This window comes from Acidovorax sp. Root275 (assembly GCF_001428965.1).
In the GTDB taxonomy this organism is placed as follows: Bacteria; Pseudomonadota; Gammaproteobacteria; order Burkholderiales; family Burkholderiaceae_C; genus Acidovorax; species Acidovorax radicis.
On record NZ_LMJH01000010.1, the window covers coordinates 572414 to 799081 of the forward strand.

Consider the following 226668-nt stretch of genomic DNA (forward strand, 5'->3'; position numbering starts at 1 on the left):
CCTGCACGGCCCGGCCCATGGAGCCAGGGGTCTGCAGGAACCGCGCTTCGTAGTGCAGCGCAAGGATGAGGCCGTGGATCTCGAAGAGCATCTGCTCGGCATTTGTGTCCGCGCGCAGCTCGCCCAGGCCCTTGCACTGCTCGATGGCGCGGCGCATGGCGGCATGCCAGGTCAGCACCGAGCTGGCCAGCGCGTCGCGCACGGGGCCGGTGCGGTCGTCAAATTCGACCGCGCCACTGATGTAGATGCAGCCCGAATCGATTTCGATGGAGGTGCGCTTCATCCAGTTGTCGAACATGGCGCTGAGCCGGGCCAGGCCACGCGGCGCGGACATGGCGGGGTAGAACACTTCCTGCTCGAAACGCGTGTGGTATTCGCGGACCACGGAGATCTGCAGCTCTTCGCGCGAGCCAAAATGGGCGAACACGCCCGACTTGCTCATGCCCGTGACATCGGCCAGCGCCCCGATGGACAGGCCCTCCAGCCCGATGTGCGTGGCCAGGCCCAGCGCCGCTTCGACGATGGCCGCCTTGGTTTGCTGGCCTTTTTGCAGGGCACGGCCGGTTCCGCTGCGAGCGCGCGGGATGCGAGTGACCTGGCTGGATGAAGAGGTGGCGGACATGCGGGCAAATAAAAACGAACGTTCGTTCTATTTTGCAGCAAATTACCCCTCTGACCAAAACCCCCGAAAAAAATAGGGAGGCCCACCCAAATCGCCCGTTGCAGGAACGCAACCGCGTCTCTGCGTTCCCGGACCTGCACGTTGCAGCCAATGAGTGAAGGCCGCAAAGCAACCTCAGCGCACGGAGCGCTTTCGGGCTCGGTGCAGGGCGCAGCAACAACGCCAGAAGCGTTTTGGAGCGCCCTTAAAGCATCAGCGCCAGGCTGGCATCCAGGTGCTCGGTCGGCAGCCGCTTGAAGCCCGAGCGGGCGTAGCGCTGCAGACGGCCCTGGGCAAACGCCGTGAGCACGCTGGCCGCCACCTGGGCATCGACCGTGGGCGTTGCAGAGCCCGCTGCAGCCTGGCGCAGGCACTGGCGCAAGGTGGACTCGATGCGTTCAAAGAACTGGTTCATGCGCTGCTGAAGGCGCTCGTGCTCGAACACCAGCGCATCGCCCACCATCACGCGCACCATGCCCGGGTTGCGCTCGCCAAACTGCAACAGCAAGGCCACGATGCGCGCGGCCTGGCGTGCGCCCACCTCGGCAGGCTGATCCGGATCGGGCACATCGCGGCCGGTGATTTGCTGGACCAGGGTGAACACGGTCTGCTCGATGAATTCGATCAGCCCCTCGAACATCTGCGCCTTGCTGGCGAAGTGGCGGTACAGGGCTGCCTCGCTGACCGACAGGCGCGCGGCCAAGGCGGCGGTGGTAATGCGCTCCGCCCCGGGCTGCTCCAGCATGGCGGCCAGTGCCTGCAGGATCTGCACCCGCCGCTCGCCCGGCTTGGGCCGCTTGCGCGCAGCGGGCGTTTCGCCGGCATCGTCGGTACTGGCTGGCTCGGGAAGGGGCGAAAGTTCGGACATGCAGGAACAGGGGCTCGGGTAGGGCCAGACGGCCAATGGCGCCCTGCACCTGGTTCACATGCCGGATGGGCATGCACAGGCCTGCGGCAGGGCGTAAATCATGTGTGGAAATGATTCTCGCACAGGCCCCGCACCCGGCCGTGCAGGCACAGGCCGGGATGGCGCCGCAGCCCCGCTTTACAGCGGAAACACCACAGTCACCAGCAGGCCGTGCCCCTGCGGACCGGCGCCCAGCGTGAGGGAGGCGCGGTGCACGCGCGCGATTTCGTCGGCAATGGCCAGCCCCAGCCCGGTACCCTCACCCACCGTGCCTGGCACCCGGTAAAACCGTTGCATGACACGGCCCCGTTCGGCATCGGGCACACCCGGTCCGTCGTCTTCCACCTCGATGAACACGCGTGGAGGCCCCGCGCGCCACTGGCGCATGCCGCAGCGTATGGTGACAATGCCACCCGCCGGGGTATACTTGATGGCGTTGTCCACCAGGTTGGACAGCAATTCGCGCAGCAGCCAGCCATGTCCGGTGACATGCACAGGCTGGACTTCCAGGCCCAGGTCCAGTCCTTTGCCGGTGGCCGGGTCAAGAAAGGTCTCCAGCAAGGTTTCGCACAGGTCCTTGAGGTCTACGCGCTGGGGCGGCTGCGCGTCCAGGCTGCGCGCATCGGCGCGCGACAGTGCCAGCAGCTGGTGGGCGAGCTGTGAGGTGCGCCGCGTGGCATTGCGCAGCTTCTCAATCTGGTCAACTCCTAAAACAATAGCACCTTTCGCATGTCCATCATGCGCTAGCGGCACTTTTCCATCAAAACTTGGCAACGACACCCGGGGTGGCGCCGCCGCCTTGGCCATCATGGCCCAGGCTTCGACCTGCGCCTGCAGGCCTGCCAGCGGGGTGCGCAGCTGGTGCGCCGCGTCGGCCACAAAGCGGCGCTGCCCTTCCGCCTGCGCGTTGACCAGCGCAAACAGGCGGTTGAGGGAATGCACGAGCGGGCGCACCTCGGCGGGCGAAGAGGCTTCGTCGATGGGGCTCAGGTCACGCGGCGAGCGGTGCTCCACCGCTTCGGCCAAATCCACCAGCGGTTTGAACGCCCGGCCCACCGCCCAGTGGATGGCCAGCGCGGCAGCGGCCACCAGCACCAGGTTGGGCAGCAGCACCCGCAGCAGGAGCTGCTGCGCCCACTGCTGGCGCGGGTCCGACCCGTCGGCCAGCGCCACCACCATTTCGCCGGCCCCGGTGCGGCCGCGCTGCACGGCCACCCGGTAGGTCACGCCGCCAAACTCGACGCTGTGGAACTCCGGCGCTTGCGTGGTGGGCACGGCCCCGTGCACCCAGTCATCGCCCAGCAGCAGACGGCCAGAGATATCGCGCACGCTGTATCCGGCAAAGCCAGTGTTCTGCCGCAGAAACTCTTCCACCGGTGGTGCCAGCAACAACAGGGGCGGCTCGTTGTCACGGATCGACGGGGCCAGCACCGAATCGGCCAGCGCGGGCAATAGCCGCAGCAGGCGCTGGTCATGCCGCCCGGCGGCCTCGTCGGCGGAGCGGTAGTCCAGCCACACACCCACAAGGGCCAGCGCGCACAAGGGCAGCACCAGCAAAAGCAGCAGCCGGTTGCGCAGATCGGAGGTCATGGCGCGCAGGCGAGGCCGTTGCGAGGGGGTGGTCCGATCCAGCGCCGTCATCATCTTCACCGAAGGGTTTCAGCCTGACCGATTCCACTCAGGCAGTCTGGAGCTCAAGCCGATAGCCGAACCCGCGAATCGACCGGAGCGCCACGCCGTGGGGCTCCAGCTTGCCGCGCAGGCGGGACACATACACCTCCACCGCGTTGGGCGTGATCTCCTTGTCCCAGCCCGTCAGGGCCTGCAGGAGCTTGTCCTTGCTGGCTGGCTTGGGGGCATTGATGAGCAGGTACTCCAGCACGGTCCATTCACGGGGGCCGAGTTCGATGACCTGTTCCCCGTCCCCGGTGCGGATGCTTGCACGGCGGCCGGCCGTGTCCAGCTCCAGTGGGCCAAAGCTCAGGACCGCCGTGGTGGCGGCCTGCGAGCGGCGCAGCAGGGCGCGCAGCCTTGCCAGCAGTTCAGGCAACTCAAAGGGTTTGACCATGTAGTCATCGGCCCCCAGGTCCAGTCCCTGCACGCGGTCGTGCAACGCGTCGCGCGCAGTGAGGATCAGCACCGGCAGGGCCGGGGTTGCCATGTCGGTGCGGCGCAGGCGCCGGGTGAGCTCCAGCCCATCCATGGCCGGCAAGCCGATGTCGATGATGGCAGCGTCGAACGACTCGGTACGCAGCACCTCTTCGGCACGCTCACCGCTTCCAACCCAATCCACGGCATACCCCGCATCGGTCAGCCCCAGCTTGATGCCACTGGCCACCATGACGTCGTCTTCGACCAGCAACAGCCGCATGTCAGTGGCCCCCTGGGTTGCGTGAGGCCCGCAGCCAACGACACTGGCGCGGCAAAGACCAGTGCCACCGTGGAACTGGCTCTGCCAGGCCACTGGTGGCGTCCCGCTCCCGAGAAACGAGAGAGGGGGAAGACGCGACGCGGCTCAGGGAGTGCATTTCAATGGCTGCGGATCATGGTGCCGTAGGCCTGGTCCGTCAGGATTTCGAGCAGCATGGCGTGCGGCACGCGGCCATCGATGATGTGCACCGCCTGCACACCCGCCCGGGCGGCATCCAGCGCACCGGCAATCTTGGGCAACATGCCGCCGGAGATGGTGCCATCGGCAAACAGCGCGTCGATCTCGCGGGCGGTCAGGTCGGTAAGCAGATTACCCGCCTTGTCCAGTACGCCGGGCGTGTTGGTCAACAGCATCAGTTTTTCAGCCTGCAGCACCGTGGCCAGCTTGCTGGCCACTACGTCGGCGTTGATGTTGTAGCTCTCGTTGTTCTCGCCAAAACCGATGGGGCTGATGACGGGAATGAAGGCGTCGTCCTGCAGCGCCTTGACCACGCTGGGGTCGATGGACACGATATCCCCCACCTGCCCCACATCGTGCTCAATGGATGGGTTCTTGTTGTCCACCATCTTGAGCTTTTGCGCGCGGATCATCCCGCCGTCGCGCCCCGTCAGGCCCACGGCCTTGCCCCCGGCCTGGTTGATCAGGCCCACGATGTCCTGCTGCACCTCGCCGGCCAGCACCCACTCAACCACTTCCATGGTCTCGGCATCTGTGACGCGCATGCCCTGGATGAACTCGCCCTTCTTGCCCAGGCGGTTCAGGGCCGTCTCGATCTGCGGGCCGCCGCCATGCACCACCACGGGGTTCATGCCCACGAGCTTGAGCAGCACCACGTCTTCGGCAAAGTCGGCCTGCAGCGCAGGGTCAGTCATGGCGTTGCCGCCATACTTGATGACCATGGTCTTGCCATGGAATTTGCGGATATAGGGCAGCGCCTGGGCCAGGATTTCAGCCTTGTCGCGTGGGGCAATCGAAAGAAGGTCGGTCATGGAGGCGGGCCATCCAGAGAAAACGGTAAGGCGCAAATTGTGCCGCATTCGCGCGGCGTGCTGGGTTTGCCAGCGTACCCGCCGTCAGTGACGCAACCAGTTGGGCACCTTGAAACGCACAATGGCCAGATAAGCCATCACATAGCTGATGACGAACAGGCCGCAAAATGCCATCAGCAGCGGGGTATTGCTCCAGAACAGCACCGCAGGGACCACAGTCAGCAGGGTAAAGCCCCAGAGGTAGGGGGAGGTGCGGTTGTTGCGCATCAGTACCCTGCGCGATTCGTCGTCATGGAAGACGCCTCGCACGATACGGCGGTAGATCAACTGATGAAAGTGCAACGCATCGGCCACGCCAGGAGACACCCCCCGCACGGTCTTGCGGTAGATCGAGAAGATCGTTTCCCACACGGGGTAGATCAGCAAAAGCATCGGGAACCACGGCGACACATCCGCGTTGCGCTGCACCAGGGAAATGCTGGCCAGGGCAATCACGCCACCCCACACGTAGGCACCGCCATCCCCCGCGAACAACATGCCGCGCGGGTAGTTCCAGACCAGAAAACCGCCCGTCGCCGCTGCTGTGGACACCAACAGGGCAGCCAGTGCACGGTCTCCCACTTGCAGGGCCACGTGGGCCAGAGCCAGGCAGACGATGAGGGCCACCATGCCAGCCAGGCCGTTGTAGCCATCGATGATGTTGAACGCATGGGGAAGCCCCGCAACGGCCAGGACAACAACCGCAACGCCGAGCCACGGTGCAGCGGCCAGCAGGGCGTCCAGCCAAGGCCACCCCATGCGCGGCAAGGTCAGATCCAGCAGGATCACCGCCAGAGCACCCGATGCGCCGGTCAGACTTAACCGGTATCGCACAGACAGGCGCTGGGTCATGTCCTCCGCGATACCCCCCAGCGCGGCCGGCAGCAAGGCCACCAGCCAGCCCCCCACCCAAGCCCCGAGCTTGAGCGAGCCGGGGTCCCCCCAATGGGTGGATTGCAGGACACCGAGACCCCAGCTGCACCCGATGCCCAGCAGCAACGCGGCACCGCCCAGACGGGGAACGTCCCCCAGATGAAAGCGCTGGGGCATGCCATTGCCATAGACGGAAGCATGGCTGTGCATCCACCGCACGATGAACCCTGCCGCCAACGCTGCCACGATGAATGCCACCACAGATAACCAGATCATGAGCGGCCGATGGTACCCGCACTCGGACAAGGCGCCTGTAAGAAAGCGCTAGCCGGCCGCCCCTCTGCTGGATGCTTGGGCACGTTGGTGTGGAATATTGCCATTTGGTGCGGAGAACCCTGCGGAAAGAAGCCACAAAGATCTGCGACCGAGATCAGCCTAACCCTCGGCAGCTCCCAGCAGGCCATGGCAAGGTTCACGTGGTCAAAAACCTGGCGCGCTACCGAAGCATGCCACGGTAAAAACGCATCACCTTTTCCACATACTGCTGTGTTTCGGGATACGGTGGGATTCGCCGACCATGCTTGATCACAGCACCTTCACCAGCGTTGTAAGCAGCCAGCGCCAGCTCCTTGTCGCCATCAAACATGCGCAGCAGATCGGCGAGGTAGCGGGTGCCAATCTGCGCATTCACCTTGGGCTCCATCGCAGCATGCTCTCCTTCCGAGGATGGGCGCGCAGCAACCCCATAGCGTTCGGCCGTTGCGGGCATGACCTGCATCAGCCCCAGTGCACCTTTGCGCGAAACGGCCTTTACATTGAAAGCCGACTCTGCAGCGGCAACGGCAATCACAAAGGCTGGGTCTAGCGACTGCGCCACTGCCGCTGCTTCCAGGTGCTGCTTGACGTCGTCGTAGCCCGAAAACTGCAGTGCAGAAGGACCACGATCCTTGCCCTTCATCACCGAAACAGGTGGCACACGGTTGAGCCAGATCACGCCCCGCGATGCGGCGGAAGGGGGCACATTGCCGATGTGGGTCACGCCGTCCCCATCCACAAACTCCCACACTTGGTCGGCCCAAGAGGACGGCAGCAGTCCCAACAGCAAGAAAACCGAAAGCACGGCGCCGCGTAGGCTTGGCGCTTCACGAAACAGGCGCTCAGCGCCTTCAACCCCCTGGCAAAACACACTTTTTGTTGTCATTTGATCTCGCGTTCTTGGCGAAAGAAACGTTTCAGTTCAGCACCGGCCCGTTGAAACCAGGGGGTGGGAGTCTCCGCTACGGGCCATGCATCCCCCTTCCTTGAACGGATCAGCCGAGCGGGCATGCCTGCTGCCACCATCCCCGCAGGCACGTCCTGCCGCACCAGCGCCCCCGCTGCCACCACGGCACCCCGGCCAATGGTGACACCCTCCAGGACAATGGCACCCGCACCTATCCAGGCGCCATCTTCTACAACGATTTTTGCCCGGGTGATACGGTTGCGCGCAATGACAGAATCACCTTCATCGATGGCGTGGCCTGCAGACAGCAGCTTGGCATGGGGACCAATCAGGACATCGTCGCCAATCTCCAGACCACCCTCACCAGACAGGTACCCACCCACGTTAACGATGGTGCGGGCGCCGATGTGGATACCCACGCAGGGGTCTGCCACCACATCCCCCAGCACCAGCCGTGTCTGGGCGTAGATGCTGACGCCATCGGCCAAGCACAACACATCGGCGCGTTGCCCAAACCGCATGACGGAAACGGACGGGTCGATCCGGCAATCGACGCCCATTCGGTCCACACCTGCGTGTGACGTAGCGAAATCTGGAATTCCCAGCAGCATGTCCGTCGCGCTCAATGGCTGTGATGCGAACCCATGAGCCTGCGCCAACGGCTGCGCCAAGCACGGTCAGTCAGCTCCGCCGTCCTGGCCTGCAACTCTATTCGCGTCTTTGCTAGCTCCGACTCCACCGCGGCCTTTTCGGAACGCAGCGAATCCCCACCTGTGCGCAACGCGTTGATCTCTTGCTGCAGTTTCGCAATGACTTCCTTGGCTTCCGCAAAGGCCTTCTGATGCTCAAGCAGCGAGGCTCTTTCGCGCTGGTGCAGCACCGTGAGGGCCTGCAACTCATCACGCATGCTGTCCACCATGCCCCGGGCCTCTTTCAGCTCCCATGTCGGGGCATCCACAGAAGGAGTGACCATCACCATCCACTGGTAGACATCGAAGTCCTGCCACCCTGCCATCAACGCCTGCCGCTGGTCGCCAGACAGCGCACTCCAGTGCCCCGCAAATTCACTGCATTCGACAGGCACCCTGTTGGCTTCCCAGACTCTTGGAGCCCACCCACAGTCCAGCAGCACCTTTTCGATGCTGCGTTTGGTAAAGAAGTGAACATGGGTTCTGTCTAACTGCCCTTTGTCGGAATAGTCGAAGATCCCGCTGCGCATTGCAGCCAGCACCCCGGCATAGGCAATATTCGGGACGGAAATCAGCAGACAACCCATGGGAGCGACAAATTCGCTCAACCGTTGCAATACGTCTTCCGGTTTTCTGAGGTGCTCCAGCACATCACAGGCCATCACCGTATCAAACTGCCGACCCTTGACCGCATCCAGCCAGTCAGCCCCATCCAGGTTTCCGGAGATGATCTCCACATCCAATGTCTTGAGCACGTCCAGTGCCTCGGGGTCGTTTTCCACCACCGTGACCCGATGGCCTCGCGCCAGCAAAACCCGGGTCATGGCGCCAGGCCCCGGCCCAAGCTCCAGCACCGAGCCTCCGCCAGACGGTACGCGGCGCAGCAAGCGGGCAGCCCATTCCTCGCCGTCCGGGTCGAATGCGTAGTCGTATCGCTCAATATTGGTCATGGATTTCCCTCCGCCTTTGGCCCCGGTTCCGGTTGCCACATCTGATCCCACAGCCCCCACTGCCACCAAGCCCAGGGTCGGGCCTGCACATCCTGTTCAAGCCGCTGAATGACTTTATCCATCGCCTCCCTGGGATCTTCCGACAATGGTTCCACGACAACCTCCAGGCGGTCAGGGCGCCGCGAATAAGTCACAGCATGCAGCAGCGGCACGCCCGTGGATTGCGCCAAGCGCTCAATACCAGTGGGCAGGTTCAGTCGCCCGCCCAGAAAAGGACTACCGCGCAGACGGCCAAACTCGGGCCGCCATGCATCCGCCAGAATGACCCACCCTTGCCCCGCCCGCAGGCTTTCATGCACCGAGCGTAGCCCTTCACTGGTGGTATGCCATTTTCCACCGGTCACCTCGGTATAGCCCTGAATTTTCCGCAGCAAAAACCGGCGCTGCGCCACCGCAAGCTCCGGGTTGTCCAAGACCGGCATGGTCAGGACATTGGTGGCAATCCCCTCTCTTGCCAAGGCAACCGGAGCAGTCAAAAGCCGGTCATAGTGATTCAGAACCAGGATAAAGCCCTTGCCTTGGCGGACCAACTCCTTGGCGAATTCCGCACCCTGCAGGTCAATGGCCGGTCCCCCGGGACGGCCCAGGCGGCTGAACGCCATGGCATCCACCATCTCCTGCGCCAACATCGCCAGATGGGCACGCGCCCATTGCACATGCTGCTCTGCCGTCGCTTGGGGGAACACCCGCGCGAACAGATTTTCAAGCCAGAGCAGCAGGTGCTCGCGCTCGGTCGCCGACTCGCCACGCCCCACCCGCCCGGCCAGCCTCCAGGGCAAGGTTGTAGGCAGTCGGGCAATGCAGGGGAAAAGCAGGTCCAGGGACCAGGCACGGGTCATTCCGCCAGCACCCACTCGTGCTCCAACCAAGCGACACCAAACTCGCGGTGCTTCTGATTCAGGACGGTAAAGGGCTGGATCAGCTCGGCCATGTCCAGCACCTGGATGCCCGAATCATCCAGGACATACACACTCCACAGGTATTCACCCGACAGCAGTGGCAATCGTGGAAATCTGGCACGAATACGGTGGCTGCCGATGCCCTGCAGCGGCGTGCCATCAGCACGGAACTGCGTGCTGGTACCAAACACGTTGTCCTTGTCGGGGCGAACGATCGCAAACAGTACATGAAACGGCGCATCCCCATAGGACTCGATTTCAATCTCCACCGACAGATCCTGGAACGAATCCACCTGTGCCGGATTGATGCCGTCCCCGGTCTCGATCGTCAGTCCCGCGATTTTTACCAGAGGGGCGCCCGATGATGCGACGGCTGTGGGCTGTGCAGCGGCGTCCTTCTTTTCAGCCTCATGGGCCTCAACCCGCAGATGGGCATACCTGCGCCGCTCATGGGATTCGTAGGCAGTCACCACATCCTCGGTGGCACCAATCGCCTGCACGTGGCCGCCATGAATCCAGGCGGCCCGCTGGCATAGGCTTCTCACTTGGTACAGGTTGTGGGAGCAGAAAAGCACCGTCGCGCCCCGCTCGCGCAGCTCCAGAATGCGGTTTAGGCTTTTCTTCTGAAAGTGCAGGTCGCCCACTGACAGGGCCTCGTCCACGATCAATACATCCGGGTCAATGGCGGTTGCGGCGGCAAAAGCCAAGCGCATGAACATGCCCGAGGAGTAGGTCTTCACCGGCCGTTCAAGCGTTTCTCTGGTCAGCTCCGAGAATGCCGTAGCTCGGACAATGAAGTCCTCCATGGTCAAACCCTCCAGGCCATGCAGCGCGGCCATGAAGCGGATGTTGTCGTAGCCCGACTCCTCGGGATGAAAGCCCGCGCCCAGCTCCAGCAACGCGGCAACGCGACCTTCTTGTGACACCTGCCCACGGGTGGGGCGGATAGTGCCTGCGGCAATCTTCAACAAGGTGCTTTTGCCAGCACCGTTCTCGCCGATGAGGCCAAACGTTTCACCCGCCTGTACTTCAAAATCCACACCCGTCAAAGCTACGTGAACGCGGTGGCGCTGCTTGCGTGTCACCCACTCCCACAGCCGGTCCTGCGGACGGCTGTAAACCATGTAGGTCTTTTCAATGCCCTCAAAGCGTATCGTCATGGCTTTACAAGGCCTCGCCCAATGCAGACTTCATCGAGCGAAAGAACCACCATCCGCCGCCACCGAGCAAGACCACCCACACAACCAGAGCGAGGGGTGTTCCCGATGGCACCGGCATGTGCAATACAGTGCTCTGCACCATAAGCACCAAGCACGCCACCGGATTGAAGAGAAACCAATTGTGGAACTTCTCTGGCACCTGGGACAACGGGTAGACAACAGGCGTCAGGTAGAACCAAAGCTGCAGCGCAAAGGCCACCATGGAACCCACATCCCGCCACAGGAAATGGGCCATGCTCAGCAACAGCGTGAGGCCAAAGGTCAGGGCAATCTGGGCCAGCACCAGCACCGGCAACCAAGCCAGCGACGCATACGGCCCCACGCCCTGCGCAACGGACAGAATGAGCAACAACCCATACCCAATGCCCAGGACCAATAGACTGCCCCCCACCGACACGGCGGGCAGAATCTCCGCAGGCATGGGCTGTTTGCGCAAAAAGTCCTCATATGCGGCCAAAGACCCCACGCCTCGCCCGATTGCATCTGTAAAGGGCAACCACACGGCCAGCCCTGCCAAAAGGTGCAGCAGATAGCCGTTGCTGACATCCAGCCCAGGCACACGCACCGCCAAGACCAGACCGAAAAGAACGTAAAAAATTGCCAACGTGGCGAGAGGCTGGACAAAAGCCCAAGCAAAACCCAACACCGAACCGGCGTAGCGGGTCTTGAACTCGCGCACCATCCAATATCGCCAAAGCACCCACAACTGGCGCGGGTTGCGTGGCGCTGCCGATGACACCGCTGTGGAGTGGGAAGCTGGGCGCGTCATGCTACCGTCCGTAGCCATTCGACCGACTTGGCCACCCCATCCTCGAAAGCCATCGTTGGTTTCCAGAGCAGTTCTTTCTGGGCACGCTGAATATCCAGCACGTTGACCGGTGGATCAAAGGGACGCGCCGAAAACACGCGCCGCTCTACGGTACGCCCCAGTAATTGTTCCAGGGTACGGACAATGTCATTCACACTGTGCCCGGCTCCGCCCCCAATGTTGAAAATACGGGTCTCGCCCTCATGGCGCGCCGCAGCTGCAAATGCATGCCCCACATCAGCGGCATAGACGAAATCTCGTACCACGGACCCGTCCCCCCATACATCCAGCGGCTGTGAACGGAGCGCACGGTGTGCAAAAACAGCAATCACACCCTGGACACCATGGGGCTGTTGCCACTCGCCGTAAGGATTGCTCAAACGCAGAATCCTGCATGGCAGACCATGCTGAGCCTCCTCTATGCGCAAGTGGTGCTCAATCGCCAATTTGGTTGCCCCGTAGGCGCCCATCGGCATCGTAGGGTGAGACTCGCACAAAGGCACAGATTGCGGCCGTCCGTACACAGCCCCGCCGGATGACGCGAACAGCAGCTTGGGCCGCGCAGCCTTTTTGCGCAGTGCTTGAAGTAGGCGCAACGTACCTACCAAATTGGTCTGCACGTCCTGGATGGGATCCTCACTGGCCGTGGCCGGCACGGTGGAGGATGCCAGATGAACAATCACATCCGCACCACCCACCACATCCCACCAAGACGAGAGGTCAAAGCAGTCGGCCTGTACTTCACCGGCTAGCCAAGGCGCACTACCCGCGGCCGGCAATGAACGGTCTACCGACCACACCTCAGCGCCTTCCGACGCCATGGCACGTCCAATATGGCGGCCTAGAAACCCAGCACCTCCCAGAATCGCGCAACGCATCAAAAAATCTCCCGCTGATCCTGGGCGCGCGCGTGCAGCAGGGCCGCTTCAAAGTCCTTTGCAACCATTTCCCACGTCTGCGCCCGCGCGAACCTCTCGGCACGTTCGCTCAGTGCGTGGCGCCGTTCGTCATCCCGCAGCAGCTCACAAACAGCATCCGCGAGCCCCTCAGGGGAAGACTCTGCCAAAACGGCCACCTCCTCATTGAGCAGCCACTCCACATTGGGGCCTCGGTTGGAAACCACGGCGCAACCGGAGGCCATCAGTTCCAGGGGCAACAGGGATGCGTTCGTGAGCGATAGAACCAGCGCCACGTCACACTGGCTGTAAAGATCCGGCAGGTCATCCAGCGCCACCGTGCCACAGCCCAGGTGCGGAAACGGAATGTGATAGCCGGCAGTGTCCCAGCCTGCCAGCACAAACTGCACCTCAGGCATGCGCTCCCACACCGCGTTCAGCACCAGGAGGCCTATTTCAAACGCCCTGCGGGGCGTGGGGGGGCGCGCGTAGAAAAATACCCGACGAATCTCCGGTTCCCTGCGCGGCAGGCGTCGATAGCGCTCGAGCTCCACGCCAAAACCTACAGAGTGAGTGGCCATGCCATAGTCGTTCGCCAGCTTGCTGGCCAGCCAGCCACCCGCCGTGATACCGAAAAATCCGAAGTGGTAAGTGTTCTGTGCCAGCACCGACTCGGACCCCACGGGATAGAAATGTGGCTCGTAATCCTGCACAAAATACAGCTTGTGCATGGCGCCCGTGAAGGCACGTACTGCATATGCCGTGTCCCAGCCAGTGGCAAGAGCAAACTCGCACGGCGGCAGATCGTCCAGACCCAACAGAATCTGCGCCTGCAGCGGGAAAAAATTTTTTCGGATGGACTCTCGAGCCTCCTGCGCATCGTGGTGCATGACGGGCTTGCCAATCACGATGCTTGAGGCGTAGCCCATCTGCTCCAGATGCCAGATGGTGCGAAAGATGTTCAGATGTCCACCGGACCCGACGTTGAAATCAGGAATGAACCACAGCAGAGTTCCCCGCTTGGCCTCACCGGGCTGGGCAGGCAGAACATAGGGGAGGGCAAAGTCGTAGTGTCGAAAGACATCCACATACCGTCCTGGCCCTTGGCGGAGGCGACGTACCACCGCGCGAAGAGCGGCAAAGACGCCTTCTTTGCGCGCCATTTCTTTCACACGCCATATCTTTTTTGACAGATTCAGCGCCATGGTCACACGGCTCCTGCGCGCTGCAATTGCTCATCGCGCGACACAGAGCGCAATAGCCATGTGGGCAGACGGTCGTGCCGCGTACCCAGATATTGGCCTGCAACCCGGGCCATTTCAATAAAACCCATGTAGACGGCATTCTTGAAGAGGCGCCAGCCGCGCAAACCACCGTTGCGCAACCAGCCGAGGTCTCGCTTCGCCAAGTACACACCAGACCTCAAGGCCTGCAAGAGACTGCCCTGGATGCGGTAGCCAAAATAGAGATTAAACGAACGCGCTTCGTCGAAATTGCGCTGCAGCGTTTCCCAGACACCAAAATCATGTGAGTGATAGACCACCGCGTCTGGCACAAAGGCCTTCGCGTGCCCAGCCTCAATGGCGCGCAGCGCCCATGTCTGGTCCTCAGCAAACGCGACCTCGGGCAACGGCAGTTGCTCCCACACGGAGCGGCGGATACAGGAGTTGTTGCTGGAAAAAAAATGCAGCCACTGGCGATAGCCAGGGTCGTTGGCAAATCGGGCACGGTCTTCGAGACGGACCACTGAAAGCTTATCCCCGAAACCTGCAAAATGTTGGTTCAGTTCGCAATGGGTGACGTGCCGAGCCTGGGGATGCGCCCGATGAGGGCCAAAAGCCCCCGCCACACTCGGATCAATATCGCAGCCTTGCACCATGTTGGCAAGCCATTGCGGGCTGGCCGGCCGCGCGTCTTGTGTGATGAACACAAGAAACTGTCCCTTTGCCATGGAAGCCATCAAATTGCGGGTACGCCCATGGCCAAACTCCGAAGCTGGAATGCTCTCTACATGGATACCACGCTGACGAGCACATTCCACAGAATCATCGGATGACCCGGAATCGACCACGATGACCTCGAACGGCCAAGGGGCCTGCTGGGAGAGAACAGCATCCAGCACTTCACCCAGCAAGGGCCCTCCGTTCTTGACGGGGATCAACACGGAGGCGCGTATTTCAGTCATTGGCAGAGTTGCAGGGATCTCACTAGGAAGGTGGCGCCACGCGCCTGATCGTCAAATTGCACATTTTCGGCAACAAGGCCCCAGCAATTCGCAAAACCGATCATTGTACTGTGCCCCTCCAAACCAAGCTCGACCACCACACCCCGGCTGCTGACATTGACAGCGACTATTTGGCTGCAGGCTGCTTAAAGAACAGCGCTCTGATCGCAACGTTATCCAGTTCAACACCGTATTTCGCAAACAAGTCGCTTCGAACTTTCTTAACCCCCTCCTGGCGACAGAAGGACATGGCACGGGCGGGCACAGACACCGCAACCTCCGCCCAAGCCAACTGACGTCCCTCACGTTTTTCATTCACCTTGAAAAGATAGGCAAAATCCCCTTCACGCAATGGCCCCACCATCTCCCCTTGTTTTGTCGTAGCCAAAACACGCAACACGCTGGCATCTTCGTCAAAGAGGGTAATCCACCCCAAATCGCCTTGAGTATCCAGCTTGTACACAGCCTCTGCTTGCTTGACCAGATCATCAAACGACTTCTTCCCAGAGGCAACAGCTTCCGCCTCTTTCATAAGCCAAGCTGCAGCAGGCTCACCCTCCAGGGTCTCGGATGCAGGAAGAATCACACGACTCAGCCGAGCCATCGGCGGCACCCGGAATGCCTGAGGATGGTCATTGAAAAACTGACGCGATGCCTTCTCGTCGGCAGGAGGTGCACATGCAGGAACCAATTTGGAATAGACAGCTTGTGCATAGACATCATCAAAACGCTGCCCCTCCTTTCCCTCTGGGCGCGGCTCCCCCATCCGCGCGCCCTCCAGGGATAGCACTCGTACCGCGGCCATTTCCCGCAATACGGTTTGTACACCCCAAACATTGCGACTGGACGCACGCAGATCTACCCGCTTCTCCACATAGGCCGAAAAGTCATCTTGACTAATCGTTTCACCATTGGATAAACGAACCAACGTCTCCGACGCATTTGCCAGCGAGGCAGTAGCGACCGCAACACACATTACAAAGACTCGAGTCCAGCCCAGATTGCACAAAGAAGGGGTCATAGAAATATCCAAAAAATAACTCACAGGCGTTCGGCAGCACGATCCCAAATGGGGCCGTAGATCACATCCACGACGGCATCGACGGAATTCAGCACTACCAGATCTCGCTCGCCATCTCCGTCTAAATCGATGAGCTGCAAACCCGTAGAGAACCCACTGGTCTTTATCCAGCGCGTTTCCAGCACTTTGGCATCAGCATCAAGGCGCTGAAGGTACATCTTTCCATCTTCAGCCCACACCACCAAATCGTCAGACAGTGGAGCAACAGCAACACTGCCCGTCAGAGGTGACTGTATGTATTGGAGTTCCCCGCTTTGCATGTTGATACGGGCATTGCGCGCCCCCGTTTCCAAAGCTACATACAACCATTGACCGGAAGGCGAAGGGCGGGCATGGCGAGCGATGGCACCAAAAGTAGCAAGCACCCTGGGGGTAGCCAAGAGGTCTGAATCCGAAACCGCAACCACCTTGCGGTCGTCAAGGCACGCTACGGCAAACCCACCACTTTGAGTGCCGGGTATTTTATTTACGCGCGTAGGATGCCACGGAGCCTCACACCATCGTACCTTTTTTGATACAGCCGCCTGACGGTTGTCTTCGTGCCAATCGATCCAGGCCACCTCCTTTCCGCTGTAAGGTGTGGCCAACATCTTGTATTGGCCTTGCGACGCACTGACCAAGATGACATCACGTGGGGCAAAACCTACAGGCGCTTGATGGACCCGCACCAGGCGCCCCCCTTCCACCCGGAAGATATCGAGACTGCCCGTAGCCTCAACAGCGGCAGCCACCAGAGTGTCCGACAACCACACCGCAGAATCCGGATGATAAGCCACTGGTTGGCGGTCCAGCTGTCGAGAAGCTCTTCCATTGAGTTGGTGCAGCACCACCCTTCCCTCTTCATGTTCGACCAACACGAAGCGGCACTCGCCCTTGGCGAAACAACGTACCTCCCCCCCCCAGACCATGGGAGCTTCAATGACAATTCGATCAGAAGCCCCTTGAGTTACCGGCGCCTTGGCAGGAGGAGGAACCCCCACCCCTTCAACAGATACAGGCTGCATCTGGCAACCCACTAGACCCCAAACACCCAGCACCGCGAGAAGTCGAAAAGGAACAGAGCAAGACAATTTCATAAAGACCCCAGACATGCAAAAAAAATGGCGCCGAAAGGCGCCATTTTTTAGAGCAGCCCCAATGGGGCCGCATATTTTTCTTTTTACACACCGTGCAAGCACCGTGTGTTTCAAGAAAAATTAGTTGTGCGTGCCAAGGATGGACTGCACAGCGCCGAAGGCAGGAATGCTGATCACGCTGTACGTGAACACAGAACCACCCAAGGAGAACAGCGACTGACCAGAAGTACCTGGGTAATCCGAAGGCTCAGCAGCCATAGGCGACCACTCGATGAAGCCATCGGTGAAGTTTGCAGGACGGCCAGGAATGGTTTCTGGGTTGAAGAACGACAGCTCAGCTTCGGCCAGAGCGAAGTTCACCGACTTACGGTTTTGAGCCGCATCGTACATGTTGACCGTGTGGGTACCACGATGGTCACCAGTCGACCAGACCACAATGCGGGTTTCCAGGCCAGCGTTCAGGGCGCTGTCCACGGCGTAGCGCATGCTGAAAGCAGGCACAACCGAAGGAGCACCAGCCGTCACAGCACGAGCACCGGCAACGGCCAACAGGCTCAGGGGGCCCATGGTCGTCAGATCGGTACCAGTAGCCAGGGTCAGAGGACCATCGATCACTGGAACATAAGCCACGTCTTGCGTAGCGGTGCTCACATGGAAAGCGCTAGCGCCGATTTGGCCAACGCCCATGCCACCAGCTGCGTTTGCAACATTGCAAGCGCCAGCAACAGTGGTGGAGGCAGTGTTAGCACCCACGGCGAACACCAAGTAACCACGCGTGCCAGCCAGACCGGTACCGGACTGTTGCGACCAGATGAAGGGCTCGAAGTCCTTGTTGGTCATGGGGAAGCAACCGTCGGTGACGTGGTTGGAGTTCGCATCGAAGAACGTCCAGAACACAGGCACAACGTTGCCGGTTTGGTTGACGATACCCACTGCGGTGGTATCGGCGTCGCCGTTGTGGATCACGTTAGGAACCACGAAACCATTGCTGTACGTACCCACGGTGTACGCCTGCGCCACACCTGCACTCAGCGCAGCGGCTGCAACGGCTGCCATTGCAAATTTTTTCATCTTCTCAGTCCTTAGATAATTGAAGGAAGCTTTCCCACCCTGTGCGGGATCTGCAACCCATCCGTACTCCGTTTGGGTTGATGCAATCTTATACTGATACCTTCGATTTTTTCAACCTATTTCAGCCAGAAAACCACTGCACAGCAGTTTGTTGCACCCAAACAACGAACCATCACGACGGTGTTGGGAACATGACACTACGGCGCTGCACATGGTGCCACACACCATCAATCCGGCGCCATTCATCTTCCAGAACAGATTCCTGTTTTTTTACACGCAACAACGGTAGGGAGTAGCGCATCCACACGTTGACGATAGCGCGATCTCCGTCAATGCTGCGCACGCCACGGACCTCCACCGCATCGTACGTGACCCCTCCCCGCTTTAAATAGGCTTCCAGCGTAGCGCTTGAATCTTTGGAGAGTTCTTCGTAAGCCCATGCCCCCACACGGTCATTGCTGCGAATGAGAGCCCAGTAAGCCTGCGCACGCTTTAGCAGTGCCGCTTGGTCATCTTCGGTAGACACCAATACACCACTAGCGGCAGTACACCCCCCCAGAACAGTCAGAACCGCAGGCGCGGCCAGAGTCACGATCAGATGACGACGGGAAACGGGTTTTGTCATGTAACGAATCTCCTGATTGACTATCTATATACGTACCCACGCTCACTGGGCACTTTTTTCAAAGCGCCATTCAGCGCCAAGGCTGTAGTGGCGTATCCGCTGGTCGAAAACTCATGGGCTGCGCCTGCAAAGACATGGAACGCATACGTTCACGCATCTCAGCACTGGCAGAACGCAATTGGTCATCGTTTTCCAAGGCACGGGGCGTCATTAGCACCAGCAGTTCTGTGCGATTGCGGGTGTTGGCAGTGGTCGAGAACAACGCACCAAGCACCGGAATATCAGCAAGACCGGGCACACCGCTGCGAGAGCCACTGTCATTTTCGCGGATCAACCCGCCCAGCACGATGGACTCACCAGAACGTACTGCGACCCGCGTTTGAAGTTGCCGGGTCTGAAAAACGCGTTGCGTAGTCGCTACATCCTGTTCACCCACGTCTGTCACTTGCTGAGAAATGTCCATTGAAATCAATCCACCCGCATTCACGGATGGCGTTACAGACAGCATCACACCAGTGTCTTTGTAGGTGATGGATTGGGTAACAAGATTGTTGCCAGTAGAGACGGCCGTGGAGGTAGTAATAGGCTGCTGCTGCCCAACCTGAATGGTGGCATTGTGATTGTTCAACACAAGCACCGACGGATTTGACAGTAGTCGCACCTGGGATTTGGAGGCGAGGGCATTGAGCGTCGCTCGGACTAGGTTCGCCTTGTCTAGATTGACAATGGTGTACGAAAAACCAGGCCGTTTGGCGCCTATGCCGGTGTCCTTGTTCGCGTCCAGTAAAGCCTGGCCTTCACGACCGCTACCAAGACCGTTCTGCAGATACCACTCAACACCGTATTCCAGGTTACCCGTGAGGCTCACCTCCACGATGCTGGCCTCAATCAACACCTGCATTGGAGCCTTGTCGAGTTCGCGCAGGGCTTGCTCGATCCGGCGGTATTCGGTACGCGGAGCGCGGATCAGCAGAGCGTTGCGCTTCTCATCCGCAACCACACGAACATTGCCGTCCAATTGGCTCGTCGACGTGAGGGACGTGTTGTTGGATGATGTCCTGTTTCCACCGGCTCCGAGTGCAGCGCCCATGGGACTGCTGCCCGTCCCAGCACTGCCGGTATTGCCATAGAGACTGTTGGAACTACCCGTATTGCCTGTACCCAAGCCGGAGCCCCCCATCCCCGCCCCCTGGGAGAACTGCGTGGGCGCCGAGCCTGCCGCCACGCCTCCCGACTTGGCCTGCCCGGACTGGCCACCGAACAAACCATTGAGCATCTCCGCCAACTGCAAAGCTGAACCGTTTTGCACCGGATACACAAACAGGCTGGCTTCCAGAGTGTCGGTAGGGCGGTCCAGGCGGCGAATCCAGGTTTCCACCTGTGCCAACAGGTGGCTGCGCGGCGTGACCACGACCAGAGCATTCAGACGTTCAACTGGAAAGACGCGAATCAAGCCACCCAGTGGGGTCGCCATCTGGGCGCCGGCACCGCTGGCGCTGCCACCTGCGGCCGCGGTGCCACCTGCGGTGTTGGGCGCACCCCCTGCAGGAGCGGCACTACCACCACCGTAGGGATCGGAGGATTTGTCGGAGCCTAGCATCGCCTGCAGGGCATCACGCACCACATTGACGTTGGCGTTTTCCAGTACGAACACCCCGAGCGACATGCCTGAGAGAAAGTCCACGTCGAACGCTTCTACCATTTCCAGCCAGCCACCCAACTGGGCCTTGCTGCCCTGCAGCACCAGCAAGTTGCGCATGGAGTCCACGTAGACGATGGCCTCACGCGGTGCGATGGGCGCCAGAATCTTGGCCATTTCGGCCGCTGCAATGTGGTTCAAGGGAACGATGACCGTCCCGGCACCCGAGAGGTCCTTGAATTTAGATGCCCCCACCACCGGACGCGCGCCCAGGGTGACAGTGCGTTTGGTCACGTGGTAGACCCCCGCGTTGTCGCGAACGATAGCAAGGTCGTGAGGCAACAGCACCGCATCCAACACATCCAGCACCTGATTGCGCGCCAGTGGTTGGCGCGTATGCAGACTCACCACCGTGTCTCCGCCTGCATCAATGGTGTAGTTGAGTTTGAGCAGATCGCCCAGCAGCGCCACCGCCAGGTTGCTGACAGTCACATTCTCAAAATTGAGCGCTACCTTGTCGCCCTTGGCAAGGACTGGATCAACCACAGGCGCCTTATCGCGCTTGAAGAACTGGTCGTTGCCGGGATAAAGCTTCGTACTGGAAGGTGCACTCTTTTGCGCCTGCTCCCCGGCCGATGATGCTGCCTGTACGGCGTTTGGCGCCACCAGCGTAGGCGCAGGTGCCACAGTAGCGGCAGCTTGCGATGGGCCCGAGGCCCCTGCAACCGCGACCTTGGACTCTGCCGCGCTGGACGCCGCAGGACCACCCTGCGTACTGGCACAGCCTGCCGCCAGCAACGCGAGCAAGAGGATGGAAGGCCGAATGTTCATAGAGATAGCTCCAATATTGGGGTATGCCACAGGGGCTTACTGATTTGTTGCAGGCCTGCGCAGGCGATCACCGATCGGCCCGGCCTTCACGGTCGCAGCACTTCCGGCTTCCAGTGGGCGTTCCACGCGTTGGTCATCTGCAGACACAAAGAATGCCTTGCGGCCATCAAAGGATTCAACTCGCCAGGGTTTGGTTTCCCCGGTGATCTTGAGGGTGCTGCCATCTGGGCGCTGCAAGATGGCGACCCTGTCGCTGCCAGACTCCAGCACGGCGGTGAGGCGTGACTGCATCAACTCTGTGACCAGACTGCTCTTTTTCACATCCACCGCCACCGGACGCCGAGACATCCACAGCAAAGGCTGCTCGACAGCCTGCTTCGCACGGACCTTTATCGCTTGCGGCATAGGCTCGACCTTCGGCAGATCAGGCCTACGTGCCGGCGGGGGGACCCAGCGTTCTTTTTCGGCATGCCACCAGTAGACGCTCGCAGCCAAAGCTACGGCACCCAAAACGGGGCCAAGGTACCAAGGTTTGATCATGGCTTGGCCTTCTCTGGCGCCAAGGGGGCTTCCAGTTGCAAAGACAGGCGTGCATTTTGCGGACCAGCGCCAGAACTGGCTCCCTCACGCGTGATGTTGGCAGTGCGCACCCAGAAAGGAGGGCGGTGCGTCTGGAGACTTTCCATGAAACTCACCAGCTTGACCCATTCGCCGCTAACAGTCGCAGTAAGTCGTATGCGCGCCAGCTTGCCATCCACTCCAGGCTCCAGCGCAACCTGGGATGAAACCAGCGTGCTGCCAGAAGCCATGATCATTTGACGAAGCTTTTGCTGGATATCGTTTTGCGAAGTTTCACCAGCAGGGTGCAACAAGGGCGCCACAGTGCTGCTCGCAGAACCAAGCAGCGTTTCGATTTCGGAACCGGCATTCACAACCCCTTCGAGACGTTCGCTGCGAGGCTCCAACTGCTGCAGAGCGTTGTCGTAGCGAACCCAGAGGGTTCTATAGATCAATGCGGCGCAAGCCAGCACACCAACAAACAGCAGCAGCAGAAAAACCACCGAACGGCGACGCCACACATTCATTTTCATGGCTTTGCTCCCTCACCTCGCCAGCGCATCTCAAAGGTAAAGCGCTCCTTGTTCAGGGTGCCATCGCGCACGTTGGCCCCCGTAGCACGCACATCGACCAAACCAGGCTGGCGCCCCAGGTGTCCAATGAGTTCCGTGGCGTTCGCCGTCAAACCCGTAATCTTGATCTCGCTGCCATTGACCTCAATGCGGTCCAGCCACGTGTCGGCAGGAATGGCTGCCGACAGCGCGTCAATGACACTGGCGAGAGGTAGATCCGTACTAATGTTCTTGCGAAGTTCGTCCGCCAGTTCGGCCTGGCGACGCAACTCATCCATCTTCTGGCGCAAAGGCGCCGCCTTGGGCTCCAGCATGCTGACATGCTCAACGGCACGCACCACCGCCTGGCGCTTCAAGACCAGTGGCATGAGCGCGGGCAACGACAGCACTGCGAGCAATACCAGCAGCAATATGCCCCCCCCCCAATCCATCCAACGCTGATGGCGGTCCTGCTTGCGCCATGCAGCGCTGCGGACCGGGAGGGCTCGACCCTGGCGCATCAGATAGACAGGCGCATTCTCTGCAAAACCGTGGTTCGCCATTTGTTGGGTCAAGGTGGTGCGCCGGCACATACCCCACTCCACCACCCATCCACCTTGGGCTTGGGGCTCTGCCCGCCAGGCAGCCACAATCTGCTCCGGAGGCATCGGAGAAACCCGCCAAAGAGCTTCTTCAACCCCCCCCGCCAAAGAGCTCCTCGGCATGTTCGGCAACTGCACTGTGCCCCACAGGCAATCCGACTCCGGCACCAGCAAGCTGGAAGCCTTTCGGTTGTTGGATCGCTTGCGCACGTGGGTTGCTGTGACAGTCCACCTCCCACCATCGGACGCCATCGCCGCACTCGCAACCGCGGGCCAGGCGCGATGCTCCATGAGAACGCGTTTGAGATCGCCGAAACCCCAGGCCATTCGGTCCAGCGCTGTTTGCGCACGAAGAGATAGCTGCCCCCAACCTGTCATGGCTTGAATTCCTGTTCCGGCTTGTTTAAGCGGCGTGTTGGCTCCAACGAGAGCGTTGTCCAGGGGGTCAATCCGCCCGGGCGCTCGCTGAGATCGACCCATGCTTCACGCTGCCACCAGCGATCGCCTTCGGCTCGCACCAACGCCTTGAGGCGCACCGTTAGTCCCCCTCCCGCCCTGGCAGGCGCGAAGAAATCTGCGGCGGCTCCGGTCAAGAGCACGCCAGCCCGCGTTTCCGGTGGGGAGTTGTGAATGCGCACCCCTAAACCTGGCTGTCCCGTCAGGACATCGATCAGGGCAGGGGGGGCTGAATCGATTTCGATGCGTTGCTGCCCGTTGATACCCAAGTGGGGCGCGATTATCTCATAGAGCTCAGACGTCATTCCCAGAACCGACCTCAGCTCGGAAAGATCGTCCAGGGCTCCGTTTCGGGGCATGGAGGGCCAGCCAGCCGCGCGGTACTGAGCAGACTCAGCCCCACCCACGCCGCCTGGCGTATCGTCAGGGTCGAGAAAGTCCCGCACACGTGACGTCAGAATGGCTGCCTCCCCCGACGAAAGACGCCCGGCTCTCTGAAACAACGCCTGCATCAAGGCTTCGCTGGCGACATTGACATCCACCAGCCCTCCAGATGGCGTGATCTCCACCCAGATGTCATTCGACCCCATGGGTAAGCGCTGAATACGGTACCAGCTGTCTGCTGCCTTCTCGGCCATCATTCGCTGCGCTGTTAGCTGGATGGCCGCATCCAGCACGGACTCTACGCGCAAACGCTCCAGATCCAGGGCCGCGCGCTGCGTCTGCTGGCGAACCCCACGCGCGCTCGCCATCACCACCAATGACAGGGATGCCACCAACCACAGCACCAGAATCAGCGCAGCGCCCCGGCTGCCCCGTGCCCACCTGACCATCATCTTGCCCTCACCAGAGGGAACACCAGTGAAGGCCAATCGCCCCGCGCATCGGCAACTTCAACCCGAATCCGGGCTGGGTAATAAGCTTTGGCGGAGTCCCATTGCTGAGTCCACTGGCCCGTTTGACCGTCTTGGTAATGCCATTGAAGGGTCCGCACGTCTGTCAAAAGCGTCTCGCGCAAGGCCCGACTCCAATCTAGCGCCATCAGCGCGCCGTCATAAGGAACGGCCTCTACCGACAGATCGACTCGCCCATCCCCATGGCGCAGGGGGGTCGTACGGAATACATAGAGCCCCCCCGCATCCCCACGCTCCGGCAAAGGCGCCACCCAGATCGCACCTGCCGCATTGCCGCTGAAAAAATTCACAAAGATGTTTTCGTCGCGCCGGCTCAACAAGCGGAGGGTATCGAACTTGCGACCGAGCCACTGACTGACCACCAGCATGCGTTCAGAGCGCTCAATGACACGTTGGTTGCGCTCTTGAGAACGCCCGATCACCCCCACGCCCGCGAACATCAATGCAACCACGGCAGACGTGACGGCCAATGCAATCAGCAACTCCAGCAAGGTAAAACCCCGGGAGGATTTTCGAGAGCCGCGGATCATGGTGCAGACCTGTAGGGCTTCCACGTCGTCCACGTGACCGCTGTCACTCCGTCTTTGCTGACCTCCACGGTGACCCTTGCGGCACGCAAAGGCGCCCCCTGCGCCGGACGGCCACTCTCTTCCATCAGCGGAACCTGTTCAGGTGTCACCTGAATGCGCCAATGCCAAACGCCCGACTGACCGGAGTCCTGCCGCATCAAATCTTCGGCAAAGGTTCCAGCGGCCAACGCCGACCGGGCCACCAGGGATGCCTCCACGCGAGCCTCTACGTCCACCACATTCTTGGAGCCTTGCCCCACGCTTCGATAAAGGCTTGCCAGCGCGATGGAAGCGATTGCCATGGCCACCAGGGCCTCCAGCAAACTAAAACCCCACTGCTTCCGAGGCACTCGCCTAAATGATGGGAGAGGCAGATCAAACAAAGGCGTCAAACGGCACGTCACGGTCATGACTGGGGCACGGCCATGCCTTGCTCCACGGTTCCAAGCAGCCAGTTCACACGAAAGGTGACACCCTGCCCACCTCGCAGCACTGCAAGCCGCCCACCGCGAGCTCCACCGTCAGAATTGAACACAAAAATTGGCTCTCCGGCTGCCACCGCGCCCTTGCCAGACCGAGGGTTGCGCTCGATGGCCTCCCACTGGACCACCAGTGATTCCGGCACCCCCAGAGACTCCCGACCATCCACCACCAACTTGCGAATTTCTGGCTGGTAGGTCACGGTCACCGACCGCCCCTCCTGGACGCTGAGTGCGCGCGCCTTGTTGAGTTGGCTGGACACATCCCGTACCGTCTGGTTGTAGCGCGACCGCTCCATGAATGCCTGTCCTCCAGCCCCCACCACCGAAACGGTAATAGCAGCCAGCACCAGTACAACCAGCAGCTCCAGCAGGGTGAAACCACGGGAGCGGAAGGCTGGCGCCGACAAACAGCGTCTCATGCGAGGCAAGTTACTGGACAGCACTGCAAGGTGAAAAACGCGAGAGGACGGTCAGTTGAAAACGTCCGCGCTCTCACCGTCACCACCCGGCTTGGCATCTGCCCCCAAAGAGAACACGTCCGGCCCACCATTGCGCCCCGGGTTCTTGTACAGGTAGGCAGCGCCCCAAGGATCGGAAGGCAGGCCCTTCTTCAGATATGGGCCATTCCATCCCTGGGCCGTTGCGGGCCGGTCCGCCAGAGCGCGCAACCCTTCGGCGTCATTGGGATAACGGCCCACATCCAATTTAAAAAGGTCCAGGCTCTGCTCAATTTCCGAGATTTGAATACGGGCTGTCTTGGACTTGGCGCCGCCGAGCTGATCGAGCACTTTGGGCCCCACCAGCCCTGCAAGCAGCGTCAAGATCACCAGAACCACCAGCAGTTCAATCAGCGTGAAGCCCGAAGAGCGTTGCGCTCGTGCCATTACTTTGCGGCCAGAATTCTCTACATTCATATCAAAATCTCTCAAACAATTCACAATCAAATCGTGTCGTTAATCGACAAGACACCGCCCAAAATTGCAATAATGATGAATGCAACCAAGGCCCCCAAAACAATAATGATCAAGGGTTCCATGGCCGCCAAAACACGCCCCATGGTGCGCCGACCTTCATCCTCGTAACGATCAGCCAGCCCCAGCAGGGTGATATCGAGTTGACCGGTTTCCTCCGCAACACGAATAAGCTGCGGAGTGCTGGATTTAGCGAAATATGGAGACACAAACCCCGTGGAAAGCCGCTTGCCGGTTTTCACAATACCGACCAGGGGTTCAATATCCTTGCGCAATGCGGTATTGGTCAACGTGTCCACCGCAATTCGCAAGGCATCCACCATCGGTACACCCCGCTGCAGCAGGATACCGAACGTCCGGAAATAGATAGCGAACTGCAGATTTCGCAACACCTTTCCGAACAGCGGAAGGTCCAACAGCACGCTATCCACACGCAAACGCCCTGCGGGCGTGGCACTCCAACGCGAGCCCAGGAACAGGACAACCGTTAAGCCTAACAGGATTGCCATCCAATGCGAGCGGATCAGATCACTGAGATCGACCACCAACCGGGTGGAGTAAGGCAGCTTGTCACCCATGGAGTCAAAAATCTCTCGAAACTGGGGAACCACAAACGCCAGCAGAAGCACGACAGACATCACAGCAACCACCAACAGGATCACTGGGTACGTCATGGAAGAAATGACGTAGTTGCGCAACTTGTCTTCCGCCTCCAGCTGCACCGTGAGTTCTTTGAGGACCACCGCCAACGAACCTGAGGTTTCCCCCGCCCGGATCAAGACGAGGTATTGGCGCCCTAGATCCCGCTCAAACGGTAGCAGCGACTGGTACAAGGACTTGCCGCCCCGTACCCCTTCCTCCACCTTGGCAATGAAGGCTTTGAGCCGCTCCGTGTTTGCGGTCTCTTTAAGCATGACCAGCGCCTTGTCGAGCGGCATGTTGGCCTGCTTGAGGTGCGCCATCTCGCGGCTGAACAAAAGTATCTCGCCGCGCTTGAGCTTGCCGCCCCGGCTTTGCTGTTCATCTTGGGCGACGGCAGCTGACTCGTCCGCAATACGAACCGGCGTTACGCCCTGCCCGATGAGCCGCAGCCGCGCTGTCTCCACGTTCAGCGCGCGAATCGTCCCTTGGCAAGCCTTGCCATCGGACGTGATTCCATCGTATTGAAATTCAATCATTTTGACGCGCGACGCGCAGGACTTCTTCTGCGGTTGTCAGACCCTTGAAGACCTTGGTGGCGCCATCCTGCAACAAGTTCCCCCCAGCATAGGCGCCGTCTCCGCCCCCAAGGGAAGAACCTCTTTCGAGAACCACCTTCTTCACGTCTTCCGTCATGACCAGCAACTCATGAACCGCCAAACGCCCCCGGTAGCCGGTGCCCCGACAGGCAGGACAACCGACGGACCGATAAATGGCCTGCCCCTCTTCCATGGCCACACCCAGGGACGCTGCGGCGGCTTGTGCCTGGTCTGGCAACAGAGGCGCCTTGCATTCCTCGCACAGCTTGCGCACCAGGCGCTGGGCCAACACACCGATCACAGACGCCGTGATCAGATAGGGCTCCACGCCCATGTTGATGAGCCGCACAATGGCCCCGAGCGCGCTATTGGTATGCAGCGTGGACATGACCAAATGACCCGTCAACGCCGCCTGGACCGCAATCTCAGCGGTTTCCCCATCGCGCATTTCGCCGATCATGATGACATCAGGATCCTGGCGGAGAAAGGAGCGAAGTACCTTGGCAAAGGTGAGTCCGATTTGAGGCTGAACCTGCACCTGATTGAGCCACTGCAGCCGGTATTCGACCGGATCTTCCACCGTCAGGATCTTGAGGTTCTCACCCTCCAGCTCCTGCATCGAGGCATACAGCGTGGTGGATTTCCCGGAACCCGTGGGGCCTGTCACCAGAAAGATGCCGTGGGGCACACTGAGCAACTGGCGCATGGTTTTGAGCGTGGGCGGCGTGAAGTGCAGGCTTTCCAGCGAGAGCAGGTCAAAGTTCTTTTCCAGCAAGCGCATGACGACCGATTCGCCAAACATGGTGGGAATGGTGGACACGCGAGAGTCCATTTCCTTGCCATGCACACGCAGCTTGGTGCGCCCGTCCTGAGGCATGCGGCGCTCCGCGATATCGAGCTGCGAAAGTATCTTGATACGGGACACGACGGCTGGCGCATCCTTGTTGTCAATCTCGTCTATGGGATACAACTCCCCATCCACCCGTATGCGCACTACCGATTTTTCTTCGTAGGTTTCGATGTGAATGTCAGAGGCCTGCGCCGCCACGGCCTGGGACAGAATATGGCTCACGCGCTGGATAATGGGCGCCTCCGAGGCCATATCCCTCAGGTGCTCAATGAACTCCGAAGCCTCGAACTGGTCCGCAACGACCTCTCCGTCGGGCTCCGACTCCTGGACGTACCAGGCATTGAGCTGATTGGATATTTCGGACTCAAGACCAAAAAAGACCCTGGGAGCATCCCCAAAGACCAGGCGCAATGCATCGCGCAATGCGGCGCTTTTCGGATCTACCGACGCGAAATCAGGCGTGGATTCGGCATCCTCCGCGTTTCCCAAGGGAAGCAGATTGTTGGCCAGCAAAAAACTGGTGTTCAACCGCGATGTATCCGGTTTTTCCTTCGGGAAGGCGTCCTGGCGCACCAAGGGCAACCCTGCCTGCCGGGACAATGCAGAGTACACGTCAATCTCAGACACCAGCCCCAAGCTGATAAGCAGACGCCCCAGACGCCCGCCCATGGAACGCTGAACCTCCAGCGCCCTCTCCAGGTCATTGCGTGACAATTTCTGGTCCGCAAGGAGCATCTCCCCGAGCCTGGGCGCAGCGAGGTCAACGCTTTCCACTTCACCAACTTCAGCCGAGAGCTTCATTACTAACGCCTTTGAACATTCTTCCAACCACCAAATAGCCGGGGACGATGCATATCACCCAAAGAATCGAATCACTTGAACCACAACAAACAGCGGCTTATTCGATCCAGTTCGGGGCCCACATAATATTGTCGATATCCCACCATCCTCACCCAGAAGGGCCGGCCTCTCCACGCAAGGTATTCTGACACGTAGCCCCCATCCAACCCCACGGCTCGCAAGCGCAGTTGCAGCGCCTGCGCCTGCAAGTAGGTGGCGCCTCCGAGCACCCTGACGCGCCCAACGATCCCTGCGCCATTCGTCAATAGACGCAGCAAGCGTGTCTTCAGGCTGCGGTCTTTGGCGCCCACCTGGTTGGCACCATGCTGACGGTACAGGATCAGTGGCGCTGGCACGAAACGGCGACGGCCACTCCCGCTCACCAAGCCGCACCACCAGTCATGCATGATGGTCTCGCGCGGCAAGGGCAAGGCGATTTGCAACAGGGTGCGATTCACCATCATCGTGCATCCCGTCACCTGATTCACACTGAGAAGTGAAAGCGGCGAACACTGCCGTGGATCCATGCGCTGGTATCTGGCGAAGGAGTCCGAGATGACATTCAGACTCTCATCGACGACCGTCAGGTCGGAATGCACCAGGCAGGGCAACCCTTCACCCCCCTCTTCCTCCATCCGCACCATTTCGTTCAAGCATCGCTCAATTTTTTGAGGAAGCCAGACATCGTCCTGGTCCGAGAAAGCAACCCATCCCGCCTGCCCGTCTTGCAGGCTGGCCACCATGAGGTTCTCAAAGTTCCGGACCACTCCTTGCCCGCAATGGGGATTGGGCACCACCACCAAACGCCCCTCGAAGCGCGCCCGATAGTTCTCCAAAATCTCAAGCGTCGCATCCGAAGATCCATCATCACTGACCAAGACGCGAAAATTCTGGTGCGTCTGGACCAGTAGGGAATCGAGCTGGGCATGGAGATATTTCGACCCGTTGTATGTCGCCAGCAGCACATCCACCAGGGGCTGTGCGGACGGGACAGCCCCGGCCAACCCGCTGTGCAAGGCTGATCCATCCCTCGGGGCAATCACACTACGCCTGTACCTGTTGTCGCCGTGCGATGAGGCTGGCATTCAGAATGCATCAGTGCTTCATACGCATCTGTGATTCCATCCCATGTGTAGTGCTCTGCCACGATGTCGCGGGCACGCTGGCTTCGCTGCGGCCGCATGGCTTCCGACCGATCCACCACAAGGTCCAAGCAGCGAGCGAGTTGCTCGGGGGTCTCGAAGTAGTCGGCCGCATCGCGTGCCACTTCGCGATTGAACGGGTTGTCATGCGCAATGACCCAGTTTCCACAGGCCAGCGCCTCCAGAAGCGAAGGGTTCGTCCCGCCCACCGAGTGGCCGTGCAGGTAGCAGGCCGCATGCACACGCAGGCTCGCGAGTTGCCCTGCATCGTAGATGCCGCCAACAAAACGCACACGCTCACTGGCCTGCTGCCGCAATTGTTGCTGATAGGCCGTGGCACCAGACACGTCTCCCACGATGACCAGCGGCCAATCACCGCCATGCATCCCATAACCCTGGATGATTTCAAGGATATGGTTTTCTGGCTCTGGCCGCGCCACGACCAGCATGTACCGATGGGCCTGAAGCCCCCACACAGACAGCAAGGAAGGGTCTGCATCCTGGTCTTGCACCAATTCAGCACCGTAGGCAATGAAACTCGACGGCGCCCCCTTGGGATAGGTCTGGCGGAACCTCTGTGCAATGGCCTCGGCATCTGCGATGAGGCGTGTGGCAACCCGGCTGGCCACCCACTCCATGCAACGCAGGTAAATGCGCGCGCCCCGCCCCCATTTGCTGCGGGCCCATTCCAGTCCGTCTACGTTGATCCAGACCGGAACCCCAAAAACCCGGGGCCACCAGCAGGCCCACGCAGCGCCATAACCCAGCATGTAAACCAGATCGTATCCCCGGCGGGCGTCCCACAGGCAGGCACAATCGTAGGCCAGGACCGAGGCAGCCCCCCACTGGGGTCGGCGCTTGTGGCACACGCGAACACCTTGGTAGAAGGTGTCTGCGACGGACGACTCGCTGGATTCTGCATACACAGTGACCTCGTGGCCACGCGCCGCCAGGCGTGTCGAAAGCTGTTCGGCGAATGTCTCGAAACCCCCATAACTTGCAGGAATGCCCCTGGCTCCCAACAGGGCGATCCGCAGCTTGGCAGGACCGCCCGAAGGACCGGTCACAGGCCCCAACGCCGTCGTCAAAGGTCAGCCTCAGCGAACCAGCGCCCCGCCTGATCTTTTGCCGAAAGCTGAATGGCGGCCTCCACCGCAGGCCAGGCGATGGCAAGCTGTGGATCGTCCCAGCGAATGCAGCGCTCGTGCTCCGGGCTGTAGTAGTCGGTGGTCTTGTAGAGGAAGTCTGCCGATTCGGACAACACCAAAAAACCGTGGGCAAGCCCCGGCGGCACCCAAAGCTGCCGGTGGTTGTCTTCGGTCAGTAGCGCCCCTACCCACTGGCCAAAGGTAGGCGAACCCTTGCGGATATCGACCGCCACGTCAAACGCAGCGCCGCGCACCACCCGCACGAGCTTGCCCTGCGCCCTGGGGGGCAACTGGTAGTGCAGGCCGCGCAGCACGCCCTGGCTGCTGCGGCTGTGGTTGTCCTGCACAAATTCGCACTCGACACCCGTGGCCTCACGAAAGGCCTGCTGGTTGAAGCTTTCGTAGAAAAAGCCACGGCTGTCGCCGAACACCTTGGGTTCGATGAGGACAACGTCTGGAATGGATTGCCGGATGGAGTGCATGGGGTGATCAATAGACTTTGTCGTTCAGCAGGCGCTGGAGGTACTGGCCGTAACCGTTCCTGGCAAGAGGCTGTGCTAGGCGCTCCAGCTGGGCGCTGTCAATCCAGCCGGAACGCCACGCAATTTCCTCGGGGCAGGCGATCTTGAGGCCCTGGCGATGCTCCAGCGTCGCAATGAACTGGCTGGCCTCCAGCAGGCTTTCGTGGGTACCGGTATCCAGCCAGGCATAGCCACGGCCCATGATCTCGACGTTCAGTTGCCCCTGCTCCAGGTACAGCCGGTTCAGGTCGGTGATTTCGAGCTCGCCGCGTGGCGATGGCTTAAGGCTCCTGGCCATCTTTGCGACCTGGTTGTCGTAGAAGTACAGCCCGGTAACGGCATAGCTGCTCTTGGGTTGTGCAGGTTTTTCCTCTAGCGACAACACTTTGCCCTGGGCATCGAATTCGGCGACACCGTAGCGCTCCGGATCGTGCACATGGTAGGCAAACACGCTGGCACCCGCCGTGCGCTGCTGGGCGCTGCCCAGCAATTCATGGAAATCGTGCCCATAGAAAATGTTGTCTCCAAGCACCAAGGCACTGGGTGCTCCATCCAGAAAAGACTCTCCGATCACAAACGCCTGCGCCAACCCGTCCGGGCTGGGCTGCACGGCATATTGCAGGTTCAAGCCCCATTGGCTGCCGTCACCCAGCAGCTGTGCAAAACGCGGCGTATCCTGCGGAGTGCTGATGACGAGGATGTCCCGGATGCCCGCGAGCATCAGCGTGCTCAGTGGGTAATAGATCATGGGCTTGTCGTAGACCGGCAGCAGCTGCTTGCTGATGGCCAACGTAGCCGGGTGCAGTCGAGTGCCGGAGCCTCCTGCGAGGATGATGCCTTTGCGTTGCGTCATGGTCTGGGGTCCGTTCAGAGAATTTCCGTGAGCATGCGCGCCACCCCGGTCTGCCAGTGGGGCATCTGCAAGCCAAAAGTGGACTGCAGCTTGTGGGTGTTCAAGCGCGAATTTTGGGGGCGCACGGCAGGTGTCGGGAACGCGCTCGTAGGAACAGGCGCCACCTCTTTTGCTTTTATTTCGATAGCATGCTGCGCTTTCTGCGCCTGCGCCAGCGCCAGCACGTATTTTGCGTACTCATTCCAGTTGGTCTCACCACCGGCCACGCAGTGGTACAGCCCGGCATCCTGCGGGCGCTGCTGCAGGTGGCGCAGCGCGTGGGCCGTCACATCGGCCAGCAGGTCGGCGCCGGTGGGTGCACCCCATTGGTCATCAATCACCGTCAGGCGTTCACGCTCTTGCGCCAACCGCAGCATGGTCTTGGCGAAATTACCGCCGCGCGCGGCATAGACCCAACTGGTGCGCAGGATGAGGTGCTTGACGCCCGACTGGACAATGAGCTGCTCGCCTTCGAGCTTGGTGCGGCCATACACACTCAGGGGCGCGGGCGCATCGGTTTCCACCCAGGGGCGGTTGCCGCTGCCGTCGAACACATAGTCGGTGCTGTAGTGCACCAGCCAGGCACCCAGCTTCGCAGCCTCCTGCGCAATCGCGCCGGGGGTGGTGGCGTTCAACGTACGGGCGAAGTCACTCTCGCTCTCGGCCTTGTCCACGGCAGTATGGGCTGAGGCATTGACGATGACGTCGGGACGGAGCGCACGCACCGTCTCGGCCACGCCGGCCGGATTGGAAAAGTCACCGCAGTGTTCCGTAGTGTCGAAGTCCAGTGCCGTGACTGTGCCCAGCACCGACAGGCTGCGTTGCAGCTCCCATCCCACCTGACCACCCTTGCCAAAGAGCAGGATGTTCATGCGCTGGCGCCCACCACGGCTGCGGGCTCCTGCGCATACTGGGCTTGCACCCAGTCGCGGTAGGCGCCGGTCTGCACGCTGGCCACCCAGTCGGCATGCTCCAGGTACCACTGCACGGTCTTGCGGATTCCCGTATCGAAGGTCTCGGCGGGCTTCCAACCCAGCTCGCGCTCAATCTTGCGCGCGTCGATCGCATAGCGGCGGTCGTGGCCCGGGCGGTCTTTCACGTAGGTGATCTGGGTGCGGTAACTCTGGCCGTCGGCGCGGGGACGCAGCTCGTCGAGCAGGCTGCAGACCATGTTCACGATCTCGATGTTGGGCTTCTCGTTCCAGCCGCCCACGTTGTAGGTCTCACCCGGAGCCCCGGCTTCCAGCACTCGGCGGATGGCGCTGCAGTGGTCCTTCACGTACAGCCAGTCGCGCACCTGCATGCCGTCGCCATACACCGGCAGCGGCTTGCCGGCCAGTGCGTTGACGATCATCAGCGGGATCAACTTCTCAGGGAAGTGGTACGGCCCGTAGTTGTTGCTGCAGTTGGTGGTCAGCACCGGCAGGCCGTAGGTGTGGTGCCAGGCGCGCACCAGGTGGTCGCTGGCGGCCTTGCTGGCGCTGTAGGGGCTGTTGGGCTCGAAACCGCGCGTTTCGGCGAAGGCCGGGTCCGTGGGTGCGAGCGACCCGTACACCTCATCGGTAGAGACGTGCAGGAACCGGAATGCCTCGCGCTCACCCCCGGGCAGTGCGCCCCAGTAGGCGCGCACGGCTTCCAGCAGTCGGAAGGACCCGACGATGTTGGTCTGGATGAAATCCTCAGGGCCATGGATGGAACGGTCCACATGCGATTCGGCCGCAAAGTTGACCACCGCGCGGGGCTTGTGCTCGGCGAGCAGGCGTGCGATCAAGGCGGTATCGCCGATATCGCCCTGCACGAAGAGGTGCCGCGCATCCCCCTGGATGCTGTCCAGGTTGTGCAGGTTGCCCGCGTAGGTGAGCTTGTCGAGGTTGACCACAGGCTCGCTGGAGGCAGCAAGCCAGTCAAGAACGAAGTTGGCGCCAATGAAACCCGCGCCGCCAGTAACCAGAATCATAGGGAGGGCTGTGTGAAATGCCAGCTCGGCAGAACCCACGATTATCCCACCCCGCCCGGCCCCCGGGTAACAGAGTTCAACGCGGGGGTTTCTGCGCGGGCCGGACAGTCATTAGAAGTGGATGCCCCGCATCATCTGCTGCAGCGCCACAGCCTCGGCCGACAGCTGCGGCTTGGCGTCCTTGCTGCCCTTGGCGGCGGTGGAATCCGGGAACATGCGAAAGCTGGTGTTCATGGTGATCTGCGCCACACGTGGCACCAGCGCATGCAGCAACTGCCCGGTGATGCCCAGGCGCGTGGCGATGCGCACCGGCTTGAAGATGCAGGCCTGGGCGATCATGTCGGCAGCCTCCTCGGGGCTCAGCGTCGGCACGTTGTTGTAGATCTTGGTGGGCGCGATCATGGGCGTGCGCACCAGCGGCATGTTGATGGTGGTGAAAGTGATGCCCTGGTCGGCGAACTCGCTCGATGCGCAACGAGTCCAGGCGTCCAGGGCCGCCTTGCTGGCCACATAGGCCGAAAAGCGCGGTGCATTCGTCAGCACCCCGATGGAGCTGATGTTGACCACATGGCCCTTGCGCTTTTCCACCATGCCGGGCAAAAAGCCCATGGTCACGCGCAGGCAACCGAAGTAGTTGAGCTGCATGGTGCGCTCATAGTCGTGGAAGCGGTCGTAGCTCGACTCAATGGCGCGGCGGATGGAGCGGCCTGCGTTGTTGATCAGAAAGTCCACGCCGCCGTGGTTGTCGATGAGCAGCTGCACAAAGCGGTCGCAGTCGGCCATGTCGGCAATGTCGGCCGAATACGCGATGAACGCATAACCCTTGGCCTTGGCTTCGGCACAGGCCTCGTCGAGCTTGTCCTGGTCGCGCCCGCAGATGACCGTGGTGGCGCCCGCCTCGGCAAACTTGTGCGCCGCCGCCAGGCCGATGCCCGACGACCCGCCCGTGATCAGCACCACCTTGCCGGCCACCGTACCCTTGAGCGTGCGGTCGATGAACAGCTCGGGGTCGAGATTGCGCTCCCAGTAATCCCACAGGCGCCAGGCGTAGTCCTTGAGGTTGGGGCAAGTCACGCCCGAGCCCTTGAGCGCCGCCAAGGTCTCGCGGCAATCGAAGCGCGTGGGGTAGTTCACGAAGGTCAGCATGTCCTCGGGCAGGCCCAGGTCCTTCAGCACGGCGTTGCGCACGCGGCGCACGGGCGCCATGGCCATCAGGCTCTTCTTGATGCCCTTGGGGATGAAGCCCAGCAAGGCTGCGTTGATGAACAGGTTCATGCGCGGCGCATGGGCGGCGCGGCTGAAGATGTCCAGGACGTCGCCCACGCGGTAGCCCACCGGGTCCACCAAGTGGTAACACTTCTTGACGATGTCCTTCTGGTGGCTGATCACATTGAGCGCGTTGACCACGAAGTCCACCGGCACAATGTTCACGCGCCCGCCTTCCAGGCCCACCGTGGGCATCCAGGGCGGCAGCAGCTGGCGCAGGCGCTGGATCAGCTTGAAGAAGTAATAGGGCCCGTCGATCTTGTCCATCTCGCCGGTCGTGCTGTCGCCCACCACCATGGCCGGGCGGTACACCGTCCAGGGCACCTTGCAGTCCTGGCGCACGATCTTTTCGCTCTCATGCTTGGTCTGGAAGTACGGGTGGTCCAGGCCCTCGGCCTCCTCGAACATGTCCTCACGAAACACACCTTCATACAGGCCGGCGGCCGCGATGGACGAAACATGGTGGAAATGCCCGGCATCGATGGCCTTGGCCAGGTCCACGGTGTTGCGCGTGCCCTCGATGTTCACGGCCGCCTGGGTTTCCTCGTCCGCACCGAGGTCGTAAACCGCGGCCAGGTGGTAGAAGTGGTCGATCTGGCCTTTGAGTTTTTTGACGTCTTCCGCAGCCACTCCCAGCTTCTTCGCGGTGAGGTCGCCAAACACGGGAATGGCACGCGTGGCACCCACGCCCCAGAAGCTGCGCAGATCGGCCACCTTGTCCGCACTTTCCTTGCGGATCAGGAAATGCACCACTGCCCCCTTGCGCTCCAGCAGCTTCTTGACCAGCCGCTTGCCAATGAACCCCGTTGCCCCCGTCACGAAATACTGCATGGAAAACTCCTGTGAGATATCTTCATTCTTGCCCAAGGCCTGGGCGCCCCAATTCAGCAGAAACCCGCGCCGATGCTAGGCCCCCAGGCCACGTGCGGGCTAGATGGCACGCTCTATATTTTTAGGAGCGCACGCCTACACCTTGTGCGCCGTGCGGCGTACAGTGCGGCCATGCGTCAGAGGCAACCCGCCCTGGCAAACCCAACCAACCGCACAACGGAGGCCCCATGGTCAAGAAACTGCAGAAACTCAGCGCCGACAAAAAGAAGAGCAACGCCCAACTGTCCAGCACCGTCAAGGACTCCGCCCAGCAGATCTGGCTTGCCGGCCTGGGCGCCTTCTCCAAGGCGCAGGAAGAAGGCGGCAAGGTGTTTGAAGCCCTGGTCAAAGAAGGCTTGACCATCCAGCGCAAGACCCAGGCCGTGGCCGAAGAAAAAATCACCGAAGCCACCAGCCGCGTGACCACCATGGCCAGCGACATCGGCTCCAAGGCCCAAGGCCAGTGGGACAAGCTCGAAAACATCTTCGAAGACCGCGTGGCCAAGGCCTTGTCCAAGCTGGGCGTGCCATCGGCCCGCGACCTCGAAGCCCTGAGCGCCCGTGTGGACGCACTGGCCAAGGGCAGCAAGGCCGCACCCGCCAAGGCTGCAGCCAAGCCCGCCGCCAAGGCGCCTGCCAAGAGGACCCCCGCAGTCAAGAAGGCAGCCCCTGCCAAGGCTGCAGCCAAGCCAGCCGCCAAGGCCCCTGCCAAGAAGGCTGCGGCCAAGAAGCCCGCAGCCCGTGCCGCAGCCGACACTGGCGCCAGCACCCCATCGGCCAGCTGATCGCTCACCACTGACTAGCGCAGGCGGGCAACAGCCCGCCCGCTGAAAGCGGCCCACGTGCAACAGCGCGCTGGCCGCTTTTCTTTTTTTGCTGAAACCCATGAAGTGCGTTAAAAGCAATTGCAGCATGGGTTTGCCGCAAGACGGCATGCCGCACTGCAGCATGACTGCGTGGGTTAGAGTAGGCATCAGAGACACCGAAACAACAACGTCCAACGACGCGAAGGGGCCCGCACACATGGTGAAGAAAGCGCCACGCCGCACCGCAGAACGCATTCTGGAAGTGACGCTGGACCTGTTCAATCGGTTCGGCGAACCCAACGTCTCCACCACCCTGATCTCGGCCGAGCTGCGCATCAGCCCCGGCAACCTGTACTACCACTACCCGGCCAAGGATGAGCTGATCAACGCGCTGTTTGATCGCTACGAAAGCTCGCTCACCGAACTGCTGGCCGCCGCCGATGGCGTGCGCAATGTGGAGGATGCCTGGTTCTTCATGCACTCGCTGTTCGAGTTGATCTGGCAGTACCGTTTTCTGTACCGCGATCTCAACGACCTGCTGTCCAAGAACCGGCGCCTGGAAACCCACTTTCAGGCCATCCTCAAGAACAAGACCCGCGCCGTGCGTGCCATGCTCGATGGCATGGGCCGCGCGGATACCCTGCACATCGACTCGCGCGAGCTGGAAGCCACCGCCACCAGCATGGTCGTGGTGCTCACCTACTGGCTCAGCTTCGAGTACGTGCGCGACCCGCGCCGCGCGCTGGAGCCCGAAAGCGCACAGGCGGCGCTGCTGCGTGGCGCCCACCACGTGCTCAACCTGCTCATGCCCTACCTCGAAAGCGGCCAGCGGGCCCACCTGCTGGAGCTGGTGGGCGCCTACGCCACCACGCCAAGCTGACGGCGTGCGCAGCCGCGCCCCCAAGCCACTCGCCAACAAAAACTTCCGGAGACATACACCATGGCCAAATGGACCCCCTTCCCCCACGCAGGTGATTACACCTTCGACGCTGCGAGCGTCAAGAAGCACTGGGCACGGCTGCATGGCGGTGATGCCGAACCCTGCCCCAAGGACGCTGCCGTGCTGGAAGCCTGGGCGCTGTTCCACAACGGTGATTTTGAAAAAGCCGCCGCAGCGGGCCTGGCGGCCGGAGGCGCAGGCATCACCGCGGCCAACAAGGCCACCTCCATCTACGCCAACTACCTGGAGCCCAAGGAAAAAACCCGTCTCGATTTCTTCACCCAGGTGGCCGAGCGTGCCGAGGCCCAGGCGTCCAAAGAGCCCGACAACGCCAACGCCTGGTACTGGCACGCCTATGCACTGGGCCGCTATAGCCAGGGCATCAGCGTCGCCAAGGCCCTGGCCCAGGGCCTGGGCGGCAAAGTGAAGGAATCCCTGGAAAAGGCCATTGCCCTGTCACCCAAACATGCCGATGCGCGCATTGCGCTGGGCGCCTTCCATGCCGAAGTGATCGACAAGGTGGGCTCGCTGATTGGCGGCATGACCTATGGCGCCAAGAAGGACACCGGCCTCAAGCTGTTCCAGGAGGCGCTCAAGCTCAACCCGGGTTCGGCCATTGCGATGATCGAGTACGCCAATGCCCTCGTCATGCTGGAAGGCGACAAGAAAATGAAGGAAGCCACCGCGCTGTATGAAAAGGCCGCCGCCGCCGAACCCATGGACGCCATGGAACGGCTGGATGTGGAGATGGCACGGGCTGAGCTGGAAGAAGAGTAAATTCGGTACATCCCCCTGAGGCGCTTCGCGCCTTCCCCCTTCTCTCGCCTCGCTGGCGCGATGCGGGAAGGGGGACACCGCCAGCGCGGCGGTGCGGCCCTTGCGCGGCAGTCGCTGGTGTGGGGCCAGCGATCGTTTCGGCAGCTTGCGACCCCAGAAGCGCTATTTCGGGCACTGCGCCGTCGAAGGATAGGTGTGGACCGCTCAGAACCCGTGGATACCTACTGGAGTGGATGCCTACTGCAAGATCTCACGCACCTCTCACACGCTGCCGTCTGCAGCGGCAGCCCTCAGCCCCCGAACCGCCGCGCGGCGATCTCCAGCAGCCCGTCAAAGATCAGGTTGTCCACCAGCTCGAACGGGCGCGTCATGCTGGGCGCCATCTTCCAGCCCGCGCCGCCGGTCATCAGGCAAGCAGGCTCCTCGCCGCAGTGCTGGATCACGTGCTGCACCATGCGCTCCACGGCCCCCGCGATGGCGTAAGTGCCACCGCTGGTCAACGCATCGCTGGTGTTGGTGGGGAACATGCGCACCTCGCCCGTGGGTACATGCAGGCCAGCAGTGCCGGATTCGAGCGCACGCAGCATGATGCCGTGGCCCGGCAGGATGAGCCCGCCCATGAAGCGTCCCTCGGCGTCGATGCACTCCACCGTGACCGCTGTGCCCACCATCACCACCACCAGAGGCCGCGCAGGCCCCTGGGCCAGCACACGGTGGCGTGCGCCGATCATGGCCACCCAGCGGTCCGAGCCCAGGCGCGAGGGGTGGTCGTAGCCATTGGTCAGTCCCGCCTCCTGCGCCGACGACACCACCCACGAAGGTGCGACGTCCCAGAGCTCCATCTGCTCTTGCACACGGCGCTTGACGGCATCCCCCGCCACCACACAGCCCAGCATGCGTTCGGGGTGGGACAGCGCCGCCCAGCTGCCTTCGGCCAGGCGGTCGATGTGGTCCAAGAACTCGGCGCCATGCGCAATGAGCGCAGCCCCGGGGCGGGGAGCGTCGTACAACGCCCATTTGAGACGGGTGTTACCGACGTCGATGGCCAGAAAAGTCATGCGGCGGATTATCCCGAGTTTTGCGATGCGCCCCTGCCCGAGGGCGACAGCCCACCGCCGCATTACTCCTCGCCGTCCACAAATTGTGAAAAATCGTGTCGCGCCCCCGTCCGACATGTTGCAGCCGCCCATTGCCGCTACAGTGGTCCTTCCTGTTTCTGCAACATTAGGAGGTACGACATGGGTCTTTTCAGTTTCATCAAGGAAGCCGGCGAAAAGCTGTTCGGCGGCAAAGAAGCACAGGCCGCCACGGCAGCCGCCCCCACGCAGGATGAACTCAACGCCAAGGCGTCCAAGGCCATCGAGACCTACATCGCTTCCCAGAACCTGGGCGCCAGCAATGTGCAGGTGGCCTTTGAAGGCCCCGAAGGCAAAGTCACCGTGAAGGGCACGGCCCCCACGCAGGCCGCCAAGGAAAAAGTCACCCTGTGCTGCGGCAACGTGGCCAGCGTGACCAGCGTCGAGAACCTGATGGAGGTGACCAATCCTGAGCCCGAAGCCCAGTACCACGACGTGGTGCGCGGCGACACGCTCAGCGCCATTGCCAAGAAGTTCTACGGCGACGCCAACAAATACCCTGCGATCTTCGAGGCCAACAAGCCCATGCTGAGCCACCCCGACAAGATCTATCCCGGCCAGAAGCTGCGCATCCCCGCACTTAAGTGATCCCCCTGAGTCGCCTTCGGCGCCTTCCCCCGAGGGGGACGCACCCGGTGGCCCGGCGTAGCCGGTTCCACGGGTGCACTGGCGGGGACGGGGGTGACGTGGAAGCCTGTGGGAAAGGGACTGCAACGAATGCGGTTCCCATGCCGTCGCAAGGCAAAATTCGAATAAAAATAGCTGCTACCGCTTGATAGACAAGCGCTAGCAGCTATTTTTTTAGGAGCATTAGCCCTGCTTCCACGGCAGGCCGTGGAAGCGCCAGCCGCCGCGTTGGCCGCGGTGGCCCTGGGCATCCGCATCGCCTTCGAAGCCTTCGAGGATGTTGTAGGCGGTCAGGCCCAGTTCCGTGGCGCGGCGGGCGGCGGCGATGGAGCGCACGCCGCTGCGGCACAGCAGCACGGCGGGGGTGCCGGCAGGGACGGCGGCGCGCATCTGCGCATCAAAGTCGGCGTTCATCGCCATGCCCGGCCATTGTTTCCAGGCCACGGCGGCGGCGCCTGGCACCTGGCCCACCCATTCGCGCTCTGCGTCGCTGCGCACATCGACCAGCACGGCTTGGCCGTTTTGCACCCATTGCCAGGCCTGCTGGGGCGTGATGTCGCCTGCATAGCCATCAGCCGGGGAAATCGTTGGTTCGGTCATCGTCATGGTCCTTTCAATCCCACAAAGGGGCCGGTTCGTCACGCAAGCGGCTGCGCAGCTGCGCATAGTCGGGCACGACGGTGGCCACGGTGTCCCAAAAGCGCGGGCTGTGGTCCATCACGCGCAGGTGGGCCAGTTCGTGCGCCACCACGTAGTCGATGACAGCCGGGCGGTAGTGCAGCAGGCGCCAGTTCAGGCGGATGGAGCCATCGGCCTTGGCGCTGCCCCAGCGGGTCTGCGCGCTCGACAGCCGCAGGCTGGCCCAGCGCACGCCCAGCAGCGGCGCAAAGTGGTCCAGCCGGGCCGTGAAGTGGCGCCGTGCATCGCGCATCAGCCAAGCCTGCACGGCGTCGCGGATCTGCACCGGATTGGCACTGTGGGGCAGGCCGATCTGCAGGGTGGGCATGGCGGCACCACCCGGCTCGGCAGCCACTACCAGCGCCCCGCCCTTGCCCGCAAAGCCGTGGCTGGGGTCTAGCACCACCGTCAGCGGTTCACCCAAATAAGGCAGCACGGCTCCGTTGGCCCAGACGATGCGCCCGCCCTCCAGGCGCTGCTGGCGCTCGCGCGCATCCGACAGCTTGCGCAAGATCCAGTCGGACTTCTCGCGCAGCGCAGCATCCACCGCACCCAGCGTGACCCAGCTGGGCGCACGCACCGCCAAGCCATCGGCCCCCACGGTGAAGCCGATGGTGCGGCGGCGTGCCCGCGTCAGTGCATAGGCCACCACGGCGTCACCCAGCAGCACTTCGCGGCTGGCCTGCGGGTGGCGAAATTCGGCGGGGGACAGCAGCGAGGGCAGAGGCACTGCGGGCGCCGCCGGCCGATTCACTATCGTTTTAGGAGCTACCAGCGCTTTCCCATCCAGCGCTGGTGGCATTTTTTGCTTGAAATCTGCAGCATTCACGACCGGTGCCGCGGCCGGAGCCACAACCGGTGAGAGGGGCGGGTCGAAAAGGTCGAGCGCCAACTGCACAAGCCGCTGCATCACGGAGGGCTTACTTTCCGTTGGCCGCGTCGGTGGCCCGGGCGGGCGGGATGACCACGGCGGGGTATGCATCAGGGTCCAGGCGGCGCATCTCGGCCTCGATCCAGGCCTCCACCTCGCGCATCAGCTCGTCGGGCTTGCGGCCTGCACTGGGAATGGGCTTGCCGATGGACACATCCACCACGCCCGGGCGCTTGATGAAGGCCTTGCGCGGCCAGACCTTGGCCGAAGTAACGGCAATCGGCACCACGGGTGCGCCGGTGTCGATAGCCAGGCGGGTGCCGCCGGTCTTGTAGTTGCCCTTTTGGCCGCGCTCGATGCGCGTTCCTTCAGGGAACATGATGATCCAGATGCCCTGGGCCAGCAGGTCCTTGCCCTGCTGCACCACCTTGTGGAAAGCCTGCGTGCGCTGGTCGCGGTCGATGTGGATCATGTCCAGCCGGCCGATGGCCCAGCCGAAGAACGGTACACGCAGCAGCTCCTTCTTGAACACGTAGGCCAGGGGGTGGGGCATGATCGCGGGCATCAGAAAGGTCTCGTACGTGGACTGGTGCTTGACCAGCAGCACCGCCCCCGCGTTCTCGCCCTGCGGCAGGTTCTCCATGCCCATCACGTTGGTGCGGATGCCGAGGATCACTCGGGCACCACTGATGCACAGCGAAAGCCACGCGCGCGCGATGCGGTACAGCGGCTTGCCGCGCACCCCCAGCAGCGTGCCCAGCATGATGGTCAGCGCATAGGGCACCACGGTGATGCCCATCCAGAGAAGGTGAATGACAGAACGGATAAAGGCCATTTTTATGGTTATTTTGGCCGCCAGCGCTTTTCTACCAAGCGCCAACAGCTATTAAATGAATAGCATCAAGAAGTGGCGCCGCCCGGCGTGGGCAGGGGCGTCGCAGCCAGCGGTGGCGCGGCGAACTGCACGGCGGGCAAAAGCTGGTCCACAAAATCCCCCAGGCTGGCATACACCCGCGTGCCCGGCGGGACCCCCGCAGGCAGGGGGCCGCCCGGGTGCACCTGCGCCGACTGCCCCGTGCACACCAGGTGCAGTTGTGCGCCCAGTGCGGCGCCCGCCTGCAGGTGCGCGACGCAGCTACCCACCACCTGCACATCGTCACGTTCGACCCCATAGCGATCACTGATCTGCTCAAGCAGGCCGGGGGCGGGCTTGCGGCACGCACATTCTTCATCGGCCGCGTGGGGGCAATAGAAAACGGCGTCGATGCGCCCGCCCACCGCCGCCACCTGCCGGTGCATCTTGGCGTGGATGGCATTGAGCGCCACCACATCAAACAAGCCCCGGCCCAGGCCCGGCTGGTTGGTGGCCACCACCACATGCCAGCCCGCATGGTTGAGCCGCGCAATGGCTTCGAGCGCACCCGGCACGGCGGTCCACTCGTCGGCAGCGGTGACATAGTCGTCCGCCAGCGGGTTGAGGGTGCCGTCGCGGTCGAGAATGGCGAGTTTCATAGGAGGGGTTTGCCTTGTGAGAACCGCCAGCCTAGCAGCTTGTGCAAACCGGTCAAACCGCCAGGCGGGAAAGGTCGGCCACGCGGTTCATGGCCTCGTGCAGGCTCTTGAGCAGGCCCTGGCGGTTCAGGCGCAGGTCCATCTGCTCGGCGTTGACCATCACGTCGTCGAAGAACGCGTCCACCGGCGCGCGCAGCACGGCCAGGGTCTGCAGGCTGGCGGTGTAGTCGCCCGCGTCGAACTGGGCATTGGCCTCGGGCACGAAGCGCTGCAGCGCGGCGTAGAGGTCCTGCTCGGCTTTTTCCTGCAGCAGGTCGGGGTTGACGTGGGCATCCACCGGGCCTTCGACCTCGGCCTTCTTCAGGATGTTGCCCACGCGCTTGTTGGCCGCGGCCAGGGCCGGGCTTTCGGGCAGTGCGGCAAAGGCGCGCACGGCCGCCAGCTGCTTTTCGACCAGGGCCAGGCGCTGCGGGCGCAGGGCCATGACAGCATCGACTTCCTGCGCGCGGTAGCCCTGTTCGCGCAGGCTGCCGGCAAGGCGGTCGTAGATGAAGTCGGCCAGGGGCGCCGATGCGTCGGTGATCTTGTCGCCAAAGGCGGGCACGGCACCGGCCAGCAGGTCGTTGAGCTGGAGCGGCAGGTCTTTTTCGACCAGCATCCGGATCACGCCCAGCGCATGGCGGCGCAGCGCGAACGGGTCGCGGTCGCCGGTGGGCAGGTTGCCGATGCCGAACATGCCCACCAGGGTTTCCAGCTTGTCGGCCAGCGCCACCACCACGCCGGCGGTGTTGCGCGGCAGCGTGTCGCCCGCGAAGCGAGGCTTGTAATGGTCTTCGATGGCGTGCGCCACGGTCTCGCCCAGGCCGTCGTTCAGGGCGTAGTAGCCGCCCATGATGCCCTGCAGCTCGGGGAACTCGCCCACCATGTCGGTCACGAGGTCGGTCTTGGCCAGTTGTGCGGCTTTGTCGGCATCAGCGACCAGAGCAGCGTCGCCCAATTGCGTGGCGATGGCTTTGGCTATTGACCTCACGCGCTCCACGCGCTCGCCCTGTGTGCCCAGCTTGTTGTGGTAGACCACTTTGCCCAGGCCCTCGACGCGCGAGGCCAGGGTCTTCTTGCGGTCCTGGTCGAAAAAGAACTTCGCATCGGCCAGGCGCGGGCGCACCACGCGCTCGTTGCCGCCGGTGACAAAGCTGGTGTCCTCGGGGCTGATATTGCTGACCACCAGGAACTTGTTGGTCAACTTGCCCGCGGCGTCCAGCAATGGGAAGTACTTCTGGTTGGCCTTCATCGTGAGGATGAGGCACTCTTGTGGCACACCCAGGAACTGCTCTTCAAACTGGCAGATGACCACGTTGGGGCGCTCCACCAGCGCGGTCACTTCGTCCAGCAGGGCTTCGTCTTCGATGGGGCGGGCGCCGTTGCCCACCTGGGCGGCGGCGGCGGCCAACTGGCGGGCGATCTCGGCCTTGCGCTCGGCAAAAGAGGCGATCACGGCGCCGTCCTTCTTGAGCGTGGCGGCGTAGCTGTCGGCGTCTGCCAGCACCACGGGCGACACGGCGGCTTCAAACCGGTGACCCTGCGTGCTGTTGCCCGCCGACAGGCCCAGCGCCTTCACCGGCACCACGGTGCTGCCGTGCAGCGCGACCAGGCCGTGCGCGGGGCGCACGAAGTTCACGCTGCTCCAGCCGGGCAGCTCGCAGTCAGTCTCAAGCTGGTAGCTCATGACCTTGGGGATGGGCAGCTTGGCAAGCGCTTCGAGCAAGGCTTTTTGCAGGCCTTCCTGCAGCGTGGCGCCGGGCACCACGCTGTCGTAGAACAGGGCTTCGGCCTTGCCATCCTGCGCGCGCTTCAGTGCAGCGACGGCGGCTGCCGGATCGGACACATCGGCGCCCAGGGCCTGCAGCTTTTTCAACAGCGCGGGGCTGGCATTGCCGCTGGCGTCGAGCCCCACGGTCACGGGCATGAGCTTTTGCTGCACGGCCTTGTCGGTGGCCTTGTCGGCTACGGCGGTCACATGCGCGGCCAGGCGGCGTGGCGAGGCGAAGGGCGTGACCACGGACGCTGCGGTGGCCAGGCCCTGCGCCTTGAGCTGGTCGCCCAGCACGGTGGCAAAGGCATCGCCCAGCTTTTGCAGCGCCTTGGGCGGCAGCTCTTCGACAAACAGTTCTACGAGAAGGTTTTGGGTTGTCATCGTCATTTCTCTCACGCAGCCTTCTTCGTCATCTGTTCCACCCACTCGCGCGGCGCCATGGGGAAGCCCAGGCGCTCGCGGCTTTCGTAGTAGCTTTGCGCCACGGCACGGGCCAGGTTGCGGATGCGGCCGATGTACGCGGCACGCTCGGTCACGCTGATGGCACCGCGGGCGTCCAGCAGGTTGAAGCTGTGCGCGGCCTTGAGCACCTGCTCGTAGGCGGGCAGCGCCAGCTGCTGCTCCATCAGGTACTTGGCCTGCTTTTCGTGCGCATTGAAGGCGGTGAACAAAAAGTCGGCGTCGCTGTGCTCGAAGTTGTAGGTGGACTGCTCCACCTCGTTTTGCTTGTAGACATCGCCATAGCTCAGGGTATCGGTCCACTTCAGGTTGTAGACGTTGTCCACGCCCTGCAGGTACATCGCCAGGCGCTCCAGGCCGTAGGTGATCTCGCCCGTGGCAGGCTTGCAGTCGATGCCGCCCACTTGCTGGAAGTAGGTGAACTGTGTCACTTCCATGCCGTTGAGCCACACCTCCCAGCCCAGGCCCCAGGCGCCGAGCGTGGGGTTCTCCCAGTCGTCTTCCACAAAGCGAATGTCGTTCTTTTTCAGGTCGAAGCCCAGGGCTTCGAGCGAGCCCAGGTACAGCTCCAGGATATTGGCCGGCGCGGGCTTCAAAACCACCTGGTACTGGTAGTAGTGCTGCAGCCGGTTGGGGTTCTCGCCATAGCGGCCGTCCTTGGGGCGGCGGCTGGGCTGCACGTAGGCGGCCTTCCAGGGCTCGGGGCCGATGGCGCGCAGGAAGGTGGCGGTGTGCGAGGTGCCAGCGCCCACTTCCATGTCATAGGGTTGCAAGAGGGCGCAACCCTGCGCGTCCCAGTAGGACTGCAGCTTCAGAATGATTTGCTGGAATGTCAACATGGCGTCTGTGGCGCTGGCAAGCCAGGGCCGGGCAAGTAAGGGAGAAAAGAAAAGGCGGTGCGTGTGCCAGGCCCACTGCCTGCAGCCAACAACGGTTGCAAGCGCGGGCGTCGCGCGCGCAACCGGTCATTTTACGGCGCTGCGGCTGGGGCTCGACAAACAAGCAGCATCCGCCCTCCCATGAAAAAAGGCCGGAGCCCTTTTGGAGCCCCAGCCTTCCCAACCAGTCACGCGGGCTATAAGCCGGTGCGTACCAGTGACCACCTTTGCGGGCAGCCCGTCGGCGCACGTGTTGTGCGCCAAGTCTCGTTTCAAATATTCGCTGCGCGGTTCATCACCTATGGCGCTTCCAGAGGGCATGCCTTCAAGCCGGTGCACCCGTGGAACTGGCTCTGCCAGGCCACCGGGTGCGTCCCCCCTCGGGGGGAAGGCGCCGAAGGCGACTCAGGGGGGCTCAATACTCCCAGAAGATCCGTTGCAGTTCTTTGCTGTCATTGGTCTTGGTAAGGGCCACCATGGCCAGGATGCGCGCCTTTTGGGGGCGCAGGTCGTGGGCAACCACCCAGTCGTACTTGTCGTCAGGCTGCTCGGCATTGCGCAGCACAAAACCGTCGGGCACGCGGGCCGAGCGCACGATCTGCACACCAGCCGCACGCAGCGCCTTGAGCGAATCCACCGCCTGCGCAGCCACCGAGCCGTTGCCCGTGCCGGCGTGGATCAGCGCCTTCACGCCCGCCTTGCCATAGGCTTCGATGCCCGTGGTGTTCATGTTGCCGTAGCCATAGACAATGTCCACCGCAGGCAGGGCCTTGATGTCGTCGATGTTGAACTCGGACTGGGCGGTGTGGCGCTTGACGGGCGCGCGGAACCAGTAGTTCTTGCCTTCCACCACCATGCCCAGCGGGCCCCATTGGCTCTTGAAGGCCTCGGTCTTGATGTTGATGGTCTTGCTCACGTCGCGGCCGCTCTGGATCTCGTCGTTCATCGTGACGAGCACACCCTTGCCGACAGCGTCCTTGCTGGCGGCCACGCTCACGGCGTCGTACAGGTTCAGCGCGCCGTCGGCCGACAAGGCCGTGCCAGGGCGCATGGAGCCAACAACCACGATGGGCTTGGTCGTGCGCACAACGAGGTTCAGGAAGTAGGCGGTTTCTTCGAGCGTGTCGGTGCCGTGGGTGATCACGATGCCGTCCACATCGGCCTGCTTGGCCAGGGCCGAGACACGCTGGCCAAGGCGCAGCAGGTGCTCGTTGGTGAAGCTCTCGGAGGCGATCTGGAACACTTGCTCGCCGGACACCTTGGCCACACTGGCCAGCTCCGGCAGGCCTGCCAGCAGCTTGTCGACCGGCACCTTGGCGGCGGCATAGGTGGCGCTGTTGGCGGCCGAGGCGCCCGCACCGGCAATGGTGCCGCCAGTGGCCAGCACGACCACATTGGGCTTGGCAGCCTGGGCCATGGCCACGGCCGACGCAGCCGACAGCAGCAGGCCCGCGAGCCAGCGGCTGGCGGTGGGGGAAGAGGAAATGCGCATGAAGATGTCTCCTGATTTTTGGGTTGGCAGCGCGCGTTGCGCCGCTCTGTGCAAACCCCGCCGTCGAAGCGGTGCCGCATCCTATGAGAAAGCAGAACACAGTCATGCGGAATAATTGACCCACCCTTATGAATTTCACTCACACCCCAGACGCCTCCGCCCGGCCCCCGTTTTTAGGCCACACAGGCAAGCACCCCGGAGCAGCGCCGAAATGAACCTGCGGCAACTGGAAGTTTTTCAGGCCGTGCTGCAGACCGGCAACATGAGTGCAGCGGCGCGCCTGCTGTGCATCACGCCTTCGGCGGTCAGCAAGGCGATTGCGCACACCGAGCTGCAGCTGGGCTACCGGCTGTTCAACCGCACGCCTTCGGGCCTGACACCCACACCCGAGGCCCAGGTGCTGGCGGCCGAATCCACCGGCATCTACCGGCAGCTGGACGCGCTCAAACGCACTGCCCGCAACCTGGCCACCAGCGATTCGGGCGATGTGCGCCTGGGCGCCATCCCATCGATCACCCACGAATTTCTGCCGCGCCTGCTGCAGCACCACGCCGAGCAGCACCCGCAGGTGGGCGTGGAAGTGCGCACCATCCACCAGGACCAGATGACACAGGCACTGCTCACGCGCAGCGTGGACTTCTGCCTGGGCTTCTACAAACACCCCCACCCCCAGATTGCCAGCGACCTGCTGGTCAGCGGCAGGCTGTATCTGGCGGTGGCGACCAGCGTGTGGGCCCGCGCGCCCCGCGCCGCCACCCCGGGGGCGCGGCTGGCGCAAGTGCCCGTGATCCGCCTGGTGGGCGACGACCCCATGCGCCAGGCCATTGATGAGATTGCGCAACGGCTGGGATCGCCCGCCGGACCAGGGATTCAGGTGCAGACCTCGCGCTTGGCGCTGGAGCTGGTACGCCGGGGCATGGGCTGGACGGTCGTGGACTTCCTCACTGCCAAGGGACTCGACCCCGCGCAAATGGTGGCGCAGGAGCTGCACGAGCTGGCGCCCATGTCGCTGTACAGCTACCACGCACGGGCCTTGCCGCCGGGCCTGCAGGCCACGCGCATGCTGGCCATGCTGCCCACCCTGCTGCACGAAGCCCTGCAACCCAACCCCAAGCCCGCACGGCGCTGACGGCCCGGTAGCCCATGACATGACTGGTGCAAAACAGGGCTCAGGCCAGCGGTTCGCCCCAGGGCGAGGCTGGTGCCACATCCCAATTTGCGCAAGTCCCACGTGAAAACGGCCTGCCTGTCCGGAGACAGGCAGGCCGTTTGGTGTGGGAAGGCTGCGGTCAGTCGTTCCAGCGGCGCAGCACCAGGCTGGCGTTGGTGCCACCAAAACCGAAGCTGTTGGACAGCACGGTGGTCAGCTGCGCGTCGCGCGTCTGGGTGACCAGGGGCATATCGCCCAGTGCCGGGTCGGGCGTCTCCACATTGGCAGAACCGGCGATGAAGCCCTTGTTGAGCATGATCACGCAGTAGATCGCCTCTTGCACACCCGTCGCACCCAGCGAGTGGCCAGTGAGCGACTTGGTGGACGAGAAAGGAGGCACCTTGTCGCCAAACAGGGCACGCATGGCGCGCACTTCCTGCATGTCGCCCACCGGCGTGGAGGTGCCGTGGGTGTTGATGTAGTCGATGGGGGCGTCGAGCCCTTCCATGGCCTGCTGCATGCACGCAATGGCACCGTCGCCCGAAGGGGCCACCATGTCCTCGCCATCGCTGGTGGCGCCAAAGCCCACCACTTCGGCCAGGATGGTGGCGCCGCGCGCCTGGGCGTGTTCGAGGCTTTCCAGCACCACGGCGCCGCCGCCACCCGCGATCACAAAACCGTCGCGGTTCGCGTCGTAGGCGCGCGAGGCCTTCTCGGGCGTGGCGTTGTATTTGCTGGACATGGCGCCCATGCCGTCAAACAGCAGCGACATACCCCAGCTCAATTCTTCGCCACCACCCGCAAACATCACATCCTGCATGCCCCAGGCAATCTGCTGTGCGGCCACACCGATGCAGTGGGCCGAGGTGGAGCAGGCCGAGGTGATGGAGTAATTGATCCCCTTGACCTTGAAGTTGGTGGCCAGGCACGCGGACACGGTGGAGCTCATGCAGCGCGTGACCTGGTAGGGGCCGACGCGGCGAATGCCCTTTTCGCGCAGGGTGTCGGCTGCTTCGATCTGGTTGGCGGGAGAGCCCCCACCCGAACCCATGATGAGGCCGGTGCGCGGATGGCTCACCTGTTCGGGCGCAAGGCCTGCCTGGGCAATGGCGTCTTCGAGCGCGATCTGCGCATACGCGGCCGCATCGCCCATGAAGCGCAGTTGCTTGCGGTCGATGCGCGTCTCGATGTCGATCTCGGGCGCGCCACCCACCTGGCTGCGCAGGCCCAGCTCGGTGAATTTTTCGACGGCCTTGATGCCGCTTTTGCCTTCACGCAGTGAGGCTTCCACGGTGGCCAGGTCGTTGCCAATGCACGAGACGATGCCCGCGCCGGTGATGACTACGCGCTTCTTGGTGCTCATGCTGCGTCCTTGCCGTCTTCCTCGCGCTTGAACAAGCCCACGCGCAAGTCATTGGCTACATAGATTTCCTTGCCATCGGCCAGCAGGCGGGCATCGCCAATGGCCATGACCAGCTTGCGCTTGATGACACGCTTGATGTCGATTTCGTAGGTGACCAGTTTCACATCGGGGCCCACTTCGCCCGTGAACTTGACCTCGCCCGCACCCAGCGCCCGGCCACGCCCTGGCAGCTGCAGCCAGGTCAGGTAAAAGCCGATCAGCTGCCACATGGCGTCCAGCCCCAGGCAACCGGGCATGACCGGGTCGCCCTGGAAGTGGCAGGCAAAGAACCAGAGATCGGGCTTGACGTCCAGCTCGGCGCGGATCTTTCCCAGCCCGTGCGCGCCACCATCGCTGTCGATGTGCGTGATGCGGTCAAACATCAGCATGGGCGGCAGCGGCAGGCGCCCGCTGTCAGCGCCGAACAGCCGGCCCTCGCCCGAGGCGATCAGTTGTTCGTAGGAAAAGGAATCAGCCATCTTCAGTCGTGCTCCAGAACAGCGGTGGGCCCGCTTCAAATCATCGTTGTATGTCAACACAAGCCCCCGCTTGTGGGGCTCCATTATCAAGGCAGAGAAAGACACATCCCGGTTTTGGCCCGGCAAGGCGCCGGGACACCCCGGCGGCGCATGACCTGGATCAATTTCCGCGCAGTGTCTGCAGCCTCCTTGCCACCAGGGCAAAAAACAGGGCCACCCCCCCGAAAATCCACAGGGGCACCAGCCCCCAGCGCGACACCCACCACGCATACGGCGTGATGTGCCAGCCACTTTGCGCATCCAGCCCCCGGCCCTGCACCTCGCCCTTGAGCACGCCCCGCGTGTAGCGGGCCAGTTGCTGCGTCACCACACCCCGGTGGTCGATGATGGCCGTGGCGCCGGTATTGGTCGCGCGCACCATGGGGCGCTCGAACTCCAGGGTACGCATGCGGCTGATGTGCAGGTGCTGGTCAATGGCCACGGTGTCGCCAAACCAGCCGATGTTGCTGAAGTTGACAAACACCGTGGGCGCCTGCGCCGGGTCGATGAAACGCGCCCCCAGCTCTTCCCCAAAAAGGTCTTCGTAACAAATATTGGGCGCAATGCGCTGGCCCGCCCAGGCAAAGGAGGGTTGCCCCACCAGGCCCCGGTTGAAGTCCCCCAGCGGGATATTCATCATGGCCGTGAACCACTTGAAGAACGGCGGAATGAACTCGCCAAACGGCACCAGGTGGTGCTTGTCGTAGCGGTAGGGGGTGGCCTGGGTGGCGGGGCTCAGGCCTAGCACCGAGTTGGTGTAGCCCAGCGCTTCGTTGCCCAGCGGAATGCCCAGCAGCGCGGCCTGCGGGCCCTGTGCATAACGCTGCTGGATGCCCTCCAGGTAGCCCGGAATGAGCTGCTGGGGCAGCAGCGGGATGGCGGTTTCGGGCGCCACCACCAGGTCGGCCTTGGCGTCGCGCAGCGCTTCGGCATACCACTTCAGTGCCAGTGGCACGCCGCTGCCCGACTGGAATTTCTCGTCCTGCGGGATATTGCCTTGCAGCAGTTCCAGGCTCAGGGGAGGCGCCGGGCGCTGCATGGGGGTGTGGCAAAGATGGATGGCGCAAAGGCGGTCTACCGTAGCCAGAGACAGCACCGCCCCCAGTGCCAGCAGCAGCACCCACAGGCGCCAGCCAAGGAAGTCGGCCCGCCGGATCTGCACCGCGCCCATCGCCAGCACCGCAGCCACGGCCCCGATGCCGTAAACGCCGACGTAGCGCGCCAGCGCCGCCAGCGGCCCGTCAACATGGGCATAACCACCAGCTCCCCAGGGGAACCCCGTCCACCAGATGCCGCGCGCCAGCTCGGCCAGGAGCCAGAACGCTCCAAAAATGATAGCTGTTAGCACCCTATTGGTGAGCGTCAGGCGGCAAAAAAGCCCCACCATCGCCGCGTAGTAGCTGGCGAGGAACGCGGCCAGCCCCAGCACCGCGGCCACGGCCAAGGGAGCGGCCAGCCCGCCGTAGGAGTGCATGGAGATGAACAGCCACCAGAAGGTCCCGGCGAGCCAGGCCGTGGCAAACAAGCCCCCGATGACTAGGCCGCGCTGCCAAGGGACCGACACCGTGGCACGTGGGCGCACCAGCCAGGCCAGCACCGCCATGGATGCGATCTGCAGCCACCACAGGGGTTCGCCGCCCCAGGGCCAGGCCAGCGAGGCTGCCTGCGCAACGCCGGCAGCCACGGCCAGCAGCGCCTGCAGGGCCAGTGGCAGCCCCGGCGTCGAGGAAGCGCGGGCCATCAGTCGCTGGCGCTGGCTTCTTCGATCCGCGACACCTTGAACCAGCGCACGGCGCCGCCCTTGGTGTGCAGCACGACGAAGTGCAGGCCGCCCAACTGCAGGTGCTCGCCGCGCTTGGGCACATGGCCCATTTCGTGGGCAATCAGGCCGCCGATGGTTTCGAAGGTTTCGTCGGGGTCGCTGCCCTGAACCAGCACATCAAATGCCTCGCAAACCCGCTCCACCGAGGTGTCGCCGCTCACGCGGTAGGTGCGGTCGGCCAGGCCAAAGATGTCGCCATCGTCCTCGGGGATGTCGAACTCGTCCTCGATCTCGCCCACGATCTGTTCGAGCACATCTTCAATGGTGATGAGCCCGGCCACGCGGCCAAACTCGTCGATCACGATGGCCAGGTGGTTGCGGTTGCCGCGGAATTCGCGCAACAGGTCATTCAGGCCCTTGCTTTCGGGCACGAAGACGGCGGGGCGCAGCAGGGCGCGGATGTTCAGCTCGGGCGCCCGCTGCAGCTTGAGCAGGTCCTTGGCCATGAGGATGCCGATGATGTTCTCGCGCTCGCCCTGGTACACCGGAAACCGCGAGTGCGCGGTGTTGATGACAAGGTGCAGCATCTCGTCAAACGGTGCATCGATGTTGACGAGGTCCATGCGGGGTGCAGCCACCATCACGTCGCCCGCTGTCATGTCGGCCATGCGGATGACGCGCTCGAGCATCACGCGCGACTCGGCCCCAATGACCTGGTTGTCTTCGGCTTCGGCCAGGGTTTCGATGAGTTCTTCCGTGGAGTCCGGCCCCGGATGGATGAACTCGGCCACTTTCTGCAGGAAGGTGCGCTTGTCTTCCCTCTCGGGCAAGCGCCCGGGGTGCGCAGGGTGCGGGTCAGACACTGTTTGAGAGCGTGTTATGCACTTTTTCGTGCCCACGAAAGCCGGGGAAAGGCCCGGCAACTAGGCGCAGTACGTGCAGCGGTATGGATACCGCAAGCGTGCTGCAACAACGTGGCCGGGCCTTTCCCCGGCTTTCCCAAAGGGTTGGGCCCTGAGGCCAGCGCTCGCATCGTTGCTGACCTTGCCAAGGCGCCCGGCCTTGGCAGCGGCCCGCGCCTCGCGATCACTGGCCTCAGGGCCCAACGTGGGTACGAAAAAGTGCGTAACACGCTCTTTGGTGCAGGACGTGCGGTAGTGAATCAAGCCCCTAGGATAGCGGATAGTTGTGACGGCCCGCTACGCAATCCCCGCAGCCCGCACACCGCGAGCGTGGGGATGGATGGATTATTCGGCCGACTGGTGGCGCGCGTGCTGCACGCCACTGCGCACTTCCTGCACACCGGCCAGGAAGTCCCAGAACTGCTTGGCCTGCTTCTTGAGCTGGTAGTCCACCTCGGCAAACTGCTGTTCCACGATCTCGGCCATGCGTGTGTCCAGGCTGGCTGGCTCGATCTGGAGGTAGGCCTCGGACTCCGAGCCATCACGGCGCACGGTGGCTCCGGCCTTGCGGGCAATTTTGAGCATCGCGGTGTTTTCGGAGAGCGCATGGATAAAGACCATGTTCACGCCTTCATTGCGCGCATGCATCACGGCCCGCTCGAAAAGGCGTGCCCCGAAGCCTCGCCCGCGCGCCTGCTTGAGCACGGACACACCGAATTCGGCGCAATGTTTGTACTCAGGGTGCTCCGAGAAAGCCAGGTGCGCCATCGCGATGAGTTCGAGGCGGCGGTTGTAGATGCCAAAGATCTCGTCACGATTGAAGTCGAGCTGCTCGGCATAGCGGCGGATCTGCTCATCGTTGGCGGCATAGCCAAAACGCAGGTAACGGTCTGCGGGCTCCAGTTGGAGCAAATGCTGGGTGATCCGCTCCCGGTAGGAAGGGCCCAAAGCGCGAATGGGGACCATCACGGGCACCTCCTTCTTGACGCGAATTTCATGGCCAGACGGGCCACCTGTGACGGGGCGCAGCAGATCCCTGCCTGCATACCAGGAAGCCTTGAGCCAGTCTTTCGTTGCGATCATGGCTACAAATATAAGGGTTTTCCCTCATTATTTCCAGTCCAATTTGCTGCGTTGCAGCAAAATAAGAGGGTGGCATCCAATATGAAAGAAAACAGCTTCCAGCGCTTATCTGAAAACGATTTTTAGCTACCATTTTGATAACAAAGCCCGCCACTCCACGGGGAACGTGGTCGCTTCCGCGACTTTTTTGCGGGGCACCCGGGGCATGGCCCAGACCTATCCGGGAAGAGGCGCCCCCATCCCCACCCTCTGTGCCCAGGGTATAGCGATGGCGCCTTGGCAACAAGCTGAAAAACGAGGCAACCGGGCGGCGTTAGGGGGCGGCAACCAGCTCCAGGGGGCGGGACGCGCCCGGTGGGCTGGCCATGGCTGCCGTGTCTGCACAAGCCTTTGCGTCCATGGCACCCACCAAGGCCGCACGCCCGGGAGGCAGATCGAGCGCTGCCACGCGGTCCAGCGACAGTGCCACGGTGTCGCCCAGCCGCAGTTCCAGGCGCTGCAACCCTTCGGACCGTTGCAGGCGCACCCGGCCGGTGTGCGCCTGCACGCGCACGGCCCGCATGTTCTCGGCTTGAACCTCCAGGCCCTCCTCGCGCGGCCCGTTCCGGTGCTCGCTGGGGCCGCACAGGGACGAGCGCAGATCCAGTTCCCTCACAAAGCCTGCCACCGTAATCTGTTCGCCCAGAATTGCCAGGCTCTCCACAGGCTCCCGGACCTCGATGGAGGCCCGCTCGATCTGCAGGTGTCGGAAATGCGCGGGCAATTCGATTTTTTGAATCCATGCCAGGGCCCGATGGCCCTGCCTGGCCTCTGCGCGCGGCGCACGGGCCCGCAGCACCAGCGTCTCTCCTTCGCGAAAGGCGGTGATCCATCGGGCGGGCTCGGGGGCGTCAGGCGCTGTATCCCGATCGGATACGCGGGGGTGGATGCTGACATCCGAGGCGAACCCCACCCGCACCGAAACGTCAGGCCGGTAGCCCCCGGCCTCTCCGTCTTCCTCCAGGCGCAGGCGCGTCACCCCCACCAGGTCTGCCGCACGAATCAACTGCACCCGCTCGGCGGTCGAGGAGGGCTTGAGCCGGCTCCAGCCGCTCAAGGCCACCAGCGCCCAGAATCCCACAAGCACCAGCGCGAAAAGCCACACACCTTTTTGGCGCTGCACATGGATTTGCAACCAATAGCCCATCAGTGCAGCTCCTTGTCACGGAGGTGGAGATAGGCTTGCAGCCACAGCAGCGTGGGCAAACCCAGCCACAGCACGCCGTTGAGGATCTGCACGCTCGCGGGCGAGGTCACCGGCCTGCGAAGCCACCACGCAAAAAGCACCGCATCGCTGGCTCCTGCCAGGGCGGCGATCAGGAGCGTTGCCAGGAAAAGCACAAAGCCCAGGGCCAATGTCTTGAGCATGGCCGCACGCTGAAAGTACAACGAGCCCGCGACTGCCAGGGCCTGCAAGGCCCACAGACCAATGAACCAGCCCATCTGCTGGCGCGCCAGCAGCGCAGCCGAAGCCCCGTCGGAGGGCCACAGCGGCAGAAACAGCGCGTGGTCCGCGGCGCTAAAGCCCCCTGTCGGCGGGTACAGCGCGCCAATGGCCAGCACGATGTGCTGGACGGGCCACGAGATCGCCAGATACAGCACGCTGTAGCCCAGCGGGTACAGCACGCCCACCACCAGCACGCACAGCAGCCATTTCTCGAACACGGATGCGGGGCGCATGAGCATCAGCAGTGCGGACTCACGCCGCGTCATCGCGTCGAAATAGCGGGCAGCAAACACAAAACCCGTGAGAAGCAGGCCCCAAAAATAGAACAGCTGCTGTGTCCAGGTCTGAAACTCGCGCCCCGACGAGAGCGCGAGCATGAACAACAAGACCACCACATAAAGAATGCCCACGACCAGCAGATGGCCCAGATACTGCCTGCGCTGCTCGGCCCAATGTGCCCGCGCCAGCCGCAAGAAACGCGGTGCGCTGAAGAAGGCGGAGGTGCCCTGGTCCGGGGCTTTTCCGACCGCCGATTTTGCGGACGCTGTCATGCAGCCTCCTTCACATCCGCAGGAAGCACTGCGAGCAAAGCGTCGCGGCCCAGGCTGAGCGCCTTGTACAAAAGCTCCAGCTGCATGGCGCCTTGAGGGCCCGGGCTTTCTGCCCCGCGTGCCGCCACGTAGGCCGTGTGGGCCCCAATGGACTCCTGGAAAACGATGCCACGAATGGAATCCAGCTCCTGGGCACTGCGGGCAACCCCCATGTGCAACCACTGCGCCAGATCCTCCATGCGAGCCGACAAGGCCAGCCTGCCCTGGTCGATGAACCAGATGTGGCTCAGGATGCTCTCCAGGTCGTGCGCTTGGTGGGTGCTGATGAGCACCACCCGATCGGCATGCTCGGGCCGCTGCATCAGCTGCCGAAACTGGCCCCGCCCCACGATGTCCAGCCCGTTGGTGGGCTCGTCCATCAGCAGCAGCGGCGTGCCGGTGGCCAGCGCGAAGGCAATGGCGGCCTTCTTTTTCTGGCCCAGGCTCATGGCCTCGAAGCGGCTCGCGCTAGGGACCTCCAGCTCTGCCAGGTATTCGCCAAACCGCTGTGCAGAAAACCGAGGGTAAAACACCCCTTGTGTGGCGGCCAGTTGACCGGGGGTCAGATTGGGCAGGTGGAACTCTTCCGGCACGATGCAGATGGACGCCAGCAGCTGCGGCGCACGTTGGCGCGGAACCTGCCCCAACACCTGCACCTGCCCGGCCCAGGGAGTGAGCAGGCCACAGATCAGCTTGAGCAAGGTGGACTTGCCACTGCCATTGCGCCCGAAAAGACCGTAGATGCCGGGCTGATCGATCCGCGCACCAAAGCCTTGGTAAAGCGCATGGCGGCCGTAGCCGAATTGCAGGTTATCGATGGCGATCATGAACAATCCGTAAGAACCTGTTCAAGATATTTTCGGGGTTGCACAAGTACCTTGCCCGAAGGGTTGGCGTGAAATCGGGCGATTGGACGCCCCGCTGCTTGCATGGGCATGAGCCCATGCGGCGCATCCGAAGCATCCACTCATTCCGATTGCACTCCAATGCGATCCCCGAAAAGACCTTGAACAGGTTCTCCCCCACCATCGAGGGCGCGCGGATTGTCACACAGGCACCGCCGTGGTCGCCTTCACACGATCCAGCACAAAACTGGTCTTGCAGTCCTGCACGCTGGGGTGCTTGAGCAGCGTGTCCATGATGAACCGGCTGTAGTGCGCCATGTCGGCCACCACCACACGCAGGAGGTAGTCCATTTCGCCCGTGAGCGATGCGCACTCCACCACTTCGGGCCAGGTTTGCACGCTGGCACGGAACAGGTCCATGGGGTTGCGCTTGTGGCTTTCGGTGTGTTTTTCGAGGCGGACATTGAGGTAGGCGGTCAGCCCCAGGCCCACGGCCTCGGGGGGCACCAATGCAACGTACCGGTCGATCACGCCGCTCTCTTCCAGGCGCTTGACGCGGCGCAACACCGCACTGGGCGACAGGCCCACCTGCTCTCCGATGACGTCGTACGTCTCACGGCCATTTTCTTGCAGGCGGCGCAGGATGGCCCTGTCCAGCTTGTCGAGTGCGTTTAAAGCTTGCATGGCGCAAGATTTTATGAAGTTTTTATTTTTTGCGCTTTTTGAATTGCAGGCTGGGGTATGTCCCGATAGTGACTCCGCACGAAGAAAAGAAGAATAAACCCTGCAAAAACGAACGGTCGTTCTTTTTTGTGGGCACAAAAAAACATATTTATGGAGACAACTGCATGACCGGATTTCTCAGCCGCTTGTCGAGGCGATTTTTTCTGGCCGCGACCGCCGCATTGCTGCTCGTCGGCGCCAGCGCGCAGGCCCAGACGGGCACCACCCAGACCCGCTACCCCATCGTGCTCGTACATGGACTCTTCGGGTTTGATTCGGCCCTGGGCGTCGACTACTTCTACGGCATCCCCGACGCCCTGCGCCAGGGCGGCGCGAAGGTCTACGTGGCCCAGGTGTCGGCCGCCAACAGCACCGAGGTCCGGGGCGAACAACTGCTCGCGCAGGTGAACACCATCCTGGCCATCACGGGCGCGGCCAAGGTGAATCTGGTGGGCCACTCGCACGGTGGGCCCACGGCGCGCTATGTCGCCGGGGTGGCACCGGGCAAGATCGCCTCGGTGACCTCGGTCGGCGGGGTCAACCGTGGATCGCGGGTGGCCGACATCATGCGCGGCGTGGCGCCCGCAGGTTCGGTCTCCGAAACCATCGCCAGCGGGGCCGCATCGGCGCTGGTCGCGCTGATCAACCTGACCTCGGGCGGCTCGGGCCTGCCACAGATGCCCACCGCAGCGCTGGACTCGCTCACCACGGCCGGCTCCGCCGCTTTCAACCGCCGCTTTCCACAAGGCGTGCCCACCTCGGGCTGCGGCAGTGGCGCAGAACTCGTCAACGGCGTGCGCTACTACTCCTGGACGGGCACCAAGACCCTGACCAACGTGCTGGATGCAAGCGACGCGCTGCTGGGCGTGCTGGGCCTGGTGTTCGGCGAAGCCAACGATGGCCTGGTGTCGGCCTGCTCCTCCCGCCTGGGAAAACACCTGGGCGACTACCGCCAGAACCACCTCGATGAAGTGAACCAGTTGCTGGGCCTGCGCGACTGGTTCTCGACAGACCCGGTGACGCTGTACCGCCAGCACGCCAACCGCCTCAAGGCACAGGGCCTGTAAGCCGTGAACCGCGCCCGCGCCTTCGCCGCAGGAGTGGCTCTGGTCGCCGCCACGGCCGCCGTGGTGTGGTGGCCGGGTTCACAGCAAGGCCTGCCGGGCGCGGTGGACCCGCGTTCGGTGCCCGGCGCGGCGGTAGCGCCAACCGGCGGTGCAGGCCAGACCCTGTCGGCGCGGCCCATGGAGAGCAGCTTCTTTGCCACCCGCCGCGCCACCGCCCCCGACCGCAGTGAAGACCCCCTGCTGGTGCACGGCCTGCGCGACACGCTGGAGGCGCTTCTCACAGAAGCCCTGGAGGACGGCGCGACAGACCCCGCCGCACTCAAACAACGCCTGGCGGCGCTGGTGGGCAAACACTTCCCGGCAGCCCTGGCCACGCGGGCGTTGGCGCTGGCCGAGCGCTATGTGGACTACCGAGTGGTCCTGGGCCAGCTGCGCCCTCCCCAGGACCCGAACGACCCCGGTGCCCTGCGCGAGGCGCTGGAAGCCCGCAACAAGGTACGCCAGCAGTTTTTTGACGGCCCCGAGCACGACGCCCTGTTCGCCCGCGAGGCGGAGCTCGACCGCTACACCCTGGCGCGCCTGGAAATCGAACGCAACCCCCAGCTTACCGCCGAGCAGCGCGCCCAGGCCTTCCGCGATGCAGAGAATGAATTGCCAGCAGCGCGCCGCGCCGAGCGCGCCGCCACCACCGAACACCTGAACGCCGCCGCCCAAACCGCCGCGTTCAACGCGCAAAACACCGACGAGCGCACCCGCCACGCGGCCCGCAGTGCGCAATACGGCGAGGCCGCCGCCCACGCCATGGCCCAGCTCGACCGGGAAGAACAACACTGGCAGCAGCGGCTTGACCAGTACAACCAGGCGCGCGGCCAACAAGGCGAAGGCCCCGCATTGCAGCAACTGCGCCAGCAGCTTTTCTCCGCCGAGGAGCAGCAACGCATCGACGCCGCCCTGGCGCTGCGGCGCCTGCCACCTGCTGCGTCAGGCTCCTGAGCTCCCCTGGCCCCACGCAAGAGACAGCCGCCACATACCGGGGCAGCGCCCTGGTCTTGCGCTGAAATTTGATCATTCACAACATTCCTGCAAATCGGAGGCCAAAGCCTCTTGATTTCGCCAGAAACATGAGGCAGGGCGCGCCTACAGTCCATGACATTCCTCAACGAATGCCGGAGACACCCCATGAACGCCGCCTTGCCGCAACAAACCGCCGCCCAGCTCGAAGCCTGGGACAACCCCATGGGCCTGATGGGGTTCGAATTCGTCGAATTCACCTCGCCCACCCCTGGCGTGCTGGAAGGTGTGTTCGAGAAGCTGGGCTTTACGCTCGTGGCCAAGCACCGCTCCAAGGATGTGGTGCTGTACCGCCAGAACGGCATCAACTTCATCCTTAACCGCGAGCCCCACAGCCAGGCCGCCTACTTTGGCGCCGAGCACGGCCCTTCGGCCTGTGGCCTGGCCTTCCGCGTGAAGGACGCCCACAAGGCCTACAACCGCGCGCTGGAGTTGGGTGCCCAGCCCATCGAGATCCCCACCGGCCCCATGGAGCTGCGCCTTCCCGCCATCAAGGGCATTGGCGGCGCACCGCTGTATTTGATTGACCGCTTTGAAGACGGCAAGTCCATCTACGACATCGACTTCGAATTCATCGAAGGCGTGGACCGCCGCCCTGTGGGCCACGGCCTGAACCTCATCGACCACCTCACGCACAACGTGTACCGCGGCCGCATGGGTTTCTGGGCCAACTTCTACGAGAAGCTGTTCAACTTCCGCGAGATCCGCTACTTCGACATCCAGGGCGAATACACGGGCCTGACCAGCAAGGCCATGACGGCGCCTGACGGCAAGATCCGCATCCCGCTGAATGAAGAATCCAAGCAGGGCGGCGGCCAGATCGAAGAATTCTTGATGCAGTTCAACGGTGAAGGCATCCAGCACATCGCGCTGATCTGCGACAACCTGCAGGACGTGGTGGACAAGCTGGGCATGGCCGGCGTCTCGCTGGCCACCGCGCCCAACGACGTCTACTACGAAATGCTGGACACCCGCCTGCCCGGCCACGGCCAGCCCGTGCCCGAACTGCAGGCGCGCGGCATTCTGCTCGACGGCACCACCGCCGATGGCACGCCGCGCCTGCTGCTGCAGATTTTCTCCACCCCCATGCTGGGGCCGGTGTTCTTTGAATTCATCCAGCGCGAAGGCGACTACCGCGACGGTTTTGGCGAAGGCAACTTCAAGGCGCTGTTCGAATCGCTGGAGCGCGACCAGATCCGCCGCGGCGTACTGAACACGTAAGACATCAGACATCCAGGGTTAACCCTGAACAGATGCCTATACTGCGCGCTCCCCGGAACTCAAAAGGATCCCGATGTCGCTCCGTAGCACCCTGTTCAGTGTTGGCCTGACCTGTGTGGCCACCATTGCCATGGCCCAAAGCCCCTCTGCCCCGCTCACCATCGTGGTGCCCTACCCCGCTGGTGGTCCGCTGGACATCTCGGCCCGCATCGTGGCCGAAGGTGCTGCAGCCCAGCTTGGCTCCATTACCGTGGAGAACAAACCGGGGGCGGGTGGTAGTACCGGCGCCGACCAGGTCGCCAAAGCCGGGAAGACCAGCAACCAGGTGCTGATGGGCGCCGTGGCCACCCACGCCGTCAACCCCTGGCTGTACAAGAACTTCCCCTACAACGCGCTCAAGGACTTCAAACCCATCGCCCTTGTGGCACGCACGCCCAACGTGCTGGTGGTGAATGCCGAGCAGGCCGCCAAGCTGGGCATCAAGACGACGCCGGAGTTGGTGCAGTACCTCAAGAAGAACCCGGACCAGGCCAAGTACGGCTCGGGCGGCAACGGCAGCATCGGCCACATCTCGGCCGAGATGTTCAAGTCGCTCACCAACACCAGGATGGGCCACACGCCGTTCCAGGGCTCCAAGCCCGCACTGGCTGCGCTGGAGTCCGGCCAGGTGCTGATGGTGTTTGACAACCTGGCCTCGGCGCTGCCACAGATCCAGTCGGGCAAGCTGCTGGCGCTGGGCGTGACCACCTTGAGCCGCAACGAGGCGCTGCCCAACGTGCCGAGCATCAACGACAGCGTGCAGGGCTTCAACGTGTCGACCTGGTTCGGCCTGTTTGCCCCCGCCTCGCTGCCCGATGCCGATGCGCGCCGCTACGCCAACGCGTTCACCGCTGCCATGCACTCGCCAGCCGGCAAAGAGAAGTTCAAGAAGATGGGTATCACGCCCGAAGAGCTCACGCTCGACGGGTTTGCGCAGTTTGTGCGCTCGGAAAACAGCAAGTACGAGTTCCTGATCCGGGCCGCAAAAATCAAGATCGATTAGCAGCCGCGTGGGCTGGTGCGCACCCCCGTCGCGGTGCGCCGACCATGGCGGCAAAGGAGAAAAAAATGGGACAAGCCCCCGTCGTCTATGGCCAATCCACCCGCCCCCCGCGTGGCGACTACTCGCGTGCCAGCGAGGACTACACCTGCCCGCAGGACTACGCGAGCTACACCGCCGCCGATCACGACACGTACCGCCGCCTGTACGAGCGCCAGCGCGCCCTGCTGCCCGGCCTGGCGAGCCAGGCGTTCATCGACGCCCTGCCCTCACTGGGCGCCAGCGACCGCATTCCGCGCTTCGAAGAGGTCAACGAGCGCCTCTACAAGGCCACAGGCTGGGAGCTGGTGGGCGTGCCCGGGCTGATCCCCGAGGTGCCGTTTTTCACCTTGCTGGCCAACCGCAAGTTCCCGGTGACGGACTGGATCCGCAAGCCCGAGGAGTTCGAGTACATCGTCGAGCCCGACATTTTTCATGACCTGTTCGGGCATGTGCCGCTGCTGTTCAACCCCGTGTTTGCGGACTACGTGCAGCGGTATGGGCAGGGCGGGCTGAAGGCGCAGGGGTTGGGGTCGTGCGAGATGCTGAGCCGCTTGTACTGGTACACCATCGAGTTCGGGCTGATCCGCGAAGCGGGGCAGTTGCGGGCGTACGGCGCTGGCATCCTGAGTTCGTCGGGCGAACTGGCGTATTCGGTGCAGAGCCCGGAGCCGCAGCGGATTCCGCTGGCGCTGGAGAGGACGATGCGCACGAAGTACAAGATTGATACGTACCAGCAGACGTATTTTGTGATCGACAGTTTTGAGCAGCTGTTCGAGATGACGGCGGCGGACTTTGCGCCGATCTATGAGCGGCTCAGGGGGTTGCCGGAGTTTGCTGCGGATGAGCGGGAAGCTGTGGTGGCTTGAGTTTTTTGATGAAATTGGCTGCTTGCGCCTGTCCATCAAGCGCTGGAAGCTATTACTTCTAGAGCAAACCTTCAACCGTTCGGGCTGAGCTTGTCGAAGCTGGGGCGTGCTGGTTTGAAAGGCGTGCCTGGGTTGAGAGCGGGGGCCGGGGTGTGCGCCCGGCGGCGCAGCAACTTTCTTTCGTCTCGCCGAAAGAAAGTCACCAAAGAAAGGGCGACCCTACACGCTGCGTCCCTTCGCTTCGCTGCGGGCAACCTGCGGTGCTCGGACGTGGGGCACGCCGCAGGTTTGCCCCATAGCGAAGCGAAGGGGTCGCAGACTGGCGGCCGCCTTTCTTTTGGGTACTTTTCTTTGGCGAAGCAAAGAACAAGTACCTCGCCTGCCGGGGCGACTCCCGGCCTCCGCACTCACCACAAGCATGCGCTTCAAACCAGCGCGCCCAGGGTTCGACAGGCTCAGCCCGAACGGTAGGCGAAAACTCGACAACTACAAAAACAATAGCTGCTAGCGCTTTATACATAAGCGCTAGAGGCCAAAACAATCAAAAAATCACCCCCGCCCCATCTCCTCAAGACAAGCCTTCATCACCCCCGGATCAAACGCCATCTGCACATGCGCCACCCCCTCCACCAACCGGTTGTCCGCCCCCGGCAAACTGGCGGTACTCGCGGGAAACACAATGTTGTCGCAGTTCGAATACCAGCACGTAAACAGCGCCGCCCGCCCCGCCGGTTCGGCCCGCTGCAGTGCCACCACCCAATCCCCCGCCAGGCTCATCTGCCGCCCATTCACCGCCCGGCTGAAACGCCCCAGCCACGTGCCTCCGTGGGGTGTGCCCAGCGTCAACACCCGATGCACCCGCCCATCGGCCTGGTGCGCCCGCAGCCACGCCCGCACCGCCAGCCCGCCCATGCTGTGGCACAACAGCACCGGCGCCTGGCCCGTAGCGGCCGTCACCCGCGACACAGCGTCTTCAATGATGTCGGCGTATTCGTCAATCGAGCCCATCACCGGCTCCAGGTTCACCGCCACATGGGCATGGCCCCCAGCGCGCAGGCCCGCGAACCAGGGCAGCCACAGCCCCCGGTTGCACATGAAACCATGCACCAGCACCACACCACGCTTGCCCGTTGGCGTGGCGGGCAGCCAGTCGGGCAGTGACTGGTGGCGAAACGGCTGGCGCCAGCAGAACACCAGCAACGCCACCCACACCTCGGCCCACCAGGCGGCCAGCACCTGCGAGGGGCGCGCACGCGGCGCGGCATCGGCACGGTTGGTGTGGTGCATCAGCACAAACTCCACCGCCATCACCAAGAGGTAAATGCCCAGCGGCAACAGCGCTCCCAGCACGGCGCGCAACGGCGAATGCGGCCATTGCCACACCAGCCAGGCCGCCATGGCCAGCAGGATGAACAGGAGAAGGACTCTTTGCCAGCGCGCGATCATGGTGGTGATGGGCAGATGTTGTAATTCACCAGCCGCATTGTGCTGCCTGGGCTCCGCCCTGGCGCCTCCCGCAAGTAGAAAGGACCCAGCCCCATGGATGCCGCCCAGACCATCCGCGACTGCATTGCCGACGTGACCGCCCTGCGCCTGCACCGCACGGGCGACCCGGCGCTGGGCGCGGCGGTGGGCAGCGTGAAGACCCTGCAAGCACGGCGCTTTCGGGGCGCCTATGCGGACCTGATGGGCTCGCCCGCGTTTGGCCCGGCGGCCCGGTTCTTTCTGGAAGAGCTGTACAGCGACACCGACTACACCGACCGCGATCTGCAGTTTGGCCGCATCGCAGGCACGCTGCAGACCATGTTCCCCCAGCCCGTGGTGGCCACGGCCATGGCCCTGGCCGTGCTGCATGCACAGACCGAGGGGCTGGACCAAGACATGGGCCGCGCGTGGCTGCTCCACGCCGACGCAGCCAGCGATGCCGCCCGCTACACCGCTGCCTGGCGCACCGTAGGCCAGCGCCATGCGCGCCATGAGCAGCTGCAGCGCGTGCTGGCCATGGGCACCGACCTGGCACGCCTGACCCGCACGCCGGGCCTGCGGATGATGCTGCGCATGATGCGCGGCCCCGCGAACGCTGCCGGCATGGGCGCGCTGCAGCGGTTTCTGGAGGCGGGGTTTGACACCTTCGGCCAGCTCGCGCGCCAGCGCGGCGGGGTGGAGCAGTTCCTGGCCACCATCGAAGCGCGTGAACGCAGCCTGATGGAGCAACTGTTCGACGCGGATGCTGTCACCTGCGGGACCCAACTCGCAAACACACTAGGACAAGCCCGGTAACCGATCATCCCCACCTGCTTCCACAATCTGTGCCCACCTATCAATGGCATTTGGCGAGCACAAGCGAAGGAAACAAGCGCATGGAAAAGATCTGGCTCAAGAGCTACCCCCCGGGCGTACCGCACGACGTGCAGCCCGAGCAATACCGCTCTGTGGCCCACCTGCTGGAAGAGTCCTTCCGCAAACACGCATCGAGCCCGTTTTCGGTCTGCATGGACCGGTGGATGAGCTATGGCGAACTGGAACGCCACTCGGCGGCCCTGGGTGCCTACCTGCAAAGCCTGGGCCTCGCACCCGGTGCGCGCGTGGCCATCATGCTGCCCAACATTCCGCAATTCGGCGTGACCATGGCCGCCGTGCTGCGCGCAGGCTACACCTGCGTCAACGTGAACCCGCTGTACACCGCCCGCGAGCTGGAGCACCAGCTCAAGGATTCGGGCGCCACGGCCATCGTGATCCTGGAGAACTTTGCGCACACACTGGCCGAGGTCATTGACCACACGGCCGTCAAGCATGTGGTGATGGCGTCCATGGGCGACCTGCTGGGCTTCTGGTTCGGCAAATGGATCACCTTTGCCGTGCGCCATTTGGCCAAGATGGTGCCCGCCTACGAACTGCCACTGACGGGTGGCCGCAAGGTCGTCACCTTCAAGAAGGCGTTGTCGTTGGGCGAGCACAAGTCGCTCACCCCGAGCCAGGCCACGCTCGATTCGATTGCCTTCCTGCAGTACACCGGCGGCACCACGGGCTTGTCGAAAGGTGCGGTGCTGACCCACCGCAACATCGTGGCCGCCACGCTGCAGGCCGAAGCCTGGTTCACCCCGGCGCTGTCCAAGGTGGGTGACCTCAGTAAAGCCAACTCCATCGCCGCGCTGCCGCTGTACCACATCTTCGCGCTCACGCTGTGCCTCTTGGCCATCCGCCAGGGCTCCAGCCTCACGCTGATCCCCAACCCACGTGACATTCCCAAGTTCATTGCCGAGCTGAAGAAGCGCCCCTTCCACATGCTGCCCGCCGTGAACACGCTGTTCAATGCGCTGCTGCAGAACCCGCAGTTCAAGGCGCTGGACTTCTCGCACCTGTGCGTGTCGCAGGCCGGGGGCATGGCGGCCAGCGAGGGCACGGCCAAGCAGTGGCAGAAGGTCACCGGCAGCACCATGATCGAAGGCTGGGGCATGAGCGAGACCTGCGCCATCGGCACCAACAACCCCGTGACCAACACCGAGTTCAGCGGCACCATCGGCCTGCCGCTGCCGGGCATCGACATCGCCATCAAGGACGACGCAGGCAACAGCCTGGCCCAGGGCGAGTCGGGCGAGATCTGCATCCGCGGCCCCAACGTGATGACGGGCTACTACAACCAGCCCGAAGAAAATGCCAAGGCTTTCACGCCCGACGGCTTCATGCGCACGGGCGACATCGGCATCATGGACGCCCAGGGCTACACCCGCATCATCGACCGCAAGAAGGACATGATCCTGGTGAGCGGCTTCAACGTATTCCCCAACGAGCTGGAGCAGGTCATCAGCCTGTGCCCTGGCGTGGTGGAATGCGCGGCCATCGGCATCCCCGACGAGAAACAGGGCGAGGCCATCAAGGTGTTCATCATCAAGAACGACCCCACCCTCAGCGAGGAAGACGTGGCCCGTTACTGCCAGGAAAACCTCACCGGCTACAAGCGCCCCAAGTACATCGAGTTCCGCGACGAGCTGCCCAAGAGCAATGTGGGCAAGATCTTGCGCAGGGAGTTGCGCAAGGCCTAGAGCGTTTCACCCGGTGGCTGCGCGAATCAGCGTGGCAGCCCATCCATTGCAACCAAGGGCGCTCCGGCGCCCTTTTTTTTCGCCCGTTTCCTGTGAAAACGGGGAGACACAGCACGGGTGAAGGACCACGGAGAACCCATCCAGCAACCCCTCTCAGCTCCCGTTTGTTCGGGTTTTTACTGATTAGCAAACGTTTGCGCAAACGTTTGCTTTGGATATGATCCACTGGCGACAAGGCACCGGGTCGCGCGCATTCGTGGTTTTTCCCCGGGTTTTGCGCACCGCTGTCCGGTCGCCTTTCTCGCCCACCATTCCAACAGGAGACAACCCATGCAGTTCACCCGCCGTTCCGTTCAGACCGCCGCCGCCCTCGCCGTTGTGGGCAGCCTGCTGGCCAGCCCTGCGTTTGCCCAGGACAAGCCCAAGATCGCGCTTGTCATGAAGTCGCTGGCCAACGAGTTCTTCCGCACCATGGAAGACGGCGCCAAGGCGCACCAGAAGGCGCACGCCAGCGAATACACGCTGGTGGCCAACGGCATCAAGAACGAGACCGACACCGCCGCGCAGATCAAGATGATCGAACAGGCCATGGCGCAAAAGGTCAGTGCCATCGTGCTGGCCCCGGCCGACTCCAAGGCCCTGGTGCCCGTGGTCAAGGCCGCCATCGACAAGGGCATCATCGTGGTCAACATCGACAACCAGCTCGATACCGATGCGCTGAAGGAAAAGAACATCACCGTGCCCTTCGTGGGCCCCGACAACCGCGCGGGCGCCAAGCTGGTGGGTGACCACCTGGCCAAGACTCTGAAAGCCGGCGACAAGGTCGGCATCATCGAAGGCGTGTCGACCACCTTCAATGCACAGCAGCGCACCCTGGGCTACCAGGACGCGATGAAGGCCGCCAACATCACCGTGGTGGGCGTGCAGTCCGGCAACTGGGAGATCGAAAAAGGCAACACCGTGGCCGCCGGCATGATGCGCGAGCACCCTGACCTGGTCGCCTTGCTGGCCGGCAACGACAGCATGGCCCTGGGTGCCGTGGCCGCCGTGAAGGCCGCTGGCAAGGCCGGCAAGGTGCAGGTGGTGGGCTACGACAACATCGGCGCCATCAAGCCCATGCTGGCCGATGGCCGCGTGCTGGCCACTGCCGACCAGTACGCCGCCAAGCAGGCCGTGTTCGGCATCGAGCTGGCCCAGAAGGCGCTGGCCGCCAAGACGCCCCAGGCGCAGTTGCCTGCAGCCGTCAAGACGGATGTGGTGCTGGTGACCAAGGGCAGCAAGTAAGTAAGTAGCAACCAGCAGAGAAGCCTGAGAGCGGCGAACAAAACGCTTCTGGCGTTGTTGCCGTGTCTTGTCGTACTACCCGTACTAACTGCGACACGGTGCCTCGCCAGAACCGTTTCGCGGAGCTTTGTTCACCGCCCAAAGAATGAACGCCACTCCGCGGCCCGCCTCAGCGAACCCCACCATGCCAATCCCCTCCCCCACTTCCCAGTCCACGCCCTTGCTCGCCATCCAGGCCGTGGGCAAGGACTACACCGCCACGGTGCTCGATGGCGTGAATGTGGAGCTGTTTGCGGGCGAGGTGCTGGCGCTGACCGGCGAGAACGGCGCGGGCAAGAGCACGCTGTCCAAGATCCTGTGCGGGCTGGAGCTGCCCACGCGCGGCGGCATGTTGCTCGGCGGCCAAACCTACACGCCCACCTCGCGCCGCGATGCCGAGCGCCAAGGCGTGCGCATGGTGATGCAGGAGCTGGGCCTGGTGCCCACGCTCACCGTGGCCGAGAATTTGTTGATGGGCCGCCTGCCCAACCGCCTGGGCTGGCTGCAGCGCGATGCGCTGCACACGGCTGCACGCGCGCAGCTGGCCAAGATCGGGCTTGACAGCATCGACCCCGCCACGCCCGTTTCGCAGCTGGGCATTGGCCAGCAGCAGATGGTGGAGATTGCGCGCAACCTGCAGGACGACACACGCATCCTGGTGCTCGACGAGCCCACGGCCATGCTCACGCCGCGCGAGACCAATTACCTGTTCGAGCAGATCGCGCACCTCACCGCACGCGGCGTGGCCATCGTCTATGTGTCGCACCGGCTCGAAGAGCTGCGCCGCATTGCCGACCGCGTGGCCGTGCTGCGCGACGGCCGCCTGGTGGACGTGCGCCCCATGGCCGGCATGAGCGAGGACGACCTCGTGCAGCGCATGGTGGGCCGCGTGGTGAGCGACCTGGACCACCGCCCACGCCGCCCCGTCGGCCCGGTGGTGATGAGCGCCCAGGGCCTGGGCCGAGGCAGCGCCGTGCAGGACGTGAGCCTGGAGCTGCGCGCGGGCGAGATCTTTGGCATAGCCGGGCTGGTCGGATCGGGCCGCACCGAACTGATCCGGCTGCTGTTTGGCGCGGACCGGGCAGACCGGGGCAGCGTCACACTGCACCCCGAATTTGAACAAAAACAGGCCCTGGCGCTTGATGAACAAGCGCCATCAGCCACAAAAAACATAGCAAACAAAAACCCGAAGGCTTCCCAAGCCGCACCGCGCACGATCCCGCGTGGTTTCGCCTCCCCCCTGCAGGCCATCGCCGCAGGCGTGGGTCTGGTCACCGAAGACCGCAAATCCCAGGGCTTGCTGCTGGCGCAGCCTATTCGCATCAACGCCACGCTGTCCGACCTGTCGGCCGTCTCGCGCGGCGGCTGGCTGCAGCGTGGGCTGGAAAACCGCCTGGTGCAAGGTTTTGTGCGCACGCTGGGCATCCGCTGCCGCAGCGCCGAGCAGCCTGTGGGCCAGCTCTCGGGCGGCAACCAGCAAAAGGTGGTGTTTGCCCGCTGGCTGCACCGCGAAGGCCGCGTGCTGCTGCTGGATGAACCCACGCGTGGCGTGGACGTGGGCGCACGCGCCGAGCTGTATGGCGAGTTGGACCGCATGGCCTCCGAAGGCCGCGCGCTGCTCATGGTGTCGTCCGACCTGCGCGAGCTGATGGCCATGGCCGATCGCATCGGCGTGATGAGCGCTGGCCGCCTGGTGGCGGTGTTCGAGCGCGGTGAGTGGTCTGAACAATCCCTGCTGGCGGCGGCGTTTTCCGAGCCCGGCGGGCGCACCAACACAACCTCTTTAACCCCTTCTCCTGTCACCGCATGAACGCCCCCATCACGTCGGCTGCCGCATCCGCGCCAGCACCTTCCTCCGCCTCGGTCTGGCGCAGCCAACTGGGCACCTACCTGGGCCTGCTGGCCGTGCTGGCAGGCATGGTGGCGCTGTTCTCGTCGCTGTCCGAGTACTTTTGGAGCACCGAAACCTTCATCACCATCGCCAACGAGATCCCGGCCCTGGCCGTGATGGCCGTGGGCATGACCTTTGTGCTCATCATCGCGGGCATCGACCTGTCGGTGGGCTCGGTGATGGCGCTGGCCGCAGCCACCTCGGCCGCCGCCATCCTGCAGTGGGGCTGGACAGTGCCCGCCGCCGCCGCCCTGGCGCTGGCCACGGGCCTGGTGTGCGGCACCATCACGGGGGCCATCTCGGTGGCCTGGCGGCTGCCTTCGTTCATCGTCTCGCTGGGCATGCTCGAAGCCGTGCGCGGCAGCGCGTATGTGGTCACTGACTCGCGCACGCAGTACGTGGGCGATGCGATCTCGTGGCTGTCGGCCCCCTTCTTTGGCGGCATCTCGTTCGCGTTTTTGCTGGCGGTGGTGCTGGTGGTGGTGGCGCAGCTGGTGCTGTCGCGCACGGTGTTCGGCCGCTGTGTGGTGGGCATCGGCACCAACGAGGAAGCCATGCGCCTGGCGGGTGTGGACCCGCGCCCCATCCGCATCATCGTGTTTGCCATGACTGGCCTGCTCGCGGGGCTGGCAGGGCTGATGCAGTCGGCCCGGCTCGAAGCCGCAGACCCCAACGCAGGCACCGGCATGGAGCTGCAGGTGATCGCCGCCGTGGTGATTGGCGGCACCAGCCTCATGGGCGGGCGCGGCTCGGTGATCAACACGGCCTTTGGCGTGCTCATCATCGCGGTGCTGGAGGCCGGCCTGGCCCAGGTGGGCGCCAGCGAGCCCAGCAAGCGCATCATCACGGGTTTTGTGATCGTGGCGGCCGTCATCGTGGACACGCTGCGCCAGCGCCGCGCTGCGCATTGAATCACGGTCTGACACCACTCCAACCCAACGACTTCTCACTTTTCGCATGGCTACTATCAAGGACGTTGCGCGCCACGCCGATGTATCGGTCACCACGGTGTCGCACGTGGTCAACGGCACACGCCACGTGAGTCCCGAGGGACGCGAGCGGGTCGAGAAAGCCATCCGCGCGCTGGGCTATGTGCCCAGCGCCATTGCGCGCAGCCTCAAGAGCAACAACACGCGCACGCTGGGCATGCTGATCCCCAACAGCTCCAATCCCTACTTTGCCGAGATCGTGCACAGCGTGGAAGACCGCTGCTTTGGCGCGGGCTACAACCTCATTCTGTGCAACACCAACGACGAGGCGCACCGCCAGGGCACGTATCTGCAGGTGCTGGCCGAGCGGCGCATCGACGGGCTCATCGTGGTCTCCACCGGGCACGACGCCACGCTGCCCACGCAGCTGGCGGGCCTGTCCATCCCCACCGTGCTGGTGGACCGCGAGATCGAGCTGGCCGAGCAGCAGCCCTGCGACCTGGTGGAAACCGCCCACATGCAAGGCGGCCTGCTGGCCACGCGGCACCTGCTGTCGCTGGGCCACCAGCGCATTGCCTGCATTGGCGGCCCGGCCGGTATTGCTCCCAGCGAGCAGCGCATCGCCGGCTGGCGCACTGCGCTGGCCGACGCAGGCTGCGGCACAGGCGACGGCCTGCTATGGCATGGCAACTTCACCAGCCAGGGCGGGTATGAAGCCATGCACGCCGTGCTGCGCGCCCCCGAGCCGCCCACCGCCGTCTTCGTGTGCAACGACCTCATGGCCATGGGCGCACTGTGCGCGGCGCACGAACGCGAGCTGCGCGTGCCCGAGGCGTTGTCCATCGTGGGCTTTGACGACATTGAACTGACCGCCTTCACCAGCCCGCCGCTGACCACCGTGGCCCAGCCCAAGCAGCGCATCGGCGCGCTGGCGGTGGACATGCTGCTGGAGCGCATCGACGGGAAGCGCCAGGACGCGCGCAAGGTGATGCTGCAGCCCGAGCTGCGCGTGCGCTCTTCCACGGCCCCCGCCACCACGGTCGCCCCCGATGCCCGCCGTGGAGGGAGGCCTGCATGACCGCCGTGACTGCTGTGACCGCCAACCTCCAGACCCCCCGCATCGCCGTGGTCGGCAGCCTGAACATGGACCTGGTGCTGCAGGTGCAACATGCCCCCGGCCCCGGCGAGACCGTGCTGGCCGATGCCCTGCTCCTGGTGCCTGGCGGCAAGGGCGGCAACCAGGCCGTGGCCTGCGCCCGCCAGGGCGCCCAGGTGTTTCTGTTCGGCCGCGTGGGCGACGATGGCTACGGCCACACGCTGCGCGCCGGGCTTGACGCCGATGGCATTGACCACCGTGGCGTGCAGACCGATACCGAAGTCACCACCGGTGTGGCCGCCATCACCGTGGAAACCACGGGGCAGAACCGCATCGTGGTGGTGCCCGGCGCCAATGGCAGGTTTGTGCTGAATGCAGAGGTCTTGCGCGGCAGTGTGCAAGGCGCGGGCGGCCTGGTGTTGCAGTTGGAAATCCCCATGCCGCAGGTGCTGGCCGCCGCCGACGTGGCCCATGCCGCAGGCTGCCCGGTGCTGCTCAACCCCTCTCCCATCCAGCCGCTGCCCGATGCGCTGTGGCCGCTGGTCAATATCTTGGTCGTGAACGAAGTGGAGGCCGCAGCATTGGCAGGCCAGAGCGTCGCCACCCCCGCAGACGCAGCGCAGGTCGCACAAGCCCTGCGCTCCAAGGGCCCCGCCCAGGTGGTGGTGACCCTGGGCGCCGCCGGCGCCGTGGCTGCGGATGCCACTGGCTGCCGCTACCACCCGGGCCTCGTCGTGCAGGCCGTGGACACCACTGCCGCAGGCGACACCTTCCTGGGCGCACTGGCTGTGGCGCTGGCACGCGGCGAGCCGCTTGATGCCGCCGTGCGCGATGGCATCCGCGCGTCCGCGCTGTGCGTCACGCAGCCCGGCGCCCAGCCCTCCATTCCCACCCGCGCCACCGTAGCGCAGAGCCCACAACCTCCTGACTGGACACCGCTGTGAAACGCACCGCCCTGCTGCACGCCGAACTCTCCCACGCCATCGCCAGCCTGGGCCATGGCGACATGCTGGTGATCGGCGACGTGGGCCTGCCCATTCCGCCCGGCCCATGCCGCATCGACCTGGCGCTCACGCCCGGCATCCCGGCCGTGGCCGATGTGCTGCGGGTGGTGCTGGACGAAATGCAGGTCGAAAAAGCGCTGATCGCCACCGAAGCCGTGGAGCGCAACGGGGGGCAGCTGCCCGCCTGGTGCCACTTGCCGGTGGAGCCCCAGGCCGTATCGCACGAGGAGTTCAAGCGCCTCACCCAGCAGGCCCGCGCAATGGTGCGTACCGGCGAGTGCACTCCGTATGCCAACGTCATCCTGGTGGCGGGTGTGACGTTCTGATACAGCTTGGGGCTTGCGAAGCCATGGCTGCACCTTCGTTTGCGGGTTTTGGAGGACTTCGGGCAGGCACTACCTGCGGTACGCTGGACCGCAGCCCACGGCGCGGCACGGATGATGCCCGCCACCGACGCCCCGAATTCCTGCACCCATGCCCACCATCGCGCCCCACGATCTCCTGCCTCCTGAAATCACCGTCCTCGAACGCGGCTGGCTGTCGGCCAATAACATCCTTTTCATCGGCCAGCACGACACGGCCATCGTGGACACCGGCTACTGCAGCCATGCCGAGCAGACCGTGGAGCTGGTGCGCGGCACGCTGCAAGGCCGCCCGCTGGACCGCGTGCTCAACACCCACCTGCACAGCGACCACTGCGGCGGCAATGCGGCGCTGCAAAAGGCCTGGCCCGGCGTGCTCACGGCCATTCCGCCCGGCCAGGCCGACCATGTGCGCCAGTGGGATGCCTACGCACTGAGCTACACCCCCACAGGACAGGAATGCCCGCCCTTTCGGGCCGACACCTTGCTCATGCCCGACTCCTGCGTGCTGCTGGGCGACAAGCCCTGGCAGGTGCATGCCGCGCCGGGGCACGATCCGCATTCGGTGGTGTTGTTCGAGCCCCAGGGCCGTGTGCTGATCTCGGCCGACGCGCTGTGGGAAAACGGCTTTGGTGTGGTGTTTCCCGAGCTGGAAGGCGACGACGCATTCGCACACGTTGCCGCCACGCTGGATGTGATCGAAAAGCTGGCGCCGCAAGTCGTCATACCGGGCCACGGGCCGGTGTTTGCCGATGCCCCGCGCGCCATCGACGGCGCCCGCCGCCGCCTGGACGGCTTTGTGCGCAATCCCTCCAAACATGCGCTCTATGCAGCCAAGGTGCTGCTCAAGTACAAACTGCTGGAGTGGCAGCAGATCCCTATGGCCGAGCTGGCGGGCTGGGCGCAGGCCACGCCGTACTTCGGCATGCTGCGCGAGCGCCACTTCGCCGATCAGGCCGAGGCCGAATGGCTCGGCAGCCTGGCCGACGAACTGGTGCGGTCCGGTGCGGCCACCCGCCAGGGCGACATGCTGCACAACACCTAGACATGGCTTCCCCCGGAATCCTGGTGTTGCGCATTGCCCGCTGCAGCTGGCCAGCCCCCAGGATCAGTGCCACCGTGGACCCGGCTTAGCGGGGCCGCTGCGTCCCTATCATCGGGGGACGCTGCGCAGCGCCTCAGCAGGCCTTCAATGCTTGTGCTGCTTGTCGCAGCCCATCACATGGTTGTTGCTGCTGGACATGCACTGGTAAAACGCCTTCTTGTTGCCCGACGCACCCTGGCAGTCCGACATGCTGTACTTGCCCTTGGCTTCGCGGATCTTGGGTGCGGTCTTGTCGAAGTCGGCCTGGGCCATGTAGCCGTCACGCACGTTTTTCTGGCCCACTTCCAGCATCTGGTCGGCCTGGTAGTGGATGTTGTCCACGGCGGCGGAGCAGTTCAGCGTCACCGATTTGCTGTCCACCGTCTCCAGGGCCTTTTTCATGCCCTGGCCAAACTCTTCCACGTCCTTCGAGATCTTCTTGGTGCCGTCGGCGTTGTACTGCTGGCCCGGCTTGCCGGACGAGGATGACGAGCTCTTGGTCGTGCCGTTGCTGCCCTGGAGCTTCAGCGGCTCGGCGTCTGCCTTGGACGGCGGGGGCTGCGAACCGTAGTGGGTCTTGCCCTCGGCATCCACCCATTTGTAGACGGGCTGCGCCTGCACGCCCACCCCCAGCCCCGACACCAGGGCGGCTATCGCCAGCCACGACAGCTTCTTCATCATCTCCATCCCTCCATGCATGGTCAAAAAGGCATCCACCGCTTACTAAACAAGCGGAAATAGCTATTATTTTTATAGCAATTTGTTTACAAACGTGGCACCAAGACTCAAGGCAGATCCTTGTTCACTTCGGGCGCCGCCGCGTCGCGCGGGCCGATGGTGCCCAGGCGGCTCTTGAGCGACTGGGGCTGGCCGGTGAGCATGGCGGCGTAGTTGGTGGTGTTGGCCAGCACTTTCTTCACGTAGTCGCGCGTTTCGGCAAAGGGCACGTTTTCGGCCCAGATGGCGGCGTCGAGCACTGGGCCGTTGCGCCAGCTGCGCGGGCGGCCGGGGCCGGCGTTGTAGGCGGCAGCGGCCATGGGCATGGAGCCCGCAAAGTCGTCCAACGCGAGCTTGAGGTAGGCCGTGCCGATGGTGATGTTGGTGTCGCGGTCGTTGATCTGGTCGGCGGTGAAGTTGTTCAAACCGATCTTCTTGGCCGTCCAGCGCGCGGTGGCGGGCATGACCTGCATCAGGCCCGAGGCGCCCACGTGGGAGCGTGCGTCCATGATGAAGCGGCTTTCCTGGCGGATGAGGCCGTAGACATACGCCGGGTCGAGGCCAATGCCGTTGGCGCGCTCCACCACCGCGCTGCGAAACGGGGTGGGGAAACGCTGGGTGGTGTCCACCACGCTCTTGGTGCGTTCGCTGGTGTTGATGCAGCGGTCCCACACCTCGCGCTGGCAGGCGAAGTCGGCGGCGGCCAGCAGTTCGCGGTCGGGCATGCCGCCGCTTTGGTGCAGGTTGGTGGTGTAGTTCCACTCGCGCACGCCTTCGCTGCGCAGGCCCAGCAGGATGGCATACAGCGCGCGGTTCAGGCCCGGGTTGGCGCGGGCGGCGGCCTTTTCTTCGGCAGTGAGGGGGGCGGGCGCGGGTGGCGTGGTGATGCGCTGGCCGAGCTCTTCGAGCGCCAGTTGCTCGTAGAAGCCGCGCGTGCTGGCAATGCCTTCGAGCAGTTGGCGCGCTTCGGCGCGTTCGGCGTCGGTCACGCGGCCTGCGAGCAGCGAGCGTGCCTTCCAGTACACCCAGGTGCTGTCTTGGCGACCTTCGGGGCCCATGGCGTCCACAGCCTTTCCGACGGCCTTCCACTGGCCGGCGCGCAGGGCGGCGCGCACCTTCCAGCCCAGCAGGTCGTCGTTGAGGTCGCTGTCCTTGGTCACATTGGCAAAGTAGCTGTGGGCGTTGCTGGCCAGCTTTTGCGCAGCGGTCTTGCCGATCACGGCCCAGGCCCAGTTGCGCTCCTCGGCCGAGAGGTGCACGCTCCACTTGCTGTCGAGCTGGTAGGCCGCGCCGTCCGGGTCGCCGGTGGCCAGTTTCAACAGGGCCAGCAGCACCAGTTCCTGCTTGGCCTTGCCGGCGGCCGTGGCGCGCGACAGCAGGTATTTGCTCGGCGCATCCAGCACGTCCTTGACCTGCGGCAACGATTCGGGCGAGACGATCTCGACCGCCGCGCGCACCACGCGGGGGCGATTGGCCTCGACCCCCAGGCGAGCCTTGCGCCACACGTCCAGGGCTGAGAGTTTCTTGTAGCCATGCAGCTCGCGTGCGGCGTGGGTGCAGCCGTCGTCGCCGTCGCGCTGGGCGTACCAGTTGCTGCGCACATCCTCGGCCACGGTGGGGCTGGCTGTGCCCTTGATCTGGTCGATCAGCAGCGCGTAGCAGCGCACCTCGCGGTCGTCCGACATGCGGTAGCTGGGGTGCTGCTCGGCGAACTGGCTCCAGTCGCGGCGCTGGCCCAGTAACAAGAGCCAGTCATTGCGCAGGCGGTCTTCCTGGTAGCTACCGGCGTAGCGCTGCAGGAAAGACTGGATCTCCTGTGGTGACGCCTCGCCCAGGCGCACCCGCAGCTCCCAGTAGGCGGCCCAGGGCTCCAGTGCATGACCACGCGCAGTGGGCAGCAGCTGCGCGAGCTTGTTACGGTCGCCTTTGCGGAAGGCCTGCTGCATCTCCAGCAGGGTATCGTCCCCACGGTTTTGCGCCATGACAAGGGGCGCGGTGGCTGCCAGCACGGTGGCGGCGACAAGGGGTGTCAGAATCGCTCTGAGAAATTGCATGGGGGAATTATCTGATGGACAAAGCAGCCCTTCGGCGCGCGTTGATAGAAGAACGCCTCAATCTGCCCGACCGCCTACAGCGGGCCGACCTGTTACAACAGGTGATGCGCATCTGGCTGGTGAACCGGCCGGATACGGTCATTGGAGCCTATTGGCCCATCAAGGGCGAATTTGACCCCCTGCCCGCGCTGCACCGCTGGAAGGAAGATGGCGAGTTGCTGGACGAACCCCAACTGCGCCGCATCGGGCTGCCGGTGGTGAACAAGCTGCACAAAACCCTCACCTTCCACGCCTGGTACCCCGGCTGCCCCATGGAGGAAGACGCCTACGGCATCCCCAAGCCCAAGGACACCGAGGTCATCGTGCCCACCCTGCTGTTCGTGCCCTGCGTGGGCTACGCCCCCGGGGGCTATCGGCTGGGCTATGGCGGCGGCTTCTACGACCGCACGCTGGCCACCCTGCAGCCCAAGCCGTTCACGGTGGGTCTGGGCTTCACCAATGGCTACCTGGACGACTTCGAGCCCGAAGAGTTCGACCTGCCGCTCGATGCCATCCTGAACGACAACGGGGTGGTCTGGCCGGTCTGAACCGCTGCGCCATTGCCCGTGATGCGTGCCACGCATCATTCAGGCCGTGTTTTCGCATCGCTGGCGCGCGCCACTGCCGCTAGCATGGCGGGCTGACTTTCTTTTCTCTGTTTTCCATCGGCAGGTGCCCCATGCTCAAGCTCTATATCGGCAACAAGAACTACTCCTCCTGGTCCATGCGCCCCTGGGTGCTGCTCAAACAGGCGGGCATCGTGTTTGAAGAAGTGCGCGTGCGCTTTGACAGCTTTGACGCCGATTCAGAGTTCAAGCGCGCGATTGGCGCCGTGAACCCCACGGGCAAGGTGCCCGTGCTGGCAGATGGTGACCTGGTGGTGTGGGACACGCTGGCGATTGCCGAATACGTGGCTGAAACCCACCCTGACAAAAAGCTCTGGCCCACGGACGCCAAGGCCCGTGCGCGCGCCCGCAGCATTTGCGCCGAAATGCACAGCGGCTTCACCGCCCTGCGCAGCAACTGCCCCATGAACATCGAGGCCAACCTGGCCGACACCGGCGCCCTGATCTGGCGCGACCAGGCCGGCGTGCGCGCCGACGTGCAACGCCTGGTGGACATGTGGAGCGCGCTGCTGCAGGAACATGGCGGTCCCATGCTGTTTGGCGAGTTCACAGTGGCCGACGCCTACTTTGCCCCCGTGTGCATGCGCCTGCACACCTACGCCCTGCCCGTGCCACCCCACATCGCCGCCTATGTGCAGCGCGTGCGCGCCCTGCCCGGCGTGAAGGCCTGGATCGACGACGCCCTGGCCGAGAAGGACTTTCTGGACTTCGAAGAACCCTATCGCCTGTGCCATAAAGAAGGCTGAGCACCACCATGGCCGTCACCATCTACCTGCGCTACGTGCTCAACACCAGCAAGCTCAAGGAGTTTGAGCACTACGGAAAACTGTGGATACCGCTGGTCGAGAAGTTCGGCGGTAAACACCACGGCTATTTCATGCCCAGCGAGGGCGCGAACAACATCGCACTGGCATTGTTCACCTTTGACAGCCTTGCGGCGTACGAGGTGTACCGCCAGCAGTCGATGCAGGATGCAGAATGTCAGGCGGCGTTTCGCTATGCCGAGGAGACGGGGTGCATCGTGAGCTACGAGCGGAGTTTTTTCAGGCCGGTGTTTGGCTGAAGGGGCACGGGCAGCCCGGCCACGCTACCTAAACTGCTTGCGCAAAAACGGCTTGTGCCGCGCGATGTGCGCCAACTGGGCGGGGGCCACGGTGCCGCCCAGGTCTTCCTCTTCCGCGTTGAGCACCTGGTTGGCATAGGCCAGCGCACGCGCCACCACCTCTTCCTCGCTCACCCCCTGCTGCGCGGCCAGGTCCAGCGCCACGCGCTTCATGGCGCGCTGCGACAGCATCCACATGGCGCCAAAGGCATCCCACGCGGCCATCGCTTCCTTGAACTTGTCGCGATCGGCCAGGATTTCGTTCAGCGGCTTGGCCAGGATCTCCTGCAGGTCGTCCACCTTGGCTTTCAAAGCTTCGAACTGCGCCTCGCGCTGCAGGGCTTCCGCTGCAGCGTTGGCGGCTGCGTCGGGCGCCGTGGGCACGGGCACGCTGCCGTCGGGGTTGAGCTGGGCGATGGTGAGGTCGGACGAGAGGGACATGGTGGGCTGGAATATACGGCCGGGGGCCCGGCCTAAACTACACCGATGCAAATCTACATGGTGGGCGGCGCCGTCCGCGACAAGCTGCTGGGCCGGCCCGTGAACGACCACGACTGGGTGGTCGTGGGCGCGACGCCCGAGCAGATGCTGGAACTGGGCTATCTGCCCGTGGGGCGCGACTTCCCCGTCTTTTTGCACCCCGACACGCGCGAGGAGTACGCACTGGCCCGCACCGAGCGCAAGAGCGGGCGCGGCTACCGGGGCTTTGTGGTGGAAAGCTCGCCCGATGTGACGCTGGAAGAAGACCTTTCGCGCCGCGACCTTACTATCAATGCAATAGCTACTAGCGCTTATGGGATAAGCGCTGGAGGCATTTTTGACCCCTATTTTGGTGCCCAAGACATCGAGGCGCGGGTGCTGCGGCATGTGACCGACGCCTTCCGCGAAGACCCGGTGCGCATCCTGCGTGTGGCGCGGTTTGCGGCGCGATTCACCGACTTCACGGTGGCGCCCGAGACGATGCAGCTGATGCGCGAGATGGTGCAGCACGGCGAGGCGGACCACCTGGTGGCCGAGCGCGTGTGGCAGGAGCTGGCGCGCGGGCTGATGGAAGAAAAGCCCTCGCGCATGTTCGAGGTGCTGCGCGAGTGCGGCGCGCTGCAGGTGCTGCTGCCCGAAGTGGCGCGCCTGTGGGGCGTGCCCCAGCGGGCGGAGTACCACCCCGAGGTGGACACGGGCGTGCACCTGATGATGGTGCTGGACATGGCCGCGCGGCTGCAGGCGCCACTCACTGTGCGGTTTGCCTGCCTGGCGCACGACCTGGGCAAGGGCACCACGGCCGCCGACGTGCTGCCACGCCACATCGGACACGAGGAGCGCAGTGCCGAGCTGCTGAAGGTCGTGGCCGAGCGCCTGCGCGTGCCGGTGGACTGCCGCGAGACAGCCGATGTGGTGGCCCGCGAGCACGGCCACATCCACCGCAGCCACGAACTGTCGGCCGCCGCCCTGGTGCGGCTGCTGGAGCGCTGCGATGCCATTCGCAAGCCCGAGCGTTTTGCCGACATCCTGCTGGCATGCGAATGCGATGCGCGCGGGCGGCTGGGATTTGAAGAGTCGGCCTACCCCCAGCGCCAGCGGCTCGCCGCCGTGCTGGCGGTGGTGCAGTCCGTGGTCACGCGCGACATTGCAGCGCGGGCAGCGGCCAAGGGCATGAGCGGGCCGCAGGTGGGCACGCTGATCCACCAGGCCCGGGTGGAAGCGGTGGCGCAGTGGACAGGCAACAACAACGCCACCTGACCCAGGGCCGCGGAAAACAAGGCACACCCCTCAAAAACGAGGGCAAAACTTCCTACAATCCGCGTCCGCTTGCGCCCCGCCCCGGGGTGCACCTTTGCAAGTTCCTGGCGCATGCTCGCGCCCTACAGCCATTCCAACGCCTTCATGACCGCAGTGCACATCCGCCCCGCCGCCCCGGCCGACGCCGACACCATCGCGCCGCTGTTTGATGCCTACCGGCAGTTCTACGAGCAGGCGCCAGACCTCGCTGGAGCCCGGACATTCATCGCACAGCGGCTGGAGCGCGGGGAGTCCGTGGTGCTGCTGGCACTGGATGCATCGGGAGCAGCGATAGGTTTTTGCCAGCTTTACCCAACCTTCTGCTCGGTGGAGGCAGCGCCCATCTACACGCTGTACGACCTGTTCGTGGCCCCCGCAGCACGCAAGACAGGCGCCGGGCGCGGCTTGCTGATGGCCGCCGAAGCCATGGCCCGCGCGCACGGCAAGGTGCGCATGGATCTGACCACGGCACACGCCAACACCACGGCGCAGTCGCTCTACGAATCGCTGGGCTGGACGCTGGACACCGTCTTTCGCGCCTACAACAGGCGGGTAGCGGCCTGACCTGACCGCCACCTCGCCGCTGCCCAGATAGCCATTACCAGCGCAGCAGGCGCGGCCCCAGTACGGCCCCCAGCGCCGTCGGGATGGCCATGCCCGCCAGGTACCAGACCGCCAGGAACGGCGTGGCCATCTCGGGGCAATGCAGGGCATACACCAAAGCACCCAACGCGCCCGCCAGCAACCCGGCGCCCGCGCCCGCCCAGGCCAGGCGGGTGGGCGCGGCCCCCTTCAGGGCCCAGAAGCCCGCAGCCAACGCAGGCACAGACAGCGCCGCGATATTGAACGGACAGGTGCGCCAGGTGCTGCCCAGGATGAGCGGCACACGCTCTGCCGCAGTCACCTGCGACAACGCCCACAATGCCATGGCCCACAACACCAGCGGCGGCACTGCCAGCAGCAGCGCCGCAGGCCCCACCGCCATGCCGGGTCGGGCCATGCGGCGCAGCAGCGCCAACCCGGCGGCGGCCAGTGCAGCGGCAAACACCAGCTTGCCCCAGAACATGGGCAGCGCCATGGTCGCCAGCAGGTCGGGGCGCAGGCCGAACAGGGCCAGCATCAGCACCCCGGCACCGGCAATGCCCACTGCGGCGGCCACGGCAAACCGTTGCTCTATCGCGTTGTTCTGCACCGGCCGGTCATCGGCGGCGAGCAGGTGGATCAATTCATCGGTTTTCATGCTATTTCCCCTGGGACTTACGTACATCAGAATGCAACAACGACCGGCCTTCTGTACCCGGCGGTTTGCCTGACCCCTGTTGCACGTAAGTCATGTCCCTGATCTTGGCGGCCAGGGCCTTGAGCCCCCGGTGCACGCCGACTTTGACGGCCGACTCCGACAGCCCCGTGAGGCGCGCCGTCTCGACGACCGACAAACCTTCCAGCTTCACGCACTCGATCGGCAGACGCTGCTTGTCGGGCAAGGTGCGCAACAACTGCCCCAGGTCGCGCCGGGCTTCGGCGGCCTCGCTGTCGCTGCTGGCAAACAACTCATCGGCATCGTCCAGCGGGTCGTTGCGCCCTTCCTTCACGGCGTGCGAGCGCAGCCAATCGATGAGCTTGTAGCGCGCAATCGCATGCGCCCAGGCCGTCACCGGCATCTCGGGCCGATAAGTGTGGCGCTGGTTGTGCACCGCCAGCAGCGTCTCCTGCACCAGGTCCTCCACCTCGTCGGGCCGCTGCATCAGGCGGCGGCGCAAAAACGCACGCAGGTGTGCGCTCAGCTCTTTCAGAAAGCGCTGGTAGGCGGCTGCGTCGGCGTCCAGCCCTTGCAGCAGCAAACCGCGCAGGCGCTCTTCCACTATCTCCATGGTGTCTCCCTGCAAGGAATTCGTACTCCGAGGCCAATGGGTTACAGGCAACAGAAAAAATATTTACGCCATGCCGCCACGATTTTTTTGCGCAGCGCTGTAACCCGCCTGCTGCACAGCGCGAATTACAACGCAGATCGGGCCATTCAACGCGACCTCTGTGTCGCAACCCGGTCGGATTCAACCACTACCCAACCCTTGGAGAACCGTACCATGACCACTCGCACCCTCAGCCTCGGCGCACTCGCCCTCATTGCCCTGACTTCTGGCGCCGCCATGGCCCAGACCGCCCCCATGGAAGGAGCCAAGCCCGCCATGGAGAAGTGCTACGGCGTCTCGATGGCTGGCAAGAACGACTGCGCAGCAGGCCCCGGCACCACCTGCGCCGGCACCTCCAAGATGGACTACCAGGGCAACGCCTGGAAGTTCGTGCCCGCAGGCACCTGCGCGTCGATCAAGACGCCCAAGGGCATGGGTTCGCTGGCACCCGCCAAGGCCTAAGAGGCTGATGCCATGACTCCGCGCCCCCTCACCGCTGGTCTGGGCCTCAAGCCCCAGCACTACGGCGAGGCGCTGCAGTGCACCGCCCCCGGCCTGTGGTGGGAGGTGCACCCCGAGAACTACCTGGCCGATGGCGGCCCGCGCCTGGCGTATCTGGATGCGATCCGCGCACGCCACCCCATGGCGCTGCACGGCGTGTCCCTGTCCCTTGCGGCCGATGCACCGCCCGATGCGGCGCACCTGGGCCGCCTGGCGGCACTGGCGCGGCGCGTGGAGCCTGTGATCATCTCGGAGCACCTGGCGTGGTCCACCTGGCGCGGTCAGTATCTGCCCGACCTGCTGCCGTTTCCCCGCACGCACGCGGCGCTGCACCGCATTGCAAGCAACATCGCCCGCACACAGGATGTGCTGCAACGGCCCATCGCCATCGAGAACCCCACGCACTATCTGCACATCGATGGCCACGCATGGGCCGAGACCGACTTTCTGGCCGAATTGGTGCGGCGCACCGGTTGTGCGCTGCTGCTGGACGTGAACAACGTCCATATCAGCGCGAACAACCTGGGCTTTTGCGCGCAGGCGTACCTGGATGCGTTTCCCCTGCACGCCGTGGCCGAGATCCACCTGGCGGGCCACCATGCCGACCCGGTGCATGGCAACACCTTGCTCATCGACAGCCACGACGCCCCGGTGGCGCCCGCCGTGTGGGCGCTGTACCAACGCGTGATCGAGCGCGCAGGTCCCATCCCCACCCTCATCGAGCGTGATGACAACCTGCCCGACTTCTGTGAACTGCTGGGCGAGCGTGGCCAGGCCCACCATGTACTCATGGCTGCGCACACCGAGGAGGCCGCATGCAGCTGACCGACTTTCAGGATGGTTTCTCGGCCGCCCTGCTCGGCGCGGGCCATCCCCCAACCACCGCGTGGCTAGTGGCCCTGGAGGCCCAGCCCGGCTTTGCCGTGTACCGCAACACCGTGCTCAAGGGCTGTGTCGATGCCCTGCAGGCCAGCTACCCCACGGTGTGCCAGCTGGTGGGCGAAGGCTGGTTCCGCGCCGCCGCAGCGGTCTATGCGCGCCAGCAACCGCCTTGTGATGGACTGCTGGTGGACTACGGCGCTGGGTTTGGCGACTTCCTGGCCGGGTTTGAACCTGCGGCCGGGTTGCCCTACCTGCCCGCCATAGCGCGCCTGGACCGCGGCTGGACCGAGTGCCATCTGGCAGCCGACGCTACCGCCGTGGACCGAGCCTGGTGGGGCCGGCAAGCGCCAGAAACGCTGCCCGCCTTGCAACTGCATCCCCACCCCGCTGCGCACTGGACCTGGTGCAATGGGCATCCGGCCTATCGCCTGTGGCAGAGCCACCGTGAAGGCTTGGCCCTGCCCGAATCGCTGGCCTGGGCGGGTGATGGCGGCCTGCTCACCCGGCCACACGCGGAAGTGACCTGGCGCCCGCTTTCGCGTGCAGGGGTTGCTTTTTTGGACGCCTGCGCAGAGGGCCAGACTCTGGAAGCCGCCGCCACCCGCGCCTTAGATACCGATCCCGCCACTGACTTTGCCGCGCTCCTGGGCACCTTGCTGGACGCGGGGGCCCTGGTCCCACCCCATTCACATCCACATTCACACCCACAGGCCGAGGAGGCCCCATGACCACCCACACCCAATCCCCCCACTTCCCCACAGCACCCACCAAAGGCCCCCGCGTTCTGCTGGCCCGCCTGGCCGATGCCGCTGCCTGGCTCACCCCCCACAGTCTGCTGGCCCTGGTCAACCGCGTGGCCATCGCGGGCATCTTCTGGCTGTCTGCCCGCACCAAGGTCGATGGCTGGTTCACGATCTCCGACAGCGCCTACGCGCTGTTCCGCGAAGAATACAAACTGCCCTTGTTGCCGCCTGAACTGGCGGCGCAGATGGCCACCGTGGCCGAACATGTGTTTCCCATCCTGCTCGTGCTGGGCCTGTTCACGCGCCTGTCGGCTGTGGCCTTGTTGGGCATGACACTGGTCATTCAGGTTTTTGTGTATCCGGATGCCTGGCCCACGCACCTGTCGTGGGCGGGGCTGATGCTGTACCTGGCAGGGCGCGGTGCGGGCAATGTGTCGCTGGACCGCGTGCTGGGAATTCGCTGAAACCCTTGCATCAGCCCGCGGCCGTCTGCACCCAGCGCACGATGTCCGCAGCACCCAGCGCGCCTGAGATACGCGCCACCTCACGCCCCTGCTGAAAAAGGACCATGGTCGGAATGCTGCGGATGGCATAACGTGCCGCGATGGCCTGGTGTTCTTCGGTATTGAGCTTGGCCAGGCGCACACGCGGCTCCAGCTCACGGGCCGCCTGGGCAAAGGCGGGCGCCATCTGGCGGCACGGCCCACACCAGGGCGCCCAGAAATCCACCAGCACCGGAATGTGGCTGCGCCCCACATGTTTGTCAAAACTCGCCCCATCCAGTTCCAGAGGGGCGCCCACAAAAAGCCCCTGGTGGCACTTTCCGCAATCGGGTGCATGGGCCAGATCTGCGCTTTGCACGCGATTGGTGGTGTGGCAGTGCGGGCAGACGATGTGCAGGGCTTCGGTCATGGGGTGAGATCAGGTTCAAGCAAGAGCAAGAGCGGGTTTTTTACACATTGCGGCAGAAGCTTTGCGTTTCAAGGGTGGTCCTGCCAGACCAATGGCAATGGCAATGGCAATGGCAATGGCAATGGCAATGGCGGCCCGATGTTGCAATGGGTCGCACACCTTGCGCGCGTTTACCAACGCTGAATCACCCTTTCCCCCCGGTCAGCTTCACGGCGTCTGCTAAGGTTTGACCCATGCAGCTGCTCCCCCTACTGACAACTGCCCATGCGCTTTTTCTGGACTTCGATGGCACGCTCACCGAGCTGGCACCACGCCCCGAGGCGGTGCGCGTCGCCTCCGGGCTGGTCCCAACGCTGCTATCGCTGTACACCCACCTGGGGGGTGCGCTGGCCATCGTGACCGGGCGGCCTGAGGCCGACATCGACGGATTCCTGGCCCCGCTGCGCCTGCCGCTGGCGAGTGAGCATGGTGCCCAATACCGCCTGGCCGACACTTCGCTTCCGGCCGTTCTACCGCCGGATCTGGAGCCCGTTCTTCGGGCTGCGTACGACCTTGCAGCGCGCAACCCCGGGCTGCTGGTGGAGCGCAAACGCGTCAGCGTGGCCCTGCACTACCGCCAGGCCCCCCAACTGGCCGCGTTGTGCCACGACACCCTGGTACGCGCCATGCGCCATGTGGAGGGCGTGGAACTGTTGCATGGCAAATGCGTCTTTGAAGTGAAGCCCCGTGGCGTCGACAAGGGCCAGGCCATTGCCGATTTCATGACCCAGGCACCCTTTGCAGGACGTTTGCCAGTCTTCGTGGGCGATGACGTCACCGACGAAGCTGGCTTTGCCGCCGTGCAGGCGCTGGGCGGCTGGGGCATCAAGGTGGGCGAAGGGCCGACCATGGCACAACACCGCTGCATGACACCCGCCGCATTGCGTGGCTGGCTGTCGGCCACGCGAACCCATTGGAACCACCTGAACCCGGAGCGCGAACCATGAACACAGCCGCCAACGCCCCCCAAGCGGGATCGCTCAACCTGGGGATGATCGGCAATTGCGCCATCAGCGCACTGATCGACAACCACGCCCGCATGGTGTGGTGCTGCCTGCCGCGTTTTGATGGAGACCCGGTGTTCAACGCCCTGCTGCAGCCCGGCGACGAAGGCAGCCACTTCGCGATCGAACTCGAAGACCTCGCCTCGGCCCACCAGTGGTATGAGCCCAATACCGCCATCCTGCGCACGCAGCTGTTTGACAAGGCAGGCCATGGGGTGGAGATCACCGACTTTGCGCCGCGCTTTTACAGCCGCTCGCGCTACTTCCGGCCCATGACGCTGGTACGCCGGGTGCGCCCCATCCAGGGCGCGCCTCGCATCCGCGTGGCGCTCAAGGTGCGCTACGACTGGGGCCAGACCACACCCGAAATCACGCGCGGCAGCAATCACATCCGCTATGTGGGCGAGGGCATGACGCTGCGCCTGTCCACCGATGCACCGGTCTCGCACGTGTTGTCAGGCCAGGCGTTTGTACTCACGCGCGAACACAACTTTCTGCTGGGGGCCGACGAAACGCTGGTGGAGGGCATTGCCGACACCGCGCGCCTGTTCGAGCAGGAGACCACGGCCTACTGGCGCAGCTGGACCCGCGCCCTGGCCGTGCCGCTGGAGTGGCAAGAAGCCGTCATCCGTGCGGCCATCACGCTCAAGCTCTCACTGTACGAGGACACCGGTGCCATCGTGGCCGCCATGACCACCAGCATCCCCGAGTCCGCCCACAGCGGCCGCAACTGGGACTACCGCTACTGCTGGCTGCGCGACGCGTTCTTCGTGGTGCGCGCGCTCAACAGCATCTCCGAAGTGGGCACCATGGAGGACTATCTGCGCTGGCTCAGCAACGTGGTGGTGGAAGGCGGCGATGGCCACATCCAGCCGCTGTACGGTATTGGCCTGGAGCAAGAACTGCCCGAGAGCCTTGTGCCCCAGCTGGCGGGCTACCGGGGCATGGGCCCTGTGCGCGTGGGCAACCAGGCGGCAGAGCATTTCCAGCATGACGTGTACGGCAACATCGTGCTGGGCGCGGCCCAGGCCTTTCACGACCACCGCCTGCTGCACCGCGCGGGCCTGGCCGAATTCACGCGGCTGGAACAGGTGGGCGAGAACGCAGTGCGTGTCTACGGCCAGCCCGATGCAGGCATGTGGGAGCTGCGCACACGTGCCCGGGTGCACACGTCGTCCGCCCTGATGAGCTGGGCCGCCTGCGACCGGCTGGCCAAGATCGCCGCCACCCTGCAGCTGGCCGACCGCGCCAGCCACTGGCAGCAGCATGCGGACCGCATGCGCGCCGAAATCCTGGACAAATCGTGGTGCGAAGCGCGCCAGGCGTTTGCCGAAAGTTTTGGCGGCCATGAACTCGATGCCAGCGTATTGCTGATGGCCGAGGTCGGCCTCATCGACCCGAAAGACCCGCGCTTCGTGAGCACCGTGGAGGCCATGGAAAAGAGCCTGTGCGACGGCCCCTACATGCGCCGCTACGAGGCGGCCGACGACTTCGGCAAGCCCGAGACAGCCTTCAACATCTGCACCTTCTGGCGCATCGATGCCCTGGCGCGCATTGGCCGCAAGGCCGAGGCGCGCGCCATCTTCGAGACCATGCTGGCCGCCCGCAACCCGCTGGGCCTGCTGTCCGAAGACACGCACCCCGAAACGCGCGAGATGTGGGGCAACTTCCCGCAGACCTATTCGATGGTGGGCGTGATCAACGCTGCCGTGCGCCTGTCAGCCCCCTGGGACAGCGTGATTTGAGGTCCTGTCCGACAACGGCCTGGGGCGATCCACAACGATGATCGACCCATGAGCCGCCTTGTCGTCATCTCCAACCGCCTCGCCGATCCCCGCAAACCCGCTGCTGGCGGCCTCGCCGTCGCCCTCGGAGAGGCCCTGAACCAGACAGGCGGGCTGTGGTTTGGCTGGAGCGGCAACGTGGTCGAAGGCGGGACACCCGGCGAGGGTGAACTGCACACGCGGCAGGCTGGTGCCGTCACCCTGGCCACCGTGGACCTGTGCCGCGAAGACCATGACAGCTACTACCATGGCTACAGCAACAGCGTGCTGTGGCCGGTGTTTCACTACCGCCTGGACCTGGCCGACTTCAATGCCAGCTACATCGCGGGCTACCGGCGCGTGAACCAGATGTTTGCGCGCAAGCTGCTGCCGCTCTTGCGCGACGATGACATCCTCTGGGTGCACGACTACCACCTTATTCCGCTGGCCGCCGAGCTGCGTGCCATGGGCTGCAAGCAGCGCATCGGTTTTTTTCTGCACATTCCGATGCCCCCGCCGCTCATCATGGCGGCCATTCCGCAGCACGAGTGGTTGATGCGTTCGCTGTTCGCCTACGACCTGGTGGGCCTGCAGAGCGAGGCCGACGTGTCGCATTTCACACGCTACGTGCGCAACGAAGGCAGCGCCGAGGAGGTGGACGCCCAGCGGCTTCGCGCGTTCGGCGGCACGGTGCAGGTGCAGGCCTTTCCCATCGGCATCGACGTGGACGAATTCACGCGCCTTACGCACGCCCCCGATGCGGTCGAAACGTACGAGAACATGCGCGACGAGTATTCACGCAGGCGCCTGCTGCTGGGCATTGATCGGCTCGACTATTCCAAGGGCATCCCGCACCGCGTGCGCGCGTTCCGCGAGCTGCTGGACCGTTACCCGGAAAACCGCGACAGCGCCACACTCATCATGATCGCCTCGCCCACGCGCGACGACGTCAACGCCTATGCCGACCTGCGCCAGGAGCTGGAGGGCCTGTGCGGCGCGGTGAACGGCGACTATGGCGAACTCGACTGGATGCCGGTGCGCTACATCCACCGGATGGTGGCGCGCAAGCGGGTGCCGGGTCTGTGCCGCGCCGCCGCCGTGGGCTTGGTCACGCCACTGCGCGATGGCATGAACCTGGTGGCCAAAGAGTATGTGGTGGCGCAAGACCCAGACGACCCGGGCGTGCTCGTGTTGTCCCGCTTCGCGGGTGCGGCCGAGCAACTGAAAGAAGCGCTGCTGGTGAACCCCTACGACACCCAAGGCATGGCCGACAGCATCCAGCAGGCGCTGCAAATGCCACTGGCCGAGCGGCAGGCGCGCCACCAGAAACTCATGGCTCGCCTGCGCGAGCACGACGTGCACTGGTGGCGAAAGTCGTTCCTGAAGGCTCTCCAGGCGGCGGGCGACTGACGACCTCCACGCGCCGCCTGGCTAGCCCCGTCGCGCGCAGCGAAGGCTCAGAGCAACTTCGTCAGCAGGCTCAACACAAAGCTCAGAAGCAGCGTCGAAGCCAAAGGCACGTCCCAGTCCCGGCCGAGCCAGCGAAAGCGCAGGTCGCCAGGCAAGCGGCCAAACCCCATGCGCCGAAGCAGGGGCGAGAGCCAGCTCAGCAACATCAGAGCCAGAAAGACGACAAGAAGCCAGCGGATCATGCCCACAGTGTAGGGCGGCAGGTCCTTTCAGCGCCTCTCGACGCACATGCAGGCGCAGCGCTGCCGCACTGGGGTCTTCCCCCTTGAGGAAGGAAGCCTCACAAACGAATCAGGGGCCTTCGTTCTTTCAGCGCTGGACGCCCCAGCGGCGCACGGTGAGCCGCTCCAGCGTGTGAAAGCCCAGGCTCTCCACCGCCAGGCCGATCAGGATCACCAGCACCAGGCCCGCGAACACCTTGTCGGTGTAGAGCTCGTTGCGGTTCTGGAAGATGTACCAGCCCAGGCCCCCCTTGCCCGACGACGCGCCGAACACCAGCTCGGCCGCGATCAGCGTGCGCCAGGCAAAGGCCCAGCCGATCTTCAGGCCCGACAGGATGGACGGCAGCGCGGCCGGCACCAGGATCTGCAGCACGTAGCGGATGCCGGTGAGGCCGTAGTTGCGGCCAGCCATGCGCAGCGTCTCGGGCACGGACTGAAAACCCGCATAGGTGTTGAGCGCCAGCGGCCACAGCACCGAATGGATGAGCACGAACACCAGGCTGCCCTGCCCCAGGCCGAACCACAGCAGCGCCAGCGGCAACAGCGCGATGGCGGGCAGGGGGTTGAACATGGAGGTCAGCGTGGACAGCAGGTCGCGCCCGAACTGGGTGGACACGGCCAGCGTGGTGAGCACGAAGGCCCCGAAGATGCCAGCAAGATAGCCCTTGAGCAGCACCGACAGCGAGATCGCCGTCTTGGCGATCAGCTCGCCCGAGGCCAGGCCCTCCACCAATGCCTTGGCGGTCTGCAGGAAGGTGGGCAGCAGCAGGTCGTTGTCCTGCCAGCGCGCCACCACCTCCCACAGCACGGCCAGCACCGCCAGGATCACGAGCTTGCGCACCCAGGCCTGCTGCCAGATGCGCGCGGCCAGCGGCAAGGGTTGCACGGGAGCGATACCGCCCAGCGGCTCCAGGCTGCGCTCGAACTCGGGACGCACGGGAGGGGTCAGCAGGGAGGCGCTCATACGGAAATCTGGAAAGGCAGCGCGCCCGCGGGCCGCTGGGGGAGGATGAGCGGCACGCCACCTTGGCGGCTGGGCGCCAGGGCCTCGGCATCGGCCTGCACCGATCCTGGCACCGCGCCGGCGGCGGGCTCGTCGAACAGCAGCCGGTGGATGCGCTGGGCCGTGGCCTGGAATTCGGTACCGCCCAGGCTGTGCAGCCCGAATTGGTGGCTGTTGACCTCGGCGCGCAGCCGCCCCGGATGCGGCGAGAGGATTGCGATGCGGTTGCCCACCACCAGCGCCTCCTCGATGGAGTGCGTGACGAAGATCAGCGTGAAGCGGAACTCGTCCCACAGCGAGAGCAGTTCTTCCTGCATGCGCCGGCGCGTGAGGGCGTCGAGCGCGGCGAAGGGTTCGTCCATCAGCAGCACCTGGGGCTGCATGGCCAGCGCGCGCGCAATGGCCACGCGCTGCTTCATGCCGCCCGACAGCTGGTGCGGGTGCACGTCGGCGAACTTCGTGAGACCCACCTTGTCGATGTAGAGCGCCGCACGTTCGGCGGCCTCCTTGCGGCCCACGCTGCGCGAGGCCAGCAGCGGAAACATCACGTTGTCGCGCACGGTCTTCCACGGCGGTAGCTGGTCGAACTCCTGGAACACCACCACCCGGTCGGGCCCGGGCCGCGTGACGGCACGGCCGTTGAGCAGGATCTGGCCCTCGCTCGGAGCAATGAATCCAGCAATGGATTTGAGCAGCGTGGATTTGCCGCAGCCCGAGGCCCCGAGCAGCACGAAGCGGTCGCCTTTATGCACGTCGAAGCCCACGCGGTGCGTGGCGCGTACCACGCGCTCGCGCGTGCGGTAGTCAATGCTCACGCCCTGCACCTGTAGCAACGCGGTATCGGCAGGGACTGGCACGGCAGCGGCACGGCTCTCGCCCACGGTCAGGCCCAGTGCCTCGTCCTCCAGCGCCGTGCGTTCGCTCTGCAGCGGGGGTGAAAAGGGCCCCAGGCGGATGGTGTGCTCGCTCATGCCAGGAGGCTCACTCAGTTGCCAGACGCCGTGAGCGCGTCTTCAAAGAAGTAGTCCTTGAGCGCGGTCGGCTGGTTCTTGATGGCGCCCACGCGGTGCAGGAACTGGCCCATGCCCAGCGTGTTCTCGGGGCGCACCTTGAACTGCACCTCGGGGTTCTGGATGATCTTGAGCAGCAGGCCCCGGTCGGTGTTGCCGCCCGATACCTTGAGGTAGATGTCGGCCGCCTTCTCGGGGTTGGCGGCGACGAATTTCGCGGCTTCATCGAGCGCATCGACGAAGGCCTTGTAGGTCTTGGGGCTCTCGGCGCGGAATTTCTCGGTGGCGTAGAGCACGGTGGCCGATGCCGGGCCGCCCAGAACGTCGTACGAGTTGAGGACGATCTTTGCCTTGGGGTTGCCGGCCAGTTCCTGCTCCTGGAAAGGCGGGTTGCCGAAGTGGCCGGTGATCTCGGTGCCGCCCTTGATGATGGCGGCCGCCGCGTCGGGGTGCGGCAAGGCCACCTGGTTCTTGTCCAGGCGGTTGAACTCCTTGTCGCCCCAGAGCTTGGCCGAGGCCATCTGCAGCACGCGCGACTGCACCGACACACCGACGGCCGGCAGCGCGATGCGGTCCTTGTCGGTGAAGTCGGCAATGGTCTTCACGGCCGGGTTGTTGCTCACCAGGTAGTAGGGAAAGTTGCCCAGCGAGGCCACGCCCTTGACGTTCTGGCGGCCCTTGGTGCGGTCCCACAGCGTGAACAGCGGGCCCACGCCGGCACCGGCGATGTCGATGTTGCCCGACAGCAGTGCATCGTTGACGGCCGAGCCGCCCGACAGTTGCAGGAACTCGACCTTGATGTCCACACCCGCGGCCTTGCCGTGCTTCTCGATCAGCTTGTTCTCCTGCGCCACGTTGAGCAGCAGGTAGACGATGCCGAACTGCTGCGCGATGCGCAGCTGCCCTTCGGCCGCGTAGGCCGGGGCAGAAAGACCGAGGCTTGTCAGCACAAGGCCCGTGGCCGTGAGCCATCCGGCGGTCTTGCGGCCCAAGGTCCTGCGGTCAAAAAAGTGGCGGGTTGGAGAGGTCATGACTATCTTTCAGATCAAAAAAACAAGCAAAAAATCGCCCCAGCGCTTATTTGATAAGCGCTTCAAGCTATCAAAAACAGAGCGAACTCAGAAAGGCAGGTTGCCTTCGATGGTGGTGCGGTAGAGCTTGCGGCGTTCGGTGTCTGGCGTGCCCGCAGCGAGGTGCATGACAGACCGGTTGTCCCAGAACACCAGGTCGTGCGGCTGCCACTGGTGGCGGTAGGTGAACTCGGGGCGCACGCTGGCAGCGAACAGCTCGGCCAGCAAGGCTTGGCTTTCGTCCTCGGGCAGGCCCACGATGCGGGTGGTGAAGTGCTCGCTCACGAACAGCGCCTTGCGCCCCGTCTCAGGATGGATGCGCACCACGGGGTGGATGGAAGGCGCCACCTCATCGATCTGCGCCTGGGTCAGCTTGGGACGCCAGGGGCTGCGAGCGCGCAGTTCCTCGTACTTGGCCAGGTAGCTGTGCTCGGCCTTGAGCGGCGCGATGCGGGTCTTCAGATCTTCGGGCAGCGCATCGTAGGCAGCATGCTGGTCGGCGAACAGGGTGTCGCCGCCTTCGCCCGGCAGCTCCTGTGCGTGCAGCAGCGAACCCAGGCTGGGCTTGTCCTTGTACGACAGGTCCGAATGCCAGTAGTGGCCCGCGTCGCCCAGGCCGATGGGCTGGCCAGCTGCGTCCTTGATGTTGGAGACGATCAGGATTTCAGGATGGTCCGCGAGCTGGAAGTTCTTGAGCACGTGGATCTGCAGCGGCCCGAACAGGCGGCTGAAATCGATGTGCTGGCGCGGCGTGATGCGCTGGTCGCGGAACACCAGCACATGGTGGTCCAGGTGCGCGCGGTGGATGCGCGCGAAGTCCTCCCGGCCCAGCGGGCGCGCCAAGTCCAGGCCCAGCACCTCGGCGCCCAGCGGGCCGGCAGCACCTGCCACGGTGCGGATCACCAGACCTTGCGGCGGCGCGTCGCCGGCAACGGCGGACAGGGGATGGGAAGCGGGTGAAAGGACGGCCGACATGGGAACCTCGTGGGGAATCTGGGCATATGTGCCCCTGAGACCTTCACTCTAGGTCGCGCCGCTTATTCTGGGAACGAATGTTTTCTCAGTTATTAACAACCAAAACAGCTAAGCATCGGCCGCCTTGCGCCCCCTTCAAGCACCCTGCAGGCGCTGGAGCGCCAGCGCGTGCAGCGCCGGGGTGGCAGCCGCCACCACCCTGCCGTCCGAGTCGACCGAGAGCGCACGGCCCTGCCAATCGGTGATGCAGCCGCCGGCCCCTTCAACCAGGCACACCAGCGAGAGGTAGTCGTAAGGCTGCAGGCCCGCCTCGACCACCAGGTCCACATGCCCGGCCGCAAGCTGGGCGTACGAATAGCAGTCGCCCCCGAACCGCCGCAGCGCACATTCGCGGCTCAGCGCATCGAAGCGGCGCCATTCGTCGGCCGCGAAGGCATCGGGCGAGGTGGTGTAGATGCGCGCCTGCGCCAGTGCCTGGCAGGTGCTTGCGCGCACCGTGTGGCCGTTGCATTGCGTGCCCTCGCCGGCCACGCCCACCCAGCGCTCGCCCAGCGCCGGCATGTCCATCAGGCCCAGCAACGGCCGGCCCTCGTGCAGCAAGGCCACCAGCGTGCCCCACAGCGGGGAGCCGGTGATGAAACTCTTGGTGCCGTCGATAGGGTCGATCACCCACAGATGGGGCGCCTCCAGCCGCTCGCGGCCATGCTCCTCGCCCAGGATGCCGTGGTCCGGGCACTGTGCGTGCAGCACGGCACGCATGGCGGCCTCGGTTTCGCGGTCTGCCACGGTCACGGGGCTTTCGTCCGATTTGGTGAGCACGTCCAGGGGCGTGCGGAAGTAGCGCATCGACGGAGCGCGCGCCGCATCCGCCATCGCCAGCGCGATGGGCACGAACGAGGCTCCGCCGAGGACGGCAGGGGAAGGGGTGGTGCTGTTCATGGGAATAGGCCGGTCAGGGCAATGGAGGTTGGACGGAGCCCATCGGCGGACCTCGGCACGCAGCGCGAAGGACCCAGCGGTTGGCATATTTAGTGCTTGTGTATTTTCGTGCAAAAACAATAATTAGCACAAGTGCAATAAAACGCACAAACATGGTGAGAGTCCTGCGGCCCGCCGCCCCAACTTCTTGCAACGCACCGTTCTGGAGAAATTCATGCTGACCCACTCCCCCGCTCTTTCGGCCTTGCGGTTTCTTGCGCTGTGCGGCGTGCTCGCCAGCGGCCTGCCGGCAGTACATGCAGGCACCGTCACCGCCTACACCGCCCTCGAAGAAGACGAAATCAAGGAATACGTCGCCGCCGCCAAGAAGGACATGCCCGACGTGGACGTGAAGGTGCTGCGCCTGTCCACCGGCGACCTGGGAGCGCGCATCCTGGCCGAGGCCAGCAACCCGCAGCACGACGTGATCTGGGGCTGGGCGCTCACCAACACCCTTGATCCGCGCATCACGGCACTGCTGGAGCCCTACGCGGCCAAAGGCAGCGACAAGCTGGCCGCCAAGGACAAGGCGGCCGACGGCAAGTGGTTCACCACCACCGGCTACATGGCCGCCTTCTGCGTGAACACCGAAGTGCTCAAGGCCAAGAACCTGCCCATGCCCCAGTCGTGGAAGGACCTGACCAACCCCGTCTACAAGGGCGAGGTGGTCATGCCCAACCCGGTGTCGTCGGGCACGGGCTACCTGCAGATCGCGGCGCTGCTGCAGTCCAAGGGCACGGACGAAGGCTGGAAGTTCCTCAAGGCGCTGGACGGCAACGTGGCCCAGTACATCAAGTCGGGCTCGCGCCCCTGCAAGGCCGCGCGGGCGGGCGAGTTCGCCATCGGCACCTCGCTGGCGTTCGCGGCCATGCAGTCGGTGGAAGAAGGCTTCCCGCTGAAGATGGTCATCCCGACCGACGGAGCGGGCTATGAGCTCGAAGCCTCGGGCCTCATGGCAGCCTCGAAGAACAAGGCCGATGCCAAGCGCTTTCTCGACTGGACGCTGTCGCCCGGCGCCGCAGCGCTGTACACCAAGTACAAGGAAATCGTGACCATCCCCGGCGCGCCCCAGTCCAAGGCGGCCAAGGCAGCCGGCCTGCCGGCGGACCTGTCCAAGACCCTGTACCCGATGGATTTCGCCAAGTCGGCCAAGGACCGCGACACCATCCTCTCGACCTGGCAAAAGACCATCGGCCGCTGAGCCACGAGCACCGTTTCGACGACCACCCCCGAACCAGAAGGCGCGCGCACCACCATGTCCCTGCAGATCATCGACCTGCACAAGAGTTTCGAGGGCCAGGTGGCGCTCGAACGCATCACGCTTACCGTGGGCAGCGCCGAGTTCGTGTGCCTGCTGGGCCCCAGCGGCTGCGGCAAGACCACGCTGCTGCGCATCGTGGCCGGGCTGCTGCCGGCGGACGGTGGCGCCATCACGCTGGGCGAGCGCAACCTGGCCACATTGCCGGCGCGCGAGCGCGGCTTTGGCATCGTGTTCCAGTCGTACTCTTTGTTCCCGCACATGACAGTGGCACAGAACGTGGGCTACGGCCTGGCCATCCGCCACACGCCTGCCGCGCAAGTGAAGGCCAGGGTAGCGGAGCTGCTGGATACCGTGAAGCTGGCCGATTTCGGCCAGCGCTACCCGGCACAGCTCTCGGGCGGCCAGCAGCAGCGCGTGGCCATCGCACGCGCGCTGGCGGTCAACCCCTCGCTGCTCCTGCTCGACGAGCCCCTGTCGGCGCTGGACGCGCGCGTGCGTGCCGACCTGCGTCATGAGTTGCGCGAAGTGCAGCGGCGCCTGGGTATCCCGACCATCATGGTCACCCACGACCAGGAGGAGGCCATGGCCATGGCCGACCGTGTGGTCTGCATGCACCAGGGCCGCATCGAGCAGGCCGGTACGCCGCAGGAGCTGTACCTGCGCCCGCGCACCCGCTTCGTCGCCAACTTCATGGGGCACAGCAACCTGCTCACCCCGGCGCAGGCGCAGACGCTGCAGCCCGCACTACCCGGCTCGGCACCCGATGGCGTGGCCCTGCTGTGCGTGCGGCCCGAGCGCTTGCGCATCGAGGCGCGCGCCGACGCGCCCGGGCGCGTGCTCGGCACCACCTTCCTGGGCAGCATCCAGCGCGTACAAGTGCGCTGGCAAGAACTCGATCTGCTGGTGGAAACCAGCAGCGCCCAGCCGCTTCAGCCCGGCGATGCCGTGGCCCTGGGCCTGAACGCCGACGACTGCGCCTGGGTGCAGGCATGAGCAGCGCTGCCCTGCCCCCCATGAGTGCAGGCGAACGCTGGCTGCTGCGCGCCTGCCTGTGGCTGCCGCTGGCGGCGCTGGTGCTGTTCTTCGGCATTCCCATGCTGTCCATCGCCTGGCGCAGCGTCGTGCAGGACAGCGGCGGCATCGGCTGGGGCAACTACGCTGCGTTGCTGGACACGCCGGGCGTGTGGCGCGCCCTCTCCAACAGCCTGCTGCTGGGTGCGGTGACCACGGCCGTCACGCTGCTGCTGGCCTTCGTGGTGGCGTACGGGATGGAGCGCACCTGCATGCCGGGGCGCAACTTCGTGGGCATGGCGCTGGCGCTGCCCATGCTGGCCCCTTCGCTGGTGCTGGGCCTGGGGCTGATCTTCCTGCTGGGGCGCAACGGCATCGTCGGCAAGATGCTCGGAGTGCGGCCTGAGATTTACGGCTTCTGGGGCCTGCTGATTGCCGATGTGCTGTACGCCCTGCCCCAGGCGGTGCTGATCGTGCGCACGGCACTTCGCCAGGGCGACGCGCGCCAGCACGACGCCGCCGAGGTGCTGGGGGCCACGCCGTGGCGCCAGTTCCGCGACATCACGCTGCCGCAGGCGCGCTACGGCCTGCTGAGCGCTGCCTTCGTGGTATTCACCATCACCATCACCGATTTCGGCAACGCCGTGGTGATCGGCGGCAACTTCCCCGTGCTGGCCACCGAGATCTACAACCAGGTCAGCGGACAGATGAAGTTCGGCATGGGGGCGGTGGTCGGCCTGCTGCTGCTGGCGCCTGCGGCGCTGTCGATCTTCATCGAGCGCTTTGCGGCACGGCGCGCGGGCGCCGGGGCAGAATCGGCCCTGCCGCCCACACCCACACGCCGGCCCGGCCGCGACACCGCGTTCTTCTTCGCCAACCTGGTCATTGCCGGTTCCATCGTGGCCGTGGTGGCCACCGTCGTGCTGGCCAGCTTCATCCGCCTGTGGCCCTACCGGCTGGACCTGTCGCTCAAGCACTACGACATCACCATTGCGGGCGGCTATGCGCCGCTGTGGACCTCGCTCTGGGTATCGGCCCTGGCCGCCAGCATCGGCACCGCCCTGCTGTTCCTGCTGTGCTTTGGCATACGCCGCCTGCCCGGGCCGGCGGCACGCACGGCCACTTTGCTCTCGGCCTTGCCGGTGGGCGTGCCAGGGCTGGTGCTGGGGCTGGCCTACGTGTTCACCTTCAACGCGGGCGGCATGCCCTGGGGCCTCTTGTACGGCACGGCCATTCTGCTCGCGCTGTGCAACTACTATCACTATCACACGCAAGGCTTCGTGACCATGATGACCGGCATGCGCAACGTGCCCGCCACGCTGGAGGACGCCACCACCGTGCTGGGCGGCGGCACCTGGCGCGTGCTGCGCGATGTGGTGCTGCCCGCCCTCATGCCCACGCTGCTGGCGGTGCTGGTGTTCCTGTTCATGCGCTCCATGGTGACCCTGTCGGCCGTGATCTTCCTGATCACCCCGTCGCTGCCCATGGGTGCGGTCACGGTGATGCGGCTGGACGAGGCCGGCTTCACCTCGCAGGCCGCGGCCTTCTCGACCTGCATCATGGCGGTGGTGGGATCGCTGGCACTGGCACTGCACCTGCTGGCGCGCAAGCGTCGGCCCACCCCATGAAGAACGTACACGACAGGACCTGAAGGACATGCTGCAGGAAGAACGATTCATACGCATTCGCACACTGCTGTCGACGCTGTCGCGCGTGGGCTCCGAGCGCATCGCGCAAGAGCTCGGCGTATCGCGCGAGACCGTGCGGCGCGACATCCTCGAACTGGAGGCCCAGGGCGTGCTGCGCCGCGTGCACGGCGGTGTGGTGGCTCCGGGCCCCGAGCCCGAGCCGCCGCTTTCCGTGCGCCAGGCCGTGCGCGAGCGCGAAAAGCGCGCCATCGCCCGCGCCGCGCTGCAGCAGTTGCAACCTGGCCAGACGCTGTTTCTGGATGCCGGCAGCACCACCACCATCCTGGCCGAGGAGCTGTCGGCCTTGTCCGGAATGACGGTGGTGACCAACGGGCTCAACGTGGCCCTCAAGCTGGCCGGGGCCGATGCCGGACGGGCGGCGCGCAACGAGGTGATCCTGCTGGGCGGACGCACCGATCCCGAGGTGCAGGCCACCCATGGCGACACCACGGTGGCAGAAATCCACCGCTACCGGGCCGACGTGGCGCTGCTCTCGCCCGTGGGCGTCCACGGCCAGCACGGTGCCACCAGCTTCGAGCACCGCGAAGCTGCGGTGGCCCGCGCCATGGCAGGCCAGGCTCAGCGCCTGATCGTGCTGGCAGACCACAGCAAGATCGGCCAGGCCAGCCGCGTGGTGTACGCCGGCCTGCCCGACATCGACACCATCATCACCGACACCGGAGCGCGCGCGCTGCCGGGCCTGTCGGCATTGCAAGCGGCGGGCGGCCGCGTCATCATTGCCTGATCTCCCCGGGCCCTTGCGCATGCCAGCCACCTACCACCACACCGTCAGCGGCCAGCGCTGGTCGTTTGGCGACCTGCGCGAGGTGATGGCCAAGGCCACGCCTGCGCGCTCGGGCGACGTGCTGGCCGGCATTGCGGCCGGCTCGGCGGTGGAGCGCATGGCCGCGCGCATGTGTCTGGCCGATGTGCCGCTGGCGCGCTTCCTGAACGAGGCGCTGGTGCCCTACGAGGTCGATGAGGTCACGCGCCTCATCATCGACACACACGACGCGATGGCGTTTGCGCCCATCGCCCACCTCACCGTGGGCGGGCTGCGTGACTGGCTATTGGCCGCAGACACGGCCGCCCTGACCGCCGTGGCACCGGGCCTGACGCCCGAGATGGCGGCCGCCGTGAGCAAGCTCATGCGCAACCAGGACCTGATTGCCGTGGCGCGCAACTGCCGGGTGGTCACGCGCTTTCGCAACACCCTCGGTCTGCCCGGCCACCTGGCCGTGCGCCTGCAGCCCAACCACCCCACGGACGACCTGCGCGGCATCGCGGCGTCGATGGTCGATGGCCTGCTGTACGGCGCGGGCGACGCGGTGATCGGCATCAACCCGGCCACGGACAGCATTGCTGCCCTCACGGGGCTGGTGCACATGCTGGACGAAGTCATCACCAAGCTGCAGATCCCCACGCAGTCGTGTGTGCTCACGCACGTGACGAACACGGTGCAGATGATCGAGCAGGGCGCGCCGGTGGACCTGGTGTTCCAGTCCATCGCCGGCACCGAAAAAGCCAACGCCGGCTTCGGCGTGAACCTGGCCTTGTTGCACGAGGCGCGCCAGGCCGCCCTGTCCCTGAAGCGGGGCACGCTGGGCGACAACGTGATGTATTTCGAGACCGGCCAGGGCAGCGCGCTGTCGGCCAACGCCCACCATGGCGTGGACCAGCAGACCTGCGAGGCCCGGGCCTACGGCGTAGCGCGTGCGTTCTCGCCGCTGCTCACCAACACGGTGGTCGGCTTCATCGGGCCCGAGTATTTGTACGACGGCAAGCAGATCATCCGCGCCGGCCTGGAAGACCATTTCTGCGGCAAGCTGCTGGGCGTGCCGCTGGGCTGCGACGTCTGCTACACCAACCATGCCGAGGCCGATTCGGACGACATGGACACACTGATGACGCTGCTGGGCGTGGCGGGACTGACCTTCATCATGGGCGTGCCGGGCGCCGACGACATCATGCTCAACTACCAGAGCACCTCGTTCCACGACGCGCTGTACCTGCGCGAGGTGCTGGGCCTCCAGCGCGCGCCCGAATTCGAGGCCTGGCTGCAGCGCATGCACCTGGCCGATGGCACGGGCCGGCTGCTGCCCGCCGCGCAGCAGCAGGCCGCCATTGCGCAGCTGCGGCAGATCGGGATGCAGAGATGAGCGAGTCAACCCCTATCACCGGCCCTTTACCCGACCCCTGGGATGACCTGCGCGCCCACACCGCCGCGCGGCTGGCGCTGGGCCGCGCGGGCACGGCCGTCCCCACGCGCGAGCTGCTCAGCTTTGGCCTGGCCCACGCCCAGGCGCGCGATGCCGTGCACCTGCAGCTCGACGCGGACGCGCTGGCGGCGCAACTCAGGGAGTTGGGCTGCAGCACGCTGCAGGTCGCCAGCGCCGCGCCCGACCGCGCCACCTACCTGCTGCGGCCCGACCTCGGCCGACGGCTTGGCGATGCGGATGTGGAGCGGCTGCGCGGCCTGGGGCATGGCCACACACACTGCGACCTGCTTGTGGTCGTGGCCGACGGGCTCTCGTCCCTGGCCGTCGAACGCAACACCGTGCCCCTCGTGGAAACCATCGTGCGCACCGCGCCGCAGGGCTGGCAGATCGGCCCGGTGGTCGTCGCCACCCAGGCCCGCGTGGCACTGGGCGACGAGGTGGGCGCGCTGCTGGGCGCACGCATGGTCGCGGTGCTGATCGGCGAACGCCCGGGCCTGAGCTCGCCCGACAGCCTGGGCATCTACCTCACCTGGCACCCGCAGGTGGGCCGCAGCGACGCCGAGCGCAACTGCATCTCCAACGTGCGGGCCGAGGGGCTGGCGCCGTCGGCTGCCGCAGCACGCCTATGGTGGCTGTGCCGGGAGGCCCGGCGCCTTGCCCTGACGGGCGTGGGCCTGAAGGACCGCAGTGATGCGGTGACGATCCCGACAGCGGACGTTCCTGGCACGCTGGGCGCACCGGGCAGCTATCCGGTTACGTGAAGTGGATGAAATGCGCCGATGACCACGCCTTGCTGTCGTCGCGCTGGCGCCCGTGGAAGTACACCGGCCGAAAGCCAAAGGCGGCGTTTTCGGGCGACACCGGCACCACACCCTCCACCGACTGCGGCAGGGGCACGTCGGTCAGGCGCTCCAGCGCCACAAAGAGTTCCGTGCCGCCCAGATCGAGCTGCAGGCGCCCCGCTTGCACCAGCTCGGCCCCGGAGACCTCCCAGTGGAAGTCTGGGCGGTGCACGAACGGGTTGCGCTGCAGCGGATCACCCACCTTGATGAAGCTGTCGATGGTGCCGCTCACCACGATGCGCAGATCCGCCAGCTGGCTGACCTCGATCTCGATGCTGTCGGCGTCGCCATAGGTGTCGCTGCGAAAACCCAGTTCCGTGGGCCCTGCGCGCCAGGCCGATTCTTCGGCATGCTCGAAGCCATGGCTGCGAAAGCCCAGCACCGTGCCGCCCAGCACCTGAATGCGCCCCTGCCATGCGGCCCAGCGGTAGCGGTCGGGGATGCGTGCACCGCCCCAGCGCAGGCGGATGCGCCGCTCCGAGTAGCCCAGCTCGCGGTGCAGGTCGCGCTCCCAGATGCGGCCCGTGTGGTCGTAGGCGGCCAGGTATTCCCAGCCGCTCTGGCCCAGGAACTGGTATTCCACCGGGGCCTCGCCCTGCCAGTCGAACGCATCGCCCTGGCGGTGCGGCCCTACACGGGTGATGACCGCAGCGTGCTCCCCCGTGGTGGCCCAGGTATGGCGCGCGCGCAGGGCACGGCCTACGCTGGCGCGGTCCAGCTGGTCGGCCAATACGCCGGTGAGCCCACCGTGCACGCCAAACACCTGCACCCCCGGCGCCCCCCCGCCGGGGCGCCCCCGGTGCTCATCGCTGCTGGCGGCCACGCCCAGCTGGTAGCCGCGCCGGATCACGTCCTGGTAAAGCCAGCCGAAATGCCCCCAGGTGGAGGCGATTTCCACCAGGCGTTCGAGGCCCGGGTGGTGCCAGTCGGGGATGTAGCGGCGCCCGCCCACATGGGGCATGACGAGGTGGTTTTCCGCATCGTCCGCGTACGCGGCCCACAGCTCCTGCACCGGCCAGCGGCCCAGGCTCACGCCCGTGCCTTTCATGTCCTCGTTCCACACAAAGGTGCGGTTGTGTTCGCCGCGTTCGTTGTGCGGAAAGCCTGGCGTGGCATCGCCCAGGAACACCACGTTGTGGTCGCCACCGGCCGTGGAGCTGCCGCACCATTCCTGCACCGCATAGGCCACGAACTCGCCCGGCACGTTGGCCGCCTGCACGGCCTCCAGACCCACGCGCCAGTTGTGGTCGGTGATCTGGAAGTCGTTGGCCGTGTAGCCAAAGATGTCCACGCCGCCGATCTCGCGGGCGTAGGCCGCGTTGTAGCCCGGGCTGTTGGTGCCCACGGTGTCGTGGGCATGCACGTGCAGGTCGGCGTAGAAGGGCCGTGCGGTGGGGAAGGCGGCAGACACATCCACCGCAAACCGCGCGGCCGGCACCTGGGGTGCGCCGGGCAGGTGGGCCTCGATCTCGTAGTGCCCCTCGGGCAGGCGCAGCGCCTGCTCGCCCGCCAAGCCGGTGCTGGCCCAGCCGTCGGCGGCAAAGGCGAGCGGCGCCTCCTGCACCATGGCGCCGGCCTGCAGCACCCGCACCTGCAGGGGCTGCGGCCAGTCGCGCACGATGTTGCCCCAGCGGTCCAGCGCCGACACGCGCAGCGGCAGCGGCTGGCCCGGCTGCGCATAACGCGGCGCGTTCAAAAAGAGCTGCGACGCGGGGCCGTGCGCGACACGCAGCACCACGTCGTCGGGCACCGCCACGAACCGCGAGGTGCCCAGCGGGTCCACGTAGAAGCGCACATGGAAGGCGTCTTCCACAAAGGTCTGCACGCGCGTGCCCGGGCCGCCCCGGCGCCGGTCGCCCAGGCGAATGATGATGTGGTCCCCAGCGTTGAGGTAGCCGTCCACCACGTCCACGATCACGGCCTTCTGGTAGGGCCGCTCATGGCCTTTCTGGTCAAACCGCACGGCCAGGGACTGCACCGACGCGGGGCTCTGGCCCGGCAGCAGAGGGCCGGCCTGGTATTCGGCGCTGATGAAGTTGGCGCCGCTGGGGTCGCTGGTCTGGAACAAGGCCCAGTCCGAATAGAACTTGAACGTGGCCTTGATACATGCGCCGTCGGCCACGCCGGAAGCGCCGACCTCGAAGTCCAGGATGATTTCCTGCCAGCTGCCCGCCTCGACGGCGGTGGTGTGGCAGGCGACGCGGCCAATGAACGGCTGCGCCTTGCTGTGGGCGTACAGGCCAGCGGGCGCGTGGTGCAGCCCGGCGGCGGGGATCGCGGGGTCGTGCTGCAGGGCAGGAAAGGGGTGGACTGGAAGCAATGCACTCATGCCAGTTACTCCACCCGGATGCCGGCGGACTTGACCAGCGCGGCGTACTTGCGCGTCTCCTGGCCCACAAACGCCGTGAAGCGGCCCTGCGCGTAGCCGGTGGCCCGGATGCCCTGTGCGGCCAGATCGCTGCGCACCTTGGGCTCGGCCAGCACACGGGCCACCTCGGCGCCCATGGCTTCCAGCACGGCGGGCGGTGTGGCTGCGGGGGCAAACAGCCCGAACCAGGTTCCAGCGCGCAGGCCGGGGTAGGTTTCCTCCAGGGTCGGCACGGCCGGCAGCAGCGGGTGGCGGGCCTCCCCGCCGCTGGCCAGGGCCACCAGGCGCCCCGCCTGCACGTGGGCCAGCGCGGGGCCCACGGCGATGAACATCACATCCACCTGCCCCGCCACCACGTCGGCCAGGCCCACCGGGCCACCCCGGTAGGGAATGTGTGTGACGTAGATGCCGGCCTGCTGCTTGAGCAGCTCGGCCGCAAAGTGCTGGGGGCTGCCGTTGCCCGCAGAGGCGTAGTTGTACTGGCCCGGGCGGGCCTTGGCGGCGCGCACCAGGTCGGCCACGGTCTTGAAGCCTGTTTTGGGGTGGGCCACCAGCAAAAAGTCCGTCTCGCCCAGGGACACCACGGGCACGAGATCACGTCGGGGGTCGTAGGGCAGGCTGGCCGAGAGCGTGGGCAGGATGGTGATGGGGCCATCGGCCCCTGCGAGCAGGGTGTAGCCGTCGGGTGCCGCCTTGGCCACGGCATCCACGGCAATCACGCCGCCCGCACCAGCGCGGTTGTCCACCACCACCGGCTGGCCCAGGTTTTCTGCCAGGCGGGCGCCCACACGCCGCGTCACCACATCGAGGGCACTGCCCGGCGTGTTGTGCACCAGCACGCGGATGGGTTTGTTGGGGTAGCCATCGGCGTAGGCCGGTGTGAAAACCACGGCGCTGGCCAGCAGGCACAGCGGCAGGAGGGGGCGGAACAAAGCGCGCATGGCGGACGCCGGTGGAGCACCGGCCGTGGAAGCAAGAAGCCACCGAGCGTAGGCAGCACCCCGCTGTCCACCAACGAAGTTTCTCGCAGACCCTTATGCGCCGAACAGATATGGCAGGACAACGCGGCGTGGCGCACGCCTGGCGGCTACAGCCGGTGCGACCGGTCGCCGCGCACAAACCCCACGGGCTCCCACGCCTCGCCCGCGCCCAGGGCCAGCACCTTGAACAGCTCGCCCATCTCATGTTCCATGATCAATTTGGCCGCTGTCGCCCGCTGTGCTTGCGGCAGCAGCTCCATTTTTGATAGCAAACCGCAGTTGATGAGAAAGTGCGCCTGCGTGGTATAGCCCAGCACCTGCAGCCCCGCATCCTGCGCGGCCAGCGCCATGGCGGTGAAGTTGACGTGGGCCGTGATGTCCTTCAAGCCCACCGCCACCAGCGGGTCGCCGTCGGCCAGATGGCCCTGGTGGCACATCACGGTGCCCATGTGGCGCTGGGGGTGGTAGTACTCGCTTTCGCCAAAACCATAGTCCAGCAAAAAGGCCGCGCCACGCGTGAGCCGGTCGGCCAGCGTGCGGACGAAGCCCTCGCCCTGGGCGTGGATCTCGGTCAGGTAGTCCTGCGGGCCTTCGATGTCCACGGGCGGGCGCAGGCCGGTGGGGCGGTCGGCCCAGGCAAAGCTGCCATCGCCTTGCACCACCACGCCGCGCTCGTGCCACACCCCACCCTGCTGGCCGCCGTGGCGGGCGAGCAGCTGCACGGGCATCGCATCGAGCACCTCGTTGCCCACCACCACACCGCTGAACGTTTCGGGCAGTGCATCCACCCAGCGCAGCTTGTGGGCATGCGCCACCAGCTTGGCCTGCTGGCGCGCCCGCAGGCTGCCCGACAGATCGACGATGGTGTAGCGCTGCACCTGGTCGCCCAGGGCGTCCAGCAGTTGCAGCGCCAGCGCGCCCGAGCCCGCACCAAACTCCCACACCTCATTGGTACCGGTGTGCGCCAGGGCCTCGCCCACCTGCACGGCCAGCGTCTGGCCGAACAACGGTGTCATCTCGGGCGCGGTCACAAAGTCGCTGCCCGACTCGGGCATGGCGCCGAATTTGGTGGAATCGTTGGCGTAGTAGCCCAGGCCGGGCGTGTACAGGGCCAAGGCCATGAAGCGGTCAAAACCCAGCCATCCGCCCTCGGCGGCAATGGCCCGGGCAATGTGCTGGTGCAGGGCGGTCGTTAAACTGTCGGGTCTTTGGGTCACGGCCCGCATTGTCTCCCACCCCACATGTCTACCCCCTCCCATCCACGCACCGTTCTGGTCACAGGCGCCGCCAAGCGCCTGGGCCGCAGCATTGCGCTGGCCCTGGCAGCGGGCGGCTGGCAGGTGGCGGTGCACTATCGCTCATCGCAGCAGGATGCTATCGATACCGTAGCTGCTTGCGCACGACTGAAAAGCGCCAGCGCCCATTTTGATGCTGATTTTGACGACGAAGCTGCCGTGCGTGGCCTGTTGCCCCGCGTGGTGGCGCACTTTGGCCGTGTGGATGCGGTGGTCAACAGCGCTTCGCTGTTTGAGCACGACAACGCCGCCACCTTTGGTTTTGCCGCTCTCGAAAAGCACCTGCGCAGCAACACCGCCGCCCCCGTGCTGCTGGCCCAGGCCCTGCACCAGCATGTGGCCGACCGCGTGGCCCAGGGCGATGCCGATGCGCAGGGCGCCGTGGTCAACCTGCTGGACCAGAAGCTCTGGAACCAGAACCCCGATTTTGTGAGCTACACGCTCTCCAAGGCCGCGCTCGAAGCCGCTGGCACCATGCTGGCCCTGGCCCTGGCGCCGCGGGTGCGCGTGGTGGGCGTGGCGCCGGGCCTCACGCTGACCAGCCACATGCTCAGCGACGACAAGTTTGCCCAGCTGCACGCCCTCTCCCCGCTGGGCCGCTCGTCCACCGCCGAGGATGTGGCCGCCACCGTGAAGTTTGCGCTGGAAAATCGGTCCATCACCGGCACCACCCTGCTGGTGGATGGCGGCCAGCACCTGATGAAGTTTGACCGCGATTTCTCGTTGATGTGAGCGCACGCACACACGTTCACTCAATCCAGGACCTATTCATGACCACCGCTGCAGGCACCCAGATCCTCACGCTCACCGGTTTGCGCTTTGACGCCAACCTGGGCATCCTCGACCACGAAAAAACCGCGCCGCAGCCCATTCAGGTCGATGCCGAACTGAGCCTGGGCGTGCAGCCGCTGGCCCCGCGCGACGACGACATCGGCCATGTGCTGGACTACCGGCGTGTGCGCCAGATCATCATTGACGAATGCACCGCCGAGCATGTGAACCTCCTGGAGAGCCTGATCGGCAAGCTGGCCAACCGCCTGATGCAGCTGCCCGGCGTGCTGGGCGTGCGGGTGAAGATTGCCAAACTCGAAATTTTTGACGACTGCGAAGTGGCCATTCGCATCGAGACAGGACAGTGGTGACCCTATGAGCGCAGTATTGAACGAAGCCCCCACCTCGGCACAGTCTGTCGGATGGACTGAAGAGCCCCTTGATGCGACGAGCGGCGCCGCCCGCATGAAGATCGAGCGCGAAACCCACAAGCTCGAAAAACGCCTGTGCCGCGAGGTCGGCAAGGCCATCGTCGACTTCAACATGATTGAAGAAGGCGACAAGGTCATGGTGTGCATGTCGGGCGGCAAGGACAGCTATGCGTTGCTCGACATCCTGCTCAAGCTCAAGGCCCGCGCGCCCATCCACTTCGATCTGGTGGCGGTGAACCTGGACCAGAAGCAACCCGGTTTCCCCGAGCATGTGCTGCCCGAATACCTGGCCAGCACCGGTGTGCCCTTCCACATCGAGAACGAGGACACCTACAGCATCGTCAAGAAGCTGATCCCTGAAGGCAAGACCACCTGCAGCCTGTGCAGCCGCCTGCGCCGGGGCATTCTGTACCGCGTGGCCGACGAGCTGGGCTGCACCAAGATCGCGCTGGGCCACCACCGCGACGACATCCTGCAGACCTTGCTGCTCAACATGTTCTTTGGCGGCAAGATGAAGAGCATGCCACCCAAACTGGTGAGCGACGACGGCAAGCATGTGGTGATCCGCCCGCTGGCCTACGTGGCCGAGAAGGACACCACCCGCTGGGCTGCACACCGCAACTTCCCCATCATTCCCTGCAACCTGTGTGGCAGCCAGGAGAACCTGCAGCGCAAGCAGGTGGGCGAGATGCTGCGCGAGTGGGAAAAGCGCTTCCCGGGCCGCGTGGAGAACATGTTCAACGCGCTGCAGAACGTGGTGCCCTCACACCTGCTGGACGGCAGCCTGTACGACTTCAAGAACGCCAAGGCCACGGGCATCGCCAGCGAAGACGGCGACAAGGCGTTTGACAAGGAAGAGTTCGTGGCGCCTTCGCCATCGCTGCCGGGCGTACAGGTGGTGCAGCTGTCGTGAACCCTGACGGGCTTCGGCACTCTCACAGAGATCTCTTTTTCTGGAGCCTCTGACCATGACGCAACGCCGATGGATTCCCGTCCTTTTGTTGGGCCTTGCCGCAGCCCTGCTCGCGGGCTGCAGCACCACGCGCCTGGTGGACGGCCAGGTGCAAAGCTTCTCGACACTGACTGCCGTCCCCGCGCCAGCCACCTACCGCATAGAACGCCTGCCATCGCAGCAGACCCCCTCGTTTGACGCCATCGCCACGCTGGCAGAACAGTCGCTGGCGCGCGCCAGCCTGCAGCGCGACGATGCCGCGCCCCGCCTGCTGGTGCAACTGGGCGTCCAGGCCGATGCCGTGCCACGCTATGACCCCTTCCGGCCATACGGCGCATACGGCCCGGGCCCCTGGGGCTTTGGCGGCTGGGCGGGCCGGGGCTGGGGCGTGCATGGAATGTGGCGTTTTGGCGAGCCCACGCCCCTGCACCGCCGCGCTGTCAGCATCGTGATGCGCGACGCCAGCACCCAGGCCGTGGTCTACGAAACCTCTGCCGTACACGAGGATGTGTGGGTGAGCGACCCGGCCGTCTACGGCGTGCTGTTCGACGCCGCGCTCAATGGCTTCCCGAAGCCGCCCCAGGGGCCCCGGCAAGTGCGCCTGCCGCTGGTGCATGCCGCTCCCTGACATCGCCCCACTCCCCTTTTCATCACCTGCATGCACGCCACCCGCATCGTTGCCATCCGCCACGGCGAAACCGCCTGGAACGTGGACACCCGCATCCAGGGCCACCTGGACATCCCGCTCAACAACACCGGCCTGTGGCAGGCCAATCAGGTAGCACAGGCCCTGGCGGGTGAGCCGATTGCCGCCATCTACACCAGCGACCTGCAGCGCGCGCACGCCACAGCCCAGGCCGTGGCCCGCACCACGGGCGCGCCTTTGGTGACCGATCCCGGCCTTCGCGAACGTAGTTTTGGCCACTTTCAGGGCCGCACGTTTGCCGAGATCGAGGCCGAGCTGCCCGAAGACGCGCTGCGCTGGCGCAAGCGCGATCCGCACTACACACCCGAAGGTGGCGAGTCGCTCGTCGCGCTGCGCGAGCGCATCGAACGCACCGTGACCGTCCTGGCGCAGCTGCATGTGGGCGAGCAGGTGGTGATGGTGGCGCACGGCGGCGTGCTCGATGTGTTGTACCGCCTGGCCACGCGCCAGGACATCCAGGCGCCGCGCACCTGGCAACTGTCCAACGCCGCCATCAACCGTCTGCTGTGGACACCCGACGGCCTGACCCTGGTCGGCTGGGCTGACACCCAGCACCTTGACAACAACGCCCTCCGCGATGAAACCCATTCCTGAAGCACTCCAGGCCTGCATCGGCCAACGTGTGGACCTGATCGACACCCCGGCCCTCGTGGTGGACCTGGACGCCATGGACCGCAACATCCAGCGCATGGCCGAATTTGCGCGCAAACACCAGGTACGCTGGCGCCCCCACGCCAAACTGCACAAGAGCGCCGAACTCGCGCTGCTGCAGCAGCGCTCTGGCGCCCAGGGCGTGTGTGTGCAGAAGGTCTCCGAGGCAGAGGCACTGGCGGCCGGCGGGGTGGATGACATCACCATCACCAACCAGGTCATCGCCATGCCCAAGCTGCACCGCGTGGCCCGGCTGGCTGCCCAGCTCGCGGCGCGGGGCGGGCGCCTGGGCGTGGCCGTGGACCACGCGGAGGGCATCGAGCGTCTGGCCGAGGCGATGGCGCAAACCGGCAGCGATGCCGGCATCGATGTGCTGGTGGAGATCGACGTGGGCCAGGGCCGCTGCGGCGTGCCTCCCGGCGAGGCCGCAGTGCCACTGGCGCAGGCCGTGGCGCGCAGCCCCCGCCTGCGGTTTGCGGGGATCCAGGCCTACCATGGCCGCGCGCAGCACATGGCCAGCACCGTGGGCCGCAAGGAAGCCATCGCGCAGGTCGTGCGTGCGGCCAGCCACACGCGGCAGCTGATCGAGGCGGCGGGGGTGCCCGTGCCGCTGATCACAGGCTCGGGCACCGGCACGCTGGTGCACGAGGCCGCCAGCGGCATCTTTGGCGAGTTGCAGGCAGGCTCGTTTTTGTTCATGGACGCGGATTACGCACGCAACGAACGCGAACCGGCGCAACCTGCCTTTGAACACGCGCTGTTCGTCAAGACCCAAGTGGTGTCGGTGCGCGAGAGCCATGCCGTGTGCGACGCGGGCCACAAAAGCCACGCCATCGACTCCGGCCTGCCCACCGTGGCCCTGCTGCCGGCTGACCGCGCCCTGCGCTTTGCCAACGGCGGCGACGAACACGGCCTGATCTACGCCGACGGCCCCAAGGCCCGCCTGCCCACCCTGGGCCGCATGCTTTGGCTCATTCCCGGCCACTGCGACCCCACGGTGAACCTGCACGACTTCCTCATCGGAGTGCGCGGGGGGCTGGCCCTGGGCACGGTGGAGCGCATCATCAGGGTTGATGCCAGAGGCGCGCTGACCTGATCGGGGCAAGAATCGGCGAACTCTTTGTCTCGCCGCCATGAGCCCCAGCCAGATCATCGTCCTTGCCACGCCCGTCTTCTTCGTCCTGATCGCCATCGAGCTGGCGGTCGGCTACCGGCGTCGGCGCAACACCTACCGCCTGGCCGACGCGGTCAGCAGCATCAGCCTGGGGATGCTGAGCCAGACGAGCGCGGTGTTCACGCGGCTGTTGCGCATCGGTATCTACACCGCGTTGTTCGAACACGTGGCACTGTGGCGCAGCGATGCGTTCTGGACCAGCCTGCCGGGTTGGCTGCTGGCGCTGGTGTTCTACGACTTTTGCTACTACTGGCTGCACCGCATGGGGCACGAGTCGGCGGTGCTGTGGGCGGCGCATGCGGTGCACCACCAGAGCCAGGACTACAACCTGTCCACCGCGCTGCGCCAGACCAGCTCGGGCGCGCTGCTGGGCTGGGTGTTCTACGTGCCCATGGCGCTGGCGGGCGTGCCGCCGCTGGTGTTTGCGGTGGTCGCCCTGGTCGACCTGCTCTACCAGTTCTGGGTGCACACCGAGCAGGTGGGCAAGCTCGGCTGGTTCGACCGCTGGTTCTGCAGCCCCAGCAACCACCGCGCGCACCATGCCGTGAACGACGCGTATCTGGACAAGAACTACGGCGGCATCCTCATCGTGTGGGACCGGATGTTCGGCACCTTCAAGGAAGAAGACGACCAGGACCGCTGCGTGTACGGCACGCGCGGCCTGCTCAACAGCTGGGACCCGCTGTGGGCCAACGCCCAGGTGTACGCGGGCCTGGCGCACGACAGCTGGCATGCGCGCAGCTGGGCCGACAAGCTCCGGGTGTGGATCAAGCCCCCGGGCTGGCGGCCGGCCGATGTGGCAGAGCGCTTTCCGAAACCCGCATTCAGCATGGCGCAGATGGTGCCCTACCACCCTCCGATGTCGCGCGCGGTGCAGTGGTTTGCGGTGGTGCAGTTCGCGCTGATGCTCGCGGGCGTGGCGGCCTTCTTGTGGCGGGCTGACAGCGCGCCGCTGGCCGAGAACGCCATCTGGTTTGCCACGCTGCTGGTCGCGCAGTGGGCGCTGGGCGCGGTGATGCAGGGGCGCATCGGCATGCTGATGGCGCTGGTGCTGCAAAGCGGCGCGCTGGCCACGGCCACCAGTGCGCTGGGATTCGTGCAGTGGCACTGGGTATTCAAGCCGCTCACCATGGTGATTGCTATTGTTTTGGTAGCTTCTACCGCTTACCAGTTGCGCGGCAGAGTCCGATTTGATTCAAAAACCTGGGGGCTGCTGGGCGCCGCACTGGCGGGGTCGCTGGCGGGCGATGTGTTCTTGATGGTCGAGGGCTTTTTCATCCCGGGGCTCGTGAGTTTCTTGATCGCCCACTTGTTCTACGTGGCGCTGTTCAAGACCGGGCAGCGGTGGTTTCCACACCGCTGGGCGCTCGCGGCCACGCTGGGCGTGGGCGTGGCGATGTATGCCTTCTTGTGGACGGGCGGGCTACCGGCCGCGCTGCGGGCGCCGGTGGCAGCCTATGTGCTGGTGATCGCGCTGATGGCCGCGCAGGCCATCGGGCGGGCCAGCGTGCTGTGCGATGGGGGTGCGGTGCTGGTGGCGGTGGGGGCGGCGTTCTTCATGCTCAGCGATTCGCTGCTGGCCACCCACCGCTTCGTGTCGCCGCTGCCGTGGTCGCAGGTGTGGGTGCTGGGCACTTACTACGCGGCGCAGGCCTGCATCGTGGCGGGGGTGTTGAAGGCGGCAACGGCGCCTGACGGCCTGCCAGTCGTTGCGCCTGTTCCTGCCGTGGCTAATGCGACCACGTGCGGGCCAGCGCTGCAGACGGGACATACGCCGCACCCGCAATGAACAGAACGCCCGCCAGGGTGAACGAGCCGGCGCTCAGCAGCCACAGTAGCGTGTCGGCGTTGTACCAGCCGGGCCGCGCCTGCAGCAGGGCGACCAGGGCTGGTTCCTGCACCGCGATCAAGCCCCGCCCTGCGGTGTAGTGGTACACGGCGCCGCCCAGGGCCCAGAACCCGGTCAGCACGCACGCCAGGCCATAGAACGCATACCCGGTGCGCCAGCGCTTGGTGCTGCCCGCCGTACACCACACGCCCAGACAGCCCGCCAGCACCGCAGCGGCCACCGACAAACCCTGAATCCGGTCGCTGGCCACCGGCAGCAGCCAGTGCCAGGCCCAGGGCAAGGGCGTCAGCAGCCATTCCGATGGGGCCGCCAGCCCCGGCCAGCGCTGTGGGGGCAGGTCCATGGAGAAGCGCGGTCGGTCCACCATGGCCAGCACGAATGTCACGGGTATCAGCACGGCGAACAGGATGTAAGCGCTGCCTCGCCACGTCAGCAGGCGGCTCGACCACTCCCCAGCCGCACCGCTCGGCCTGCGGCTGTCGACGACATGCGATGCCAGGCCGACCGCCAGCGCAGCCTCGGCGATCGCGCCGCACACGGCCACGCGGCCGCGCAGGTCGGCAAATCCTTCCAGCACGAAGACCGAGAGTTGGCCGTATACGAACGCGCCCAGCGCGTGCAGCGCCACCGTGCCGGCCAGCAAGGCCCACATGCAGGACCTCAAAAAGCTTTGCTCGGGAGCGATATCCGACCCGCTGGCACTGACCCAGCCCCGCGCGGCGCGCGCCCGGGCTTCGGCCCGAAGCTGGCGGCGGCGGTCATTCTTTTTGTCTGGCTTGCGCGGTGGTGCCATGGCTCTAGTGTGCGGCCTAGACGGCTGCGGCAAGGATTGGCTAAAGCGAGAGGGTGAGCGAGGGAGACGGGGGCAACAACCGGCGCCGCTCAGGCTCCGAACAGCCCGGGCGCACCCGCGCTGGGCGGCGCCACCCCCAGGTGCCGGAACGCCGCCAGCGTGGCGATGCGCCCGCGCGGCGTGCGCTGCAAAAATCCCTGCTGGATGAGGTAGGGCTCAATCACGTCCTCGATGGTGCCGGCCTCTTCGCCAATGCTGGCGGCGATGTTGTCCAGCCCCACGGGGCCGCCGTCAAAGCGGTGGATCACGGCTTCGAGCAGCTTGCGGTCCATCACGTCAAAGCCCTGCGGGTCCACGTCCAGCATGGCGAGCGCCTTGTCGGCGATGGTTTTGGTGATGCGGCCGTCTCCCTTGACCTCGGCATAGTCGCGCACGCGGCGCAGCAGCCGGTTGGCAATGCGCGGCGTGCCGCGCGAACGGCGGGCGATCTCGAAGCCACCTTCATCGTCCATGGGTGCGTTGAGCAAACCGGCGCTTCGCTTGACGATGCGCGCCAGCTCTTCGGAAGTGTAGAACTCCAGCCGCGCCACGATGCCGAAGCGGTCGCGCAGCGGGTTGGTGAGCATGCCCGCGCGCGTGGTGGCACCCACCAGAGTAAAGGGCTGCAGGTCGAGCTTGATGCTGCGCGCAGCCGGCCCTTCGCCAATCATGATGTCGATCTGGTAGTCCTCCAGCGCGGGGTAGAGGATTTCCTCGACCACGGGCGAGAGGCGGTGGATTTCGTCGATGAAAAGAACGTCGTTCTTCTCCAGGTTGGTGAGCAGCGCCGCCAGGTCCTTGGGCTTTTCGAGCACAGGGCCGCTGGTCTGGCGCAGGTTCACACCCAGCTCAGCCGCAATGATGTGGCTGAGCGTCGTCTTGCCCAGGCCTGGCGGACCGAACAGCAGCACATGGTCCAACGCTTCGCCCCGTTTGCGCGCCGCGCCGATAAATATCTCCAGCTGCTCGCGCGCCTTCACCTGGCCCACGTACTCCTGCAGCAGTTTGGGGCGCAGGGCACGCTCGATCGCCTCCTCTTGGGGCGACGCGGGCACGGCGGAGATGACGCGTTTGGCGGGGGCGGGGGCGAAGTCGTCGGTCTGGATGGTCATGCAGCCCCGTTATTTGTCCGCCCAGACATAAAAGCCAATGCCTTGCTCAAGATACTGCTGGCCCAGGTTGGCATTGATGTAGCTGCGCTCTGCCGCACTGGTTGTATAGAAGTAGGTTCCCGTATTGCGATTGAGGTAGCGGTAGACGGGCATGGCTCCATTGCCCGGCACCGCCTGCCCCCACCATGCCGTACCTTCCAGGGCCACGGATGGGAACGTCTGGCGCATCGCATCGCGCTCCACTGGGTTGGCCGTATAGAGATGCATCTTGCGTGCCAAATCCACCAGTCGGTACACCGGGAACAGGTTAGAGCCCTCAATGGGGTACGCGTAGAAGATCGCGCCTTCATAGACGAAGTTCGATGCAAACTGATTGATCAGGAGGTCCCGCTCACCCACGTTGCTGGTGTAGAAGTGCTCCAGCCCTGCCATGTTGTAAAAGCGATAGACAGGCACCCGGCCCGTGGGGCCGGAGGGCGGCGTGGCGGACGACAACCAGTTCTTGAGTGCTGCGTTGAAAGCCACATCAAAGCGGCCATAGAAATCGGGGGATGCAATCGCCGAGCAGCTGGAGCTGCCGCCGTAGAGCGTACCGATCACGTATGCACCGTCCTTGAACAGCGCGGAGCCACTGCTGCCGCCTTCGGTGGTGCCCTCGCTCCAGCTCACGCGGTAAAAATTGCCCGACGAACCGCTGCACTGAAACTCGGTGCCACTGGTGGCCGTGCAGGAAGTCAGACTCGTCAACGAGCCCAGGCTCACCTTGAGCAAATCGCCCCGGGGATGGTGCAGGCCCACCACCGACGAGCTCAGTGCCTGGGTGCCGGCATCCCACCCGGCAAAGACAGCGCCCGTTGGAGGCGTGTCGTTGAGCCGCAGGAAGGATGTGTCCGTACCCGCCGAAGCGTAGAGCAGCGCAGCGCCATTGACGCGTTTGGTGGTCGTGCTCGACAGGGTGCGGCTGTTGCACACAGGGGCGCGGTAGAACCAGTCGGTCTGCAGCGAGGAGGCTTCGGCCTGCTTGGAAATGCAATGGTTGGCCGTCAGAAAATACGGTGTGCCCGACGACTGGCTGTCATTGAGCAGTGTGCCGGTGCAAAGAAAGGAGTTGGCTCCGGACGTGAAGATCATGCGGGCCACGGCATTGCGCTGGTTCGCGTAGGCTTCGTAGCAGCTGGCGTCCAAGTGGCAGGATGCCGATTCGTTGATCTTGGTGGAAAGCTCTTCCTCGGTGGGAATAGACAGGTTCTCGAAGATGTGCGAGACGCGCGGCACCGAAAGGTCTACCGTCCCGGGGTTAGCACCCGCAGGCAGCTCCAGCTCCAGCGTGGCCTCGTTCGACCCCACGTCTGGCGTCCACCAGGTCTGACCGTCCAGGGTGGTGTCGCCAGCCTGTGCATTGCGCTGAATGCGCTGCAGCACTTCCTGGCCGGAAATCTGGAACACCGTGGTCGTATCCGCCTGGCTGTAGACACGCAGCACGGCCCCCGGGGGCAGCGCGCGGGCCACCACGCCCAGGCGCAACCCATGCGCCCCTTCGGCAGAAAAACTGATGGCAGCCACCTGGCCGCCGCTGAGGGTCGGCTTCCACTGCAACTGTTGCAGTGTCTGCTCCACAGTACGTGTGGCCGCCACATCGCGCGCCATCCCCACCTGGCGTGGCCCAATGCCACCGCCAAGCGATGCGGTCTTGGACTCTTCCAAGGCACCCAGACTCACCTTCGAAGGCGTGGGCGCCGCGACGAGCGCGCTGCGGGACTTGACGTTCGACACGCCCTGGTCCACGCTGGCGGGCTGCACCCAGCCATCCACCATCAGCACAGAGGCGGCTTTCTGCGCGCTTCCTTCTGTCCCGCCTCCGCCGCACCCCGCCAGCAAAGCAATCGCCGCACTCCAGGCGACACCCATGCGCAACATCACTCTAAATTTCATTTCTTTCCCCCACTCCGGTCAAAACCGCCATTGAACACGAAAACAACTGCCGCAACAAACCCGCGTACGCCTTACTTGGCCAACGCCTTCAGTGCCAATTTGATGCCATCGCTCACGCCCACCTCTGGGGGCAAGGCCTTGAGGGCCGCAGCGGCCTCCTTGTCGTTGTAGCCCAAAGCCAACAGTGCCTGCAGAATGTCGGCCTGCGCATCGCTGGCGGCGGGGCCGTGGGCAGCGCCCATGTCTGCGCCCAGCTTGCCCTTGAGTTCCAGCAACAGCCGCTCAGCCGTTTTCTTGCCGATGCCCGGCACCTTGACCAGGCGGCCCGCCTCCTGCAGCGTGATGGCCTGTGCCAGATCGGCCACCCCCATGCCCGACAGGATGGACAGCGCCGTGCGCGGGCCCACACCCGATATCTTGATCAGCTCGCGGAATGCCTGGCGCTCGGGCGCCGTGGCAAAGCCATACAGCAGCTGCGCGTCCTCCCGCACAATGAACTGGGTGAGCAGGCTCACCCGCTCGCCCACGGCGGGCAGGTTGTAGAACGTGCTCATGGGCACATTCACCTCATAGCCCACGCCATGGCAGTCCAGCAGCACCTCGGGGGGATTCTTCTCCAGCAGGGTGCCGGTCAATTTGCCTATCATTGATGTCCTTTGCCGCGCACTGCGGCGATCCAACGGGAATTATCCGCGTGATCCTGCGCCACACCTTCACCCCCCACAACAACACCCGGCTCACCCACCTGTGCGGCCCGGCCGACGCACACCTGCGCACCATCGAAGTGGCCCTGCAGGTGAGCATTGCGCACCGGCATGAGCAGTTCAAAGTGGACGGCCCCAAAGCCAAGGCGACCCAGGCCATGGAGTTGCTACAAGCGTTGTACGAGATGGCCGAGCGCCCCGTCACGGAAGACTACCTGCAGCTCATGCTGGCGGGCGACACCGCGCTGGTGGAGGCGCCCGAGGGCACCATCGTGCTCAACACCCGCCGGGCCGACCTGCGGGGCCGCACACCCACGCAGAACCTGTACCTGGAAAACATCGCCAGCCACGACATCACCTTCGGCATCGGCCCTGCCGGCACCGGCAAGACCTATCTCGCCGTGGCCTGTGCCGTGGATGCCCTGGAGCGCAGCGCCGTGCAGCGCATCGTGCTGACCCGCCCGGCAGTCGAGGCGGGCGAACGCCTGGGTTTCCTGCCCGGCGACCTGGCGCAGAAGGTGGACCCGTATTTGCGCCCGCTGTACGACGCGTTGTACGAGCTGATGGGCTACGACAAGGTGCAGAAGGCCTTCGAGCGCAATGCCCTGGAAATCGCACCGCTGGCGTTCATGCGCGGGCGCACGCTGAACAATGCCTTCGTGATCCTGGACGAGGCGCAAAACACCACGCCCGAGCAGATGAAGATGTTCCTCACCCGCATCGGCTTTGGCGCCAAGGCGGTCGTCACAGGGGATGTGAGCCAGATCGACCTGCCCAAGGGGTCGATGAGCGGCCTGATCGATGCCGAGCGGGTGCTCAAGCGGGTCAAAGGCATCTCCGTGACCCGCTTCACCACGGCTGACGTAGTGCGCCACCCGCTGGTCGCGCGCATTGTGGATGCCTACGACGCGCCGCGCCGCGCCCCGGCTTCTCGCAGTCGGGACTAAAACTATCATTTTTATAGCTATCAGCACTTATCCATCAAGCGCCGGCGGCAAAAAAAGCCAAAATGTCTTTGAACCAACTCTCCCTGTCGCTGCAGTTCGGCACGTTTGACGGTGCGGCCGCGCACCGCGCCGTGCTGCCGCGCCACAAGGTCACCCGCTGGATTCGCCACGCGCTGGCCACCGATGCCGAGATCACCGTACGCATCGTGGGCACCGAAGAAGGCCAGCAGCTCAACCGCGAGTACCGCAAGAAGGACTACGCCACCAACGTGCTCACCTTCGACTACACGCAGGAACCCGTGGTGACCGCCGACCTGGTGCTGTGCGCCCCCGTGATTGAGCGCGAGGCGAAGGAGCAGAACAAAAGCCTGGAAGAGCACTACGCCCACATGCTGGTCCATGGCACGCTGCATGCGCAGGGCTGGGACCACGAGACCAGTGAAGAAGATGCGCAGGCAATGGAGTCGTACGAAACCGACATCCTGCAGGAGTTGGGCTTTGCCGACCCTTACGCGACCTCCTGAACGCCATCCCGACTGCCGAGGGCAGTGGCGCAGTTTTTACTATTTGGTACAAAGTGCTCGCATCTGCCGGGGCTCGGCGTTGTCTTGATAAGCGACGATTGACTCCTCCAGTGCGCGTCTCGCAGACCTGTTGGCACTCCCGCCGCGCGCCCTGCCTGTCTTACCCCTTGCCTTCAGGAGTCTTCTCTGTGACCAATTTCCAGCGACACCCTGCGCCCGTGGCAAATTCGGGCCTGCCATGCTTGTATCGCGCATTGCTGCTGGCGGCGCCACTAGTTGTGGCGGCCTGCGGGGGCGGCAGTGGCGAATCGGAGCCCGCCGGACGCCCGGCCCCTTCCGGCTTCAGCGTGGCGAGCTACGGCCCCAAGACCTACAACTTGGGCTGGACCGTCACCCCCGGTGCGATGCGCTACGAACTGTTCGAGGACCCTGATGGCGCGGGAGGCCCCCAACCCGAATCGCTATTCGGCGTCGGCGCCGCCAACAACGTTACCAGCTTCCCTGTACAGATTCAGGTGCCGCTGCACGAGCGGGTGAATGCCAGCTACCGGCTGCGCGCCTGCGACGCAAGTGGCTGCGGCCCGTTCACTGCTGCGGTAACACCCGACCTCACCCAGGCCATAGGGCGCTTCGAGCTTGCTGGCGGCGATCCGACCAAGCGATTTGGAGCCTACGAAAACGCAATGGCCCTGTCGGCCGACGGTTTAACGCTGGCCGTAGGTTCCCCCCGCGAGGGCAGTTCGGGTGACCTGGCAGGGGCGGGCGCGGTGTACATCTTCAGCCGCAGCATGCCAGGGGTTGGCATGCCAACCCCTGCCTGGGGTCTGCGGGCGCGACTGGAAGGCAGCAGTCCGGCCGCAAAGATGGCCTTTGGCGCCAGCCTCGCACTGTCGGCCAACGGTCGCACGCTGGCAGTGGGTGCACCAGAGGAAAGAAGCAATGCACGCGGCATCAACGGCGATGCGGCCAACCGCGACGCGTATGGCGCGGGGGCTGCGTATATCTTCATGGACAACGGCAGCACCTGGAGCCAGCAGGCCTACATCAAAGCCCGGAACACGCCTGCGAAAGTCGAGACCTGCAGCCGCCTGGACATCACGGGCACGGCTGTATTTCCATGCACCCCCCAGCACTTCGGCTTCAGCGTAGCGCTGTCGGCCGACGGGAACCTGCTGGCGGTGGGAGCGCCTGAAGAAGGCGCTAACTTCACCCCGGGGTCTGCCGCCGTGTTGGGTGGGCTCTCCTTCACCGGCGAAACCATTTTTGGGGGCGGCGTGGGAGCCGTTCACACCTTTGCCCGCAACAGCGGCGGCTGGGCCGAGCAGGCGCACCTGCCAGGCAGCAGCGCCGACCCGACCATGGCCCGCTTCGGGGCGGTTGTAGCCCTGTCCAGCGACGGAACCGTGCTTGCGGCGAACACCGACAAGGACGTCTCCGTCCTGACACATCTCAGCGGTGCCTGGAGTGCACCAACACAGGTGTGGCGCGTTCCCGCCGCCGGTGCGCTGACGGGTTCGCACAATCCCTTTGCAATGTCCAGAGACGGAGGCACACTGGCTGTCTTGGACCGATCTGCAGGTACTGACGTTCAGCTGCGAACGTTCACACGCACGGGGGACGCCTGGACGCAGCAGCCCGCACTGCCGGTCAAGGCTGCCGACGGGTTCTTTACAAACAGTGTCATGTTGTCGCTTTCTGCGGACGGCCGCATGCTCGCCGTGGGCAACCTCGACGATGCTAGCAACGCCTCTGGCATCAATGGCAACCCCAACAACCAGGCCTTATATTCAGCCGGAGCCGTCAATGTCTACCGCCGCGACGGCACCACCTGGGCGCACAGGGCCTACCTCAAGGCCCCCCAGCCGCGCGCACTCGCGCGCTTCGGCGCTGGCGTAGCGCTTTCCGGTGATGCCAGCACCTTGGCCGTAGGCACCAGCAGCGCTACGGATGGCGTAACACCCGCTGCGCCCAATGCAGCCTATCTGTACTGATTGCGCTGGCGGTAGCCCTCTCACATTGACCAGCCCCGGTACCTGACAGAAGCCAGGGAAGGCAAAAGTGTTGCACCCGCGCCGTCGCCAATGGCGGCGGCGCCACCACCTACTATCGGTGGATGTTCGACACCCCTTTGCTGCTCACCGCTGCCTTCGTCGCCGGCGCCCTCAATGCCGTCGCCGGAGGCGGCAGCTTTCTGACTTTGCCCGCATTGGTATTCACCGGCGTGCCCCCCGTGGTGGCCAATGCCACAGGCACAGTGGCACTGCTTCCTGGCTACATGGCAGGTGCATGGGGCTTCCGCGAGGACACCGCCCCACCACCAGGCCTGTCAATGCGGCTGCTGGTGGTGTTGTCGCTCATCGGCGGCGCGGCGGGTGCGGCGCTGTTGCTGGTCACGCCCGACGCCACCTTCCGCCGCGTGGTGCCCTGGCTGCTGCTGGCGGCCACGGCGCTGTTTGCCTTCGGGCCACAGTTGCGCAAGGCCATGGCGGGTGGCCATCCGTCAACCACCAAAGCGACCGTAGGCGTGCTGGCCGTGGCGGCCTATGGCGGCTACTTCAACGGCGGGCTGGGCATCCTGCTGCTGGCGCTGTTCGGCCTGCTGGGGCAGACCAACCTCCACGCCATGAATGGCCTGAAGAACTGGGTGTCGGCCCTGCTCACCGCCATTGCCGTGGCGATCTACGCTGCTGGCGGCGTGGTGCTGTGGCAGCAGGCGCTGATGATGATGGTGGCAGCAACCGCTGGCGGCTACGGCGGCGCGCGGGTGGCGCGGCGCATTCCGGCGCAGTGGCTGCGCTGGGGGATTGTGGCCACGGGGCTGGTAATGGCGGGGCTGTTTTTCCTGCGCGGCTGAGGAACTACACGGCGGCACGCTGCAACAACGGCGAGCGTGGCAAGAAGCGAAAAGCGGTGGAAGCGGCGGCCAGCATGCAGGCGATGCCGATCATGACAGCTTGATAAGGCTCATGTCCATGGCGCTGCGCCCACGCGGCCAGCAGGCCGGTGAGCCACTGCATCAGCGCCACGCCCAGGAACATCGACATGGTGTACAGCGACAGCGCACGCCCCGTCATTTCAGCGGGATACGAGGAGCGCACGTCCGCATACTGCAACACGCCATATCCAGACAGCAGCCCCATGAGGAAGATGAGCGCCACATTGGCGGTGGCATGGTGCAGAAAGGCCATCAGCAAGAACAGACTACCCATGAGCAGCGAGAAGTTGGTGATCCAACGCCGCCGCCGGGCAGGCCCCGGATCAATGCGACCGAACGCTGCAGGCACGAACAGCGCGATCAACGACAGCACCAGGGCAACGTTGCCGCTTTCGATGAGCGAAAACCCGTAGCGCCCCATCAGCAAAGGTCCCAGCCACAAACCCCGCAAAGTCAGGAAGGCCGCGTAGCAGGACATGCCCAGGACCAGGATGCCCCAGGTGTGCGGCACCTTGAACAAGCTGCCGAATCGGCCCGCCGCCTGCGCCCATGACTCGCGGGGGCGCTCCGATGCAAGCGTCAATGTGGGCTCATGCACACGCAGAAAAATCAGCAGCCACGACAGCAGCGAAAGCACCGCCAGCACCGCAAAGCCCGTGCGCCAGCCCCAATGCTGAACCATCCAGGCCAGCGGGGTGCCGGTAAAGAGAAGCCCCAACCCGCCCACGCCCATGCCCACACCCGAGAAAAACGCAAAGCGCTGCGCGGGAAAGTGGCGCGAGATGAAAACGGTGCAGGCCAGGAACGCGGGAGAACAGCCCACACCGATCAGCAGTTGCCCCAACATCAGCCAGCCGTAGCTGGGCGCCATGGCCGACATTGCTGCCCCCAGCACCGCCAGAGGGAAAGCCACCAGCACAGTACGGCGCAGGCCATACAGGTCCATACCGATACCCATGAGGAGTTGGGCCACGCCGAAGGAGAGGCCAAACAAAGCTGCGAACGCGCCCAAAGAGTCCGGTGAAATGCCAAAGCTTGCCTGCAGGCCCGTGGCGATGATGCTGGTCACAGTGCGGTAAGCCTGGCTCAGCGCAAAGGCCGACAGCAGACACAGGTACATGGCCCACAAGGTGCGCGGAGGCGGCAGAGGCCCGACAGACGGGTGAGTGGTGGATTCAGTCACGGCTGGGCAGGCAGATGGCTCAGAAGATAGGAAAAGCGGTTGCCCGAGCCTACAGACATTGCGCAGGACGCACCGGCTGCGCCCCGAACACGCACCCTTTCACGAGGGGTATGTGCGCTGCAGGAATGCAGCAGGTGGCCAGTCTCATGCCACAGCGGCGGGTGCCATGCGCAACGGAATGGTGATCGGCCCGTCGTTGATCAGGTGCACCTGCATCTCGGCGGCGAACCGGCCCGTCTGCACGATGGGATGCGCGGCGCGGGCACGCTCCACCAAGTAGTCAAACAACCGCCGCCCCTCTTCAGGCGCAGCGGCCTGTGTGAAGCTCGGGCGGTTACCGCCCGTGGTATCTGCCGCCAGAGTGAACTGGCTGACCAGCAGCAGGCCGCCCGCCACGTCCTGCACGCTTTTGTTCATCTTGCCCGCCTCGTCCGAAAAGATGCGCAGCTTAAGAAGCTTGGCCAGCAGCTTGTCGGCCTCGACCTCGGTATCGCCGCGCTCGGCACACACCAGCACCAGCAGGCCCATGCCAATGGCGCCCACGGTCTGCCCTTCCACGTCGACTCGCGCTTCGCGCACACGTTGCAAGACACTGATCACTTCATTTCATCCTTCGGGTCGTCAAAATGCGCTTCCACATCGATGGGCAGCAGCTCGATGGTGGCACGCAAGCCGGGCACGGCCGTCATCAGCGCGCGCTCGACCTGGCCGCGCAGTTCGGCGGCGTGGCCCAGGGTCCAGTGGGCGGGCATGTGCAGGTGCATGTCTACAAACTGGCGCTGGCCAGCACGGCGGGTGGAGACATGGTCAAACCGCACGGCGCCGGGCGGTTGCGCCAATACGAACTGCTGCAGCGTGGCGTCGATGGTGGCTTGCACCTCGGGTTCCACCGCCGAGTCCATGAGGCCCTGGGACGAGCGCCAGACCAGCTCCAGGCCCTCTTTCAGGATATTGAGCGCCACAGCGATCGCCGCCAGGGCATCGAGCCACAGCCATCCCGTGACGGCTGCACCGGCAATGCCTACCAGCACGCCTGCCGAGGTCCACACGTCGGTCACGAGATGGCGGGCATCGGCCTCCAGCGCGATGGAGCGGTGCTCGCGCGCCGAGCGGAACATGAGCCATGCAAAAAAACCATTGAGCGCCGAGCTGAGCACCGACAGGGCCAGACCCCAACCCACCTGCTCGATGGGCTGCGGGTCCATCAGCCGATGGCCCGCCGCCCACAAGATGCCCGCCGACACCCCCACGATGAGGATGCCCTCGAACCCCGAAGAAAAATATTCGGCCTTGTGGTGGCCGTAGGGGTGGTCGTCATCCGCAGGCCTTGCGGCCACCGTCACCATCGCCAACGCAAACATGGCACTGGCAAGATTCACAAACGACTCCATGGCGTCGGACAACAACCCCACCGAGCCGGTAACCACCCAGGCCAGCGTCTTGAGCGCGATGGTGACCACCGCCACCGCAATCGACGCCCACAGCAAGTTGCGAGGTGTGAGCCAGTGGTGTGACTTGGTGGGGGAAGGAGCCATTGGAAGTATTTGAAGAGCGCAAGGAACCGGATTGAGAATTACACCAGAGCCGTCTTAAGAACTGCTTTAACCGTTGGCACCACAAGCTCTCCAAAACATCCCCATGCCAGAATCCGCGCATGACCCCGGCATGGCGCCGCAGCCTTCTTTCGCACCGCACCCTGCACCTCCCTAGCCTGTTGCTGTGGGTCGTGGTCGCCTGTGCGGGGGCCAGTTGGCTGACGGTGGCCCGATTGCAGCAATTGCAGGCAGCGTTCGAGACTGACGCCCGCATCGTGCACCGGCTTCTGAGCCAGCGGGTGGTGCAGCACGACGCCATCATGGCCACGCTGGCGCTGCTGCAGCCTGCCGCAGCAGCAGGTGACAACAGCACATCACCCTTGCCTCGCCTGACCTCGGTGTACCCCCAGATCCTGGCGGTGCTGCAGCGCACGGCGCAACGCGACTGGCCCGACGCGCTGCAGGCGGAGCTGGCTACGGCAGAAGCAACCTCGCGCCGCACCGGCCATGCCGCCATGGCGGGGCTGAACCTGGCTGCGGGCCGCTACTACCTGGTGCTGGCAGGCGTGCCCGCCAGCTATGCGCTGTACATCGACCTGCGCACCACCACTCCGGCCGACGAGTGGCCCATGGACATCACCACCAGCCCCGTGCGCGTGACACTGGAGCGTGGTGGCGATGCCTTTGTTGTGCAGCCGGGCCGGGGAGACCTGGGCAGCGGCATCCGCACCTACGACTTCCACAAACTGCTGGCCGCGCCCAGCCAGCCGCTGGACGTGGTGGCCCGCCGCAGCGTGGGCCCGCCTGAGCTGCCCTGGTGGGGCATGCTCGGCTGGTGCCTGCTGACGGCAGCCCTGTGGGCGGCAGGCCGCGCCCTGTGGCGCCAGCGCGTGGCCCGCCAGCGCGCAGAAGAACTGCTGCGCCTGGGCCAGGTGGCGCGGCTGAACACGCTGGGCGAACTGGCAGCGGGCATGGCGCACGAGCTGAACCAGCCCCTGACCGCCCTGCTGTCCAGCACCCAGGCCGCCCAGCGCCTGCTGGCCGATGACCCGCCCGATCTCGACACCGCCCAGACCGCCATGGCCCGTGCCGTGGAGCAAGCGCGCCGCGCCTCCACCGTGGTGGGCCGCCTGCGCCGCCTGGTGGAACGCCCTGATCTGGCGGGCCAGGCCCAGCCACTGGCCCTGCCTGCGGCAGTGCACGACGCGCTGCACCTGCTGGAGCCCGAGCTGACCCAACGCGGTGTGGTGCCCAACATAGCCATTGCCACCGACCTGCCCACCGCGCTGGCCGAGCCCGTGGCCCTGCAGCAGATCGTCCACAACCTGCTGATGAATGCACTGCAGGCGCTGGAGCAGGTGCCGCCCGCCGAACGCCAGCTGCACATCACCATGGTGCGCGCGGATGCCGGGCACGTGACCCTGTCGGTGCGCGACCACGGCCCTGGGATACCGCCCGAGGCACGCCAGCACCTGTTCGAACCTTTCTACACCACGCGCACCGGTGGACTGGGGCTGGGCCTGACACTGTGCGAAAGCCTGGCGCAGGCCATGGGTGCGCAGTTGACCTTGGCACCTGAAGCACCTGTGCCCACCCAAGCCCAACGGGGCGCCGAGTTTGTGCTGACCTTGCCCACAGCGCCGCCCACCAATGACCGATAGCGCCCCCTCCCTCTCGCCCCTGATCCACCTGGTGGACGACGACGCCGCCGTGCGCGACGGCCTGGGCCTGCTCATCAGCACCGTGGGCCTGCGCGTGCAGACCTGGGCCGACCCGCAATCGTTCATGGCGGGGTTTGACCGCGCGAGCATTGGAGCCATCGTGCTCGACGTGCGCATGCCCGGTATCAGCGGCCTCACGGTGCTGGAGCAGTTGCTGGCGCAGGGCGTGGACCAGCCGATGATTTTGCTGACCGGCCACGGCACGGTGGAGATGTGCCGCCGCGCGTTCAAAGCCGGGGCGGCGGAGTTTCTGGAAAAACCTGTGGACGACGAAGTGCTCATCGAAGCCCTGCAGAACGCGGTGCGCCAGCATGTGCGATCCCGCGAGCGCCACCAGGCCGACCAGCAGGCGCGCGAGCGCTTTGCGCAACTGTCGGCCCGCGAACGCGAAGTGCTGGGCCTGATCGTCGAGGGCCTGACCAACAAGGAAATCGGCCGGGCGCTGGAGCTTTCGCCCCGCACGGTAGAAACCCACCGCGCCAACCTGTTTGGCAAGCTGGGGGCGGAGTCGCTGGCACAGCTCATCCGGCGCTATGCGGCGCTGGTGGATGCGTCCTGACCCCACCAGCACTGCGTAGTTCTACGGAGGGGTGAACGTAGCGGCACGAATAGCCGGAAACGGCGGCAATTTCTACAGTTCTCCCACGGCGCCACAACGGGTGGCGCCGACACACAAACACCGGAGAACACCATGCAAAACCGCCTCACCACCGTAGCCGCCCTCACCCTGTCCCTGATCGCCACCGCCGCAGCCCATGCCGAAGGCGTGCGCACCGAAAAGAACATGTCGCTGGACCTGGCCACACAGATCGCCGCCCAGACCGTCGCCACCTGCAGCGCCAACGGCTACAACGTGACCGCTACCGTGGTGGACCGTGCAGGCACCGTGCGCGCCGTGCAGCGCGCCGACAACGCAGGCCCCCACACGCTGGAAGCCAGCCGTTTGAAGGCCTACACCTCGGCATCTGCCAAGAACACCACGCTGGCCATCATGGAAGGTTCGCAGAAGAACCCCGCAGCCGCCAACCTGGGCCAGATCCCCGGCTACCTGCTGCTGGGTGGCGGCGTGCCGGTGAAGGCGGGCAACGAAGTGATTGGCGCCGTGGGCGTGGGCGGCGCACCCGGTGGACACCTGGACGAGCAATGTGCCGTGGCGGGTATCGCCAAGGTGCAGGATCTGCTGAAGTAATTTCCTACCTGCATCTACAACGCACGCCATCGGAAGCACCCATGAAGCACTGGAACCTTGCATACGCGCTGGCCATTACGCTGGCCTGCGCCGGACCCACCATCGCCCAGGTGCCTCCCACGGCTGCCGAAACAGCGGCCTACCAGGGCCTGCATGCAGCCGCAGCGCGGGGCGATTTGCCCGCGCTGAACAAGCTGATTACGGCAAAGGGTGATCTGAACGCCCGTGACGCGCAGGGCCGCACGCCGCTGCAAGTGGCTACCTACGCACGGCAGGCCGAGGCGGTCCGCGCCCTCGCCAAGGCCGGTGCCCAGCTGGACCTGCTGGAAAACGACCGCTACGACGCCGTGACCATTGCGGCCGTGGCCGACGACGAGGCCACGTTGCGGCTGCTGCTGCAACTGGGCGCCAGCGCGAAGCAGGTGACCAGCCGCTACGACGGCACCGCCCTCATCGCGGCGGCGCACCTGGGGCACGACGGCGTGGTGCGGCAGCTGGTTGCCGCCGGCGCCCCGCTGGACCATGTGAACAACCTGCACTGGACGGCACTGATCGAATCCATCGTGCTGGGCAACGGCGGCCCGCGCCACCAGGCCACCCTGCAGGCCCTGCTGCAAGCGGGTGCCAGCCATACGCTGACCGATCGGCAGGGCAACACGCCACTGCAACTGGCGCGCCAGCGGGGTTTCAGCGCCATGGTACGAATGCTGGAAGCAGCAGGCGCCAGGTAGGTTTGCGGGACGCGTCCGCGCCGATGCATTCCCCCACTTCAGCGGTACAACTCTGCGCCCGCAATGCGCACCCTGCTGGCGCGCGCCGCGCCCAGGGCATTCACCACCGGCTCCCACACACTCGTGTAGGCGGGCATCGCGTCCGGTGCAAACGCAGTATGTGGCCAGTCCGAACCCCACACCAGCCGCTCGCCCATTAACCCGGCCACGCGGCGGATCGCACCGTGCAATTCAGCATAGGGTGCCGCGGCCTGCAAGCGGTACCAGCCCGACAGCTTGACCCACGCGCCCAGGTCGGCCAGCCTTGCCAGCGCCCGCCAGGCCGTATCGTCCTGCGCCAGGGCCGCATGCATTCCCGCCAGATGGTCCAGCACGCAGGGCAGTCCCGTTTGCGCATGCAGCTGGGCAATCTGCGCCAATTGGGCCGGTGCCGCATACCACTGCACATGCCAGCCCAGTACCTTCAGGCGGGGCGCCAGTGCCTGCATGGCCTGCGCCCCGTTGCCCACGGGGGACACCAGATTGAAACGCACGCCGCGCACGCCCAGTGCATGCATGGTCTGCAGCGCGTCGTCGGCAATGTCTGTCTCCACCACCACCACTGCGCGGTGCCGCCCCGGTTCGCGCACCAGGGCGTCGAGCACCAGCCGGTTGTCGGTGCCATACACACTGGGCTGCACCAGCACCAGACGCCCTACACCCAGTCGCGCGGCTTCGGCCTCTATGCGTTCGAGGGGCTGGTGAATAGGCTGGTAGTGCCCGGCCTGGACCGGGGCGGTTGCGTCAAAGACATGCACGTGCGTGTCCCATCCCTCCTGGGCGTCCCGCAACGGCGCGGATGTGGCCAGCGCACCCATGGGTCAGCCCACCACGATCTTGCGCTCGCGGATGACCTTGCCCCACTGCGCTTGCTGGGCCTGGATGAACTTGCCTGCACTGGCCTGGGTCGCATCGGGAAAGGCATCGCCGCCCAGCGCGCGGATGCGGCCCAGCACCTCGGGGTCAGCCAGCGCCTTGCGGATGGCATGGACCAGCTGCGTGCGCACCTCAGGCGCAATGCCCGCCGGGGCCAGCACAGGATTCCACTCCAGCACTTCGTAGTCGGCCACGCCGGCCTGAGCCATGGTGGGGACATCGGGCAGCGAACGGGCGCGCAACGCACTGGTTACCGCCAGCGGGCGCAGCTTGCCTGCCTGGATGTGACCCAGGGACGAGGCCAAATTGGCAAAAAACAGCGGCACCTGCCCGCCCATCACGTCGTTCATGGCAGGGCCGCCTCCACGGTATGGAATGTGGGACAGGCGCACGCCCGTGCGCTCTTCAAACAGCGCCCCGGCCAGATGCTGGGCCGAGCCATTGCCGGACGACGCATAGGCCACGTCCTCGGGCTTGGCTTTGGCGCGTGCGATGACCTCCTTGACGGAGTTGACGCCGAAGCCTGGATGGCACACCAGCACGTTCGGAAAGGTCGCCAACACGGCCAGCGGCACAAAGGCGGTGTTGCTGTCGTAGGGCAGCTTGGGATACAGCGATGGATTGACGGCGAACGACGACGCATCGAGCAGCAGTGTGGTGCCATCGGGCGTGGCACGGGCCACGGCCGATGCAGCCAGCTGGCCGCTGGCGCCGGGCCTGTTGTCCACCACCACGCCCTGCCCCAGCGCTTCGGCCATGCGGGGCGCGATGATGCGGGCCATCAGGTCGGCACCGCCGCCTGCCGGGTAGGAGACAACCAGGGTCACGGTGCGTCCGCCGCCTACGCCCGCTGCGCGGGTGTGCGCCCAGGGGGCGGCCAGGGTGGCGCCCACGGCAGCCAGCGCCGCGCGGCGCGACAGGCCAGGGGGGTTCATAGGATCGGACAGATGGTGCATACAGGTCTCCTTGGTTGAGTCTTCAGTCGTTCAGGGGGCCGCACCTGAAGCTGGGGAACCCCAAGCCAGTAGGCGCTATGGAACTGGCTTGCCAGGCCCGGGCAGTGCTCAGGGGTTGCCGCTCACGTAATGGTCACGGTGTAGTGAAAGGCATGTGCATCGCCGCGCGTGGTGCGCCATTCGACACAGCGCCCTCCCAGGTCGTAGGCGGCCCGTTGCACCACCACGCCCGGATGGCCTGCGGCCAGCCCCAGGTGGCTGGCCTGCGGGGATGTCAGCACAGCAAAACCAATGTCGTCCACGGCGCGGTGCACATGCACGCCGCAGCGGCGCGCGAACATGGGGTACAGCAGGTCGTCCCAGTCGGCGGTGCTGCCTTCGGCCAGGGGCGCGAACACATCCAGCGGCAGCCACAGGTCCTCCAGCAGACAAGGCAGGTCGGCCAGCAGGCGCAAACGCTGCAACCGCAGCACCATCTCGCCCGTGGCCAGGCCCAGCCTGCGGGCCACGGCGGCCGGTGCCGCCACGCGCTGGCGCGACAGGATGCGCGAGCGCGGCATTTCGCCACTGCCGCTGTCAAACCGGAAAAACCGCAGCATCGACGCACCGGCAATGCCCTGGCGCACAAAGGTGCCCCGGCCGTGCACGCGCTCGACCAGGCCTTCCGCCACCAGAAGTTCCAGTGCACGGCGCATGGTGCCCAGCGCCACCTGGTGCTCCGTGGCCAGCAGGCTTTCTGCCGGCAGGGCCGAGCCGGGCGGCCATTCCCCGGCCACCACGCGGGCACGCAGTGCAGCAGCCAGGGCGGCGTAGCGGCTCAGGCCCGGGGCACTGTCAAAGGCAACAACTTTGTGGGATGTGGTCATACCAAGAACTATAGTCCTCTATAGGTCTGGATGCAACGCGCAAATACCGCAGACGGTGTAAAAAAACAGCTGCGGGAATGATCCGTCGCCGGGCAGGACTTATTAACTATCGAATAGATAGCAACAAATGACGCCCATCAAGCGCTGAAGGCCGTTTTCACACAAATATTCACCTACTACCAGCGCAGCCAGCCTCCGCGCAGCGGCGCTGGCCCCACGTTGGCGACTCAGTCCGTGACGAGCCGCGCCTTCACGGTCTTGCCCTTCACGCGGCCCTGGTTCAGGCGCTGCGCCGCCTGCGCGCCGATGGCGCGGTCCACCGCCACGTAGGTGGAGAAGTCGTTCACGTTGATCTTGCCGATCTGTTCGCGGGTGTAGCCCATCTCTCCGGTCAGCGCGCCCAGCACGTCACCCGCACGGATCTTCTCCTTGCGGCCACCGATGATCTGGATGGTGACCATCGGCGGCACCAGCGGGCCGCTGCCGGTGGGTGTCAGTTCCGCCACCGGGAACCAGCGCGACTCGCGGCCCTGCAGCACTTCGATCTTGCCCACAAAACCCATCTCGTCCAGGCTGGCCAGGTTCAGCGCCAGGCCCTCGGCATCGCCCCGGCCAGTGCGGCCGATGCGGTGGATGTGCACCTCCGCGTCGGGCGTCACGTCCACGTTGATCACGGCGGCCAGGTTGGCAATGTCGAGGCCGCGCGCGGCCACGTCGGTGGCCACCAGCACCGAACAGCTGCGGTTGGCAAATTGCACCAGCACCTGGTCGCGCTCCCGCTGTTCCAGCTCGCCAAAAAGCGCCAGCGCGCTGAAGCCCTGGGCCTGCAGCACGCCCACGAGGTCGCGGCACTGCTGCTTGGTGTTGCAAAAGGCAATGGACGATTCAGGCCGGAAGTGGTTGAGCAGCTGCGACACCGCGTGCAGGCGTTCGCTGTTCTTCACCTCGTACCAGCGTTGCTCGATCTTGCCCTCGGCATGCTGGGCCTGCACGGTGATCTGCACGGGCGACTTCATGAACTGGGCGCTGAGCTTGGCGATGCCCTCGGGGTACGTGGCCGAAAACAGCAGCGTCTGGCGCTCCTTGGGACACTGCTTGGCTACCACGACGATGTCGTCGAAGAAGCCCATGTCGAGCATGCGGTCGGCCTCGTCGAGCACCAGGGTGTTCAGCGCTTCCAGGCTGAGGTGCTGGCGCTCCAGGTGGTCCATCACGCGGCCGGGGGTGCCCACCACGATGTGCGCGCCATGCTCCAGGCTCAGCGTCTGCGCACGCAGCGGCACGCCGCCACACAGGGTCACGACCTTGATGTTTTCTTCGGCCCGCGCCAGGCGGCGGATTTCGCTGGTGACCTGGTCGGCCAGTTCGCGTGTGGGGCACAGCACCAGGGCCTGCACCGCAAAACGACGGGGATTGAGGTTGGCCAGCAGCGCCAGGGCAAAGGCCGCGGTCTTGCCGCTGCCGGTGCTGGCCTGGGCGATCAAATCCTTGCCCAGCAAGGCAGGGGGCAGGCTGGCCGCCTGGATGGACGTCATCGTGGTGTAGCCCAGCTGCTGCAGGTTGGCCAGCGTGGCAGGGCTCAGGGCCAGCGCGCTGAAATCAGTGCTGGCTTGGTTTTCTTTGGAGGTCATCGGCCGATTATCCGGCCCCAGCGATGGAGCCCCTGGTATCCGGGCAACTACCTTACGCACGCGTAAGGCGTATCGGCTATAACCGAAAGAACATATTTGCGGCCTGCACGGGGCCGCTTTGCCGTGCAATCGGGATGGGGACACGCTCTCAGCATCGGGTGGGATATGCCAGATTCAACCAACGCAGCCAATCCCCCCGGGCAAGGGGGCTCTAGCGACTCGCTGCTGCGTCTGATCGCCGACTCCATACCCGCGCTGATGGCCTACTACGATGTGCCCGCACTGCGCTGCCAGTTCGCCAACCAGGGCTACGCGGCCTACAACGGCCACACGACCGAATCCATCCTGGGCCTCACGGTGCAGCAGGCCATTGGCGACAAAGCCTGGCAGGCGATCCAGCCGCATGTGGAGCGGTCCACCCGCCGCGAACACGTGAAGTACACGCGCGAGCAGACGCTTCCCAACGGCGAGGTCCGCATGATCGAGGTCAACTTGATCCCGCACTTCGACGCCACCTCGGCACAGTTGGGTTCGTTTGTGCTGATCACCGATATCACCGAACGCTGGCGCGCGGAACGCCAGGTGCGCCAGAGCGAAGAGCGCATGCGCAAGTTCACCGAGGCTACGGACGAGGCCATCGTGTTCCACCGCGACGGCATCATCACCGACGGCAACGAGGCACTCACCCGCCTGACAGGCTATGCGCTGCAGGAGGTGGTGGGCGTCTCGATCTTCCACTTCATCAGCCCCGAATGGCGGGCCGTGGCACTCGACTACACGCGCACCGGGCGCGAAGACCCCTACGAGGTCACCATCCGCCACAAGGATGGCCACGCCATTCCCGTGGAAGTGGTGGGCAAGACCATGCCGATGCACCATGCGGACTACCGCATCGTGGTGGTGCGGGACATCACCGCGCGCAAGCAGGCGCAGGAGCGCGAGGCCTTCATTGCGCTGCACGACACCCTCACGCAATTGCCCAACCGGCACTTCCTGATGGAGCAGCTGTCGCAGGTGCTTTCGCTGGCCCGCAGGCGCCATGGCCGTGCAGCCGTACTTTTTGTGAACCTGGACCATTTCAAGACGGTGAACGATTCTCTGGGCCACCATGCGGGCGATCAGTTGCTGTGCAATGTGGCCGAACGCCTGCGCCAGGGCGTGCGCGACGCCGACGTGGTGGCGCGGCTGGGCGGCGACGAGTTTGTGGTGGTGCTGACCGATGTGCAGGGCCCCGACGATGCCGCCCGGGTGGCCGACAAGCTGCTGGAGTCCATGCACGGCGTGTTCACCCTGGGCCAGGTGCCGCTGACGGTATCCCCCTCGATCGGCATCAGCCTTTTCCCGGAACATGCCGCCACCGGTGATGCGCTGCTGCGCTGCGCTGATGCGGCCATGCACCACGCCAAGGACAGCGGGCGCGGCAACCGCCAGTTCTACACCCCCAGCATGGAGGCCAGCGCCATCGACGTGCTGCAGCACGAGCGCCTGCTGCGCGAGGCCATTGTGGACAACGCCTTTGTGCTGCACTACCAGCCGCAGATCTGCCTGGAAGACGGCTCCCTGCAGGGCCTGGAGGCGCTGGTGCGCTGGCGCCACCCGCAGCGCGGCCTGGTGGGGCCAGACGAGTTCATCACGTTTTCGGAATCGCGCGGCCTCATCACCCCCATTGGCCGCTGGGTGATGCGCGAAGCCTGCCGCCAGCTCAAGGCCTGGCAGGACAAGGGCCTGGCCCTGGTGCCGGTGGCGATCAACCTGTCGGCGCTCGAATTTCGCCAGCGCGATGTGGCGGGCGAGATCGCGACCGTGCTGCGCGATACCGGCCTGGCGCCGCAGTACCTGGGCATCGAGCTGACCGAATCCGTGCTGATGCACCAGACCGGCCAGGTGCTGGACACCCTCAACGCTCTCAAGGCGCTGGGCGTGGGCATCTCCATCGACGACTTTGGCACGGGGTATTCGTCGCTGGCCTACCTCAAGCGCTACCCCATCGACAGCCTCAAGATCGACCGGTCTTTTGTGGTGGACACGCCCGGCAACCCCGACGACGTGGCCATTGTCACGGCCATCATCCAGATGGCCCGCAGCCTGCAGCTCAAGACCGTGGCCGAGGGGGTTGAAACCCCGGCACAGGTGCAATTGCTCAAGGACCTGGGGTGCGACCTGATCCAGGGGCATGTGGTGTCCGTGCCACTGGACGCCGAGGCGCTCCAGCGCTGGATGCGCGATTTTTCGGCGTGAGGACCTGTTCAGTTCCCTTTCCCGAGGCCCGTCACACAAACACGTTCCCGGCTTGTGGACAATAGGGGCATGCCCCTCATCCCCGACTTCATCGCCCCTACCCGCCACACCGACCCGGCCGACGCACTGTCCCAGGTGCAGCGCATCTACCAGCAACAGATTGGCCACCTGCGCGACGCCATGCAGCGTTTTGTGGCGGGTGAAACGCCCGAAGGCGCCGTGCGCGCGTTCTACCCCTTTGTACGGGTGCACACCACCACCGTGGCGCGGGCCGACACCAAGCTGGCCTATGGTTTTGTGGAAGGCCCTGGGCGCTACGAAACCACCCTCACCCGGCCCGATCTGTTTGCCCACTACTACGCCGAGCAGTTCCGTCTGCTGCGTGCCAGCCACAACGTGGAGCTGGAAGTGGGCACCAGTGCCCACCCGATTCCGATCCACTTCTCATTTGCCGAGCACGACCACATCGAGGGCACGCTGACACCCGAGCGCCGCATGCTGATGCGCGACGTGTTCGACCTGCCCGACCTGGCAGCCATGGACGACGGCATTGCCAACGGCACCTGGCAAGCCCGCCCGGGCGAGGCACAACCCCTGTCGCTGTTCACCGCACCACGCGTGGACTACTCGCTGCACCGCCTGCGCCACTACACCGGCACGGCACCCGAGTGGTTCCAGAACTTCGTGCTGTTCACCAACTACCAGTTCTACATCGACGAATTCGTGCGCCTGGGCCATGCCGAGATGGCCAAACCCGACAGCGAGTACATCGCCTTCATCGAGCCGGGCAATGTTGTGACCCGCCGCGTGGGATTGAGTGCCCAGCCCGGCGACGAACTGGGCGTGGCCCCGCCGCGCTTGCCGCAAATGCCCGGCTACCACCTCGTGCGCGCGGACAGCAGCGGCATCACCATGGTCAACATCGGCGTAGGCCCCGCCAACGCCAAGACCATCACCGACCACATCGCCGTGTTGCGCCCCCACGCCTGGATGATGCTGGGCCACTGCGCGGGCCTGCGCAACAGCCAGCGGCTAGGCGACTACGTGCTGGCCCACGCCTATGTGCGTGAGGACCATGTGCTGGACGAAGACCTGCCGCTGTGGGTGCCCATCCCGGCGCTGGCCGAGATCCAGCTCGCATTGCAGCAGGCCGTGGCCGATGTCACACAGATCAGCGGCGCCGACCTGAAGCGCGTGATGCGCACCGGCACCGTGGCCAGCACCGACAACCGCAACTGGGAGCTGCTGCCCGACAACACGCCCCAGCGCCGTTTCAGCCAGAGCCGCGCCGTGGCGCTGGACATGGAAAGCGCCACCATCGCCGCCAACGGCTTCCGCTTCCGCGTGCCCTACGGCACCCTGCTGTGCGTGAGCGACAAGCCCCTGCACGGCGAAATCAAGCTGCCCGGCATGGCCAACCACTTCTACCGCGAGCGGGTGGACCAGCACCTGCGCATCGGCATGCGCGCCATCGAGATCCTGCGCAACGGTGGCGTGGACCGGCTGCACAGCCGCAAGCTGCGCAGTTTTGCCGAAGTCGCGTTCCAGTAAACACCCCGAATCACGGGGCCGATTCGACCCATGCCACTGGATTTTTTGACGCTGATGGCCGTCATGGCGGCCAACCTGTTCATGATCTCGGCCGCGCTGCCCATGATCATGGGCCGGGACGTTGGCCGCGCAGCCCGCCATGTGCAAGCCAGCATGCTGCTGCAGGCCGTAGCCTGGGCCGCCATCATTGCCTCGTCCACCCTGTGGGACCAGGCGCTGTCCACCGTGTCGATTGCCTGCAATGCAGCAGCGCAGTGGATGCTATACCGGGCCCTGGAAGAGTGGCTGGGCCCGCGCCCCCTGCGGCGCGTGCTGCTGGCATTGGTGGTCCTGGCACCACTGGGCTACACGCTGGGGTTTGGCCACTACGCATGGCGCGTGGGTTGGGCCAACGGGCTGATGGCGGTCATTCTGTGCATCGTGGCGCGCGCCACGCTGTACCCGCGCGTGCTGGCAGATGGGCGCTGGCGCGCGCTGCTGCTGGGCTGCCTGCTCACGTCGGCCGCTTTCACGCTGGCGCGCGGGCTGCTGGGAGCCTTTACCGACCAATACCCGAGTTTCCGCACCCCCCACCCAATCAACCTGGCCGCAGCCCTGGCCACCAATGTGAGCCTGGTGCTTGGCACCGTCGCCGTGCTGGTGGCCTGGCGCTACGAGGCCGAGCAGAAGCTGCGCACGCTGGCCATGACCGACGGCCTGACGGGCCTGCTCAACCGGCGTGGCTTCACCACGCAGGGGGGCAGCCTTCTGGCCCACGCCATCCGCCACCAGTTGCCCATGACTGCATTGATGCTGGACCTGGACCACTTCAAACGCGTCAACGACACCCAAGGACATGAGGCAGGGGACCGAGCCCTGCAGCTATTTGCGCGGCTGCTGGGCGACACGAGCCGCAGCGGCGACCTGGTAGGACGACTGGGCGGCGAGGAGTTTGGCGTGCTGCTGTTGCACAACAGCGCCCCGGCAGGCCTGTCGTTCGACCGGCGCCTTCGTCGGCGTCTGCATGCGGCCAGCGTGGTAGAACTGGGCTTTGCGCTGGACTACAGCGCCGGAATGGCCGTGATGGAGCCTGGCGAATCGGGCCTGGCCGAACTCATGGCCCGTGCCGACGGCGCGTTGTACGAGGCAAAAACCGCAGGCCGCGGCCGGTTGATGGCGGCATCCTGAGCCTTGCACCAGGAGGTGAATGCTATTTTTTGAATAGCAAAGAGCGTTTGACAAATAAGCGCTAGCAGCCTTTTTTCATGCCCCCTCACGGAACCACCAGCCGGGCCACATCGTGCGCGGCGCCCGAGCCCTCCTTGGACAGGTGTTCGATCAGGCTACGCCGATCCGCCTCGGTGCGTTGCTGCGACAGGAACCGTTTTCCCGTCAGATGATCGATATCGATTTCAAAACCCCGCAAACGCCGGGCGGCCTCTTCCACAAACCCGGAGTCGGCATGCTCCAGCAGCCACGGCGCGTCGCGCCGGGCCTCCTGCGAGAGCGTGAGCGCCTGCAGGTGGGCCTGCAGCCAGTCACGGCAATCGACGCAGCGCAGGCGCCCCCGCGCCTCGACGGCCGCATAGTTCCAGCTGGGTGCCAGGCGGCCGCTGCGCTGGCCATTCACATACCAGCGCGGTGAAATGTAGGCGTTGGGACTCTGAAAAACAGCCAGCACCTCAGCGCCGTCCATGCCCGGCTGCAGCAGCGGGTGCCCCCGCGCCGCATGTCCCCGCAGCCGTGTGGGTCCCCCCTCTTCGGTGCAAAGTTCCAGGGGCAGCAGATTCGCCTCCAGCCCCTGGCGCGTCACGGCCACCACCGTGGCCAATGGATAGGCGCGCATGAGGTGGTGAATGGCATGGGGGTCTTCCAGCTGGAAAAGAGGTTGGCTGTGCATGGCATTGGGGCAATCAGAAACCCGCAGTCTGGCCCTGGGCAAGGTTTGCGTCTTGAACGTTTCGGCCACGCTCCAATCGCAGCCCGAGGAAGGCCCTACCGATTCGGAGCCGTTTTTATCCGAACAAGCGGACCAGCGGAGCCGGTGGCGGCACTGTGGGCGTAAAGCCGCCAAACCGGCGGAACTCCCGGGTCATGTGCGCCTGATCGGTGTAACCAGCCGCCACGGCCACCCCGCTGAGCGGGCCACCTCCGGCGTCCAGCAGCTCCAGGGCGCGCTGGAAACGCAAAACACCCGATAGGGTCCGAAGGGGGAAGCCGGCCACCGCCACAATGTCCCGGCGCAGGGTGCGCGACGAACTTTCTGCGCCCGCCGCCTCGCCAAAGGCCCCGGCCTGGACGCGTTGTTTCATTCGAGCGATGGCCTGGAGTGCCCGGCCATGCGCGGCAGTGACCACCGCCCGCGCAGCCAACGTACTGACCGCAGCACACAAGGCGGCCTGGGCACGCGGCACGGTGTCTGCGCGCACCACCGCATCGGCCAGCGGACCCAGCAGCGCCAAGGCACATGGCCCCGTGAGGGCCTGGTTGCGCAGCGTGTGGGGCACAACCCCCAGGCACACACCGCCCCAGCCCATGTGAAAGCGCACGCCCACCAGCACGGTGTCGGCGCGCAACACCACCTGCGTGGCCGTGTCGGCGGGGCCCGCCACGACCAGCCGGACCGACGCCACAGAACTGTCCGGATGCAGCACACAATGCGCGACCAGGTCCATGCGGCCGTCTGGCAGCACCCGCTGCGGCTGCCCCGCAGCCAGGCCATAGCGCCACACCGCTTCGATCCGGGTGGCATCCAGTGTGCCCAACGGCAGCTCTACATAACCGCGGTCCAGCACAGCAATTCCCATATCCCCTTTCGTTCCGTCATGCGCCTTGCGCGACAAATCCTTGCCCCACACCATGGCGCGGCAACCGGCCAATGGGCTCTTGGCACCCCGCCGCCCTGGGAGCGCCGGCATCGCACACAATCAACCCATGACCGTACTCTTTGAAGCCCTGAACCTGCGCAAACGCTATGGCGAAACCACCGTGGTCGACGACGTGTCGTTTGCCATTGCCCCCGGCGAATGCCTGGGCGTCATCGGCCCCAACGGCGCAGGCAAGACCACCACCATCCGCATGTGCCTGGGCCTGGCGGCGCCCGATGGAGGTGCGGTGCACTTCCATCCGAAAGCGGGTGGCACCCCGCTGCACATGCCGCGCGATGCGCTGGCCATCAAGGCGCAGCTGGGCGTGGTCACGCAGTTCGACACACTGGACCCAGACTTCACCTGCGCCGAAAACCTGCGCGTCTTCGGCCGCTACTTTGGCATCAAGGGTACGGTGATGGACGAAAGAGTGCCTCAGTTGCTGGAGTTCGCCGCCCTCACCCACAAGGCAGATGCCAAGCCGGGCGAGCTGTCGGGCGGCATGAAACGGCGCCTGTCGCTGGCTCGCTCGCTGGTCAACAACCCGCGCCTGCTGTTGCTGGACGAGCCCACCACCGGCTTGGACCCGCAGGCCCGCCATCTGATGTGGGAGCGGCTGCAACTCCTGCTGCAGCAAGGCAAGTCGATTCTGCTGACCACACACTTCATGGACGAAGCCGAGCGCCTGTGCTCGCGCCTTCTGGTACTGGACCATGGCAAGAAGATCGCCGAAGGCCGCCCGCGCGAACTGATCGCCCAGCACTTGGAGCCCGATGTGGTGGAGGTGTTTGGGGTGGGCGCCGTCCAGATGGCCGAGGATGCCGCGCTGCGCGCCTTGGCCGCCCGAGTGGAAATCAGCGGCGAGACCGTATTTTTCTACACCCAGAACGCCCAGCCGCTGCTGCAGGCGCTGGCCACCCACGGCCACCTGCGCACGCTGCACCGGCCTGCCAATCTGGAAGATCTGTTCCTCAAACTCACGGGGCGGCAGATCCGGGAGTGAGTCCGCCTGCCGGTGGCAGGTTGCGCTCACGCAGCACTTGTTCCAGTGCCTCGGGCGTGCACGGCTGGGAGAACAGATAGCCCTGGAATTCGTCACACCCCTGCCGCGCCAGCCAAGCCGCCTGGTACTCGGTCTCCACCCCTTCGGCCACAGTGCGCAGGCCCAGCTTCTGGGCCAACGCCACGATGGCATCGACCAGCACCTCGCCACTACCATCGTGCCCCAGGTCCCGCACGAAAGACCTGTCGATCTTGAGCTTGCGCACCGGAAACCGTTTGAGCTGACTGAGCGACGAATAGCCGGTGCCAAAGTCATCAATCGCGAGTTGCACCCCCAGTGCGGTGAGCCGGTCCATGGTTTGCAGGGCCTGCTCCACGGGGTCCATGATCGAGCTTTCGGTGATTTCGATCTGCAGCAACCCAGGCGGGCACCCCGTGGACTGCAGGGCGTGCGCCACGGTCTGGTCCAGTGAAGGCTCCTGGAACTGGCGGGCCGACAGATTGACTGCCACGGGAATTGCACCCCAACCCGCCTCCATCCAGCCGCGGGCCTGCGCACAGGCCTCGCGCAGCACCCAGTCTCCCAGGGGGACGATCAGGCCCGTTTCTTCGGCGATACCAATGAACTGCAGCGGTGACACAAGGCCCCGCTCGGGGTCCTGCCAGCGCACCAGCGCCTCGACGGAAGAAACGCGACCCGTGCGCGCATCTATGATGGGCTGGTAATGCAAACGCAGGCCTCCGTGCTCGATGGCATGGCGCAGGCCCGCTTCGATGTGCAAACGTTCGGTCAGCGCTTCGGTCATGTGCTGGCTGAAAAACGCCAGCCGATTGCCTCCCTGGTTCTTGGCACCGTACATGGCCACATCGGCGTTGCGCAGCAGCACATCGCCCGACTCGCCGTCGCGCGGGAACATCGCAATGCCCAGACTGGTGCTCAGCAGCCAACTGGTGGAGCCCGTCTCCACAGGCAGGGTCAACGCCTGCAGCATCTGCTGGGCCATGGGCTCCACGGCAGAGACCCCGGGCAGGTCGGGCAGCACCACCACAAACTCGTCCCCGCCCAGCCGCGCCACGATGCCGCCATCGCCCACACAGGCCTGCAGCCGCGTCGCCACCTCCTGCAGCAGCAGATCGCCCCGGCTGTGGCCCAGGCTGTCGTTCACACCCTTGAAGCGGTCCAGATCCATCACCAGCACACCCACCATGCGGCCGGTGTCGCGTGCCCTGACCAGGGCGGCGTCCAGGCGCTCGGACAGGCAATAACGGTTGGCCAGCTGTGTCAGCGGGTCCACGCGGGCCTGGCGCTCCAGGGTCTCGGTGTGCTGGGCAATGGTCTGCTGCTGGCGCAACAGCGAGGCGGCCATGCGGTCCAGGGCCCGCGCCACCTCGCCCAGTTCGCCGGGGGGATAGGGCGCACCGATGGGTTCGGCATAGTTGCCCACATCCATCCTCCCGATCGCCCGGATCGCACGAGTGGCATAGCGGCGCACCGCAAACTCCACCAGCAGCAGCGCCGCCGCGAACACCACGGCAGCCAGTGCGAGCAAGCCCCCCAGCGCCCAGCGGAACTGGCTCTCCACCGGACCTTGGAGGTCGTCCTCGGGAACGGCCAGAGCCAGGCGCAGCTCGGCATCGTGCGAGCGGGGAAGCTGTGCGCGCACCCAGACGCGGCGCACTCCGTCAGCGCCTTCGATCAGATCGTGCCCGCCCTCGGGGCGACCCATGAAGTCGCGCTCAACAGCCTGCAGAGACAGCGGGCTGCCGCCGGCGCGCTGGAAGTCCATGACCACCGAACCATCTCCATTCCACACCTGAAGGTGCATGCGCTCGTAGCGCTGGGCCTGCACCATCGCGCTGCCATAGGCCTGCATATCGAGCGATGCGAGAAGGATGTAGCGCAGCGCACCATCGGCCTCGCGGACCGGGTAGGCCACCTGCAGCACGCCCTTGCCCGTCAGGCGCCCGATGACGGCTTCCATGACGGGCTTGGTGGCCGTCAGGGCACGCTGGAAGTAGTGTCGGTCCCGCAGATCGAGCTGGCGGCCGCTGCGCAGCGAATCGCAAAAAAGGGATCCGTCCGGCCGGATGGTGAGTAGGCCCGTGTACTGCGGGTGCTCCTTGAGCACGTCGGCCAGAAAGTCGGAACAGGCCGCCTTGTCATTCCCGCTGAGCAGGGGCACCCGGCCCAGGCCAAACAACAATTGCCCGGTGCCCGCGATCTTGTCATCGAGGTCGCTGGCGATGATGCCGGCGCGCGCAACCAGCCGCTCACGCGCCTGTGCAGTTGTGACCGAACGGATCTCCAGCAACAGCCACAAAATGGCAGGCACCGGCAGCAGCGACGCCGCCAACACCAGCCACAAGATACGCGCACGCAAGCTCAAAAGAGACCTCTTGAAAGATCTGGCGGCACCGCAACCCCGGTGCCACGTATTTCCAACAGTATGCAGCGCCGTCGGAACGGCGGCCCGCCTTCACACCTTGCGCGGTTTGACCTTGCGGGCCGCGAGCTTGGCATTGCCGCGCGCCGTCTCCACATCGGCCGCACGCGCCAGCGCCACGCCCATGCGGCGCTTGGTGAAACTTTCGGGCTTGCCGAACAGGCGCAGGTCAGTGTCGGGCACACGCAGGGCTTCTTCCACGCCGTCGAAAACGATGCCCACGGCGTCCACTCCGCCGTAGATCACCGCGCTCGCGCCGGGGTTGCGCAGGCGGGTGTCCACCGGCAGGCCCAGGATGGCGCGGGCGTGCAGCTCGAATTCGCTCTGGTGCTGGGTGCACAAAGTGACCAGGCCCGTGTCGTGGGGGCGGGGGCTCACTTCGCTGAACCACACGTCCTGGCCCTTGACGAACAGCTCCACGCCGAAAAGGCCAAGCCCGGAGGGTTTCCCGTCAAAGCCCTGGCCCAGGTTGTCGGTCACGGCCTTGGCGATCTGGCGCGACTTCTCGAGCGCCGCCGGGTGCATGGGGTGGGGCTGCCAGCTTTCCACATAATCGCCGCTGATTTGCACGTGGCCGATAGGGTCGCAGAAGCTGGTGGCGATCTGGCCATCCGCCCCCACCGAGCGCACGGTGAGCTGGGTGATTTCGTAGTCGAAGTCGATGAAGCCCTCGACGATCACGCGGCCGTGGCTCACGCGGCCGCCGGCCATGGCGTAGTCCCAGGCCTTCTTGACGTCAGCCGGGCCGTCGATCTTGCTCTGGCCCTTGCCGGAGCTGCTCATCACGGGCTTGACGATGCAGGGGTAGCCGATGCCTGCATCGATGGCGGCCTGCAGCTCTTCGAGCGAGTTGCAGAACTTGTACGGGCTGGTGGGCAGGCCCAGCGTCTCGGCGGCCAGCACGCGGATGCCTTCGCGGTCCATCGTCAGGCGGGCGGCGCGGGCCGTGGGAATGACGCGCACGGTGCCGGCAGCCTCCAGCTCTTCGAGCATGGGGGTGGCGATGGCCTCGATCTCGGGCACCACCAGGTGGGGGCGCTCGGCCTCGATCAGGGCCTTGAGCTGCGCCGGGTCGCTCATGGTGATGGTGCGCGCGTGGTGAGCCACCTGCTGGCCGGGGGCGTTGTCGTAGCGGTCCACCGCGATGGTCTCCACGCCCAGGCGCTGCAGGGCGATCAGCACCTCCTTGCCCAGCTCGCCCGAGCCCAGCAGCATGACTTTGGTGGCATGGGGGGACAGGGGGGTTCCGAGGGTGGTCATGGGAGGTTTTCCAGAAAAAGTGAGGGCAAGGGCAGCGGAAGGCGGTGAACCGGCCACCGCCATCTGGCGACTTTAATGCATGGGTTCCGGGTGAAACCACAGGGAGCGCCAGCGCGGAACAAGTCCGCCCGAATTGACCAGGAATTACGCAAATCGGGATGCAACAACCGCCTCGCCTTGGGGTGAACCGCTTGTCTACACCCTGTTTTGCGTAAGTCATGTTTATTTTGCACGGGGCACATCCAGGCCGCGCTTGCGCACGTACTCCCTGTTGCAGCCGGTCTTTCCGTGGCCGCTGTGCCCTCAACCCCATTGAAGAAAAGGGAACCACCATGCACACCCAGCCCATGCACTCTCGCCTCGCTCCCCTGACCTGCGCACTTGCCGCCGCGACCTTGCTGGCGGCCTGCGGCGCCATGAAGCCCTCCGCCAGCCCCATGTACTCACAAGACAGCCTGCCCGACACCATCAAGGTGCCGGCAGGCAACAAGGTCGCCATGGAAACCGTGGGCGTGGGCGAAATCACCTACGAATGCCGCGACAAGGCCAACGCGCCCGGCCAGACCGAATGGGTGTTCGTGGGCCCCAAGGCGGTACTGAACGACCGCAGCGGCAAACAAGTGGGCACCTACTACGGCCCACCTGCCACCTGGGAGTCGGGCGATGGCTCCAAGCTGACCGCCACCCAGCTGGCCGTGGCGCCATCGGGTGCAGGCAACCTGCCGTATCAGCTGGTCAAGGCCAACCCCGCCATGGGCACCGGCGCCATGTCAGGTGTGACCTTCATCCAGCGCGTGGCCCTGAAGGGCGGCGTGGCGCCCGCCTCGACCTGTGCGCCCGCCAACAAGGGCGAGCGCCAGATCGTCAAGTACCAGGCCGACTACATCTTCTGGAAGGCCGCGTAGGCAGCGCCCCCGACGCCGGCACAGCGCCCCGCCAGCGCACCCGTGGAACTGGCTCCGCCAGGCCACCGGGTGCGTCCCCCTTGGGGGAAAGCGCGCAGCGCCTCAGGGGTCAATACTGTTTATACGGCAGGAACTTGCCCGACAAAACGACGTTCACGCGGTCACCTTTCGGGTCGGCCTCGCGCGTGATGTCCATGCTGAAGTCGATGGCGCTCATGATGCCGTCGCCAAACTCCTCGTGGATCAGCTCCTTGATGGTGGTGCCGTACACGCTCACGACCTCGTACCAGCGGTAGATGAGCGGGTCGGTAGGCACGGGCGTGGGCAGCGAGCCCTTGTAGGGCACCACCTGCAGCCACTTCTGCTCCTCGGCCGTGAGGCCGAAGATCTTGCCCAGCACCTTGGCCTGCTCGGGGGTGGCGGTCATCTGGCCCAGGCACAGGGCGGTCGTCCACTCCTTGGACTGGCCGACCTTCTTGGCGATGGCGCTCCACTGCAGGCCTTTGGCGACCTTGGTGCTGATGATTTTCTCGGTGACGTTGGTGCGGTTCATGCAGTCTCCTGGGGGTGTTGTAAGGACAAAGATCGGTACCTCCGTGGCACAAGCAATGCCCATGCCTGCCCTGGCGCACGACAAGTGCTGGCTGTCGCGAACCCGACGCCGCACAATAAGCGCATGCAGACCGCCCCCCCCTCCCCGCCAGTCTCCTCCGTCTCCCCACCTCCTCCATCCGTGTGGCGCGCACCCAGCCTGTCAGCGCGCTGTTGGCCAGTGTTCATGCGCAACCTGCTGGTGTGGCGCAAGTTGGCCATCCCCAGCCTGGTGGGCAACATTGCCGAGCCACTGATGTGGCTGGTGGCCTTTGGCTACGGCATGGGGGCACTGGTGGGGCAGGTGAACGTCGCGGGGGCGGGTGGCGACACCAAAGTGCCCTACATCCTGTTCCTGGCCAGTGGCTCAATCTGCATGAGCGCGATGAACGCAGCGAGCTTCGAGGCGCTGTATTCAGCCTTTTCACGCATGCATGTGCAAAAGACCTGGGACGGCATCATGAATGCGCCCATCAGCCTGGACGACGTGGTGCTGGCCGAAATGCTGTGGGCCGCCTTCAAGGCCCTGTTCACTGTCACCGCCATCCTGGGCGTGATGCTGGCGCTGGGCATCAGCCACAGCCCCAAGCTGCTGGTGGCCTGGCCGGTGCTGCTGTTCGTGGGAGTGATGTTCTCCAGCATCGCGCTCATCTTCAATGCGCTGGCCAAAGGGTATGACTTCTTCACCTACTACTTCACGCTGGTGCTCACGCCGATGATGTTCCTCTCGGGCGTGTTCTTCCCGCGCGAGCAGCTGCCACCCATCGTGCGCGCGATTTCCGACTGGCTGCCGCTGACCAACGCGGTCGAGCTGGTGCGCCCGCTGTTCATGGACCAGTGGCCCGCCCACCCGTGGCGCCACGGGCTGGTGCTGGTGGTGACCACCGTGGCTGCGTTCTGGGTGGCGCTGGCGCTGACCCGCAAGCGCTTCAGGGCATGACCGCGCATTTACCGGCCCGCCCATGACCTTGCTGCTCGACCCAGGCCGCATCGCGATGGTGTCCAAGGGTGTCTCCGCCATCGTGGCGTCGTGCAGCGCGGCGCTGCAGCCCAGCATCATGCGGGCGGTGGGCAGCCACCTCAGCGCCGATGGGCATTGCGTCACGGTGTACCTGCGGCGCAGCCAGTCGCGCCAGTTGCTGCAGGACATTGCGGATACCGGGCGGATCGCAGTGGTGTTCAGCGAACCCGCCACCCACCGCACGCTCCAGCTCAAGGCCCTCCAGGCGCATCAACGCGCGGCCACGGAGGAAGACCTGCCCGTGCTGCAGGCCTACCTGCGCTCCATGGAGCACGAGGTGGGCCTGGTCGGCTATGGCCCGCGCTACGTGGGTGCCATGCTGGCCGCGCCGCTGGCCGATGTGGTGGCGGTCAGCTTCACACCCACCGCGGCTTTCGACCAAACGCCAGGCCCCCGCGCCGGCGCCGCCCTGACAGGACCGCAGGCCGCATGAGCACCGTGGGCCTGTCGCTGCACGCCATCCGCCCCTGCCTGGAAGGTGCCATCCCGGCCATCATGGCCACCTGCGACGCGGACGGTACGCCCAACGTGGCCTACATCTCGCAGGCCGTTTATGTGGACGAGGGGCATGTCGCGCTCTCGTTCCAGTTCTTCAACAAGACCCGCCAGAACATCCTGCGCAATCCGCGCGCCGCCGTGCTGGTGCTGGACCCGCGCACGGCCAGCTTCTACCGGCTGCACCTGTACTACGAGCGCACCGAAGACCATGGCCCGGTGTTCGAGAGCATGCGCGCGCAACTGGCGGGCATCGCCTCGCATGCCGGCATGGCGGGCGTCTTTGATCTCAAGGGCGCAGACATCTACCTGGTAGAGCGGATCGAGGCCGTCTCGGGCGACAGCCTGCCACCCCCGCCGCAGCGCCCCGGGCTGCTGCATGCCCTGCGCACGGGCAGTGAACGCATGGCCCGCTGCGTGGGGCTGGACGAATTGCTGGCCTGCACGCTCAGCACCTTGCAAGAGCATCTCGATATCGGCCACGCGATGGTGCTCATGCTGGATGCCACGGCCGAGCAGCTTTACACGGTGGCAAGCCATGGCTACGCCACCTCCGGCGTGGGGTCTGAGATCCGCCTCGGGCAGGGCGTGATCGGTGTGGCCGCGCAAGAGCGCACACCGGTACGCATCAGCCACGTGACCAACGCCGCGCGCTACAGCCATGCCATCCGCGACAGCCTGGACGCCCATGCCGATGCCGGCGCGCCGCTGCAGCGCGGCATGGACATTCCCTACCCGGGCCTCGCGGAGCCGCACAGCCAGGTCGCCGTGCCGCTGGTGTCGGCCGGGCGCCTGCTGGGCGTGTTGTTTGCCGAAAGCCCCGAGGACATGCGCTTTGGCTTCGAGGACGAAGACCTGCTCGTGGCCATCGCCGGGCAGCTGGCCGCCGCCATCGACCTGCTGCAGGCGGCGCCCGAAGTCACGGCAGAGCCACAACCAGCGACAGCCCGCCCACCCGCCCTCAGCGGCGCAGCCCTGCGCGTGCGACATTTCGCGGCCAACGACAGCGTTTTCATCAATGACGACTACCTGATCAAAGGCGTGGCGGGCGCCATCTTCTGCAAGTTGCTGCGCGACCACCTGGCGAGTGGCCGCGTGGACTTCACCAACCGCGAACTGCGCCTGGACCCCGCGCTGCGCCTGCCCGACGTGGCCGACAACCTTGAAGCCCGGCTGCTGCTGTTGCAGCGCCGCCTGCAGGAAAACAGCCCGCACATCCACATCGAAAAGACCGGGCGTGGGCGCTTTCGGCTGTGTGTGCTGCGCCCCCTGGTGCTGGAAGACGCTTGAGCTTCAGTGCACCAGCCCGGGCACCGGAGGCAGCCCCAGGCTGCGAACCAGCTTCGTCCATTCCTGCTGCGTGAGGTGGGGCTGCACGTGGGCCAGCACCGCCGCCAGCACCGGCTTGGGGGCATGTTGCTGCATGTCCGACAGCATGGCCGTGCGTTCGGCAGGTGACATGAAAGGCACGAGCCAGCGGGCCGTCGTCAGCATTTCCTGGGGCGGAATGGACGCAACCAGTTCGTCGTGGATGCGCACCAGCTCTTCGTCGCTGTAGCGGTCCCACAGCACCTGGTTATGCGCTGTCTCCTCTTCGTGCATGTGCTCAAAGTTGTGGGCGATGAACAGCGCGAGCTGGCGGTACAAGGCCTGTGTGGCAGCGGGACGCGACGGCCGCGCGCAAGACAGCAAATGCGACACACCGGCCGCCAGCGCAGCAATGGCCTGCTCATGCTCGACATGTTCGCTGTCCACCCGCTGGCTGGAGCCAGGCTGCCGCGCCTCCATGGCCGCGTGCACGAACTGGTTCTCGTGGCGCAAGTGCGATCGGCAGAAGTCGAGCATCTGCATCACCCGGTCGCAGGTCTGCGCAAACTCCAGGTCGTCGTCCACATCCATGCGACCCAGGCCCAGCAGCGTGTCGGCCATGAAGGCGCGCAGGGCCTTGTGAATGCCTGCGTACATGTCCATGCGGGGGGCGGAGGGCTGGGCTTGGGCCAGTGCGGCGATTTCGCGGGAATCAATTTTCATCACGTTCTTTCATGGCCCCGGTGGGCTCTTTCAGCGCCATGTTTCTGGCGCCGGGCCGGGTGCACCATGCGCCCGTTTCCATGAAAAGAAGTCTAGGAACGCGCCGCGTTCTTGCCTGTTAAAAACTCCTTAAACAGACCTTCCACAAACCTTAAAGCCGGTGTTCCGCGCAGTAAACGTGAATTCCTTCACGCGGCAGCGCGCAGCAGGTCCACCGCCTTTTCCGCAATCATCACGGTGGGCGCATTGGTGTTGCCGCTCACGATGCGCGGCATGATCGACGCATCCACCACACGCAGGCCCGACAGGCCGTGCACACGCAGTTCGGCGTCCACCACGTCCATAGGCCCCGGCCCCATGCGGCAGGTACCCACGGGGTGGTAGATGGTGTCTGCGTATTGGCGGATGAACTGCTCGATCTGCGCATCGGTGCGTGCATTGGCCGAGGCCGCCAGCTCCTTGGCGCCGAACTTCGCCAGCGCTGGCTGCGCCAGGATCTCGCGTGTGCGCTGGAAGCCCCGCACCATGCGCAGCATGTCGTCCGGGTCCGCGAGGAAGTTCGGGTCTACCAATGGCAACGCCATGGGGTCGCGGCTTGCCAGCGTGACCGAGCCCCGGCTCTTGGGCTGCAGCAGGCACACGTGGGCCGAGTAGCCATGGCCGAACACGGTCTTTCGCCCGTGGTCCACGAGCTTGCCGATCACGAAGTGCAGTTGCAGATCCGGCACGGCCTCCGACGGATCGCTCTTGATGAAGCCTCCCGCCTCGGCGAAATTGGTGGTCAACATGCCGGTGCGGTGCTTGCGCCATTCGGCAATGCCGCGCAGCGTCTGCGCCATGCCCGAGAGCGAGAGGCCGAACAGGTCCTTGAGTTCGGGGGCATCCAGCACCTGCACCACGTCGGGGTGGTCATGCAGATGCGCGCCCACGCCCGGCAGGGCGTGCAGCACCGGGATGCCGTGCTGCCGCAGCTGCGCGCCCGGCCCCACGCCCGACAGCATCAGCAGCTGCGGCGAGAGCAACGCGCCCGCGCTCAGCAGCACCTCGCGGCTCGCCTTCACCTGGTGCAGCGCGCCGCCCTGGCGGTATTCCACACCCACGGCGCGCGTGCCCTCGAACAGGATGCGGGTGGCATGCGCCCCGGTGATGACCTGCAGGTTGGGGCGCGCAAGATGCGGCGTGAGGTAGCCCTTGGCGGCGCTGTGCCGCTCGCCATTCTTGTGCGTGACCTGGTAAGGGCCCACACCCTCTTGCGAGGCGCCGTTGAAGTCGGCGTTGTACGGATGCCCGGCCTGCACGCCCGCTTCGGCAAAGTGGCGGCTGAAGCGATTGGGCGTGCGCAGGTCCGCCACGTTGAAAGGCCCGCCCTGGCCGTGCCAGGCATCGGCGCCGCGCTCGTTGTGCTCGGCGCGCAGGAAGTAGGGCTTCACATCCTCCCAGCCCCAGCCAGGATTGCCCTGGGCGGCCCAGTTGTCGTAGTCGGCATGCTGGCCACGGATGTACACCATGGCGTTGATGGAGCTGGACCCCCCCAGCACCTTGCCGCGTGGCTGGTAGCCCTGGCGGTTGTTGAGCGCGGACTGCGGCGTGGTGTTGAAGCCCCAGCCGTTGAGCTCGAACTTGGCCATCACGGCCAGCCCGGCGGGGCAGTGGATCAGCACGCTCTTGTCGGCGGGCCCCGCCTCCAGAAGGCAGACCCGCACGGCAGGGTCTTCGGTGAGCCGCCCCGCCAGTACCGAGCCTGCAGAGCCGCCGCCAATGACGATGTAGTCGAACATGTTGTGTTGTCTCCTCCGCCATGCTGTGCAGCGGGTTGGTTGTCCAGGGTGAAGGCACGATAACCGAACGGTCGTGCGATTCGCTTTACCATTCCATCCATCCGTTTCACTTTGAAGAGAGCTCTCTATATGACGATTCAAACCGTTGGCATCATCGGCGCCGGCACCATGGGCAACGGCATTGCGCAGGCCTGTGCGGTGTCGGGCATCAACGTGGTGATGGTCGACATCTCCGATGCGGCAGTGCAAAAGGGCCTGGCCACCGTGGCCGGCAGCCTGGACCGCCTGATCAAGAAAGAAAAGATCAGCGCGGCCGACAAGGATGCGGCGCTGGCACGCATCAAGACCTCCACCAGCTACGACGACCTCAAGGCCGCGCAGCTCGTGATCGAGGCCGCCACCGAAAACTACGAGCTCAAGCTCAAGATCCTGAAGCAGGTGGACGCCATCGTGGCGCCCGAGGTGCTGATCGCATCGAACACCTCGTCCATCTCCATCACCAAGCTGGCCGCTGCCACCAGCCGCGCCGACAAGTTCATCGGCATGCACTTCTTCAACCCCGTGCCCATGATGGCGCTGGTGGAGATCATCCGTGGCCTGCAGACCAGCGATGCCACGCACGACGCCGTGAAGGCCCTGGCCGAGGCCCTGGGAAAAAGCCCCATCACCGTGAAGAACGCGCCCGGCTTTGTGGTCAACCGCATCCTGGTGCCCATGATCAACGAGGCCTTCTTCGTGCTGGCGGAAGGCCTGGCCACGCCCGAGGACATCGACGCGGGCATGAAGCTGGGCTGCAACCAGCCCATCGGCCCGCTGGCGCTGGCGGACATGATCGGCCTGGATGTGTGCCTGGCCGTGATGGACGTGTACCTGACCGAGTTCGGTGACAGCAAGTACCGCCCCTGCCCGCTGCTCAAGGAGATGGTAGCGGCCGGCCGCCTGGGCCGCAAAACGGGCCAAGGCGTCTATACGTACTGACCGTTCCGGGCGCGCTGTCCCCACGGGGACGGCGCGCCCATCGCGGTGGGTTTTCAATCATGGGCCAGGAGACCCGCGCCCATGACAAACATCACCCCCACCACGCCCCCGCCCGAGGGCTGCATCGACACCCTGGTGCTTGGCCACGTGCTGCTGATCGGCATCAACCGCCCTGCCAAGCGCAACGGCTGGACGCCCCCCATGTTCCGCCAGCTGGCGGAGGCCTACACCCGACTGGATGATGACCCCGACCTGCGCGTCGGTGTGCTGCATGCCATGGGCGACCACTTCACCGCAGGCCTGGACCTGCCCGCCGTCAGCGCCTACATGCAGCGCGGCGAGAAGGCCATTCCTGAAGGCCTGGTGGAGCCCCACGACTACGGCCTGCCCGGCTACCGGCGCCGCACCAAGCCCATGGTGGCGGCCGCCAAGGGCATCTGCTTCACCGTGGGCATCGAGCTGATGCTGGGCGCCGACATCGTGGTCGCGGCCGACAACTGCCGCTTCTCGCAGATGGAGGTGCAGCGCGGCATCATGGCCACAGGTGGCGCCACGCTGCGCATGGCCGAGCGTGCGGGCACGGGCAATGCCCTGCTGCATTTGCTCACGGCCGACGAGTTTGGCAGCGCCGAGGCGTACCGCCTGAACTTTGTGCAGAAAGTGGTGCCGGCTGGCCAGGAGCTGGACGAGGCATTGGCGATTGCCCAGCGCATTGCCGCACAGGCGCCGCGTGCAGTGGTCGCCACTCGCCTGAATGTGCTCAAGGCCATCGAGCAAGGCCAGGCGGCTGCGGTGGCGGACTTCATCCCGGTGCAAAAGCAACTGGCCAACAGCGAGGACGCCGCCGAAGGCGTACGCGCGTTTGTCGAGCGCCGGCCCGCGCAGTTCAGCGGGCGATGAGGTCCTGGTAGTTCGTCGCCGCCTGAAACACCACGCGCCAAATTCAAAGCCAAATCGACCGCTAGCGCAGATAAATCATGCGCTGGATGCTCCGCTATTGATAGCAATTTCCTGAGAGCGACGTGGACACTGCGCCCCCGCATGCGCCAGCGGAGCGCGCGAATAGCACCGATGGCGCGGCGCCGCTCCCCCACCGGCACAATCCCATCCATTAACAAAGTTTTTCACAATTCAATTGCGCACAATTTAATTTACGCTCACAATTCACCCCATGCCCAGCCACAGCACGCCCCACACTCCCAGCCCCGCCATCCTGCGGCTGGACAACCAGGTCTGCTTTGCGCTGTATTCCGCCTCGCTGGCGATGACAAAGCTCTACAAGCCCCTGCTCGACCAGATCGGCTTGACCTACCCGCAGTACCTCGTGATGCTGGTGCTGTGGGAGCAGGATGGCGTGACGGTGTCCGAGCTGGGCGAGCGCCTGTTTCTGGACTCCGGCACGCTCACGCCGCTGCTCAAGCGCCTGGAGGCGCAGGGCCACATTGCCCGCCTGCGCGATGTGCAGGACGAGCGCCGCGTGCGCATCACCCTCACGTCGCAAGGCCGCGCACAGCGCGACCAGGCCGAGACCATCCCACCCTGTGTGCTGCAAAGCAGCCAGTGCTCGATTGCCGAGCTGACGGCCCTGACCACCGAACTCAAGCAACTGCGGGACCGGCTCAGCGAGCAACGCTGACGGCCTGCAGACAACACAAACACCGATTCCCTCCACCGCCCGCCAGTGGGCAACAACCGCAAGGAAGACACCATGACCAAGCTCGAAAAAGTCCTGTACACCGCCAAGTCCCACGTGACCGGTGGCCGCGATGGCGCCGCCAAGACCGATGACGGCCGCCTGGAAGTCAAGCTGTCCTCGCCCGGCACGGCCGGCACCGGCACCAACCCCGAGCAGCTGTTTGCCTCCGGCTACGCAGCCTGCTTCATCGGCGCGATGAAGGCTGTGGGCGGCAAGATCGGCATTCCTGTGCCCCAGGACGTGTCCATCGACGCTGAAGTCGACCTGGGCCCTATCCCGAACGCCTACGGCATCGCCGCCCGCCTGGCCATCAGCCTGCCCGGCCTGGACAAGGAAACCGCCCAGAAGCTGGTGGACGCAGCCCACCAGGTCTGCCCCTACTCCAATGCCACGCGCGGCAACATCGACGTGACCATCACGATCGTCTAAGACCATGGGCCGCCTGCTGATTCCCCGCATCGCGGTGGCCCTGGTGGCCATCGAGCATGTGTACATCCTCGTGCTGGAGATGTTCTTCTGGAACAAGCCGCTGGGGATGAAGACGTTCAACCTGACGCAAGAGCTGGCCGACGCCACCACCACGCTGGCGGCCAACCAGGGTCTGTACAACGGATTCCTGGCGGCCGGCCTGTTCTGGGGCCTGTTCACCAGCAACCGGCTGTTCAAGATCTTCTTCCTGGGTTGCGTGATCGTGGCCGGGGTGTTTGGCGCCGCCACGGCAGCGCCCAAGATCTTCTTCAGCCAGGCATTGCCCGCGATCATTGCACTGGGCCTGGTGCTGGCCTTTGACAAGCCCGCCACACAGCGCAACCACTAAGCGTCAAAAATCATAGCTGCCAGCGCTTACTGAGTAAGCGCTGGCAGCTATTTTTTATTGAAATCCGCACAGGCCCATCGGCCTTTGCAAGCTGGCATTCAGCGACACGCGCGATGATGGGGCTGGAGACAACCCCATGAAGATCGCCCTGCTGTCCGACATCCACGCCAACCGCGAGGCCCTGGACGCCTGCCTGCAGCACGCCCGCGCCCAGGGTGCAGAGCAGTTCGCGCTGCTGGGCGACCTGGTCGGCTATGGTGGCGAACCCGTGGCGGTGGTCGAACAGGCGCGAGCGCTCGCGCAGCAAGGCGCGCTCTGCGTGCTGGGCAACCACGACGCCATGGCGCTGGCACCACCCGCCGCACCACGCAATCGCAGCGAAATGGGCGCGCAGTGGACCCACGACCAGCTCGGCAACAGCCACATCGCCTTCCTGCAATCGCTGCCCCTCACCGCGCGCCTGGGGACCAGTGCGCTGCTGGTGCACGCCAGCGTGGATGCGCCCGAGCAATGGCGCTATGTGGAGGACTCCAACGCCGCCGAGCGCAGCATGACGGCCGCCCAGGCCATCGACCCGGCCATCCGCTACGTGTTCTGCGGCCATGTGCACGCACAGGCGCTGTACTTCCTCACGCCCACCGCCAAGCTCATGCGTTTTGCGCCCGAGCCCGGCGTGCCCGTGCCCGTGCCACCGCACCGCCAGTGGCTGGGCATCGTGGGTTCGGTGGGCCAGCCGCGCGACGGTGACGCGCGCGCCATGTACGCGCTGTTTGACGACACGGCACGGCAGATCACCTTCTACCGCGTGCCGTATGACCACCTGGCCGCCGCCGCCGCCATCCGCGCGGCAGGCCTGCCGGGCTTCTACGCGGACCGCCTGGAGCACGGCCAATGAAGCTGCTGGCCGCCGGCACCGAGATCGACGGCTTTCGCGTGGTGGACTGCATCCACGCAGGCGGCATGGCGCACATCTACGCCGTGGAGTACGCGCAGGCCGACCGCAGCCCCGGCTTTCCGATGGCGATGAAGATCCCGCGTATGACGGCGGGCGATGGGGCCGAGAACATCGTGAGCTTCGAGGTGGAGCTGCAGATCCTGCCCGTGCTCAGCGGCCCGCATGTGCCGCGTTTTGTGGCGGCGGGCGACCTCGTGCGCCTGCCCTTCCTCGTCATGGAGTACATCCCCGGCCAGACGCTGCAACACTGGGTGGATGCGCCTGAACGCTGCGACACCTCAACAATAGCCCGCCTGGGCGCGGCCACGGCCCATGCGGCGCACAGCCTGCACCAGCAGAACGTCTGCCACCTGGACCTCAAGCCCGCCAACGTGCTCATCAAGGCCGACGGCAACGCCGTGCTGCTGGATTTTGGCCTCTCTTGCCACGCCCATTACCCCGACCTGCTGGCCGAGGAAATGCGCCAGGCCGTGGGCTCGCCCGCCTGGATTGCGCCCGAGCAGGTGGTGGGTGTGCGCGGCGACCCGCGCAGCGACATCTTCGCCATCGGCGTGATGCTGTACGAGCTGGCCACGGGCGAGCTGCCGTTTGGTGCCCCCACCACCCGCGGTGGCATGCGCCAGCGCCTGTGGATGACACCCGCGCCCCCGCGCAAGCACCGCGCCGACATCCCGCCCTGGCTGCAGGAGATCATCCTGCGCTGCCTGGAGCCCGAGGCCTCCCACCGCTACCCCTCGGCCGCCCACCTCGCCTTTGACCTGGCGCACCCCGACCAGGTGCTCATCACAGAGCGCGGCGAGCGCACACAGGGGACATCCCTGCGCACCCACCTGCGGCGCTGGCTGCGGGCGGCCGGCATGCACTACACGCCCAGCCCCCTGCCGTCAGCGCAGATCGAAGACACACCCATCCTCATGGTCGCCGTGCCCCATGCCGATGTGAGCGATGCCACGCTGTACTCGCTGCGCCAGGCCGTGGCCCGCTCGCTGGGCATCCGCCCCGGCGCGCGGCTGGCCTGCGTGACGGTGATCTCGCCCGGCGCCAGCAGCACCAGCGACAGCGAGCGCAGTGAAACCACGCTGCACCGCCAGCACATGGCACGCCTGCGCCAGTGGGCCCAGGGTCTGGACCTGACCGGGCATGCCGTGAGCTACCACGTGCTCGAAGCGGGCGACGTGGCCCAGGCGCTGGTGCGCTACGCGGCCAGCAACCACGTGAGCATGATGATCCTGGGCGCCGCCACGCACGGGCTGCAGATGCAGCGCTTCATCGACACCGTGCCCATCCGCGTGGCGCGTGATGCGCCCTGCACCGTCATCCTGGTCAAACAGGCGCTGCCGTTCGAGCAGCTGGGCCAGACGTTCTCAGGCTAAGCGCCTGTTCAAGAAGTGGGCCCCGCTGTCGCCGAGGTGGCGCGGCCCGCTTGAGCCGCGCCGGGCTTTCGTTTAGCGTGGTGGCATGAGCACCACCACCCTCCTCGTGCGCCAGGACAACCTGGCCACCACCCGCCTGTCGGCCGCCGAAGACTCCGCCCTCACCGAAGGCCAGGTCCGCGTGCGGGTCGATTCGTTCGCCCTCACGTCCAACAACATCACCTATGCCGCCCTGGGCGACATGCTGAACTACTGGCAGTTTTTCCCCACCAGTGAGCCCGGCTGGGGCATCGTGCCCGTGTGGGGCTTTGGCACGGTGACCGAGTCAATGCACCCCGACGTGGCCGTGGGCGAGCGGCTCTATGGCTACTGGCCCATGGGCACCCAGGCGGTGCTCTCGCCCCACCGCGCCAACGCGGCCGGTTTCAGCGACGGCGCGCCCCATCGCGCGGGCCTGCACGCCGTCTACAACCACTACCTGCGCACCAGCACCGACCCGCTGTACCGCACCGACAACGAGGACGTGCAGGCGCTGCTGCGGCCGCTGTTCATCACCTCGTGGCTCATCGACGACTTTCTGGAGGACCAGCAGTTCTTTGGCGCCCAACGCATGCTGCTGTCCAGCGCATCGAGCAAGACGGCCTACGGCACCGCGTTCCAGCTCGCGCAGCGCGAAGGCATCGAGGTCATCGGCTTGACCTCACCCGGCAATGTGGCGTTTTGCGAAAGCCTGGGCTGCTACGACCGCGTGGTCACCTACGACGCGCTGGAATCGCAGATCGACGGCGCCACGCCCAGCGTGTACATCGACTTTGCGGGCAGCGTGGGCCTGCGCCAGCGCATCCACGCCCACTTCACGGGCCTGTCCTACAGCTGCTCGGTGGGCGCCAGCCATGTGCAGGACCTGGGCGGCGCCGGCCAGCTGCCCGGCCCGCGCCCGATGATGTTTTTTGCCCCAGCCCAGGTCAAGAAGCGCCACACCGACTGGGGTGCGCAGGGCCTGAACGACCGCCTGGTGGCGGCCTGGAACCAGTTCAGCGCCGCCGTACAGACCGCCTCCAACCCCTGGCTGGTGGTGCAGCACCACACGGGGCCCGAGGCCACGCAGGCGCTGTTTGCCGCCGTCCTGGCCGGCAGCGGCGACCCGCACGCAGGCCATATCGCCACCATGCTGCCGGGCTGACATTTCACGGGCAGCTGAGGGCTGGGCAGACAGCGACAATGGGGCATGACCCCACTGCCCCCTGAACCCGCGCCCGACACCCACGCCGCCGCCGACCAACACCCCTACGCACGCCTCACCCCCGACCAGGTGCTGGACGCACTGGCCGGCGTGGGCCTGTATGGCGATGGGCGCCTCATGGCCTTGTCGTCGTATGAAAACCGGGTGTACCAGGTCACGCTGGAAGATGGCGAGCGCGTGGTGGCCAAGTTCTACCGCCCGGGCCGCTGGAGCGAAGCGCAGATCCTCGAAGAACACGCCTTTGCCGCCGAGCTGATGGCCGCCGAGGTACCCGCCGTGGGACCGCTGGTGCTGAGCGGCAGCACGCTGCACCAGCACGATGGGTTCGCGTTTTCGGTCAGCCCCTGGCGTGGCGGCCGGCAGCCCGAGCTGGATGATTTTGAGGTACTGGAATGGATTGGCCGTTTTCTGGCGCGCATCCACACCGTGGGCGCAGCCCAACCCTTTGTGCACCGCCCTCTGCTGGACCTGCAGAGTTTTGGCACGGCTTCGTACGACTGGCTGCTGGCCCAGGCAATCATCCCGCTCGACATGCAGGCCCTGTGGAAGGCCCAGTGCGAAAAAGCTCTTGAATTGATAGCTGCCAGCGCTTATCCATCAAGCGCTGGAGCCCCATTTGGCTTGAAAGATGCGACCCCCATCCGCCTGCATGGTGACTGCCACCCCGGCAACATCCTCTGGACGCCGCTGGACGAATGGGGCCGGGGTGGCCCGCACTTCGTGGACCTGGACGACGCGCGCATGGGGCCGGCCGTGCAGGACTTGTGGATGCTGCTGTCGGGCGACCGGCGCCAGCGCACCCACCAGCTCAGCGCACTGATCGACGGGTACGAACAGTTCCGCAGCTTCGACCGCCGCGAGCTGGCGCTCATCGAGCCGCTGCGCACGCTGCGCCTGATCCACTACAGCGCCTGGCTGGCGCGCCGCTGGCAGGACCCGATCTTCCCGGTGAACTTCCCGTGGTTTGGCACCAGCGACTACTGGCGCGGGCAGGTGGACATGCTGATCGAGCAGATCGAGGCCATGCAGGAAGAGCCCCTGGCGGTGTGAGATGACCTCTCCCTGCGCCGTCTTAGGCGCCGGTGCCCGGGCGGGCGCGATGGAGCACCGCCCATTGCAAACGATTGTCAACCCGTGTGCACAGGGGCGCGATGTCGCGCAACATCAGAAAAACGACCTCTCAGATAGGGCGCTTCTCTGACTTGCCAGGGGCAGCTTTGCCCGAAGACTCACACCATGCGCATTGCCGTCCTGCACGACGACCCCCTTTTGCCCGACATGATCCGGGGCGCCCTTGAGCGCCACCACCATGTGTGCCATTTCTATACCAGCGGTGCGAGCCTGCTCAAGGACGCACGGCACGAAACCTTTGACCTGCTGATCTCTGGCTGGCACCTGCCGGACATGGACGGCATCGAGGTCATCCAGCGCCTGCGCGAGATGACCGGCCAGCAACTGCCCATCCTGCTGGTCACACGCCGCAACGAAGAACGCGACGTGATCGAGGCCCTCAACCGTGGCGCGGACGACTACATGGTCAAACCCCTGCGGGTGGGTGAGCTGGTCGCCCGCGTGGCGGCCCTGCTGCGGCGGGCGTACCCGCAGGCCATGGGCGAGCAGCTGGCTTTCGGCCCCTACCGATTCGACCCGGAGAAACGGCTGCTGTTTCTGCAAGGGGAACCGCTGACACTGAAGAACCGGGAATACGAGCTGGCCCTTTTCATGTTCCGCAACGCGGGGCGGCTCTTGTCGCGCGCACACCTGCGCGAAGCGGTGTGGGGTGAACGCAGCGAAGCGCCTTCGCGCTCGCTCGACACCCACGTTTCGCGCCTGCGCGCCAAGCTGCAGTTGGCGCAGCAGGCCCACGGCTACACGATCACCGCCATCTACGGCATGGGCTACCGGCTGGACACGGTGGACCTGGCGAACCTACGCCCCTGAACGGCCACGCGGAAGGCGCTGCATCAGCCGCCATCCGCTCCACCCTGACCACAAAAAAGGCCAGCACGCTTTGCAGCGTGCTGGCCTTTTGGCGTTCCACCGGCCGCCGCGAAGTGATCGCGACGGCGGCTGTGCCCAGGTCTACCGGCGGCGGCCGATGGCAGGGTGTTGCCAGGCCATCAGGCCCAGCAGGGCCGCCAGCAGGATCAGGCCCCATTCCGACAGCGTGGGAATACCGCTGACCGGCAGGTTCGACACGGTCGTCGTTGCGCTGGAGGTGTTGTTGCTGGGGTTGGTGTCGCCCGGTGCGTCCAGCGTGGCCGTGTTCACCAGGGGGCGAGCGCCGTTGTACGGAGACGCCAGCGTGGTGCTGATGGTGAAGGTGCGCGAGGCCCCCACTGCCAGTGCGCCCACAGCGCAGCGCACGGTGCCTGCGGAGTTGACGCAGCCCGCAGCGGACACAAAGTTGACGCCCGGTGGCAGGGTATCCACCACCTGGGCACCATTGCTCGCCAACGGGCCGTTGTTGGTGACCACCAGCGTGTAGTCAATCGGCGCACCGGCGGCCAGAGGTCCGGCTGCTGCGGTCTTGCTCAGCGCCAGATCGGTCGCCACGGTGAAGCGGCGTGCGGTGGTGTCATGCGTCACCACGTTGTTGGCCAGCGTGGTCTCGGTTTCTTCCACCACCACACTCGCCTGGTTAAAGGCGGTGCCACTGGTGGCGCCTGCCACGGTGAGGGTCTCGGCACGCATGGCGTAGGTGATCGTGGCGCTCTGGCCGCTGCTCAGCCCCGGGAAGCTACAGATCAGCGTGCCACTGGTCGCGCCCACGGTGGGTTCGGTACAGGCGCCGCCTGCATTCACCGTGAGCGCGCCCTGGTAGCTGAAGGTGGCCGTGGGCGAGGAGCCCGGCGCGGGGAAGACGTCGGTCATCACCACGTTGGTGCCAAAGGACGGTCCGCTGTTGTTCACCGTGATGGTGTACGTCGTCGATTGCCCCAGGTCCACCGGGTCAGAGCTGTCCACCTTGTTCACCAGGATGTCCAGCTGCGCCGCCGTCACGGGCGTGGAGGTCGTGGCGCTGTTGTTGGCGGTGTTCGACTCGGTGGTGGCCGTGGTGGCGGCCACGCTGTTGACCACCGTGCTGCCCGTCGCACTGCCCAGGGGGCGCATGCGGTAGTTCACCGTCTGCTGCGTGCCGGAATTGATGCTGGCCCAGTTACAGGTGAGCGTTCCGCCCACCGTGCCTGCGGCGATGGGCGCGCAGCTGCCCCCCCCGCTCACGCTCACCACGTCGATAAAGGCGGCATTGGACGGCAGGGTGTCCACCATCTGCACGGTCTGCGCGGTGGAAGGTCCCGTGTTGCCGATCGTTGCCACAAACGTGATGGGTGCCCCGGCCGCAACGGTGGAAGGCGTGGCCGTCTTGGCGGCGGTCACGTCCACGATGGCCGTGACCTGGCTGGTCACACTGCCACTGTTGTTGGCCTGGTTGGGGTCGCCCACGTCGGGGGAGCGCACGGTGGCGGTGTTGGTGCGCGGTCCGGTGACGGCGATGCTGGGGCGCACCACCACGGTCACCGTGGCCTGCGCCCCGGAGTTCAGCGTGCCCAGGTTACAGCTCAGGTTCTGCGAAGTACCGTTGGTGACGCCGTTGGGGGTGCAACTGCCTTGCGAGGCCACGGCGGACTGGAAGCCGCCGGTGTTCACCAGGCTGGCCAGCGTGTCTGACACGATGACGTTGGAGGCAGCCGCCGGGCCGACGTTGTCGACCGTGATGACGTAGGTCAGGTTCTGGCCCGCGACCACGGGGTCCGGCGCAGCCGTCTTGGACACGACGCGCAGGTCAGCCTGGGTGGCCGTGGCGGTGACGCCCACGCCCACGCAATTGTTCGCCCCATTGCTGTCCACTCGCGCACCAACCCCCAGCGCCACACACGCATTGTTGGTGACGGTACCCGCGCTGGCCAGCACGGCGGACACGGTGACGGCAGGCGCATTGGAGTTCGCGTTCAGGCCCGTGGAGCGGGTGCAGTTCCAGGCTGCCACGCCGTTGCCGACAAAGGGCAGTGCATCGCAGGTCCAGCCCGTGGCGCTGACAAGGCTGTTGAGCGTCACACCGGCAGGCACCACGTCGGAGATGGTGATGGCCTGGCCGTTGGGTACCGCCAAGGGGCCGGCGTTGCGCGCCGTCAGCGTGTAGTTGAACGCCTGGCCCGGCACCACAGGGTTGATGCTGGCCGTCTTGGTCAGCTGCATGTCCGCATCGTTGCTGGCCGTCACGTTGAACGAGGCCGAGTTGTTCCCAGGCACCGGGTCGGACAGCAGCGTGCTGACGCCCGCCGTGTTGCCCAGCGTACCTGCGCTGTTGGCCGTGGCGGTCACGGTGATGACGGGCATGTTGGTGAAGTTGGCGCCGGTGTATTCCGTGCGCGTGCAGGTGATCGTGGCGTCACAGGTCCAGCCCGTGCCCACAGCGGACACGAAGGTGAGCCCCGCGCCGAGCGTATCGGTCACCGTGACGGGCTGGCCCACCAGCGACACCCCGCCATTGAGGCGCGGCGTGAGGGTGTACACCACGTTGGCGCCCTGGGCCACGTTGGAGCTGGAGGCTGTCTTGGTGATGGACACGTCAGCGCCCGAAGCGGACGTCACGTCCGCCGAGGTGGTGTTGTTGGACGTATTGCCATCGGGCATGGCGGAGTTGTCGGGCTTGATGCCATCGATGGCAAAGGCCGCCGTGACCGTGCCATTGACATTGGACACGGCGGGAACCGTCAGCACCGAGGCGGACGCTCCGTTGGCCAATGTGCCCGTGCGCGTGCAGGTGACCGTGCCGCTGCTCAGCGGGTACCCGCTGGACGGTGTGCACGACCAGCCCGATCCAGAAGGCGCTGCCGTGATCGACGCGCCGCTGGGCACGGTGAAGGTGATGCGCTGGCTGCCATCGGCCGCGTTCGGGCCATTGTTGGCAGCCTGCAGCGCATAGCTGTAGGCCTGGCCGGCCACCACGTTGGCGGCCGAAGGCGTGGCCACGAGCGCGAGGTCCGCCGCCTGTGTGGCGGTGGTGTCCTGCACGCTGTTGACGTTGTTGCTGGTGTTGGGGTCGGACGTAGCGCTGGAGGCCGTGGCCGTGTTGGTCCACACCCCGGCGGAAGGCAGCCTTACGCGGATGGTCACGGTCTGGTTGGTGTTGAACGCAATGTTGCCCAGCGCGCAATTGACCGTCCCGCCCGCTTGGTTGCAGGTGCCCGCCGTGGTGTTCACGTCGATGAACGTGGAACCCGCCGGAAGGGTGTCCACCAAGGTGACGCCGGTAGCGCCGTTGGGGCCGTTGTTGTCGATGCGCAGCGTGTAGGTGAAGATGCCGCCAGCGGGCCCGGGGTCGGGGGAGTCTGCATGGTTGACCACCAGGTCAGCGGACTGCGCCATGGCAGCCCCCGCAAACAGGCCACCGGCCAGCAAGAGCCAGCGAAAGCGGCGTACCGCGCTTTGCACAGGGCGCGGGGCAACCCGCGCCTGCGGGGTGGCAGGGCTTGTGGCCGGCTGCACGGACCCGCTGGATGTCTGCGCGCGCCAGAAGGCGCATGCGCTCATCCAGGGTCGCGTCAATCGATAGAGCATCAAAATTCTCCTGAGGTGAATGGCTTCAACTTCCGGCCACGCCGCAACCTCACCAGGCCCCGATGGGCTGGCAAAAAATGCATGGGAGTGCGTGGATGTGCCGTGGCCGCCACGGACCAAGGCTGGGTTGGAATTTATCGACGGACGGGTGCGCAATCCGCCCAGCAACAATCGTTAACAGTTGTGAACGGTATTGCGTATTGTTTGCACCACGGGCGCGCACCCTCCCTGTGGGCAACACAGGTGGTGGACCGGCTGGGGACCCCTGGGCTATGCTGCGCCATCTTTGATCCACCGCGAGTTGGCCCACCCATGAAGGACATGTTTCGCACGCTCCTCTCCATTCGCCAGAAGCGCAGGCCCGCCCCCGTGGGGCCGTTGCCCGCCGTGGGCACCGTCATCCTGCGGGGAGAGGTCAAGATGGCCATCACCCACCCGGTGCCCCGGGAGCTGTGGGACTGGCTGGTGCTCTCGGGCTGGCGCAACCTGCCGGTCAAGAACGACCGGCGCAAGGGACAGCGCCTACCAGAGGGCGCGCTCAAGGAACTGATCGACGCCGACCCGCAGGAACGCAACCAGACGCACAGCCGCATCCTGGAGCAGGCACAGCCCGAAGACTGAACAGCCTCGGCAAGCCCCATAAAAAAACCCCGATGGCGCCAAGCGCCATCGGGGTTTGCTATTATTTCAATAGCTTATAGCGCTTGATATACAAGCGCCAGCGGTCCATTTGACCTCAATTTTTACACCAGCAAGGCGTTCACGCGTTTCACGTACGCAGCGGGGTCTTCGGGCAGGCCGCCTTCGGCCAGCAGCGCCTGGTCAAACAGGATGTGCGCCAAGTCGTGGAAGTGCACGCTGCCGTCGAGCTTCTTGACCAGCGCGTGTTCGGCGTTCACCTCCAGCACGGGTTTGGTCTCGGGGGCCTGCTGGCCAGCCTGCTTGAGCATGCGCGCCAGTTGGGTGCTCATGCCATCGTCCTGCACCACCAGGCAGGCCGGTGAATCAACGAGGCGCGTGGTCACGCGCACGTCTTCGGCCTTGTCCTTGAGCGCTTCCTTCAGCTTGGCCAGCACGGGCTTGAAGGCCTCAGCGGCTTCCTCGGCAGCCTTCTTCTCGGCTTCGTCCTGCAGCGTGCCCAAGTCGACCGCGCCCTTGGCCACACTTTGCAGCGCGGTGCCGTCAAACTCGTGCAGGTAGTTCAGCGCCCACTCGTCCACGCGGTCTGTCATCAAGAGCACTTCGATGCCCTTCTTCTTGAAGACTTCGAGCTGCGGGCTGTTCTTGGCGGCGGCCAGGGTGTCGGCGGTGATGTAGTAAATCGCCTCCTGGCCTTCCTTCATGCGCGCCTTGTAGTCGGCAAAACCCACGGTCACGGCGTCGCTGGTGGTGCTCGCAAAACGCAGCAGTTTGGCCAGGCGTTCGCGGTTGCCAAAGTCTTCGCCCAGGCCTTCCTTGAGCACGGCGCCAAACTCGGCATAGAACGCCGTGTACTTGCCTTCCTTGGCCTTGTCGTCGGCGTCGACCACGTCCGTCACTGCGGCGTCACCGGCCGTGGTTTCGTGCTTGTCATGTTTGGCCAGGTCTTCCAGCATGCTGAGCACGCGCTTGGTCGAGCCTTCACGGATGGCGCGCACGTCGCGGCTTTCCTGCAGCAGCTCGCGGCTCACGTTCAGCGGCAGGTCGGCCGAGTCGATCACGCCCTTGACGAAGCGCAGGTAGGTGGGCATCAGCGCCTCAGCGTCGTCCATGATGAACACGCGCTTCACATACAGCTTCACCCCCGCCTTCTTGTCGCGGTTCCACAGGTCGAACGGTGCCTTGGCGGGGATGTACAAGAGCTGCGTGTACTCGGTGTTGCCCTCGACACGGTTGTGTGCCCAGGTCAGCGGGGCCTCATGGTCGTGGCTGATGGTTTTGTAGAACTCGGCGTATTGCTCTTCGGTCACGTCCTTCTTGGGGCGGGTCCACAAGGCGCTGGCCTTGTTGATGGTTTCCCACTCGCCGGTCTTGACCATGCCGCCGGGTTGGCGGCCGCCGGCTTCGTCGCCGGGGGTAATCAGCTCGCCGTCTTTCCACTCTTCCTTTTCCATCAGGATGGGCAGGCTGATGTGGTCCGAATACTTGGCGATGACCTGCTTGAGCTTCCAGGCGTTGAGGTATTCCTCGGCATCGTCGCGCAGGTGCAGGATGATGCTGGTGCCGCGCTCGGGGCGGGCAATGGCTTCGACTTCGAAGTCACCCGTGCCACCGCTCACCCAGCGCACGCCTTCAGCGGCCGGCAGGCCCGCTCGGCGCGATTCGACCGTGATCTTGTCGGCGACGATAAAGCCCGAATAGAAACCCACGCCGAACTGGCCGATGAGCTGGGCGTCCTGCTTCTGGTCGCCCGAGAGCTTGCCCATGAAGTCCTTGGTACCGCTCTTGGCGATGGTGCCCAGGTGGTCAATGGCCTCCTGCTCGCTCATACCGATACCGTTGTCGGTGATGGTGAGGGTCTTGGCGTCCTTGTCGAAGCTCACGCGCACTTCCAGGTTGGGGGCGTCTTCGAACAGTGCAGAGTTGTTCAGACCTTCAAAACGCAGCTTGTCGCAGGCGTCCGAGGCATTGGAGATCAGCTCGCGCAGGAAGATTTCCTGGTTGGAATACAGCGAATGCGTGACAAGGTGCAGCAGCTGGGCCACTTCGGCCTGGAACGACAGGGTCTGTTTGGTGCTCATGGTGTCTTGGAGGTTGCTGTGTAGGGGGCAAAAAGAACGCCTTTTGCGCGCCGAAGGTTGGCGAGGAAAGGCGTTCGCGCGTGTTCACCTCGGGGCAGACTGGTTGATTTCAAGGGCAGGCCTGCGCAGCACCCCCTCCGCACCACCCGCCCCCGTTACCTGGGCCCGCCCCCCAAAGCCGGCCAACGCTGAAGATTGTTGACAATTTGCAGGAAGTTGGCAGTATTTTTTGTCATTTAGACCCCATAAGATGCACGCGGCTGAAGCTGCTCTGCGAGGGGCGGCCTTCAAATCCTTTGCCCCTTCCCTTCGGAGCCTTCCTGCCATGCCCACATCCCTTCAAAAATGGTCCGCCGAGTTCCTCGGCACGTTCTGGCTGACCCTGGGCGGCTGCGGCAGTGCCGTGCTGGCCGCCGCCTTCCCACAGCTGGGCATTGGTTTTGTCGGCGTGTCCCTGGCCTTTGGCCTCACGGTGCTGACAGGGGCCTACGCCCTGGGACCGATCTCGGGCGGGCATTTCAACCCCGCCGTGTCGGTGGGGCTGGCGCTGGGGGGCCGGTTCAAGGCGTCCGAGCTGCCCGGCTACGTGGTGGCCCAGGTATTGGGCGCCATTGCCGCGGCGGGTGTGCTGTATCTCATTGCCACGGGCAAGCCAGGCGCAGACATCGGCGGCTTTGCCACGAACGGTTATGGCGAACACTCCCCCGGTGGCTATGGGCTGGTGGCTGCTGTGGTGACGGAGGTCGTGCTGACGGCCATCTTCCTCATCGTGATCCTGGGCGCCACGGCCAAACGCGCGGCCAGCGGCTTTGGCGGGCTGGCGATTGGCCTGTGCCTCACGCTCATCCACCTGATCTCCATCCCGGTGACCAACACCTCGGTCAACCCAGCCCGCAGCACCGGTCCGGCGCTGTTTGGCCCGGCCTATGCGCTGTCGGAACTGTGGGTCTTCTGGGCCGCCCCCATTGCAGGTGCTCTGCTGGGCGCCGCCATCTACCGCGCGCTGCTCAGCGACGACTGAAACGACTCCCGCACAGGCTGCGGGCCGTGCTCCGGGTGGTCAGCCCTCGATCGTGATGCGCTGCACCAGCGACTGCAGGATCTGGTCGGCCTTGTCGTTGGCCACCTGGCAGGTGCCCGCCGCCGCATGTCCGCCGCCCCCAAACTCCAGCATGAGGTTGCCAATGTGCACCTGGCTGCTGCGGTCCAGGATGGACTTGCCGGTGGCAAACACCGTATTCTGTTTTTGCAGCCCCCACATCACATGGATGGAGATGTTGCAGTCGGGGAACAGCGCGTAGATCATGAAACGGTTGGTCGCCCAGATGGTGTCCTCCTCGCGCAGGTCGAGCACGACCAGCTTGCCGATGCGGATGGCGCAGCGCTGCAGCTGGTCCTTGGCCTTGGCCGCCTGCTCGCGGTACAGCGTCACACGCTCTTGCACATCAGGCAGGGCCAGGATGTCTTCGATGGTGTGGTCGCGGCAGTACTGGATGAGGTCCATCATCAGCGCGTAGTTGCTGATGCGGAACTCCCGGAAGCGCCCCAGGCCCGTGCGCGAATCCATCATGTAGTTCAGCAGCACCCAGCCCTGGGGGTCGAGGATGTCCTGGCGCGAATACTGGGCCGAGTCGGCCTGGTCCACGGCCGCCATCATCTCGTCGGTGATGCGCGGAAAGGCCGCCTTGCCGCCGTAGTGGTTGTAGACCACGCGTGCCGCCGACGGGGCATGGGCTTCGATGATGTGGTTTTCATCGCGTCGGCCCGAATTGCGGATGGTCTCGGACTCGTGGTGGTCAAACACCAGGTGGGCCCCGGGCACATAGGGCAGGTTGGTGGTGATGTCGCGGCTGGTGATGGCAACCTTGCCATCCTGCATGTCCTTGGGGTGGACGAAGGTGATCTCGTCGATGAGGTTGAGCTCATTGAGCAGCACGGCGCACACCAGGCCGTCAAAGTCGCTGCGGGTTACCAGGCGGTATTTCACGTCGCTCACTAGCTTCTCCTTGTTACATATCTTGTGGTCACATGGTAGCGGCGGACCCACACCCGGCAAGACCGCTGGCAGGGAAAAACGGACCATCCGGGCCGCTTTCCCTCTTCTATCTTGTTCCCTGGATTTTTCTTCTCTTCACGCGGGCTCCAGCCATTGCTCCAGCTGCCGCGCCACGCCCGCATCACCCAGCAGCGCCAGATGGCCCATCCGGTGGAACACGGCCTGCCGGCTCTTGGCAAAACCCAGGGCTCGCCTCGCATCATCATGGATGCCCAGGGCACTGTGCAATGGCACCAACCCGTCCCCCACCAGCCGCTCAGCCACCGGACTGCGCCGCGCTGCCAGAGTGGCGGCCACGGCATGGCAGGCCACCCCTTCGGGCAGGGGCACTGGGGTGCGCCGGTCAGGGTGCCGCACGAAGCGGTCACGTCCCTGCCAGTCGGCCTCCAGCACATGGCCATGGCGCAGGTCGGTAATACCCGCGCTGCGCAGCTGCGCCAGCTTTGCAAAAGGCCGGGAATACGGCGTGCTGCCCAGCAGGGTGTCCACCCAGTGGCCCGCTTTCTCCAGCGGAGCCCCATGGTGGGGCGTGCCCAAAAATACGAGGTGCCGCAGCAGCCCCAGCCAGCCCTGCCCCGCAGCCGCTGCCTGGTGGCAGGCACTGCGGGCCACCAGACCGCCCATGCTGTGCGCCAGCACCGCCACCTCCTCCACGGGCATGGGCCAGGCCGCCACCAGGGACTCCAGCTGGTTTGCCAGCTCGGCACCATTGGCGGACGTGTGCAGGCCCGTGTTGTAGCGCAGGTAGACCGGCGTGTAGCCCAGCGCCTGCGCGAGGGTGGCGCCATGGTCATGGCCCTGGTGCAGCCACTGCAGATCGTTCATGCACAGGCCATGGACCAGCACCAGCACCTTGCCGGTGACCGCACCGCTGGCGGCCAGGGCGGGCAGGTCCAACGGCAGCCCATCCCGGTAGAACCCCATGCGGGTGCACAGCGGGTTGTCGTCGTGTTGCAGGCGGTCGCCCATCACGCCGTTGAGGGCAGCCAGCACGGCCTCGCGCTCCCACTGCACTGCGGCAGACGGCACATCGGATTCAAAAAACGGTTCCAGCCGCGCCAGACCCGCCTGCAGGCCCGCATCCACCAGGCGTGTCACGCCCCGAATGCTCTGGTAGACCAGCCCGGTCAGGCCCCGCGCCTGGCCCGGCTGCTGCCCACCGGGCAACCCCAGGGTGCCCAGCACCGACTGGTGCACGCCCTCAGCCACCCGGCTGATGCCCGTCGTGGCCTGTGTGGCCAGCCGAGCCACCCCCCGCAAGTCGGACGCGCGCAGCTGGCGCAGCGGATTGGGTCTGGCGGCGTTGGCGGCATCGGCACGCGGGCGCGGTGGGGTGGGCATGGAGAAGGCTCCGTTCAGAAGATGCGATGCGGTGACGCGGGAGCCTGGTGGTACTCAGAACCGCTCGTTGGGAGACAGGTAGCGCCACTGCCCCACCGGCAGATTGCCCAAGGTGATGCGCCCGATGCGAATGCGCTTGAGCCCCACCACCTTGAGGCCCACCAGCTCGCACATTCGGCGGATCTGGCGCTTCTTGCCTTCGGTGAGCACAAACCGCAGTTGCTCGGGGTTCTGCCAATCGACCTTGGCGGGCTTGAGCGGCTCGCCGTCCAGGCTCAGGCCGTGGCGCAAGCGATCCAGCAATTCGGGCGGAAACACCGCCTGCACATTGGTGCTGACAGGATCGCGCTCGTCAATCTCCTGCAGCGGCGCGGAGCGTTCACTGGGATGGCGTGGCACTGACTGACCCTGTGCCTGGTAAACCACACGCACCAGGTATTCCTTGTCGACCGTGGAGTCCTCGCCAATCAGCTGGCGTGCTACCCGGCCGTCCTGCGTCAGCACCAGCAGGCCTACCGAGTCGATGTCCAGCCGCCCCGCAGGCGCCAGACCACGCAGCTGCGGCGGCGAAAAGCGGTTGCGGCTGGGGTCGTCGCGCCAGTGCGTGCGGGGGTTGATCAACGCCACGGCGGGCGTGTGGCCGTCTTCGGCCTGTCCACTCACATAGCCCATGGGCTTGTGCAGCAGGATGGTGACGCGCTGCTCCTGAAAACCCTGGGCCACCTTGTCCACGTCGATGCGGTCGGTGGGCAGCACCTGCACGCCCATCTCGGCCACCTGGCCATTGACCTTGACCCAGCCCTGGGCGATCCAGTCGTCCGCCTCGCGCCGCGAGCACAGGCCCAGCTCGGCCATGCGCTTGTTCAGGCGGGAACTGACCATGCCGTTCACCGTGATGGTCGCGGATGCTCGTTCTGGTGCTTGCTTGATGGGCGCCACAAACGGGCCCGATGCTGTGCGGTAGTTGGGGGGTGCCGGCGCTCTGGCAGGCCGGGGCGGTGGTGCGGGCCGAACGGGCGCTGCCTTGGCCGCCACGGTGGGGCGACGCAGCACGGGGCGCGTGGGGGGTGCTGCGGGGGCAGAGGCGGCTGGGCCGCCTGCACCGGGAGCAGGGGCAGGAACGGGGCCAGCAGGTGGGCGGGGACTGGAAGAGGACATTGCGCGTATTTTCGCCTGCGGGCCAGAGGTGCCAAAAATGAAAACGGGTCGGCAATGCACAAAGGGTCGTCGCGACCAGTGAAAAGCACCAGAAGCTTACCCCTGGCAGGCCTGCCAGGCCAGAAAATCATCGACCGGCAAAGGCCGGGCAATGTGGTACCCCTGCGCCTCGTCGCACGCCAGGGTGCGCAGGCGCTCCAGAATGGCTGCAGTCTCCACCCCCTCGGCCACCACGGTGAGCCCCAGGTTGTGCGCCAGGTCGATGGTCGAGCGCACGATCATCGCGTCGTCCTCGCCCGTCTCCATGCCCATCACAAACGATTTGTCGATCTTGAGTTCGTCCACCGGCAGGCGCTTGAGGTAGGCCAGCGACGAATAGCCGGTGCCGAAGTCGTCAATCGACAATTTGAAGCCCTGCTCCGACAGGCGGTTGAGCATGGCCTCGGCGCGCTGGGGGTCGTCCATGATGGCGCTTTCGGTGATCTCCAGGCAGAAGGCGCTGGCCAGCACACCATGGCGCACCAGGATGTCGGCGAGGCGGGTGCTGAGTTCCGGGTCCAGCAGGTCGCGCGTGGACAGGTTGACCGACACCCGCAATGCCAGGCCCTGGGTGCGCGGGTCCGCCAGCAGGCGCGCCACCTCTTCAAACATCCACAGCGTGAGCTGCCGCACAAACCCCGTCTGTTCGGCAAACGGGATGAACTGCATGGGTGGCACCAGGCCACGCTGCGGGTGCTGCCAGCGCACCAGGGCCTCGGCGGCACGGCCGGGCTGCCCGTGCAGCGGCACCTTGGGCTGCAGGTACAGGCGCAGCTCGTGGTGCTCCACCGCGTGGCGCAGCTCGGTCAGCAGCGACAGGGTCTGCGTGCTGGCCGAATCGAACGATGCGTCGTACTGCAGCGCCCCGCTGAGCCTGCGCTTGGCGGCATACATGGCGATCTCGGAACGGCTCAGCAGCGTGTCTGCATCATCGGCGTCCCCGGGCCAGCAGGCAATGCCGATGCCAGCGCTCAGGTCCACCGTCTGGTCCTCGAACGCCAGCGGCTCTTCGAACGAGTGCGTGATGCGCAGCGCCGTGGCGTGGGCGGTGGCGGCATCGGCGCCCTGCAGCAGCACGGCGAATTCGTTGCCGCCCAGGCGGGCCACCATGTTGTCGGGCGATGGCACCTGCTGGCGCAGCCGCTCGGCCACGGCCTGCAGCAGGCGGTCGCCAAACGCATAGCCGAGCACGTCGTTCACGTGTTTGAAGCGGTCCAGGTCGAGCGTGAGCACGGCCAGCGGGTGCTGGGGCGCCGCGCCGCCGGTGCTGTGCGCAATGGCCAACACCACCGCCTCGCGAAAGCGCTCCCGGTTGGGCAGGCCGGTGAGCCGGTCCCAGTAGGCCAGACGGCGGATCTCGGTTTGCTGCGCACCGATGTCCACCCGCATGTGGTCGAACGAGCGCGCGAGGTTGCCGATCTCGTCGCTGCGATCGGTGTGTTCCAGCGGCACGTCGTATTCACCGCGCGAGAGCCGCTGCGTGGCGGCCAGCAGAGAGCGCAGCGGCGTGGTCAGACGCTGGGCCACCAGCCCCGTGCCCACGGCGAACAGCAGCACACCTGCCACGGTGATGATGGCCAGGAGCACCTGCAGCTGCCGGTAAGGGGCGAGCACTTCATCCACCGAACGCAGCAGCAGCGCCTGCACCTCGCCCCCCACGCTATCGAGGCGGATGGCGCGGGCCAGCAAGGTGCCCTCGGGCGTCTGCAGCTCCCCGGAGGGCACCCCCTGGCGCTGCAGCAGCGCCAGGGGGCCCGGCGGCAGCGTGCTCACAGGCACCTTGGCGGTGCCGTCCGCGCCCTGGACGACCAGCGCCACGTGCACCGACAGCAGTTGCCGCATCTCGTCGGCCAGCGGCTGGTTGACCGGGAAACCCATCAGCACCCAGCCAATCACCACCGGCGCGCGCAGCGGCACCATCACGAACTGGTAGGGCACACCGTCCATCACCGCGATCTGGCTGCCCTGCGGCTGGGCAGCCAGTGGCGGCACCAGCGCGCGCAAGGTGGCCGGAAACGCCTCCATATTGCCCGCCAGGCTGACCGCGCGAAGTTCCAGGTCGGTGCCCAGCAGCGCGGTGACCGCCGCTCCGATGCGGCTGCCGTGGTTCTCGAGCACCGACTGGATGGTCTCCTCGTCGCCCGAATTCACGGCCGAGCGAAAACCGTAGTCGGCCGCCAGCAAGGCCGAGCCCTGGCGCAGCTTGTCGGCGTTCTGCTCCAGCAGGCGGCGCCACACGTTTTCATCCAGGTCGAGGGCCTGGGCAATCTGCGCGCGTGCATTGCGGTCGATGGTGGCTCGCACCACCGCAAAGCCCGCAGCCTGCACGATCAACAGCAGCAACAGCGAGAGCCCGACCAGCCGCAGGATCAGGCTGCGCCGCAGCAGGCGCAACTGCATCAAGGCTGCAGCCCCGCCAAACGCACCGATGCGGCAGCGGCCCCCGTGGCGGGCACGGTGAGTGCCTGCTCCTGCGCGGGCGCGCCCACGGGCAACCGTGTGTGCCAGGTGCGCAAGGTGTACGCGCCGGGCGGCACGTTGTCGATCTGCGCCCGGCCCGGTGCGGCAGGTGTACGGGCGTAGTACGGGGTGTCCACCACCAGAATCCAGCCGACCATCTGGTCATGGATGTTGCAGCCCAGCACGGCCACGCCCGGGCTGTCGAACAGCACGGGATTGGAGGGTGTTCCGGTGTAGAGCTTGAGCTCGAACTTCTTGGTCTGCGAGAACGAATAGACGTGGTGGCGCACTGAATCGTGGTTGGGAAAACGCACCTCGGTACCCACGGGGACCACCAGCACGCCGGGCACGAACTGTCGTTTCTCCTGCGCCATCTCCGCGCCGGCCAGCGGCCTGACCGCCTTGCGCGCATCGGCGGATTCTAGAAACACCACGGCATCGGCCAATGGCTTGCCTGCCGCATCCAGCACCTCCACCTGCACCGTGGTGGCCTGCGCAGCGGTGGACAGGCCTGCCAAACACACCATAGACACCACAGACAACACAACCACGCCGGTCAGGGCCGGCGAAGCCCCGGTGTGCTGGGCATGGCCGCAGGTTGTCATGGTTCGATGGCCATGCCCAGCAGGGGGGCACCTTCACCCACTTTGCCCAGCGGCTTGGCAGCCCCCGTGCGCAGGTCCACGAGGTGCAGCCGGGTCTGGCTGTCCGCGGACGTGCGCACGGCGATCAGGGCAACGTTGCCCACGTCCGAAATATCGAACGCCACATCGATGAGTGGCGGCAGGCCCAGCGGCCCCACGGTGCGCAGCTGGCCCGTGTTGGGCGATACCACGGGGGTGGTGCCTTCCCGCGAACCCTGCATCACCAGCACGCCGAGCGCGCGGTCGATGGCGTAGTTGGTGGTGATCTTGCTGTCCTGTGTGTTGTAGGTGTAGGCGGCGCCTGCGATGTCAGGTGCGCGGCCGGCGTTGGTGTCGCTCCATGCATAGCGCAGGGTCGGATCGGGCTGCACGCCCTCGACGGCCGGGTCGCCGTCCACGGCGGCACCGGTGTCGGGGTGCAGGCGCAGGTTCTGGCCCGTGTTCGACACCACCCGAATCCGGTCGGCCACGGGATTGAAGTCAAAGCCGAAGGCCGTGCCCCGCAAGCCCACGACGGCCGGCGCGGGGCCCACGGGGCGCAATGCGCCGGTGGGGATGTCGAGCGTGTACAGGCGGCCCGCCTGCGAGAGCGCATAGAGCACACCGCGCGCCACGCGAAAGTCGATGCCCACCAGCCGCTCACCCGCCGGCAGGCCCGTGACGGGACGCCGCTCCAGGATGCGCTCCGGCTGGCCGGCATGGAAGGTGATGAGTTCGTGCGAGGCCGTCACCGCGATGACCTGTTCGCGCAAACCCGACTCGGGGGACGGCGCCGTGGCACAGCCTGCCAGCAAGGCGCCCATCAGCGCAACGGCAGCCGTAGGGCGCACCAGGGAGAAGGAAAACGATTTCATCGGAATGCCTCACATCTGTAACGGGTTTATACCTGATGGGTCGCACCCCTTGGGGGCGACGGGCCACTGCCAAACCATCGATTTGCTATTATTTATATAGCGCAATAGCCTTTAAATAAAAGCGCAAATGCCATTTTTTACCCATAATTCAGCGATACAACTGTCGCCAGCCAGGCAGCAGTTGCGCCATGCAGCCATCCGGGTATTTGTAACAAATGGGCCATGCACATCGGGCATACCACTATCCGCAAGCGTCATGACACATTTTGTAATTTTTGCCTACACTGCCTTGGGACTGCGCACAAAGCAATGCCGGAAGACAGGCAGCCGACACGGGCACCGTTATTGCTTCGCACTTCCCACCCGATTCACTGTCCCCAGAGACACCAAGGAACACCATGCAGGCCGCAACGTCACTGAAATCCCTGTCGATCTCCAGCCGGCTGGGCCTGGGCTTTGGCTGCATGCTGGTGCTGCTGGTGGCTGTGGCCGCCGTGGGCCAGCTCTCGGTGGGCAAGGTGCATGACCAGATGCTCCAGATCACCGGCATCGGCGCCAACAAGTCCAAGCTGGTCAACGGCATGCTGGAGAGCGTGAGTGCCATTGGCATCCAGAGCCGCTCCGCCGCCATGCTCAACGACATCGACCCCAAACAGGCGCGCGGGCAGATCGATGCGGTGGCCAAGACGCTCAAGGACTACACCCGCCAGGAAACCGCCCTGGCCGAACTGCTGACCCCCGCCAGCGCCACCCCCGCCGAGCTCAAGCTGCTGGGCGAGGTGCAGGCGATGGGCAAAAAAACCCGCCCCGAACTCGACGCCGCCATCAAGGCCACCGACGATGGCGACACCGTGAGCGCCACCCTGACGCTGATGACCCGCGTGGCCCCCGCCGAAACCGCGTGGCGCAGCAAGCTCGGCGAGCTCGTCGAACTGCAGAACACGCTGAACGCCGAAGCCACGGCGTCGGCCGAAAACACGCAGAGCCAGGCCCGCGTGGTGGGCGGTCTGCTCGTGCTGCTGGCCATCGGGCTCGGCGCGCTGATTGCGTGGCGCATCACCACCAGCATCACGGCGCCCATTGGCCGTGCCGTGGTGGTGGCCGAGCGCATTGCCCGCGGCGACCTCACCTCGCAAGTCGAAGTGCGCATCCAGGATGAAACCGGCCGCCTGCTCGAAGCCATCGCCGCCATGCAGGAGCGGCTGCGCACGCTGGTCGGCGAGATCGGCCAGACGGCAGACTCCATCCTGGTCGCCAGCTCTGAAGTGGCGTCGGGTAACCTGGACCTGAGCCAGCGCACCGAACAAACATCGCACAACCTGCAAAGCGCGGCCAACTCGCTGGTGGACCTGACCGGCACGGTGTCGCAGAGTGCCGACTCGGCCCGCCAGGCCAACCAGCTGGCCTCCACCGCATCGGACGCCGCCACGCGCGGCGGCGAGGTCGTGTCGCAGGTGGTCCGCACCATGGACACCATCAGCGCCAGCTCGCGCAAGATCGCCGACATCATCAGCGTGATCGACGGCATCGCCTTCCAAACCAACATCCTGGCGCTGAATGCGGCGGTGGAAGCCGCCCGCGCCGGCGAGCAGGGCCGGGGCTTTGCGGTGGTGGCGGGCGAGGTGCGCAACCTGGCGGGCCGATCGGCCAACGCCGCGCGCGAGATCAAGGCCCTGATCGGCGCCAGTGTGGATCAGGTGCAGGAGGGCAGCACCCTGGTGAACCACGCGGGCAAGACCATTGGCGAGCTGGTGCTGTCCGTGCGCCGGGTGTCCGACATCATGGGCGAAATCACGGCTGCCACACAGGAACAGAGCCAGCGCATCGGCCACGTGAGCCACGCCGTGGGTGAGCTGGAGGAAATGACCCAGCAGAACGCAGCCCTGGTGGAAGAAGGCGCTGCCGCCGCCGACAGCCTCAAGGACCAGGCAGGGCGCCTGACGCAGATGGTGGGCACCTTCCGCCTTACCCGCGAAGGCAGTGCAGAAAACAACTGGAGCGCGTCGGCCCCGGCAGCATCCCCCGTCCCGGCGCCTGCACAGCGCGCCAGCCTGCAGGCCTCGCACCAACCCCGCAGCAAGCTGCCGTCCCTGCCCCGCTGAGCTTCAGCGGCACCCCGGCAGCGCCCCGGTCAGCCGCCGCCTTGGAGTTGAAAGATGCTGGAGCGCAGCGCGGCCAGGTCCAGCACGCGCAGGCCGCCGTATTCCACACGGATGGCGCCCTGCGCCTCCAGCGCGGCCAGCGCCTCGTTCACGCGCTGGCGCGACAAGCCCACCAGGTAAGCAAGCTCCTGCTGCGTGATGCGCAGCACCTCGCCCACCCCCGGGTACAGCACGGGGTTGAACAGCGACGCCAGGCTGCGGGCCACGCGCACATCGGGGTTGTTCAGGCGGTCGATCTCGCGGGCCGCGATGAACTGGCCCAGCCGCTCGTTGAGCTGGTTCATCACAAAGCGGTTGAAGCCGATGGAGTGGTCCAGCAGCCAATGGAAGCTGTCGATGGGCAAGCCCGCCACCACGCTTTTGCGCAGTGCCTGGATGTTGTAGCGGTAAGGCTCGCGCTTGATGGTGGTGCCCTCGCCAAACCAGCCACCCGGGGGCAGGCCGGCGTAGGTCATGGTCTGGCCCTGCGCGTTGTCGGTGCTCATCTTGAGCAAACCCTCGACCACTCCAAACCAGTAGGTCACGGGGCGCCCCACGCGGCACACATAATCGCCCGCCTTGGCATCCCCCACCAGCAGCGAGGCGACGGCCCGCTCGCGCTCGACAGGCAGGAGCAGGCGCAGCCAGGGGATACCGTCCAGCTCGTCCGCCGTGGGGGGGCGCCGCCGCTGGTGCAGTGACAAATCCTGGTTCATGCGTGAGTCCATGGCAGTGCAATATCAACAAGGGTTGGAGTTCGGGCCCTGAGAATCTGCTCAAAAGGGCGAAGGGGATGCGGGAATACCACGACCCAGATTGTCGTCAGAATGACAAAAAAATGCCAATCGTAACGGGATGATGTCGCCTCCCCAGGCCGCCCATGTGCTGGCCCGGGCCCTTTGAGGAGACCCACATGCCCGCCGACCTTGCCCACACTGCCTCCCACCCCCCATCCCGCATTGCCCGGCGCCAGCTGCTGGCGGCCGCTGCCATCGGCCTGCCCTGGCTGGGCCTGGGCAGCGCCCGCGCGCAGGAAGGGGCCATCCGGATTGCGCAGTCCACCGCCCTCACCGGCCCGCTGGGCGATCTGGGCTCGGCCATGCACCAGGGCGCCAAGGCAGCGTTTGCGGGCATCAATGCACGGGGAGGCATCCACGGCAAGGCCATCGAACTGGTCACCCAGGACGACACCTACGACGTGCCCAAGGCCCTGGCCAACGTGACGCAGTTCCTGGCCGACCCGGGCACCTTCGCGCTGTTCAACTGCATGGGCACGCCCATGATCGACGCCATGCTGCCCAAGGTGATCGACAGCGGAATCCCGTTCTTCGCGCCTTTCACCGGAGCGCAGCTGAGCCGCACCAAAAGCGCCCGCAACGTGTTCAACATCCGCGCCAGCTATGCGGACGAGGCCGAAAAGCTCGTGCAGCACCTGTCCACCATCGGCATCCAGCGCATCGGCATCGTCTACCAGAACAACTCATTCGGCAAAGAGGTGTTCAGCTCGGCCAAGCAGTCGATGGACCGCCTCAAGCTGCCCGAGGCGCTGACGGTGACGGTCGAGAACAACGCATCGGATGCGGGCGCCGCTGCCACCAAATTGGCGGGCGGCGACCTCGAAGCCATCGTGATCGGCCTGGCGGGCAAGCCCACGCTGGAATTCGTGAAGGCGTTTCGCGCCATCAAGCGCGGCGTGACGCTGTATGCGCTGTCGGTGATGGGCACCCCCGCCACCGTGAAAGCCCTGGGCGCAGATGCCACGGGCATGGCCATCTCGCAGGTCGTGCCCCTGCCTTCCAACGTGGTCATGCCGGTGGTGCGGGACTTCCAGGCCGCCTGGAAGGCGTCGGGCGCCACGGCCGACCCATCGCACCTGGCGCTGGAGGGCTACATCAACGCCCGCGTCTTTGCAGAGGCCCTGCAGCGCGCAGGACGCAACCCCACACGCGCCGCTTTCATCGACGCCACCTGGAACCTCAAGAAATGGGACCTGGGCGGCTTCGAGGTCAACGCCAGCACCCCGGACCGCAATGCGTCACGTTTTGTGGAGCTGACGCTGGTGGGGCGCGACGGAAGATTCCTGCGCTGACATGCTTCCCCGTGCCGCCCTTCCCAGGGGCGGCGCCCCCGCTCCGTCACTGCGGGGCGTGCCTGGCTTGCGCGGGGCCGACACCACGTTGCCGGACGCTCGCACTGCCATGAAAACCCGAGATGACAGCGCGGAGTGGACCCTGCGCGCGCAGGCCCGGAGATTCAGCTCAAACGCTATATTTTCAATAGCACACAAATAAAAACAGAAAAGCGCTGGAGCCTTTTTGGGCTTCAAATCCTGGCCCCCAGGTGCCTACTGCGCAGCCACCCCATACCGGTAGCCTCGGAACGACCAGACCGTGCGGCCCGGTTCGATCCGCTCCAGCACCAGGCCGGGAGCCGCCTGATCGCCTTCGTGCAGCACCTGCCCGTTGACGATGGCCATGCGGTACGCCGGGTTGTTCGAATGGGTGGCGCCCGTCACTTTGAGCGCGGGCAACTGCGTGCGCAAGGCTTCGGGCAAGTCTGCCTGTGCAAACACGGGGCTGGCGGGTGGCGGTGCCACGCCGGCCTCCGGCGCCGGGCGTGGCGCGGGCGCCAGGGGCGCTGGCGCAGCCACCGGGCTGCGCGGGCGCACGGGCTGCTCGGCCGCAGGCGCACGGGCGGCCGGGGGTGGGGCCACCACCACGGCAGCGACCGACCGCTCGCGTTCACGCTGGGGTGCGGCGCCGGACTTGTCTGCCGGGCGCTTGCTTGCGCTGCGGGGCTCGGAGGGAGCCAGCGGCGCAAGGGCCGGGCTTGGTGCGGGTTCGGGCACGGGTGACGGGGTCGGCAGCGGTGCCGGTGCCGGTGGGGGCAACGTGGCGGGGGCGGGAGCCACGGCGGCGGGCGCAGGCGCAGCGGGGGCCGCAGCCACCACCACATCCGCCACCGGGGCCTGGGGCCGCAGGGCCCACCAGGTGCCACCAGCCGCCAGCACGGCCGCGCCCACCACGCCCGCAGCGACCAGCCACAGGTTGGTCGGCCCGGCCCGGCCGGGCAAAGGGGAGGCGCCGGTGGCCGGCGCCGCCTGCGTGTGCAACCCCGGCACGGCGCCTCGGCCACGTTCGGCATCGGCACGCCGCAATGCATCAAGGATGTAGGACATGGTTAAGGCGTGTTCCGCAGGCGCGGCTCGTTCACGCCAGTGGCGCGGTTGAGCAGCATGAGAGTGAGGGGGCCCGCGCGGCCGTCGGGCGTCACGCCCTGGGCCAGCTGGAACCGGTGGATGCGCGACTGGCGCTGGGCGGGTGTCACCGGCTTGCTGGCGGGCCCCGTGCCACCCGCGGCTTTGCTGGCCAACCGCTGGTCCAGCCAGGCAGCGCCTGCCGGTGAGTCGGTGATCTCGCCACGGTCGGGCATGCCCACCGGTGCTCGCCACAGCGTCGCAATCTCGCCGCGCCAGACCTGGGCCAGCTCGGCCACCGGCACCCGCAAGGTGCGGCCGCCGCCTTCGAGCGCGGCGTTGTCGCCGTCCAGGCCGCGCAGCACCACCAAGACGGGGACCTCTGCGTCTTCCGAAGGATAAAGCGCCAGCAGCACAGGCCGGTCGATCTGGCGCACCAGGTTCAGGCCCGCACGGCGGTTGCGGTAGCACCGCAGGCCTTCACGCGGCAGGGTGGTGCAGGCGTCAGCGCCCGCAGGCAACGCCGCCCCCCAGGCCGAGGCCAGCGCCTGCCAGGCCGGTGCATCGGTCGCGGGCTGGGCCAGCACAAACTGGTCCAGCGCGGAAGGCGGCGCCACTTGCGCAGCGGGCACAGCGGGCGTGCCCGATGGGGTCACCGACGCAGCAGCCACAGGGGCCATGGCCACAGCAGCGGATGACGCTGCGGACGCAGGCAGCATCGCTGCAGGCGCCACGGCTGCCGGGGGTTTGGTGGCCGGGCTGGATGCCGTACGCTGCGCCACGGTGGCGCCAGGGCCTGTGGCGGCCACCTGCGCGCCACGGTGCGCGGGCCAGACCCCCATGCCCCATCCCGCAGCCGCCACCGCCGCAGCGCCTGCGACGGCGCCCAGGCCCGCCAAGGCCCAGCGCGGCAGCGTCCCCGGCCGCGCACTGCGCGCCGCAGCGGCGGATGCCGGTGCGTCAAACACCTCGCGCGCGGCGCGGTTGACGATGGCCCGGGTCACCTGCCGTGCCCCGGCCGCATAGGCTCCCAGCAACGCCCGGTCGCACAGCAGATTGATGCGCCGTGGCACGCCATGCGAGAGCGCATGCACACGCTGCATGGCCCGCCGGTCAAATGGCAGCGGTCCGGTGAGCCCGGCCACGGCCAGCCGGTGGGCGATGTACTGCTGTGTCTCTTGCGGGCTCAGTGCGCCCAGGTGAAAACGCGCAATCACGCGCTGCGCCAGCTGTTCCATTGAAGGCGTCGCCACCATGGCGCGCAGTTCAGGCTGGCCGATCAGGATGATCTGCAGCAGCTTGCGCTCGCTGGTCTCCAGGTTGGTGAGCAGGCGCAGCTGCTCCAGCACGTTGGCCGAGAGGTTCTGTGCCTCGTCGATGATGAGGACCGTGTTGCGCCCCGCCCCGTGCGCCGCCAGCAGCGACGCATTGAGCGGATCGATGTAGTCCTTGACCGTCTCCACCCCACCCGGCACGGTGGGCTTGTGCGGCACCCCGAACTCGTCGCAGATGGAGCGCAACAGCTCCCGCACCGTGAGCTTGGGGTTGAAGATGTAGGCCACGTTGCAATGCGACGGGATCTGCTCCAGAAAGCAGCGGCACACCGTGGTCTTGCCCGCCCCCACCTCGCCCGTGAGCAGCACGAAGCCACCCCCCGCATCCAGGCCATAGAGCAGATGCGCCAGAGCCTCCCGATGCCGCTCGCTCATGAAAAGATAGCGCGGGTCGGGTGCTATGGAGAACGGCGGGTGCTGGAGACCGAAGAACGGGGCGTACATGCCGTGAGGATACCGCCCCCGCGTGAAGGGCCCGCCGATACCCTGCCCGCCACTGCTGCCAAGCCGGCCCCGGCCAGGGATCAGGGTTAGACCCGAGGAGTAGTTTCCCGTAAATTGTCGTCGGCAAGACAAGATGGCGTCAAAGTCAGTCCTAGCATCCGATCCATACACCCATACGCAGCCACAAGGCCGCGATCCCGGCAGTCACCGGACGGACACCTCTTATCTTTAGGAACCTGCAATGTTGACCACGTTCCCGCAATTGCTGCTCAAGCATGCCGCCGAGCGCCCCACGGCCCCGGCCCTGCGCGAAAAAGAATACGGCATCTGGCAGGCCCACAGCTGGGCCGACCTGGCACGCCTGGTGGAACAGGTGGCCGCCGGCCTGCACCTGGCCGGCCTTGCGCGCCACGAACACATGGTGGTGATCGGCGCCAACCGCCCGCGCCTGTACGCCACCATGCTGGCTGCCCAGTCGCTGGGCGCCATTCCGGTGCCGCTGTACCAGGATGCCGTCGGGGCCGAATGCGTGTTCCCGCTCAACAACGCCGAGGTGCGCTTTTGCCTGGTGGAAGACCAGGAGCAGGTCGACAAGCTGCTGGAGATCCGCGAGCAGTGCCCCCAGATTTCGAACATCTACTTTGACGACCCGCGCGGCCTGCGCAACTATGAAGAAGAAGGCCTCGCGTCGCTGGACTCCCTGATCGAAGCGGGCAAGGCGCATATTGCCAAGAACCCCCAGTGGTTCCGCAACGAAGTCGCCAAGGCCCAGCCCGGCGACGTGGCGGCCATGTTCTTCACCTCCGGCACCACGGGCAACCCCAAGGGTGTGGTGCACACCCACAGCACGCTGCTCGACCGCGCCTCCGCCGGGGCTGAGTTCGACAAGCTCACGGGCAGCGAAGAGGTTCTGGCCTACCTGCCTCCCGCATGGATCGGCCAGAATATCTTCAGCTACGCGCAATGGCTGGCCTGCGGCTACGTGGTGAATTGCCCCGAGTCGGCCAGCACCGTGACCATCGACCTGAAGGAAGTCGGCCCCACTTACTACTTTGCCCCCCCGCGCATCTTTGAAGGCCTGCTCACCAGCGTGATGATCCGCATGGAAGACGCAGGCACCCTCAAGCGCAAGATGTTCCAGGCCTGCATGGCCGTGGCGCAGCGCGTGGGCCCGGCCCTCATGGACGGCGAAGCCGTCAGCACCCTCGACCGCATCAAGTACGCGCTGGGCAATGTGCTGGTGTACGGCCCACTGCGCAACAACCTCGGGTTCAGCCGCGTGCGCGTGGCCTACACGGCGGGCGAGGCCATCGGCCCCGATCTGTTCACCTTCTACCGCTCCATCGGCATCAACTTGAAGCAGCTGTACGGCTCCACCGAGACCGCCGTGTTCGTCTGCCTGCAGCCCGACAACCAGGCCCGCGCCGACACGGTGGGCGTGCCGATCCGCGGCGTGGAGATCAAGGTGGCCGACAACGGCGAAATCCTCGTCAAGTCCGCCGGCCTGCTCAAGGAGTACTACAAGAACCCCACGGCCACGGCCGAGGTGCTGACGGCCGACGGCTGGTACCACACCAGCGATGCGGGCTTCCTCGACGCGCATGGCCACCTGAAGATCATCGACCGCGTCAAGGACGTGGGCCGCATCAAGGGCGGCGCCAACGACGGCGCCATGTTTGCGCCCAAGTATGTGGAGAACAAGCTCAAGTTCTTTCCGCACATCAAGGAAGTCGTCGCCCTGGGCGACGGCCGCGAGAAAGTGTGCGTGATGGTCAACATCGACTTCGACGCCGTGGGCAACTGGGCCGAGCGCCGCAACCTGCCCTACGCCGGCTACACCGACCTGGCGCAAAAGCCCGAGGTGTACGAGCTGATCCGCGAGTGCGTGGAGAAGGTCAACGCGGACCTGGCCACCGACGCCATGCTGGCGGGCAGCCAGGTCAGCCGCTTCCTGGTGCTGCACAAGGAACTGGATGCCGACGACGGCGAACTCACGCGCACCAACAAGGTCCGCCGCGGTTTTATCGCCGACAAGTACGGCGTGCTGGTCGAGGCCCTGTACGCAGGCCGCACCGAGCAGTTCATCGAGACCCAGGTCAAGTTCGAGGACGGCCGCACCGGCAGCGTGAGCGCGACGCTCAAGCTGTCGGACACCAAGACCTTCTCGCCCGTCAAGGCCGCCGCATGAAACCCGCTCTCTACCCGCCCGAGCAGCAACACCCCACCATGACCAAAAAGAAGATCGGTGACGTCATCCTGGACGTCAAGAACATCAGCCTGCGGTTTGGCGGCGTGAAAGCGCTGACCGACATCTCGTTCAACGTCAAAGAGCACGAGATCCGCGCCATCATCGGCCCCAACGGCGCGGGCAAGAGCTCCATGCTCAACTGCATCAACGGCGTGTACACGCCGCAGGACGGCTCCATCACCTTCCGCGGCAAGACGTTCTCGCACATGAACTCGCGCCAGGTGGCCGAAATGGGCGTGGCGCGCACCTTCCAGAACCTGGCGCTGTTCAAGGGCATGAGCGTGATCGACAACATCATGACCGGCCGCAACCTCAAGATCAAAAGCAACCTGTTCCTGCAGGCGCTGCGCTGGGGCCCTGCCGAGCGCGAGGAGATCGCGCACCGCGAGAAGGTCGAGCACATCATCGACTTCCTGGAAATCCAGGCCTACCGCAAGACCCCCGTGGGCCAGCTGCCCTACGGCCTGCAAAAGCGCGTGGACCTGGGTCGTGCCCTGGCCATGGAGCCGCAGGTGCTGCTGCTCGACGAGCCCATGGCCGGCATGAACGTGGAGGAAAAGCAGGACATGTGCCGCTTCATCCTCGACGTGAACGATGAGTTCGGCACCACCATCGTGCTCATCGAGCACGACATGGGCGTGGTGATGGACATCAGCGACCGCGTGGTGGTGCTCGACTATGGCAAGAAGATCGGTGACGGCACGCCAGACGAAGTGCGCAACAACGAAGACGTGATCAGTGCCTACCTCGGCACCTCGCACTGAAGCCACAGACGGCGCAGGAGACTAAGACATGGGATTTTTTCTGGAAACACTGCTGGGCGGCCTCATGGCCGGCATGCTGTATTCGCTGGTGGCGCTGGGCTTTGTACTGATCTACAAGGCCTCGGGCGTGTTCAACTTTGCGCAGGGCGCGATGGTGCTGTTTGCGGCCCTCGCCATGGCACGTTTTGCCGAGTGGATCCCCCAGTGGACCGGACTGGACAACAAGATTGCAGCCAACCTGATCGCCTTTGTGCTGGCAGGCGCGGTGATGTTTGTGGTGGCCTGGGTGATCGAGCGCATGGTGCTGCGCCACCTCGTCAATCAGGAAGGCGCCACGCTGCTCATGGCCACACTGGGCATTGCCTACTTCATGGAAGGCCTGGGCCAGACCCTCTTTGGCGGCAACATTTACAAAATCGACATCGGCATGCCCAAGGAGCCGCTGTTCGCTCTGGACAACCTGTTCCCCGGCGGCATTCTGATCAACAAGGAAGACGTGATCGCCGCCGCCATCGCCGCTGCGCTGGTGGTGGCCCTCTCCCTGTTCTTCCAAAAGACCTCCACCGGCCGCGCCCTGCGCGCCGTGGCCGACGACCACCAGGCCGCCCAGTCCATCGGCATTCCGCTCAACCGCATCTGGGTGATCGTGTGGTGTGTGGCCGGTGTGGTGGCCCTGGTGGCCGGGATGATCTGGGGCAGCAAGATGGGGGTGCAGTTCTCGCTGGCCACCGTGGCGCTGCGTGCACTGCCCGTGGTGATCCTGGGCGGCTTGACCTCCGTACCCGGCGCCATCATCGGCGGGCTGATCATCGGCGTGGGCGAGAAGCTGTCCGAGGTGTACCTGGGGCCGTTTGTCGGCGGGGGCATCGAGATCTGGTTTGCGTATGCGCTTGCATTGGTGTTCCTGCTGTTCAGGCCTCAGGGGCTATTCGGCGAGAAGATCATTGATCGTGTGTAACCCATAGCAAGAACAACAAGGAGAACCACATGCTCTACCGTGAAAATGGTCAGTTCAAAACCAGCTACCGGGCCGATCAGCAGATCTTCCCGATCGCGCAGGACCGCATCATGATCGCGCTGCTGCTGGCCGTGGCCTTTGTGGCTGTGCCCATGCTCTCCAGCGACTACTTCTTTCGCGCCATCCTGATCCCGTTCGTGATCATGTCGCTGGCGGCCCTGGGCGTAAACATCCTGGTGGGCTACTGCGGCCAGATCTCGCTGGGCTCGGGTGCCTTCATGGCGGTGGGGGCCTATGGCGCCTACAACTTTTTCATGCGGCTGCCGGGCTTGCCGCTGATCCCCGCGCTCATCCTGGGCGGCCTGTGTGCCACGTTCTTCGGCATTCTGTTCGGACTGCCCAGCCTGCGTGTGAAGGGGCTGTACCTTGCGGTGGCCACCCTGGCGGCGCAGTTCTTCAGCGACTGGATGTTCCTGCGCATCAAGTGGTTCACGCTCGACACGCCCTCGGGCGCGATCTCGGTGTCCAACCTGCAGGTGTTTGGTTTGCCCATTGAGAGCGCCACCAGCAAATACCTGTTCTGCCTGGCGATCCTGGTCATCGTGGCCTTGCTTGCCAAAAACCTGGTGCGCGGCGCCATTGGCCGCGAGTGGATGGCCATCCGCGACATGGACGTGGCAGCGGCGGTGATCGGCATCCGCCCCATGTACGCCAAGCTCAGCGCGTTTGCCGTCAGCTCCTTCATCGTCGGAGTGGCCGGTGGCCTGTGGGCCTTCGTCTACCTGGGCGCCTGGGAGCCCGGCGCGTTCTCGGTGGACATGTCGTTCCGGCTGCTGTTCATGGTGATCATCGGCGGCATGGGCTCCATCATGGGCAGCTTCTTTGGCGCGGCCTTCATCGTGGTGCTGCCCATTGCGCTGAACCAGTTTCTGCCGCTGTTCCTGGGTCTGTTTGGCATCAGCATCTCCACCGCCGGCATATCGCACGCCGAGCTGATGATTTTTGGCGGCCTGATCGTGTGGTTCCTCATCGTGGAGCCCCATGGCCTGGCCAAGCTGTGGTCCATGGGTAAGCAGAAGCTGCGTCTTTGGCCTTTCCCCCACTGATTTCCCTCGTGCTTCAACACATTCATCCAAAGGAGACATCCATGAAGCTTTCGAAACTCGTGATTGCTGCCGCAGTGGTCGCTGCAGGCGCCTCGGCGGTGAGCACCAGCGCTTTCGCGCAGCCCAAAGAACAGTTCATTCCCGTGCTGTCGTACCGAACCGGCCCCTACGGCCCTAACGGTGCGCCCTGGGCCAATGGCTACGTGGACTACCTCAAGCTGGTGAACGCCCGTGGCGGTATCAACAGTGTGAAGCTGACGTTTGAAGAGTGCGAAACCGGCTACGACACAGCACGCAGCGTGGAATGCTATGAGCGCTTGAAGGGCAAAAACGGAGGTGCCGCTCTGGTGCAGCCCCTGTCCACTGGCGCAACCTACGCGATTACCGAGAAGGCCCCTACCGACAAGGTCCCTCTGGTGACGATCGGCTACGGCCGCAGCGAAGCGGCCGATGGCACCATCTTCAAATGGAATTTTCCGCTGGCCGGAAACTACTGGGTAGCTGCCGACGCCATCGTGCAGGACATTGGCAAAAAGGAAGGCGGCCTCGACAAACTCAAGGGCAAGAAGATTGCCCTAGTCTACCACGACAGCCCCTACGGCAAGGAGCCTATCCCCATGTTGCAGGAACGGGCGAAGATGCACGGCTTTGAGCTGCAATTGCTGCCCGTGACCGCTCCTGGCGTGGAACAAAAATCCACCTGGCTGCAGATCCGCCAGTCGCGCCCTGACTATGTCGCCCTGTGGGGCTGGGGCGTGATGAACTCCACCGCCATCAAGGAAGCACAGGCCACTGGCTACCCGCGCGAGAAGATGTATGGAGCGTGGTGGTCCGGCGCCGAACCCGATGTGAAGGACCTGGGCGACGGTGCCAAGGGCTACAACGCTGTGGCCATGCAGCACGGTGCGGAGCCCCAGTCCAAGCTGGTCAAGGAGGTGCTTGCCCAGTTGCACGACAAGGGCCAGGGCACGGGACCCAAGGACGAAGTCGGGCAAGTGCTGTACATGCGTGGCGCCATGAGCGCGATGCTGGGTGTGGAAGGCATCCGCGCTGCGCAGGACCGTTTTGGCAAGGGCAAGGTCATGAACGGCGAACAAGTGCGCTGGGGCCTGGAAAACCTGAACCTCACGCAACCCAAGCTGGATGCCCTGGGCTTCGCGGGCGTGATGCGCCCCATCAGCACCTCGTGCACCGACCACATGGGCGCCGCCTGGGCCCGCATTCACACCTGGGACGGCAAGGCCTGGAAGTTCACGTCCGATTGGTTGCAGGCCGATGAGCAGATCCTCAAGCCGCTGGTGAAGTCCATTGCAGCCAAGTACGCGGCCGAGAAGAAACTGACGCCGCGCACTCCGGCGGACTGCCAGTCTTGATTCGGTACATCCCCCTGAAGCGCTGACGCGCCTTCCCCCTTCTCTCGAATCGCTGCGCGATTCGAGAGAAGGGGGACGCCACCGGTGCGGCGGGGCGGCCCTTGCACGGTGGCCCTGGCATTGGGCGGCGACCGTATCAATGGCCGGTGACGAAGCGGTTGCTCCCACGCGGGGCAGCCGCCAATCCAAAGGGTTGTGCAACAGCAGCTCTTTGGATTGGCACAGCGAAGGCAACATCATGGAACCGAAAAACATCGTTCTCAACGTCAACGGCATCGAGGTCATCTACAACCACGTGATCCTGGTGCTCAAGGGTGTCTCCTTGCAGGTGCCGCAGGGCTCCATCGTGGCCATCCTGGGGGGCAACGGGGCGGGCAAGACGACCACATTGCGCGCCATCTCCAACCTGCTGCAGGGAGAGCGCGGCGCGGTCACCAAGGGCTCGATCGAGCTGCGCGGCGAGCGCATCGAGAACCTCTCGCCTGCCGACCTCGTCAATCGCGGCGTTGTGCAGGTGATGGAGGGGCGGCATTGTTTTGCCCACCTGACCATTGAAGAGAATCTGATGACGGGCTCGTACACCCGCACCAGCAAGGCCGAGATCGCGGCCAATCTGGAGAAGGTCTACAACTACTTTCCGCGCCTCAAGACGCGCCGCACCTCGCAGGCGGCATACACGTCGGGCGGCGAGCAGCAGATGTGCGCCATCGGCCGCGCGTTGATGGCCAACCCCAGCATGGTGCTGCTCGATGAGCCCTCCATGGGCCTGGCGCCGCAGATCGTGGAAGAGGTGTTCAACATCGTGAAGGACCTGAACACCAAGGAGAAGGTCACCTTTCTGCTGGCCGAGCAGAACACCAACATGGCCCTCAAATATTCCGACTACGGCTACATCATGGAAAGCGGCCGTGTGGTGATGGACGGCGCCGCGAGCGACCTGGCCAACAACGAGGACGTCAAGGAGTTCTACCTGGGCGTGGGCGGCGGCGAGCGCAAGAGCTTCAAGGACGTGAAGAGTTACAAGCGGCGCAAGCGCTGGCTGGCTTGAGGTGCCCCCTGAGGCGCTGGCGCGCCTCCCCAGGGGGACGCACCCGGTGGACTGGCAGAGCCAGATCCACGGGTGCGCTGGGAGGGGGCCACGACGGTGGCAACGATTGCGCCACAGATGGCAAAGATAGATCAGAACTCCTTTTTTCATAGCTGCTTGCGCTTTATGGACAAGCGCTAGAGGCCCATTTCATTCACAACCACCGCATAGGAACCCATGGCATGAGCACGTTTTACGACGCCCTGGAAACCCGCGACCCTTCAGCGCGCGAGGCCGCACTGCTTGCCGCTCTGCCCACCCAGGTGGCCCACGCCCAGGCGGCGTCGCCCGCATTTGCGGGCATCTTGGCCGGCGTCGATGCGTCGGCAGTCACGACCCGCGCGGCACTGGCGCAGCTGCCCGTCACGCGCAAGTACGAGCTGCTGGAGCGCCAGCAAGCGCAGCGCGCGAGCAATGTATTCGGCGGGTTTTCGGCGCTGGGCTTTGGCGCGGGCATGCCCCGCGTGTTTGCCAGCCCCGGCACCATCTACGAACCCGAGGGCACACGGCGCGACTACTGGCGCATGGCGCGTGCGATCTATGCGGCTGGTTTTCGGCCCGGCGAGCTGATCCACAACAGCTTCAGCTACCACTTCGTGCCCGCAGGGTCGATCATGGAAACCGGCGCACATGCGCTGGGCTGCACGGTGTTTGCGGGCGGCACGGGCCAGACCGAGCAGCAGGTGCATGCGATGGCCGAGCTGCAGCCTGCGGGCTACATCGGCACGCCCAGCTTCCTCAAGATCATTGTCGAGAAGGCTGCCGAGATGGGCATGCCACTGCCCAGCGTGACCAAGGCGCTCGTCTCCGGCGAAGCCTTTCCACCCTCGCTGCGAGACTGGTTTGCCGAGCGCGGCATCGCGGGCTACCAGTGCTACGCCACGGCCGACCTCGGCCTGATCGCGTACGAGACCAGCGCGCGGGAAGGCCTGGTGCTCGACGAAGGCGTGATCGTCGAGATCGTGCGCCCCGGCACGGGCGACCCGGTGCCCGAGGGCGAGGTGGGCGAGCTGGTGGTGACCACGCTCAACCCCGACTACCCGCTGATCCGCTTTGGCACCGGCGACCTCTCGGCCGTGCTGCCCGGCACCTGTCCCACGGGCCGCACCAACACGCGCATCAAGGGCTGGATGGGCCGCGCGGACCAAACGACCAAGGTGCGCGGCATGTTCGTGCATCCGGGCCAGATCGCGACCATCGCGCGGCGTTTTCCGCAGGTGCTGCGCGCACGCCTGGTGGTCAGCGGCGAGATGGCAAACGACCAGATGGTGCTGCAGGTGGAAACCGTGGAAACCGCCGAAGGCCTGGCGCGCCAGCTGGGCGATGCCATCCGCGAAGTGACCAAGCTGCGTGGCGACGTGCAGATGGTGGCCCCGGGCACTCTGCCCAACGATGGCAAGGTCATTGAGGACGCACGCAGTTATAAGTAAGTAGGCAGCCACCCTGTGCCGCCTTCGGCGCCTCGGTGCAGCCACCAGATGCGGCAGCCCTTCGGAGCAGTCCAAGCCCGCGCAGGCAGGCTCGGAACCGCAGCTCCTCAGCCCCGGAGGGGGAGACGCCACCCGTGGCTTGGCAAAGCCAGTTCCACGGTGGCGCTGGCGTTGGGCCACGCCTGTTTCGACGATGAGGGGTATGGGCGCGCTGCAAATGCGCGCAAACGTGGGTCCTTTCCGCTCCATCCGGTGGTTTGCGGCAGCGCAAGAAGTGCCCACTTTGCGCGGCTCCAGGCCGCAGTGTTTACCCTAGCATTGCTCATATATTAATAGCACACAACGCTTTGCAGATAAGCGCTGCGAGCCTGTTTTTCTTAAAACCCATGCCACCGGTGTGCTACGTAATATCCGCAATGTTCCCGCAAACCCCCCTCGCTATCATGGCCCGTCATTCACAGGAGCAACCCATGAAAAAAACTCTGAAACTTGCGCTGATCGCCGCGGCCGCAGCCACCGCTTTTGGCGCCAGCGCCCAAGACTATCCCGCCAAGGACAAGACCGTCACTATCGTGGTTCCTTTTGCTGCCGGCGGCCCGACCGACCGCGTGGCACGTGATCTGGCCGAAGCCCTGCGCAAGCCCCTGGGCGCCACCGTGGTGGTGGACAACACGGCCGGTGCCGGCAGCTCGATCGGCGCTGCACGCGTCGCCCGCGCCGCACCGGACGGCTACACCCTGCTGCTCAATCACATCGGCATGTCCACCATGCCCGCGCTGTACCGCAAGCTCGCCTTCAGCGTACCCAACGACTTTGAATACCTGGGCATGGTCAACGATGTGCCCATGACGCTGATCGCACGGCCCACCATGCCCGCGAACAACTTCAAGGAACTGACGGCCTGGATTCAGCAGAACAAGGGCAAGATCAACCTGGGCAACGCGGGCCTGGGCGCAGCGTCGCACCTGTGCGGCCTGATGTTCCAGAGCGCCATGCAGGTGGACATGACCCCCGTGCCCTACAAGGGCACTGCCCCCGCCATCACCGACCTGATCGGCGGCCAGATCGACCTGCTGTGTGACCAGACCACCAACACCACGCCGCAGATCGAGAGCAAGAAGGTCAAGGCCTATGCCGTGACCACCACCAAACGCCTGTCCACCCCCGCCCTGAAGGATCTGCCCACCCTGGCGGAGTCGGGCCTGAAGGACTTCAACGTCAGCATCTGGCACGGCCTGTACGCCCCCAAGGGAACGCCGGCACCGGTCGTTACCAAGATCAATGAAGCCCTCAAGATCGCTCTGAAAGACCCCGACTTCATCAAGAAGCAGGAAGGCCTGGGCGCTGTGGTCGTCACCGACAAGCGCATGGAACCTGCCGAGCACAAGAAGTTTGTGCAGGCCGAGATCGACAAATGGGGCGCGGTGATCAAGGCTGCAGGCACCTACGCAGACTGATCCCTCTTCTCGCTGCAGATCACCAGGTAATTGATTCGCAAGCCGCCTCGGCCCCCAGGGTCGAGGCGGCTTTTTTATGGATGAAATCCGCCACACGCCATGGTCGGCCTTGGGGTTATCCACCTGCACCAATTCACAGGCACCGCGTAGAACAGACAGCACCCCCACACGACCGACGAAAGGACCCCGCATGACATGGCTCGCCCGTGAACGCCGCCGCACCCTTGCCACCCTGGGCATGCTCGCACTGGGCTGCGCAGCACCCGGGCTGCACGGCGCCCATGCCCAAGCGGCCTGGCCCACCAAGCCCGTGCGCATCGTCGTGCCCTTTGCCCCTGGCGGCACCACCGACATCCTGGCACGCGCCATGGCACCGGAACTCACGCGCGCATTCGGCCAGCAGTTCTTCGTGGACAACCGTGCCGGAGCCGGTGGCAATGTGGGTGCAGAGATCGTGGCCAAATCACCCGGCGACGGATACACCCTGCTCATGGGCACTGTCGGCACGCACGGCATCAACCGCGCGCTGTATGCCAAGCTGCCCTACGACCCCATCAAGGACTTTGTGCCCATCACTCTGGTGGCCGCCGTGCCCAACGTGATGGTGATGAACGCCGACAAGGCCAAGGCCCAGGGCATCACCAGCGTGCAAGACTTCATCCGCGTGGCCAAGGCCAGCCCCGGCAAGATGAACATGGCCTCCAGCGGCAATGGCACCTCGATCCACCTTGCAGGCGAGTTGTTCAAGAGCATGACGGGCACCTTCATGCTGCACTTGCCCTACCGGGGCTCGGGCCCGGCGCTGCTGGACATGGTGGCGGGCAACGCGGACGTGATGTTCGACAACCTGCCTTCGTCCATGGCACAGATCAAGGCGGGCAAGCTAACGGCCCTGGCAGTGACCAGTTCGCAGCGCTCCAGCGCGTTGCCGGATGTGCCCACCGTCGAGCAGGCCGGTGGCCCGACGCTCAAAGGCTACGAGGCGAGTTCGTGGTTTGGTCTTCTGGCCCCCGCTGGCACGCCGCAGGACGTCGTGAACCGTATCCAGCAGGAGGTGGCCAAGTCGCTGGCCACACCCGCGATGAAGGAACGGCTCTTGGCCCAGGGTGCGATCCCGGGCGGCAATACGCCGGCCGAGTTCGCCAAGCACATCGACAACGAGCACAAGAAATGGGCGCAGGTGGTGAAGACGTCGGGCGCAAAAGTGGACTAGGGGACGCCACAACCCGTCTGCACCCCACGCCTCGGGCCCGTGGATATCTGGCCACAAGGCATCACAAGGAGACGCCCTGGGCCTTGCGATCCGCGTGCGCCCATGAACGCCATGCCCACAAGATTGCGTCTGTCACGCCATGGGATGGCGGATGATGGTCTTCCATTTCTCGGGGGCCGCCCTGCGGATGTCGCTGAGATAGATCTCGTGGTGCTTGCCCGCCCTCACCGCCTGCGCGTCGATGAACTCGTGAAGGCGCTCGATGACCGGCCCCTCCTCCGAAAAGGGACCGATGTGCAACACCTGCGCACAACGCCCTTCAGCAAAGGCCTCCAGCCGCATGCGATCCACGCCCGGCAATTTCTTCTTTCGCTTCACCTCGGCCATGGCCTCGGAGATCACGTCCTGCGGTACGAAGGCAGGCTGCATGATCATCATCGTCCATTGCCACTGGGCCCTATCGTTGGCAACAAAGGCTGACATGTCATCCGCCCACCACAGGCCTTCCAGCGGCATCACCGCATAGTCAACGGCGTCCACACCCTTCTTGACCATGAATTTGGCGGTGTACGACACCGCGAACAAGGCTTCCACGGCCTGCGCATAGGGCTCCGACGTGGTGGGGTCCCCTGTGCCGTCGATCATCAGGAAGTTGAACGTGGGCACCTCCACTTCCACCACGCTCTTGTGCGAGGGTTGGTACAGAGACTTCAGCTCTTTTTTCAAGTCAATTTTTGACACTTGCTCGGCCCATGGATGCGGGGGCGCCAGAAGCGCCGCCTGAGTTTTTCAGCGATGCGTCCGCTTCTTTTTGGAGGCCGCCCCTTTTGCAAAAACCGACGTGAACATCGCGTTGAGTCCCGATGGTTGATGGCCCCCGGGCGCCATTCGCAGGCTCACACCCCCCAGACCACATCCGCCTCTTCGGCGGCGCTCTTGCGCAGCATCTCGATGAACGGCGCAGCCCGCTGGCGCAGCCGCACCGCCTCCACACCGCCGCCTTGTTCGTCCTCGTCTTCCTGGCCCTCGGCCACCGGTGGCTGGGCCTCGCTGGCCAGCACGGCGGCCTCCAGCGCGGCAATGGCGCCAGGAATCTGCGCAGCGGTCACGATGCCATTGGCGCCAGGTGTCTTGCCGATGATCTGCAGGATCTGGCGGCCCTGTGGCTCCAGCATGATCAGATCGGCGGCGGCGCGGGACTTGAATTTGTAGAGCATGGCGAAGCGTTTCCTTGGTGCGGTTTTCAGCCCGCGTAAATGTAGTCGCGGGTGAATGGATAGTCGGATTGTGCGCCGGGCATGGCCCCCGTGGCCACCTGGCCGTCGGGCTTGGCGGCCAGCATCTGGTGCAGGGCCATCCAGCTACGCTCGAACCCCAGGGCACTGCCCGCCAAGTACAAGCGGTACGCACGCAATACCTTATCACCCTGCTCTGCGCCGGACTGTGCGGCGAGCACTTCGCGCGCCGCAGGCAATTGGGCTTCCAGAGCGTCAGACCACGCCCACAGCGTGCGGGCGTAGTGTGGTCGCAGGTTCTCGGTGTCCACCATCTCCAGGCCAGCGCGGGCCGTGTCGTGCAGCACCGCGCCCACATGGACCAACTCCCCCCCTGGGAAGATGTATTGCTCGATGAAATCACCCATGCCCGCACCCAGCTGCGCGTTGTCCGCGCCGCCCGCCGTGATGCCGTGGTTCAGCACCAGCCCGCCGGGCCGCAGCAGGCGCGCCACCGTTTCGAAGTAACGCGGCATCTGCGCGCGGCCCACGTGCTCGAACATACCGATCGAGGCGATCTTGTCGAAGGGCTTTTCCACCTGCAGCTCGCGGTAGTCCACCAGCTGCATCCGCACGCGCCCCTGCAGCCCGCGCTCGCCAATGAGCCGCTGCACATGCGCATGCTGGTTGCGCGAGAGCGTGATGCCCGTGGCATCCACGCCGTAGCGCTCAGCCGCCCACAGCAGCAGGCCACCCCAGCCCGCGCCAATGTCCAGAAAGCGGTCCCCGGGTTGCAGCTGCAGCTTGCGGCAGATGTGGTCGAGCTTGGCCTCCTGGGCCTGGGCGAGCGTCAGGTCCGGTGAACGGTAATAGGCGCACGAGTAGACGCGGCGCGGGTCCAGCCACAGCGCATAGAAGTCGTCCGACAGGTCGTAGTGAAACTGCACATGGCGCGCATCGTGCGCCAGCGTGTGCACCGCCATGGAACGCGCCCGGGCCAGCACACGTTGCCACCAGCCGTGGCGCTGGTCGCGGGCAGGGTCGCGGGTGAGCAGCCCTGCAGCGGCAGCCATCAGGTCGCGCATGCCCCCTTCGAGCGCTACCCGCCCTTCCACGATGGCCGCGCCCACGTTGCCGATCTCGCCCGTAGCCAGCGCCACCAGCGCCATGCGGTCGCGAAAGCGCAAGGTGACGGCAGGCTCGGGCGCGCCCAGTTGCTGGCCAGCCGGCAACTGAACGGCCATGGGCACCGGCAAGGTCGCCAGCCGCCCCTCCAGGGTGTGCAGCAAGTGCTTCATGCAACACATCTTGAAAAGATTGCTGCACTGCGTCAACACCCCGCGCCGGCAGCAGGGTTTCGCCGGGAACGCCCCATTGACAGCATTTTGTTTAAGCCTAAACTATTTTCCCATGAACATCCTCTGCATTGGCGGCGGGCCCGCAGGCCTCTACTTCGCACTGCTCATGAAGCAGCAAAACCCTGCCCACCGGGTCACGGTGGTGGAACGCAACCGGCCCTTTGACACCTTCGGCTGGGGCGTGGTGCTGTCCGACCAGACGCTCGACAACCTGCGCGCGGCCGATGCGCCCTCGGCCGCGCTCATCGGCGATGCGTTCAACCACTGGGACGACATCGAGGTATTTTTCAAAGGCCGCAGCGTGCGCTCTTCGGGCCACGGCTTTTGCGGCATCGGGCGCAAGCGGCTGCTCAACATCCTGCAGGACCGGTGCCTGGCAGTGGGCGTGGAGCTGGTGTTCGAAACCGATGTGGCCGACGACCAGGCGCTGGCCGCGCAGTACGGCGCCGACCTGGTGATCGCCAGCGACGGCCTTAACAGCCGCATCCGTACCCGCTACGCCGCCACCTACCAGCCCGACATCGACCTGCGCGAATGCCGATTTGTCTGGCTGGGCACTCACAAAAAACTCGATGCTTTTACGTTTGCTTTCGAGCAGACGGAGCACGGCTGGTTTCAGGCACATGCCTACCAGTTCGACGCCGACACCTCCACCTTCATCATCGAAACGCCGGAAGCCGTGTGGAAGGCGCACGGCCTGGACCAGATGGAGCAGCCGGAGGCCATTGCGTTCTGCGAGAAGCTGTTTGGCAAGTACCTCGACGGCAACGCCCTCATCAGCAACGCCACGCACCTGCGCGGCTCGGCCAACTGGATTCGTTTTCCGCGCGTGATCTGCAACACCTGGGTGCACCGCGAGACCGTGGGCGGCAAGCGTGTGCCCATCGTGCTGATGGGCGACGCGGCGCACACCGCGCATTTCTCGATTGGTAGCGGCACCAAGCTCGCGCTGGAAGACGCGATCGACCTGGCCAACGAATTCGCCACCGGTCTGCCCATCGACGAGGTGCTCACCCACTACGAGGCGCGCCGCAGCGTGGAGGTGCTCAAGATCCAGAACGCCGCGCGCAACTCCACCGAGTGGTTCGAGAACGTGGGCCGCTACACCGGCATGGAGGTGGAGCAGTTCGCGTATTCGCTGCTCACGCGCAGCCAGCGCATCAGCCACGAGAACTTGCGGCTGCGCGATGCGGCGTGGCTAGAAGGCTACGAGGCGTGGCTCGCCGGGGGCAAAGCGGCCATTCCACCGATGCTCACGCCCTTCACGCTCAAGGGCCTCACCCTCAAAAACCGCATCGTCGTCTCGCCCATGGCCACCTACAGCGCGGTCGATGGCGTGCCGCAGGACTTCCACCTGGTGCACCTGGGCGCGCGGGCCCTCGGCGGCGCGGCGCTGGTGATGGTGGAGATGACCAGCCCCACGCCCGAGGGCCGCATCACCCCTGCCTGCACAGGGCTGTGGAACGATGCGCAGCAGGCCGCGTTCACGCGGATCGTGAATTTCGTGCACGGCAGCAGCACCGCCAGGATCGGCCTGCAGCTGGGCCACAGCGGGCCCAAGGGCTCCACACGCGTGGGCTGGGAGGGCACGGACGAGCCGCTGCCCGACGGCAATTGGCCGCTGCTGGCGGCCAGCGCGCTGGCCTACGGCGAGCAGAACCAGGCACCCGCCGCGATGACCCGCGCCGACATGGACCGGATGACCGCCGCGTTTGTCGACAGCGCACGGCGCGCCGTCGCCTGCGGCTTCGACTGGCTGGAACTGCACTGCGCACACGGCTACCTGCTGGCCAGCTTCATCAGCCCCATCACCAACCAGCGCACGGATGCATACGGCGGCAGCATCGACAACCGCTGCCGCTACCCGCTCGAAGTGTTCGCCGCCGTGCGCGCCGTGTGGCCCGAGGACAAGCCGCTCTCCGTGCGCATCTCGGCCCACGACTGGGCGCCGGGTGGCACCACGCCCGACGACGCGGTAGAAATTGCGCGCCTGTTCAAAGCTGCGGGTGCCGATCTGATCGACGTGTCGTCCGGCCAGACCACGCGCGCCGCCAAGCCGGTGTACGGCCGCATGTACCAGACGCCGTTTGCCGACCGCATCCGCAACGAAGTGGGCATTGCCACCATGGCCGTGGGCGCGATCACCGAGGCGGACCACGCCAACAGCATCATTGCCGCCGGCCGCGCCGACCTGTGCGCCATTGCCCGCCCGCACCTGGCCGACCCGGCGTGGACGCTGCACGCAGCAGCCCAGCTGAGCCCCGTGGCGGCCGCACACACCGACTGGCCCGTGCAGTACGCCAGCGGCCGCGACCAGATGCTGCGCGAAATTGGCAAGCAAAAACAGGTCGCAGCGCTGACTGCACAAGCGACATCAGCTACCAAAAACAGAGCATCGGCCGAGGAAGAAGGCTAGCCATGGACCTCGAAGCCCGCCTGCACGGCGCAGCCCCCAGCGAGCACCCCGAGGCGCTGCGCCTGTGGCTGCGCATGCTCACCTGCACGCAGCTCATCGAAAAGCAGGTGCGCAGCAACCTGCGCGCGCAATTCGACACCACGCTGCCGCGCTTTGACCTGATGGCGCAGCTCGAACGTGCGCCCGAAGGCATGAAGATGAAAGAGCTCTCGCGCCGCATGATGGTGACGAGCGGCAACATCACCGGCATCACCGACCAACTGGTGGCCGAAGGCCTGGTGGAGCGCCTGGACGTGGAGGGCGACCGCCGCGCCTACCTGGTGCGCCTGACACCACAGGGCCGCCAGCAGTTCAACGACATGGCGCGCCAGCACGAGCAGTGGATCGTGGAAGCGTTTGCCACGCTGGGCGAACGCGACATCGCCACCTTGCACCGCCTGCTGGGCAAGGTGAAAGAACACACCCAAGACAACTCTTTGGAGACAGCCGAATGAAACACTTCATCGGGGCCAGCAACCCCATGCGCGAGCAGTTCAACCCCGAGGCCCGCTACGTGGCCGAGCATTTCGCCTGGAGCTTCGACGGCGGCGTGGGCACCGTCACGCTCAACCGGCCGGACCGCAAGAACCCGCTCACCTTCCAGAGCTATTCGGAGCTGCGCGACTTCTTCTACGCGCTGCGGTTTGCCACCGACGTGAAGGCCATCGTCGTCACCGGTGCGGGCGGCAACTTCTGCTCGGGCGGCGACGTGCACGAGATCATCGGCCCACTCACCACCATGACCATGCCCGAGCTGCTGGAGTTCACGCGCATGACCGGCGACCTCGTCAAGGCCATGCGCGCCTGCCCGCAGCCCGTGCTGGGCGCCATCGACGGCATCTGCGCTGGTGCGGGCGCGATGATGGCGCTGGCCTGCGACATGCGCTACGGCACCCAGGCGACGAAGACCGCCTTCCTCTTCACGCGCGTGGGCCTGGCCGGTGCCGACATGGGCGCCTGCGCACTGCTGCCCCGCATGATCGGCCAGGGCCGCGCCAGCGAACTGCTGTTCACCGGCCGCGCGATGACGGCGCACGAGGGTCTCGCCTGGGGCTTCTTCAACGACCTGTACGAGAGCGCCGACCTGCTGGCCAACGTGCAGGCCACAGCGCGCACGCTGGCCGACGGCCCCACCTTTGCGCACGGCATGACCAAGACCATGCTCAGCCAGGAATGGAGCATGACCATCGAGCAGGCCATCGAGGCCGAGGCCCAGGCCCAGGCCATCTGCATGCAGACCGAAGACTTCCGGCGTGCGTACGAGGCGTTTGCGGCGAAGCAGAAGCCCGTGTTCCAGGGGGACTGAGAAGATGCACGTAGCAACGCCCCCCGCGCCCTGCCCGCCCTCCACGGCGCACCTGGCCCTGCCCTTCTTCGACGACGCCCACCGCGCGCTGGCCGAGGGCCTGGTGCCCTGGGCTGCCGCGCAGCAGGTCGACGAAACCGACGACCGCGCCGCCTGCCGCGACTGGGTGCAACGCCTGGGCGCGGGCGGCTGGCTGCGCTACTGCGTGCCCGCCGCACACGGCGGCGCCCTGCCCGCGCTCGACTCGCGCGCGCTGGTGCTGCTGCGCGAGACACTGGCCTACCACTCGCCGCTGGCGGATTTTGCGTTTGCCATGCAGGGCCTGGGCAGCGGCGCCATCACGCTGGCCGGCAGCCCGGCGCAGCAGGCGCACTACCTGCAAGGGGTGGCGCGCGGCGAGCTGATCGCGGCTTTCGCGCTGAGCGAGCCCGAAGCGGGCTCTGACGTAGGCGCTATGCAAACAATAGCTACCAGCGCTTATCCATCAAGCGCCAGTGGCCAAATTGGCTCATATTCCCTCACCGGGACCAAGACCTGGATCAGCAACGGCGGCATTGCCGACTTCTACTGCGTGTTCGCCAAGACCGACCCGGCGGGCGGCACGCGCGGCATCAGCGCCTTCATCGTCGATGCGGACACGCCGGGCCTGGATGCCTCAGAGCACATCCAAGTGATGGCGCCGCACCCCCTTGCCACGCTGCAGTTCAGCAACTGCACAGTACCCGCCACCGCACTGCTCGGTGAAGAGAACGGCGGCTTCAAACTGGCCATGCGCACGCTCGACATCTTTCGCGCGTCGGTCGCCGCCGCTGCGCTGGGCATGGCCCGCCGCGCGCTGGCAGAAGCCGTGCACCACGCGCGCCAGCGCCGCATGTTCGGCCAGACGCTGGCGGACTTTCAGCTCACGCAGGCCAAGATCGGCGAGATGGCCGCGCTGGTGGACAGCGCCGCGCTGCTGACGTACCGCGCGGCCTGGCTGCGCGACGAGGGTGAAAAGCGTGGCGGCGCGCGCGTGACTGCCGAGGCAGCGATGGCGAAGATGACCGCCACCGAAAACGCCCAGCGCGTCATCGACATGGCACTGCAACTGCACGGCGGGCGCGGCGTGGAAGTCGGCAGCAAGGTCGAGTCGCTGTACCGCGACATCCGCTCGCTGCGCATCTACGAAGGCGCCACCGAAGTGCAGCAACTCATCATCGGCAAGGCCGTTTTGCAGGAGTGATCGCATGAAAGCCTCTTCCGCACCCTCCGCCCAGCCCGACCATTTCGTGCACGACCGCCTGCCCCCACCAGACGCGTGGCCCACCCTGCACTACGATCTGCCCGAGCAACAGATCGCTGCCCAGGCCAATCTGGTGCAGGCCCTGTTCGAACAGGCCGAGCGCGCCGGTCACATTGACCGCCCCTTGCTGCGCGGCCCACACCGCACGTACACCTACCGCGACGCCTGGACCGAAGCCGCGCGCATTGCCGAAGTGCTGACGCAGGACCACGGCCTGGTGCCCGGCAACCGCGTGCTGCTGCGCGGCGGCAACACGGTGGAGATGGCGCTCGCCTGGCTGGGCACGGTGTACGCCGGCCTGGTCGCGGTGGCCACTATGCCGCTGCTGCGCGCGGGCGAGCTGGCCAGCATCATCGAACGCGCACAGCCCACGCTGGCGCTGTGCGACGGCCGCCTGCTGGTAGAGCTGCAGGCAGCGCAGGCGCAGCACCCGGTGCTGGCCACCATCGTGCCCTTTCACACCGCGCCCGACGCGGCCGACCTGATCCAGCGCGCCCAGGCCAAACCCGGCACCACGCCGCCCTGCCCCACATCGGCCGACGACATCGCGCTGATGGCCTTTACCTCCGGCACCACCGGCGCACCCAAGGCCGCCGTGCACACCCACCGCGACGTCCTGGCCGCCTGCGAGGCCTGGCCGCGCCACGTGCTCAAGGCCACGCCCGACGACATCGTGGCCGGCTCGCCGCCGCTGGCCTTCACCTTCGGGCTGGGCGGCTTGCTCGTGTTTCCGATGTGGGCCGGGGCCAGCGTGTACTTCCCGGACCAACCCTACACCCCTGAGACCATGGTCACCCTGATGCGCGATGCGGGCGTCACCATCTGCTACACCGCGCCCACGTTCTACCGGCAGATGGCACCGTTCGCCAAGCAGATCGGCCTGCCGCAGCTGCGCATCAGCGTGAGCGCCGGCGAGGGCCTACCCGACGCCACGCGCCAGCTGTGGAAGGACGCCACCGGCATCGACATGACGGACGGCATCGGTGCCACCGAGATGTTCCACATCTTTGTCTCGTCGGCGGGCGGCGAAACACGCCCCGGCGCCATCGGCAAGGTCGTGCCCGGCTACACCGCCAAGGTGGTGGACGACGAGGGCAACGAGGTGCCACAGGGCACCGTGGGCAAGCTCGCCGTCATCGGGCCCACGGGCTGCAAGTACCTCGACGACCCTCGCCAGGCCAAGTATGTGAAGGATGGCTGGAACTACCCGGGCGACGCGTTCACGCAGGACGCCGACGGCTACTTCTTCTACCAGGCACGTGACGACGACATGATCATCACCGCCGGCTACAACGTGGGCGGCCCCGAGGTTGAAGACGCCCTGCTGCGCCACCCCGCCGTGGCCGAGTGCGGCGTGATCGGCGTGCCCGACGAGGAGCGCGGCATGGTGGTCAAGGCCATCTGCGTCTTGAAGCCCGGCCACACAGGCGATGCAGCCATGGTCAAGACCTTGCAGGACCATGTGAAAGCCACCATCGCCCCGTTCAAATACCCGCGCGTGGTGGAGTTCGTCACGGCACTGCCCCGCACCGAAACCGGCAAACTGCAGCGCTTCAAGCTGCGCCAGGGCGCTGCGGCTCCTTCCTCAACAAAAACAACATGATGATGATGAACACAGTATTGCAACCCGAGGGCTGGGTGGCCCCCAAGGGCTATGCCAACGGCATGGCCGCACGCGGCACCATGGTCTTCACCGGCGGCCAGATCGGCTGGAACGCGCAGCAGCAGTTCGAGAGCGACGACTTCATCGCCCAGACCCGGCAAACCCTGCTGAATGTGCGTGCGGTGCTGGAGGCCGGTGGTGCGGGCCCCGAGCACCTTGTGCGGCTGACCTGGTATGTGACCGACCGCAACGAATACAACAGCCGCCTGAAGGAGCTGGGTGCTGTCTACCGCGAGCTGCTGGGCAAGAACTTCCCGGCGATGGCGTGCGTGCAGGTGGCGGGGCTCATGGAAGAGCGCGCGAAGATCGAGATTGAAGCAACCGCCGTAATCCCGGACTGAGCTTTTCCAGCCACCGCTGCAGAGCTTGCCCGTACAGGATGAACGCCAGCGCCGCCCCAATCAACGGCAGCGCGGCAAACACCCAGCCCGTGAGCAGCTCGCCGCCCAGCGCCACGCCCACCAGCAGCGCCACCGCAGGGTTCACGAACGAATAGCTGCCCGCCAGCGCCGCCGACGTGTTCTGCAGCAACCACAGATACGCATTGAGCGCCACCAGCGTGCCAAACACCAGCAGATAGACCCACGCCGCCCACGACTTGGCGCTGACCTGGCCCAGAGCCGAGAGCGGCTCGAACCACAGCGCCACCACCAGCCCCATCGCACCGCCCGCAAACCACTGCGCGGCCGAGGCCATGGCAGGTGCGGGCAACGAGAGCTTGCGCGATGCATACGAGCCGATGCTCCAGCACAGCGGCGCACCAAAGGCCAGCAGCGCACCGAGCCAGGTGGCCGAAAAATCGCCCTCCAGCGCCAGCAGCAGCGCGCCCACCACGCCCAGCGCCAGGCCGATCCAGCTGGTGAAAGGCACCCGCTCGCCGCCCCAACGCGACCACAGCGCCAGCCACATCGGCATGGTGGTGACCACCGTGGCCATGAGGCCCGAACCAATGCCCAGCTTTTGCGCAAAGCCCATCAGGTTCATGGCCAGGAACACCATGCAGCCGCCGACCACCGCCGAATTGCGCCATTGCACCCGCGTGGGCAATGCATGGCCTTGCCACAGCGCAATCAGCAACATCACGCCGCCCGCGCACAGAAAACGGATGGCGTTCATGAGCAGCGGCGGCATGGTCTGCACTGCAATGCCGATGGCGAAATAGGTGGTGCCCCACACCACATAGACCAGCAGCAGTGCCATGGCGACGGCCCAGCTTCGCTGTGATCGGGGTTGCGCGTTGAAAATTGCCGGCATATTCTTCACCTTACCGAATAATTTATGGAAACCGTGAGGTTTTCGGAATTTTTACCAAAATCAATCGGATATGCAAGCAAATATTCAGACAGACGACATGGACGCCAGAATTATTTCGGCGTTGGGAGCGGATGGCCGACGCTCCTATGCCGACGTGGGGGCCGAAGTGGGACTGTCCACGGCCGCCGTGCACGAACGCGTGAAGAAGCTGCTGGACAAAGGCGTGATCCGCCGTTTTTCGATCAGCGTGGACCCGGAGCGCGTGGGGCTCAACTTCACCGCCTTCGTGGCCATCCGCAACGACGGCGGCATCCATTGCCGTGACGTGGCACCGCGCCTGCGCGCCATGCCCCAGGTGGAAGAACTTCACAGCGTGGCGGGCGAATACGACTTTCTGGCCAAGGTGCGCACCACGCATGCGCGCGCACTGGAAGATGTGATCTACGAAATCAAGGCCATTGCCGGTGTGGCCCGCACCACCAGCACCGTGGTGCTCAACACCGAGTTCGAGGACCGGCCGCTGGACCTGGGCTGGATGAGCGGGGACAAGGGTGGCTGAGGTCGATTTGCAGCCGACGATTTCCAAGTCCGACAGGCTCCTAACACCCGCCATGGCCCACGGTGCGCCCTCCGCCGCCTACCGGTATGCGGTGTCTTTTGCCCCCCACCCCGGCAGCCTGGGCTGGCTGGCCGGCAGCCATTGGCTGGGCCGCTGCGCCGCCTTGCTGCAGCCCCTGGAGCAGCGCGGTATTGCAGGGGTTTCCGCTGACGACCTGCACCGGCTGACAGCCGCACCGCGCCGCCGTGGCTGGCAGGCCCCGCTCCTGGCGCCTTTTGCGCTGGCACCCGGCACGGACTGGCTCTCGCTGCACCAGGCCGTGCAGGCGCTGGCCCACAGCCTCATGCCCTGTGTATTGCCAACCCTGCATGTGGAGCGCGTGGGTGACGTTCTGGCGCTGGTGCTGCCTGCGTCCCACGCCGCCAACAGCGCCTTGCAGGAAACCGCTGCAGCCGGCCATGCCGCGCTGCACCGCCTGGCCGCTCCGCCATCCGGCATCGAACCGTTGCGCAGCGAACATCCGCTGGCGCAGCAGGCGTTCCGTTTTCACCTGCCCCTCACCGGCCCGTTGCAGCAGGTGGATGCGCAGACGCAGACCCTGGTTTTTGATGCCGCGCAGGAATATTTCTCTGACCTGCCCCCGCTGAAGTTCAACAGCCTGGCCCTTTTTGCCGAGCCCACGCCGGGCGCTGACTTTGTGCTGCTGGACCACGTGGAGATGACCCCTTAGCCCTTGGAACAGCGCCTGGTACAGCTTGCCACCCGCCCACAGCCAATTCAATGACCACCACCGACACCCCCATGCCTTCCGTCACGATCTATCACAACCCCAAATGCGGTACGTCTCGCAACACGCTCGCCATGATCCGCAACAGCGGCGTGGAGCCCGAAGTCATCGAATACCTCAAGACCCCACCTGACCGCGCCACCCTGCTGGCGCTGATCGCCGCCACGGGTGAACCGGTGATCCACGCCGTGCGCACCAAGGAAGCGGTCTTCACCGAGCTGCAACTGGACGCGCCGGGCGTGACCGATGCGCAGCTCGTCGAAGCGATGCTGCAGCACCCCATCCTCATCAACCGCCCCATCGTGGTCACGCCCCTGGGCACACGGCTGTGCCGCCCGTCCGAGAAGGTGCTGGATATCCTGCCCGCCCCCCAGCAAGGCGCCTTTACCAAGGAAGATGGCGAAGTCGTGACCAATGCCCAGGGCCAGCGTGTCTGAGGCCGTAGCGCACTGCGGCGCATGACCGCCGCCTCACAACGCTGGACCGTGGCGCGCCTGGGCACGGCCCAGACCTTGTCCTGGGCCTCGTCCTACTACCTGCCCGCCATGCTGGCCGTGCCCATGGCGCGCGATCTGGGCGTGGCCACCCCCACCGTGTTCGCAGCGTTCTCGGTGGCGCTCATCGTGTCGGCGTTGCTGGGGCCGGTTGCGGGTCGGACCATCGACCGCCATGGCGGGCGACCGGTGCTGGTGGGCACCAACCTGCTGTTTGCCGCCAGCCTGGCGGGCATGGCGCTGGCGCAAGGCCCCGTGGGCCTGTTTGCCGCCTGGGTGCTGATGGGCGTGGCCATGGGGTCCGGCCTGTACGAGGCCGCGTTTGCCACGCTGGTGCGCCTGTACGGCCAGGGCGCACGCAGTGCCATCACCGGCATCACGCTGATTGCGGGTTTTGCCAGCACCGTGGGCTGGCCGCTGTCGGCCTGGATGGAAGTGCAATGGGGCTGGCGCGGCGCATGTGTGGGATGGGCAGCATTGCATTTGCTGGTGGGCTTACCGCTGAACGGCTGGTTGCCGCGCATCGCGTCCGAAGAGAAGGGCCCAACCACAGGAGCCGGTACACACTCTTCCACCGCCGCCACAACAGCCACACCTGCATCGCCCGCTCCCGACCACGCGCTGCGCACCACCGTGCTCCTGTCCTTCGTGTTTGCCGTCACCTGGTTCACCAGCACTGCCATGGCGGCCCATCTGCCACGCCTGCTGCAGGCCAGTGGCACATCGTTGCAGACGGCGGTGACCATGGCGGCGCTCGTGGGCCCGGCCCAAGTGGCGGCGCGGCTGCTGGAGTTTGGCTTCCTGCGCCGCCTGCATCCATTGCTGTCAGCCCAGCTGGCGGCGGTGGCCCACCCGGTGGGCGCGGCCTTGTTGATGGTGGTGGGCGGGCCCGCAGCCGCGGTGTTCACGGTGTTGCACGGGGCCGGCAACGGCATCCTGACCATTGCCAAGGGCACGCTGCCGCTGGTGCTGTTTGGGCCTGCAGGCTACGGCGCCCGCCAGGGCCTCATGATGGTGCCTGCCCGCGTGGCACAGGCCTTTGCCCCCGTGCTGTTCGGCATGCTGATCGATGGTGTGGGCGCTGCCGCCCTGTGGGCCACCACGCTGCTGGGGTTGGCAGCGCTGGGAGCGTTGTGGGTGTTGCGGCCCGTGGCGCAGCGCTGATCAACCGCGCGGCGCCACAAACTCCGCCCGCGCCTTGAGCGCTGGGGCGCGCGAATGGCAACCCTCCAGGTGGTCGTTCACCAGCCCCATGGCCTGCATGAAGGCATACACCGTGGTGGGGCCCACAAAACTCCAGCCGCGTTTTTTCAGGTCCTTGGACATGGCGATGGACGCGGGCGACGTGGACAGGGTGCGCGCCACCTCGCGCGTGAGGCGCTCGGGCCGGTCGGCGGCGGCAGGCTCGTAGCGCCACGCGTAGTGTGCGAGTGAGCCGAACTCGCGCCGCAGCTCCAGCACGCGCCGTGCATTGTTGATGGTGGACTCGATCTTTCCCCGGTGGCGCACAATGGCCGCGTCCTGCACCAGGCGCTCGACATCGGTGGGGCCGAAAGCGGCAACCTGCTCAGCATCGAAGTTCGCAAACGCTGCGCGAAACCCCTCGCGCTTGTTCAGGATGGTCAGCCAGCTCAGGCCCGACTGGAAGCCCTCCAGGCAGATCTTCTCGAACAGCCGCCGGTCGTCCGCCACCGGAAAGCCCCATTCCTGGTCATGGTAGTGGCGGTAAAACGGCGTGGCCTGGCACCAAGTGCAGCGCGGGCAGCCGGCCTCGTCGGCAAACAGGCCCTCGGGCAAGTCAGGCAGGTCACGCGGCGGAGAGGTGGGTTCAACGGTCATGCGTGGCATTCTAGAAACTGCACCGGCCACGCTGCTGACACCCCTTCGGACGCCCCACGCGATCTGCCCATAAACTGCCCGCATGCGCCAGTTTCTCCCCCGCCTGCGAGCCTTGCCCCCCCTGATGATCAGCCTTGCCCTGGCGGGCTGCGCCAGTACCACCGGCCCCACCAGCATGCTGGGCTACTACTGGCAGTCGGTGCAGGGGCACATGCAGATCATGCAGGCGGCCGAGCCGATCGACCGCTGGATCGCCCGCACCGACATCCCACCTGCCCTGCGCGAGCGGCTGCAGCTGGCGCAGCGTGCCCGCACCTTTGCCGTGGCCGAGCTGGGCCTGCCCGACAACGCCAGCTACCGCCGCTATGCGGACCTCAAACGCCCCGCCGCCGTGTGGAACGTGGTGGCCGCGCCGCCGTACTCCCTCACGCTGCACACCTGGTGCTTCCCGGTCACGGGTTGCATTGGCTACCGGGGCTACTTCACCGAGGGCGCCGCGCAGGCCGAGGCGGCTGAACTGGCCGCGCAAGGCCTGGAGGTGGAGGTGTATGGCGTGCCCGCGTACTCCACGCTGGGCTACATGAACTGGGCGGGGGGCGATCCGCTGCTCTCCACCTTCATCGCCTGGCCCGAGGGCGACTTTGTGCGCCTGTTGTTCCACGAGCTGGCGCACCAGGTGGTCTATGCCAAGAACGACACCTTGTTCAACGAGTCGTTCGCCACGGCCGTGGAGCGCATCGGCATTGCGCAGTGGCTCGCAACCCAGTCCACCCCGCAGGCGCGCGAGGCGTTTGCCACCAGCGAGGCGCGGCGCAGCGCCTTCCGCGCGCTGACGCGCGCCACACGCGCCCGGCTGGCAGCCATTTATGAACAAAAAGAGGCCCCAGCGCTTGGTGGTAATGCGCTAGCAGCTATGAAAATTGAAGCAATGGAGGCTTTTCGCACCGACTACGCAGCCCTGCGCGCACGCTGGCTGGGCACCCCGGGCGGCCCCGCCCCCCAGGCCACCACGGCCCAAGTGACGGGCTACGACCGCTGGGTGGCCAAGGCCAACAACGCCAGCTTTGCAGCCCAGGCCGCCTACGACGAGCTGGTGCCCGGATTCGAAGCCCTGTTTGAGCGCGAAGGCCGCGACTGGCCCCGGTTTTATGATGCCGTACGACAACTGGCGCAGCAGCCCCAGCCACAACGCCACGAGGCCTTGCGCGCACTGCGGCCTTCCCAGACAACGCCCTAAGGAGACGACCCATGCCCGACATCCACATCCACCGCGACCACCACCTGGGCTTCAAGGAAGCCCGCAAGGTCGCCTTCTCCTGGGCCGAAAAGGCCGAAGAAAAATTCGACATGGAATGCACCTACGAAGAAGGCGAGAAGGAGGACCTGCTGACCTTCACCCGCTCGGGCGTCAAGGGCACGCTGCTGGTGGATGCCCACCAGTTCGAGATGAAGGCACAGCTCGGTTTTCTGTTCGGCGCGTTCAAGGACCGCATCGAGGCCGAAATTGGCGAACAGCTCGACGCCCTGCTCAATGCGCCCCACCCCGGCGCCAAGAAACCCGCCACCGACAAGAAGAAACACGCGGCAGAGGCGGGTGCAGACAAGCCGGCCACCAAAGCAGCGGCGAAACCCGCACCCAAGGCCAGGAAGGCGTAGCCGCCGGGGCCCTGATCATGACATCCACCGCCACGGGCACTGCCGCCCACAGCCCGGCGTTCGACACCCTCGCCACACTGCTCCACACCCGCTACAGCTGCCGCGCCTTTCTGCCAGAACCCCTGTCACGCGCGACCATCGAGCGCATCCTGGCCACCGCGCAGCGCACGGCCTCGTGGTGCAATGCGCAGCCCTGGCAGCTCACCATTGCCAGTGGCGCCACGCTGGAGCGCCTGCGCAGCGCACTGCAGTCGCACATGGCCACAGTAGCCCCTGCGCCCGACCTGCCCTGGCCCCGCGAATACCGGGGGGTGTACCAGGAGCGGCGGCGCGAATGCGGCTGGGGCCTGTACGAAGCGCTGGGCATTGCCAAGGGCGACCGCGAGGCCTCGGCCCGTCAGGCGGCCCAGAACTTCACGATGTTCGGCGCACCACATGTGGCCATTGTCACCAGCGACGAGGCGCTGGGCGTCTATGGTGCGGTGGACTGCGGCGCGTATGTGAGCAACTTCATGCTGGCCGCGCACAGCCTGGGCGTGGGCTCCATCGCGCAGGCCGCACTCGCCTCCTACCCCGACGTGCTGCGCGACGTGCTGGGCATTGGCGAGGACCGCACCATCGTCTGCGGCATCTCGTTCGGCATGGCGGACCCGGAACATCCGGCCAACCATTTCCGCACCACGCGTGCCGATCCGGCGGGCAGCGTCGTGTGGCGGGACTGACCGAGCGGATATCAGGCGGCAGCGCGCAACAAGGGGCTGCGCGTGCGCACCACCCCGAACAGGTCCTTGGGGTCTGACAGTTCGGGAATCAGTTCGATGGGCTGGCCCATGCCCAACTCGGTGGCCGCGTCGCGCAGGAACCGCAGCGCAGAAAAGTCCTCCAGCGCAAAGCCCACGGAATCGAATACCGTCACAGCCGCATCGCTGGCCCGGCCGGCACGCTGGCCCGCGAGTACCTCCCACAATTCGGTCACGGCAAAGTCGGCCGGCAGTTGCTGGATGTCGCCTTCGATGCGCGTCTGCGGCGCGTATTCGACAAACACCTGCGCCTGGCGCAGCACATCGGCATGCAGCTCCGTCTTGCCAGGGCAATCGCCCCCCACTGCGTTGATGTGCATGCCCGGTGCCAGCATGTCGGGCGTGAGGATGGTGGCATTGGTCTTGTCCGCCGTCACCGTGGTCACGATGTCGGCGCCGCGCACGGCCTCGGCCGTGCTGGTGCAGACCATGGTGCGCAGGCCCATGCCTTGCAGGTTGGCCTGCAGCTTGGCGGTGGCGGCCGGGTCGGTGTCGAACAGCCTCAGGGTGACGATGCCCAGCAGGTGGTGGAAGGCCAGCGCCTGGAACTCGCTTTGGGCGCCGTTGCCGATCAGCGCCATGGTGCGAGCGCCGGGGCGGGCCAGAGCGCGGGCGGCCACGGCCGACATGGCGGCGGTGCGCAGGGCGGTGGTGAGGGTGAGCTCACTCAACAGCAGCGGCGCACCCGTGGCCACATCGGCCAGCACGCCAAACGCCATCACCGTGGACAAGCCCCAGCGCGTGTTCTTGGGGTGGCCGTTGACGTACTTGAACGCATAGGTCTGGTCGTCGGCAATGGGCATCAGCTCGATCACGCCGTCGCGCGAATGGCTGGCCACACGCGCCGATTTGTCGAAGGCGTTCCAGCGCAGGTAGTCGGCATGCAGGTAGTCGGCCATGCCGCGCAGGCAGGCCTCGACGCCCTTGCGTTGCACCAATGCGATGACATCGGGCGCACTGAGGTAAAGGGTGGAAAAGTGTTTTTTGGAAGGCATGGTGCTTGTCTCCGGGTGGGATAGAAGCAGTGTCCTGGAGCGTCGCAGCAATGGGAATCGCCCAAACTGCCGCATATTGCAGGCTGGTTTGCCGGTATGGCAGGGGAATTTGCCACTTTGCACAATAGCCGGCGCCCACGCCCTGGTGGCGTGGGCGCGCTATCCTCCCCCTACCGGGCGCAATCTATGCCCTTCCGACAACATTCCGCACCATGACGCCTTCGGACATCCTCATCAGCGAAGTCGGTCCACGCGACGGCCTGCAGTCCGTGAAGGCCACCATGCCCACTGCCGACAAGCTGCGCTGGATTGATGCGCTGGTGGCGGCCGGCCTGCGCGAGATCGAAGTCGGCTCGTTTGTCCCGGCGCGCCTGCTGCCCCAGATGGCCGATGTGGCCGAGGTGGTGCGCCATGCGCTGGCCCACCCGGGCGTCACCGTGATGGCGCTGGCGCCCAACCTGCGCGGCGCCGAGGCAGCCTTGGCGGCGGGTGTGCACAAGGTCACGCTGCCGGTGTCGGCCAGCGCCGCGCATTCGCTGGCCAATGTGCGCAAGACGCGCGAGGCCATGGTCGAGGAAGTGCGCGCCGTGGTCCACCTGCGCGATACACAGGCTCCCGCCATGCTGGTGGAGGTGGGGTTGTCCACGGCCTTTGGCTGCACGCTGCAGGGCGAAGTGCCCGAGGACGATGTGATCTGGCTCGCGGGCCTGTGCGCCGAGGCGGGCGCCGACGAGGTGGGGCTGTCCGACACCACCGGCATGGCCAACCCGGCGCAGGTGCGCCGCCTGTTCACGCGCCTGCGCGCCGAGCTGGGCACCCGGGCTGGGGCGGCCCACATGCACAACACGCGGGGCCTGGGGCTGGCCAACTGTCTGGCGGCCTACGACGTGGGGGTGCGCACGTTCGATGCGTCGCTGGGCGGCCTGGGCGGCTGCCCCTACGCGCCGGGCGCTTCGGGCAACGTGGTGACAGAAGACCTGGTGTTCATGTTCGAGGCCATGGGCATTGCCACAGGCGTCGACCTGGAGCGCCTTATGGCCGCACGTGCGCCGCTGCAGGTGGGGCTGCCTGGCGAGCCGATCTATGGCATGACGCCAGAGGCGGGGCTGCCCAAAGGGTGGGCGCCCGGCGCAATGCGCCGTTGAAGCTGTTGTCCTGGAATGCAAAAAAGGCGACCTCGGTCGCCTTTTTGTCTTTCTGGCCAGGCGGCCAGACGCGTGGGTGTCAGCTCAGCGAGGTGATCAGGTCGATGTACTGCTGCTTGGCTGCATCGGCCTCGGTGCCCTTGAGGTTGTTCCAGGCATCCCACTTGGCACGGCCCACCATGTCGGAGAAGCTGGGTTTCTTCTCGGTGTTATCGCCAGTCGTGGCCTGCTTGTACAGCGCGTAGATCTTGAGCAGCGTGGCGTTGTCGGGGCGCTCGCTGAGGTTCTTGGAATTGGCCACAGCGGCTTCGAAGGTGGCGTTCAGGTCGGCCATGTCGGTTACTCCTTGGATGGAAATCGAAAGATGAGGAAGGGGGAGGGAAAGAACGGTGTTGGCAAGAGGTTGCTGCGTTGTATCTTACGGGCTGCGCGCCGCGCCAAGCGGTGCGATCCATAGAGGCAAGCCCCCAAAAAACACGGCTTGTGCCAACCGGGATGAAGCCACGTGCTGGTTCCTTGCCAGGAAACGGGCGATTCATCCTTGTTTGCGCCAGTCCTTACAAACACAACAGGTGTACATCTGATGGTGACCCGCATTCCAGCCCCCAGCGCCACCGCCCTCGAAGGCGTAGCCCCCACCTTGCGCAAGGTGCGCGCCCAGGCCCCCGATGTGGCCCGCAGAGCCGCCCAGGCCCTGCCCCCGGCCGCCCGCAAGGCCGCCACCGTGGTGCAGAAGAACGTACGCCGCGCCGCCACCGGCATGCTGGGCCTGTCGGGCGAGCGCATGAGCAAGGTCGATACCGCCTGGCTGCGCATGGACTCGCACAGCAATCTCATGATGATCAACGGGGTGTGGACCCTCTCGCCCGGCATCGGCTGGGACGCGCTGTGCGAACGCGTGCAGCAGCGCCTGCTGCAGTACCCGCGTTTTCGCCAGCGTGTGGTGGAAGACGCGGCGGGCGCCACTTGGGTGGAAGACCGCAACTTCGACATCGCTGCCCACGTGCTGCGGGAGAAGCTGCCCCACCAGAAAGGCCACAGCATGCAGCGCGCGCTGCAGGACCGTGTGGGCGAACTCGCCATGCAGCCGCTGGATGCGCGCCGCCCCCTGTGGCAGATGCACCTGATCGAAGACTTCGTGGGCGACGACGGTCAGCCGGGCAGTGCGCTCATCGTTCGCATCCACCACTGCATTGCGGATGGCATCGCGCTGATCTCGGTGACCATGTCGCTGGTCGATGGCGGCTCCGAGCCACCCAAACGCAAGCCGCGCGCGGACAAAGAGGCTGCCACGGCCGAGGACTGGATCGCCGACGCACTCATCAAGCCCTTTACTGGCCTCACGGTGAAGGCGCTGGACCTGGCAGGCGACAGCGCGGCCAAGTCGCTGCAGATGCTGGGCGACCCAGAAAAAGCCATGCACCACGGGCTGGCCGGCACCATGGACATGGCGCGCGTGGCCTACCAACTGGTCAGCGATGCCGCAGCTCTCGCGCTGATGCCCGACGACTCGCCCACGCGCCTGAAGGGCCAGCCGGGCAGCGCCAAGCGCGTGGCGTGGTGCCCGCCCATTCCGCTGGAAGAGGTCAAGGCCATCGGCAAGGCGCTCAACTGCTCGATCAACGATGTGCTGCTGTCCTGCGTGGCAGGGGCCATCGGCGGCTACCTGCGCAGCCAGGGCGACGATCCCACAGGCCAGGAAATCCGCGCCATGATCCCCGTCAACCTGCGCCCCATGGAAGAAGCCTGGAAGCTGGGCAACCGCTTCGGCCTGGTGCCCCTGGTGCTTCCCATCGGCATGGCCAACCCGGTGGAGCGCGTGTACGAGGTGCGCAAGCGCATGAACGCGCTCAAGGGCAGCACCCAGCCCATCCTGGCGTTTGCCATGCTGGCCGTGGCGGGCCTGATGATCAAACCCGCCCAGGACGCATTGCTCAACCTGTTTGGCCGCAAGGCCACGGCGGTGATGACCAACGTGCCCGGCCCCAAGGAGCAGCTCACGCTGTGCGGCTCGCGCGTCACGCAGTGCATGTTCTGGGTGCCGCAGTCGGGCGACATCGGCCTCGGGGTCTCCATCCTGAGCTATGGCGGCGGCGTGCAATTTGGCGTGATCACCGACACCACCCTGTGCCCCGAGCCGCAGCGGATCATCGATGCCTTTGCGCCCGAGTTCGACCAGCTGTCGCTGCTCACGCTGATGCTGCCGTGGGGCGAATGAGGTGGCGATCAGCTGAGAACCCTGCGGCACTTCGCGGCCTGGTCGCCCCTGCGCGGCGATCTCTGGTGAAAAACACCGCCCTGCCGCTCGCGCTATGGACGGCGGGGGCCTGCGCGCAGGCGGCCGTGATCGAGGAGCATGCAGAGCGCCCGTATGCCGTGAATGCACATCCCTCCGAAACGCTGCGGCAGGCACTCAACGCAGCCACCCCCATCACCACGAACGGGCAGCGCTTTCACGGCCACACCAGGTGGAATGTCCGCTGGACCTTCCGCTGGCAAAGCGAAGCATCAGGCCAGTGCCGCATCACGGAGGTCACTACACGTTTGCGCACCGAAGTGCAGTTGCCTGAGTTGCGGCGCGCCACCCCCTCCCAGCAGGCGGTGTTTGACCGATACGTGCCAGCCCTGTCACGCCACGAGCAAGGCCACGTGCAGTTCGGCCGCGACGCCGCCCGTGCCGTCGACCAAGGCATTGCACAACTTCCTGCCGCATCCGATTGCGCGGCGCTGGAGCGCCAGGCCAATGAGCTTGGCCACCGTCTGCTGCGCGAACATGCAGAGCGCGAGAAACAGTACGACCGCGACACGCGGCACGGCGCATCGCAAGGCGCCAAGCTGGAGTGAGCCAGCCAAGAACGAACGAACTAAGCAAGCAGGCTTGTGCGTTATCCCCGTACCGCACTGCGGAAAGCCGCCGACAGCGCTCCCAGCGCATCGCGCGGGCGGCCGTCCGTGATGCGTGTGTGCAGCAGCACCGGCAGGCGCGGCAGCTCGGGCAAGCCCAGGCGCGTGCCGACCTCCACCGCCCCTAGCGGCAGCATGCGCGGCGCAAGCGCCGCCACGCCCAGCCCGGCCATCACCGCTGCAGTCACCGCGGCGATCCCCCCACCCACAAACACCTCGGCCCACGCGATGCCAGCCGCGTCGAGCGACCGCCCCGCCATCGCCCGCACACCGCAGGGCTCGGCCAGCGTGGCCAGCGGCAGGGGCTCGCCCGCGCGGTGCTGCCAGCCGGGGGCCGCAAACCAGCCAAACGGTTCCTCGGCCAGCAGCTCGCCGTCGCTGCGGCCCACATGCATGCGGGCCAGCACGGCATCGAGCTCACGCCGGTCGAAGGCCTGCAGCAGGTCGCCCGACGACCCGATGCGGATCTCGATCAACAGCTGCGGGTCTTGCGCATTCATGCGGGCGATCAGCGCGGGCAACTCGGGCCCGGCCACGTGGTCGCTGATGCCGATGGTCAGGCGCTGGCGGGCCTGGACGAAAGAGGCCAGTGCGCGGTCGTGTGCGGCCAGAAGCTCGCGGGCATGTTCGAGAAACGCCGCGCCCCGGGCCGACAGCTGCACGTGCCGCGGCGTGCGCTCGATGAGCCTGCAGCCCAGGCGCGCCTCCAGCCGCTGCAGCTTGAGGCTGACCGCAGCCTGCGCCGTGCCCATGGCCTCGGCCGCGCGGGTGAAGCTGCCCAGCTCGGCAATGCGGACAAAGGCCTCGACGGCATCGAGGTCCAGGGATCGCTCAACCATTTGATTTCGAAATTTCTGAAATAGATATCCATAGCATATTCATATGGATAGCATTTCGCCAGCTTCTTCCTTTTTTTGTTGTTGTCTACCAAGGACCCTGCGATGCCCCTCATCCACATTGCCATGCGCGCCGGCAAGCCCGCGGCCTACCGCCAGGCCATCTTCGACACGCTGTACCGCGCGATGCGCGAGACCTTCAACGTGCCCGAGGACGACCAGTTCATGACCCTCACCGAGCACGACGCCGCGAACTTCCGCTACAGCCCCACCTACCTGGGCGTGGCGCGCAGCGACGATGTGGTGTTCATCCAGATCACCGCCAACAACACGCGCGGGCTGGAGCAGAAGAAGGCGCTGTTCGCGCGCATCGCACAGTTGCTGGGCGAAAGCCCGGGCCTCCGGCCCGAAGACGTGTTCGTGAACATCGTGGAAGTGGCCAAGGAGAACTGGTCGTTCGGCCACGGCCTGGCACAGTACGCGCAGCCTGCGTAGCGCAGCACCCGGCACCCGCAGCGCAGGTGGGCGGCAGAGGCTTCAGGCCGCCGCCAGCGACGCGGACAGCTCCCACACCGCCTCGGCCATGGGCGACATTTCGGCGCGCTGGCGGTACAGGCGGATCTGCACCGGCAGGCTCCAATCGCTGCCGCCTGCGGCGACCAACGTGCCGGCCTTGAGTTCATCGACAATCAGGCTCTCGGGCAGCCAGGCCACGCCACGGCCTTCGAGCGCCATGGTCTTGAGCAGCACCGCATGGTGCGCGGTGAAGACCACCGACACGCCCTGCGGCATGGCGGCGTCCGGCCCTTCGCTGAACAGGTGGCGCATGCGCGACCGCATGATGCGGCCCAGGCCCGAAGCCTCGCTGTAGGCCAGCACGGGCACCGCGTCCTGCTGCACGATAGCGTGCAGCGGCTGGCCGGGCGATGCCGGGGCGGGCGCGCTCACCGGCAGCAGCACATCGCCCGACAGGCGCAGCACGGGGTACTGTGCCTCGTCCAGCCGGCCCGGCACGTCCGGGTGGCCGTGGCACAGCACGAACTGCACGCGGCGCTGCAGCATCAGGTCCTCGCAGGCATGCGAGCTGTCGGACATGGTCTGGATGGGGCCCATCTGTAGCCGGGTTTCGACGCCCACCAGCCAGCGCGGAAAGAAGGTGAGCGACAGCACGTGCGTGGCCGCAAAGCGCAGGCTGGCCGCGGCCACGTCGTGCGCGGCGCGGGCCTTGATGCGCGCGGCCTCCAGGTTGGCCAGAATAGTTTCGAGCAGCGGCAGGAACCGCTGACCGGCCGGCGTGAGCGCCGCGGGGTGCGCGCTGCGGTCGAACAGCTCGACCCCCACCCAGTCCTCCAGCGCCCGGATGTGGCGGCTGAACGCGGGCTGGGCAATCGAGCGCGCCTCGGCCGCGCGCGAGAAATTGCCGGTCTCGGCCAGGGCCAGAAAGTCCTCCAGCCACTCCAGATCCAGCGGTCGGTTGCCAGGGCCCATGGGCGCGTTCCTGCCTTGCGATAGTTGTATGCGATTGAAGTATTGGACCGCGGGCACGGGGTGGGAAATGATCCACCCCGTCGTTCACCCGCTTTCCCCTACGGAGACAAAAAAGCATGCCTGCCATCTCGAATTATCGCGGGATCATCCCCGCCATCTCGTGCCCCTTCACCCCCGACCACCGCATCGACGAGCCCGCGCTGCGCAAGCTCGCGTCCTGGCTGGCGGGCCACGAGGGCGTGGTCGCCATCATGACCAACGGGCACACGGGCGAGGTGTTTTCGCTGACGCCGGCCGAGCGCGCCGAGGTCACCCGCATCGTGGCCGACGAGCTCAAGGGGCTGGAGCGGCCTGTGCCCGTAATCTCCTCCATCGTCTGCGAAGGCCTGGCCGATGCGGCCGAGCACGCCCGCGCCGCCGTCGAGGCCGGCGCCGTGGCGCTGGACGTGATGCCCCCGCACCACTGGCTGCGCTTTGGCTTCACGCCCGGCCATGCGCTGCAGTACTTCGAGGCCATCCACCAGGCCGCACCCAGCGCCGACCTGGTCTGCCATGTGTACCCCGCCTGGACGCGCGCCTCGTACTCGTCGCAGTTGCTGGCCGACCTGGCCCGGCTGCCCTATCTGCAGGCCTTCAAGGTGGGCCAGCGCGACATGAACAAGTACGCCCGCGACATCCAGGCGATCCGCGAGGCCGATGCCTCCAAGGCCATCCTGACCTGCCACGACGAGTACCTACTGGCCTCGATGGTGCAGGGCGTGGACGGCGCGCTGGTGGGCTTTGCCACCTTCATCCCGCAGCTCATCATCGATTTGTGGAACGCCGTGAAGGCCGGTGATTTGAAGAAGGCCATGGCGGTGCAGGCCGTCATCACGCCGCTGAAAGACGCGGTGTACGGCGGCGGCGAGCCCACCGGCGAGGCCCATGCCCGCATGAAGGGCGGCATGTACCTGGCGGGCGTGCTGGACGACGCCACCGTGCGCCCGCCCACCGAGGCGCCCAACGCGAAGGAAGTCGAAGCCCTTCGCGCTGCAGTGAAGCAGGCGGGTTTGCTCAAGCGCTGAGTGATGGATGTGGGCGGGGGATTTTGAGTCCCCCGCGTTGGTAGTTCTCGAACAAAAAGACCGGAGACAAGACACCATGCGACGCAATCAATTTCTCAGCATCACCCTGCGCACAGCCCTGGGCGCCGCCACGCTTGCCATGGCAGCCAGCAGCTTTGCGCAGGCCTACCCCACCAAGCCGGTGCGGGTGGTCATCCCCTTCCCACCGGGCGGCACGCTAGACACCGTGGGCCGCCAGCTGGCGCAAAAGCTGGGCGAGCAGATGGGCCAGAACTTCATCGTGGAGAACAAGCCCGGCGGCAACGGCGTGATCGGCGGCGACGTGGTGGCCAAGGCCCCGGCCGACGGCTACACGCTGCTGTTCAACGCGTCCACCTTCACCACCGCGCCCATGACCATGAAGTCCGTGCCCTACGGCGTGGTCAAGGACTTCACGCCCGTGGCGCTGGTGGCCAAGGCGCCGCTGTCGGTGGCCATCCACAAGAACCTGCCGGTCACCGACATCAAGTCGCTGATGGCCTATGCCAAGGCCAACCCCGGCAAGATGACCTTTGCCGTGGGCTCCATCGGATCGGCCGGGCACCTGTCGACCGAACTCTTGAAGCGCGCCGGCCAGCTCGACTACCTGATCGTGCCGTACAAGGGCACGGCGCCTGCGTTCCAGGACCTGATCGGCGGGCAGATCGACGGCTTCATCGACCCCATCCTCGGCTCGCTGCAGTACCACAAGAGCGGCATGCTGCGCGTGGTGGCCGTCACCTCCGCCCAGCGGGCGGCCAGCCTGCCCGACGTGCCCACGGTGGGCGAGACGATTCCGGGCTACGAGTTCTACAGCTGGTATGGCCTGTGGGGCCCGGCCAAGCTGCCGGCCGACATCACCCAGCGGCTGAACACCGAGGTGAACAAGGCCCTGGCCGAGATGACACCCAAGCTGCGCGAGCAGGGTTTGCTGACCACGCCGGGCAGCGTGGAGGACTTCGCCAAGTTCCAGCGCAGCGACATGGAGCGGTCGCAAAAAATCGTGACCGAAGGGAACATCCGTGTCGAGTAATGCCCGCCACGCCGTCGTCACTGGCGCCAGCAGCGGCATAGGCCGCAGCATCGCCGAATCGCTGCTGGCAGACGGCTGGCGTGTGAGCGGTCTGGACGTTGCGCAGCCGTCGATCGTCGATCCATGGTTCACCCACATGCCCGTCAACCTGGCCGAAGGCGCCGACATCGCCCGCGTGGCCGCTGCCCTGCCCGCGGTGGACGCGCTGGTCCATGCGGCCGGCGTGCTGCGCGTGGGGCCGCTGGGCCAGCTCGACCACGCGGGTGGCGAGCTGATGTGGCGTCTGCATGTGGACGCCGCCACGCGCCTGGCCGACGCCATCGTGCCCGGCATGGCCCAGCGCGGCCGGGGGCGTGTGGTGTTCATCGGCAGCCGTGTGGCGCAGGGCATGGCCGGGCGCGGGCAGTACGCCGCGACCAAGGCCGCGCTGATCGCGCTGGCGCGCAGCTGGGCGGCCGAAGTGGCCGCGCAGGGCGTGACGGTGAATGTGGTCTCGCCCGCGGCCACGGCCACCGGCATGCTGAGCGACCCCGCGCGCCAGGGCAGCGCGCCGCGCCTGCCGCCCATCGGCCGTCTGATCGAACCGGCTGAGATCGCCGCGCTAGTGGGCTTTCTTCTTTCCGACCCTGCCGCCGCCATCACGGGGCAGGACATCGCGATCTGCGGAGGCTCGTCGCTCGCCCGCTGATCTTTTCGTCTCCGTTCATTTTTTGTTTCATCCACCACCAGACCACCATGAAGATCGTCAACATCCTCGAATCGACCCGTCCCATCAAGTCGGACATCCGCAACGCCTACATCGACTTCTCGAAGATGACGCTCAGCCTGGTGGCCGTGGTCACCGACGTGATCCGCGACGGCAAGCCGGTGATCGGCTATGGCTTCAACTCCAACGGCCGCTACGGCCAGGGCGCGCTGATGCGCGACCGCTTCATCCCGCGTGTGCTCGAGGCCGAGCCCGCCAGCCTGCTGGACGCCACCGGCGAGAACATCGACCCACACAAGGTCTGGGCGCAGATGATGATCAACGAGAAGCCCGGCGGCCACGGCGAGCGCTCGGTGGCCGTGGGCACCATCGACATGGCCGTGTGGGACGCCACGGCAAAGATTGCGGGCAAGCCGCTGTTCCAGCTGCTGGCCGAACGCTACGGCAACGGCGCGCCCAACCCGCGCGTGTTCGTCTACGCGGCCGGTGGCTACTACTACCCCGGCAAGGGGCTCGAAGCGCTGCAGCGTGAAATGGAAAGCTACCTGGCGCGCGGCTACTCGGTGGTCAAGATGAAGATCGGCGGCGCCACGCTGGCCGAGGACTGCGAGCGCATCGAGTCGGTGCTCAAGATCCTGGGCCCGGGCCAGCAGCTGGCGGTGGACGCCAACGGCCGGTTCGACCTGGCCACCGCCATCGACTACGGCAAGGCCCTGTCGCAGTACCCGCTGTTCTGGTACGAGGAAGCCGGCGACCCGCTGGACTACGAGCTGCAGGCCAAGCTGGGCGAGGCCTACAAGGGCCCCATGGCCACGGGCGAGAACCTGTTCTCGATGCAGGACGCGCGCAACCTGATCCGCCACGGCGGCATGCACAAGGACCGCGACTGGCTGCAGTTCGACTGCGCACTGAGCTACGGCCTGGTGGAGTACCTGCGCACGCTCGACATGCTCAAGGAACACGGCTGGTCCCCCAGCCGCTGCATCCCCCACGGCGGCCACCAGATGTCACTGGCGATTGCCGCGGGCCTGGGCCTGGGCGGCAACGAGAGCTACCCCGACCTGTTCCAGCCCTACGGCGGGTTCCCTGACGGCGTGAAGGTCGAGAACGGCTACGTCACGCTGCCGCCACTGCCGGGCATCGGCTTCGAGGGCAAGTCGGACCTGATCGCGGAGATGCGGGCGCTGGCGTCTTGACAGTGAAAGTGGTATCCAGCGCTTGTTGAGCAAGCGCTGGCAGCTATGAAATTTGAAGTAACCGCGTTGGCGGCCACTTCAGTTTCCGATGTCTGACGGAGTCACCCAGCTGGCGCGACACCAAGATAACCCGGTTGGGATTACGCCACGGCGAGCCGTTCCTTGGCCAGCTTTGTGCCCTCTGCCAGCGCTTTCAGCTTGCGCCAGGCGACGTCCCGCCCCATGGGCGCCAGACCACAATTTGTGCAAGGGAACAGCCGCTCCTTGGGCACGAACTCCAGTGCCCGGGCGATGGTGTCCGCCACCTCCTCGGGGGTTTCGACCACATCGCTCGCCACATCGATCACGCCAACCATCACGTCCTTGCCGGCCAGCAGCTTCATCAGGTCGGGCGGCACATGGGAATGGATACATTCCAGGCTCACCTGGTCGATGCTGCTCTTGGCCAGCGCGGGGAACACTGCCTCGTACTGGCGCCATTCGTCGCCCAGAGTGCTCTTCCAGTCGGTGTTGGCCTTGATGCCGTAGCCGTAGCAGATGTGCACCGCCGTCGTGCAGGTCAGGCCCTGCGCTGCGCGCTCCAGCGCCTGCACACCCCAATCGGCGGCGTCCTTCATGTAGACGTTGAAGGCGGGTTCGTCGAACTGGATGATGTCCACGCCATCGGCCTGCAGCGCCAGCGCTTCCTGGTTGAGCAGCTCCGCAAACGCGAAGGCCATCTTGACCTTGTCACCGTAGAAGCGGTCGGCCACGGTGTCGACGATGGTCATCGGGCCGGGCAGGGTGAACTTCAGTTTTTTGCTGGTGTGCGCGCGCGCCAGCTGTGCCTCGAAGGCATGCACGCGACCCTTCAGGCGCAGGGCCGAGACCACCTGAGGCACCATCGCGTCGTAGCGGTTGTCGCGGATGCCCATCTTCACCTTGTGCTCGAAGTCGATGCCTTCGACCTGCTCGAGGAAGCCGTGCACGAAGTGCTGGCGCGATTGCTCGCCGTCGCCCACGATGTCCAGGCCCGCGTCTTCCTGGGCCTTGATCCACAGCAGGGTGGCGTCGGCCTTGGCCTGGCGCAGCGCATCGCCCTCGGCCATCCACTGGGGCCAGAGCTTGTTGGTTTCAGCCAGCCAGGCGGGTTTGGGCAGGCTGCCTGCGATGGAGGTTTCAAACATCTGACAATTCCTTTGAAGCAAAGAGGGGTGGGTGAGCATATTCCGGGACACTGGCCCGGTGATGGAAGCCGAGTATTCAGTGGGCGTGGGCAGCAGGAGCAGCAGCAGCCCATTGGTCCAGGACCTTCTTGTACGGCCTGATGAAGTGCTCCTGCGCAAACTTGCCCTGCTTGACCGCCAACTGGCTGCGCTCTGCCCGGTCGTACACGATCTGCGTCAACGAATAATCCTGGTTCTTCAGGCTCGGTTGGTAGAGTTTTCCTGCCGCTGAATTGGCGTTGTAGATCTCGGGGCGGTAGATCTTCTGAAAGGTTTCCATCGTGCTGATGGTGCCGATCAACTCCAGGCTCGTGTAGTCGCCCAGCAGATCTCCGTGAAAGTAGAACGCCAGCGGCGCAACGCCATTCGCAGGCATGAAGAATCGGACCTGCATCCCCATTTTTGCGAAGTATTGGTCGGTTGAGGACAGCTCACTCTGTTGGTACTCGATGCCCAGTACCGGGTGCTGGTTGCCGGTGCGTCGATAGGTCTTGCTGGTCGAAGCGCTGATGCAGATGACGGGCGGTTTGCCGAAGCGCTCCTTGTAGATGCTCGAGTTGGCGAACTGCTGGAACAGCTTTCCATGCAGGTCGCCAAAATCAGGGGGGGTGCTGAATTCCGCACGATGGGCGTTGTACTCAGGAAGCACCACGCTGAAGTCGTAGTCGCGCACGTAGGAGGAAAAATTGTTCCCTGCAATGCCATCGATGCGTTGGTTCGCTGTCTTGTCGAGGATGCAGGTTTTCAGTATCTCGATCAGCGGAAAAGCAGCATGGCCAGCACTGGCATTCATGCTCATCTCGACCGAGATGATCTCCAGCTCGACGCAGTAGCGGTCCCCCGTCGGGTTGTCCCAATGCGCCAGGTCGTTGAAGCGGTTGTCAATCATCTTCAGCGTGTTGCGCAGGTTCTGTTGCCGACTGGCTCCCCGCGCCAGGTTGGCAAAGTTAGTGGTCATGCGTGTGCTGTCCGATGGCTCATAGTTTTCATCGAAACATATGCTTTTGAGGCTGAAGCTGAGTTCGTCGTTCATGGCGGTCCAGTGGCTTGAATGGATGGAGGGGAAGGGCCGGTGCTTGTTTCAGGCCAGGACCACTTCGTCGGCCAGCGAGGACTGGGCGTGGCGCGCCAACGGCATGAGCGGCAAGGCCCGCTGGACGGCCAGTCTGGCCCGGTCGATCAGGGCCTGGTTCTGTAACTGGTAGTCCACAAAATCCTTGTCGGTCGCATACACGCCCAGCGGTAGCGTGCGCGCCTGGAAGAAGCTGAACAGCGGCCGCAGCTGGTGGTCGATCACCAGCGCATGGCGCTCGCTGCCACCGGTGGCGGCCAGCAGCACCGGCGTGTCGATCAAGGCGTCCTGGTGAACGAAGTCGAAGAAGTGCTT

The 226668-nt window shown here is 65.4% G+C and carries 215 protein-coding genes (2 of these 215 only partly in view); 104 read left to right on the forward strand and 111 right to left on the reverse strand.

What is annotated here, in order from left to right:
- From ASE52_RS21940 to ASE52_RS22120, 37 genes are all read right to left on the reverse strand, one after another.
- On the reverse strand, positions 1-622 hold the 5' portion of the coding sequence (locus tag ASE52_RS21940) for a TetR/AcrR family transcriptional regulator (RefSeq protein ID WP_057229204.1). The gene continues 131 nt to the left of window position 1, outside the view; only the first 622 of its 753 coding nucleotides appear in the window; its start codon is at positions 620-622; the stop codon falls past the left edge of the window.
- A 244-nt stretch (positions 623-866) separates the two neighbouring features.
- Positions 867-1529: a nucleoid occlusion factor SlmA gene (gene slmA, locus ASE52_RS21945; protein WP_057229206.1), complete on the reverse strand. Its 663-nt coding sequence runs from the start codon at positions 1527-1529 to the stop codon at positions 867-869.
- A 177-nt stretch (positions 1530-1706) separates the two neighbouring features.
- On the reverse strand, positions 1707-3158 hold the full coding sequence (locus tag ASE52_RS21950; protein WP_010462542.1) for a sensor histidine kinase: 1452 nt from the start codon (positions 3156-3158) through the stop codon (positions 1707-1709).
- Between the two features lie 88 nt (positions 3159-3246).
- A complete protein-coding gene (locus tag ASE52_RS21955; RefSeq protein WP_057229207.1) occupies positions 3247-3939 on the reverse strand; it encodes a response regulator transcription factor in 693 nt (230 codons plus the stop codon).
- Positions 3940-4097: 158 nt separating this feature from the next.
- Complete coding sequence (gene argB / locus ASE52_RS21960; protein WP_010462547.1) at positions 4098-4988, reverse strand: acetylglutamate kinase; 891 nt, start codon at positions 4986-4988, stop codon at positions 4098-4100.
- An 84-nt stretch (positions 4989-5072) separates the two neighbouring features.
- On the reverse strand, positions 5073-6176 hold the full coding sequence (locus tag ASE52_RS21965) for a glycosyltransferase (protein ID WP_057229210.1): 1104 nt from the start codon (positions 6174-6176) through the stop codon (positions 5073-5075).
- Between the two features lie 220 nt (positions 6177-6396).
- The gene (locus ASE52_RS21970) at positions 6397-7101 is read right to left on the reverse strand and encodes a lytic transglycosylase domain-containing protein (protein ID WP_198928145.1); all 705 of its coding nucleotides are present in this window, start codon (positions 7099-7101) and stop codon (positions 6397-6399) included.
- Entirely contained in the window at positions 7098-7682 is a 585-nt protein-coding gene (locus tag ASE52_RS21975) for an acyltransferase (RefSeq protein WP_057229212.1), read from the reverse strand. Before ASE52_RS21975 ends, ASE52_RS21970 begins: the two co-directional genes overlap by 4 nt.
- A gap of 62 nt (positions 7683-7744) precedes the next feature.
- Positions 7745-8761: a class I SAM-dependent methyltransferase gene (locus ASE52_RS21980; RefSeq protein WP_057229214.1), complete on the reverse strand. Its 1017-nt coding sequence runs from the start codon at positions 8759-8761 to the stop codon at positions 7745-7747.
- The gene (locus tag ASE52_RS21985) at positions 8758-9660 is read right to left on the reverse strand and encodes a hypothetical protein (protein WP_198928146.1); all 903 of its coding nucleotides are present in this window, start codon (positions 9658-9660) and stop codon (positions 8758-8760) included. The genes ASE52_RS21980 and ASE52_RS21985 overlap by 4 nt, the downstream gene beginning before the upstream one ends.
- The gene (locus tag ASE52_RS21990; RefSeq protein ID WP_057229218.1) at positions 9657-10880 is read right to left on the reverse strand and encodes an ABC transporter ATP-binding protein; all 1224 of its coding nucleotides are present in this window, start codon (positions 10878-10880) and stop codon (positions 9657-9659) included. The genes ASE52_RS21985 and ASE52_RS21990 overlap by 4 nt, the downstream gene beginning before the upstream one ends.
- A 4-nt stretch (positions 10881-10884) precedes the next feature.
- Positions 10885-11727: an ABC transporter permease gene (locus ASE52_RS21995; protein WP_347230965.1), complete on the reverse strand. Its 843-nt coding sequence runs from the start codon at positions 11725-11727 to the stop codon at positions 10885-10887.
- A complete protein-coding gene (locus ASE52_RS22000; RefSeq protein WP_010462561.1) occupies positions 11706-12626 on the reverse strand; it encodes an NAD-dependent epimerase/dehydratase family protein in 921 nt (306 codons plus the stop codon). The genes ASE52_RS21995 and ASE52_RS22000 overlap by 22 nt, the downstream gene beginning before the upstream one ends.
- Positions 12626-13849, reverse strand: coding sequence for a glycosyltransferase family 4 protein (locus tag ASE52_RS22005; RefSeq protein WP_198928147.1), 1224 nt, complete (start codon positions 13847-13849; stop codon positions 12626-12628). Before ASE52_RS22005 ends, ASE52_RS22000 begins: the two co-directional genes overlap by 1 nt.
- A 2-nt stretch (positions 13850-13851) precedes the next feature.
- Positions 13852-14829, reverse strand: coding sequence for a glycosyltransferase family 2 protein (locus ASE52_RS22010; RefSeq protein WP_082606985.1), 978 nt, complete (start codon positions 14827-14829; stop codon positions 13852-13854).
- A gap of 166 nt (positions 14830-14995) precedes the next feature.
- A complete protein-coding gene (locus ASE52_RS22015) occupies positions 14996-15889 on the reverse strand; it encodes a peptidylprolyl isomerase (protein ID WP_241777076.1) in 894 nt (297 codons plus the stop codon).
- Positions 15890-15909: 20 nt separating this feature from the next.
- Positions 15910-17139 carry a VCBS repeat-containing protein gene (locus ASE52_RS25860; protein WP_140426314.1) on the reverse strand — a complete coding sequence of 410 codons (1230 nt, stop codon included), beginning with the start codon at positions 17137-17139 and terminating at the stop codon, positions 15910-15912.
- Positions 17140-17145: 6 nt separating this feature from the next.
- The gene (locus ASE52_RS22030; protein WP_057229228.1) at positions 17146-18096 is read right to left on the reverse strand and encodes a hypothetical protein; all 951 of its coding nucleotides are present in this window, start codon (positions 18094-18096) and stop codon (positions 17146-17148) included.
- 172 nt (positions 18097-18268) lie between these two features.
- Positions 18269-18721, reverse strand: coding sequence for a hypothetical protein (locus tag ASE52_RS25385; RefSeq protein WP_082606986.1), 453 nt, complete (start codon positions 18719-18721; stop codon positions 18269-18271).
- 70 nt (positions 18722-18791) lie between these two features.
- Positions 18792-21191, reverse strand: coding sequence for a type II secretion system secretin GspD (gene gspD, locus ASE52_RS22035; RefSeq protein ID WP_057229230.1), 2400 nt, complete (start codon positions 21189-21191; stop codon positions 18792-18794).
- Between the two features lie 36 nt (positions 21192-21227).
- Positions 21228-21731, reverse strand: coding sequence for a hypothetical protein (locus ASE52_RS26365; protein WP_241777077.1), 504 nt, complete (start codon positions 21729-21731; stop codon positions 21228-21230).
- Positions 21728-22282, reverse strand: a complete 555-nt coding sequence (gene gspM, locus ASE52_RS22045) for a type II secretion system protein GspM (RefSeq protein WP_198928148.1) — start codon at positions 22280-22282, stop codon at positions 21728-21730. Before gspM ends, ASE52_RS26365 begins: the two co-directional genes overlap by 4 nt.
- Positions 22279-22863, reverse strand: coding sequence for a PilN domain-containing protein (locus ASE52_RS26370; RefSeq protein ID WP_241777078.1), 585 nt, complete (start codon positions 22861-22863; stop codon positions 22279-22281). Before ASE52_RS26370 ends, gspM begins: the two co-directional genes overlap by 4 nt.
- 413 nt (positions 22864-23276) lie before the next feature.
- On the reverse strand, positions 23277-24194 hold the full coding sequence (locus ASE52_RS22055) for a type II secretion system protein GspK (protein ID WP_140426315.1): 918 nt from the start codon (positions 24192-24194) through the stop codon (positions 23277-23279).
- Positions 24191-24802 (reverse strand): prepilin-type N-terminal cleavage/methylation domain-containing protein, encoded by a 612-nt coding sequence (locus ASE52_RS22060; RefSeq protein WP_057229234.1) that lies wholly within the window; start codon positions 24800-24802, stop codon positions 24191-24193. The genes ASE52_RS22055 and ASE52_RS22060 overlap by 4 nt, the downstream gene beginning before the upstream one ends.
- The gene (locus ASE52_RS22065) at positions 24799-25191 is read right to left on the reverse strand and encodes a prepilin-type N-terminal cleavage/methylation domain-containing protein (protein WP_029413981.1); all 393 of its coding nucleotides are present in this window, start codon (positions 25189-25191) and stop codon (positions 24799-24801) included. Before ASE52_RS22065 ends, ASE52_RS22060 begins: the two co-directional genes overlap by 4 nt.
- A 56-nt stretch (positions 25192-25247) precedes the next feature.
- Complete coding sequence (locus ASE52_RS22070; RefSeq protein ID WP_057229236.1) at positions 25248-25742, reverse strand: GspH/FimT family pseudopilin; 495 nt, start codon at positions 25740-25742, stop codon at positions 25248-25250.
- A 51-nt stretch (positions 25743-25793) separates the two neighbouring features.
- Positions 25794-26237 carry a type II secretion system major pseudopilin GspG gene (gspG, locus tag ASE52_RS22075; RefSeq protein WP_035196999.1) on the reverse strand — a complete coding sequence of 148 codons (444 nt, stop codon included), beginning with the start codon at positions 26235-26237 and terminating at the stop codon, positions 25794-25796.
- Positions 26238-26263: 26 nt separating this feature from the next.
- Positions 26264-27472, reverse strand: coding sequence for a type II secretion system F family protein (locus tag ASE52_RS22080; RefSeq protein WP_057229239.1), 1209 nt, complete (start codon positions 27470-27472; stop codon positions 26264-26266).
- Entirely contained in the window at positions 27465-29183 is a 1719-nt protein-coding gene (locus ASE52_RS22085; protein ID WP_198928149.1) for an ATPase, T2SS/T4P/T4SS family, read from the reverse strand. Before ASE52_RS22085 ends, ASE52_RS22080 begins: the two co-directional genes overlap by 8 nt.
- A gap of 71 nt (positions 29184-29254) precedes the next feature.
- Entirely contained in the window at positions 29255-30193 is a 939-nt protein-coding gene (locus tag ASE52_RS22090; RefSeq protein ID WP_241777079.1) for a glycosyltransferase family 2 protein, read from the reverse strand.
- Positions 30194-30261: 68 nt separating this feature from the next.
- Entirely contained in the window at positions 30262-31452 is a 1191-nt protein-coding gene (locus tag ASE52_RS22095) for a DUF1972 domain-containing protein (protein ID WP_057229242.1), read from the reverse strand.
- Positions 31449-31994: a dTDP-4-dehydrorhamnose 3,5-epimerase gene (rfbC, locus tag ASE52_RS22100; protein WP_057229244.1), complete on the reverse strand. Its 546-nt coding sequence runs from the start codon at positions 31992-31994 to the stop codon at positions 31449-31451. Before rfbC ends, ASE52_RS22095 begins: the two co-directional genes overlap by 4 nt.
- 7 nt (positions 31995-32001) lie before the next feature.
- The gene (gene rfbA / locus ASE52_RS22105; protein ID WP_057229246.1) at positions 32002-32886 is read right to left on the reverse strand and encodes a glucose-1-phosphate thymidylyltransferase RfbA; all 885 of its coding nucleotides are present in this window, start codon (positions 32884-32886) and stop codon (positions 32002-32004) included.
- A gap of 14 nt (positions 32887-32900) precedes the next feature.
- Complete coding sequence (rfbD, locus tag ASE52_RS22110; protein WP_057229248.1) at positions 32901-33797, reverse strand: dTDP-4-dehydrorhamnose reductase; 897 nt, start codon at positions 33795-33797, stop codon at positions 32901-32903.
- Complete coding sequence (rfbB, locus tag ASE52_RS22115) at positions 33794-34882, reverse strand: dTDP-glucose 4,6-dehydratase (RefSeq protein WP_010462608.1); 1089 nt, start codon at positions 34880-34882, stop codon at positions 33794-33796. Before rfbB ends, rfbD begins: the two co-directional genes overlap by 4 nt.
- A 111-nt stretch (positions 34883-34993) precedes the next feature.
- Positions 34994-36979 (reverse strand): SDR family oxidoreductase, encoded by a 1986-nt coding sequence (locus ASE52_RS22120; protein ID WP_057229694.1) that lies wholly within the window; start codon positions 36977-36979, stop codon positions 34994-34996.
- A 227-nt stretch (positions 36980-37206) separates the two neighbouring features.
- Between ASE52_RS22120 and ASE52_RS22125 the strand changes: the two genes are divergently transcribed.
- The 3 genes from ASE52_RS22125 to ASE52_RS22135 all read left to right on the forward strand — a co-directional run bounded on the left by ASE52_RS22125 (position 37207) and on the right by ASE52_RS22135 (position 39541).
- The gene (locus ASE52_RS22125; RefSeq protein WP_057229250.1) at positions 37207-37803 is read left to right on the forward strand and encodes a phasin family protein; all 597 of its coding nucleotides are present in this window, start codon (positions 37207-37209) and stop codon (positions 37801-37803) included.
- A 238-nt stretch (positions 37804-38041) separates the two neighbouring features.
- A complete protein-coding gene (locus ASE52_RS22130) occupies positions 38042-38704 on the forward strand; it encodes a TetR/AcrR family transcriptional regulator (RefSeq protein ID WP_010462619.1) in 663 nt (220 codons plus the stop codon).
- 60 nt (positions 38705-38764) lie between these two features.
- Positions 38765-39541 (forward strand): hypothetical protein, encoded by a 777-nt coding sequence (locus tag ASE52_RS22135; RefSeq protein ID WP_010462621.1) that lies wholly within the window; start codon positions 38765-38767, stop codon positions 39539-39541.
- A 290-nt stretch (positions 39542-39831) separates the two neighbouring features.
- Here ASE52_RS22135 and ASE52_RS22140 read toward each other — a convergent pair whose 3' ends face one another.
- Positions 39832-40599 (reverse strand): type III pantothenate kinase, encoded by a 768-nt coding sequence (locus ASE52_RS22140; RefSeq protein ID WP_057229252.1) that lies wholly within the window; start codon positions 40597-40599, stop codon positions 39832-39834.
- Positions 40600-40779: 180 nt separating this feature from the next.
- Between ASE52_RS22140 and lysM the strand changes: the two genes are divergently transcribed.
- Positions 40780-41265: a peptidoglycan-binding protein LysM gene (gene lysM / locus ASE52_RS22145; RefSeq protein WP_010462625.1), complete on the forward strand. Its 486-nt coding sequence runs from the start codon at positions 40780-40782 to the stop codon at positions 41263-41265.
- Positions 41266-41487: 222 nt separating this feature from the next.
- Here lysM and ASE52_RS22150 read toward each other — a convergent pair whose 3' ends face one another.
- From ASE52_RS22150 to ASE52_RS22180, 7 genes are all read right to left on the reverse strand, one after another.
- Positions 41488-41904, reverse strand: a complete 417-nt coding sequence (locus ASE52_RS22150; protein ID WP_010462627.1) for a rhodanese-like domain-containing protein — start codon at positions 41902-41904, stop codon at positions 41488-41490.
- A 13-nt stretch (positions 41905-41917) separates the two neighbouring features.
- Positions 41918-42892: a SprT family zinc-dependent metalloprotease gene (locus ASE52_RS22155; protein WP_057229254.1), complete on the reverse strand. Its 975-nt coding sequence runs from the start codon at positions 42890-42892 to the stop codon at positions 41918-41920.
- A 10-nt stretch (positions 42893-42902) separates the two neighbouring features.
- The gene (locus tag ASE52_RS22160) at positions 42903-43688 is read right to left on the reverse strand and encodes a lysophospholipid acyltransferase family protein (protein ID WP_029413983.1); all 786 of its coding nucleotides are present in this window, start codon (positions 43686-43688) and stop codon (positions 42903-42905) included.
- Between the two features lie 65 nt (positions 43689-43753).
- Positions 43754-44365, reverse strand: a complete 612-nt coding sequence (gmhB, locus tag ASE52_RS22165; RefSeq protein WP_057229256.1) for a D-glycero-beta-D-manno-heptose 1,7-bisphosphate 7-phosphatase — start codon at positions 44363-44365, stop codon at positions 43754-43756.
- 52 nt (positions 44366-44417) lie between these two features.
- On the reverse strand, positions 44418-46559 hold the full coding sequence (gene glyS / locus ASE52_RS22170; RefSeq protein ID WP_057229258.1) for a glycine--tRNA ligase subunit beta: 2142 nt from the start codon (positions 46557-46559) through the stop codon (positions 44418-44420).
- 11 nt (positions 46560-46570) lie between these two features.
- Positions 46571-47476: a glycine--tRNA ligase subunit alpha gene (gene glyQ / locus ASE52_RS22175; protein ID WP_010462637.1), complete on the reverse strand. Its 906-nt coding sequence runs from the start codon at positions 47474-47476 to the stop codon at positions 46571-46573.
- Positions 47477-47930: 454 nt separating this feature from the next.
- The gene (locus tag ASE52_RS22180) at positions 47931-49007 is read right to left on the reverse strand and encodes an asparaginase (protein WP_010462639.1); all 1077 of its coding nucleotides are present in this window, start codon (positions 49005-49007) and stop codon (positions 47931-47933) included.
- Positions 49008-49218: 211 nt separating this feature from the next.
- On the opposite strand from ASE52_RS22180, the gene ASE52_RS22185 reads away from it, so the two are divergent.
- Positions 49219-50136, forward strand: coding sequence for a LysR family transcriptional regulator (locus ASE52_RS22185; protein ID WP_010462640.1), 918 nt, complete (start codon positions 49219-49221; stop codon positions 50134-50136).
- A gap of 160 nt (positions 50137-50296) precedes the next feature.
- Here ASE52_RS22185 and fabB read toward each other — a convergent pair whose 3' ends face one another.
- The 9 genes from fabB to ASE52_RS22230 form a co-directional block, all read right to left on the reverse strand.
- Complete coding sequence (gene fabB, locus ASE52_RS22190) at positions 50297-51520, reverse strand: beta-ketoacyl-ACP synthase I (RefSeq protein WP_057229260.1); 1224 nt, start codon at positions 51518-51520, stop codon at positions 50297-50299.
- Complete coding sequence (gene fabA / locus ASE52_RS22195) at positions 51517-52038, reverse strand: 3-hydroxyacyl-[acyl-carrier-protein] dehydratase FabA (protein ID WP_008907199.1); 522 nt, start codon at positions 52036-52038, stop codon at positions 51517-51519. The genes fabB and fabA overlap by 4 nt, the downstream gene beginning before the upstream one ends.
- Positions 52039-52198: 160 nt before the next feature.
- Positions 52199-53818, reverse strand: coding sequence for an apolipoprotein N-acyltransferase (gene lnt / locus ASE52_RS22200; RefSeq protein ID WP_057229262.1), 1620 nt, complete (start codon positions 53816-53818; stop codon positions 52199-52201).
- On the reverse strand, positions 53818-54702 hold the full coding sequence (locus ASE52_RS22205) for a CBS domain-containing protein (RefSeq protein ID WP_010462651.1): 885 nt from the start codon (positions 54700-54702) through the stop codon (positions 53818-53820). The genes lnt and ASE52_RS22205 overlap by 1 nt, the downstream gene beginning before the upstream one ends.
- Positions 54703-55086: 384 nt before the next feature.
- Positions 55087-55824: a GNAT family N-acetyltransferase gene (locus ASE52_RS22210; RefSeq protein ID WP_010462653.1), complete on the reverse strand. Its 738-nt coding sequence runs from the start codon at positions 55822-55824 to the stop codon at positions 55087-55089.
- Positions 55825-56137: 313 nt separating this feature from the next.
- A complete protein-coding gene (locus ASE52_RS22215) occupies positions 56138-57010 on the reverse strand; it encodes a hypothetical protein (protein ID WP_057229263.1) in 873 nt (290 codons plus the stop codon).
- On the reverse strand, positions 57010-57861 hold the full coding sequence (locus ASE52_RS22220) for a hypothetical protein (protein ID WP_010462656.1): 852 nt from the start codon (positions 57859-57861) through the stop codon (positions 57010-57012). Before ASE52_RS22220 ends, ASE52_RS22215 begins: the two co-directional genes overlap by 1 nt.
- Complete coding sequence (locus ASE52_RS22225; RefSeq protein ID WP_057229265.1) at positions 57858-58727, reverse strand: ABC transporter ATP-binding protein; 870 nt, start codon at positions 58725-58727, stop codon at positions 57858-57860. Before ASE52_RS22225 ends, ASE52_RS22220 begins: the two co-directional genes overlap by 4 nt.
- 219 nt (positions 58728-58946) lie before the next feature.
- On the reverse strand, positions 58947-59429 hold the full coding sequence (locus ASE52_RS22230; RefSeq protein WP_010462660.1) for an Lrp/AsnC family transcriptional regulator: 483 nt from the start codon (positions 59427-59429) through the stop codon (positions 58947-58949).
- A gap of 164 nt (positions 59430-59593) precedes the next feature.
- On the opposite strand from ASE52_RS22230, the gene ASE52_RS22235 reads away from it, so the two are divergent.
- From ASE52_RS22235 to phhA, 5 genes are all read left to right on the forward strand, one after another.
- The gene (locus tag ASE52_RS22235; RefSeq protein ID WP_057229267.1) at positions 59594-60535 is read left to right on the forward strand and encodes a triacylglycerol lipase; all 942 of its coding nucleotides are present in this window, start codon (positions 59594-59596) and stop codon (positions 60533-60535) included.
- 3 nt (positions 60536-60538) lie between these two features.
- Positions 60539-61528: a lipase secretion chaperone gene (locus ASE52_RS22240; protein ID WP_057229269.1), complete on the forward strand. Its 990-nt coding sequence runs from the start codon at positions 60539-60541 to the stop codon at positions 61526-61528.
- 186 nt (positions 61529-61714) lie between these two features.
- A complete protein-coding gene (gene hppD / locus ASE52_RS22245; protein WP_010462666.1) occupies positions 61715-62827 on the forward strand; it encodes a 4-hydroxyphenylpyruvate dioxygenase in 1113 nt (370 codons plus the stop codon).
- Between the two features lie 73 nt (positions 62828-62900).
- Positions 62901-63869: a tripartite tricarboxylate transporter substrate binding protein gene (locus tag ASE52_RS22250; RefSeq protein ID WP_057229271.1), complete on the forward strand. Its 969-nt coding sequence runs from the start codon at positions 62901-62903 to the stop codon at positions 63867-63869.
- A 65-nt stretch (positions 63870-63934) separates the two neighbouring features.
- On the forward strand, positions 63935-64774 hold the full coding sequence (gene phhA / locus ASE52_RS22255; RefSeq protein ID WP_057229696.1) for a phenylalanine 4-monooxygenase: 840 nt from the start codon (positions 63935-63937) through the stop codon (positions 64772-64774).
- Positions 64775-65323: 549 nt separating this feature from the next.
- On the opposite strand, the gene ASE52_RS22260 is transcribed toward phhA, so the two are convergent.
- Positions 65324-66220 (reverse strand): alpha/beta fold hydrolase, encoded by an 897-nt coding sequence (locus ASE52_RS22260; RefSeq protein ID WP_057229273.1) that lies wholly within the window; start codon positions 66218-66220, stop codon positions 65324-65326.
- Positions 66221-66313: 93 nt separating this feature from the next.
- On the opposite strand from ASE52_RS22260, the gene ASE52_RS22265 reads away from it, so the two are divergent.
- The 9 genes from ASE52_RS22265 to ASE52_RS22305 all read left to right on the forward strand — a co-directional run bounded on the left by ASE52_RS22265 (position 66314) and on the right by ASE52_RS22305 (position 76467).
- Entirely contained in the window at positions 66314-67054 is a 741-nt protein-coding gene (locus ASE52_RS22265; protein WP_057229274.1) for a hypothetical protein, read from the forward strand.
- 80 nt (positions 67055-67134) lie between these two features.
- Complete coding sequence (locus ASE52_RS22270) at positions 67135-68817, forward strand: AMP-binding protein (protein WP_057229276.1); 1683 nt, start codon at positions 67135-67137, stop codon at positions 68815-68817.
- 330 nt (positions 68818-69147) lie between these two features.
- Positions 69148-70101 carry a sugar ABC transporter substrate-binding protein gene (locus ASE52_RS22275; protein WP_057229278.1) on the forward strand — a complete coding sequence of 318 codons (954 nt, stop codon included), beginning with the start codon at positions 69148-69150 and terminating at the stop codon, positions 70099-70101.
- Positions 70102-70285: 184 nt separating this feature from the next.
- On the forward strand, positions 70286-71950 hold the full coding sequence (locus ASE52_RS22280) for a sugar ABC transporter ATP-binding protein (protein ID WP_198928150.1): 1665 nt from the start codon (positions 70286-70288) through the stop codon (positions 71948-71950).
- Positions 71947-72942: an ABC transporter permease gene (locus ASE52_RS22285; protein ID WP_010462683.1), complete on the forward strand. Its 996-nt coding sequence runs from the start codon at positions 71947-71949 to the stop codon at positions 72940-72942. Before ASE52_RS22280 ends, ASE52_RS22285 begins: the two co-directional genes overlap by 4 nt.
- Before the next feature lie 46 nt (positions 72943-72988).
- Entirely contained in the window at positions 72989-74038 is a 1050-nt protein-coding gene (locus tag ASE52_RS22290; RefSeq protein ID WP_057229282.1) for a LacI family DNA-binding transcriptional regulator, read from the forward strand.
- Positions 74035-75000: a ribokinase gene (gene rbsK / locus ASE52_RS22295; protein ID WP_057229284.1), complete on the forward strand. Its 966-nt coding sequence runs from the start codon at positions 74035-74037 to the stop codon at positions 74998-75000. The genes ASE52_RS22290 and rbsK overlap by 4 nt, the downstream gene beginning before the upstream one ends.
- On the forward strand, positions 74997-75386 hold the full coding sequence (rbsD, locus tag ASE52_RS22300) for a D-ribose pyranase (protein ID WP_057229286.1): 390 nt from the start codon (positions 74997-74999) through the stop codon (positions 75384-75386). Before rbsK ends, rbsD begins: the two co-directional genes overlap by 4 nt.
- A 148-nt stretch (positions 75387-75534) precedes the next feature.
- Positions 75535-76467, forward strand: coding sequence for an MBL fold metallo-hydrolase (locus ASE52_RS22305; RefSeq protein WP_057229288.1), 933 nt, complete (start codon positions 75535-75537; stop codon positions 76465-76467).
- 144 nt (positions 76468-76611) lie between these two features.
- Here ASE52_RS22305 and ASE52_RS22310 read toward each other — a convergent pair whose 3' ends face one another.
- Positions 76612-77187: a DUF4124 domain-containing protein gene (locus ASE52_RS22310; RefSeq protein ID WP_241777080.1), complete on the reverse strand. Its 576-nt coding sequence runs from the start codon at positions 77185-77187 to the stop codon at positions 76612-76614.
- Positions 77188-77291: 104 nt separating this feature from the next.
- On the reverse strand, positions 77292-79277 hold the full coding sequence (locus ASE52_RS22315; protein ID WP_057229290.1) for a lytic transglycosylase domain-containing protein: 1986 nt from the start codon (positions 79275-79277) through the stop codon (positions 77292-77294).
- A 14-nt stretch (positions 79278-79291) separates the two neighbouring features.
- Between ASE52_RS22315 and ASE52_RS22320 the strand changes: the two genes are divergently transcribed.
- From ASE52_RS22320 to ASE52_RS22330, 3 genes are all read left to right on the forward strand, one after another.
- Positions 79292-79864: a 5-formyltetrahydrofolate cyclo-ligase gene (locus tag ASE52_RS22320; RefSeq protein WP_010462696.1), complete on the forward strand. Its 573-nt coding sequence runs from the start codon at positions 79292-79294 to the stop codon at positions 79862-79864.
- A 131-nt stretch (positions 79865-79995) separates the two neighbouring features.
- Positions 79996-80688, forward strand: coding sequence for a glutathione S-transferase family protein (locus ASE52_RS22325; protein WP_057229292.1), 693 nt, complete (start codon positions 79996-79998; stop codon positions 80686-80688).
- A gap of 8 nt (positions 80689-80696) precedes the next feature.
- On the forward strand, positions 80697-81005 hold the full coding sequence (locus tag ASE52_RS22330; protein ID WP_057229294.1) for an NIPSNAP family protein: 309 nt from the start codon (positions 80697-80699) through the stop codon (positions 81003-81005).
- Between the two features lie 24 nt (positions 81006-81029).
- On the opposite strand, the gene ASE52_RS22335 is transcribed toward ASE52_RS22330, so the two are convergent.
- Positions 81030-81485: a hypothetical protein gene (locus ASE52_RS22335; protein ID WP_010462699.1), complete on the reverse strand. Its 456-nt coding sequence runs from the start codon at positions 81483-81485 to the stop codon at positions 81030-81032.
- Between the two features lie 45 nt (positions 81486-81530).
- Between ASE52_RS22335 and ASE52_RS22340 the strand changes: the two genes are divergently transcribed.
- Together ASE52_RS22340 and ASE52_RS22345 are read left to right on the forward strand one after the other, a co-directional pair.
- Positions 81531-82781 (forward strand): multifunctional CCA addition/repair protein, encoded by a 1251-nt coding sequence (locus ASE52_RS22340; RefSeq protein WP_057229296.1) that lies wholly within the window; start codon positions 81531-81533, stop codon positions 82779-82781.
- A gap of 144 nt (positions 82782-82925) precedes the next feature.
- Positions 82926-83384, forward strand: coding sequence for a GNAT family N-acetyltransferase (locus tag ASE52_RS22345; protein ID WP_057229700.1), 459 nt, complete (start codon positions 82926-82928; stop codon positions 83382-83384).
- Between the two features lie 34 nt (positions 83385-83418).
- Here the strand turns inward: ASE52_RS22345 and ASE52_RS22350 are convergent, their stop codons facing one another.
- Together ASE52_RS22350 and ASE52_RS22355 are read right to left on the reverse strand one after the other, a co-directional pair.
- A complete protein-coding gene (locus ASE52_RS22350) occupies positions 83419-84060 on the reverse strand; it encodes a DUF1109 domain-containing protein (protein WP_057229298.1) in 642 nt (213 codons plus the stop codon).
- Between the two features lies 1 nt (position 84061).
- Positions 84062-84691, reverse strand: coding sequence for a sigma-70 family RNA polymerase sigma factor (locus ASE52_RS22355; protein ID WP_057229300.1), 630 nt, complete (start codon positions 84689-84691; stop codon positions 84062-84064).
- A 213-nt stretch (positions 84692-84904) separates the two neighbouring features.
- Here ASE52_RS22355 and ASE52_RS22360 point away from each other — a divergent pair, with 213 nt between their 5' ends.
- From ASE52_RS22360 to ASE52_RS22375, 4 genes are read left to right on the forward strand one after another with little or no spacing between them, the layout of a single operon-like run.
- Positions 84905-85192, forward strand: a complete 288-nt coding sequence (locus ASE52_RS22360) for a DUF2282 domain-containing protein (protein WP_010462708.1) — start codon at positions 84905-84907, stop codon at positions 85190-85192.
- A 12-nt stretch (positions 85193-85204) separates the two neighbouring features.
- On the forward strand, positions 85205-86056 hold the full coding sequence (locus ASE52_RS22365) for a DUF692 domain-containing protein (protein WP_057229302.1): 852 nt from the start codon (positions 85205-85207) through the stop codon (positions 86054-86056).
- Positions 86047-86841 (forward strand): DNA-binding domain-containing protein, encoded by a 795-nt coding sequence (locus ASE52_RS22370; protein WP_057229304.1) that lies wholly within the window; start codon positions 86047-86049, stop codon positions 86839-86841. Before ASE52_RS22365 ends, ASE52_RS22370 begins: the two co-directional genes overlap by 10 nt.
- Entirely contained in the window at positions 86838-87320 is a 483-nt protein-coding gene (locus tag ASE52_RS22375) for a DoxX family protein (RefSeq protein ID WP_057229306.1), read from the forward strand. Before ASE52_RS22370 ends, ASE52_RS22375 begins: the two co-directional genes overlap by 4 nt.
- A 10-nt stretch (positions 87321-87330) precedes the next feature.
- On the opposite strand, the gene trxC is transcribed toward ASE52_RS22375, so the two are convergent.
- Positions 87331-87768 (reverse strand): thioredoxin TrxC, encoded by a 438-nt coding sequence (trxC, locus tag ASE52_RS22380; RefSeq protein ID WP_010462715.1) that lies wholly within the window; start codon positions 87766-87768, stop codon positions 87331-87333.
- A 233-nt stretch (positions 87769-88001) separates the two neighbouring features.
- Between trxC and otsB the strand changes: the two genes are divergently transcribed.
- Genes otsB through otsA form a run of 3 tightly spaced genes read left to right on the forward strand, consistent with a single transcriptional unit; the run spans position 88002 to position 91984 of the window.
- Positions 88002-88754 (forward strand): trehalose-phosphatase, encoded by a 753-nt coding sequence (gene otsB, locus ASE52_RS22385; RefSeq protein WP_057229308.1) that lies wholly within the window; start codon positions 88002-88004, stop codon positions 88752-88754.
- Complete coding sequence (locus ASE52_RS22390) at positions 88751-90556, forward strand: glycoside hydrolase family 15 protein (protein ID WP_057229309.1); 1806 nt, start codon at positions 88751-88753, stop codon at positions 90554-90556. The genes otsB and ASE52_RS22390 overlap by 4 nt, the downstream gene beginning before the upstream one ends.
- Before the next feature lie 48 nt (positions 90557-90604).
- Positions 90605-91984, forward strand: a complete 1380-nt coding sequence (gene otsA, locus ASE52_RS22395) for an alpha,alpha-trehalose-phosphate synthase (UDP-forming) (protein WP_057229312.1) — start codon at positions 90605-90607, stop codon at positions 91982-91984.
- Positions 91985-92031: 47 nt separating this feature from the next.
- On the opposite strand, the gene ASE52_RS22400 is transcribed toward otsA, so the two are convergent.
- From ASE52_RS22400 to hisN, 6 genes are all read right to left on the reverse strand, one after another.
- Positions 92032-92226, reverse strand: a complete 195-nt coding sequence (locus ASE52_RS22400) for a DUF2905 family protein (RefSeq protein ID WP_010462719.1) — start codon at positions 92224-92226, stop codon at positions 92032-92034.
- A 127-nt stretch (positions 92227-92353) separates the two neighbouring features.
- Positions 92354-93229, reverse strand: coding sequence for an ABC transporter permease (locus ASE52_RS22405; protein WP_007856529.1), 876 nt, complete (start codon positions 93227-93229; stop codon positions 92354-92356).
- Positions 93226-94239, reverse strand: a complete 1014-nt coding sequence (locus ASE52_RS22410) for an ABC transporter ATP-binding protein (protein ID WP_057229314.1) — start codon at positions 94237-94239, stop codon at positions 93226-93228. Before ASE52_RS22410 ends, ASE52_RS22405 begins: the two co-directional genes overlap by 4 nt.
- 14 nt (positions 94240-94253) lie before the next feature.
- The gene (locus ASE52_RS22415; protein ID WP_029413988.1) at positions 94254-95309 is read right to left on the reverse strand and encodes an ABC transporter substrate-binding protein; all 1056 of its coding nucleotides are present in this window, start codon (positions 95307-95309) and stop codon (positions 94254-94256) included.
- A gap of 87 nt (positions 95310-95396) precedes the next feature.
- Positions 95397-96323 carry a TauD/TfdA family dioxygenase gene (locus ASE52_RS22420; protein WP_057229316.1) on the reverse strand — a complete coding sequence of 309 codons (927 nt, stop codon included), beginning with the start codon at positions 96321-96323 and terminating at the stop codon, positions 95397-95399.
- Between the two features lie 135 nt (positions 96324-96458).
- On the reverse strand, positions 96459-97262 hold the full coding sequence (gene hisN, locus ASE52_RS22425) for a histidinol-phosphatase (RefSeq protein WP_057229318.1): 804 nt from the start codon (positions 97260-97262) through the stop codon (positions 96459-96461).
- Positions 97263-97476: 214 nt separating this feature from the next.
- Between hisN and ASE52_RS22430 the strand changes: the two genes are divergently transcribed.
- From ASE52_RS22430 to eutC, 6 genes are read left to right on the forward strand one after another with little or no spacing between them, the layout of a single operon-like run.
- Positions 97477-98502 carry an ABC transporter substrate-binding protein gene (locus ASE52_RS22430; protein ID WP_082606988.1) on the forward strand — a complete coding sequence of 342 codons (1026 nt, stop codon included), beginning with the start codon at positions 97477-97479 and terminating at the stop codon, positions 98500-98502.
- A gap of 54 nt (positions 98503-98556) precedes the next feature.
- Positions 98557-99555, forward strand: coding sequence for an ABC transporter ATP-binding protein (locus ASE52_RS22435; RefSeq protein WP_057229323.1), 999 nt, complete (start codon positions 98557-98559; stop codon positions 99553-99555).
- Positions 99552-101201, forward strand: coding sequence for an ABC transporter permease subunit (locus ASE52_RS22440; RefSeq protein WP_057229325.1), 1650 nt, complete (start codon positions 99552-99554; stop codon positions 101199-101201). The genes ASE52_RS22435 and ASE52_RS22440 overlap by 4 nt, the downstream gene beginning before the upstream one ends.
- A gap of 28 nt (positions 101202-101229) precedes the next feature.
- Positions 101230-102006 carry a DeoR/GlpR family DNA-binding transcription regulator gene (locus ASE52_RS22445; RefSeq protein WP_057229327.1) on the forward strand — a complete coding sequence of 259 codons (777 nt, stop codon included), beginning with the start codon at positions 101230-101232 and terminating at the stop codon, positions 102004-102006.
- Positions 102007-102025: 19 nt separating this feature from the next.
- Positions 102026-103420, forward strand: coding sequence for an ethanolamine ammonia-lyase subunit EutB (locus ASE52_RS22450; RefSeq protein WP_057229329.1), 1395 nt, complete (start codon positions 102026-102028; stop codon positions 103418-103420).
- A complete protein-coding gene (eutC, locus tag ASE52_RS22455; RefSeq protein ID WP_057229331.1) occupies positions 103417-104241 on the forward strand; it encodes an ethanolamine ammonia-lyase subunit EutC in 825 nt (274 codons plus the stop codon). The genes ASE52_RS22450 and eutC overlap by 4 nt, the downstream gene beginning before the upstream one ends.
- Here eutC and ASE52_RS22460 read toward each other — a convergent pair.
- From ASE52_RS22460 to ASE52_RS22470, 3 genes are all read right to left on the reverse strand, one after another.
- Positions 104234-106651 (reverse strand): hypothetical protein, encoded by a 2418-nt coding sequence (locus ASE52_RS22460; protein ID WP_082606989.1) that lies wholly within the window; start codon positions 106649-106651, stop codon positions 104234-104236. The genes eutC and ASE52_RS22460 overlap by 8 nt on opposite strands.
- A 5-nt stretch (positions 106652-106656) precedes the next feature.
- Entirely contained in the window at positions 106657-107631 is a 975-nt protein-coding gene (locus ASE52_RS22465; RefSeq protein ID WP_057229332.1) for a tripartite tricarboxylate transporter substrate binding protein, read from the reverse strand.
- Between the two features lie 146 nt (positions 107632-107777).
- Entirely contained in the window at positions 107778-108896 is a 1119-nt protein-coding gene (locus tag ASE52_RS22470; RefSeq protein ID WP_057229334.1) for an SAM-dependent methyltransferase, read from the reverse strand.
- A 15-nt stretch (positions 108897-108911) separates the two neighbouring features.
- Between ASE52_RS22470 and ASE52_RS22475 the strand changes: the two genes are divergently transcribed.
- The 7 genes from ASE52_RS22475 to ASE52_RS22505 are packed head-to-tail and all read left to right on the forward strand — an operon-like array spanning position 108912 to position 115439.
- Complete coding sequence (locus ASE52_RS22475) at positions 108912-109697, forward strand: SDR family oxidoreductase (RefSeq protein WP_057229336.1); 786 nt, start codon at positions 108912-108914, stop codon at positions 109695-109697.
- 38 nt (positions 109698-109735) lie between these two features.
- Positions 109736-110107: a dihydroneopterin aldolase gene (locus ASE52_RS22480; protein ID WP_057229338.1), complete on the forward strand. Its 372-nt coding sequence runs from the start codon at positions 109736-109738 to the stop codon at positions 110105-110107.
- A 4-nt stretch (positions 110108-110111) separates the two neighbouring features.
- Entirely contained in the window at positions 110112-111080 is a 969-nt protein-coding gene (ttcA, locus tag ASE52_RS22485; protein ID WP_198928151.1) for a tRNA 2-thiocytidine(32) synthetase TtcA, read from the forward strand.
- Between the two features lie 55 nt (positions 111081-111135).
- Positions 111136-111747: a DUF4136 domain-containing protein gene (locus tag ASE52_RS22490; protein WP_057229342.1), complete on the forward strand. Its 612-nt coding sequence runs from the start codon at positions 111136-111138 to the stop codon at positions 111745-111747.
- Between the two features lie 30 nt (positions 111748-111777).
- Positions 111778-112419 carry a histidine phosphatase family protein gene (locus ASE52_RS22495; RefSeq protein ID WP_057229344.1) on the forward strand — a complete coding sequence of 214 codons (642 nt, stop codon included), beginning with the start codon at positions 111778-111780 and terminating at the stop codon, positions 112417-112419.
- On the forward strand, positions 112403-113572 hold the full coding sequence (locus tag ASE52_RS22500; protein WP_057229346.1) for a DSD1 family PLP-dependent enzyme: 1170 nt from the start codon (positions 112403-112405) through the stop codon (positions 113570-113572). The genes ASE52_RS22495 and ASE52_RS22500 overlap by 17 nt, the downstream gene beginning before the upstream one ends.
- A gap of 37 nt (positions 113573-113609) precedes the next feature.
- Positions 113610-115439 (forward strand): lysoplasmalogenase family protein, encoded by a 1830-nt coding sequence (locus tag ASE52_RS22505; protein ID WP_057229348.1) that lies wholly within the window; start codon positions 113610-113612, stop codon positions 115437-115439.
- Here ASE52_RS22505 and ASE52_RS22510 read toward each other — a convergent pair.
- The 4 genes from ASE52_RS22510 to ruvA form a co-directional block, all read right to left on the reverse strand.
- The gene (locus ASE52_RS22510; RefSeq protein WP_140426316.1) at positions 115381-116292 is read right to left on the reverse strand and encodes a hypothetical protein; all 912 of its coding nucleotides are present in this window, start codon (positions 116290-116292) and stop codon (positions 115381-115383) included. The two genes, ASE52_RS22505 and ASE52_RS22510, sit on opposite strands and share 59 nt — an antisense overlap.
- Positions 116293-116381: 89 nt before the next feature.
- On the reverse strand, positions 116382-117443 hold the full coding sequence (gene ruvB, locus ASE52_RS22515) for a Holliday junction branch migration DNA helicase RuvB (RefSeq protein WP_057229351.1): 1062 nt from the start codon (positions 117441-117443) through the stop codon (positions 116382-116384).
- 9 nt (positions 117444-117452) lie between these two features.
- Positions 117453-119375 (reverse strand): trypsin-like peptidase domain-containing protein, encoded by a 1923-nt coding sequence (locus tag ASE52_RS22520; RefSeq protein WP_057229352.1) that lies wholly within the window; start codon positions 119373-119375, stop codon positions 117453-117455.
- Between the two features lie 71 nt (positions 119376-119446).
- Entirely contained in the window at positions 119447-120022 is a 576-nt protein-coding gene (gene ruvA, locus ASE52_RS22525) for a Holliday junction branch migration protein RuvA (RefSeq protein ID WP_057229355.1), read from the reverse strand.
- Positions 120023-120069: 47 nt separating this feature from the next.
- Here ruvA and ASE52_RS22530 point away from each other — a divergent pair, with 47 nt between their 5' ends.
- The 4 genes from ASE52_RS22530 (at position 120070) to ASE52_RS22545 (ending at position 124404) form a co-directional block, all read left to right on the forward strand.
- Positions 120070-121026, forward strand: a complete 957-nt coding sequence (locus ASE52_RS22530; RefSeq protein ID WP_057229704.1) for a PhoH family protein — start codon at positions 120070-120072, stop codon at positions 121024-121026.
- Positions 121027-121088: 62 nt separating this feature from the next.
- The gene (gene ybeY / locus ASE52_RS22535; protein WP_057229357.1) at positions 121089-121550 is read left to right on the forward strand and encodes an rRNA maturation RNase YbeY; all 462 of its coding nucleotides are present in this window, start codon (positions 121089-121091) and stop codon (positions 121548-121550) included.
- A gap of 188 nt (positions 121551-121738) precedes the next feature.
- The gene (locus ASE52_RS22540) at positions 121739-123541 is read left to right on the forward strand and encodes a hypothetical protein (protein WP_140426317.1); all 1803 of its coding nucleotides are present in this window, start codon (positions 121739-121741) and stop codon (positions 123539-123541) included.
- A 122-nt stretch (positions 123542-123663) separates the two neighbouring features.
- Positions 123664-124404: a sulfite exporter TauE/SafE family protein gene (locus ASE52_RS22545; RefSeq protein WP_057229361.1), complete on the forward strand. Its 741-nt coding sequence runs from the start codon at positions 123664-123666 to the stop codon at positions 124402-124404.
- Between the two features lie 4 nt (positions 124405-124408).
- Here the strand turns inward: ASE52_RS22545 and ASE52_RS22550 are convergent, their stop codons facing one another.
- From ASE52_RS22550 to ASE52_RS22560, 3 genes are all read right to left on the reverse strand, one after another.
- Positions 124409-125668, reverse strand: a complete 1260-nt coding sequence (locus ASE52_RS22550) for an MFS transporter (protein WP_057229363.1) — start codon at positions 125666-125668, stop codon at positions 124409-124411.
- A gap of 144 nt (positions 125669-125812) precedes the next feature.
- On the reverse strand, positions 125813-126268 hold the full coding sequence (gene dtd / locus ASE52_RS22555; RefSeq protein WP_057229365.1) for a D-aminoacyl-tRNA deacylase: 456 nt from the start codon (positions 126266-126268) through the stop codon (positions 125813-125815).
- Entirely contained in the window at positions 126265-127203 is a 939-nt protein-coding gene (locus ASE52_RS22560) for a cation diffusion facilitator family transporter (protein WP_057229367.1), read from the reverse strand. Before ASE52_RS22560 ends, dtd begins: the two co-directional genes overlap by 4 nt.
- 119 nt (positions 127204-127322) lie before the next feature.
- Between ASE52_RS22560 and ASE52_RS22565 the strand changes: the two genes are divergently transcribed.
- The 4 genes from ASE52_RS22565 (at position 127323) to ASE52_RS22580 (ending at position 130844) form a co-directional block, all read left to right on the forward strand.
- Positions 127323-128864, forward strand: a complete 1542-nt coding sequence (locus ASE52_RS22565; protein ID WP_057229369.1) for an ATP-binding protein — start codon at positions 127323-127325, stop codon at positions 128862-128864.
- Positions 128854-129483: a response regulator gene (locus tag ASE52_RS22570; protein ID WP_010462777.1), complete on the forward strand. Its 630-nt coding sequence runs from the start codon at positions 128854-128856 to the stop codon at positions 129481-129483. Before ASE52_RS22565 ends, ASE52_RS22570 begins: the two co-directional genes overlap by 11 nt.
- 132 nt (positions 129484-129615) lie before the next feature.
- Complete coding sequence (locus ASE52_RS22575) at positions 129616-130113, forward strand: heme-binding protein (protein ID WP_010462779.1); 498 nt, start codon at positions 129616-129618, stop codon at positions 130111-130113.
- A gap of 41 nt (positions 130114-130154) precedes the next feature.
- Positions 130155-130844: an ankyrin repeat domain-containing protein gene (locus ASE52_RS22580; RefSeq protein ID WP_057229371.1), complete on the forward strand. Its 690-nt coding sequence runs from the start codon at positions 130155-130157 to the stop codon at positions 130842-130844.
- 38 nt (positions 130845-130882) lie between these two features.
- On the opposite strand, the gene ASE52_RS22585 is transcribed toward ASE52_RS22580, so the two are convergent.
- The 4 genes from ASE52_RS22585 to dbpA form a co-directional block, all read right to left on the reverse strand.
- Entirely contained in the window at positions 130883-131701 is an 819-nt protein-coding gene (locus ASE52_RS22585) for an amidohydrolase family protein (protein WP_057229373.1), read from the reverse strand.
- Positions 131702-131704: 3 nt separating this feature from the next.
- Positions 131705-132715 carry a tripartite tricarboxylate transporter substrate binding protein gene (locus ASE52_RS22590; protein ID WP_057229375.1) on the reverse strand — a complete coding sequence of 337 codons (1011 nt, stop codon included), beginning with the start codon at positions 132713-132715 and terminating at the stop codon, positions 131705-131707.
- 122 nt (positions 132716-132837) lie between these two features.
- Positions 132838-133581 carry a GntR family transcriptional regulator gene (locus tag ASE52_RS22595; protein ID WP_057229377.1) on the reverse strand — a complete coding sequence of 248 codons (744 nt, stop codon included), beginning with the start codon at positions 133579-133581 and terminating at the stop codon, positions 132838-132840.
- Positions 133582-133808: 227 nt separating this feature from the next.
- Entirely contained in the window at positions 133809-135212 is a 1404-nt protein-coding gene (gene dbpA / locus ASE52_RS22600; protein WP_057229379.1) for an ATP-dependent RNA helicase DbpA, read from the reverse strand.
- A gap of 165 nt (positions 135213-135377) precedes the next feature.
- Between dbpA and ASE52_RS22605 the strand changes: the two genes are divergently transcribed.
- The 3 genes from ASE52_RS22605 to ASE52_RS22615 all read left to right on the forward strand — a co-directional run bounded on the left by ASE52_RS22605 (position 135378) and on the right by ASE52_RS22615 (position 140168).
- Complete coding sequence (locus ASE52_RS22605; RefSeq protein ID WP_057229381.1) at positions 135378-137450, forward strand: bifunctional diguanylate cyclase/phosphodiesterase; 2073 nt, start codon at positions 135378-135380, stop codon at positions 137448-137450.
- 69 nt (positions 137451-137519) lie between these two features.
- The gene (locus ASE52_RS22610) at positions 137520-139001 is read left to right on the forward strand and encodes an AMP nucleosidase (protein ID WP_057229383.1); all 1482 of its coding nucleotides are present in this window, start codon (positions 137520-137522) and stop codon (positions 138999-139001) included.
- A 30-nt stretch (positions 139002-139031) separates the two neighbouring features.
- Positions 139032-140168, forward strand: coding sequence for a GGDEF domain-containing protein (locus ASE52_RS22615; RefSeq protein WP_057229385.1), 1137 nt, complete (start codon positions 139032-139034; stop codon positions 140166-140168).
- An 85-nt stretch (positions 140169-140253) separates the two neighbouring features.
- Here ASE52_RS22615 and ASE52_RS22620 read toward each other — a convergent pair whose 3' ends face one another.
- Complete coding sequence (locus ASE52_RS22620; protein WP_057229388.1) at positions 140254-140880, reverse strand: FMN-binding negative transcriptional regulator; 627 nt, start codon at positions 140878-140880, stop codon at positions 140254-140256.
- A 115-nt stretch (positions 140881-140995) separates the two neighbouring features.
- Complete coding sequence (locus tag ASE52_RS22625; RefSeq protein WP_057229390.1) at positions 140996-141787, reverse strand: helix-turn-helix domain-containing protein; 792 nt, start codon at positions 141785-141787, stop codon at positions 140996-140998.
- Between the two features lie 127 nt (positions 141788-141914).
- On the opposite strand from ASE52_RS22625, the gene ASE52_RS22630 reads away from it, so the two are divergent.
- The gene (locus ASE52_RS22630; protein WP_057229706.1) at positions 141915-142850 is read left to right on the forward strand and encodes an ATP-binding cassette domain-containing protein; all 936 of its coding nucleotides are present in this window, start codon (positions 141915-141917) and stop codon (positions 142848-142850) included.
- Here ASE52_RS22630 and ASE52_RS22635 read toward each other — a convergent pair.
- Positions 142825-145236, reverse strand: coding sequence for an EAL domain-containing protein (locus ASE52_RS22635; RefSeq protein ID WP_057229392.1), 2412 nt, complete (start codon positions 145234-145236; stop codon positions 142825-142827). The genes ASE52_RS22630 and ASE52_RS22635 overlap by 26 nt on opposite strands.
- Positions 145237-145326: 90 nt before the next feature.
- Positions 145327-146553: a formate-dependent phosphoribosylglycinamide formyltransferase gene (purT, locus tag ASE52_RS22640; RefSeq protein ID WP_057229394.1), complete on the reverse strand. Its 1227-nt coding sequence runs from the start codon at positions 146551-146553 to the stop codon at positions 145327-145329.
- 332 nt (positions 146554-146885) lie between these two features.
- On the opposite strand from purT, the gene ASE52_RS22645 reads away from it, so the two are divergent.
- On the forward strand, positions 146886-147458 hold the full coding sequence (locus ASE52_RS22645) for a DUF3455 domain-containing protein (protein ID WP_057229395.1): 573 nt from the start codon (positions 146886-146888) through the stop codon (positions 147456-147458).
- 109 nt (positions 147459-147567) lie between these two features.
- Here the strand turns inward: ASE52_RS22645 and cynS are convergent, their stop codons facing one another.
- The gene (gene cynS / locus ASE52_RS22650) at positions 147568-148011 is read right to left on the reverse strand and encodes a cyanase (RefSeq protein ID WP_057229397.1); all 444 of its coding nucleotides are present in this window, start codon (positions 148009-148011) and stop codon (positions 147568-147570) included.
- Positions 148012-148134: 123 nt separating this feature from the next.
- Here cynS and ASE52_RS22655 point away from each other — a divergent pair, with 123 nt between their 5' ends.
- From ASE52_RS22655 to ASE52_RS22665, 3 genes are read left to right on the forward strand one after another with little or no spacing between them, the layout of a single operon-like run.
- Positions 148135-148989, forward strand: coding sequence for an ABC transporter permease (locus ASE52_RS22655; protein WP_057229399.1), 855 nt, complete (start codon positions 148135-148137; stop codon positions 148987-148989).
- 22 nt (positions 148990-149011) lie between these two features.
- Positions 149012-149503 (forward strand): hypothetical protein, encoded by a 492-nt coding sequence (locus tag ASE52_RS22660; RefSeq protein WP_010462813.1) that lies wholly within the window; start codon positions 149012-149014, stop codon positions 149501-149503.
- Entirely contained in the window at positions 149500-150855 is a 1356-nt protein-coding gene (locus ASE52_RS22665; RefSeq protein WP_057229401.1) for a GAF domain-containing protein, read from the forward strand. Before ASE52_RS22660 ends, ASE52_RS22665 begins: the two co-directional genes overlap by 4 nt.
- 3 nt (positions 150856-150858) lie before the next feature.
- Here the strand turns inward: ASE52_RS22665 and ASE52_RS22670 are convergent, their stop codons facing one another.
- Positions 150859-151596: a hypothetical protein gene (locus ASE52_RS22670; RefSeq protein WP_057229403.1), complete on the reverse strand. Its 738-nt coding sequence runs from the start codon at positions 151594-151596 to the stop codon at positions 150859-150861.
- Between the two features lie 188 nt (positions 151597-151784).
- On the reverse strand, positions 151785-153374 hold the full coding sequence (locus ASE52_RS22675) for a choline dehydrogenase (protein ID WP_057229405.1): 1590 nt from the start codon (positions 153372-153374) through the stop codon (positions 151785-151787).
- Positions 153375-153503: 129 nt separating this feature from the next.
- Here ASE52_RS22675 and ASE52_RS22680 point away from each other — a divergent pair, with 129 nt between their 5' ends.
- From ASE52_RS22680 to ASE52_RS22725, 10 genes are all read left to right on the forward strand, one after another.
- Positions 153504-154352 carry a 3-hydroxybutyryl-CoA dehydrogenase gene (locus ASE52_RS22680; RefSeq protein ID WP_057229407.1) on the forward strand — a complete coding sequence of 283 codons (849 nt, stop codon included), beginning with the start codon at positions 153504-153506 and terminating at the stop codon, positions 154350-154352.
- A gap of 81 nt (positions 154353-154433) precedes the next feature.
- The gene (locus ASE52_RS22685) at positions 154434-155252 is read left to right on the forward strand and encodes a crotonase/enoyl-CoA hydratase family protein (protein ID WP_057229409.1); all 819 of its coding nucleotides are present in this window, start codon (positions 154434-154436) and stop codon (positions 155250-155252) included.
- Between the two features lie 271 nt (positions 155253-155523).
- Positions 155524-155988: a MarR family transcriptional regulator gene (locus tag ASE52_RS22690; protein ID WP_057229411.1), complete on the forward strand. Its 465-nt coding sequence runs from the start codon at positions 155524-155526 to the stop codon at positions 155986-155988.
- A gap of 72 nt (positions 155989-156060) precedes the next feature.
- Positions 156061-156477: an organic hydroperoxide resistance protein gene (locus tag ASE52_RS22695; protein WP_010462826.1), complete on the forward strand. Its 417-nt coding sequence runs from the start codon at positions 156061-156063 to the stop codon at positions 156475-156477.
- A gap of 4 nt (positions 156478-156481) precedes the next feature.
- On the forward strand, positions 156482-156865 hold the full coding sequence (locus tag ASE52_RS22700) for a DUF1304 domain-containing protein (RefSeq protein ID WP_010462827.1): 384 nt from the start codon (positions 156482-156484) through the stop codon (positions 156863-156865).
- Positions 156866-157001: 136 nt separating this feature from the next.
- A complete protein-coding gene (locus ASE52_RS22705; RefSeq protein WP_010462828.1) occupies positions 157002-157760 on the forward strand; it encodes a metallophosphoesterase family protein in 759 nt (252 codons plus the stop codon).
- A complete protein-coding gene (locus ASE52_RS22710; protein WP_057229413.1) occupies positions 157757-159193 on the forward strand; it encodes a bifunctional serine/threonine-protein kinase/universal stress protein in 1437 nt (478 codons plus the stop codon). Before ASE52_RS22705 ends, ASE52_RS22710 begins: the two co-directional genes overlap by 4 nt.
- Positions 159194-159278: 85 nt before the next feature.
- On the forward strand, positions 159279-160376 hold the full coding sequence (locus ASE52_RS22715) for a DUF2855 family protein (RefSeq protein ID WP_057229416.1): 1098 nt from the start codon (positions 159279-159281) through the stop codon (positions 160374-160376).
- Positions 160377-160421: 45 nt separating this feature from the next.
- Positions 160422-161486 (forward strand): serine/threonine protein kinase, encoded by a 1065-nt coding sequence (locus ASE52_RS22720; protein WP_057229418.1) that lies wholly within the window; start codon positions 160422-160424, stop codon positions 161484-161486.
- Positions 161487-161672: 186 nt separating this feature from the next.
- Entirely contained in the window at positions 161673-162377 is a 705-nt protein-coding gene (locus ASE52_RS22725) for a response regulator transcription factor (protein WP_057229420.1), read from the forward strand.
- Between the two features lie 141 nt (positions 162378-162518).
- Here ASE52_RS22725 and ASE52_RS22730 read toward each other — a convergent pair whose 3' ends face one another.
- Positions 162519-166001: an IPTL-CTERM sorting domain-containing protein gene (locus ASE52_RS22730; RefSeq protein ID WP_241777081.1), complete on the reverse strand. Its 3483-nt coding sequence runs from the start codon at positions 165999-166001 to the stop codon at positions 162519-162521.
- Between the two features lie 312 nt (positions 166002-166313).
- On the opposite strand from ASE52_RS22730, the gene ASE52_RS22735 reads away from it, so the two are divergent.
- Complete coding sequence (locus ASE52_RS22735; RefSeq protein WP_057229424.1) at positions 166314-166622, forward strand: hypothetical protein; 309 nt, start codon at positions 166314-166316, stop codon at positions 166620-166622.
- Between the two features lie 122 nt (positions 166623-166744).
- Here the strand turns inward: ASE52_RS22735 and htpG are convergent, their stop codons facing one another.
- On the reverse strand, positions 166745-168721 hold the full coding sequence (htpG, locus tag ASE52_RS22740) for a molecular chaperone HtpG (protein ID WP_057229426.1): 1977 nt from the start codon (positions 168719-168721) through the stop codon (positions 166745-166747).
- Positions 168722-169046: 325 nt separating this feature from the next.
- On the opposite strand from htpG, the gene aqpZ reads away from it, so the two are divergent.
- Entirely contained in the window at positions 169047-169742 is a 696-nt protein-coding gene (aqpZ, locus tag ASE52_RS22745) for an aquaporin Z (protein WP_010462839.1), read from the forward strand.
- A gap of 39 nt (positions 169743-169781) precedes the next feature.
- Here the strand turns inward: aqpZ and ASE52_RS22750 are convergent, their stop codons facing one another.
- The 6 genes from ASE52_RS22750 to ASE52_RS22775 all read right to left on the reverse strand — a co-directional run bounded on the left by ASE52_RS22750 (position 169782) and on the right by ASE52_RS22775 (position 177273).
- Entirely contained in the window at positions 169782-170717 is a 936-nt protein-coding gene (locus ASE52_RS22750; protein ID WP_057229428.1) for a hypothetical protein, read from the reverse strand.
- A gap of 135 nt (positions 170718-170852) precedes the next feature.
- Entirely contained in the window at positions 170853-172118 is a 1266-nt protein-coding gene (locus ASE52_RS22755; RefSeq protein WP_057229430.1) for a permease, read from the reverse strand.
- Positions 172119-172172: 54 nt separating this feature from the next.
- Positions 172173-173171, reverse strand: coding sequence for a pseudouridine synthase (locus ASE52_RS22760; protein ID WP_347230966.1), 999 nt, complete (start codon positions 173169-173171; stop codon positions 172173-172175).
- A gap of 201 nt (positions 173172-173372) precedes the next feature.
- Positions 173373-175715 (reverse strand): EAL domain-containing protein, encoded by a 2343-nt coding sequence (locus ASE52_RS22765; protein WP_057229432.1) that lies wholly within the window; start codon positions 175713-175715, stop codon positions 173373-173375.
- Positions 175715-176380, reverse strand: coding sequence for a methylamine utilization protein (locus ASE52_RS22770; RefSeq protein WP_057229434.1), 666 nt, complete (start codon positions 176378-176380; stop codon positions 175715-175717). The genes ASE52_RS22765 and ASE52_RS22770 overlap by 1 nt, the downstream gene beginning before the upstream one ends.
- Complete coding sequence (locus ASE52_RS22775; RefSeq protein ID WP_057229436.1) at positions 176377-177273, reverse strand: DUF4394 domain-containing protein; 897 nt, start codon at positions 177271-177273, stop codon at positions 176377-176379. Before ASE52_RS22775 ends, ASE52_RS22770 begins: the two co-directional genes overlap by 4 nt.
- A 398-nt stretch (positions 177274-177671) precedes the next feature.
- Between ASE52_RS22775 and ASE52_RS22780 the strand changes: the two genes are divergently transcribed.
- Entirely contained in the window at positions 177672-179375 is a 1704-nt protein-coding gene (locus tag ASE52_RS22780; RefSeq protein ID WP_057229438.1) for a methyl-accepting chemotaxis protein, read from the forward strand.
- A 29-nt stretch (positions 179376-179404) separates the two neighbouring features.
- On the opposite strand, the gene ASE52_RS22785 is transcribed toward ASE52_RS22780, so the two are convergent.
- The gene (locus ASE52_RS22785) at positions 179405-180130 is read right to left on the reverse strand and encodes a Crp/Fnr family transcriptional regulator (protein ID WP_010462856.1); all 726 of its coding nucleotides are present in this window, start codon (positions 180128-180130) and stop codon (positions 179405-179407) included.
- Between the two features lie 197 nt (positions 180131-180327).
- On the opposite strand from ASE52_RS22785, the gene ASE52_RS22790 reads away from it, so the two are divergent.
- A complete protein-coding gene (locus tag ASE52_RS22790; protein WP_057229440.1) occupies positions 180328-181503 on the forward strand; it encodes an ABC transporter substrate-binding protein in 1176 nt (391 codons plus the stop codon).
- 255 nt (positions 181504-181758) lie between these two features.
- Here the strand turns inward: ASE52_RS22790 and ASE52_RS22795 are convergent, their stop codons facing one another.
- Together ASE52_RS22795 and ASE52_RS22800 are read right to left on the reverse strand one after the other, a co-directional pair.
- A complete protein-coding gene (locus ASE52_RS22795) occupies positions 181759-182592 on the reverse strand; it encodes a general secretion pathway protein GspB (RefSeq protein WP_057229442.1) in 834 nt (277 codons plus the stop codon).
- A 2-nt stretch (positions 182593-182594) separates the two neighbouring features.
- Positions 182595-184388 (reverse strand): AAA family ATPase, encoded by a 1794-nt coding sequence (locus ASE52_RS22800; RefSeq protein ID WP_057229444.1) that lies wholly within the window; start codon positions 184386-184388, stop codon positions 182595-182597.
- A 241-nt stretch (positions 184389-184629) separates the two neighbouring features.
- On the opposite strand from ASE52_RS22800, the gene ASE52_RS22805 reads away from it, so the two are divergent.
- The 9 genes from ASE52_RS22805 (at position 184630) to ASE52_RS22845 (ending at position 196024) form a co-directional block, all read left to right on the forward strand.
- Positions 184630-186576 carry an AMP-binding protein gene (locus ASE52_RS22805; protein WP_010462865.1) on the forward strand — a complete coding sequence of 649 codons (1947 nt, stop codon included), beginning with the start codon at positions 184630-184632 and terminating at the stop codon, positions 186574-186576.
- A gap of 38 nt (positions 186577-186614) precedes the next feature.
- Positions 186615-187400, forward strand: coding sequence for an ABC transporter ATP-binding protein (locus ASE52_RS22810; protein ID WP_057229710.1), 786 nt, complete (start codon positions 186615-186617; stop codon positions 187398-187400).
- A gap of 28 nt (positions 187401-187428) precedes the next feature.
- Positions 187429-188358 carry a branched-chain amino acid ABC transporter permease gene (locus ASE52_RS22815; RefSeq protein WP_057229446.1) on the forward strand — a complete coding sequence of 310 codons (930 nt, stop codon included), beginning with the start codon at positions 187429-187431 and terminating at the stop codon, positions 188356-188358.
- Positions 188359-188387: 29 nt separating this feature from the next.
- Positions 188388-189464 carry a branched-chain amino acid ABC transporter permease gene (locus tag ASE52_RS22820; RefSeq protein WP_010462870.1) on the forward strand — a complete coding sequence of 359 codons (1077 nt, stop codon included), beginning with the start codon at positions 188388-188390 and terminating at the stop codon, positions 189462-189464.
- Positions 189465-189505: 41 nt separating this feature from the next.
- Positions 189506-190837 (forward strand): ABC transporter substrate-binding protein, encoded by a 1332-nt coding sequence (locus ASE52_RS22825; protein WP_010462872.1) that lies wholly within the window; start codon positions 189506-189508, stop codon positions 190835-190837.
- A gap of 238 nt (positions 190838-191075) precedes the next feature.
- On the forward strand, positions 191076-191885 hold the full coding sequence (locus tag ASE52_RS22830) for an ABC transporter ATP-binding protein (RefSeq protein WP_010462875.1): 810 nt from the start codon (positions 191076-191078) through the stop codon (positions 191883-191885).
- 221 nt (positions 191886-192106) lie between these two features.
- Complete coding sequence (locus ASE52_RS22835) at positions 192107-193354, forward strand: AMP-binding protein (protein WP_057229448.1); 1248 nt, start codon at positions 192107-192109, stop codon at positions 193352-193354.
- A 470-nt stretch (positions 193355-193824) separates the two neighbouring features.
- Positions 193825-194811, forward strand: coding sequence for a tripartite tricarboxylate transporter substrate-binding protein (locus tag ASE52_RS22840; protein ID WP_010462879.1), 987 nt, complete (start codon positions 193825-193827; stop codon positions 194809-194811).
- A gap of 190 nt (positions 194812-195001) precedes the next feature.
- Entirely contained in the window at positions 195002-196024 is a 1023-nt protein-coding gene (locus tag ASE52_RS22845) for a tripartite tricarboxylate transporter substrate binding protein (protein ID WP_057229451.1), read from the forward strand.
- Between the two features lie 132 nt (positions 196025-196156).
- Here ASE52_RS22845 and ASE52_RS22850 read toward each other — a convergent pair whose 3' ends face one another.
- From ASE52_RS22850 to ASE52_RS22860, 3 genes are all read right to left on the reverse strand, one after another.
- On the reverse strand, positions 196157-196750 hold the full coding sequence (locus ASE52_RS22850) for a GyrI-like domain-containing protein (RefSeq protein ID WP_241777082.1): 594 nt from the start codon (positions 196748-196750) through the stop codon (positions 196157-196159).
- 170 nt (positions 196751-196920) lie between these two features.
- Positions 196921-197241 (reverse strand): DUF1840 domain-containing protein, encoded by a 321-nt coding sequence (locus ASE52_RS22855; protein ID WP_057229455.1) that lies wholly within the window; start codon positions 197239-197241, stop codon positions 196921-196923.
- A gap of 26 nt (positions 197242-197267) precedes the next feature.
- Positions 197268-198536 carry a class I SAM-dependent methyltransferase gene (locus ASE52_RS22860; RefSeq protein ID WP_057229457.1) on the reverse strand — a complete coding sequence of 423 codons (1269 nt, stop codon included), beginning with the start codon at positions 198534-198536 and terminating at the stop codon, positions 197268-197270.
- Positions 198537-198648: 112 nt separating this feature from the next.
- On the opposite strand from ASE52_RS22860, the gene ASE52_RS22865 reads away from it, so the two are divergent.
- From ASE52_RS22865 to ASE52_RS22890, 6 genes are read left to right on the forward strand one after another with little or no spacing between them, the layout of a single operon-like run.
- Entirely contained in the window at positions 198649-201012 is a 2364-nt protein-coding gene (locus ASE52_RS22865; RefSeq protein WP_057229459.1) for a bifunctional salicylyl-CoA 5-hydroxylase/oxidoreductase, read from the forward strand.
- Positions 201013-201014: 2 nt separating this feature from the next.
- Positions 201015-201506 (forward strand): MarR family transcriptional regulator, encoded by a 492-nt coding sequence (locus tag ASE52_RS22870; RefSeq protein ID WP_056164186.1) that lies wholly within the window; start codon positions 201015-201017, stop codon positions 201504-201506.
- Positions 201503-202357, forward strand: coding sequence for an enoyl-CoA hydratase family protein (locus ASE52_RS22875; protein ID WP_056164182.1), 855 nt, complete (start codon positions 201503-201505; stop codon positions 202355-202357). Before ASE52_RS22870 ends, ASE52_RS22875 begins: the two co-directional genes overlap by 4 nt.
- Positions 202358-202361: 4 nt before the next feature.
- Complete coding sequence (locus ASE52_RS22880; RefSeq protein ID WP_057229462.1) at positions 202362-203579, forward strand: acyl-CoA dehydrogenase family protein; 1218 nt, start codon at positions 202362-202364, stop codon at positions 203577-203579.
- 4 nt (positions 203580-203583) lie between these two features.
- Complete coding sequence (locus ASE52_RS22885; RefSeq protein WP_057229464.1) at positions 203584-205242, forward strand: AMP-binding protein; 1659 nt, start codon at positions 203584-203586, stop codon at positions 205240-205242.
- 2 nt (positions 205243-205244) lie between these two features.
- Positions 205245-205643 carry a RidA family protein gene (locus tag ASE52_RS22890; RefSeq protein ID WP_057229711.1) on the forward strand — a complete coding sequence of 133 codons (399 nt, stop codon included), beginning with the start codon at positions 205245-205247 and terminating at the stop codon, positions 205641-205643.
- On the opposite strand, the gene ASE52_RS22895 is transcribed toward ASE52_RS22890, so the two are convergent.
- A complete protein-coding gene (locus tag ASE52_RS22895) occupies positions 205588-206502 on the reverse strand; it encodes an EamA family transporter (protein ID WP_010462898.1) in 915 nt (304 codons plus the stop codon). The two genes, ASE52_RS22890 and ASE52_RS22895, sit on opposite strands and share 56 nt — an antisense overlap.
- Before the next feature lie 151 nt (positions 206503-206653).
- Between ASE52_RS22895 and ASE52_RS22900 the strand changes: the two genes are divergently transcribed.
- From ASE52_RS22900 to ASE52_RS22915, 4 genes are all read left to right on the forward strand, one after another.
- Positions 206654-207115, forward strand: a complete 462-nt coding sequence (locus ASE52_RS22900; RefSeq protein WP_010462900.1) for an Lrp/AsnC family transcriptional regulator — start codon at positions 206654-206656, stop codon at positions 207113-207115.
- A gap of 52 nt (positions 207116-207167) precedes the next feature.
- The gene (locus tag ASE52_RS22905) at positions 207168-207845 is read left to right on the forward strand and encodes a DUF1045 domain-containing protein (protein ID WP_057229466.1); all 678 of its coding nucleotides are present in this window, start codon (positions 207168-207170) and stop codon (positions 207843-207845) included.
- A 71-nt stretch (positions 207846-207916) separates the two neighbouring features.
- A complete protein-coding gene (gene arsC / locus ASE52_RS22910) occupies positions 207917-208339 on the forward strand; it encodes an arsenate reductase (glutaredoxin) (protein ID WP_057229714.1) in 423 nt (140 codons plus the stop codon).
- 21 nt (positions 208340-208360) lie between these two features.
- Positions 208361-209560, forward strand: a complete 1200-nt coding sequence (locus ASE52_RS22915; protein ID WP_010462906.1) for an MFS transporter — start codon at positions 208361-208363, stop codon at positions 209558-209560.
- Here the strand turns inward: ASE52_RS22915 and ASE52_RS22920 are convergent, their stop codons facing one another.
- Entirely contained in the window at positions 209561-210244 is a 684-nt protein-coding gene (locus ASE52_RS22920; protein WP_029414003.1) for a DNA-3-methyladenine glycosylase I, read from the reverse strand. It lies immediately after the preceding gene.
- Between the two features lie 73 nt (positions 210245-210317).
- Here ASE52_RS22920 and ASE52_RS22925 point away from each other — a divergent pair, with 73 nt between their 5' ends.
- From ASE52_RS22925 to ASE52_RS22935, 3 genes are read left to right on the forward strand one after another with little or no spacing between them, the layout of a single operon-like run.
- The gene (locus tag ASE52_RS22925; RefSeq protein WP_057229468.1) at positions 210318-211472 is read left to right on the forward strand and encodes an aminopeptidase; all 1155 of its coding nucleotides are present in this window, start codon (positions 210318-210320) and stop codon (positions 211470-211472) included.
- Between the two features lie 11 nt (positions 211473-211483).
- Positions 211484-211891 (forward strand): polyhydroxyalkanoic acid system family protein, encoded by a 408-nt coding sequence (locus tag ASE52_RS22930; protein WP_057229470.1) that lies wholly within the window; start codon positions 211484-211486, stop codon positions 211889-211891.
- Between the two features lie 17 nt (positions 211892-211908).
- Positions 211909-212613 carry a nitroreductase gene (locus ASE52_RS22935; RefSeq protein WP_057229472.1) on the forward strand — a complete coding sequence of 235 codons (705 nt, stop codon included), beginning with the start codon at positions 211909-211911 and terminating at the stop codon, positions 212611-212613.
- 11 nt (positions 212614-212624) lie between these two features.
- Here ASE52_RS22935 and ASE52_RS22940 read toward each other — a convergent pair whose 3' ends face one another.
- Positions 212625-213686, reverse strand: coding sequence for an ornithine cyclodeaminase (locus ASE52_RS22940; RefSeq protein WP_057229474.1), 1062 nt, complete (start codon positions 213684-213686; stop codon positions 212625-212627).
- Between the two features lie 212 nt (positions 213687-213898).
- On the opposite strand from ASE52_RS22940, the gene ASE52_RS22945 reads away from it, so the two are divergent.
- A complete protein-coding gene (locus tag ASE52_RS22945) occupies positions 213899-214831 on the forward strand; it encodes a hydroxymethylglutaryl-CoA lyase (protein ID WP_057229476.1) in 933 nt (310 codons plus the stop codon).
- Positions 214832-214910: 79 nt separating this feature from the next.
- On the opposite strand, the gene ASE52_RS22950 is transcribed toward ASE52_RS22945, so the two are convergent.
- On the reverse strand, positions 214911-215165 hold the full coding sequence (locus ASE52_RS22950; protein ID WP_010462918.1) for an acyl-CoA-binding protein: 255 nt from the start codon (positions 215163-215165) through the stop codon (positions 214911-214913).
- Between the two features lie 249 nt (positions 215166-215414).
- Here ASE52_RS22950 and ASE52_RS22955 point away from each other — a divergent pair, with 249 nt between their 5' ends.
- Positions 215415-217049 carry a wax ester/triacylglycerol synthase family O-acyltransferase gene (locus ASE52_RS22955; RefSeq protein WP_057229480.1) on the forward strand — a complete coding sequence of 545 codons (1635 nt, stop codon included), beginning with the start codon at positions 215415-215417 and terminating at the stop codon, positions 217047-217049.
- Between the two features lie 65 nt (positions 217050-217114).
- Entirely contained in the window at positions 217115-217675 is a 561-nt protein-coding gene (locus ASE52_RS22960; RefSeq protein ID WP_057229482.1) for a DUF922 domain-containing protein, read from the forward strand.
- A gap of 41 nt (positions 217676-217716) precedes the next feature.
- Here the strand turns inward: ASE52_RS22960 and ASE52_RS22965 are convergent, their stop codons facing one another.
- Complete coding sequence (locus tag ASE52_RS22965) at positions 217717-218574, reverse strand: LysR substrate-binding domain-containing protein (RefSeq protein WP_057229484.1); 858 nt, start codon at positions 218572-218574, stop codon at positions 217717-217719.
- Positions 218575-218676: 102 nt separating this feature from the next.
- Here ASE52_RS22965 and ASE52_RS22970 point away from each other — a divergent pair, with 102 nt between their 5' ends.
- The gene (locus ASE52_RS22970; RefSeq protein ID WP_057229486.1) at positions 218677-219066 is read left to right on the forward strand and encodes a tautomerase family protein; all 390 of its coding nucleotides are present in this window, start codon (positions 218677-218679) and stop codon (positions 219064-219066) included.
- A 42-nt stretch (positions 219067-219108) separates the two neighbouring features.
- On the opposite strand, the gene ASE52_RS22975 is transcribed toward ASE52_RS22970, so the two are convergent.
- On the reverse strand, positions 219109-220059 hold the full coding sequence (locus ASE52_RS22975) for a LysR family transcriptional regulator (RefSeq protein WP_057229487.1): 951 nt from the start codon (positions 220057-220059) through the stop codon (positions 219109-219111).
- A 116-nt stretch (positions 220060-220175) separates the two neighbouring features.
- Between ASE52_RS22975 and ASE52_RS22980 the strand changes: the two genes are divergently transcribed.
- The 4 genes from ASE52_RS22980 to ASE52_RS22995 all read left to right on the forward strand — a co-directional run bounded on the left by ASE52_RS22980 (position 220176) and on the right by ASE52_RS22995 (position 224076).
- Positions 220176-221123, forward strand: coding sequence for a dihydrodipicolinate synthase family protein (locus tag ASE52_RS22980; RefSeq protein ID WP_057229489.1), 948 nt, complete (start codon positions 220176-220178; stop codon positions 221121-221123).
- A gap of 76 nt (positions 221124-221199) precedes the next feature.
- Positions 221200-222174, forward strand: a complete 975-nt coding sequence (locus ASE52_RS22985; protein WP_057229491.1) for a tripartite tricarboxylate transporter substrate binding protein — start codon at positions 221200-221202, stop codon at positions 222172-222174.
- Positions 222164-222862 carry an SDR family oxidoreductase gene (locus tag ASE52_RS22990; protein ID WP_057229493.1) on the forward strand — a complete coding sequence of 233 codons (699 nt, stop codon included), beginning with the start codon at positions 222164-222166 and terminating at the stop codon, positions 222860-222862. The genes ASE52_RS22985 and ASE52_RS22990 overlap by 11 nt, the downstream gene beginning before the upstream one ends.
- Before the next feature lie 47 nt (positions 222863-222909).
- On the forward strand, positions 222910-224076 hold the full coding sequence (locus ASE52_RS22995; RefSeq protein ID WP_057229495.1) for a mandelate racemase/muconate lactonizing enzyme family protein: 1167 nt from the start codon (positions 222910-222912) through the stop codon (positions 224074-224076).
- Positions 224077-224216: 140 nt separating this feature from the next.
- Here ASE52_RS22995 and ASE52_RS23000 read toward each other — a convergent pair whose 3' ends face one another.
- From ASE52_RS23000 to msuE, 3 genes are all read right to left on the reverse strand, one after another.
- A complete protein-coding gene (locus ASE52_RS23000; RefSeq protein ID WP_057229497.1) occupies positions 224217-225242 on the reverse strand; it encodes a methionine synthase in 1026 nt (341 codons plus the stop codon).
- A gap of 76 nt (positions 225243-225318) precedes the next feature.
- On the reverse strand, positions 225319-226314 hold the full coding sequence (locus ASE52_RS23005; RefSeq protein WP_057229499.1) for a DUF1852 domain-containing protein: 996 nt from the start codon (positions 226312-226314) through the stop codon (positions 225319-225321).
- 48 nt (positions 226315-226362) lie between these two features.
- Positions 226363-226668, reverse strand: partial view of an FMN reductase gene (gene msuE, locus ASE52_RS23010; protein WP_057229501.1) — the 3' portion only. It continues 288 nt past the right edge of the window; 306 of the gene's 594 nt are visible here — the last part of the coding sequence; the start codon falls outside the window, past its right edge; it ends in the stop codon at positions 226363-226365.

Coding starts and splice junctions, on each gene's coding strand:
- ASE52_RS22865 (WP_057229459.1), top strand. CDS start 198,649: ATGAACATCCTCTGCATTGGCGGCGGGCCCGCAGGCCTCTACTTCGCA.
- ASE52_RS22445 (WP_057229327.1), top strand. CDS start 101,230: ATGCTGCAGGAAGAACGATTCATACGCATTCGCACACTGCTGTCGACG.
- ASE52_RS25385 (WP_082606986.1), bottom strand. CDS start 18,721: ATGACAAAACCCGTTTCCCGTCGTCATCTGATCGTGACTCTGGCCGCG.
- ASE52_RS22030 (WP_057229228.1), bottom strand. CDS start 18,096: ATGAAAAAATTTGCAATGGCAGCCGTTGCAGCCGCTGCGCTGAGTGCA.
- ASE52_RS22510 (WP_140426316.1), bottom strand. CDS start 116,292: ATGGCACCACCGCGCAAGCCAGACAAAAAGAATGACCGCCGCCGCCAG.
- ASE52_RS22765 (WP_057229432.1), bottom strand. CDS start 175,715: ATGCAGTTGCGCCTGCTGCGGCGCAGCCTGATCCTGCGGCTGGTCGGG.
- ASE52_RS22645 (WP_057229395.1), top strand. CDS start 146,886: ATGCACACCCAGCCCATGCACTCTCGCCTCGCTCCCCTGACCTGCGCA.
- ASE52_RS21995 (WP_347230965.1), bottom strand. CDS start 11,727: ATGGCTACGGACGGTAGCATGACGCGCCCAGCTTCCCACTCCACAGCG.
- ASE52_RS22845 (WP_057229451.1), top strand. CDS start 195,002: ATGACATGGCTCGCCCGTGAACGCCGCCGCACCCTTGCCACCCTGGGC.
- rfbB (WP_010462608.1), bottom strand. CDS start 34,882: ATGATTCTGGTTACTGGCGGCGCGGGTTTCATTGGCGCCAACTTCGTT.
- ASE52_RS23005 (WP_057229499.1), bottom strand. CDS start 226,314: ATGAACGACGAACTCAGCTTCAGCCTCAAAAGCATATGTTTCGATGAA.
- ASE52_RS22615 (WP_057229385.1), top strand. CDS start 139,032: ATGCCACTGGATTTTTTGACGCTGATGGCCGTCATGGCGGCCAACCTG.
- ASE52_RS22675 (WP_057229405.1), bottom strand. CDS start 153,374: ATGTTCGACTACATCGTCATTGGCGGCGGCTCTGCAGGCTCGGTACTG.
- ASE52_RS22335 (WP_010462699.1), bottom strand. CDS start 81,485: ATGTCCCTCTCGTCCGACCTCACCATCGCCCAGCTCAACCCCGACGGC.
- ASE52_RS22005 (WP_198928147.1), bottom strand. CDS start 13,849: ATGGCGCTGAATCTGTCAAAAAAGATATGGCGTGTGAAAGAAATGGCG.
- fabB (WP_057229260.1), bottom strand. CDS start 51,520: ATGAGCACCAAGAAGCGCGTAGTCATCACCGGCGCGGGCATCGTCTCG.
- arsC (WP_057229714.1), top strand. CDS start 207,917: ATGCCTTCCGTCACGATCTATCACAACCCCAAATGCGGTACGTCTCGC.
- ASE52_RS22670 (WP_057229403.1), bottom strand. CDS start 151,596: ATGAAAATTGATTCCCGCGAAATCGCCGCACTGGCCCAAGCCCAGCCC.
- ASE52_RS22490 (WP_057229342.1), top strand. CDS start 111,136: ATGACGCAACGCCGATGGATTCCCGTCCTTTTGTTGGGCCTTGCCGCA.
- ASE52_RS22275 (WP_057229278.1), top strand. CDS start 69,148: ATGCAGTTCACCCGCCGTTCCGTTCAGACCGCCGCCGCCCTCGCCGTT.
- ASE52_RS22270 (WP_057229276.1), top strand. CDS start 67,135: ATGGAAAAGATCTGGCTCAAGAGCTACCCCCCGGGCGTACCGCACGAC.
- ASE52_RS22215 (WP_057229263.1), bottom strand. CDS start 57,010: ATGGGCTATTGGTTGCAAATCCATGTGCAGCGCCAAAAAGGTGTGTGG.
- ASE52_RS22855 (WP_057229455.1), bottom strand. CDS start 197,241: ATGCTCTACAAATTCAAGTCCCGCGCCGCCGCCGATCTGATCATGCTG.
- ASE52_RS22070 (WP_057229236.1), bottom strand. CDS start 25,742: ATGAGACGCTGTTTGTCGGCGCCAGCCTTCCGCTCCCGTGGTTTCACC.
- ASE52_RS22520 (WP_057229352.1), bottom strand. CDS start 119,375: ATGAAATTTAGAGTGATGTTGCGCATGGGTGTCGCCTGGAGTGCGGCG.
- ASE52_RS22250 (WP_057229271.1), top strand. CDS start 62,901: ATGTCGCTCCGTAGCACCCTGTTCAGTGTTGGCCTGACCTGTGTGGCC.
- ASE52_RS22775 (WP_057229436.1), bottom strand. CDS start 177,273: ATGAAATCGTTTTCCTTCTCCCTGGTGCGCCCTACGGCTGCCGTTGCG.
- ASE52_RS22390 (WP_057229309.1), top strand. CDS start 88,751: ATGAACACAGCCGCCAACGCCCCCCAAGCGGGATCGCTCAACCTGGGG.
- lnt (WP_057229262.1), bottom strand. CDS start 53,818: ATGGCCCGCGCTTCCTCGACGCCGGGGCTGCCACTGGCCCTGCAGGCG.
- ASE52_RS22360 (WP_010462708.1), top strand. CDS start 84,905: ATGACCACTCGCACCCTCAGCCTCGGCGCACTCGCCCTCATTGCCCTG.
- phhA (WP_057229696.1), top strand. CDS start 63,935: ATGGGACAAGCCCCCGTCGTCTATGGCCAATCCACCCGCCCCCCGCGT.
- ASE52_RS22365 (WP_057229302.1), top strand. CDS start 85,205: ATGACTCCGCGCCCCCTCACCGCTGGTCTGGGCCTCAAGCCCCAGCAC.
- ASE52_RS22055 (WP_140426315.1), bottom strand. CDS start 24,194: ATGATGGTCAGGTGGGCACGGGGCAGCCGGGGCGCTGCGCTGATTCTG.
- ASE52_RS22125 (WP_057229250.1), top strand. CDS start 37,207: ATGGTCAAGAAACTGCAGAAACTCAGCGCCGACAAAAAGAAGAGCAAC.
- ASE52_RS22680 (WP_057229407.1), top strand. CDS start 153,504: ATGACGATTCAAACCGTTGGCATCATCGGCGCCGGCACCATGGGCAAC.
- ASE52_RS22570 (WP_010462777.1), top strand. CDS start 128,854: ATGACCGATAGCGCCCCCTCCCTCTCGCCCCTGATCCACCTGGTGGAC.
- ASE52_RS22140 (WP_057229252.1), bottom strand. CDS start 40,599: ATGACTTTTCTGGCCATCGACGTCGGTAACACCCGTCTCAAATGGGCG.
- ASE52_RS22925 (WP_057229468.1), top strand. CDS start 210,318: ATGCGCCAGTTTCTCCCCCGCCTGCGAGCCTTGCCCCCCCTGATGATC.
- ASE52_RS22400 (WP_010462719.1), bottom strand. CDS start 92,226: ATGATCCGCTGGCTTCTTGTCGTCTTTCTGGCTCTGATGTTGCTGAGC.
- ASE52_RS22940 (WP_057229474.1), bottom strand. CDS start 213,686: ATGCCTTCCAAAAAACACTTTTCCACCCTTTACCTCAGTGCGCCCGAT.
- htpG (WP_057229426.1), bottom strand. CDS start 168,721: ATGAGCACCAAACAGACCCTGTCGTTCCAGGCCGAAGTGGCCCAGCTG.
- ASE52_RS22350 (WP_057229298.1), bottom strand. CDS start 84,060: ATGAAAACCGATGAATTGATCCACCTGCTCGCCGCCGATGACCGGCCG.
- ASE52_RS22235 (WP_057229267.1), top strand. CDS start 59,594: ATGACCGGATTTCTCAGCCGCTTGTCGAGGCGATTTTTTCTGGCCGCG.
- ASE52_RS22375 (WP_057229306.1), top strand. CDS start 86,838: ATGACCACCCACACCCAATCCCCCCACTTCCCCACAGCACCCACCAAA.
- glyQ (WP_010462637.1), bottom strand. CDS start 47,476: ATGTTGACATTCCAGCAAATCATTCTGAAGCTGCAGTCCTACTGGGAC.
- ASE52_RS22460 (WP_082606989.1), bottom strand. CDS start 106,651: ATGAGTGCATTGCTTCCAGTCCACCCCTTTCCTGCCCTGCAGCACGAC.
- ASE52_RS22155 (WP_057229254.1), bottom strand. CDS start 42,892: ATGCAGCGGCTTGTGCAGTTGGCGCTCGACCTTTTCGACCCGCCCCTC.
- ASE52_RS22060 (WP_057229234.1), bottom strand. CDS start 24,802: ATGATCCGCGGCTCTCGAAAATCCTCCCGGGGTTTTACCTTGCTGGAG.
- ASE52_RS22830 (WP_010462875.1), top strand. CDS start 191,076: ATGGAACCGAAAAACATCGTTCTCAACGTCAACGGCATCGAGGTCATC.
- ASE52_RS22465 (WP_057229332.1), bottom strand. CDS start 107,631: ATGCGCGCTTTGTTCCGCCCCCTCCTGCCGCTGTGCCTGCTGGCCAGC.
- ASE52_RS22770 (WP_057229434.1), bottom strand. CDS start 176,380: ATGACAACCTGCGGCCATGCCCAGCACACCGGGGCTTCGCCGGCCCTG.
- ASE52_RS22480 (WP_057229338.1), top strand. CDS start 109,736: ATGACCACCGCTGCAGGCACCCAGATCCTCACGCTCACCGGTTTGCGC.
- ASE52_RS22970 (WP_057229486.1), top strand. CDS start 218,677: ATGCCCCTCATCCACATTGCCATGCGCGCCGGCAAGCCCGCGGCCTAC.
- ASE52_RS22915 (WP_010462906.1), top strand. CDS start 208,361: ATGACCGCCGCCTCACAACGCTGGACCGTGGCGCGCCTGGGCACGGCC.
- ASE52_RS22185 (WP_010462640.1), top strand. CDS start 49,219: ATGAACCTGCGGCAACTGGAAGTTTTTCAGGCCGTGCTGCAGACCGGC.
- ASE52_RS21965 (WP_057229210.1), bottom strand. CDS start 6,176: ATGATCTGGTTATCTGTGGTGGCATTCATCGTGGCAGCGTTGGCGGCA.
- ASE52_RS22815 (WP_057229446.1), top strand. CDS start 187,429: ATGGGATTTTTTCTGGAAACACTGCTGGGCGGCCTCATGGCCGGCATG.
- ASE52_RS22890 (WP_057229711.1), top strand. CDS start 205,245: ATGATGAACACAGTATTGCAACCCGAGGGCTGGGTGGCCCCCAAGGGC.
- ASE52_RS22715 (WP_057229416.1), top strand. CDS start 159,279: ATGAGCACCACCACCCTCCTCGTGCGCCAGGACAACCTGGCCACCACC.
- ASE52_RS22225 (WP_057229265.1), bottom strand. CDS start 58,727: ATGATCGCCATCGATAACCTGCAATTCGGCTACGGCCGCCATGCGCTT.
- ASE52_RS22325 (WP_057229292.1), top strand. CDS start 79,996: ATGCTCAAGCTCTATATCGGCAACAAGAACTACTCCTCCTGGTCCATG.
- ASE52_RS22135 (WP_010462621.1), top strand. CDS start 38,765: ATGGCCAAATGGACCCCCTTCCCCCACGCAGGTGATTACACCTTCGAC.
- ASE52_RS22790 (WP_057229440.1), top strand. CDS start 180,328: ATGCCCGCCGACCTTGCCCACACTGCCTCCCACCCCCCATCCCGCATT.
- ASE52_RS22695 (WP_010462826.1), top strand. CDS start 156,061: ATGACCAAGCTCGAAAAAGTCCTGTACACCGCCAAGTCCCACGTGACC.
- ASE52_RS22630 (WP_057229706.1), top strand. CDS start 141,915: ATGACCGTACTCTTTGAAGCCCTGAACCTGCGCAAACGCTATGGCGAA.
- ASE52_RS22875 (WP_056164182.1), top strand. CDS start 201,503: ATGAAACACTTCATCGGGGCCAGCAACCCCATGCGCGAGCAGTTCAAC.
- ASE52_RS22730 (WP_241777081.1), bottom strand. CDS start 166,001: ATGCTCTATCGATTGACGCGACCCTGGATGAGCGCATGCGCCTTCTGG.
- ASE52_RS22955 (WP_057229480.1), top strand. CDS start 215,415: ATGGTGACCCGCATTCCAGCCCCCAGCGCCACCGCCCTCGAAGGCGTA.
- rfbD (WP_057229248.1), bottom strand. CDS start 33,797: ATGAACATCCTGCTCTTTGGCAAGGGTGGTCAGGTGGGATGGGAGCTG.
- ASE52_RS22305 (WP_057229288.1), top strand. CDS start 75,535: ATGCCCACCATCGCGCCCCACGATCTCCTGCCTCCTGAAATCACCGTC.
- ASE52_RS22805 (WP_010462865.1), top strand. CDS start 184,630: ATGTTGACCACGTTCCCGCAATTGCTGCTCAAGCATGCCGCCGAGCGC.
- ASE52_RS22705 (WP_010462828.1), top strand. CDS start 157,002: ATGAAGATCGCCCTGCTGTCCGACATCCACGCCAACCGCGAGGCCCTG.
- ASE52_RS22585 (WP_057229373.1), bottom strand. CDS start 131,701: ATGGGTGCGCTGGCCACATCCGCGCCGTTGCGGGACGCCCAGGAGGGA.
- ASE52_RS22420 (WP_057229316.1), bottom strand. CDS start 96,323: ATGTCGGCCGTCCTTTCACCCGCTTCCCATCCCCTGTCCGCCGTTGCC.
- ASE52_RS22995 (WP_057229495.1), top strand. CDS start 222,910: ATGAAGATCGTCAACATCCTCGAATCGACCCGTCCCATCAAGTCGGAC.
- ASE52_RS22835 (WP_057229448.1), top strand. CDS start 192,107: ATGAGCACGTTTTACGACGCCCTGGAAACCCGCGACCCTTCAGCGCGC.
- ASE52_RS22495 (WP_057229344.1), top strand. CDS start 111,778: ATGCACGCCACCCGCATCGTTGCCATCCGCCACGGCGAAACCGCCTGG.
- ASE52_RS22000 (WP_010462561.1), bottom strand. CDS start 12,626: ATGCGTTGCGCGATTCTGGGAGGTGCTGGGTTTCTAGGCCGCCATATT.
- ASE52_RS22590 (WP_057229375.1), bottom strand. CDS start 132,715: ATGCACCATCTGTCCGATCCTATGAACCCCCCTGGCCTGTCGCGCCGC.
- ASE52_RS22785 (WP_010462856.1), bottom strand. CDS start 180,130: ATGAACCAGGATTTGTCACTGCACCAGCGGCGGCGCCCCCCCACGGCG.
- ASE52_RS22120 (WP_057229694.1), bottom strand. CDS start 36,979: ATGCAGTATTTCGTGACGGGGGCAACGGGGTTCATTGGCAAGCGGCTG.
- ASE52_RS23000 (WP_057229497.1), bottom strand. CDS start 225,242: ATGTTTGAAACCTCCATCGCAGGCAGCCTGCCCAAACCCGCCTGGCTG.
- ASE52_RS22260 (WP_057229273.1), bottom strand. CDS start 66,220: ATGATCGCGCGCTGGCAAAGAGTCCTTCTCCTGTTCATCCTGCTGGCC.
- trxC (WP_010462715.1), bottom strand. CDS start 87,768: ATGACCGAAGCCCTGCACATCGTCTGCCCGCACTGCCACACCACCAAT.
- ASE52_RS21985 (WP_198928146.1), bottom strand. CDS start 9,660: ATGACCCGTGCCTGGTCCCTGGACCTGCTTTTCCCCTGCATTGCCCGA.
- ASE52_RS22015 (WP_241777076.1), bottom strand. CDS start 15,889: ATGACCCCTTCTTTGTGCAATCTGGGCTGGACTCGAGTCTTTGTAATG.
- ASE52_RS22975 (WP_057229487.1), bottom strand. CDS start 220,059: ATGGGCCCTGGCAACCGACCGCTGGATCTGGAGTGGCTGGAGGACTTT.
- ASE52_RS22210 (WP_010462653.1), bottom strand. CDS start 55,824: ATGATCGCAACGAAAGACTGGCTCAAGGCTTCCTGGTATGCAGGCAGG.
- ASE52_RS22755 (WP_057229430.1), bottom strand. CDS start 172,118: ATGCCCACCCCACCGCGCCCGCGTGCCGATGCCGCCAACGCCGCCAGA.
- ASE52_RS22825 (WP_010462872.1), top strand. CDS start 189,506: ATGAAGCTTTCGAAACTCGTGATTGCTGCCGCAGTGGTCGCTGCAGGC.
- hppD (WP_010462666.1), top strand. CDS start 61,715: ATGAACGCCGCCTTGCCGCAACAAACCGCCGCCCAGCTCGAAGCCTGG.
- ASE52_RS26370 (WP_241777078.1), bottom strand. CDS start 22,863: ATGGCGAACCACGGTTTTGCAGAGAATGCGCCTGTCTATCTGATGCGC.
- ASE52_RS22710 (WP_057229413.1), top strand. CDS start 157,757: ATGAAGCTGCTGGCCGCCGGCACCGAGATCGACGGCTTTCGCGTGGTG.
- ASE52_RS22505 (WP_057229348.1), top strand. CDS start 113,610: ATGAGCCCCAGCCAGATCATCGTCCTTGCCACGCCCGTCTTCTTCGTC.
- rfbA (WP_057229246.1), bottom strand. CDS start 32,886: ATGACGCAACGCAAAGGCATCATCCTCGCAGGAGGCTCCGGCACTCGA.
- ASE52_RS22780 (WP_057229438.1), top strand. CDS start 177,672: ATGCAGGCCGCAACGTCACTGAAATCCCTGTCGATCTCCAGCCGGCTG.
- ASE52_RS22355 (WP_057229300.1), bottom strand. CDS start 84,691: ATGGAGATAGTGGAAGAGCGCCTGCGCGGTTTGCTGCTGCAAGGGCTG.
- ASE52_RS22720 (WP_057229418.1), top strand. CDS start 160,422: ATGACCCCACTGCCCCCTGAACCCGCGCCCGACACCCACGCCGCCGCC.
- ASE52_RS22435 (WP_057229323.1), top strand. CDS start 98,557: ATGTCCCTGCAGATCATCGACCTGCACAAGAGTTTCGAGGGCCAGGTG.
- ASE52_RS22010 (WP_082606985.1), bottom strand. CDS start 14,829: ATGACTGAAATACGCGCCTCCGTGTTGATCCCCGTCAAGAACGGAGGG.
- ASE52_RS22735 (WP_057229424.1), top strand. CDS start 166,314: ATGAAGGACATGTTTCGCACGCTCCTCTCCATTCGCCAGAAGCGCAGG.
- purT (WP_057229394.1), bottom strand. CDS start 146,553: ATGACCACCCTCGGAACCCCCCTGTCCCCCCATGCCACCAAAGTCATG.
- ASE52_RS22810 (WP_057229710.1), top strand. CDS start 186,615: ATGACCAAAAAGAAGATCGGTGACGTCATCCTGGACGTCAAGAACATC.
- ASE52_RS22655 (WP_057229399.1), top strand. CDS start 148,135: ATGCAGACCGCCCCCCCCTCCCCGCCAGTCTCCTCCGTCTCCCCACCT.
- ASE52_RS22340 (WP_057229296.1), top strand. CDS start 81,531: ATGCAAATCTACATGGTGGGCGGCGCCGTCCGCGACAAGCTGCTGGGC.
- ASE52_RS22895 (WP_010462898.1), bottom strand. CDS start 206,502: ATGGCACTGCTGCTGGTCTATGTGGTGTGGGGCACCACCTATTTCGCC.
- ASE52_RS22620 (WP_057229388.1), bottom strand. CDS start 140,880: ATGCACAGCCAACCTCTTTTCCAGCTGGAAGACCCCCATGCCATTCAC.
- fabA (WP_008907199.1), bottom strand. CDS start 52,038: ATGGCTGATTCCTTTTCCTACGAACAACTGATCGCCTCGGGCGAGGGC.
- ASE52_RS21990 (WP_057229218.1), bottom strand. CDS start 10,880: ATGACGATACGCTTTGAGGGCATTGAAAAGACCTACATGGTTTACAGC.
- ASE52_RS22800 (WP_057229444.1), bottom strand. CDS start 184,388: ATGTACGCCCCGTTCTTCGGTCTCCAGCACCCGCCGTTCTCCATAGCA.
- ASE52_RS22905 (WP_057229466.1), top strand. CDS start 207,168: ATGGCCCACGGTGCGCCCTCCGCCGCCTACCGGTATGCGGTGTCTTTT.
- ASE52_RS21980 (WP_057229214.1), bottom strand. CDS start 8,761: ATGACCAATATTGAGCGATACGACTACGCATTCGACCCGGACGGCGAG.
- ASE52_RS22575 (WP_010462779.1), top strand. CDS start 129,616: ATGCAAAACCGCCTCACCACCGTAGCCGCCCTCACCCTGTCCCTGATC.
- ASE52_RS22500 (WP_057229346.1), top strand. CDS start 112,403: ATGAAACCCATTCCTGAAGCACTCCAGGCCTGCATCGGCCAACGTGTG.
- glyS (WP_057229258.1), bottom strand. CDS start 46,559: ATGACAACCCAAAACCTTCTCGTAGAACTGTTTGTCGAAGAGCTGCCG.
- ASE52_RS22870 (WP_056164186.1), top strand. CDS start 201,015: ATGGACCTCGAAGCCCGCCTGCACGGCGCAGCCCCCAGCGAGCACCCC.
- ASE52_RS22980 (WP_057229489.1), top strand. CDS start 220,176: ATGCCTGCCATCTCGAATTATCGCGGGATCATCCCCGCCATCTCGTGC.
- ASE52_RS22230 (WP_010462660.1), bottom strand. CDS start 59,429: ATGCAAGCTTTAAACGCACTCGACAAGCTGGACAGGGCCATCCTGCGC.
- ASE52_RS22440 (WP_057229325.1), top strand. CDS start 99,552: ATGAGCAGCGCTGCCCTGCCCCCCATGAGTGCAGGCGAACGCTGGCTG.
- ASE52_RS22700 (WP_010462827.1), top strand. CDS start 156,482: ATGGGCCGCCTGCTGATTCCCCGCATCGCGGTGGCCCTGGTGGCCATC.
- ASE52_RS22475 (WP_057229336.1), top strand. CDS start 108,912: ATGTCTACCCCCTCCCATCCACGCACCGTTCTGGTCACAGGCGCCGCC.
- ttcA (WP_198928151.1), top strand. CDS start 110,112: ATGAGCGCAGTATTGAACGAAGCCCCCACCTCGGCACAGTCTGTCGGA.
- ASE52_RS22725 (WP_057229420.1), top strand. CDS start 161,673: ATGCGCATTGCCGTCCTGCACGACGACCCCCTTTTGCCCGACATGATC.
- ASE52_RS22130 (WP_010462619.1), top strand. CDS start 38,042: ATGGTGAAGAAAGCGCCACGCCGCACCGCAGAACGCATTCTGGAAGTG.
- otsB (WP_057229308.1), top strand. CDS start 88,002: ATGCAGCTGCTCCCCCTACTGACAACTGCCCATGCGCTTTTTCTGGAC.
- ASE52_RS22950 (WP_010462918.1), bottom strand. CDS start 215,165: ATGGCCGACCTGAACGCCACCTTCGAAGCCGCTGTGGCCAATTCCAAG.
- gspM (WP_198928148.1), bottom strand. CDS start 22,282: ATGAAAATGAATGTGTGGCGTCGCCGTTCGGTGGTTTTTCTGCTGCTG.
- ASE52_RS22450 (WP_057229329.1), top strand. CDS start 102,026: ATGCCAGCCACCTACCACCACACCGTCAGCGGCCAGCGCTGGTCGTTT.
- ASE52_RS22320 (WP_010462696.1), top strand. CDS start 79,292: ATGGACAAAGCAGCCCTTCGGCGCGCGTTGATAGAAGAACGCCTCAAT.
- dbpA (WP_057229379.1), bottom strand. CDS start 135,212: ATGACCTCCAAAGAAAACCAAGCCAGCACTGATTTCAGCGCGCTGGCC.
- ASE52_RS22080 (WP_057229239.1), bottom strand. CDS start 27,472: ATGATTGAATTTCAATACGATGGAATCACGTCCGATGGCAAGGCTTGC.
- ASE52_RS22285 (WP_010462683.1), top strand. CDS start 71,947: ATGAACGCCCCCATCACGTCGGCTGCCGCATCCGCGCCAGCACCTTCC.
- ybeY (WP_057229357.1), top strand. CDS start 121,089: ATGTCTTTGAACCAACTCTCCCTGTCGCTGCAGTTCGGCACGTTTGAC.
- ASE52_RS22280 (WP_198928150.1), top strand. CDS start 70,286: ATGCCAATCCCCTCCCCCACTTCCCAGTCCACGCCCTTGCTCGCCATC.
- eutC (WP_057229331.1), top strand. CDS start 103,417: ATGAGCGAGTCAACCCCTATCACCGGCCCTTTACCCGACCCCTGGGAT.
- ASE52_RS22580 (WP_057229371.1), top strand. CDS start 130,155: ATGAAGCACTGGAACCTTGCATACGCGCTGGCCATTACGCTGGCCTGC.
- ASE52_RS22405 (WP_007856529.1), bottom strand. CDS start 93,229: ATGAGCGCCTCCCTGCTGACCCCTCCCGTGCGTCCCGAGTTCGAGCGC.
- ASE52_RS22605 (WP_057229381.1), top strand. CDS start 135,378: ATGCCAGATTCAACCAACGCAGCCAATCCCCCCGGGCAAGGGGGCTCT.
- ASE52_RS22935 (WP_057229472.1), top strand. CDS start 211,909: ATGACATCCACCGCCACGGGCACTGCCGCCCACAGCCCGGCGTTCGAC.
- ASE52_RS22945 (WP_057229476.1), top strand. CDS start 213,899: ATGACGCCTTCGGACATCCTCATCAGCGAAGTCGGTCCACGCGACGGC.
- rfbC (WP_057229244.1), bottom strand. CDS start 31,994: ATGCACTCCATCCGGCAATCCATTCCAGACGTTGTCCTCATCGAACCC.
- ASE52_RS22685 (WP_057229409.1), top strand. CDS start 154,434: ATGACAAACATCACCCCCACCACGCCCCCGCCCGAGGGCTGCATCGAC.
- ASE52_RS22180 (WP_010462639.1), bottom strand. CDS start 49,007: ATGCGCATTTCCTCTTCCCCCACCGCCAGCCGCTGGCTCGCGGGCCTG.
- ASE52_RS22085 (WP_198928149.1), bottom strand. CDS start 29,183: ATGAAGCTCTCGGCTGAAGTTGGTGAAGTGGAAAGCGTTGACCTCGCT.
- ASE52_RS21970 (WP_198928145.1), bottom strand. CDS start 7,101: ATGACAACAAAAAGTGTGTTTTGCCAGGGGGTTGAAGGCGCTGAGCGC.
- ASE52_RS22345 (WP_057229700.1), top strand. CDS start 82,926: ATGACCGCAGTGCACATCCGCCCCGCCGCCCCGGCCGACGCCGACACC.
- slmA (WP_057229206.1), bottom strand. CDS start 1,529: ATGTCCGAACTTTCGCCCCTTCCCGAGCCAGCCAGTACCGACGATGCC.
- ASE52_RS22545 (WP_057229361.1), top strand. CDS start 123,664: ATGTTCGACACCCCTTTGCTGCTCACCGCTGCCTTCGTCGCCGGCGCC.
- ASE52_RS22985 (WP_057229491.1), top strand. CDS start 221,200: ATGCGACGCAATCAATTTCTCAGCATCACCCTGCGCACAGCCCTGGGC.
- ASE52_RS22840 (WP_010462879.1), top strand. CDS start 193,825: ATGAAAAAAACTCTGAAACTTGCGCTGATCGCCGCGGCCGCAGCCACC.
- ASE52_RS26365 (WP_241777077.1), bottom strand. CDS start 21,731: ATGATCAAACCTTGGTACCTTGGCCCCGTTTTGGGTGCCGTAGCTTTG.
- ruvA (WP_057229355.1), bottom strand. CDS start 120,022: ATGATAGGCAAATTGACCGGCACCCTGCTGGAGAAGAATCCCCCCGAG.
- ASE52_RS22430 (WP_082606988.1), top strand. CDS start 97,477: ATGCTGACCCACTCCCCCGCTCTTTCGGCCTTGCGGTTTCTTGCGCTG.
- ASE52_RS22880 (WP_057229462.1), top strand. CDS start 202,362: ATGCACGTAGCAACGCCCCCCGCGCCCTGCCCGCCCTCCACGGCGCAC.
- ASE52_RS22150 (WP_010462627.1), bottom strand. CDS start 41,904: ATGACCGAACCAACGATTTCCCCGGCTGATGGCTATGCAGGCGACATC.
- ASE52_RS22690 (WP_057229411.1), top strand. CDS start 155,524: ATGCCCAGCCACAGCACGCCCCACACTCCCAGCCCCGCCATCCTGCGG.
- ASE52_RS22560 (WP_057229367.1), bottom strand. CDS start 127,203: ATGGCTCCTTCCCCCACCAAGTCACACCACTGGCTCACACCTCGCAAC.
- ASE52_RS22820 (WP_010462870.1), top strand. CDS start 188,388: ATGCTCTACCGTGAAAATGGTCAGTTCAAAACCAGCTACCGGGCCGAT.
- ASE52_RS22610 (WP_057229383.1), top strand. CDS start 137,520: ATGCCCCTCATCCCCGACTTCATCGCCCCTACCCGCCACACCGACCCG.
- argB (WP_010462547.1), bottom strand. CDS start 4,988: ATGACCGACCTTCTTTCGATTGCCCCACGCGACAAGGCTGAAATCCTG.
- gspG (WP_035196999.1), bottom strand. CDS start 26,237: ATGAATGTAGAGAATTCTGGCCGCAAAGTAATGGCACGAGCGCAACGC.
- ASE52_RS22660 (WP_010462813.1), top strand. CDS start 149,012: ATGACCTTGCTGCTCGACCCAGGCCGCATCGCGATGGTGTCCAAGGGT.
- hisN (WP_057229318.1), bottom strand. CDS start 97,262: ATGAACAGCACCACCCCTTCCCCTGCCGTCCTCGGCGGAGCCTCGTTC.
- aqpZ (WP_010462839.1), top strand. CDS start 169,047: ATGCCCACATCCCTTCAAAAATGGTCCGCCGAGTTCCTCGGCACGTTC.
- ASE52_RS22595 (WP_057229377.1), bottom strand. CDS start 133,581: ATGACCACATCCCACAAAGTTGTTGCCTTTGACAGTGCCCCGGGCCTG.
- ASE52_RS22795 (WP_057229442.1), bottom strand. CDS start 182,592: ATGTCCTACATCCTTGATGCATTGCGGCGTGCCGATGCCGAACGTGGC.
- cynS (WP_057229397.1), bottom strand. CDS start 148,011: ATGAACCGCACCAACGTCACCGAGAAAATCATCAGCACCAAGGTCGCC.
- ASE52_RS22965 (WP_057229484.1), bottom strand. CDS start 218,574: ATGGTTGAGCGATCCCTGGACCTCGATGCCGTCGAGGCCTTTGTCCGC.
- ASE52_RS22565 (WP_057229369.1), top strand. CDS start 127,323: ATGACCCCGGCATGGCGCCGCAGCCTTCTTTCGCACCGCACCCTGCAC.
- ASE52_RS21955 (WP_057229207.1), bottom strand. CDS start 3,939: ATGCGGCTGTTGCTGGTCGAAGACGACGTCATGGTGGCCAGTGGCATC.
- ruvB (WP_057229351.1), bottom strand. CDS start 117,443: ATGACCATCCAGACCGACGACTTCGCCCCCGCCCCCGCCAAACGCGTC.
- ASE52_RS22885 (WP_057229464.1), top strand. CDS start 203,584: ATGAAAGCCTCTTCCGCACCCTCCGCCCAGCCCGACCATTTCGTGCAC.
- ASE52_RS22315 (WP_057229290.1), bottom strand. CDS start 79,277: ATGCAATTTCTCAGAGCGATTCTGACACCCCTTGTCGCCGCCACCGTG.
- gspD (WP_057229230.1), bottom strand. CDS start 21,191: ATGAACATTCGGCCTTCCATCCTCTTGCTCGCGTTGCTGGCGGCAGGC.
- ASE52_RS22310 (WP_241777080.1), bottom strand. CDS start 77,187: ATGATGAAGAAGCTGTCGTGGCTGGCGATAGCCGCCCTGGTGTCGGGG.
- otsA (WP_057229312.1), top strand. CDS start 90,605: ATGAGCCGCCTTGTCGTCATCTCCAACCGCCTCGCCGATCCCCGCAAA.
- ASE52_RS22665 (WP_057229401.1), top strand. CDS start 149,500: ATGAGCACCGTGGGCCTGTCGCTGCACGCCATCCGCCCCTGCCTGGAA.
- lysM (WP_010462625.1), top strand. CDS start 40,780: ATGGGTCTTTTCAGTTTCATCAAGGAAGCCGGCGAAAAGCTGTTCGGC.
- ASE52_RS22330 (WP_057229294.1), top strand. CDS start 80,697: ATGGCCGTCACCATCTACCTGCGCTACGTGCTCAACACCAGCAAGCTC.
- ASE52_RS22920 (WP_029414003.1), bottom strand. CDS start 210,244: ATGCCACGCATGACCGTTGAACCCACCTCTCCGCCGCGTGACCTGCCT.
- ASE52_RS22625 (WP_057229390.1), bottom strand. CDS start 141,787: ATGGGAATTGCTGTGCTGGACCGCGGTTATGTAGAGCTGCCGTTGGGC.
- ASE52_RS21975 (WP_057229212.1), bottom strand. CDS start 7,682: ATGGGCGTCGATTGCCGGATCGACCCGTCCGTTTCCGTCATGCGGTTT.
- ASE52_RS22160 (WP_029413983.1), bottom strand. CDS start 43,688: ATGGCCTTTATCCGTTCTGTCATTCACCTTCTCTGGATGGGCATCACC.
- ASE52_RS22370 (WP_057229304.1), top strand. CDS start 86,047: ATGCAGCTGACCGACTTTCAGGATGGTTTCTCGGCCGCCCTGCTCGGC.
- ASE52_RS22415 (WP_029413988.1), bottom strand. CDS start 95,309: ATGACCTCTCCAACCCGCCACTTTTTTGACCGCAGGACCTTGGGCCGC.
- ASE52_RS22900 (WP_010462900.1), top strand. CDS start 206,654: ATGGACGCCAGAATTATTTCGGCGTTGGGAGCGGATGGCCGACGCTCC.
- gmhB (WP_057229256.1), bottom strand. CDS start 44,365: ATGAAACTCGCCATTCTCGACCGCGACGGCACCCTCAACCCGCTGGCG.
- ASE52_RS22930 (WP_057229470.1), top strand. CDS start 211,484: ATGCCCGACATCCACATCCACCGCGACCACCACCTGGGCTTCAAGGAA.
- ASE52_RS22860 (WP_057229457.1), bottom strand. CDS start 198,536: ATGAAGCACTTGCTGCACACCCTGGAGGGGCGGCTGGCGACCTTGCCG.
- ASE52_RS22265 (WP_057229274.1), top strand. CDS start 66,314: ATGGATGCCGCCCAGACCATCCGCGACTGCATTGCCGACGTGACCGCC.
- ASE52_RS22220 (WP_010462656.1), bottom strand. CDS start 57,861: ATGACAGCGTCCGCAAAATCGGCGGTCGGAAAAGCCCCGGACCAGGGC.
- ASE52_RS22290 (WP_057229282.1), top strand. CDS start 72,989: ATGGCTACTATCAAGGACGTTGCGCGCCACGCCGATGTATCGGTCACC.
- rbsK (WP_057229284.1), top strand. CDS start 74,035: ATGACCGCCGTGACTGCTGTGACCGCCAACCTCCAGACCCCCCGCATC.
- ASE52_RS22410 (WP_057229314.1), bottom strand. CDS start 94,239: ATGAGCGAGCACACCATCCGCCTGGGGCCCTTTTCACCCCCGCTGCAG.
- ASE52_RS22470 (WP_057229334.1), bottom strand. CDS start 108,896: ATGCGGGCCGTGACCCAAAGACCCGACAGTTTAACGACCGCCCTGCAC.
- ASE52_RS21950 (WP_010462542.1), bottom strand. CDS start 3,158: ATGACCTCCGATCTGCGCAACCGGCTGCTGCTTTTGCTGGTGCTGCCC.